Genomic DNA, 174,470 nt, shown 5'->3' with positions numbered 1-174,470 from the left:
ATGTGCCCGCGCCACCACCTTGTAGCCCCCAGGGCCCCGCTGGCACAGCCTCACGATCTTTAACTTGAATGCTTTGTCGTACTTAGTCATGAAAAAACCCCTGGAGATTGGACGGTGTCCAACTTCCGGGGGTCAGTTCATTTGGGGCCCTTTCCTTTATCGCGTCATGCGAACGAAACCTAACGCGCCGTACTCTTGTGTTGGAAGGAGGGAACACTATGCGGAAACGTCGCGACCAAGGATTCAGCCTCCTGGAAACACTGGCGGCGATGTTCCTTCTCGCGCTGTGTTTCGGTGCCTTGATGCACGCAGCGGGAGCATCCATGGCTCTCAACGCGCGGGCCGCCGACTACACGCAGGCGTCGTTGTGGGCGAGTGGGTTACTCGACAGGCAGTACGTCACCGAGTTCCCTTCGACGGGCGTCCATGAGGGGCGGTTCGACGATACCTACCGATGGAAGATGACGGTGTCCGAACCGCCATCGGAAACGTTCATTCGGACGACGGCACCGATGCGTCTTTACCGCATCGAGCTGACCGTCGAATGGAACGAGAAGGGAAAAGATGCGTCGGCGCGCTTCGTGACCCAGCGCGCGGTATCCGAAGTTCCACCTCGTGATGTACCTTCTTCCGGGGGGGACTCATGAAACGGCCGGCGGGCTTCAGCCTGATGGAAACGCTCGCGGCGCTGGCACTACTGGCGCTTCTTCTTCTCGGCGTGATCGCATCCTTGGACACGATTGCACGATCGACGCACGCGAGCCTTGCCGCGACGCAGAGACTCGACGAAATGCGGGCCGCACAGAACTATCTGCGCAGGGCGTTATCGGGTGCGCTGGCCTACCCGTGGGCACTCGGCCACGATAAGCAGCCCGTGGTATTTCGTGGCGATGGGCAGGCAGTGACTTTCGTTTCGCCCGGGCCCGGCTATCTCGCGGCCGATGGACTCCAGTTGCAGAAACTCGCGATCGTCGGCAAGCCGGGTGATCAGCGCCTGGAGGTATCCTTCGCGCCGCTCGCGACGCGGGCGGGTGCCGGCGTCGTACCGACATCGCCCGAGACGTTGCTCGAGCACGTTACGTCGGGGCGTATCGTCTACAGCGGGCTGGACGATCAGGGCCACCCAGTGACCTGGAAGCCATCGTGGCCTTATGAACAGCGCATGCCGACGATGGTCGGTGTGGAACTCCAGTTGCGTGTCGGTCTTCACTGGCCAACGTTCGTGGTGCCCCTGCGGATGGATTCGGCGGCGGTGAACGATCGTGAAGCCTATACGCGACTTGCTGCTGTCCAGGCGAAACCATGATGGCGCGAATGCGTGTAGGTGCGGAACGGGGCATCGCGCTTCTCGTGGTGCTGTGGGGATGCACACTGGCGGCGATCACGCTTGGCGCTTTGGCGAGCAGCGCGAAGGTCGAAGGCATACAGGCGAGAGGTCAGTATCTGCAGACCAGGGGTTTCTACGCGGCGGAGGCCGGCATCGAGCAAGCGGTGTTTCGGCTTCGTGCCGAGCAGGCCTCGCAGCGGTGGGCTGTCGACGGCCGGACCTACCGTTTGCGCGAGGGCGAGGCGATCGTATCGGTCACTGTGACGGACGAGGACGGCAAGCTCAACCTCAACAAGGCGGCGCCCGAGCAACTGGGTGCGTTGCTTCAAGCGGTCGGCGTCGACCCCGAGCAGGTGCCGCGGTTGCGCGACGCCATGGTTCGATGGGGAAACGGCGGCGAGCGCTTTTCCGATAGCCTGCTGGCAAAGGGCGGTTTCACCAGTCTGGAAGAACTGCGTCGGGTTCCCGGCTTGCCCGGCGACGTGGTCGATCGCCTGGAACCGGCGCTGACGCTCTGGTCGACCTCGGGCCCGAACCTTGCTCATGCTCCCCCTGTCGTCGTCGTCGCGATGACGGGAGCCGGAAGGGAGGCCTCCGAAGCATACGTAGCCGACGTTCGCGCCATGGATCCCGAGCACGGAGGCCTTCCTACGGTGCCCGGCAACGTCGGGTCGGCGCAGTCCTTTGTGCCGAGCAGCGGCACGGTCACCATCGTCTCCACGGCGACCCTGGGCGACACGCAGGCGGTGCGGATCCAGGCGACGGTCGCCCTTCAGAACGCGCCCGGCGATCCGCGCGCCTATCGCGTGCTCCGGTGGGTCCAGGTGGCGGCGGAAGAGATGCCGGGCGACGGCCATTCGGCGTCGGCGTCCGTTCCCGCGTCCTGACGGGCCGGCGTCTTGGAATCGTCACGTCCACGGAGATATGCACATCGCCAAACGGTCACGAGGGCGCGATAGCGTCTTCCGGCGCACGCTTGGGTTTGGACGAAGACGGGTCTCGACGGCGCACTGGATCCATCACCGACTTCCATTACCGAGGTGTTCTCATGACGACTCAACACGTGGCGTCCCGTCGCCGCTGGCTCGCGTCCGCGGCGCGCTGCACCCTTCCGCTTCTGGCGGCCGGCGTGGCGCTCCCTGCATCGGCGACCCACAATAACCACGCTTATGTGGCGAACCAGATCGATAACACGGTGTCCGTGATCGACATGGCCACCAACGGTGTGACCTCGACGATTCCGGTAGGTACCACCCCGGTGGCTGCCGCGGTCAGCCCCGACGGCAATCGCGTCTATGTGGTCAACAGTCAGGCCAATACGGTTTCCGTGATCGACGCCGCCACTAACATCGTGGCCGCCAATGTCCCGGTGGGCGCAACTCCCGCCGCGGTGGCAGTCAGTGCCGACGGTGCCAAGGTGTATGTCGCCAATTCTGCCGCCAACACGGTTTCCGTGATTGATGCGACCACCCATTCGGTGGTCGGCGAGATCGCGGTCGGCAGCTCGCCCCTGAGCATCGCCGCCGGTCCCGGCGGCGCTCGCGTGTACACGGGAAACATCGGCGACGGCACGGTGTCGATCATCGATACGCGTTCCGGCAAGGTGACAGCCACCGTGCCGGTGAGTGGCGTTCCCTTCGGCCTGGGCGTTGGCCCCCTCGGCGCGCGTCTGTACGTGCCCGATGTCGGTTCCAACAACGTATCCATTGTCGATACGCTCCAGAACAAGGTCATTGGCAAGCTTACCGCGGGTAACGGCACCTATGATGTGGCGACCAGCATTGTCGGTACGCCGGCGTACGTGACCAATTTCGCGGACAATACCGTTTCTGTGATCGAGACCTTCAGCAAGAAGACCCTCGCTACGGTGGCGGTGGGCAATTCGCCCGAATCTGTCGCCGTCAGCCGCGATTCCGGTCGGGTGTATGTCACCAACACGGGCACCAATAACGTTTCCGTGATCGACCCGCGTACCAACGCGGTCATCGCGACGGTGAACGTTGGTAGCGCGCCGACCGCCGTAGCGACCCAGCCGTACTGACGGCTCGCGCGGAGAAGCCCGGGAAATCCGCGGCCATCCCTTCCGGGATGGCCGTTTCTTTTGGGTGAGTTGCCGGTTTGCGTATGCCATGCAACAGTGCGTCACGGCAACGCAACACGCACCCCCCAATCTCGCAGGCTTCAATAACCATGATGGTTTTTGCATGACTCGTTTTCTTACGATCGGCGCCACGGCGCTGGCGGTGGCTCTGGCAGGATGTTCCACGCTGCCTCAGCCGCGCGACGATGGTGCGTTGCAACGCGAAGCCATGGCCGGCACCGAACTCCCTGCGCCGAAGCCGCGCATCATGCCCTCGACCAATCCGCCCGTGCCGGCAAATACACCACCGCAGGTCACCACGGGCACGGGTGAGTTCATCAAGCCGGTGGGCCTGGCCAAGCCGAAGCCGGTGGCCGAGGGCGCGGGCACGGTCACCTTCAATTTCGAGAACCAGCCGGTCGAGTCGGTGGTGAAAGCCATCCTGGGCGACCTGCTGCACGAGAACTATTCGATCGTGCCGGGCGTGCAGGGCAACGTGTCCTTCTCGACCTCACAGCCGGTCACCGCCGAGCAGGCCCTGCCGATCCTGGAGACGCTACTCTCGTGGACGGGCAATGCGTTGGTCCACAGCAACGGTCGCTACGTGGTGATGCCGGCCAAGGACGCCGTTGCCGGCAACCTCGTGCCAAGCATCGGCGCGACGGCGCCGGCCGGTGGCCTGCAGGCACGACTGTTCCCGCTGCACTTCATCTCCGCGACGGAGATGCAGAAACTGATCAAGCCCTTTGCGCGGCCGGACGCCACGCTGCTGGCCGATCCCACGCGCAACGTGCTGGTCATGGCCGGCACGCCGACCGAACTCGATAACTACCAGCGCACCGTGGCCACGTTCGACGTGGACTGGTTGCGCGGCATGTCGGTCGGCGTGTTCGCCTTGCAGCGTGCACAGGTGAAAGACCTCACGCCCAAGCTGGAAGGCATTTTCGGCGAGAAGGGCAATACGCCGATGGCCGGCATGCTGCGCTTCATCCCCATCGAACGGACGAACTCGCTGGTGGTGTTGAGTCCGCAGCCTGCCTATCTGGAAGAAGTGCGCACGTGGATCGACCGTATCGATCGCGGCGGTGGTAACGAGCCGCAGTTGTACGTCGTGGATGTACGCAACGTGCAGGCTTCGGACATGGCCGATTACCTGTCGGACATCTATGGCGGTGGGTCGTCCGGCCGCGCGGGGGATAAGGGCGGCAAGGTCGGCCCCGGGCTAAGCTCCGGCACCCTCGGCGGTGGCGACAGCGATCTGGGCAACCGCGGTGGCTCCGGCATCGGCAGCACCACGGGTGCCTTCGGCAACACGAACTCGTCATCGTCCGGCACCTCGACGACCGGCGGCATGAGTTCGGGCAACGGTCTGGGTGGCGGCAGCATGGGCATCGGCGGCGCCAGCACGACGGGCCTGGGTGCCGGCTCGGGTTCCTCCGACGAAAACTCGGCCGACGCGGGCAACCGTCATTCGTCCACCACTACCGACGACGGCGTGCGGATCACCTCGGTGGATGCGAACAACCAGTTGATGGTGCGTTGCCGCCCTGCGCAGTGGGCGGAGATCGAGCAGGCCATCAAGCGCCTCGATGCGGTGCCGATGCAGGTGCAGATCGAAACGCGCATCCTCGAAGTGACCCTGACCGGCCAGCTCGAGTTCGGCGTGCAGTGGTATCTCGAGGGACTGGTGGGCACCACCAACGGCCAGCCGACCCAGCCCGGCAACAAGCAACAATGGGCGCTCGGCGGCGGCGGGGCGACCTACAGCCCGAACGACAGCTTCTTCTACTCCTTCGTCAACAACAACATCTCCGTCGCGCTGCATGCGATGGAACAGAAGGGAAACACCAAGGTTCTCTCGGCGCCGTCGCTGGTGGTGCTGAACAACCAGAAAGCGCACATCGAAGTGGGTGACCAGATTCCGATCACGCAGACCTTCGTGAACACCGGTGCCAACACGGACAACACGATCGGCCAGGTGGAGTACAAGGACACCGGCGTGATCCTCAACGTGCGCCCGCGCGTGAATCCGGGTGGCCTGGTCTACCTCAACGTGAGCCAGGTGGTGAGCAGCCCCGGTATCAAGGACACGACCACCGGCAACTTCCCGATCCAGCAGCGCGAGGTCGCCACCCAGGTCGCGGTGCAGAGCGGGCAGACGGTGCTGCTGGGCGGCTTGATCAAGCAGAACGAGGCCCTGACCGATACCGGTATCCCGGGACTCAACCAGATCCCCATTTTCGGCCGCCTGTTCGGTACCACCAGCCGCTCGCGGACCCGGACCGAGCTGATCGTCCTGATCACCCCCCGGGTGATCACCAACGGCGACGAGGCCAAGCAGGTCACCGACGAGTACCAGCGCAAGTTCGAGTCCCTGCGCCCGCTCGGCCAGCCGGCCACACCTTGACCGCGGGGTGACCGAAGGTGCATACACCTACATCACGGAACACGTTTCAGATTAGTGGCGTGTTCCTGACGGGGGGAGACTCGATTCATGCAGGACCTTGCCGGCTGGTCGACAGTGCTGGAGTTAATGCCCACGGCCATGTTCGTGCGCGATGCCGCGCACCGCTGGGTCTTCGTCAACCGCATGGGCTGCGACTACTTCGGGGTGAAGGCCGACGAGGTGCTCGGCCGGACCGACGCCGAGATCTTTCCGCCCGACCAGGCCGCCCGTTTCGAGGCCGGTGACGACGCCGTGCTGCGCGGCCAACAGGTGGTCGAGGCCGAGGAAACCGTCACCGACCCCCAGGGCCACGTCCGCACCCTGCTTACCCGCAAGACCTGCATCACCATGGACGGAGCGCCGCATGTGCTGGCCTCGGTCACCGATATCACCGAACTGCGCGAGTCCGAGGCCCATGTGCGCTGGCTTGCCTGCCACGATGCCCTGACCGGACTGGCCAATCGCACGGCGCTGTTCAGCCGCCTGGACGCCACCATCGGGCGCGCCGCCAGCGGCGGCGCCCACGCGGCGCTGTTCCATCTGGACCTGGACGGCTTCAAGAAGGTCAACGACACCTTCGGTCACCTCAGCGGCGACGAATTGCTGGTGCAGTTCGGTGCGCGGTTGCGCAGCGCCGTCGGCCCGGACGACACCGTGGCGCGGATCGGCGGCGACGAGTTCGCCGTGCTGGTGGACGACCACGGCGACCTCGATGTCTATGCCCTGGCCGAGCGCATTCTCAGGCTGGCCGGCGAGCCCTTCGACGTGCTGGCGACGACCACCTTCGTCGGCACGTCCATCGGCATGGTGGCGATCGGCGCGGATGCGGTCGCCGCGGGAGAGCTGGCCCGCAAGGCCGATAGCGCGCTGTACGAAGCGAAGAAGAAACGCAACCGACTGATGGTCTACACCAAGGCGATGGACGCCGCGCTGGCCCATCGTCGCGACATCGAGCGGGCATTGCTCGAGGCCCTGGTGACCGGCGAAGGGCTGAGTTGCCATTACCAGCCGATGATCCGCACCGCCGACGGCAAGGTCGTCGGGCTCGAAGCGCTCGCACGCTGGCGGCATCCCACGCTCGGTGTCGTCTCGCCGGTGCAGTTCATCGCCGTGGCGGAAGAGACCGGCCTGATCGGCCGGCTCGGCGAATGGGTGCTGCGCACGGCCTGTGCCCGCGTGGCCAGGCTCGACGACCTGTTCATCGCGGTCAACGTGAGCGCCGTGCAGCTGCGCGACGATGGCTTCGCCGACATGGTCATGCGGACGCTGTGCGAGACGCGCCTTGCGCCGAAGCGCCTGGAGCTGGAGATCACCGAGACGGCCATCGTCAATGCGGACGGCGCGGCGGTGCAATTGCTCAAACGCCTGCGCAAGGCCGGCGTGCGCATATCCCTGGACGACTTCGGCACCGGTTATTCGAGCCTCACCCTGCTCAAGGATCTGGCCGTCGACAAGGTGAAGATCGACCGTTCCTTCGTCCAGAACGCCACCCTGGCCGGCGATTCGGCGGCCATCGTGCGCGCCGTGTCCAACCTCGGCGCAGCGCTCGGCCTGTGCGTGGTGGCCGAAGGCGTGGAGACCGAGCAGCAGCGGGCCTTCCTGAGCGACGCAGGCTGCGACGAGCTGCAGGGCTTCCTGTTTTCGCCGGCGGTGGCGGAAGACCGGATCGACCGGGTCAGCGGGTATTACCCGGCGCTGGGCGTGGCGGCTTACTCGGCCGGATAAACGTCCGCGGGCATCGGCCAGGTACGACGCAGGTCGGGCATGCCGGGCATCGTCGTGGGCTGCGGCAGCGGTAGCGGCATGCGCGCATCCGCCATTCCCCCGGTGGCGTCGCCGACGATGGCGATGATGCAGGCGCCACTATCCTGCGAACTTCCGAACGACAGCCGGCCCCATGGCATCTGCATGACCATGTAGCGGTTAGGCAGCATCGACGGCGCGGCCGGCAGGTTGGTTTCCGAGGTGGCGGTGTGGAAGGCTTCGGCCAGTTCGCCGCGCGGGAAGCAGGGGCGTTGTTCGAGCTGGATCGAGGTGAAGCGCACCATCGGCACGTCGCCACCTTCGTTGAAGCCGCGTGCCTCGAAGGCGCTCACGCGGTAGCCGTCGCGGGTGACGAAGGGCATGCTGCGCACGATCTGCGGCGGCGCGTCGGCCGTCGCGTGCAGGCCGCCCGGTAGCTTGCTGGAGAGGGAGTCCACCGCGTTCGGCAAGGTGCCCATGGTCGAATTGATGATCTCGACCAGGGTCTTGTCGCTGCGTGGCACGCTCACGGGGTCCGCCGCCACGATGGGAGCCAGCAGGGCGGCGAGCAGGGAGGCCAGGAGGCGAGTGGGACGCATGAGGGCCAGGTAGGGGTGAGCGAGGGCGCTAGTTTGCACGACTACCCGCACCCTTGCATGCGCCGTGATTGCCCGGATATTGGAAACAACGTCCTTCCCCCGATCCCGATGACAGACCTCCGTTTCGACAATGCCTTCGTCCGCGAGTTGCCGGCCGACCTCGAGACCGCCAACCGTCCCCGCCAGGTCGTCGGCGCCGCCTTTTCGTGGGTGGAGCCCACACCGGTGGCCGCCCCACGACTGGTCGCAGCCTCCGCGGAGGTTGCGGCCATGCTCGGCGTGTCGACCGAAGCGCCGGCGTTTGCCGAGGTGTTTTCGGGCAACGCGCGCTGGCCGGGCATGACCGGTTACGCGATGGCCTACGGCGGCCACCAGTTCGGCAACTGGGCAGGTCAGCTTGGCGACGGCCGTGCGCTCGGCCTGGGCGAGGTGCTCACCGCCCGCGACGGGCGGCAGGAGTTGCAGCTGAAGGGTGCCGGGCGCACGCCGTATTCGCGTGGGGCAGACGGGCGTGCCGTACTGCGTTCGTCGATCCGTGAGTTCCTGTGCAGCGAGGCCATGCACCACCTCGGTGTGCCGACCACCCGGGCGCTGTCCCTGGTGGTCACCGGTGACGAGGTCCTTCGCGACGTGATGTACGACGGCAATCCCGCGCTGGAGCCGGGGGCGATCGTCTGCCGCGTGGCGCCATCGTTCCTGCGTTTCGGCTCGTTCGAGCTGCCGGCGGCGCGTAACGACCTCGCGCTGCTGCGCCGACTGGCCGACTTCACGATCGCTACGCACTACCCGATCTTCGCCGGGCTGGAAGGCGAAGCGCGCTACGCCGCCTTCTTCGCCGAGGTCTGCGAGCGCACGGCCCGACTGATCGCCCACTGGATGCGCGTCGGTTTCGTGCACGGCGTGATGAACACGGACAACATGTCCATTCTCGGACTGACCATCGACTACGGCCCCTACGGCTGGGTGGACGACTTCGACCCGGACTGGACGCCGAACACCACCGACCGTGCGCATAAACGCTATCGCTTCGGCCATCAGCCGCGGGTGGCCTATTGGAACCTGCAACGCCTGGCCCAGGCGTTGTCGCCGCTGTTCACCGGCGTCGACGCCCTGCAAGCGGGGCTGGACCGGTATGTCGACGTCTTCGAGGCGACCGATGCGGCATTCTCGGCGGCCAAGCTCGGCCTGGCCAACGCGCGCGAAGGCGACGAGGCGCTGGTCGCCGATCTCCGCGGCCTGCTCACGCTCGGTGGCATGGACATGACGATCTTCTTCCGCGACCTCGCCTTGCTCGACCTCGACGCACCGCATCCGGGTGTCGTGGGGGCGGCGTTCTACGAGGAAGAAAAGCGGGTGGCGACCCAGGACGCGCTCAGCGCCTGGTTGCAGCGGTATGTGGAGCGCGTGCGTGCCGACGCGTCGCCGGCCGCGGAGCGCCTGGCCCTGATGCACGCGAGCAATCCCCGCTACGTGCTGCGCAATTACCTTGCGCAGCAGGTGATCGATGCGGCCGGGCAGGGCGACTACGCGCCACTGCACGCGCTGATGGATACCCTGCGCAATCCGTACGACGAGCAGCCCGGACGGGATCGCTTTGCCGGCCGCCGGCCCGAGTGGGCGCGCGACCGGGTCGGCTGTTCCATGCTTTCCTGCAGCAGCTGACCCGCCGCGCGGTAGAATCGCCGGTCCGGTTTCCCTCTCAGGCCTTTTGCGTTGTCCGCTGGTTCCGCCTCCGATGCCGCCCTCGAAGCGCTGTTCGTCCCGTTTTCCACGGGCGATCTCGCCTGGCCGGCCTCCGGCGATGTGCTGATCCTGCGTGCCCGCGATGGCTTCGCGCTGCGTGAGCGGCGTCGCCCGGGCTGGGTGTTGCAGCAATCGTTCAAGCCGGCGGCCGATGCGCTGGCGCGTTCCGGGTTCGCCGTGAGCGCGGATATCCCCGAAGCGCGCTTTCGCGTGGTGATGGTCTTGCCGACGCGCCAGCGCGAAGAGACGCGGGCCTTGTTCGCGCAGGCGATGGCCCATGTCGCCAGCGACGGTATCGTGGTTGCCGCGGTGCCGAACGCCGAAGGTGCGAAGACGGCCGAGGCCGATCTCGCCTTGCTCGCCGGCAGGGTGTCCAACCTGTCCAAGCACAAATGCCGTGTGTTCTGGACGCACCCGGGCGTCGCGCCGGACGCCTCGCTGTTCGCCGCGTGGCGCGCACTGGACGATGCCTTGCCGATCGACGGGGGGCGTTTCGTCAGTCGTCGTGGGTTGTTCGCCTGGGATCGCATCGATATCGCCTCCGCCTTGCTTGCCTCGGTGTTGCCGGTGGACCTCGCCGGGCGTGTGGCCGACCTCGGCGCGGGCTTCGGCTATCTTGCCTGCCGGGTGATCGCGGGCAATCCCCAGGTCACCGCCGTGGACCTCTACGAGGCGGAAGGGCGTGCGATCGAACCGGCGCGCCAGAACGTCGCTGCCGCGGTCGCCGCCGCCGGCCGATCCCTTGCCACGCAGGTGCACTGGCACGACGTCACGCAGGGCATCGACGGTGGCTACGACGCCATCGTGTCCAATCCGCCGTTCCACCAGGGGCGCGCCGACCAGCCGGAGCTGGGCCGCGCGTTCATCGCCGTGGCTGCGCGCGCGTTGTCGCCACGGGGGCGTTTCTGGATGGTCGCCAACCGGCATCTTGCCTACGAAGCCACGCTCGATGCGTGCTTCACCCACGTTCGTACCGTCGCCGAGCGCGACGGCTTCAAAGTGATCGAAGCGAAGGAGCCTCGCCGATGAAACTCGTACGCCTGCTGGCGAACCTCGGCTATGGCAGCCGCAAACAGGTCGCCTCCATGTTCCGCGAGGGTCTGGTCACCGACGCCTCCGGCGACGTGCTCTATGCCGACGACAAGGTCGAACACGCCGACGTCCGCTTCGAAGGCGAGCCGCTGGACCCACCGCAAGGCATGCTGATCATGTTGAACAAGCCGGCCGGTTACACCTGCTCGCGCAAGGATGTCGGTCGGCTGGTCTATGAGTTGCTGCCGCCGCGCTACGCGATCCGCAATCCGGTGCTGTCCACGGTCGGCCGCCTGGACCGCGAGACCTCGGGCCTGCTGTTGTTCACTGACGATGGCCCGCTGCTACACCGGATCATTTCGCCGAAGGCCTCGGTGGCGAAGCTCTACGAGGCCACGCTCGCCGAAGACCTGCGTGGCGACGAGGCAGCGACGTTCGCCGCCGGCACCTTGATGCTCGACGGCGAGACCGACCCGCTCGAACCGGCCGAACTCGAGGTGCTCGGCCCCCGCCATGTACGGCTCTCGCTGACGGAAGGCCGCTACCACCAGGTCCGCCGCATGTTCGCCGCGATCGGCAACCACGTCGTCACCCTCGAGCGTGTGGCCCTCGGTGGCCTGACCCTCGAAGGTCTTCCATCCGGTCAATGGCGTCAGCTCACCGCCGAAGACACCGCGCGAATCTTCGCCGCGCCGCAGGAGGAAGGGCATCGCCGATGAATCGGCTGCTACCGGGTCGGGCGGCCATGGTGGACCTTGGGTAAGCGGCGGGTGCAGTATCCAGAGGTCCACCCGATCCTCAAGGAGTACCCGATGACCAAGATCGCTATCGCCGTTGCCATCGCCAGCCTGTTCGCCGGCACGGTGGCCAACGCTGCCGACAAGAGCGTCACCGTCCCCCTGACCGCCGTGACCGCCGATGGCCCGGGCGCCTCGGTCGGCACGGTGACCGTGACCGAGTCCGCTGGCGGCCTGGTGTTCACGCCGAACCTCAAGGGCCTGCCGCCCGGCGAGCACGGCTTCCACCTGCATGAGAAGCCGAGCTGCGATCCAGGTGAGAAGGACGGCAAGAAGGGCGCGGCGCTCGCCGCCGGCGGGCACTTCGACCCCCAGCACACCGGCAAGCATGAAGGCCCGGACGCCGCCGGCCATGAAGGCGATCTGCCGCGCATCACGGTCGGCGCCGATGGCACCGATACCACGGCGGTCACCGCGCCCCACCTCAAGAGCCTGGCCACGCTGAAAGGCCACGCGTTGATGATCCACGCCGGTGGCGACAACTACTCCGACCAGCCCGAAGCGCTGGGCGGCGGCGGCGCGCGTATCGCCTGCGGCGTCGTCAAGTAAGGATCGAAAGACAGGAGCCGATGAACCGGCTCCTGTCTGACCGGGGCACCCTCAGAACAGGTCGATGCTGCCCAGGGCCACCGCCGCACCCAACTCGCCGCGCTTGGTCAGCGCCTCATAGCCATGCACGCTGTTCCGCCCGTTCTCCTTGGCGAAGTACAGGGCCTTGTCCGCGCGGTCGAGCACGATCTCGGGGTAATCGTTCTCGGTGATGCGGGCATAACCGATGCTCACCGTCACATGCCCGACCTGCGGGAACGCGTGCTCGGCGACGAAGTGGCGGAAGCGATCCAGCGTCATGTGTGCTACGCGCTCGTCCTGCGCGGCTATCAGCATGACGAATTCCTCGCCGCCGAAACGGAACAGCACGTCGCTTTGGCGGAAGCTGTGACGCATCTGCTGGGCGAGCATCAGGATGACTTCGTCGCCATAGACATGGCCGTAGGTGTCGTTGATGCGCTTGAAATGGTCGATGTCGAGGATGGCGAGCCAGATCTGCGAGACATCGTCCTCGCGCGGCAGGCGGCGCTCGTCCTCGCCCTTGGCGGCGGCACGCGCGCGCTGGCGCTGCAGCTTGAGCAGGCGTTGCAGGCGCTGTTCGAAGCTGCGCCGGTTGTACAGGCCGGTGAGCTTGTCGCGCTCGCTCTCGTTGAGCAGGGCGATGTAGTTGCCGTAGATGCGAGCGTAGCCCTCGACCATGTTGCGGACGCTGTCGAGCGGATCGTCCGACTCCAGCATCAGGGCGCCGATGGCCGCATGATCGCGCTGGATCGGAATGACCAGGCGAGACGTGCCGTCTTCGGTGATGTCGCTGATGGCTTCGAGCGTCTCCATCGCGCAGACGATGGTGTCGATCGGGTCGCCGTCACGCGAGGGATCCAGCGCTTCGACCATGAAGGCGCCTTCGGCGTTGCGCGAGCAGACCACGATGGATTCGACGGGCAGCTGCAGGCTTTCGCCGCGTTTGCACAGGGTGACGCTGCTCACCGAGATCAGTTCCGCGAGGGACAGCACCAGGCTGTGGTCGAGCGCGTCGATATCGCGGTGATGAGTGAACTCGGCCACGGAGGCGAGCAGGCGCGACTCGGGCGGGCCGCCGGCGAGCGAATGCCAGGGCGACCTCATGACCGCGCCATGCCTGCGGCGTGGTGTCCGTTAAACGAGCAATTGGCTGCCACCGAACACATCCTCCCCCGAGTCGGACGCGCGTGATGCGCGCCCCGTGTTGTCATTGCGATGGGTCGCCACCGCGCAACCTCGTACTTGGTAGCGGCATCGCAACCGCGAACTTTAGGGCAAATTCGGCAACAATGTAAGAAAGTGTGACCGTGATCCACTTTTACCGTCTTCACGAATGTGATCGCGTGCGCTAGGCGTCGGTTTTATGACGGCCAATGCGACAGCAGTCCCGGATCGACGCCTACCCGGCGGCAGGACTTCGAGGCGACACCCTCGGTAAGCGCGACGCGGAACAAGGGGGACAGGGTGCGCAGGGTGCCGCTTGCCAGTCGCGCCTTGCGCAGGTCGCCGTCCGTCCGCTCGAGCAACGTTGCCGCCCAGTCGGGCAACAGGGCCGCGCCCGCGTGCAGGAACAGGTCGCGCGACAGACCGGCCATCGGCACGGGAAGGTCCAGGCGGCCGAGCACGTCGAGGACCACCCGGGACCGCTCGCCGAAGACCAGCGAGGGCAGCACGCCGGCGATATACGCGTCCATGTCCGCCACCGAGCCCGGAACGTCTCGCGCGCCCAGGGCTTCGGCGATCCGCCGTGTCTCGTGCAGGTACGCATCGGCGACAGCGATCGGGACCGCCATGGGCCCATACGCGCGATACCCCGCCAGGAAACTCGACATCTCGCTGACATGCACCCAGGTGAGCAGATCCGGATCGTCGGCGGAGTAGGGCAGGCCGGCTTCGTCCACGCCGCGCACCTTGGCGTGGATCATGCGAACGCGCTCGATCATGCCCTGCGCATCGCGCGTCGGCGCGTACGTGGTGGCACCGACGAAGGCGGTGGTCCGACGCAGGCGGCCGACCAGGTCTTCGCGGAAATTCGAGTGATCCCAGACACCGGCCAGCGCGCGCGGATGCAGCAGTTGCAGGTACAGCGCGCACAGGCCGCCGGCGAGCATGCCGCAGAAGTCCGAGTGGATGCGCCAGGTCACGCTGGATGGGCCGAACAGGCCGGGGTCGCCGGACGGATGTTCGTAGTCGATACCGCCGGCGGGCGCGCGCGGAAACGCGCTGAGCACCCAGCGCCGGATCGGCGCGGAGGCGGGGCGGAGCCATCGCGCCAGAGCCGTCATCGGCTCAGTCTCCGGACCACCAGCCGCGCCACTTAAAGAACCACACGGGCAGGAGCATGCTGAGGACGATCACGCCCAGCGCGATCGGATAGGCATGAGGCATGCCCAGTTCGGGCATATCCTTGAAATTCATGCCCCAGATGCCGGCCAGGATGATCGGCGGGATGGTCGCCACCGAGGCGACGGTCAGCACCTTCATCACGTGGTTCTGGTCGGTGCTGATGAAGCCGAGCGTGGCGTCGAGCAGGAACTGCAGCTTGTTGGTCAGCTGGTCGTCGAATTCGTCCAGGGTGCGCAAGTCGTGGTCGACCACACGCAGGCGAACTTCCACGCTCTCGGACATCCACTCCGGTTTCTTCGCGCGCACGAAAGACACGATGCGCTGCACTCCCAGCATGGAGGAACGGTTACGCGCCTGCAGACCCTCGAGCCGGCCGATCTCCAGCATGATGTCGCGCAACACCGGTGTGCCCAGGCGCTCGGGCGTGAACACGCGATCGGAGAGCTTCTTCAGTTCGGCCGAGACGTCTTCCATGCGCTGGGCGGCGAGATTCACGATGGCTTCGATCAGGGTGGCCAGTGCGTCGGCGCTGGATTCCCAGTGATGCTCGCGGCAGCTTTCGCTGGCCAGCTTGAATGCCGGCGATTCGGCGAAGCGCAGCGTCATCAAGACGTGGTTGGTCACGACGATGCCGACCGGGCCCGGATAGTGGCCGCTGTCGGTGTCGGAAAAATAGGGGATGGACAGGTACATGGCGTCGTCGTCCGTACGGATACGGCTGGACAGGGCCAGGTTCACGATGTCACTGCGCTCGGGCACGCGCAGGCCGGTGATTTCGGCAGCGCAGCGGCGCTCGTCGTCGTTGGGGTCGAACAGGTCGATCCAGATCGGCGCCTTTGGCGGGCCCATCTCGGCAGACCACGTGACGGGGCCGGTGTGATTCCCGTGTTCGTGAATGATCAGCACGTGCGATGGTGTCCTTGGCTACGCGGGGAACGCCGCCGGCGAAGCCGACGGCGCAGGGCAGTTTACCCTTCCAGTGTCGCGTCCATCGTGATCGTGGCCTTGAGCACCTTCGATACCGGGCAGCCTTGTTCGGCCTGCTTGGCGATCGCCTCGAAGCCGGCCTGGTCGGTGCCGGGCACCTTCGCCTTCACGGTGAGGTGGGCCTTGGTGATGGCGAAGCCGTCGCCGTCCTTGTCCAGGGTGATCGTGGACTTGGTTTCGATCTTGTCGGCGGTGAGGCCGGCCGCATTCAGCAGCCCGGACAGGGCCATGCTGAAGCAGCCCGCATGGGCCGCGCCGAGGAGTTCCTCCGGGTTAGTGCCCGGACCGTCCTCGAAGCGGGACTTGAACCCGTACGGGGCTTCCTTGAGAACGCCCGTCTGGCTCGAAATGACACCCTGGCCGTCCTTGATCCCGCCTTGCCATACCGCTGATCCCCACTTTTGCATGATGCTCTCCTGACTGGTGATGGAATGCCGGTTGGAACACGCGCATGCTGACCTACGAACGTTACCGGCCCGGGCATCCACATAATGCGAAGGGTCCGCCAGCCTTGATTGGAGAGAACGATGAGCGAAACGTCGAAACCGCTGGAAATCAGTCACGACACCGCGAACCAGGTATTCGTGGCCAAGGTGGACGGGTACGACTGCGAGCTGGAGTACCGGCTGCAGGGGAAAATCATGAGCATTACGCATACCGGGGTGCCGTCGCCGGTGGGCGGGCGGGGGATCGCGGCGCTGCTGACCAAGTTCGCCGTGGAAACGGCGCAGAAGCAGCACTGGAAGATCGATCCGGCCTGCGCGTATGCCGAAGCCTGGTTCAAGCGGAACCCGGAGTATTCGCACCTGCTGGCGTGAGATGCTCGCCCGAACCTGAACGGACGTGCTAGTTTTCCCGCTCCCCATTCAGATTCAGGGTCACCCTATGCGAACGAAGTGGATCGCCGCCGCCGTGGCGCTTGCCTGTGCGGGTGCCGCCCAGGCCGACACCGCCGCGAAGACCGCGGACGATCCGCGCATCGCTGCCATCCTCGACGCCCTGGGCAAGGTCCGCACCGTCGAGTCCGTGGCCCTCTCGCCGGACGGCAAGCACCTGGCCTGGGCGGTGAAGACCAATGGCAAACCGGTGGTCGAAGTGGCCGATGCCGACGGACGCAACGCGCACCGGGTTACCGCGTCGAAGGGCTGCAGCGAGATCTCCGTCGCCTGGGCACCCGATTCCCGGCACCTGGCCTTCCTCTCCGACTGCGCCGGCAAGGCGCCGGGCGTGGAAGAGGGCAAGCAGAACGACATCAACGTCGTCGACACCGCCGGCAAGGCCGCGCCGCAACGCCTGACCCACCTCACCGGCTATATCGACGGCCTGGAATGGCGTCCCGACGGCAAGGCGCTCGCTTTCCTCTACGTGCCCAATGCCACCCGTCGGGCCAGCGCCACGGCTGCGGCGAAAGTGCAGACCGGCGAAGTGGGTGTCGAAGGCATCGAGATCCAGCAGGTGGCCATGGTCGAGGCGACCGGCGGGGCGGTGACGACGCTGAGCCCGGCTGGCCTGCACGTCTACGAATTCACCTTCGCCCCGGACAGCCGTCGCATCGCCTACGTGGCCGCCGAGCCGCCGGGCGACAACAACTGGTGGCTGGCCAAGCTCTACGTCCAGCCCGCCGCGGCGACCGCCAAGGGCAAGCCGGTGACCGTGGTCGATACCTCCACGCTCACCGGTCCGCTGAAGGACCTGCAGATGGCCGTGCCGCGGTTCTCGCCGGACGGTTCGCGCATCGCCTTCATCGGCGGCCTGATGAGCGACCAGGGTTCCACCGGAGGCGATATCTGGACCGTGTCCAGCAACGGGGGCGCCGCGCCGGTCGACGTGACGCCGGGCATTACCACGACGCCGGCCTGGCTCGCCTGGACCGGCACCGACGAACTCCTCGTTTCCGAAGCCGCCGCCGGCGCCAGCCGAGTGTCGCGTTACGCGCTTTCGGCCAATGGTGAAGCCTCCGCTTCGACACTCTTCGAATTGCCGATGACGATCGGTGACGGCCGTCTGTCGATGTCCGTCTCGCTCGACGGCGACGCGAGCAAGGCCGTGTTCACCGCCAGCTCCTTCGACAAGCCCTACGAAGTGCATCTCGCCAGCCTCGACGGCAAGGCCGCGCCGGTCGCCATCACCTCGTTCAATGCCGGTTTGAAGCCGTCGTGGGGCAAGGCCGAGTCCATCACCTGGACCAACGAAGGTCACGACGTGCAGGGCTGGCTGCTGTATCCGGCCAACTACAACCCGAAGAAACACTACGGGATGATCGTCTCGATCCACGGCGGCCCGGCGGCGGCGGTGACGCCGCGCTGGCCCGGTGCGGGTTATGGCGGCGCGCCGTTGTCGGCGCTGGGCTACTTCGTCTTCATGCCCAACCCACGCGGCAGCTACGGCCAGGGCGAAGCCTTCGTCCAGGCCAACCGCAAGGATTTCGGCTACGGCGATCTGCGCGACGTGCTCGCCGGCGTCGATACCATCGAGAAAACGCACCCCGTCGACGATAAGCGCCTGGGCCTGACCGGCTGGAGCTATGGCGGCTTCATGACCATGTTCGCGGTGACGCAGACCCATCGTTTCAGCGCCGCGGTGGCCGGCGCGGGTATCTCCAACTGGCAGAGTTATTACGGCCAGAACCTCATCGACCAGTGGATGAAGCCCTACTTTGGAGCCTCGGTGTACGACGATCCGGGCGTGTACGCGAAGAGTTCGGCGATCAATTTCATCAAGGAGGTTCGCACGCCGACCCTGATCGTCGTCGGCGAGCGCGATGCTGAGACGCCGGCGCCCCAGTCGTTCGAGTTCTGGCACGCGTTGCGCGCCCAGAACGTGCCGACCTCGCTGGTGGTCTACCCGGGCGAGGGTCATGGCTTTGCGCGCGACGCCAGCCGGCGCGACGTGCTGGCCCGGGCCCTGGCCTGGTTCGACCGCTACCTGCCGGCCAACGGAAAATAGGCATTCCCGAGCGGCGGTTGACCGAACGACCATCATGGATTGCGTTTTTCCACCGACCCATCATCATTCGGACTGGTGTCGACTCTAAAGTCGGGGACGATGGTGGCCGATACTCCCAAGGGAAGCGTATTGTGCAGGGCCGGAGCGTGGCGTGCTGACAAATCGTAGCGACGCCGGGCTTGACCTGGCGATGGCGAAGTGCGCTCGCTGGTCCCTTGTCGGGCCCGGCGGGGGCGACCGCTGCTCGGGTTTCAGCACGGTCGGCGGAGGCCTGGGCTGGCTCGTGGCGCTGATCGTCGTCAGCGCCCTGGCCGGGCTGGTCATCGGCTGGCTCTACACCCAGCGCCGCCGCCTCAATGCGCGCCTGAAAGATCCCAAGGAACAGGCGCGCCGGGCGCTGGCCTTTCATGCCTACCACGACACCCTGACCGGCCTGCCGAACCGCGCCTACCTGATGCAGGAGCTGGAGCAGGCCCTGGCCTCGGGTGAAACGCCGTCCCTGGCCGTGCTGTTCATCGACCTCGACGGCTTCAAGTCGATCAACGACACGCTCGGACACGAGGCCGGCGACGCCTTCCTGCGCGCGGTAGCCACCTCCCTGCGCAGCAGCGTGCGCGAACGCGACGTGGTCTCGCGCTTCGGTGGCGACGAGTTCGTCGTGGTGGTCCAGTCCTATGGTGGCCTCGAGAATCTCGTCCGTGTCTGCCGCAAGGTGCTGGATCTCGTCTCGCAGCCGGTGAACGTCGCCGGCCAGTTCGTCGCGGTGAGCCCAAGCATCGGCATCGCCGTGGCACCGCGCGACGGCGAGGTGGCCGAAACCCTCATCCGCAACGCCGACGCCGCCATGTACGCAGTGAAGGAAACCGGCAAGGCCGACTTCCGTTTCTACGAAGATGGCATGCTGGAACAGGCCCGCGAGCGGCTCGCCCTCACGGTGGAGCTGCGCGAAGCCTTGCAGCGCGGCGAACTGGACGTGGAATACCAGCCCAAGCGCAACCTCCGCGACGGGACGCTGGCAGGTGTCGAAGCGCTGGCACGCTGGCACCATCCGACGCGCGGCGATGTACCGCCCTCCATCTTCGTGGCGATCGCCGAACGCTCGGGCCTTATCCATGCGCTGGGCGAGTACGTGCTGCGTTCCGTGCTCACCCAGGTGAAGCTGTGGGATGACGGCGGCTCGCATATCGCATATGTCGCCATCAATCTGTCGATGCACGAACTCAGCCGCCCGGCCTTCGTCGAAACGCTGGCGCGTACGGTGCGCTCCTACGGCGTGGATCCCATGCGGATCCGTTTCGAGCTGACCGAATCCACCGCCATGCGTGAGCCGGAGGAAACCCTGCGCCAGCTGGTCAAGCTGCGCTCGCATGGCTTCGACCTGTTGATCGACGACTTCGGCGCCGGTTACTGGAACCTCGGCCACCTGCGCGAACTGCCGATCGGCACGATCAAGATCGACCAGTCCTTCGTGCGTGGCAGCGACTCCAACCTGGCCGACCGCGAGATTACCGAAGCGATCGTCGGCCTGGCCAAGAAACTCAACATGCGGACCATCGCCGAAGGCGTCGAGACCGAGGCCCAGGCCGACTGGTTGCGCGAGCTCGGCTGCGACGTGGGGCAGGGCTTCTTCTTCGCCCGTCCGATGACGCCGGCCGCCTTCAGCCGCTACCTCGATTCGACGTTGGTCTATGCGGGCTGACGTGAGGCGGCGCGCAGGTGTCCTCGTATTGGCCGCCTGGATGCTGCTGGCTTCCGTAGGAGCCGCCGCAGCGGCTCCCACCCAAGGGGGCACGGTCGGCCTCGACCCCTGGGCGGTCTACGAAACCGCTTGGTTCGACACCGTCGGCGTCGCCGATGGCTTGCCGCACTCGACCACCACGGCGATCGTCCAGGACACCCGCGGCGTCATCTGGATCGGCACCTTCGGCGGACTCGCGCGTTACGACGGCTACCGGATGCAGGTGTTCGGCCAGGAACCGGACTCCTACGCCGGCGCCGTGCTTCCCGATGCCTATGTGCGCGCCCTGATGCCGCTGGCCGACGGCGGTCTGCTGATCGGCACGAATGCCGGCGGCCTGGTCCGCTTCGATCCGGTGACGACGCGCTTCCACGTCTACCCGATCGGTGCGGGCGGCACGTCGAACGGCAAGATCTTTGCGATCGCGCGGGCCCGCGAACGCGACGCGTTCTGGGTGGCCACCGAAGGCGGCATCGACCGCGTCGACGTCGGCACCGGCAAGATCACCCGCGAGTCCGGTCAGCCGGGCGACGCGAAGGATATGCTCGCACGCACCTTTGTCGTAACCGAAGACAAGGCGGGCAATGTCTGGGCGGGCGCGGACAACGGCCTGTTCGTGCGTCATCCGGGCGGGCGCTTCCAGCGCGTGGTCTCGAGCGACCCGGCGATCGACGAGATTCTCCGCGACCAGGTCTGGGCGCTGTTCCAGGACAGCCAGTCGCGCCTGTGGGTCGGCACCGGCCAGTCTGGCGCGGTGTACATCGATACCCAGGGACATGCGCAGCTGGTTCCGGGGTTCTCCGGCAAGAACGGCATGGCGCGCCGACGCACCGTGCGCGCCTTCCACGAGACGCCTCAGCACGTGCTCTGGTCCGCCACCGACGGTGCGGGCGTCGTGACCTACGACTTCAATACGCAGCAGTTGCGCATCCTGAGCCACGATGCGGCCATGCCATCGTCGCTGCCGGGCGACATCACGCGCGACATCTTCCAGGACAGTACCGGCAACATCTGGGTAGCCACCGAGCTCGGCGCCGCGCATTACGATCCGAATGGCCGCAAGGTGTTCTCGGTGCTGCCGTCACCGTTGCAGTCGCACACGCTGTCCAACGCCAATGTGCACTCGGTCTTCGTCGATCCGCGCGGGCGCATATGGCTCGGCCTGGGCATGGGGCGTATCGACGTGCTCGACCTCGGCAAGGGCACGATGCACCACCTGCAACTCGGCGGCGAGCAGGCGGAGCGCGACGTGCAGGCCTTCGTCGTCGCACCGGACGGCTCCATCTGGGCAGGCGCGCAGGGTATCTCGCGCATCGACCCCGACACCTTCGCCCTGCGCAGCTCGATGATTCCCAGCCTCGACGGTCGGCTCATCCTGTCGATGCAGCGCGACGGCAACCAGATCCTGATCGGTGGGTACGACGGCCTGTTCCAGTACGACACGGTCACCGGCAAGCTCATCCAGATGCGCCACGATGCGCACGATCCGGCCAGCATCGTCGGCGACCAGGTGCGCCACATCGTGCGCATGCCGGATGCGTGGTGGTTCGCCACCATCAGCGGCATCAGCATCGGTTACGACGGTCAGCCAGGCTTCGTGAACCTGCGCCACGATCCCGCCGACCCGGCCAGCCTGCCGCAGGATTACACCGGCTCGATGGTGTTCGATTCGCATCGCCGGCTGTGGCTGGGCACGTTCGGCGGTATCGCCTACCTCGACACCTTCCATCCGCACGGGCCGTTCCGTTTCGGGCTGATCGCCGCGCGCGAAGGGCTGGTCAACACCAAGATCAACGCGCTGCTGATCGACCACGACGATCGCGTCTGGGCGTCGATGGCCAACGGCGTGGCGATGGTCGACACGGCCAGCCATCGCGTATCCGACCTGGGCATCCGCGACGGCCTGCGTATCCCGAGCTACATCCATCGCGCGGCGGCGGAAGCGCCGGGCGGCGAGCTCATGTTCGGCGGCCTCGGCGGTCTCACCGTCATCCGTCCCTACTGGGTGGCGCCGCAGATCGTGCCGCCGCGCATGGCCGTCACGCACGTGAGCGTCAATGACAAGTCGCTGCCGCTGGCCGATGTGCCGGAGGACGGCGGCCGGATCGTCATCGGCGCCGACGGCCGCAATCTTCGCGTGGATTTCGCCTTGCTCGACTACCGGGCGCCGATGGAAACCCATTACGCGTATCGCATGGACGATGCCGACACGGGCTGGAACGAGGTGGCGCACGGCATTCCGCCCAGTGCGATCTATACCAACCTTGCCAGCGGCACCTACACCTTGCGCCTGCGCGCGACGATGCGCGGGCTCGACGCGCGCACGGTGGAAACCTCGATTCGCATCGACGTCACGCCGCGCTGGTACGAAAGCCCCTGGACCCTGCTGGCCGCGGTGGCGCTCGCGGTGGCGGCGTTCTTCGGCCTGGTCTCGCTGCGCACGCTCTACCTGCGCCGTCGGGCCGAGCTGTTGCAGGCCCAGGTCGACGCGCGCACGCGGGACCTCAAGGCAGCGAACGAGCGCCTCGACCACCTCGCCGGTACCGACGAACTCACCGGCTCGCTCAACCGCCGCCGCTTCCTCGAACAGGCCGAGCGCGTGCGCCAGGGCGCCGCGAACGATGGCATTCCATTCAGCCTCGTGCTGCTGGATATCGACGACTTCAAGACGGTCAACGACACGTTCGGCCACCTGGCCGGCGACACGGTGATCCGCGAAACGATGCGGGTGATCTCGTCGATGTGCCGTGCGGACGACCTCGCCGGGCGTTTCGGCGGCGAGGAGTTCATCCTCTGCCTGCCGGGTGCGCTGGCCGAACACGCACTGGATATCACCGAGCGCGTGCGTCATGCCCTGGCGGCCCTGGTGATCGTGCACGGCGACTACCGGATTCGCATCACGGTGAGCGCCGGCGTCGCCATGTGGCGCTCGCCGGAGTCGCTAAATTCCCTGCTGGGCCGCGCCGACGAGGCGCTCTACGAAGCGAAGAACGACGGCCGCAACCGCAGTCGTATCGCCGGGTTGTAACGCCCCCCGCGTGGGATCTGCTCTCAGTAGGACCCGCCCTCCGTAGGAGCCCCCGTCTGTGGAAGAGGCCCTCTGTAGGAGCCGCCCCCTGTAGGAGCCGCCCCCTATAGGAGCAGCCCTCTATAGGAGCAGCCCTCTATAGGAGCCGCCCTCTATAGGAGCCGCCCTCTATAGGAGTCGCCCTCCATAGGAGCAGCCCTATGTAGAAGCCGCCCTCTGTGGGAGCCGCTTCAGCGGCGATGCTCTTGGCAGTCCCAGCCCCCCCGCCTCAGTCGCGAAAGTTGTCGAACTGCAGCGGCAACTCGACATCCGCCTTGCGCAACAACGCCATCGCCATCTGCAAATCGTCGCGCTTCTTTCCGCTGACGCGAACCTTGTCGCCGTTGATCTGGGCTTCCACCTTCAGCTTGGCTTCCTTCATCGTCGCGATGAGCTTCTTCGCGATCGGCTGCTCGATACCCTGCTTGATGGTGATCTTCTGCCGGGCCTGGGCGAGGTTGGTCTCCACCTTGCCCAGATCCATGGCACGAACGTCGATATGGCGCGCCGCAAGGCATTCGCGAAGGATGGGCATCAGCTGTTCGAGCTGGAACTCGTTGTCCGCTTTCAGCGTGACGGTGCTGTCGTCCAGTTCCATGCCGGCCGAGGTGCCTTTGAGGTCGAAGCGGCTCGTCACCTTGCGGTTGGCCTGGTCGATGGCGTTGGTCAGTTCGTGCTTGTCGACTTCCGAAACGATGTCGAAGGAGGGCATGAGAGGGGTCCTTGGGCGCGGGGCGAGGTCAACAAGTTTACGCGAGGGCGCTACCATGTGTGTTTGTACGGCGGAAAACCCAGCATGGAATACGACGTCCTCGTCATCGGGGCGGGCGCGGCAGGCCTGATGACAGCCCTTGTCGCCGGTGGCCGCGGCAAGCGCGTGCTGGTGGTCGACCACGCCAACCGGGCGGGGAAGAAGATCCTGATGTCCGGTGGCGGCCGCTGCAATTTCACCAATACGGCGACCACGCCGGCCCATTTCCTTTCGGCCAACCCACATTTCTGCAAGTCCGCCCTGGCGCGCTACACGCCGTGGGACTTCATCGCGATGGTCGACAGGCACGGCATCGCCTGGCACGAGAAAGCGCCCGGCCAGCTGTTCTGTGACGATTCCTCCAAGCAGATCGTGCGCATGTTGCTCGACGAATGCGCCGCGGCCGGCGTGCGTGTGGAAATCCATTGCGCGGTTTCCCGCCTGCGTGCCACGGAAACCGGCTTCGGCTGCGACACGCCCCTCGGTCACGTGCGCGCGGCGTCGGTGGTGGTCGCCACCGGCGGCCTGTCCATTCCCAGCCTGGGCGCGACCGGGTTCGGCTATGAGCTGGCGAAACAGTTCGGTCACGCCGTGCTGCCGCTCCGTGCCGGCCTCGTGCCGCTGACGCTGAGCGGCAAGCATCAGGAGCGCTTCGAGGGGTTGGCAGGCGTGGCGCTGCCGGTGGAAGCCGCGGCCAACGATGCGAGTTTCCGCGACGCGCTGCTGTTCACCCATCGTGGTCTCAGCGGTCCGGCGATCCTGCAGATTTCCTCGTACTGGGAACCGGGAACCGATCTGCGCGTGGACCTGTTACCGGGTGTCGATGCCGCGGAGGCCCTGCTGGCCGCCCGTGCGGAGCGTCCGCTCGCCGAACTCAAGACGGTCCTCGCCACCTTGCTGCCACGTCGCCTGGCGGAGCGCCTGTGCGAGATCTGGTTGGCGAACCGGCCGATGCGCCAGTACCGTGACGCCGAGTTGAAGGACGTCGGCGCACAATTGGCTTCCTGGCCCGTGGTGGCCAGTGGCACCGAAGGGTACCGCACGGCCGAGGTCACTCTCGGTGGCGTGGATACCGACGAAGTCTCTTCCTCCACCATGATGTCCAAACGCCAGCCTGGCCTGTACTTCGTCGGCGAAGTGCTCGATGTGACAGGGCATCTGGGTGGGTACAACTTCCAATGGGCCTGGGCCTCCGGCCATGCCGCCGGCCTGGCCGTCTGACTCGGAGCAACGTATGCGTATCGGTTTTATCGGACTGGGCAACATGGGTACCGGCATGGCCGGCAACCTCATCAAGGGCGGCCACGAGCTGACCGTATGGAACCGCTCGGCGGACGCGGCGAAGCCGTTGGCGGAGCAGGGCGCTAAGGTCGCGGCGAAGCCGGCGGACGCCGCCACCGCTGCCGATGTGCTGCATAGCATGCTGGCCAACGACGCCGCCGTGCGTGAGGTCATTCTCGAGAGCGGCGTGCTGGACGCGCTGCCCAAGGGCGCCGTGCACGTGAACCACGCGACGATCTCGGTCGCGCTGGCGCAGGAGCTGGTCGACGCGCACGAGAAGCGTGGCCTCGGCTACGTCGCCGCACCCGTCTTCGGTCGGCCCGACGTGGCGGCCGCGGGAAATCTCAATGTGGTCGCCTCGGGCAAACCGGAGGCTATCGCCAGGGTGCAGCCGCTGCTCGAGCTGATCGGCCAGAAGGTCTGGCCCATGGGCGACGATCCGATCCGCGCGACCATCGTCAAGATCGGCGGCAACTTCCTGATCGGCGCGGCCATCGAGAGCATGGCCGAGGCGACCACGCTCACCCGCGCCCACGGCGTCTCGGCGGCGGATTTCCTGGACGTCATGTCCAACTCCCTCTTCGCCTCGCCGATCTACAAGGTCTACGGCGGCATGATCGCCGCGCAGACCTACACCCCGGCGGCGTTCAAGCTGAGCCTGGGCTTCAAGGACATCGGCCTGGCGCGCGCCGCGGCGGACGCCAAACGGGTGCCGATGCCTTTCGCCAGCGTGCTCCACGATGCCTTGCTGGAATCCCTGGCGGCGGGCGACGGCGAACTGGATTTCTCCGGCCTGGCCCGCGTGGCTGGCGCACGGGCGCGTCTGAAGGATTGAAGACGGCCCGGATTTCGGCAAGCCTTCACAATCAATAGCCCCGCGGGTCCGCGACAATGGGACCCGCACGCTGTTGTGCAGCTGAGGACGGACATCATGACGGTAAGCTGGAAGACGGTATACGAGGGCATGCACGAAGGCCGCGCGATCACCGTGAAGGAGTCGAACGACGGCACCTTCAAGCTGGCTACGAAGCAGATCTTCCATGACGAGGGCATCGCCTACCAGGAAGGCAGCCGCTACGTGCATGTCTCGCCGGCCAGTGTCGGCGAAGAAGTGGAAGTGGAAGCGAACTCGCGCGACTCGCTCGAAGAAGCCCTGAAGGAACTGCATTTTTCGTCGGACACGGTCACCGCCGTCGCCGGCAAGCTGGCCTGACGGACGAATCCGCGTTTCTGCCATGATGGGGGTTCGTTCCCCCATCCCGGTGAGTACCGTCCATGGCAGAAACGATGTCCCCGACGATGGAACGTACCGTTCCTCGCGTCCTGATGTGCCCACCGACGTTTTTCGAGGTCAGCTACGTCATCAATCCATGGATGACGGATCACGTCCACGACACCACGGCCGAGCGTTCGCGCCGGCAGTGGGATGCCCTTCGCGAAACGGTCTCCCGCCATGCCGACGTCGCGCTGGAGGAAGCCGCGCCGGGCCAGCCGGACATGACCTTCGCCGCCAACGCGGGCCTCGTCTTCGGCAATACGTTCGTCCCCAGTCGCTTCCGCTACGCCGAGCGCCAGGGCGAAGAAGCGCCGAACCGCGCCTGGTTCAGCCGTCATGGTTTCGATATCGCGGACCTGCCCGACGACGTCTTCTTCGAAGGCGCCGGAGACGGGCTGTTCGATCGAGGTATCTCGCGACGACTGTGGCTGGGCTACGGGCATCGCTCCGACGCATCCGCCGCCCCGGCGCTGGCTCGGTTGCTGGATGTGGAAGTCGTGCCGCTGAAGCTCGCGGACCCACGTTTCTACCACCTGGATACGTGTTTCTGCCCACTGGCCGATGGTTACACGCTGTATTTCCCGGCTGCCTTCGACGCGCCATCGCTCGCGCTGATCGAGCGGCATGTTCCCCCGGGCCACCGTATCGCCGTGCACGAACACGATGCGCTGGACTTCGCCTGCAATGCGGTGAACCTCGGCAAGGTGGTGATCCTGAACCGCGCGAGCCCCGATCTGCGTTCGCGTCTGGAGGGTGCCGGCTTCATGGTGATCGAGGTGGCCCTGGACGAGTTCATGAAATCCGGCGGAGCGGCGAAGTGCCTGACCTTGCGTCTCGACGAGGTGGCTGGGGCCTAGAGCGCTGCCGATCAAGAACGGCCGGGCCGCCGAGGGATCGCAGTCGGTGGAACCCCATGTGGGAGCCGCTTCAGCGGCGAAAGGCCGGTCGCTTCGCGCCCCATGCGGTCACCGTGGGAGCCGCTTCAGCGGCGAAAGGCCGGTCGCTTCGCGCCCGATGCGGTCACTGTGGGAGCCGCTTCAGCGGCGATGCTTCGGCGTAGGCCGCAAGGGCCGACCCCAGCGTCATGTCGCAGAGCGACGCTTTGCCAGCCAGGCGTCCAGCGCGTTGGCGAATGCCTGCCTGTCGCGTGGGTGCATGGCGGCGGGGCCGCCGGTATCGACGCCGGAGCCACGGAGTTCTTCCATGAAATTGCGCATGGACAGGCGTTGCGCGATCGTATCCTTCGTGAACATCTCGCCGCGCGGATGCAGCGCGAGGGCACCTTTCTCGATCGCGAACGCCGCCAGAGGGATGTCCTGGGTGACGACCAGGTCGCCCGGCTCGACGCGGCGGACGATCTCGTCGTCGGCCACGTCGAAACCGCCCGGCACCTGGATCGAACGGACAAAACGCGAGGCCGGGGTGCGGATCCATGCATTCGCGACCAGCGTCACGTCGACCTGCTCGCGCTCGGCGGCGCGGAACAGGATGTCCTTGATGACATTCGGGCAGGCGTCCGCGTCGACCCAGATCTGCATGGTCAGGCGTCCGTCCAGTCCACCTGTCCGTCCACGATCGTGTTGGTGCAGCCACCGACCCACACGGCTTCGCCGTCGATGCGGATGATGATGCGGGCATCGTGGCCGACTTCGCGGCCCTGGCTGACGATATAGCCCTTGCTCAGCGTACCGCCGGTGTCGCTGGCGGCGACATAGGCGGCAATGAGGCCATTGGCGGCACCGGAGGCGGGGTCTTCCACGATACCGACACCGGCCGGGAAGGCGCGCACGGCCAAGCCTTCGGCGGAGCGCGCGAAGACGCACAGGCCGAGGGTATCGGTGGCCAACGCGAGGGCGCGGATGGCTGCATGATCCGGGCGCCAGGCGCGCAGGGCGGCTTCGTCGGCGAATTCGGCTACCCACCAGCGACGACCGCCTTCCACGCAGGCCGGGGCAAGCGCACCCAGCTTCACGCCGTAGAGCACGGCCGACAACGTTTCGCCGGCGCACGAGGCGTCGCCGACGATCCGCGCTTTCGGCGATTGCACGAAGAGTTCGCGCGCCTTGCCGTCCTTCTCCACACGGATCGGCAACACGCCGGCGCCGCACTCCTGCCAGACGATGCCGGCGGCATCGGGGGTGACCAGACCGGCATCGAGCGCGGCGTGCGCGCTGCCGATGGTCGGGTGGCCGGCGAAGGGGATTTCCTTGGTCGGCGTGAAGATGCGAGCCCGGTAATCGGCGCCTTCGGCGCGAGCGGGCATCAGGAAGGTGGTTTCGACCAGGTTGGTCCAGTGGGCGAAACGCTGCATGCGCTCGTCGGACCAGCCCTCGGCGTCGATGACGACGCCCAGCGGATTGCCGCCGCCATGACGGGCGGCGAAGACGTCGAGCTGCTTGTAACGGATGGGGGACATCGGTCGTGCCGGGAGCGGGGAGGTTGGACATGATAGCCGTCCATTACCTGTACGGCATGGGCCGGGGGTTCGACATCGGCGCCGGTTACCGCCAAGATGCGCGCTGGCTCGGTCCTCAAGGACGCTGTTCGTCGCATGATCACGCTGCTCATCATCCTCGTGACCTCCGTGGTCTCGTTCCTCGCCTTCAACAACCGTCGCCTGATGGACGACCTGATCCTCTGGCCGCCCGCGCTCTCGCGCAGCCGTGAGTACTACCGGCTCGTCAGCTACGGCCTGATCCACGCGGACTGGTCGCACCTCATCTTCAACATGTTCACGCTGTATTTTTTCGGCCGTGGCATGGAAGGCCTCTTCACCGAGGCGATGGGACCATTGGGCTTCGTCACCTTCTACATCGGCGGCCTGCTTTTCTCGATCCTGCCGTCGTACATGAAGAATCGCGACAACGCCGCCTACCGCAGCCTGGGCGCTTCCGGCGCGGTGTCGGCGATCCTCTTCGCCTTCGTCCTCGTCAGCCCCTGGTCGAGCATCTACGTATTCATCGTCAAGCTGCCGGCGATCATCTACGCGGTGCTTTTCGTCGCCTATTCGATCTACATGGACAAGCGCGGCGGCGACAACGTGAACCACAGCGCCCACCTTTGGGGTGCGGCATACGGCGTGATTTTCACTATCGCGCTCGAGCCCTCGCTGCTTCCCCGGTTCATCGCGTTACTGTCACAACCGCGCTTTTCCTGATCCGAAACCTGAATTTTTCCGAATCATTTATGTGACTTCGGACGACAGCTGATACATCATGCGTTTGTCCGGATCGAACGTCACCCTTTTCGAAGTCGTCCGGCATGCACGCGGGTCTTCCCCGGTGGGGCAGTTCGCGTCGGCTACTAACGTAGGAGGAGTGAACGCATGGCTACCACCCGAAAGTCCGCCGCGAAGAAATCAGCGGCTCGTAAACCGGCCTCCAAGAAGAGCGCCGTGAAGAAGACCGTCGCGAAGAAAGCGGGCGTTCGTGCCGCTGCAAAGAAAACCGCACGCAAAGCCGCCGCCCGTCCGGCAGCGGCGAAGAAGGCCGTCAAGAAATCGGCCACCAGGAAGGCCGCGGTGAAGAAGTCGGCGGTCAAGAAGGCAACCGCCAAGAAGACCGCCGTTCGCAAAGCCGCCGGCAAGAAGACCGCCGTGAAGAAGGCAGCGGGCAGGAAAACCGCCGTGAGGAAGTCGGCTGCGAAGAAGGCGGTGAAGAAGGCGGTGAAGAAGACCGCCGCGCGCAAAGCCGCGGTAAGGAAATCCCCGGCGCGCAAGGTCGCCGCCAAGAAGGCCGCTCCACGCAAGGCCGCGGCGAAGAAAGCGGGCACCAAGGCTTCCGCACGCAAGGCGCCGGCACGCAAGACCACTGCCGGCAAGGCCGTCGCGAAGAACACGTCGCGCAAGGCACCCGCCCGGAAGGTCGCCGCGACGAAGGCTCCGGCGCGCAAGAGCGTCGCCCCGGCGAAGAAGGTCGCGGCGAAGCCGGTATCCACGCCGTCTCCGACCAGGCGCAGCGCAAGCGCGCACACGATCGAACAGAAACCGGTGTCGCGTATTCCCGCGACGAAGACACCGCGCAAGCCGCCGCTGACGGTCCCGCCGGCAGCGACTTCGGCGGCTACATCGGCACCGTCGCCGGTTGCCAAGGCGAAGCCCGCGGCCAAGCCGCGTCCGAAGCCCGTCGCCAAGCCGGCGACGACGGCCGACGAGCCGGTCCAGCACATCAGCCAGGAAGAGGCCGTCGCGCATATCCAGGCCCTGCTCGAAGCCAAGCGCGAGCGCGATCGGCAGCCGCCGTCGTGGCCGACCGGTGAAAACGGCAATGGCGTTCCGGCATCGACGCCGGGCAGCGAGCCGAATCCGCCGTCGCCGTCGCAAGCCTCGCCGGAAGCCAACTACGCCAACGAGGCGCACCAGCGCGGCGATCAGCAGAAGAGCAAGGGCTGAGAGGCGCAGACTGAATGAAGGGAAAGGGTCGCGTCGGCGGCCCTTTTCTTTTTTAGCGGGCGTTCAATGGTGCGGGCGCAGTGTCGAAGTCGTCCATCGCCGTCCTTCTCATCAGAGAATTCCTAATGCGTCGTGCGTATTCCTTGCTTCTGGCTGTCGCGGCAACGCTGCCGCTTGCCGGTTGTTACTACGACCCCGGTTACGTTCGTCGCAGTGCCGGCGGTGGCGATGCGTATTACGGCACGGAGACGACGGTCGTACAGCCGGGCGGTGGTTACTACGACCCCGGCTACGGTTACGGTTTCGGGCCCGGCTACTACGGTGGCTATTCCGATATCGCCGTGGGTTCCGTCTGGTATGGCGGAGGCGGTTACGACCGCCGCTATTACCGCGATCGCGACGGATACGATCATCATCGTCCGCAGCCTGGCGATTGGCACGGACGTCCGGGCGATGGCGACCACCGGCCGCCGGGAGGGTGGCAGGCGGGCGAGCACGGCGATCATCCGCGGCCGCCAGGTGGCTGGCAGGGCGGCGATCATGCCCCGCCGGGCGGCTGGCACGGCGGTGGCGGGCGTCCTGCCCCGCCGGCGGGCGGCTGGCATGGCGGCGGGCGTCCGTCGCAAGGGGCGCCGTCGTCGCACTGGCCGGCTCGCGGAAACGACAGCCGTGGTGCGGACCGTGATCACGGGCACTGACGCGGGGACGACCGACGTCGCGGTGACGGCCGACGCCATGTGAACGACCAGGGTAGGTGCGTTGGCACCTAGGCTGGACTGCCGTGGGTGATGGCGCTCGTTGCGATGGTTCGTGCTCCTCCGTTGACACTCGTTTCCGTGGCGTGGGTCGCCCTGCTTGGCTGCTCCGCGGTGCAAACGTGCGCGTGGTTACCTGCATGGCCTTGGTCGATGGGCGCCGCCGTGGTCGCGTTCGTCGGCATCGTCCTGGCGCCGTGGCGTCCCGCGCGGTTCCTGGCCGTGTTCGCGCTGTTTGCCGCGTGGACCGCCGTACAGGGCGCACGCGGCATGGCGGCGCGTCTGCCGGTGGAGGCGGAGGGCCAGGACGTGACGATCACCGGCCGCGTGATCGATCTTCCGCGCGCACGAGGCGGCGACGCGTCGTTCCTGTTCGAGCCTGCGAAAGTGGGAGGCCTTGCCTCCTGGCCACGCGGAACGCTCAGGCTCACCTGGTATCGCACCCGGGTCGCACCGGCGCCGTGCGAGCGCTGGCGCCTCACCGTTCGTCTTCGCCGCCCCCGGGGCAGTGTCAATCCAGGCGGTGGCGACGCGGAGCGCACGGCGCTGCAGCGTGGCATCGTCGCGACTGGCTACGTGCGCGCAGCGCCCGACAACGAGCGCATCGGGCAGGGTGTCTGTGTGGATGGCTGGCGCGACAGTATTGCGCGGGCGCTGGACGCCCAGCTGGGCACGGAAGACGCCCGTATCCTCAAGGCCCTCGCCGTCGGCGACACGCGCGGACTCGAAGCATCGGACTGGGATATCGCCCGCGCCACGGGCGTGTCGCATCTGATCGCCATCTCCGGGTTCCATGTCGGCGTCGCCGCTGGCGGCGGGGTCCTCGCGGTACGGCTGCTTTACGCGTGGCTGCCGTTGCTCGGTCTGCGGCTGCCAAGGCAGATGGCGCAGGCGGCGGCGGGCCTGCTGGTGGCCGGTGGCTACGGCTTGCTTGCCGGTCTCGGGCTACCGACGGTGCGCACGCTGCTGATGATCGGTGTCGTCGTATGGGCGGGATTGGCGAAGCGACGTGCCGGGGGAGGGTCCTTGCTTGCCTTTGCGATGCTGGCCGTCCTCGTCGTCGATCCGCTTTGCGTGTTGTCGGCGGGATTCTGGCTGTCGTTTGCCGGCGTGGCATTCCTGGTCTGTTGCGTGGCGCCGCGTTCGCGGGGTTTCCTCGGCTGGCTCGGCGAGTTGCTCAGGGCCCAGGCGGCGATGAGCATCGCGTTGCTGCCGCTGTCGCTGGGCCTGTTCGGTAGCGCGTCGCCCATGGGCTTCGTGGCGAACCTGGTCGCGGCGCCGCTGGTGAGCTTCCTGGTGGTTCCGCTGACCTTGCTGGGCTGCGTGTTGTTGCCCCTGCCGTCGCTTGCGGCGCCGTTGCTGATCGGCGCCGCCTGGTTGCTCGGCTGGCTGTGGCGCATGCTCGCCGCGCTGGCCGGCATGCCGGGGGCGCAATGGAGTGTGGCCCAGGGCGGCATCCTGCCGGTCGTCCTTGCCACGGCGGGAGCGCTGTGGTTGTTCATGCCGCGGGGCGTGCCATTACGGGGATACGGTGCCTTGTTGTTCCTGCCCCTGCTGTTCCCGCCCCGGGAATCGCCCAAGGCGGGTGCCTTCCGCGCCTGGGTGCTCGATATAGGGCAGGGCCTTGCGGTCGTCGTCCACACGCGGCATCACACGCTCGTTTACGACACCGGGCCCGCGTATGGCGCCGGCCGTGACGCGGGCGCCGGTGTCGTGCTGCCTTCGATCGGCGCACTGGGCCTGGGGCCGGTGGATGCACTCGTCGTCAGCCATGGCGATAGCGACCACGCGGGCGGTGCCGCGGCTGTCGTGGCGCGCTATCCACGGGCGCGACGACTGTCCGGCGAGCCGGGGCGGCTGGGCTTTCCGGCCGAAGCATGCACGTCGAAGGTCGCCTGGATGTGGGACGAGGTCAGCTTCCGGTTCCTCGACGTGCCACCCGACGCGCCGGGCAAGACCACCAGCAACGACCGCTCCTGCGTGTTGTCGATCGAGGGCAAGGGCGGTCGTTTCCTGCTCACTGGCGATATCAGCAGCAAGGCCGAGCGGCGGATGGATCGTGACGCGCTGCGGTCCGATCTTCCGACGATCACCACCGCGGCCCATCACGGCAGCAAGCATTCCTCCGACGTGCTCTGGCTTCGTGCCGTGCAACCCGACCTGGCCATCGTCTCGTCGGGTTGGCGCAACCGTTTCGGCCATCCGCACGCATCGGTGCTCATGCGGCATCGCGATGCGGGTGCGGAGGTTCTCAACACCGCCGTCAGTGGCGCGATCCTGCTCGAACTGCCGCGCGACACCGCCCCGTTCGTGGCGCGGGAGTGGCGTCGGCCGGCCCGTCGTTACTGGCGCGAATGAGGTGCCCCGGCAGGCTCGCAGTGTTGCACCGCGGTTTGACATTCCCGATTTAGAACGATTTAAATGGAGATTCCGCTAGACGAGGGGATAAGCGTGACGGTATCGAAGCACGGTTGGGGCAGGGCGGCGTTCGCCCTGGTGACGGCGTCTCTTGGAGTACCGGTGGGAGCCCTCGCGGCGACCCAGCGCTTCGACAGCTCCTTCGAGTCGGGCCAGCCCGCACCGCTGGCGGCGAAGGGTGCGCTCGACGTTCGGGTGGTCGGTGGCCCGCCTGCCGAGGCGGTGCTGACGGCCAAGGCCGATGTCGGCTTCACCGGCATGCACTCCCTGCGCTATGCGGGCACGGGCAATGGCAACCCGGCGACGACGAAGCTGTTCGACACCGATGTCCGCGTCGGCGACGACACCATGCTTTCCTGGCTGGTTTTCCCACGTTCGAACAAGAACGACCTCGTCAATCCGGCGAACTACGTCGCCGTGGACCTGGTGTTCGACGACGGCTCGCGCCTCTCGACCAAGGCCGCGCTCGACCAGCACCGCGTGCCGGCGACGGCGAAGGGGCAGGGCGAAGGACGCGTGCTCTATCCCGACCAGTGGAACTACGTGAGCGTGGATCTCGGCAGCGCGGCCAAGGGCCGTCGCGTCCGCTCGATCGAGCTGACCGCCGATGCGCCCTCGGGCGAAGCCTTCGAGGGCTACCTCGACGACGTACGCATCGGCGACGTCAAGGCCATCAGCAGCACGCACCCGACCGACTACGTCGATACGCGTCGCGGCTCCAATGCCAACGAAAACTACTCGCGCGGCAACAACTTTCCCGCGGTGGCCATGCCGCACGGCTTCAACTTCTGGACGCCGACGACGAACGCCGGCTCCAACTGGATCTACCAGTACCAGGCACGCAACGGCGACGACAACCGCCCACGCATCGAGGCCTTCGCGCTCTCGCACGAACCCAGCCCGTGGATGGGCGAGCGACAGACCTTCCAGGTCATGCCGGCCCAGGCGGCCTCCGGTGCACCGGCACTGAAGCGCGAAACGCGTGCGCTCTCGTTCGGCCATGACGCCGAAGTGGCGCATCCGGACTACTACCGCGTGCGCTTCGACAACGGCATCACGACCGAGATCACGCCGACCGACCGCGCGGCGATCTTCCGCTTCACCTTCAGCGACAAGCGTTCGCAGCTGGTCTTCGACAACCTCAACGAGAAGGCGTCGGTCACGCTCGATCCCGGCCAGCGCAGCATCCAGGGCTGGTCGGACGTGAAAAGCGGGCTGTCCACCGGTGCCACGCGCCTGTTCTTCTATGCGGTGTTCGACAAGCCGGTGGCCGAGAGCGGTCGCCTGACGGGCGAGAAGCGCGATGCCGCCTCGGCGTGGTTTGGCTTCGACACGTCGAAGAAGGCCGATCGCGTCGTCACCATGCGTATCGCGACGTCGCTGATCGGCGTCGAGCAGGCCAAGGCCAACCTGGCGCAGGAGATCGCACCGGACGACACCTTCGACAGCGTGCACGAGCGCGCCCGCAAGGCATGGGACGAGCGCCTGGACGCGGTGAAGGTCGAAGGCGCCTCGCCCGACGAGAAGACCGTGCTGTACTCGAACCTGTACCGCCTGTTCCTCTACCCGAACCATGCCTACGAGAACACGGGCAGCAAGGACGCGCCGGTGTGGCGCTACGCCAGCCCGTTCTCGGCGCCTGCCGGCGCGAACACCGATACCGCGACGGGCGCGCGCATCGTCGACGGCCAGCCCTTCGTCAATAACGGCTTCTGGGACACCTACCGCACGGCGTGGCCGGCCTACGTGCTGCTCACGCCGACCGAAGCAGGCAAGATGATCGACGGCTTCGTACAGCAGTACCGCGACGCGGGCTGGATCGCCCGTTGGTCGTCGCCCGGTTATGCCGACCTGATGGTGGGCACCAGCTCGGATGTCGCGTTTGCCGATGCCTGGCTGAAGGGCGTGCGCAACTTCGACGTCTCCGCCTTCTACCAGTCGGCGATCCGCAATGCGTCCAGTGTCAGCGACGTCAAGGGCACGGGTCGCAAGGGCATCCAGCGTTCGCTGTTCAACGGCTATACCGACGACGGCATCAAGGAAGGCCTGTCCTGGTCGATGGATGGCTACATCAACGACTTCGCCATCGGCAACCTTGCGGCGGCGCTGGCGAAGGATGCACCGGCGGGCGATACCTATCGCTCGTCCTATGCCGACGATGCGACCTGGTATCGCTCGCGGGCGCTCGGTTATACGAACCTGTTCGATCCCGCCGTCGGCTTCTTCGTGGCGCGCGACGCCGCAGGCAAATGGCGCTGGAATGCGAAGGAGTTCAGCCCGATCCGCTGGGGTGGCGACTACACCGAGACCGACGCCTGGAACATGGCCTTCCACGCCCCGCAGGACGGCGCCGGTCTGGCCGCCCTGTACGGTGGCCGCGACGCGTTGGGCGCGAAACTCGACCAGTTCTTCAGCACGCCGGGCAAGTTCGACGTTGGCGACTACGGCGACGTGATCCACGAAATGCTCGAGGCGCGAGACGTGCGCATGGGCCAGTACGGTCATTCGAACCAGCCCTCGCACCACATCATCTGGATGTACGACGAGGCCGGCCAGCCGTGGAAGACGCAGGACAAGCTGCGCGACGCGGTCTCCCGCCTCTACGTGGGCAGCGAGATCGGCCAGGGTTACCCGGGCGACGAAGACAACGGCGAGATGTCGGCGTGGTGGCTGTTCGGCGCCGCCGGCTTCTATCCGCTGCGCATGGGCACGCCGGAATACGTGATCGGCGCGCCGCACTTCCCGCACATGAGCATTCGCCTGGAGGGCGGGGCGACGATCGACGTAAAGGCGCCCGGTGTCAGCGATACGAATCGGTACGTACAGTCGCTGAAGGTCAACGGCCAGCCCTGGAACAAGGTCACCTTGCCGCACGCGTTGCTGGCGAAGGGCGCGACGCTCGAGTTCGCCATGGGCCCGACACCGTCGACCTGGGGCACCGGTGCCGACGCGCTACCGGCATCGATCAGCGCGGAAGGCAGCAAGCCCGCACCCTTGGTCGACCTGACAGGCGAGGGCGGCAAGGCCTTCGGTTCCCTCAAGGGCGAGGCGCTGGCGAAACTGTTCGACAACACGTCGGACACCTCGGCCCACCTGGCCGCGAAGGACCCGGTAGTGGGCTGGCACTTCGATCGTCCGGTGACGGTGGAGATGCTCACCCTCACCTCGGGAGCCAAGGCCGGCGATGCCTCCGGCTGGGTGCTCGAGGGGTCGACGGACGGTAAGCACTATCAGACGGTGGATAAGCGCGAGGGTGAAAGCTGGCCGTGGCGTCGGCAGACACGGGCGTTCGCTGTGGGCACACCCGGTGCCTATGCGTGGTACCGCCTGCGTCTCGTTGCCGGTGATACGAATGGCCTGGACCTGAGCGAGGTCGAGTTCCTCGGCCATCGGTGAAGCTCTGTGTGGGAACTTTGTGTGGGAGCTCTGTGCGAGAGTTCTGCCGTGAGAGCTCTGTGTGGGAGCCGCTTCAGCGGCGATGGGTGCTTGCCTCACCCCTATCGCCGCTGAAGCGGCTCCCACAGGGATATGGCTCCCACAGGGATACGGCTCCCACAGGGATACGGCTCCCACAGTGGAGCGGCTCCTGCAGCCGGGTGCACCTCTGCAAGTGTTAAGAGCGCCTCAGTCCCTGCGGCGGGCCCTGCTATGATGCCCGCCTGACTTTTGTTCATCCGGGGTTGACGTGCTCGAGATCCTTCTGGCTGGCGGCTGGGCGTTGCTGCCGATCCTCATCTGTTCGTTCGTTGCGCTGGCGATCGTCCTGGAGCGCTTCTGGGCCCTGCGTCGCGCGGCTGTCTTCCCCCCGGGCCTGGGCGCTGAAGTGCGCGAGTGGGCGCGTTCTGCCTCGCTCGACAACGCCCACCTGCAGGCACTCGAAAAGGGTTCTCCGCTGGGTGAGCTGTTCGCCGGTGCGCTCGCCGTGCGTGACCGCCCGCGCGAGATCATCAAGGAGCGCATCGAGGACACCGGTCGCCATGTGGTCCACCGCATGGAGCGCTACCTCAATACGCTCGGCACGGTCGCCCTCATCGGCCCGCTGCTCGGCCTGCTCGGTACGGTGATCGGTCTCATCCGCATGTTCCTCAGCGTGATGGCCGGCGGCATCGGCGATCCGACCAAGATGGCCGGCGGTATCGGCGAGGCGCTCATCTGCACGGCCTTCGGCCTGGTCGTCTCGATCCCGGCGTATGTGCTGCACCGCTATTTCCGCTCCAAGGTCGGCGGCTACGTCGTCCAGATGGAGAAGGAAGCCACCGCGCTGCTGGACGACCTGTCCGCGCCGCGCCCGGCACCGCGCCGTCGCACCGCTGCGCCGGAAGCCGCCACCTCGCAGGCTGGCTGATCCATGCGTATCGGTTCCCGTCGCGAGGACGATTTCGAGATCAACGTCATTTCGTTGATCGACGTGTTGTTGACCCTGCTGATGTTCTTCGTGCTCAGCACCACGTTCGTGCAGCACTCGCGCCTCAAGGTCAACCTGCCCAAGGCCGACAGCCAGGCGCGCGAGTCCACGGACAACGCGCTCACGATCGTCGTCGACCGTGACGGTCGTTATTCGGTCGGCAGCGACGAGGTGCTGGGTGAGGGTATCGAGCCGCTCAAGGCGGCCATCGAACGTGTCGCCGGCAACGACCGCGATCGCCTGGTGGTGATCCGCGCCGACGCCATGACGCCTCACCAGAACGTGGTTCGCGCGATGGATGCGCTCGGCCAGGTGGGATTCACCCGTCTGTCGATCGCGACCACGCCGAGCGAGGCGGGTCCGGCGCAGTGAGCAAGGAAAAAGTTTCGGTGTGGGATGCCAAGACCTGGCAGACATACAAGCGTCTGCTCGGCTACACGCGGCGTTTCCGGACGGCGGGCCTCATTGCCATCCTCGGCATGATCGTCGACCCGGTCTGCCTGTCGCTGTTTACCAGCCTGCTGAAGCCGTTGATCGACAATCTCTTCGTCGACAAGGATCCCTACACGATTTTCTGGATGCCAATCTGGATCATCGCGATCTTCGCGGTGCGCGGCGTGGCCTCGTACGCCACCGATTACGGCATCGCCTATGTCGGCCGCAACGTGGTGCAGGCCATCCGTATCGACGTCTTCGCCTCCTACCTTCGCCTGCCGGCCGCCTTTTTCGCCAAGGAGCCGTCGGGGCAGCAGATATCGCGCATCACCTACACCAGTGAGCAGGTGGCCTCCGCCTCGGCGGATTCGCTCAAGATGGCCATCACCGAGGGCCTCACCGTCGTCGGCATGCTTTGCGTGATGCTGTACTGGAGTGCCTACCTGGCGATGGCGCTGCTCGTGCTGGTGCCTTGCGTGGTGGTCATCGTGACCGTGATCAGCCGACGCTACCGGAAGATCAGCAAGCGGATCCAGGGCAACATGGGCAGCGTGACCAGCGCCGTGGAAGAAGCCGTCGCCGCCAATCGCGAGGTACGTATCTACGGTGGCCAGACGCGCGAGGGCGACCGCTTCAGCGAGATCGCCGAACGTCAGCGCCGTCTCAACCTGAAGATCTCGGCGACCAGCGCGGCCTCGGGAGCGACCATCCAGACGGTTGGCGCGGTGGCGCTCGCGACCCTGGTGTTCCTCGGGACGCGGCCGGGCATCATCGAGACGATCACCCCTGGCATCTTCACCGCCGTGCTCACGGCGATGGGCGGCATGTTGCCATCGCTGAAGCGACTGGCCGGCATCCAGGCGAACCTGCAGAAGGGCGTCACCGCGGCCGAAGACCTGTTCGAGATCATCGACACGCCGGCGGAAGTCGATACGGGCACCGAAGATCTTGTCCGCACCCGGGGCGACATCCGCTTCGAGAACATCCACCTGGTATACGAGCGCAACCACCACGTCGCCCTGCGTGGCGTGGACCTGGTCTGCAAGCCCGGTACGGTGACGGCCCTCGTCGGCCGCTCCGGCAGCGGCAAGTCCAGCCTCGTGAGCCTGCTGCCGCGTTTCTACCAGCCGACCGAAGGTCGCATCCTGGTCGACGGCCGCGATTACTCCCAGTACACGCTGCCTTCGCTGCGCCGGCAGATCGCCTGGGTGGGTCAGAACGTGGTCCTGTTCGACGACACCGTGGCGGCCAACATCGCTTATGGCGAAATGGCCGGTGCGTCCGAAGCCGACATCGTGGCGGCGGCCAAGGCGGCCAACGCGATGGAGTTCATCGAGCGCTTGCCCGACGGTTTGCAGACGCAGATCGGGCAGGGCGGTAACTCGCTTTCCGGTGGCCAGCGCCAGCGCATCGCGATCGCGCGCGCCATCCTCAAGAACGCGCCGATCCTCGTGCTTGACGAAGCGACCAGTTCGCTCGATACCGAATCGGAGCGGCTGATCCAGGATGCGTTGACGCGCCTCATGCGCGACCGCACCACGTTGGTGATCGCGCACCGTCTGTCGACGATCGAACACGCCGACCAGATCGCCGTCATGGATCAGGGCCGGGTGGTTGAGCTCGGCACGCACCGTGAACTCATTGAAAGCGGTGGCCAGTACGCGGCCCTGCACCGCATGCAGTTCCACGACCAAGCGGCGAGCTGAGCGGTGGGCCTCGGCGCCTCACTGCAACGGCGCTGGTATGGCGGCGGTACGCCGCCGCTCTGGACGCGGCCATTGGAGGCGCTGTATCGCTCTGTCGTGCGGCGTCGCGCCGAGGGCTTCCGCAAGCATCCGTCCTCGGTGGTGAGGCTGTCCGTGCCGGTCGTGGTGGTCGGTAACATCACCATCGGCGGCACCGGCAAGACGCCGTTGATCGTGGCCCTGGCGGCAGCGATGTCGGCACGTGGGTTCGTGCCGGGCGTGGTGAGTCGCGGTTACGGCGGCAGCGAACGCGGGCCGTATCTGCTCGGCGGTCAGGACGATCCGGCGATCGTCGGCGACGAGCCCAGCCTGATCCGCCAGAGCGGCGTGCCGGTGGCGATCGGGCGTGGCCGTCCGGAGGCGGCACAGCTGTTGGTCGATGCGGGTTGCGATCTGATTCTTGCCGATGACGGGTTACAGCATCATCGGCTCGGCCGCGATGTCGAGATTTGCGTGATCGATGGCGAGCGTCGCCTCGGAAACGGACATCTGCTTCCTGCAGGCCCCCTGCGCGAACCGGCGAGTCGCCTGGACGAGGTCGACTTCGTTGTCGTCAACGGCGGTACGCCGGGTGCGGGCGAGATCGGCATGACCCTGGAAGGGGGTGTGGCGATCAATATGGCGGATCCGTCGCTCGCGGCGCCTTTGACGGAGTTTGCCGGCCGTCCCGCCCATGCCGTCGCCGGCATCGGCAACCCCGCGCGTTTCTTCGGCAGTCTCGCGGCGCAGGGCATCGCGGTCGATGGCCATCCCTTTGCAGACCATCACGCGTTCACGCGCGACGACTTCACCTTCGCCGATGGCTGCCCTGTCCTGATGACGGACAAGGACGCGGTGAAGTGTCGTGACTTTGCGCGTTCGAACTGGTGGCGCGTGCCGGTGCGCGCCGTGCTCCCCGACGCTTTCTACGACGCCATCGCGGCAAGAGTGCGCGCGTAGGCGCCAATGCAATGGCGATAAGGTCTCACCGTGTCGGTCGGCCGAATAGACGATGTCTTGGCCATTTGCGGTCGGCGGGGCCATCCGAGGCATTCCCCCGACGGCCGGGAACAGGCCCCTGGTCGCAGGGGTGGGCGAACCCATGAAAAAGGCCGACCCGATGGGCCGGCCTTCGAAGCCACGGAACGACTTGCCGCGTTACTGCACGCGCTGGACGTTCCCCTTCTCGTCGACGACCACGATGTCACCCTCGCGGATGGACGAGGCATCGGCCACCTGGACATTGGTGTAACCGCCGGCGCCCATCTTCAGGCGCAGGGTGTAGCTCTCGCTGCCACCGCCCTTGCCGATGGCGTTGCCGGCGAAGCCGCCGCCGACCGCGCCGGCGACCGTGGCGACCTTGCGGCCGTTGCCGCGACCGACCTGGTTGCCCAGGACGCCGCCAGCGATGGCGCCGATCACCGCGCCTGCCGTGCCGTGGTCACGGCCCTGGGTGACATTGCGCTCGATGCTCTGGACCACGCCGCACTGGTCGCAGCGGACATAGATGCCGTCGGCCCGGGTGATCGTGGCGGCCGAGGCCGGTGCGACTGCCGCGGTGGCGAGCAGGGCGGCCATGGGAATGCCGAGGACGGTCTTGAAATTCATGGATATCTCCTTTCGGGCGGCAGGCAGGGGTAGCCGCATGGGCACAGTCTAAGCATCGCGGCTGAATGGAGATAGAGCGATTCCGGCTTCACGCGTTGCATGGATACTAGGCGGATGAGTATCGCCATCCTCTGGTTCCGTCGCGATCTGCGTCTTGCAGACAATCCCGCTCTCAGCACAGCTGTGGCCGCCCACGAAAAGGTGCTCCCGCTGTATGTCCACGCCCCTGAAGAGGACGGCGAATGGGCGCCCGGCGCCGCGAGTCGCTGGTGGCTGCACCACTCGCTGGCCGCCCTGGACGCTTCCTTGCGCGTGCACCACGGCAGCCTGCAAATCCGGCATGGATCCAGCCTGGACGCCTTGCGCGCTGCCATAAAGGCGAGCGGTGCGACCGCGGTCTACTTCAACCGGCTCTACGAGCCGAGGGCGATCGCCCGAGACAAGGCGGTACGACGCGCCCTGGAAGCCGACGGCATCGAGGTGGCATCGTTCAACGCCGCCCTTTGGTGCGAGCCCTGGGACATCGCCACCCAGCAGGACGAGCCGTATCGGGTGTTCACCCCGTTCTGGCGAAATCTGCGCCCGCGCATCGACGAGGTCGGTCCACTGGACGCGCCTGCGAATCTCTCTCTGGTCGCCTTGCCGGAAACCTCGGCCCTCGATGCCCTCGGCCTGCTGCCCACGCTCGACTGGGCGCGTGGCTTCGCCGAATGGACGCCAGGCGAGCGCGGCGCACAGGAGATGCTCGGCCTGTTTGCCGACGATGCCGTGGGGCATTACGTGGAAAGCCGCGACATACCTGCACGACACGGCACCTCGCGCCTGTCGCCGCACCTGCACTTCGGCGAGATATCGCCTCAGCAGGTCGCCGCAGGCTTACGCGAGCAGGTGACAAAGCGGACGAATGGCGCCGACATCGAGCCTTATCTCAGGCAGCTCGGCTGGCGCGAGTTCGGCCACCACCTTCTCTACCACTTCCCGAAAACGCCGAAGGAGAACTTCAACCCGAAGTTCGACGCCTTCCGCTGGGAGAAACGCGACGCCCATGCGCTGAAGCGCTGGAAGCAAGGCAGGACAGGCATTCCGATCGTCGACGCCGGCATGCGCGAGCTGTGGGCTACGGGCTGGATGCACAACCGCGTGCGCATGCTGGTCGCCAGCCTGCTGACCAAGAACCTTCTCCAGCATTGGCTGCTCGGCGAAACCTACTTCTGGGACACCCTGGTCGATGCCGACCTCGCCAACAACGCGATGGGCTGGCAATGGGTCGCCGGCAGCGGCGCGGATGCCGCGCCGTACTTCCGCATCTTCAATCCGGTGACGCAGTCGGAGAAGTTCGACCCGGACGGCGCGTACATCCGCCGCTGGGTTCCCGAACTGGCGCAGGCGAAAGGGCGCCTCGTCCACGCGCCATGGGAAGACGAGGCCTTCCTGAAAGCGTCGGGCTATCCGCCGCCGCTGGTCGACCTCAAGCGTAGCCGTGAGGACGCGCTCACGGCGTACCAGGCGGCCCGGAGCGGTCCTTGAGCAGCAGGGCGAGCACCGGCGGCGTGACCATGGCGGTGAGCAGGGACATCGCCACGATGACCGCGTAGATCGTCTCGTCGAAGACGCCGGCCGCGAGTCCGAGCGACGCGATGACGACGCCCACTTCGCCGCGCGGCACCATGCCGAAGCCGACGATCAGCGCGCCGCGGCGGCCCAGCGACATCGAACCGAGGTAGCCACCGGCCAGCTTGGAGACGATGGCGATGAGCGTGACCACGGCGAGCATGCCCAGCGCGCTGGCGCTGGCCAGCGCCGAGAGGTTCACCTTGGCGCCGGTGACGACGAAGAAGAACGGCGTGAGAAAGGCCAGCAAGGGCGCGGTCTGTTCTTCCAGCTGATGCCGCTGGCTGGTTTCCGAGGCGATCATGCCGGCGAGGAAGGCACCGATGATGGCCGCCAGGTGGAACTTCATCGAGAGGAAGGCGAGGCCCAGGCACAAGGCCAGTACGATCGCCAGCGGCGACATGGGGTTGCTGGGCTTGTCCAGCCACCCCGAGCCGCGACGCATGACGCGGGTGCCGCCCCAGCCGATCACGGCCACGAAGCCGATGGCGCCCACCAGGGTGCCGACGAGGCCGCCGACGTCCACCGCGCCACCGCCTTGCAACGAGGACACGATACCGAGCAGGAGCATGGCCAGGATGTCGTCGATCACGGCGGCACCGAGGATGATCCGCGCCTCGCGTCGCTGCAGCACGCCGAGCTCCTGCAGCACGCGCGCGGTGATGCCCGCCGAGGTGGCGACGAAGGCGGCGGCGACGAACATCGAGCGGATCCAGTCGAAACCGGAGCCATGCGCCCAGACGGCGCCGAGTACGAAGGGAATCACCACGCCGAGGACGCCGACCATGAACGCGCTGGCGCCGACCTTCTTCAGGTCGTCGAGTCGCGTTTCCAGTCCGACTGAGAAAAGGAGCAGGATGACGCCGATTTCGGCGAGCACATCCAGTGGTGTACCGGTAGCGATATCGGGCAGGGTGACCCAACCCAGGGCCGAGGGACCGACGACGCAGCCGGCGGCGATTTCGCCCACCACGGCCGGCAAACGCAGGCGTTGCGCGATCTCGCCGCCGATCTGCGCGGCGACGAAGATGATGAAGAGGGTTAGCAGGATGCCTGCGGAATCATGCATGGGATCGTTCCTGATCGAAGCCGACAAAGAGGGTGCGGTAGTCCCGAGGGTAACCGTTTATGCCGTCACGTCGGCCACTTTGCCAGCCCGTGTCTCGCGCAGGCGGCTGAAGATCCAGCTGGCGGCGAGGGTGACCATGCCCAGCACGATCACCGACCAGCGGAACGCCCAGACATAACCCTGCGCATTGTGCGAGCCCAGGAAGCCACCCATGAGCAGGGACGCGAGGGCGATGCCGAAGCTCATCGACAGGTACTGGGCGGTCGAGGCCATGGATGACGCCATGGATGCATGGCGTACGTCGAGGTCCACGTAGGCCAGGGTGTTCATCGAGGTGTACTGCAGCGACATGAAAGCGCCGTACACGTAGACGAAGCTCGCAATGATCCACATCGGCGTTTCCGTGGTGAGCAGGGCGAACGAGCACAGCACGATGGAGACGGCGATCGTATTGCCGAGCAACAGGCGGCGATAGCCGAAGTGCGTCAGCAGCCGGTGGATGAACGGCTTGACCGTGATCGAGCCGATCGCCTGCGGGACCATCATCAGGCCCGCGCGCAGGGGCGACCAGCCGCAACCGATCTGCAGGAACAAGACCAGCAGAAGGTACATGCCGGATACGCCAAGCCGGGTGAACAGGTTGCCGGCGAGCGACACCCACACGCTGCGCACCTTCAGCAGCGAGAGATCGCTCACCGGGTGCTCGGTGCGGCGGCTGTGCCGGACATAGAGCAAACCCAGGCCCAGCGCGGCGACCGCGTAGCCGGTGACGCTCAGCCAGTGCCCGGAAGAGCCCACCGTTTCCGCGGCCATCAGGAACAGGGCCGAGGCGCCGGCGAAAAGGAGGAAGCCCGTCGTGTCGAAGCGATTGGCCCGCTCCAGGCGGTACTCGGGCATCTCGCGGCGATTGAGCACGAGACCGACGATGCCGACCGGCACGTTGATCAGGAAGATCAGCCGCCAGTTGGTGAATTCCACCAGCGCGCCGCCCAGGAGCGGTCCGAACACCGAGCCGAGCAGGCCGAAGGTGGCCACCGTGGTCATGGCGCTGACGAATTCACGGCGGTCGATGCTGCGCACCAGCACGTAGCGGCCGACGGGCATCAGCGCGGCGCCGCCGAGTCCCTGGACGATGCGCGACGCGACCAGTTCGGGCAGCGTCTGTGCGAGACCGCAGAGCAGGGAGCCCAGGGCGAACACGGTGATGGCGCCGCCGAAAACGCGCCGTGTGCCGAACCGGTCGCAGAGCCAGGGGCTCATCGGAATGAAGATGGCCAGGGTCAACACGTAGCTGGTCAGCGCCGTGCGCATGCTCAACGGGCCCACGTCCAACGCGTCCGCGATGGCCGGCACGGCGGTGTTCACGATCGTCGAATCCAGCGCCTGCATGAAAAAAGCGGCCGAAACCAGCCAGATGAGGCCGCGGTATCGGGCCCTGCTCGAGGGCTCCGCGGGCGCGAGCGCCGGGCGGTCGGTGGAGAGGGCGTGGACGTCGGTCGGCGGGATGATTTCGATGACGTCGTGGGGTGGCATGGCTGTAACATTATAGACGAACAGACGCCTGACGGACCCCGCACATGCCCCCAGCCTCCGCCCCGGTCGATGCCGTCGAGCGCGCCGCCGACCTCCGTCGCCGCCTCGAAGATGCCAATTATCGCTATCACGTGCTCGACGATCCCACCCTCGCCGACGCCGAATACGATCGCCTGATGCGTGAGTTGGAGGCCCTGGAAGCCCGGTATCCGGTGCTGGCCGTCGCCGATTCGCCCACCCGCCGCGTTGGTGCGCGCGCGCAGGGCGGCTTTGCCGAAGTCACGCACGCGGTGCCCATGTTGTCGCTGGGCAACGCCTTCGAGCAGGAAGGCGAGACCGATCGCGAAACGTTTCGCGAAGTGGCCGACTTCGAGCGCCGTATCGAGCAGACGCTGGACCGCAAGGACCCCGTGTTCTCGGTCGAGCCCAAGCTCGACGGCCTGGCCATCAGCCTTCGCTACGAAGACGGCGTGTTCGTGCAGGGCGCGACGCGCGGCGATGGCGCGGTCGGCGAAGATGTCACCGCCAACCTGCGCACCGTCAAGGCGATTCCGCTGCGCCTGCGCGGCGAAGGTTGGCCGCGCATGCTCGAAGTGCGTGGCGAAGTCATCATGCCGCGCGCCGCATTCGAGGCCTTCAACGAGCGCGCCCGTGCGGCGGGCGAGAAGCCGCTGGCCAACCCGCGCAATGGCGCAGCCGGTTCGCTGCGTCAGCTCGATCCCGCGATCACCGCGAAGCGGCCACTCGCTTTCTTCGCCTACGCGGTGGGTCGTGTCGAAGGCGGCGAACTGCCGGCGACGCATTCGGCGACGCTGGCGAAGCTGCGCGACTGGGGCTTTCCCGTATCGCCCGAGGTGTCCACGGCGAAGGGGTTCGACGGCCTGCTCGCCTACTTCCGCAAGATCGGTGCGAAGCGCGACAGCCTGCCGTACGACATCGACGGCGTGGTCTACAAGCTCGACGATTACGACGGCCAGCGCGAAATGGGATTCGTCTCGCGCGCGCCGCGCTGGGCCATCGCGCACAAATATCCCGCACAGGAGCAGACGACCACGGTGGAGGCGATCGAGATCCAGATCGGCCGTACCGGCGCGGCCACGCCGGTCGCGCGGCTCACGCCCGTGCAAGTGGGCGGCGTGACGGTCACCAATGCCACGCTGCACAACGCCGATCAGGTCGCGCGCCTGGATGTGCGCGTTGGCGATACCGTGATCGTGCGCCGCGCCGGCGACGTGATTCCGGAGGTCGCCCGCGTGGTGGAAGAGCATCGCCCGGCGAACACCGTGCCCTGGAAAATGCCGGCGGCCTGCCCAGTATGCGGTTCCGAACTGCTGCGCGAAGAAGGCGCCGCGGCGTATCGTTGCTCCGGTGGGCTCATCTGTGCCGCACAGCGCAAGGAGGCATTGATCCACTTCGCCTCGCGTCGCGCCATGGACATCGACGGCCTGGGCGATCGCTTCGTCGACGCGCTGGTCGAATTCGACATGGTGCATACGCCGGCCGATCTCTACGCGCTCACCGTCGAGCGCTTCGTGCAAATGAAGACGCTGGCGGACGAGCGCGACGGCTCCACGCCGGAAACGGTGAAGCAGGGCAAGGTCGCCACGAAGTGGGCCGAGAACCTGGTCGAGGCGATCCAGGCCAGCAAGAGATCCACGCTGCCCCGCTTCCTCTTCGGCCTGGGCATCATGCATATCGGCGAGAGCACGGCGAAGACGCTGGCCTCGTGGCTTGGCTCGCTGGAACACGTACGGCACACGCCGGCACCGGTGTTGCGCGTGCTGCCGGACATCGGCGACGAGGTGGCCAGGTCCATCGCGGCGTTTTTCGAGCAGGAGGGCAACCAGAAGGTGGTCGATGCCTTGCTCGACGCCGGTATCACCTTTGCCGACGAGGGTGCGCCTTCGCCGAAGCTGCGCGAACGCCTGGGTCTGGACGTGCTGCTCGATGCGGCGAAGGTGGCGAAGCTCGGGCCGAAGAGCACGAGCATCCTCGCCAGGAACTACGCCAGCCTCGACGCGCTCGTGAAGGCCGGCGAGCACCAGTGGATCGTCGCCGGTGTGCCACAGGCGGCCGCCTCGAACCTCACCGCCACGCTGGCCGACCCCGAACGCGTCGCCGAACTGCGTCGTGCCGACGAGGCCATGCGGTCCCTGGCAGCGGCCCTGCCGGCAAGGGCTGCGAGTGCGTTGCCGCTCGAAGGCATGACCTACGTGATCACCGGTACGATGGAAACGCTCAAGCGCGACGATGCCACCGAACGGCTCGAGTCGCTCGGTGCGAAAGTGGCCGGTTCGGTGTCGAAGAAGACCACGGGTGTGTTCGCCGGCGAGGCCGCCGGTTCGAAGCTCGACAAGGCCAACGAACTCGGCGTGCCGGTGTATACGGAAGCCGACCTGCTGGCATTGCTGACCGATCACGGTGTGGCGCCATGAAGGATATGAAGCACCTGCGCCTTCGTGCGAGCACCTATGCGGCGATTCGCTCGTTCTTCGACGAGCGGGGTGTGCTCGAAGTCGAGACGCCCATCCTCTCCGCCGCAGGCAACACCGACCCGAACATCCAGAGCTTCCATGCCAGCTTCAGCGGTCATGTCGACGCGGGGGCGCGTGAACGCTGGTTGCGCACGTCACCGGAATTTCCGCTGAAACGGTTGCTCGCGGCCGGTGTGGGTGACTGCTACGAGCTGGGGCGCGTGTTCCGCAACGGCGAGGCCGGCGGTCGGCACAATCCCGAATTCACCATGCTCGAGTGGTATCGCGTCGGTTGGGACCATAACCGCCTCGCGCGCGAGGTGATCGACCTGCTCGAGCGCCTCCTCCTCGAAGCCGGGCGTGCGTTCGAGATCGTCGAGACCACGTACCGCGGGTTGTTCCACGACACGCTGGGCGTGGACGCGCTGCTGGATCCGATCGAAGCGCTGAAGAAGCCGCTGGCGGACGCCAACATCAACGGCGAGGGCCTGGAGCGGGACGACTGGCTCGACCTGTTGCTGACGCATCGCATCCAGCCGGAATTCCCGCGCGATCGGGTGACGATTGTCGCGGAGTTTCCGGCGAGCCAGTGTGCGCTGGCGCGGATTCGTCAGAGCCATCCGCCCGTCGCCGAGCGGTTCGAGGCATACGTAGGACCCTACGAGGTGGCGAATGGCTACCACGAGTTGAACGATCCCACCGAGCAGCGGGCACGATTCGAGCGTGACAACGCCAAGCGTCGCGCCCGTGGTGACGCCGAGGTGCCGATGGACGAGCGGTTGTTGGCGGTGCTGGGGGACATGCCTGCGTGTGCCGGGGTGGCCCTGGGCATCGAGCGGTTGCTGATGGTGCTGGCGGACACGGACGCGATTGCGGAGGTGCTGGCGTTTCCGTTCGCCGAGGCATGATGGAACGCCGCATGCTCGAAGCCATCCACCACGTCGCGATCATCTGCGCCGACTATCCGCGGTCGAAGGCTTTCTACACCGAAACCCTCGGCCTGAAGGTCATCCACGAAACCTACCGCGAAGCCCGCGATTCCTGGAAACTCGATCTCGAGGTGAGCCCCGGCGTGCAGTTGGAGCTGTTTTCCTTCCCGTCGCCGCCGCAGCGGCCGTCACGGCCGGAGGCGCAGGGGTTGCGCCACCTGGCGTTTGTGGTGAGCGATGTCGAGGCCGTCGTCGCGACGCTGGCGCAGCGCGGCGTCGTGTGCGAACCGATCCGTGTGGATGAGTTCACCGCGAAGCGATTCACGTTCTTCGCCGATCCGGACGACTTGCCGATCGAGTTGTACGAGCGGTGAAGCGGCGGTGACTTGTTCCGTGTGGGAACCATGAAGCCATCGTTCCGTGTGGGAGCCATGAAGCCATCGTTCCGTGTGGGAGCCGCTTCAGCGGCGATGCCCTTCAACCATGAAGCCATCGCCGCTGAAGCGGCTCCCACAGAAAGCGGCTTCCGTGGAAATGGATTTCCACGGAAGCAGGCTCTTTCTAGAACTCCAGCTCCTGGGCCGCACAAAGGTAATCGACCATCGGCGCCAGCCGTTTGAAGGCGTCGACGACGAATGGCAGCAACTCCGCAGAACACGCCAGGTCTTCGTCGAAATTCTGCCCGGCGGCGAAATTCTTTCGCTTCAGGTCCTCGATCAACTCGTGGTTCGGGTCGAACCCGCGCGGTGGACGCGTCAAGCTCTCGCCCCAGAATTCGAAGCGCTCGCGAAACGCCTTCGTGTGCGTGGCGCGCTTCCAGGAATCCGGGTTGTCGGCCAGGAAGTCCCGCAGCTTCTTCAGCACCGGCGGTTCCGGATGCCACATGCCGCCGCCGGCGAAGCACTCGCCGGGCTGGATGTGCAGGTAGAAACCCGGCGCCTGGATCTCGTGGCGTCGCTCGTGGAAGAAGCGCGAGCCCTGCCAGCCCTTGTACGGCTGCTTGTCGCTGGCGAAACGTGTGTCGCGATGGATGCGGTACAGCGAGCCGCCCACCTTGCGTGTGTCGGCGCGGAAATGCGGGCTGATCTTCTTCAGCGGGGCGTCGAGGTCGCCGATCAAGGCCAGGAAGGGCTCGCGCACATGGCGCTCGTAGTCGTCCTTGTGCTCGTGGAACCACTCGCGGTTGTTGTGGCGCATGAGCGATTTGAAGAAGCGAAACGTCGCGGGCGTGAAATACGTCTTGGCCATGGGTCGGGTCAGTTCAGGGCGAGTTCGAGGCCCCACGCTTCCAGCTCGTCGAGCAGGGCGAGGGGCGAGCCGGGCAGGGCGCGCAGGGCGGTGAGTTCGGCGTTGTAATCGTCGAGGGTGAGCGTGGTCAACGTGCTGTGCCGGGTAAGCCGGTCCACACGGAAGGCTTGCCAGCGTGCCTGCTCTTCGGGGTTCAGCGTCTCCGGCCAGTTGCGTGCGCGATAGCGGAACAGCAGTTCCGGATAACGTGGGTCGCGGAAGTTGAACGGACGCGTTGCCAGCTGGTCCGGCGGCGTCGCGCGCACCTCGCCGAGAAGGCGGCGGTCCGCATCCGGCAGGAAGCCACCGTAGAGGGCGAGTTCGGGATCGTCAGCCGCAGGCGGCGAGCCGGCCTGGCCGTAGATGCGGCGTAGCTTTTCGGCGAGGCCGTCGGCCTTGCGCAGCATCTCGAGATGGCGTTCCACCGCGGCCATGTCCAGCCCGAGGCGGCCGTGGTCGGCGCCCTTGAGTACGGACAGCGGCGCCAGGGCCGGCGCCGTGTTCGCGCGCACGGTGCGCAGGGCGATGCGCTCCACGCCTTCGGGCAGGTCGGCACGGGAGGTGAAGACGCGGTCGGCCACGTCGTCATCGTCCAGTGCCAGCAGGTCGGAGGGATCGGCGCTCAGGTCGTAGACGATCACTTCGCCGGCGCGCGACGGGTGCGCCGCCAGCGGCGCAATCACGGTCAGGCAATGGCGACTCGCCGGGTAACGTGAAGACACGTGCACCACCGGGGTCATGGCCGCCACGTCGAGCAGTTCGAACACGCGCTGCTTGCGGCGCAGGGCGAAGTACCAGTCCCACAGCTTCGGCTGGTGCCGGCGGATCAGGCGGGCCAGGGCGATCAGGGCCTCGACGTCGGACAGCGCGTCGTGCGCGCGGTCCTGCTTCAGGGCGTTGGCCGTCGCCAGGTGCTCCAGCTTGAAGCTGGGGCTGCCGTCTTCCCGTGTCGGCCAGACGATGCCCTCGGGACGAAGCGCTTCACACAGGCGCACCAGGTCGATCAGGTCCCAGCGCGAATTGCCGTTCTCCCACTCCCGCCCATAGGGATCGTAGAAGTTCCGATACAGGAGGTGGCGGGTGAATTCGTCGTCGAAGCGCAGGGAGTTGTAGCCGACCGTGCAGGTGCCCGGGGTAGCCAGCTGCTCGTGGATCGCCGCCGCGAACTCCGCTTCCGGCAGGCCTTCACGCTCGGTCAGCTGGGGAGCGATGCCGGTGATCAGGCAGGCGGCCGGCTGCGGCGGCATGTCCCGCGGCGGCTTGCAGTAGATCATCAGGGGCTCGCCGACCACGTTCAGGTTCGCGTCGGTGCGGATGCCGGCAAACTGGCTGGGGCGGTCCCGACGGGGGTCGGCGCCAAAGGTTTCGTAGTCGTGCCAGAAGAAGGTCGGTTCGGCCATCCGGGAATGATCGCATAGGCTAGACTGCGCGGTACTTCCAAGGAGAACCCATGACGCCCGCACACGAAGACAACCTCATCTGGATCGACCTGGAGATGACGGGTCTGGACACGGACAACGACTCCATCCTGGAGATCGCCACGATCGTGACGGATAAGGATCTGAACGTGCTGGCCGAAGGCCCGGTCTTCGCCATCTCGCACAGCGACGCCCGCCTGCAGAAGATGGATACCTGGAACCGTAACCAGCACCAGCGCTCGGGCCTGTGGGGCCGTGCGGTCGAATCCGACGCCACGCCCGAGCAGGCCGAGGAAGCCACCATCGCCTTCCTCAAGCAGTGGGTGCCGGCCGGCAAGTCGCCCATGTGCGGCAACTCCATCTGCCAGGATCGCCGCTTCCTGCATCGCGAGATGCAAAAGCTGGAACGTTACTTCCACTACCGCAACCTCGACGTGTCCACGCTGAAGGAACTCTCGCGCCGCTGGTCGCCCGAGATCTCGCGTGGCTTTGCGAAGGACTCCGCGCACACGGCGCTGTCGGACATCCGCGACTCGATCGACGAGCTGCGCTATTACCGCCGCTTCATGGGCCCGATGGCGGGCACCCAACAGGGTTGAGCGCATGAACGACCCCTTCGCCACTGTATTGGACTGCAATGGCCGCGCCCTGGTCCTCGACCGGCCGCGCGTGGTCGGCATCGTCAACGTCACGCCGGATTCGTTCTCCGATGGCGGCCGCTACGACAACCTCGACGCCGCCTACGCCCACGCGCTGAGGCTGGTCGAAGAGGGCGCCGATATGCTCGACATCGGTGGCGAGTCCACCCGTCCCGGTGCCGACGACGTACCCGCCGAGGACGAGATTCGCCGCGTGCTGCCGCTGATCGAGCGCCTCGCCGCGGCGACCACGGTGCCGTTGTCCATCGACACCTCCAAGCCGGAAGTGATGCGCGCTGCCGTGGGCGCCGGCGCCGGCATGATCAACGATGTCTACGCGCTGCGCCGCGAGGGCGCCCTGGACACCGCCGCCGAGCTGCGCGTGCCCGTGTGCCTGGTGCACATGCAGGGCGAGCCGCGTGGCATGCAGGAGGCGCCGGATTACGACGACGTGGTCGGCGATGTCCATCGCTTCCTCACCGATCGCCTGTTTTCCTGCGAGTTGGCCGGCATCGACCGCAAGCGCGTGCTTGTCGACCCGGGCTTCGGATTCGGCAAGAACCTCGAGCACAACCTCGCCCTGTTGCGCGCCACGGCCCGTTTTGCCGAGTTGGGGGCCGGCGCCTACGTGGGTGTGTCCCGCAAGTCGATGATCGGTGCCATGACGGGCCGCAACGATCCCGCGTCCCGCGTGCACGGCTCGGTGGCCGCGGCCCTGATCGCCGCCCAGCGGGGTGCCATCCTGGTCCGTGTGCACGATGTGGCGGCCACGGTGGACGCCCTGGCGGTCTGGGCCGCCGTGAAAGCCGGCGACACCGCCCCGCGCCACGACAAACCCTCGATGCCCCGCTGGCCCGACGACGACTAAAAGCGGCTGCAACCCTCCTTCTGTAGGAGCCGATTCATCGGCGATCGGGTGCTGGCCGTGACCTGGCCCGCTGCCGCGGGATCGCCGATGAATCGGCTCCTACACACGAGCCCGCTGCCGCGGGATCGCCGATGAATCGGCTCCTACACAGGAGTCAGCATCCTCGGTCCGTCCCAGGCCCGCATCCTCGGTCCGTCCCACGAAAGTGCTACAGGCCTTTGGAATATCTGATTAAAGGTGCTGTCGGAGTATGCTTCTCCGTCCACGGCAGGATGACTGGCATGAGCGAGCGTAAATACTTCGGCACCGACGGCATTCGTGGCCACGTGGGCACCTATCCGATCAGCGCGGACTTCATTCTTCGCCTCGGCCGGGCCCTGGGCGCCGTGCTGGCGCGCCGCCGCGCCGCCGACCAGCGTGGCGTCGGGGCCGGTCCGGACCGACGCGACCATGGCCGCAAGGTCACCGTGGTGATCGGCAAGGACACCCGCGTTTCCGGCTATATGTTCGAGTCGGCCCTGGAGGCGGGCCTGGTCGCGTCGGGCGCGGACGTCCGCCTGCTCGGTCCGATGCCCACCCCGGCGGTCGCCTTCCTGACGCGCTCGCTGCGAGCCGACGCGGGCATCGTGATCAGTGCCTCGCACAATCCGCACCAGGACAACGGCATCAAGTTCTTCTCCGCCCAGGGCGAGAAGCTCGACGATGCCCTGGAGGCCGAGATCGAGGCCGAACTGGACGCCGACTTCGTCACCGTGGCCTCCGAGGCACTGGGCAAGGCCAGCCGCATCGACGACGCCGTGACGCGTTACGCCGAATTCTGCAAATCCACCGTGGCCGACGAGTTCACCCTCAATGGGCTGCGCGTGGTGCTCGACTGCGCCCACGGCGCCACCTACCAGGTCGCGCCGAAAGTGTTCCGTGAGCTGGGCGCGGAGGTCTCGACCATCGGCGCCGAGCCGAACGGCCTCAACATCAACCACGGCGTCGGTTCCACGGACCCGGCTGCCCTGGCCAAAGCCGTCGTCGAGCGCGGCGCGGATCTCGGCATCGCCTTCGATGGCGATGGCGACCGCGTGCGTATCGTCGATCGCGACGGCAGCGTGACCGACGGCGACGACATGCTCTACGTCATCGCCCGACACTGGAAGCGCCGTGGCAGCCTGCCGGGCCCGGTCGTCGGCACGCTCATGAGCAACTACGGCCTGCAGCGCGCTCTCAAGCAGATGGATATCCCCTTCATCCGTGCCAACGTGGGCGATCGCTATGTGCTCCAGCAGCTGAAGGAGTACGGCGGCGTGCTCGGCGGCGAGACCTCCGGCCACGTGCTCTGCCTGGACCGCTTCACCACCGGCGATGGCATCGTCGCGGCGCTGGCCCTGCTCGAAGCCTTGGCCGACGACAACGAAACCTTCGCCCAGGCCCGTGCCGACCTCGTCAAGCTGCCGCAGACCATGCTCAACGTGCGCGTCGAGGGTGCGAAGGCGGCCTTGGGTAGCGAATCGGTGAAGCGCGTGCTGGAAGAGGTGGAAGCGGTGCTCGAAGGGCGTGGCCGCGTGGTCCTGCGCGCCTCGGGCACCGAGCCGCTGGTCCGCGTGACGATCGAGGCGGCCGACGCCGCCGAGGTGGACCGGCTGGCGGCGAGACTGGCGGACGCCGTAAAATCGGCGGCTCAGGCGACCGCCTGACGCCTCCACCGGACTTCGCATGAAAAAGGTTCCCACCCTCGATATCCGCCGCTATGACACCGACCGCGAGGCCTTCGTGGCCGAGCTGGGCGCGGCTTATCGTGAATTCGGCTTCTGCTGTATCAGCGGCCACGGTATCCCTGCCGAGGCCGTCGACGGCGCCTACGACGCATTCAAGCGCTTCTTCGCCCTGCCGGACGAGACCAAGCGCAAGTACCACATCCCCGGTGGTGGTGGCGCGCGTGGCTATACGCCCTTCAAGGTCGAGACAGCAAAAGACAGCAAGTTCGCGGATCTGAAAGAGTTCTGGCACATCGGTCGCGAGATCCCACGCGACTCCAAGTTCGCCGAGGTGATGCCGCCCAACGTCTGGCCGAGCGAAGTGCCGGATTTCGAAGCGAAGGGCTATGGCATCTACGAGGCGCTGGACCAGCTCGGTGCCCGCGTGCTGCGCGCCCTTGCCCTGCATATCGACCTGCCGGAGAACTTCTTCGACGACAAGATCGATTCGGGCAACTCCATCCTGCGTCCGATCCATTACCCGCCGATCGTCCAGGATGACGTCCCCAACGTGCGCGCTGGCGCTCACGAGGACATCAACTTCATCACCCTGCTGGTCGGTGCCAGCGCCGAGGGTCTGGAAGTGCTCACGCGCGAAGGCGACTGGCTGCCCATCACGACCGAAGGCGACGCCATCGTGGTCAATATCGGCGATATGTTGCAGCGCCTGACCAACCACGTTTACCCGTCCACGACGCACCGGGTGACCAACCCGCAGAATGCGAACGCTCGCAAGCCACGGTATTCCGTGCCGTTTTTCCTGCACCCGAATCCGGACGTCGTTCTCGACGTGCTGCCATCCTGCATCTCGCCAGACAACCCGAAGCGCTACCCGGAGCCGATCACGGCCCACGAGTACCTGCTCGAGCGCCTGCGCGAAATCAAGCTCATCTGACGAAGCCTTAGCGGGTTTTTTACCGGGAGGGTTCACCATGGACCCTCCCGGTCCTGTTTCCGGAGTACCCCGTGAAGACATCCAGCCCGCTACTGCGAGCGAAGCGTTCGTCATCCCAGAATTCCTCGGCGCGAAAGAAAGGCGCCGCAAGGTCGGCAGCCGAGCGCGCTCGCCGCCAGCGCACGGTTTCGTCGCGCGGTGGTCGCCGCTAAGGCGCGACCAGATCCGAGGCATCGGCAGGCTCGCCCCGGTGTAACAGCGGATGCGCGAACACCGCGCCGATGATCACCGCTACGCCCAGGTAGAACGTCCACCCCAGCTCCCGCTGCTCGCCGAGCAAGGGAATCGCCAGGACGATCGCGTAAACCGGCTCCAGGTTCGTCACCATCTGTGTGGCGAATGCCGTGAGGTGCCGCAGCGCGGCCAAGGCCATGGCGAACGGCAGCAAGGTGCATCCGTAAGCGAGTACGACGATCAAGGCGCTGTCGTGCAGGCTCGGCAGCACGAAGGCCGGCGACGCCATGAACGGCGCGAGCAGGGTCAGGAAGAGGGTCCCGGTACCCAATTCGACGCAGGTCACCGTGAGCGCGTCCGCGCGATCGATCAGCCGCTTGTTGAACGCGCTGAAAAACGCGACGAACAGCGCGGACAGGACACCGATCGCCAGGCCGAGCCGCATGTCGCCCGGCACGCCACCGGCCACCAGTGCGACGCCTGGGACCACCGCCGCGCCGATCAACAACTCGCGCGCATCGAAACGGCGACCGGCAACCAGGGGTTCGACGATAGCGAGGAACACGGGGCACAAGGCAATGCAGGTCGCCGCGACGGATGCATTGGCGAGCTTGATCGCGCCGTAGAACGTGAGCCAGTGCAGCGCGACGATCACACCGATGCCTGCATAGGAGAGCAGCAGTCCTGGCGACAGGGCGCGAAGCCCGCGCCACACACGCGGCACACAGAGCAGGGTGGCCGACACCAGCAACATGCGCCACCACACCAGCGGCAACGCCGCCAGCGTGATCACCTTGCCGAGGATGGCGGTAAAGCCCCAGAGCAGGACGCAGAAGTGGATCTGAAGATGGGCTTTGCGGGAAGGCAGCATGCCCGCAAGCTTGCGGCAAAACGCAGTGCTTGTGTAGGAGCCGATTCATCGGCGAGCTCTGCGTCGGGTTCGGGAGACGGCCATATTCGGACGACCCCCGCACGGTAGCGATCGTATCTGCCGTTTCCGGTCGCGCCTACAACCGATGGCGTATTCCTAACGCATGCCCCTCGGGGCTAGAACGGAGGCAGTGAAGCGCCACCCCCGAAGCTCATGGAGTGAGTGATGGTAAACCCGATGGATCATCCTTTGCGTAACAGGTTAGTGCTCATCACTGGCGGAGGGCGCGGCATCGGTCGCGTGTACGCGGAGCATCTCGCGTCCAAGGGCGCCAGAATGGTGCTGGCAGCACGATCCGCCGACGAACTCGATGACGTTGCCAGCGCCATCGAGGCAGACGGTGGATCGGCCTCGAGCTACCCCGTCGATGTCACCGACGCTGTCGCCGTGCGGCATCTGATCGATCGTGTCGAGGACGAGAAGGGTCCGATCGACGTATTGATAAATAATGCAGGGACCCGCGGTCCCATCGCCAATGCCTGGGAGTGCCAATGGGAGGAGTGGTGGCAGGCGATTCAGGTGAACCTTGGGGGCGCCGCCGCTTTTAGTCACGCAGTGATTCCGAGGATGGCGGCGCGCCGCAGGGGGACGGTGGTCAACATCGTCAGCGAAGCGGGGGTGTATCGCTGGCCTACCCTCTCTGCCTACTCGGTGTCAAAAGCGGCGCTCATCAAGTTCAGCGAAAACGTGGCCTTGGAGTGCCGGGATGTCTCTGTGAGCGTGTTCGCGTACCACCCGGGACTCCTGCCTATCGGGCTGGCAACCGAAGCGATGAATGTGCCCGCTTCGGCAACGCTTGCCGAGGCGAGAGTCGCAGCGTGGTTCCGCGCTCAGCTCAACACGGACGCTGCGGCTTCCCCGGAAGCGTCTGCCAGACAACTGGTCTCGTTGCTGTCTGGCGCCTATGACGGCCTGACCGGTCGCTACATCAGCGTGCACGACGATCTGGATCTTCTGGTCGAGCGCGTCGGAAATCCGGTTGCGGCCAAAGACTATCGAATGTTGCGTGCGGGCGCCTGACCGGCTTTGACGTCCACCATCGCATTTAACCCAACTCATGGAGCGAGTGATGCCAATACTCATGGATTCCACGTTGCCCGGATCGTTGGCCTTCATTACGGGTGGCGGCCGTGGCGTGGGTCGGCTGTTTGCACTTCGCCTGGCATCCGAAGGTGTCACGGTGGTACTGATCGCTCGGTCGAGAACGGAGCTCAAAAGCGCGGCCCGCGAGATCAGCGAGTGTGGTGGAAGGGTCTTCACCTTCGTCGTCGACGTGACGAACCGGCGCGCCGTACGACGTGTCGTCGAACGAGTGGAGCGCACGATCGGGCCGATCGATGTGTTGATCAACAACGCGGGTATCGTCGGTCCCGTCGGCAACACGTGGGAATGCAGGTGGAAGCACTGGTGGTCCACGATTCAGATCAACGTGGGAGGCACGGCCGTCGTCAGCGAGGCCGTTATCCCGAAGATGGTCGGGCGCGGACACGGTCGCATCGTCAACATGGTCAGCCACGCGGGCGCGTATCGCTGGCCGACAGTCTCCGCGTATTCGGTGTCGAAAGCCGCGCTGATCAGGTTCAGTGAAAATCTCGCCCTCGAATGCAGCCGCTTCGGGTTGCAGGTGTTTGCGTACCATCCCGGGTTGCTGCCTCTGGGAATGACGAACGCGGCCGCGGCGTTACACGGCTCTTCCGTCGCCGCTGAGGCAAAGATCGGGGCGTGGTGCCGCGCCCAGATGGCATCGGACAAGGCGGCGTCCCCGGAGAGGGCAGCCACGCAGCTGGTGAAGCTGTTGTCTGGGTCGTATGACGAACTGACGGGTCGGTACATCACCGAGAGCGATGACCTGGATGCTTTGGTTATCCGGGCGCGCGACGTGGATGCATACAACGACTACCTCATGTTGAGGCCGCAGGTGTGATGTTGTAGGAGCCGATGCATCGGCTCCTACCGAGAAGGTGGCGTTCTATTTCTTGCGGGCGTCCGCCTGGGCCTGGGTCTTGCCCGGGGGCGGGGCCTTCGGCGGGGCGCTCTTGAGGTCGTCGAGCAGCGGCTTGCACTGGGTGGCGTCGGCCTTGCCGCTTTCGGGAACGGCGAGGGCGGCGACGGCAGCGACCGGGGCGGCAAAGACGGCGAGCGCGACGGCACCGCCACCGCGAAGGATCAGAGGTCCCGAATGCACGCCCACCGACGGGTTCTTCATTGTGCCGTGCACGTAAAGCGGCGAGCGCAGTGAGAAGATTCGGAAGCCCTTCGTGTGCGGCACGATATCGAGGTTGAGCTTCTCGCTCTTGAAGTCGATGTCGCCGGTGACGTTGATCAACGCTTTCTCGGTATCGAAGGCGAACAGCTTCGAATCCATGTCGCCGTTGGTGCTGACAAGGTCGGCCGCCATGCAGTTGATCTTCACCGTCTCGTCGCCGAACAGTTTGTTGACCGCGTAGCTGCCGACGTTGAGGCCGGCAAGCTCGAGCAGCGAACTGCTGACGGCGCCGTCGTTGATCAGCAACTTGATCTCACCGTTGGAGCTGCCGAGCAGGGCGGCGGGAGAGTTGCCCACGGCGGTCAGCGAGGCATCGCCGTTGAGCTCGCCCAGGGTCGTATCGCCCGGAGCCAGCTTCGGGAACAGCTCTTTCAGCTTCAGATGACGTGCGCCCATGTTGAACGTGCCCTTCATCGGCGTCTTCGAGCCATCGACGTGGATGTTGCTGCCGACCGTACCGCCGGCGACGCCGAACTTCAGCGGGTCCAGGGCAAGCATCGCGTCCTTCATGGTCAGGTGCGTGTAGAGGTTGTCCACCGGCAGGCGATCGCCATGCACGATATGGACGCCGGTAAACTCGACATCCGCATCCATCGCGTTCCAGCGATCGGTCTTGAAGGGCTCGACGGGGATGACCTTGTCGTCGGGCTGCTTTACCGAATCGCCGCGCTCGCTCTTTTCCGCGTTCGAGCCGCCGCCGATCAGCGGGGCAAGGTCCGAGAAGAGCAGCTGGTTCGACTTCAGCTTGCCGGTGAGGCTGGGCCGCTGGCCGCCGGTATCAAAGGTGAGGCTGCCTCCGAGGTCGCTGCCGCCGACCTTGCCGGTGAAGTTGTCATACGTGAAGACACTCGCGCCCTTCTTGAGGTTGGCCTTCAGATGGCCCTCCGTCGCGAACGGCGGCGTATCCGGCAGGGTCACGCCGGTGAGGTCGTAGAGGTGCGACATGCTCGTGCCGGAGAACCACAGGCGGATGTCGAGCGCACCGACGTTCAGGGGGTCGGTCAGGGTGCCGACGAAGGCGATATGCGTGTCGCCGAAGCGTGCGTCGGCCTGAACCGGGAAGGGACGATTGGCGTCGCGCAGGGCGAGCACGCCGCCGGTCCTGGCCTTGGCCTCGACCGTGGACTTCTTGTACGTGCCCTTGGCGTCCCAGGCGAACAGATAGACCTGCTTCTTCTTGGTCTCGTCCTGGCGGTCCGCTTCCCCCGCGCCGTTCTTCGACATCGTCCTGGCGGTGGCGCCGTTGGTCTTCGCCGCCTGCGCGCGCGAATCCTTTTCCTGCTGCGCCATGATCTCGTCGAACGGAATGCCCTTGCCCAGCGGCGTCACATCGATGCCCATCGCGATCTGGTTGGTCGCGTCGTTGAAGTCGATGTGGCCCTTGTCGAAGGCGATCGCATCCAGCTCGAGCTGCCATTCGGACGGCCCGGTACTCTCGGGCATCTTGAACGTCCACGTGTTGTCGCCGTTCTTCACACGTTCCAGGTCGATATTCGGCTGACCCAGGCGGATTTCCGGCACGACGATGCGGTGCGAGATAAGCGGAAACGGCGAAAGCCGGAACTGCAGGGACTGCAGCGTCGCGAACTGCTTCGTCTTCGCCCAATCCGGATTGGCGACCGTGATATCGAGCGCGGTGAAGTGCGGCCACGGGATAAGGCTGACCAGCCCGTCTTCGCCGGGCTCGCGCGACCAGTGGGCCGAAAGGTCACCGTTGATGGCGAAGGGCCGGCCGATCGCCTCGGAAACCTTCTCGTTGATCGTCGGTTTCAGCCTGTTCCAGTCGAACAGGGCGATAAACAGAATGATCACGACAATCAGCAGGACAAAGATGCCCACCACCCACGCCACTATCTTCCTTCCACGCCGCATCGTGTCGCCTCCACTCCCATAACGGTGACAGAGGTAACCGTTGGCCCGACAAGGTTATGTGTTTATGGAGGGCAGCGGTTAAGCGAGGTGTAGCCGGCGTGATCCGCCGGCCATGCGCTCAGTTGGCCTGCCAATACCCGGTGGCTTTCACCCAATCCTTGTCTATGCCGCGCTTCTCGACCAGCAGCGAACGCAGCGTGCGAGCACGCGTGGACTCCACGGCAACCCACCAGAACGTATCACCGGGCGGTATCGGCAGTGCGGCGAGGGCCTCGTCCATCGATGGCGACTCACCGCGAACGAACCATCGCACATCACGGCGAAGCGACTGCTTCTCCGCGAGTGAGGCGATCTCGGCAAACACGGTCACGGGGACGGTCGAGGGCATTTCCTCCAGCCAGCGACCGATCGCGGGCAGGGCGGTTTCGTCGCCGACCAGGACGTAGTGGTCGTAGTCGTCGGGGATGACCATGGATCCACGCGGGCCGCCGACGCCGACCGTGTCGCCGACCTTCACCGATTCCGCCCAGGTCGATGCCGGGCCTTCGCCGTGCAGCACGAAGTCGAGATCGAGTTCGTTCGTGGCGGCGTCGTAACGGCGCGGGGTGTAATCGCGCGCCGGCGATGGGGTGACGCCTTCGGGGTAGACCGGGCCGTCCGGGCCCATGGTCGGATGGTTGATCGCGCCATCTTCGACGGGGAGGAAGACCTTGACGTGGTCGTCCGGCGAAGCGGAGACGAAACCCTTGAGGTCGTCGCCGGTAAGCGTGACGCGAACCATGTGCGGCGTGAGCCGCGTCACCTGCTTCACCTCGAGCAGGCGCATCTTCAGTTCATGGCGCACGCGCTGGATGGCGTGCCGTTCGGTCGCACTCATGCGTTGCGCTCCGCGATGGCTTTCGCGGCGGCGGCGATGATGCCGGCGACACGCTTGGTTTCGGCATCGTCCCAGCTCTTGTGGTGGTTCATGAGCTGGTGCTTGACCGTGTGCATGGCTTCGCGGATGGCGTCTGGCACACCCATGCGGCGCATGTGCCGGGACATCACCTGCAAGCGTTCGGTGAGGGCTTCGAGCGTGTCACGGTTGTCCTGGAGGAATTTGCTGCCCGCTTCGGTGATCGCGTAGAGCTTCTTGCCGCCGGTCTCGGCTTCCACGCGGGCGTAGCCCAGCTCTTCGAGCATGGTCAGGGTCGGGTAGATGGCGCCTGGGCTGGGGCTGTACTGGCCGTCGAACATCTCTTCGATGGTGCGGATGAGTTCGTAGCCGTGGCGCGGCTGTTCCTCGATCAGGGCCAGGAGCAGGAGGCGCAGGTCGCCGGTGCCGAACATGCGGCCGCCGCCGAAACGCCCGCCGCCGCGCCCGCCGCGCATACCGTCACGGTCGTCGAAGCCGAACGGGCCGCTGCCGAAGCGGCCGCCGCGGCCCATGGCCATGGCAGCCATCTGTTCGTGGAAACGGTGCCTGGCGTGATGGAAAAAGTGCATGCGTGTTCTCCGATGTATCGTACGTAGTGATCGTACGATATATCTTAAGAAACACTCTTGGCAATAGCCTCCGACTCGGCCGCTCTGTGGGGGGAGCCGCTTTGGCGGCGATTTCAGGGGTGTGTCGCGAGCGTTTTGTCGCCGCTGAAGCGGCTCCCACAAGGGGGGGGCGGGGTCTTAGCCGAAGGTGAAGGTGAACATATGGAAATTGGCCTTCGGGATCGTGATGGTGAGGACGTGATCCTTGTAACCGTCGCCGTCGAACAGGGTGTACAGCTTGCTCGCCTGCACCGTGACGGGTGGCTGGGGCTTGCCGTCCACGGCCACTTCCACGGCGATCGGATCGTTGGCGCTGGCAACCATGTGGACCTTCTTCGCCTTGAAATGCAGGCGGATCTCGCCGCCGGCGCCGACCAGGCTGGCGTTGTCGCGACCGATCTCCCAGCGCCCGACCAGGGCGAACTTGTTCAGCTCCAGGCGCGAGGGGGCGGTGAAGGCGCGCGTGCCGGTGTCCTTGCCCTCGGGGCTGGCGTTGTTCTCGCTGCGGTCGGCGCCGAAGTACATCTCCGGCGAGCCGAGTTGGGCGAAGTCCGGCGCATCCTTGTCGGTTTCCGCCGCGGCATCTGCCAGGCGGGGCAGGCCGAGCAGGGTGCGAATGGCGTTTTCCATGTCCATGTAGTTGCCTTCGCCGTAGTGGTGGGCGACGACGTTGCCGCGCTGGTCCACCAGGTATTCGGCCGGCCAGTATTTGTTGTCCCAGGCGTCCCAGGTTTCCAGGTCGTTGTCCTGGGCCACCGGGTACTTGATGCCGAAGCGGGCGATGGCATCGCGCACGTTGCCTTCCTGCTTCTCGAAGGGGAATTCCGGCGAATGCACGCCGATCACCACCAGGCCCTTGTCCTTGTACTGGTCGTACCAGTGGGTGACATGGGGCAGGGTGCGCAGGCAGTTGATGCAGGAGTACGTCCAGAAATCGATCAGGACCACCTTGCCGCGCAACCCTTTCATGGTCAGCGGCGGCGAGTTGTGCCACTTGGCGATCCCGGCGAACTCGGGCGCGGTCTGGGCGGCCGTCGCCGTGCCGGCCGCGGCCAGGGAGGCCAGGGCAACGCACAGGGCGAGGAAGACGAGGCGGATCTTGCGCATGGAAACTCCGTGTTTTTCGGGTTGCCGGGAGTAGACCGGCCATCATCCCGGCACCTTACACCGGCAGGTGCGCTAAAATGCCCGCTTTGCCAGCCTCGCGAGCCAGCCGCAGCGCCATGACCTCGATCAAGCAGGACGACCTCATCCAGAGCGTCGCAGACGCCCTCCAGTACATCTCGTACTACCACCCGGTCGACTACATCCGGAATCTCTCCGCCGCTTACGAGCGTGAAGAGTCGCCGGCTGCCAAGGACGCCATCGCCCAGATCCTGATCAACTCGCGTATGTGCGCCGAGGGCCATCGGCCGATCTGCCAGGACACCGGCATCGTCACCGTGTTCCTCAAGGTGGGCATGAACGTGCGTTGGGACGACGCCACCATGGGCGTCGAGGACATGGTCAACGAAGGCGTGCGTCGCGCCTATAACCATCCGGACAACAAGTTGCGCGCCTCCGTGCTCGCCGATCCGGCGGGCAAGCGCATGAACACGCGCGACAACACGCCGGCCGTGGTCAATGTCTCCATCGTGCCCGGCGACACCGTCGACATCATCGTCGCCGCCAAGGGCGGCGGTTCGGAAGCCAAGTCCAAGTTCGCCATGCTCAACCCGTCCGACTCCATCGTCGACTGGGTGCTTAAGACGGTGCCGACCATGGGCGCCGGCTGGTGCCCGCCGGGCATGCTCGGCATCGGTATCGGCGGCACCGCCGAGAAGGCGATGCTGCTGGCGAAGGAGGCGCTGATGGAGCCGATCGACATCGTCGACCTGATCGCCCGCGGCCCGTCCAATCGTGCCGAGGAACTGCGTCTGGAGTTGTACGAGAAGGTCAACGCCCTCGGTATCGGCGCGCAGGGCCTGGGTGGCCTCACCACCGTGCTCGACATCAAGGTGAAGGACTACCCGACCCACGCGGCCAACCTGCCGGTCGCGCTGATCCCGAACTGTGCCGCCACCCGCCACGCGCACTTCGTGCTCGACGGCTCGGGCCCGGTCGCGCTGGATCCGCCGTCGCTGGAAGACTGGCCGAAGCTCACCTACGACTCGTCCAAGGGTCGTCGCGTGAACCTCGATACGATCACCCGCGAAGAAGTGCAGAGCTGGAAGCCGGGCGAGACCATCCTGCTCAACGGCAAGCTGCTCACCGGTCGCGACGCCGCGCACAAGCGCATGATCGACATGCTCAACCGTGGCGAACAGCTCCCGGTCGACTTCACCAACCGCTTCATCTACTACGTGGGCCCGGTGGATCCGGTGCGTGACGAAGTCGTCGGTCCTGCCGGCCCGACCACGGCCACGCGCATGGACAAGTTCACCCGGCAGATGCTCGAGACGACCGGCCTGCTGGGCATGGTCGGCAAGAGCGAGCGTGGTCCGACCGCTATCGAGGCGATTCGCGACAACAAGGCGGTCTACCTGATGGCCATCGGTGGCGCCGCCTACCTGGTGTCGAAGGCGATCAAGGCGTCGCGTGTCCTGGCCTTCGAAGACCTCGGCATGGAAGCGATCTACGAGTTCGAAGTGAAGGACATGCCGGTGACCGTGGCTGTCGACAGCGCCGGTTCGTCGGTACACCTGACCGGCCCGAAGGAATGGCAGTCACGGATCGGCAAGATCCCCGTGGTGGTCGTTTAAAAGCATCGCCGGTGGTGCCAACTGTCTGTGGGAGCTGTGCGTGCCAGCTGGCCGTTCCAGCTGGCCGTTAGAGCTGTCTGTGGTAGCTGGCCGTGGGAGCTGTCTGTGGGAGCCGCTTCAGCGGCGATGGCCGCGAAGCGGCCGTAAGGGTGCGGCGAGCACCCATTCGCCGATGAATCGGCTCCCACATTGAGCATCGCCGATGAATCGGCTCCTACAGAGAGCATCGCCGATGAATCGGCTCCTACACAGAGAGCATCGCCGATGAATCGGCTCCTACAGAAAGCGCATTGGCGATGCATTGGCTCCTGCAGAGTCGGCTTCTGCCGGGCACGAGTTGGCTAGCCGGCCAGTTTCCAGGTGTGGCGGGCGATCTGTTCATCCTCTTCGGTGGGGATGACGCGGGAATCGAAGTCGCCGATCCACTGCAGGCCGGCGAGGATGGCGTCGCGGGTGACTGCGTCGTTCTCGCCGATGCCGCCGGTGAAGACCAGCAGGTCGATGCCACCGAGCGAGGTGATCATCCCTGCGATGTGCTTGCGTGCCACGTGCACGAAGACATCCAGCGCAAGGCGCGAAGCCGTGTTGTCCATGGTATGCAGCTCGCGCATGTCGCTCGTGCCGCCCGACAGTCCCTTCAATCCCGACTCGCGATCGACCAGGGTTTCCAGACGCTTGGCGTCGAAGTCGCGTTCGCGCATCAGGTAAAGCAACACGCCGGGGTCGAGATCGCCCGGGCGGGTGCCCATCACGATGCCGCCGGTCGGCGTGAGCCCCATCGTCGTATCGATCGACTTGCCATCGCGCACCGCACACAGGCTCGCGCCGTTACCCAGGTGCGCGATCACCAGCCGGGACGGTAGCGCCGCGCCGAGCTGCCGCACGATCGACTCGTACGACAATCCGTGGAACCCGTAACGCTCGATGCCGCCCGCCCGCAGGTCCGCCGGTAAGGGCAGGGTGCGGGCCACCTCGGGCATGGTCGCGTGGAAGGCGGTGTCGAAGCACGCGACTTGCGGCACGCCGGGGAAGGCAAGACGGCAACGCTTCACCATCTGCACGGCCGCCGGAACATGGAGGGGCGCGAAGGCGCGCGCCTCGTCGAGGTGGACCATCAGCTGCTCGTCGATGCGCGCATGCGCGCGCACGTTCGGGCCACCATGCACGAGGCGGTGGCCGATCGCATCGGGTGGCGGCAGCCCCCGGTCGCGCAGGCTGCCGACGATGGTCGCGATCGGGTCGCTGCCGGCGCCCGCCGATTCGGTCTGCTCGGTCAGTAGGGCTTCGCAGGTGTCGCCATCCACCCGATACAGCCCATACTTCAGCGAGGAGGAGCCGGTGTTGAGGGCGAGCACATGGCCCGCGACGCCGCTCACCCGGCGGTCTCCTCGGCCTGCCACTGCCAGTCACGCACGTCGGGAAGATCCTGGCCGTGCTCGCTGACGTAGAGCTTGTGGCGCTGGATGTCGGACCAGTAACGCTGCGTGGCTTTCTCGCGTTCGCCGGCGAAGCGCGGCACACGATTGATGACGTCGAGCGCGAGCTGGAAGCGATCCATGTTGTTCAGGACCATCATGTCGAGCGCCGTGGTCGTCGTGCCTTCTTCCTTGTAGCCGCGCACATGGATGTTGTCGTGGTTGTGCCGGCGGTAAGTGAGCTTGTGGATGATGCCGGGGTAGCCGTGGAAGGCGAAGATCACCGGTTTGTCCTTGGTGAACAGGTCGTCGAATACGTCGTCGTCCATGCCGTGCGGATGCTCGTCCGGCGTTTCCAGCGACATCAGGTCGACGACGTTGACCATGCGGATACGGATGTCCGGCACGTATTCGCGCAACAGCATGATCGCCGCGAGCACTTCCACCGTCGGCGCATCGCCCGCGGAAGCCATCACCACGTCGGGATCGTCCTGGCCGCGGCTGGCCCACGACCAGATGCCGGCGCCGGCGGTGCAATGCCGCACCGCGCTTTCCATGTCCAGCCACTGCCAGTCCGGCTGCTTGCCGGCGATGATCACGTTGACGTAATGCCGGCTGCGCAGGCAATGGTCGGCCACGGAGAGCAGGCAGTTCGCGTCCGGTGGCAGGTACACGCGGACGATCTCGGACTTCTTGTTCGCCACGTGGTCGATGAAACCCGGGTCCTGGTGCGAGAAGCCGTTGTGGTCCTGGTGCCACACGTGTGAGCTGAGCAGATAGTTGAGCGAGGCGATCGGTGGCCGCCACGACATCGTGCGGGTCACCTTCAGCCACTTCGCATGCTGGTTGAACATCGAGTCGATGATGTGGATGAAGGCTTCGTAGCAGGAGAAGAAACCGTGCCTGCCGGTGAGCAGGTAGCCTTCCAGCCAGCCCTGGCACTGGTGCTCGCTGAGCACTTCCATCACTCGGCCGTCCGGTGAGAGGTTCTCGTCCACCGCTTCGTACTCGGCCAGCCAGGTCTTGCCGCTGGCTTCGTAGACGGCTTCGAGTCGGTTCGACGCGGTCTCGTCGGGGCCGAACAGGCGGAATGTCTGCATGTTCTGCTGCATCACGCCACGCAGGAACTTGCCGAGCACGCGCGTGGCTTCGGCCTTGTGATCGCCGGGTTTCTTGACGTCCTCGGCGAAGGGGCGGAAGTGCGGCATGTGCAACGGTTTCAGCAGCAGGCCGCCGTTGGCGTGCGGGTTCATGCCCATCCGTCGCTGGCCACGCGGCGCGAGCGAGGCGAACTCCTCGCGGAAGCGGCCATGCTCGTCGAAGAGTTCGTGCGCGTCGTAGCTCTTCATCCAGTCTTCGAGGATCCGCAGGTGGCCCTCCTTGTCGAACTTGTCGATGGGCACCTGGTGCGCGCGCCACGTGCCTTCCACCGGCTTGCCATCGACCACCTTCGGGCCGGTCCAGCCCTTGGGGCTGCGCAGCACGATCATGGGCCAGCGCGGGCGCCTGGCGTCCGCGGCCTTGCCTTCGCGGGCTTCGGTCTGGATGCGCTTGATCTCGTCCAGGCAGGTGTCGAGCGCCGCGGCAAACGCCTGATGCATCGGTTCGAACTCGTGGCCTTCGACGAAGTGCGGCTCGTAGCCGTAGCCGCGCATGAGGTCGCGCAGTTCCTCCGGCTCGATGCGGGCGAGCACCGTGGGGTTGGCGATCTTGAAGCCGTTGAGGTGGAGGATCGGCAGCACCGCGCCATCGCGCACGGGATTGAGGAACTTGTTCGAGTGCCAACTCGTCGCCAGCGCACCGGTTTCGGCCTCGCCGTCGCCGACCACGCAGCTGACGATCAGGTCGGGATTGTCGAAGGCCGCGCCGAAGGCATGGGACAGCGAGTAGCCGAGCTCGCCACCTTCATGGATCGAGCCCGGCGTTTCCGGCGCGACATGGCTGGGAATGCCATACGGCCAGGAGAACTGGCGGAACAGCTCGCGCATGCCGGCCACGCTGCGGTCGATATGCGGATAGATCTCGGTGTAGGAACCTTCGAGGTAGGTGTGCGCCACCAGGCCGGGGCCACCGTGGCCGGGGCCGATCACGTAGATCATGTTGAGATCGCGCTCGACGATCGCGCGATTCAGGTGGGTGTAGATGAAGTTGAGGCCGGTGGTGGTGCCCCAGTGGCCCAGAAGGCGGTGCTTGATGTGCTCCTTGGTCAGGGGCTCTTCGAGCATGGGATTGTCACGGAGGTAGATCTGGCCAACGGTGAGGTAGTTGGCGGCACGCCAATAGGCGTGCATGCGGCGTAGGAGGTCGGGCGCAAGCGTCTCGGACATGGGTAGGACTTCCAGGCGGCGGGTTCGCCCTCCAGCCTAGGCGGTACGGGATTGCGTGGGCGTGAAAGAACGGGCCTTATTTGCGTCGCTCGACCGCTCTCGAGGGTCGCACCCATTCGTGCCGATCGGGACCTTTGCCCTGCATGAAGGCATCGAGGGCTTCGATGTCGTAGGCATTCTCCCAGTGCTCGAGGATGCGTCCGTCACGAAAGCGCCATAAACCGCAGAATGGCATGGCGATCTCGCTATCGTCGCGCCTCGCGCGAATGCTCCCTAGCACGGCACCGAAATAATCGTTGGCGACGATGCTCTCGACCTGCATCGTCAGTGTGTCGGCGCTGTCGCGAAGCAACGCATGCATCTGCTTGAGGACGGCCGCCTTGCCGCGAAGGGGCGCAAGCGTGGGCCCGGCGCTGCCGCTGCGCTGGGCCAGGTGCAGCACGATATCGTCGTCGGCATACCGGTCGATCTGGCGGAGGTCGTCGTAGACGTCGGCGAGCATGGCGATGTTGGGATGCAAGCTGGACATGGCGGCACCTGGGCGATATCAGCGGGCGGCGACCGGGGGCGCGTCGCGAACGGGGCGCCAGCCGGGCAAGCCGACACGGTCGACGGCCTCGGCAATGGCGCGTACTTCCGGTGGATCGAGGGCCACGGCCGAGGCGGCGGCATTCTCGTTGAGATGCCGCACCGAGGTGGTGCCGGGAATCAACAGGACGGCCGGCGAGCGGTTGAGTAGCCAGGCAAGGGCGAGCTGCGAGGGCGTGATGCCCCATCGTTCGGCGATCGGAGCCAGCGGACTCTCGGCGCCGACCAGCCCGCCGTGACCGAGCGGGAACCAGGGGATGAAGGCGATATGGTTGCGTGTCGCGTACTCCAGAACCTCATCGTCCGCGCGATCGGCGACGTTATACAGATTCTCGACCGCGACGATCCGTGCCGTTCTCTGCGCTTCGAGCAGTTGTGCGATGCTCACGCCGGGCTGGTTGGAAAGACCGATATGGCGAATCTTGCCCTGCTCCTGCAGCCGCACCAGTTCGCCGAGGCTCTCCGCGAGCGGCACGTTCGGATCGATGCTGTGCAGTTGGTAAAGGGCGATGCTGTCCACTTTCAGTCGGCGCAGGCTCAATTCGACCTGCTGGCGCAGGTAGCGGGGGTCGCCAAGGGGCTGGATATAGGGCGCGCCAGGCGCGTCGTGGATCCAGTCCAGCTCGCCCGATCGCAACATGCCGCCCTTGGTGCAGATCACCAGGTCGTCGGGGTAGGGATACAAGGCCTTGCGAATGATCTCCTCGTTATCCCCCGGGCCGTAGGCGTCGGCCGTGTCGATGAAGTTGATGCCCAGTTCGTACACCGCGTGGCGCAGCACCTGGATCGCGTTGCGTTCGTCGGCGGGTGGTCCCCACATGCCGTAACCGGTGAGGTGCATGGCGCCATATCCCATCCGGTTGACCTTCAGCTCGCCGCCGAGGAGAAAGGGCTGGGCGCAGGCGCGCAGTTCGTGGTTGCTCATGTCGTCGCTTCCTTGCCGATAAGGTGATGGCTGCGTGGCTTACGGCTCGCGGATGGGCCAAACCAGGTGCCGAGGGTGATCTCGGCAGTGATGCCGGGGCCGAATCCCGCCATGAGGCCGCGAGCGCCCTGGGCAACGCCGCCCGCCTCGAACAGCCGGCCAAGCGCGTCCAGCACGACGGCGGACGCGATGTTGCCGTACTCGGTCAGTGTGGCCCTGCTGTGGCGAAACATCCCCGATTCGACACCGAGGAAATGCGACAGATCGTCCAGGATGCGCGGGCCGCCGGCATGGACGATATAGAAGTCCAGAGCGCCGGCGTCCCATCCATACTCCGCCGCTACCGAGCGGAGCTCCGGGGCGAGCTGTTCCATCGTGCCCGGTACGCGACGGTCCAGTTGGAAGTGAAAGCCCGTCGCCTTGACGGCGTAGGAAATCCAGTCTTCCGTGTCACGCACCAGCCGAGATCCATTGCCGAGCACGCGCAGCCCCGAGCCGCCGTTCCCGCGAACGACGGCTGCGGCGATGGCGTCGCCGAACAGGCCATTCGAAAGCAGGTTGCCGACGTCCAGGTCGGTCGGTTGATAGCAAAGGGAACAGAATTCGCATGCCACGACGAGAACATGTGCGCCGGGGTAGGCGAGGCAGAAATCGTGGGCACGATTGATCGCCGCGCCGCCGGCGGCGCAGCCCATCTGCGCGATGGGCAACTGGCGCGTATCGCTGCGGAATTCCAGCTCGTTGATCATCCAGGGGATCAGCGAGGGCATGGTGAAGCCGGTGCAGGAGACGAACACGATCGCATCGATACGATCGGCGGCCAGTTCGGCGTGGACCAGCGCGCGTGCGACGACGTCGGGCAGGCGGGCCTTGGCCTCGCGCACGTACACCGCGTTGCGTTGTTCGAAGCCGGGATGTTTCAGCGTGGTCTCGATGGGCTGGACCAAGTGGCGCTTGGCCACCTGCGTGTTCTTGATCAGGCGCAGTACCAAGGGCAACTGATCGTGGCTTGCGTGCAGGTCGCGTGCCAGACGCAGCGTGTCATCGAGGGTGATGACGTGCTCGGGGACGGCGACCGCGGGGCGGCAGAGGGTGACCATGGCCGAACTTCCTTGTCGATGCGTCGGCCCGGCCACTTCCCTGGCCGGGCCGGATGCCGCTATGTCACAGGACGACGAGCGTGGCCAGACCGCTGGCGTTGGTTACGCCATTGGGCGAGGCACACTGGCCGTTCAGCGTAGCGGCAAGATTTGCCAGAATGAACTCCGACGTTGCCCGGTGGCCATTGAAGCGTCCGGAGGTGATGCTTCCGGTCGCGGTAATCACCAGGTTGCCATCGACCGGTACGGCGGTCGCGGTGAAGTTGAAGGTGCTGGTTGCCGGCGCGCGCCCGTCGGCCCAGTCGATCGTCCACGTGGTCGGCTCGGTCGAGAAAAGGTTCACGCATGAGAACGGAGCGGTGAATTCCGCGTGGGACGATGCGGTTGTGCTGAGGGGTAGTCCTAACTGAACTTGCACGCAACTCCAGTCCGTGTCCGTCGTCACAACGTGCTGCTCAACCGCGTTGGTGACGCCTGGTGACCAGCTGGCCCTATGGCTGCCCACGGCGCAGACGGCGGCGTTGGCATGGGCTGCCGAAGGTACGGCTACTGCCAGTGCAATCCCCAACAGGGCCATCAGCAGGAGCAGGAAGCGTGATCCGTGACGCGGCGGGAGGCTACGTGATGTCGACATGGCTATCTCCTTGTCCAAGTGATCGAGGCCGAAGACTCGATGTTTCCCCGTGTCCCTGAGATGGAAAAGGCTAGGCCGCCTGGCGTTATTCATTCGTGAGAATGCGCGCCTGCAACGCGTCCGAAGTCCGGCACGTTTTCGGGAGGATCTGCAAGGAAAGAATCACTTGCCACGTGCTTGCCGAAACGACGTCGCGATCGTGCGCGGCGACGCCGCTGTCAGTGGTCCGAGCCGAGCTCGCGCGTATTCTTCTCGAGCACTTTCAGGCCGTCTTCGTTCTTGTGTTGCGAGGCGCGGTCGCGCGCGGCCTGTTCCAGCAGGCGCTGGCGTTCCTGGAGTTCGTGCGTCGGCGGCGGGGGCAGGCCCGACGACCCAGGCACGGAGACGATGCCCGAGGCGCCACTGAGCGGCGGTGGCGGCGCAGGCGGCAGATCCTTGATCGGGCCTGGGACCACTGCGGATTTTGCAGCGGTCGGTGTGTCGGCTGGCGCCGTGTCGACCGCCGCATCGCGGCGCGACATGACCTTCCAGGCAAACAGTGCCAGCAGGACGAGGATGCCGACGCCGAGCAGCGCCGGTAGCAGGCGCGATCCCTGCGACGACGCGCCGCGGCGTCGGGCCGCCCTCGCGCTGTGCTTCACGACGGGTGACGCCGTGGCCTTGCCGGGCACCGAGGCATCGAGATGGTCGGGCAGCTTCAGCAGCACGCGCAGTACGTCGCCGTCCATCAACTGCAGCCGTGGCTGGCGGCGCTGCACGTTGATCGCCTCGGCGCTGAAACGGCCGCGTGTGACGAGGATGCCCTTGGTGGCCGCCTCGTTGAGCATCACGCTGAGCAGCTCGTTGACTTCCTGCACCTCGACTTCGAGGGCGTCCCAGTGTTTGCACTGCAGGATGATGGACTCGTTGCCCCGGCTCAGGCGCAGGTCGACGCCGTCGGCGAGCGTCTTCAGGGAGCGGGCAGGGGTGTGGTGTTCCACACGGTAACCCTGGGCGCGGTAATGCTCGGCAAGGAGGTGCTCGAAGTCTTGCCAGGACAGGCGCGCGAGCGCGTCTGTTCCACCAGCGGAAGTCGGTCGAGCGGAAAACATCGTGGGCGAGGTCCTGCCAGGGATCAGACCGGCATCATAACCGCTCGCGCGGTCGGGTCGAAAAGGATATCGGCGTCACGTAACGGTGCTTTAGCGGGCCCGATGAGCCCCTTCACCCGCCCGACCGGTTGCCGCTGCGCCTGGCAGCCGGTAGATTGGGAAGGTTGTCTTGGGGGAAAACAGGGGTTTGAGCACGTGATGAAGTTCGTTGTAACCAAGTGCGCGGTGGTCGTCACCGCGGCAATGATGCTGTCCGCCTGCGGCGGCAAGGCCATGATCGAAAGCGACATGAGCCGCACGGTGGCCGCCAGCCCGGCCTCGCCCTGGCTCACGGTCGAGAACAAGGGCGACAGCGTGATCGGTGTCGGTGGTCTGCCCGGCTCGGCCAAGGTGCAGGTGACGCCGGATATCGCTTCCGCTGTCGAGGCAGTGCTGCGCAGCTCGCTGCAGCCGAAATACTTCACCGACCTGATCATCGGCTGCCGTGGCCTGCAGCAGAACACCGCGGTACGCACGCCGGACGGCGAGCCCTCGGTGGTGACCATGGATCTCACCGTGAACTGTCGCATCGTCGCCCGCGGGATCGTCGCCTCGAAGGCGTACCACGTCAGTCAGACCGCCCCCGTGCTGTCCGATCCGCCGCGGTTGGACACGATCGTGCCGGCGCTGATCACCGGTGCCTCCACCCAGCTGGCCGACCAGCTCTGGGCGGACGTGGTCGCGACGGGCGTCCGCCGCTGATCCTCCAGGCGGCGCTCAGGCTTCGGCCGGCGCCGCCGTTCGCAGCGCGTCGCGGCAGGCGATCAGCTGCGCCTGGGTGAATGCCTGGCCCGGGCTCGCCAGCAGGGCGGAGTCCGGGTCGGCCAGGCCCTGTTCGATCAGCACATCGAGCATCGCGACGCGGCTTGCGGCAAGCAGGGCGCGCCCCAGCGGCGTGCGCGCACCGGCGTCGGCGGGATCCGCGCGCTCGGCCAGTGCCTGGACCACACGCGAGGGAAACGCCCAGTGACGCGCCGCGTGCAGTGACAGCCGCTCGATCTGTTGGGCCAGTGCGACGACCAGGGGGCGGCTGAAGGCCGTCGCGCGGGTGTCGTTCTGTTCTTCCAGTTCGAGCAGGATGGTCTGCGCCCCGGTCTGGCTGATCAGGCCGGCCAGAAAGGCTTCGAACGGGTCGCATACGTCGCGGCCCAGGTAGATGCACGCGCGGGCACAGCGCTCGGCGTGCTCCCACAGGCGCTCGCCGGCGTGCTGGCTGGCGCCGCCCATGTTGGTACGCAGGATGGGACGCATCACCAGTTGCATCACCACGCGACGCAGGCCGTCCTGGCCGAGCAGGGTGATCGCCTGCGGCAGACCGGTCACCGGGCGCGCGGTCTTGAAGAAGGCGCTGTTCGCCACGCGCACGATCTCGCCCACCAGCACGGTGTCGCGGGCGATCAGTTCGGCGAGCGCGTGGCTGTCCGTGTCGTCGTTGCGCAAAGAGCGCATGAGTTGGGGCACGACCGAAGGCAGCCGGGGCAAGGAGCCGACGTCGAAGCGCTCGCCGCCGAAGGCATCGCGCACGCGGCGCAGCACGCTTTGCTCGGCCGGCGAGAAGGCGGCGTCGTCCGATGGCGCGAGACCAAGTATCAGGCGATAGAAGCGGTCCTCGATTTCTTCCGCGGCCAGCGCGCTCACCGGTGCTTCCACCACGGCCGCGTCGATCGCCACCGGCGTGGTGGCCACGACAGGGCGCACGGGCACGACGGCGCGGGCGGGAGGCGCGCTGCCGCCGAACAACTTCCTGAAGAACCGGCCGATCACGCGGGTGTCTCGATAGGGGGAGGCCGCGCCAGTATAAGCCCCGGCCTGGCCGGAAACACTTGGCGGCCCATGCGCCGGCGAGGTTAGGATTGACCCATGGACCCTATGCCCCTCAGCAGGATCGCCTTGCCCCCCGGTGGTTGGCCCAGCGTGCTCGACTTCCTCTGCGAGCGCTTCCCCGCGATCGGCCGCGACGCCTGGGAGGACCGCATGGAGCGCGGGCTCGTCGAGACGGACGGCCACGCGGTGCACCGCCTCACCCCCTACCGGCCGGGCGACGTGGTCGTCTACCGGCGCGAGGTGGCTAACGAGCCACGGATTCCTTTCGAGGAAACCATCGTCTATCAGGACGACGATCTGGTCGTGGCCGACAAGCCGCACTTCCTGCCGGTGATGCCGGCCGGGCGCCATGTGGAGGAGACCTTGTCGGTGCGCCTGGTGCGTCGCCTGGGCAATCCGGACCTCGTCGCCCTGCACCGGCTCGATCGCAGCACGGCCGGCCTCGTGGTGTTCTCGGCACGGCCGTCCAGCCGCGACGCGTATACGCGCCTGTTCCGCGAGCGCGCCATCGCCAAGACCTATGAAGCGTTGGCGGCGCCGCTCCCCGGGCATGCCTTCCCGCTGACCCGCTGCAGCCGCATCGAACGCGGCGAGCCCTTTTTCCGTTCGCGTGAGGTGCATGGCCCGGCGAATGCCACGACACACGTGGATGTGATCGAGCGCGGCCAGGACGTCTGGCGTTATCGCCTCGAGCCGGTCACCGGGCGCAAGCATCAGCTGCGCGTGCACATGGACGGACTCGGTGCGCCGATCCTGGGCGATCCACTCTATCCCGTGCTGCGCGAGGAGGCCGCCGATTTCAGCGAGCCGCTCCAGCTGCTCGCGCGCGAGCTCTCCTTCATCGATCCCTTCAGCGGCGACGAACGGCGCTTCCTAAGTTTACGTTCACTCGACCTTTGATCCTTGCGGGCGCAGACTATGCGCTCCCCCGCAAACCCTCCCCGGATGACTCCCGCCCCTGGCTTCCGCACCGTAGCCCTGATCATCGCGAGCGCGATGTTCATGGAGCAGCTGGACGGCACCATCCTGGCGACGGCCTTGCCTTCCATGGCGGAGTCGTTCGACGTATCGCCGCTGCACATGAGCGTGGCGCTCACCTCGTACATGCTCAGCCTGGCCGTGTTCATTCCCGCCAGCGGCGCCATCGCCGATCGCTACGGTTCGCGCAACGTCTTCCGCTCGGCCATCCTGCTTTTCACCATCGGCTCGATCCTCTGCGGCCTCTCCGGCAACCTGCCGTTGCTGGTGCTCTCGCGCCTGCTGCAAGGCATGGGCGGGGCGATGATGGTGCCGGTCGGACGCCTGGTGCTGTTGCGTTCCGTGCCGAAGTCCGAGCTGGTCAGTGCGATGTCGTGGCTGCTGGTGCCCGCGCTGATCGGCCCGGTGATCGGGCCGCCGCTGGGTGGCTTCATCGTCACCTGGGCGTCGTGGCGGTGGATCTTCTACATCAACGTGCCGATCGGTATCGCCGGCATGTGGCTGGCGACGAAGTACGTGCCCGACGTGCGTATCGCGGAGCGGCAACGCTTCGATCGCGTCGGCTTCGTGCTTTCCGGGATATCGCTGTCGTGTCTGGTGTTCGGGCTGGAGATGGCCAGTCGCGGTGGTACGGCAGGGTCCGGCTCGGCCGGCCTGATCCTTGGCGGCCTGACCGTCGGCGCGGTGTACGTGTGGCATTCGAAACGCGTGGCCAATCCCATCCTCGATCTCTCGTTGATGCGCTTCACCACGTTTCGTCTTTCGGTGATCGCCGGTTCGCTCACGCGCATCACGGCCGGTTCGGTGCCCTTCCTGCTGCCGTTGATGATGCAGATCGGTTTCGGCTTCTCCGCCGCGCACAGTGGCGTGGTGACCTTCGTATCCGCGCTCGGCGCCATGCTGATGAAGGCCACCGCCGCACCCGTGCTGCGCAAGTGGGGGTTCCGCGCCACCCTGGTCTGGAACGGCGTGCTGTCGATGGTCTGCGTCGCCTTGTGCGCGGCCTTCCGGCCCGACTGGCCGCTGTGGACGATCTACACCGTCCTCCTGCTCAGCGGCTTCTTCCAGTCGCTGCAGTTCAGCGCGTACAACACGGTGGCCTACGCGGACGTGCCTAGCGAGCGCTTCTCCAGTGCGACGAGCTTCTATACGACGTTCCAGCAGCTGATGCTGTCGCTCGGCATCTGCGTGGCCGCCGCGGCACTGCACGTGTCGGTCACGTGGAACGGGCACGAGCATGCGCAGCTACCGGATTTCAGCGTGGCGTTTATCGTGGTGACGCTGGTGTCGCTGATCGCGGCGCCGGTATGTCTGTTGTTGCCGCGCAATGCCGGGGCGGAGATGAGCGGGCATCGCGAGCGGTAGGGCAGGTGCATGCGGTAGGGCAGGTGCATGCGGTAGGACGGGTACATGTAGTGGGAGATGGGGTTCTCCTGGGAGGTGGGCTTCTTGTGGGAGGTGGGTTTCTCCTGGGAGATGGGCTTCTTGTGGGAGCCGCTTCAGCGGCGATGCTCTTCCCCGGCAAAAGCTTCGCCGCTGAAGCGGCTCCCACAAAAAAGCAGCTTCCACAAAAAGTGGCTCCCACAAAAAGTGACTCCCGCAAAAAAACAGCTTCCACAAAAAGTGGCCCCCACAAAAAAACAGCCCCCACAAAAAGTGGCCCCCACGGAAAGTAGCCCTACATGGAGCAGGTCAGGGCAGGGCGATGGGGTGGCTCACCCACGAACCGACCAGGCCCGGGATCGTCGCCAGGCGCTTGGCCTGCGCGACGAACTGGCGCCGCGGAATCTCCACCGCGCCCATCGACAGCAGGTGATCGTTGGTCACCTGTGCATCGAGGAAGGGAAAGCCCCAGCGGTGCAGCAACTGGCACATGCCGGCCAACGCGACCTTCGAGCCACCGGTGCGTGCCGAGAACATCGATTCGCCGCAGAACAGCCGGCCCACCGCCACGCCATAGATCCCGCCGACCAGCGAGCCGCGGTCCCACACCTCGACGCTGTGCGCATGGCCCTGCCGATGCAACTCTTCGTAGGCGGCAATCATGTCCTCGCCGATCCAGGTGCCGGCAGCACCGCTGCGCGGCGCCGCGCAGGCACGCATGACGCGGGTGAACGACGTATCCGCGGTGAGCCGCCAGTTCGACTTCGACAGCTGCTTGCGCAGGCTCCGGCTGATGTGGACATGGTCGGTGTGGAACACGCAGCGTGGATCGGGCGACCACCACAGGATCGGTTCGTCTTCGTTGAACCACGGGAACACGCCTTGCCCATAGGCGGCCAGAAGACGCTCCGCCGACAGATCGCCGCCCCAGGCGAGCAGGCCGTTGGGCTCGACGAGCGCGTCCTCCGGGTCCGGAAAGAGGCCGGGGCGCAGGGGATTGAGTTGCGGCAGGCGGATCATCGGTCCGCGTACGGCGAATGCGCGAGCAGTTCGTCGCGATAGGCGTCGCGATGCTGCGCCTCCTGCTCGAGCGCAGCCGCCACGGCCCGGCGAAACCCTTCATGGGCGATGTAATGCCGCGAGTGCGTCAGCGTCGGCAGGAAGCCGCGGGCCAGCTTGTGTTCGCCCTGCGCGCCGGGTTCGAAACGCGCGATGCCTTCGCGGATCGCATAGTCGATACCGCGGTAATAGCAGAGTTCGAAATGCAATCCGGAGACTTCCACGCTCGCGCCCCAGTAGCGGCCGTACAACGCATCGCCACCACGCAGGAACAGCGCCATGGCGACGATGTCGCGATCGTCGCGCGCCATCGCCACCTGCACCTTCGGGCCCATCGTGCGGCCGAGATACTGGAAGAAACGTGCGGTGAGCGCGGCGTGGTTGCCCTTCATGTCGAAGGTGAGTTCGTAGAGCGCGTGGATCTGCCGCCACTCGGTGTCGGAGAGTTCGTCGCCGCCGCGCATTTCCATGTGCAGGCCGGAGGCCATCGCATGCGCGCGCTCCTGGCGGATGTTCTTCCGCTTCTTCGCCTTCAACGCTGAGAGGAAGGCGTCGAAGTCGGCGTAGTCGCGGTTATGCCAATGGAACTGGTAGTCGGCGCGCACCAGCCAGCGATCGTCGAAGGCGTCGAGATCGGCATCGGCGAGGAAGTTGGCGTGGATCGAGGAAAGGCCCAGACGGTCCGCTTCGTCCACCAGGGCCGCGGTGAGCCGGTTGCGCAGGATCTCGGCCTCCATGCCATCGCGAACCAGCAGGCGCGGGCCCGGCACGGGCGAGTAGGGCGAGGCGACCAGCAACTTGGGGTAGTACTCGCCGCCGGCGCGTTCCCAGGCCGAGGCCCAGCTCCAGTCGAAGACGAACTCGCCATGCGAGTTGCCCTTGAGGTAGGTGGGCGCGGCGGCGACCAGGCGTTCGTGGCTGTCGAAGATGGCCAGGTGGTACGGCCGCCACCCGTAGTCTTCGCGCAGGCAACCCTTGGCTTCCATGCCGCTGAGGAAGGCGTGCGAGACGAACGGGTTGCCGTCGGGCACAAGCGCGTCCCAGTCGGCGGCAGGAATGCCGCCAAGGCTGTCGAGGAAACGAATGCCGGTCATGCGGCGGTTTCCCCGTGCGCGAGGCGCGGGGCCGGTTCCGGTCAGGTCAACATGTGCTGCTGGTCGAGCCAGCGCTCGGCGTCCAGCGCCGCCATGCAGCCGAAGCCCGCCGAGGTGACCGCCTGGCGGTAGACGTGGTCGGCCACGTCGCCGGCGGCGAACACACCCGGTACCGAGGTGGCGGTAGCCATGCCGTGCAGGCCGGACTGGATCTGGATGTAACCGTCCTTCATCTCGAGCTGGCCTTCGAAGATGCCGGTGGCCGGGGTGTGGCCGATCGCCACGAAGAAGCCCTGGACCTCGAGGTCGCGCTTCACGCCGGAATGGACGTCCTTGACGCGCACGCCGTTGACGCCGGAGTCGTCGCCGAGGATCTCGTCCACCTGGTGGTTCCAGAGCAGCTCGATCTTGCCCGCGGCGACCTTCTCGAACACCTTGTCCTGCATGATCTTTTCGGCGCGGAACTTGTCGCGGCGGTGGACCAGGTAGACCTTGCGGGCGATGTTGGCCAGGTACAGCGCCTCTTCCACGGCGGTATTGCCGCCGCCAACCACGACCACGTCCTGCTCGCGGAAGAAGAAGCCGTCGCAGGTGGCGCAGGCGGAGACGCCGCGGCCCTTGAACTTCTCTTCCGAGGCGATGCCCAGGTACTTGGCGGTGGCGCCGGTGGTGACGATCAGCGCGTCGGCGGTGTACTCGCCGCTGTCGCCCTTCAGGCGGAACGGACGCTGGGCCAGGTCGACGCTGTGGATGTGGTCGAAAACCATCTCGGTTTCGAAGCGCTCGGCGTGCTCGGCCATGCGCCGCATCAATTCAGGACCCTGAACACCCTTTTCGTCGCCCGGCCAGTTATCCACCTCGGTGGTGGTCATGAGCTGGCCACCCTGCGCCAGGCCGGTGATCATCGTCGGCTTGAGGTTGGCGCGCGCCGCGTAGACGGCGGCCGTGTAGCCGGCGGGGCCGGAGCCGAGGATCAGCAGGCGGCTGTGCTTGGGGGTGCTCATGTATAATCCTTGAGGTTTACTGCGGCGTGTTTCGGTCGTACCGCTAGCCTCTTGCGGCAGGATGCTGAAGCCGTGTCGAGGGTTTGCGAGGTGTGTCGACCCGGAAGAATGGGGAAGACCGGGGTGCGATTCAAGACATTGATGCAATGACGGCTGTCGCCTTGTCCCCACGGGGCGGCTTTATTCTCATTCAGGATCCTCCTCAAGATGCGCATTGGTATCCCCTCCGAAACCAAGACCCTCGAAGGCCGCGTGGCCCTCATCCCGGCCGCCGCGGCCGATCTGGTCCGTCGTGGCCACGAAGTCTTCATCCAGTCCGGCGCCGGCACCAAGAGCGGCTACGCGGACGCCGACTACTCGCAGCTGGGTGTGACCGTCGTTCCCGACGCCGCCGCGCTGTATGAGAAGGGCGAACTGATCGTCAAGGTCAAGGAGCCGATCGAGGGCGATCTCAAGCTGCTCAAGAAGCACCACCTGCTGTTCTGCTACCTGCATCTGGCTGCCGAGCCGGCGCTGACCAAGAGCCTGCTGGACATCGGCCTGACCGGTATCGCCTTCGAGTCCGTCGACGAAAACGGCGTGCTGCCGCTGCTGCTGCCGATGTCGGTCATCGCCGGCCGCATCGCCACGCAGATCGGCACCACCCTCCTGCACCAGCCCAACGGCGGCAAGGGCAAGCTGCTCGGCGGCATGGCCTCCACCCCGCGTGGCAAGGTCGTCGTCCTCGGCGCCGGCGCCGCCGGCGGTAACGCCGCCGCCCTGGCCGCGTCGGCCGGTGCCAACGTGGTCGTCTTCGACAAGCGCCAGGATCGCCTCGCCGAAATGATGGCGATGGGCCCGAACGTCACCGCGCTGTACGCGTATGAGTCGTCGGTGGCCGAGGAAGTCCGCAACGCCGACATCGTCGTCGGTGCCGTGCTGATCCCGTCGGCCAAGGCCCCGCGCGTAGTCACCGAAGCCATGGTCAAGACGATGGAGAAGGGCTCGGTGCTCGTCGACATCTCGATCGACCAGGGCGGCTGCTTCGAGACCTCGCGTCCGACCACCTGGAAGGAGCCGACCTACGACGTCCACGGCGTGACGCATTTCTGCGTGACCAACATGCCGGGCGCCGTCCCGCAGACCTCGTCCACCGCCATCTCGGCGGCGATCCTGCCGTACGTGCAGCGCCTGGCCGCCGGCAACGAGTGGCGCGACCACGCGGCACTGGCTGGCGGTATCAACATCGAGGGTGGCAAGGTCGTGCACCCGGCCCTTCAGGGCATGGCATGATGCCGAAAACCGGATCCGAGGTCCTCTGCTAAGTGGCGCGCAGCGCGAAAGTCGTAAAGAAACAGGCAAGGAGCCAGGTCAAGGCCCAGCGTGAGGGCTTGAGCGACGAGCTCAAGCGCCGCCTGCGCGAGGCCGGGGCGTTGCTGCTGTTGCCGCTCGCCCTGTACCTGCTCGTCTGCCTGCTCAGCTACAACGACCAGGACCCGAGCTGGGGCCACATGGGCATTGCCGAGCGGGCCACCAATTTCGGTGGCTCGGTCGGGGCGAACATCGCCAACCTGCTCAGGTACATCTTCGGCCTGGTTTCCTACTGCTTTCCGCTGCTCCTGCTGGCCCTGGGCATACAGGTACTCCGCGCGCGCGGCGAGAGACTCGTCGCGCCGTGGGAGCCCTCCCTGCGCCTGATCGGTTTCGTGTTCTTCTTCATCACCGGCCCCGCGCTGGTGTACCTGAACGTCGATTCGCCCGTCCTGCCCGAAGGCCCGGGCGGTATCGTCGGCAAGTGGGTGGGTCACGGCCTGCACAGCGCCTTTGGCGACAAGGGCGCACCGCTGCTGCTGCTCGCCGTCTTCCTTATCGCCGTCACCCTCGCCACCGGCCTGTCCTGGTTCAAGCTCATGGACGTGACCGGGCAGGGCGTCGTGCGTATCGGCGGCTGGTTCGGCGGCAAGATGCGTCGCGCGCCGGAAGTGATGGCCGCACGCAACGCCCGCGCCGAGCGCGAGGTGGTCAAGAAGGCCGAGGCGATCAAGCAAGCCCGGCGCGAGCCCGTGCGCATCGAGACCCCGGTGCCTATGGTGGTCAAGAGCGATCGCGCCTCCCGCGAAAACCAGATTCCCCTGTTTACCGGCGCATCGATGGATGGCGAAGTTCCGCCGCTGTCGCTGCTCGACGAAGCACCGCCGCAAGGCCCGGGCTACTCCGAGGAAACCCTCGAGGTGCTCTCGCGCCAGGTGGAGCTGAAGCTCAAGGATTTCCGCATCGAGGCCCGTGTCATGGGCGTCTATCCGGGTCCGGTGATTACCCGTTTCGAATTGGAACCCGCCGCCGGCGTGCGCGGCAGCCAGGTATCCAGCCTCGACAAGGACATCGCGCGCGGCCTCTCCGTGGTCAGCGTGCGCGTGGTGGACGTGATTCCCGGCAAGAACGTCATCGGCCTGGAAATCCCCAACACCAAGAAGCAGATCGTCTACCTCTCCGAGATCCTGCGTTCGGAGAAGTACGACCAGATGAAGTCGCCGCTGGCGCTGGCGCTGGGCAAGGACATCGGCGGCAAGGCCGTCGTTACCGACCTGGCCAAGATGCCCCATCTGCTCGTCGCCGGTACCACCGGCTCGGGTAAGTCGGTGGCCGTGAACGCCATGGTACTGAGCCTGCTGTACAAGGCCAGCCCGAAAGACGTGCGCATGATCATGATCGACCCGAAGATGCTGGAGCTCTCGGTCTACGAGGGCATTCCGCATCTGCTGGCGCCGGTCGTCACGGATATGAAGGAAGCCGCCAACGCCCTGCGCTGGTGCGTGGCCGAGATGGAACGCCGCTACAAGCTCATGGCCGCGGTGGGCGTGCGCAACCTCGGTGGCTTCAACAAGAAGGTGAAGGACGCCGAAAACAGCGGCCAGCCGCTGCTCGATCCGCTGTTCCGCGCCAACCCGGACATGCCGGGCATGGTCGCCGAACCGCTCGAGCCGCTGCCGCACATCGTCATCATCATCGACGAATTCGCCGACATGATGATGATCGTCGGCAAGAAGGTCGAAGAACTCATCGCCCGCCTGGCGCAGAAGGCGCGCGCCGCTGGCGTGCACCTCATCCTCGCTACGCAGCGTCCATCGGTGGATGTCATCACCGGCCTGATCAAGGCGAACATCCCCACGCGCATCGCGTTCCAGGTGTCGTCCAAGATCGACTCGAGGACTATCCTCGACCAGTCCGGTGCGGAAGCCTTGCTCGGCCACGGCGACATGCTTTACCTGCCGCCCGGCACGGCCACGCCCGAGCGCGTACATGGCGCCTTCGTCGACGATCACGAAGTGCATAACGTGGTCGAGTGGCTGCGCGCGCAGGGTGCGCCGAACTACATTTCCGGCGTGCTGGAAGAAGTGCAGTCGACCTCCGACGGCAAGATCATCAACGACTCCGGCCTGCCGCAGGACGCCGAAGGCGATGGCGACAGCGACAACGCGCTCTACGACCGCGCCGTGCGCGTGGTCACCGAGACGCGTCGCGCTTCCATCTCCGGCGTGCAGCGCCACCTGCGCATCGGCTACAACCGCGCCGCCCGCCTCGTCGAACAGATGGAGCAGGACGGCATCGTCAGCGCGCCGCAGCACAATGGCAACCGCGAAGTGCTCGCGCCGCCGCCTCCGAAGGACTGATTCGCCATGAACGCCATGAAGCCGGGCGCGCTACGCCAGCGCCCCTGGGGCTTGCTCGTTACCGGTGACCTTGCGCCGACGGCCGAGGTACGGGACGAGGTCGAGAGCATTTTCGAACTCAATCCCTCCATTCCCGGTCTGGAGTTGCGCGCCGAGGACGGCCGCGCCTGCTTCGTCACCCGCGACTACCCGACCGGCCACACCGCCGGCGTCGACGACGCGCTGGAAGTGATCTTCGCTGAACAGGAAGAGATCGCCGAAATCGTGGTGCTCGGCCAGGAGGCCCGCCCGGTGCATAACGCCACGCGTGCCGCGCCGTTCTGGCATCGTGACGGCAAGGCTATCGCCGATATCAGCGAGAAGATGGAGGCGGGCGAGATCAGCCCGTCCGAAGCCATCGACATGCTTAAGTCGCTGTTCGAAACCGATCGCTGACAATCGCGCCGACCCCAACGGATACCTCCCGATGAAACGCTTCCTGCTTGCCGCGACGCTGTCCCTTCTCAGCCTGCCGACCTTCGCCGCCGCCGGTCCGGCGCGCGAGCGGCTGGATGCCTTTTCCAAGGGTCTGCACTCGATCACCGGGCGTTTCAGCCAGACCATGTCCAACGCCAACGGCGATCCAGGCAAGACCAGCACCGGCACGATGGCGCTCGAAGCGCCGCGTCAGTTCCGTTGGGAAACGCTCACCCCGTACAAGCAGACCATCGTCGCCGACGGCAGCCGCGTGTGGCTGTACGACCCGGATCTCGAACAGGTCACCGTGCGCAAGCAGAGCAGCGAGGAAGCCCAGAGCCCGCTGACCGTGCTGACCGACCTGACCCAGATGGACAAGGACTTCAAGGTCACCGAGAAGGGCGAGCACGATGGCCTGGTCTGGCTGCGCCTGCAGTCCACCGGCAAGGACCCGCAGTTCGATTTCGCGGACCTCGGTTTCGACGTGGGTGGGCTGGCGCAGATGGTGTTCAAGGATCAGCTTGGTAACACCACGAAGATCCAGTTCGCCGGCTGGCAGAAGAATGCCCCGGTCGCGCCCGGCACGTTCGACTTCGTGCCGCCGCAGGGTACCGACGTGATCGGTGACGCCCCCGTCCTGCAGACCCAGCCCGTCAAATAAGCGGTAAGCCGATAAGCGGTAAGCCGATTCGTCGGCGACGTGTGGGAGCCGCTTCAGCGGCGATTGGGTGCTTGCAGGAACATCACCTGCGGCCGCAGGAATCGCCGATTCATCGGCTCCCACATGAATCGCATGGCGCCGCGCAGGGTCGGGCAACCCTGCTACAGGTTCGCATTTTCATGCCAGACTCGTCGCACACAGGATGTTCGGGAGTGGGGAAGGCATGATTGTCATCTGGGCCATCATCGGCGCGATTGTCGGGGCGCTGGTCGAGCACGGCTGGGTAGGGGGCGTTTTTGGAGGCGCCGTCGGGTTGCTCTGGGGCCGGATGTCGGGGCTGAAGAGCGATCTCGATGCCGTGCGGAAGCGCCTGGCCGAGTTGGCGCCCGGGGCGGGTGTCGTGGCATCGAAGCCCTTGCAGGATACCCGTGCCGAGTGGCCCGATGCGGCGCCTGTCGCCGGCGCAGCCGGCTCCCACATTGAGTCCGCGGCTGCTCCGATCGCTGGTGCAGCCGGCGCTTTTCCAGTGCCGCCGCCGATGCCGCCGATGCCTTCGGGCTCGGCGGTGTCGCGGCCGCCTGTGGCGCCGATCGCGCCGACTGGACCGTCGTGGATCGAGCGGCTGGCCGATGCGGCCAAGCGCTGGTTCACCGAAGGCAATGTGCCGGTGAAGGTGGGCATGCTGGTGTTGTTCGCCGGCGTCGCCGCGTTCCTGAAGTACGCGTCCGACCAGGGGCTGTTGCGCGTGCCGATTTCCGTGCGCCTGAGTCTTGTCGCGCTGTTCGCGATCGGGGGTGTCGGCTTTGGCTGGTTGCAGCGGGAAAAGCGTCGGGCATTCGCGTTGTCGTTGCAGGGTGGCGCGCTCGGCGTGCTGGTGATGACGGTGTTCGCCGCCTACCGGCTTTACGGCCTGCTGCCGGCGACGGCGACATTCGCCCTGCTTGTCGTTTTCGTCGCGGGCCTCGGCGTGCTGGCCGTGTTGCAGGATGCGCTGGCGCTTGCCGTGCTGGGCCTGATCGCCGGCTTTGCGGCACCGATCATCGCGTCGACAGGGCAGGGGAATCACGTCGCGTTGTTTTCGTACTATGCCGTCCTCAACCTCGGCATCCTCGGCATCGCCTGGAAGAAGGCGTGGCGCGTGCTCAACGTGCTCGGCTTCATCGCGACCTTCGGGGTGGGAACGTTGTGGGGCGTACTGAGTTATCGGCCGACATGGTTTGCCAGTACCGAGCCGTTCCTGATCCTGCACTTCCTGTTGTATCTCGCCGTGCCCTGGCTGCACGTGCTGCGCTCGCCGAAGCGCGAGCGGGCGATCCTCGACGGTTGCCTGATGTTCGGCAATCCCATTGCGAGCCTGTTGCTGCAAGGTGCCTTGCTCGACTGGGAGCCGATGCCGCTGGCGATCTCCGCACTCGTCGCCGCGGCGATCTACGTCGCCATCGCGTTCGCGATTCGCAAGCGCGACGACATGGGCCTGCTCCGTGAAACCTGGGCCGTACTGGCGGTGGCTTTCGCGACGATCGCCGTGCCGCTTGCACTCAGTGCCAGTGTCACCGCGAGCGTGTTCGCGCTCGAAGGTGCCGGCTTGATCTGGCTGGGCTTTCGCCAGGCACGACGCCTGCCGCGCTGGTCTGGCGTGTTCCTGCAACTGGCCGCTGGCGCGGCGTGGATTGTCGCGACGCTGTTCAGCCACCACTACAACGATACGCCTGTCCTCAACGCCGCCTTCATCGGCAGCCTGCTGCTGGTGATCGGTGCGAGCGTGGGCGTGTGGCAGTTCGACCGGCATGGCACGTCGCGCGGCGTGTCGGGTCTGGCGCGCGTGGGCCTTCTGGTCTGGGCGGTGATCTGGTGGCTGGCCACCTTCGCCAATGAGATCGATACCTTCGTGTTCGACCGCCCGCTGGCGTTCGGCGACTGGCTGGCCGTGCTTGCGGTCACCGCGTGGTTGCTCGCCGAGGCATGCAAGCGCGTACGCAAGCTCGATCTCGGCGTTGTGCTCGCCTTCGCCGCGCCGCTGTTCCTGTTGGCGGGCATGGCGGTGGCACTCTCGGCCGCCGAAGAGGATATCCAGCCGCTCGCCGGTTGGCCGCTCGCGGGTATCGCGGTGATGCTGGCGACCGGCTGGTTCACCCTGCGTGCGCTGGCGGGACATCGCGTGGCGGCGATCCTTGCCGCGACGATCGGCTGGGTGCGCTGGCTCGCCATCGGCACGGCCGCTATCGTGCTGGCCTTCGACGTCGTGACCACCCTGGGGCAGGGCTGGCATGTGCTCGCCGCGGCCATGCCGACGCTGCTGCTCACCGCGTTGGTGTTGTGGCGGCCCCGTGTCGTCGCCGCGCCGCTCACCGTGCATGCCGAAGCGATTCGCCGTGCCGTGGGTGCCTGCGCCGCGCTGGCCTTGTTCTTTGCCGGACTCACCGCGCTGGGCACGGCCGGTGCATCGCATCCGCTGGTCTTCATTCCCGTACTCAATCCGGTCGACCTGCTGCTTGTCGCCGTGCTCCTGCTCACGGCACGCGGCATTTCGGATGCGACGATGCCTGCCGGCGTGCGTCGCCTCCGGCCTGCCGTGCTCGCCGTGATGTTCTTCATCATCGCGACCAGCATGACGCTGCGCTCCGTGCACCACCTTGGCGGCGTGCCCTGGGATAACGCCATGCCAGGCTCGAGTCTCGCCGAGCTGTCGCTCACCGTGGTCTGGAGCATCATCGGGGTCGTCGCCTGGGTGATGGGATCGAAGCGTGGACAGCGCCTGTTGTGGATGGCCGGCGCCGGAACCATGGCGCTCGTGCTTGCCAAGCTGCTGCTGGTGGATCGTGGGCATCTGGGCAACCTGTTCGGGATCGCCTCGTTCATCGCCTATGGCCTGCTTTGCACCGTCATCGGTTACCTCGCCCCCGCGCCACCGCGGCAACCCACCGAATCCGATCCGGAGTCTTCGCATGCGTCCTGACGTTCGCCGTGGTTTGTTGGCCCTCGCCCTCGTCGCGTCCTGCGCCCATGCCGCCGTGCCCGCCGAGCGGTTCGCCACCGAGTATCCGATCGCAGCGGCGCCGGGTGCGCCGGCTTATGTCGTGTCGCTGCCGCAGGACGCGTATACCTGGAGCCGGCCCGACACGGCTCTGGGCGATATCGTGGTCGTCGACGCCACCGGCCAACAGGTGCCTTCGGGCGTCTACCAGCCGCCGCAATCCGTCTCGCGCCCGGTGACCTTGACGCTGCCGTTGCTGGCCGTGCCGGCGGCGCAGTCGGGCTCGCCCGGCCCGCGCATCGAGCGCAGCACGAACGGCGACATCGTCATCCAGCCCGGCAACGACAACGCCCCCGGCCCCGTGCATGAGTGGTTGATCGACGCGCGTACGTCGATCAACCTCACGCAGATCACCTTGCCGCCCGCACAGGTCAGCGAAGGTGCGGACGTGCGGCTCGACAACGTGTCGATCGACGTCAGCGACGATCTGCAAACCTGGACGAGCCTGATCCGGCAGGCCACGATCTTGTCGAGGGGACACGGCGGCGACACGCCGGATGTCACCACGGTGAAACTCGAGGGCGGCAGCGGCCGTTACTTCCGCGTGCGTATCGTCAGCGGCAGCGTGCACTGGGCCACGGAAGGCGAAGCCACCGCGATCCTTGCCGGGCGCCTGGAAGAAAAACTCAGCGCCGACGAAGCCCCGCGCCAGTGGCTGGACGTGCAGCCAAGCAACACGCGATCCAGCGGGCAGGGCGTCGACTACGACTACACGCTTGCCGCCGCGCTGCCGATCGACGCCTTGCGTCTCACGCGTGGCCACGATGCCGTCGCGCGCGTCGATGCGATGGCTCTCGATGGCGAGCATCTGGGCGAATCGCTCGGCACGCTCGTCGTCACCGCCGGGCAGGGCGATGGCAGTACGACGCTTGAGATCCCGGCGGGTCGCCGCGATGCCCTGCGCCTGCACTCGGCCACGCCGTTGCGCGACCCGCCGCGTCTCGCGCTGGGATGGGTGCCGGACCGCTTCGTCTTCGTTCCGGAGGGCCAGGCGCCTTACCGGCTGCTCGTCGGCAGCCGCATCGCCCGTCGCCCGGCCTGGCCGATCGGCGACGCGCTCGCGGGCCTGCGCAAGCAGCAGCCGGAGGGCTGGCGGCCTGTCGAGGCGACGGTCGGCCCAGGCGAGCGCATGGCCGGCGAGGACGCCCTGGCGGCGCCGGAGGCGCCGTTCGACTGGACCCGCGTCATGCTCTGGGTCGTGCTCGGCGCGGGCGTGCTGGTCGTCGTCGGGATGGCCGCCAGCCTGCTGCGCAAGCCGCCCAGCGGGCCGCGTGAAGAGCCTTGAGCCCGCCTTTACGGTGAACGCGCGATACTAGGCGTTCACCCTCGGCACCGAGTCCCATGTCTTTCCAGTCCCCCGGCCTTTTCGCCGAACCCGAAGCCCTCAAGCCCCTGGCGGAGCGCATGCGTCCGCGCAGCCTCGACGAGATCGTCGGGCAGCAGCGCGTGGCCGGCGAAGGCAAGCCGCTTCGCCGTGCGCTGGAAGCGGGCAAGGTGCATTCGATGATCCTGTGGGGGCCGCCGGGCTGTGGCAAGACCACGCTGGCCCTGCTGGTGGCGCGTTATGCGGACGCGGACTTCCGCGCGATTTCCGCGGTGATGAGTGGCCTGCCGGACGTGCGCAAGGCGCTGGCCGAAGCCGAAGGCAACTTCGCGCAGGGGCGCCGCACCGTGCTCTTCGTCGACGAGGTGCATCGTTTCAACAAGGCGCAGCAGGATGCCTTCCTGCCGCATATCGAACGCGGCGTCATCATCTTCGTCGGCGCGACCACGGAGAACCCGTCGTTCGAGCTCAACTCGGCCTTGCTGTCACGCTGCCGCGTGCACGTGCTGGATCCGGTCGGCCCGGACGATATCGTCGCCGCGCTGCGTCGTGCGCTTGCCGATAGCGAACGCGGCCTGGGCGACCTCGACCTCACCGTGGAAGAGGCCTCGCTGCGGCTCATCGCCAGCGCGGCGGACGGCGACGTTCGCCGCGCGCTCACGCTGCTGGAAATCGCCGCCGAGCTGGCCGAGGGGGGGCATATCGACGACGCGACGCTCGAGCAGGTGCTCGCCGATCGCACGCGTCGGTTCGACAAGAGTGGCGAGCAGTTCTACGACCAGATCTCGGCGCTGCATAAATCCGTGCGCTCGTCGGATCCCGATGCCGCCGTCTACTGGCTCACGCGCATGCTCGACGGCGGTTGCGATCCGCTGTATCTCGCGCGGCGCATGACGCGCATGGCGGTGGAAGACGTCGGCCTGGCCGAGCCGCGCGCCTGGCGGATGGCGCTGGATGCGTGGGATACGTACGAGCGCCTGGGCAGCCCCGAGGGCGAACTCGGGCTCGCGCAGCTGGCGATCTGGCTGGCGATCTCGCCCAAGAGCAATGCCGCGTACATGGCCTTCAACAAGGCGAAGGCGACAGTGAAGCAGATGGGCACGCTGGAGGTGCCGATGCACCTGCGCAATGCGCCGACCAAGCTGATGAAAGGCCTCGGCTACGGTAGCGGCTACCAATACGACCACGATGCGGAAGGCGGCGTGGCACTCGATCAGCAATGCCTGCCCGACGAACTCGTGGGCATGACGTTCTACGAGCCGGTGGACCGTGGCCTAGAACTCAAGCTGCGCGAGAAGCTCACCGCGCTGCGCGCCGCCCGCGAAGAAGCTCGCCGCGGCAAGTAGCGGCGTCGCCGTGTCCGTCAGATCGAGCTGCGCTGTCGCGGATGGCTGCTCGCCGGCGCGGCGATCGGCTGGTGGCTTGGCAGGGGCGTGAAGCGGGGCTTCGCAGCGAAGTAGCCTCTTCGGGCGGAGAGACGTACCCTCCAGACACCAGACTTGGGGGGCGACACGCTTTGACACTTTTCGAAAGCCTCCTGCTTCATCGCGCCGGCCTTGATGGACGCCGCTGCTGACCCTCGCCCCTGGCGGTGTGCTGCTGACGGCGTTGCTGGTCGCATGGGCCGGCTGGGCGCTCGCTGGCCTGCCGTTCGCCGCGGCACTCGTTCGGCCGTGGCCGCCCAGCGCGCCGAGCTGGAACGCTGCCGCCTGGCGTTTCAACTGAGCGACGACGACTACAACTTCCTGCTCGAGCAACTGGACTGGCGCGAACCGACCGTGCTCCCGGCCGAGGCTACTCGCATCCGCAGCGGCTAGCCGGAAGACACGCCGCCGAAGTGAGGCGCCGTTCTCAACCAGGCATTCTTCGTCTCGAAAATCAGCATTTGGCCGATACGGCCGGTGGGGTGCGCCGAACTACGGTTCTCGCACCTACCACCGACCGGAGCGTGTCATGCCTGCCGATTATTCGCGTACCAAGCAGCCCATTTATGCAGTCACCGCCGATTACTCGAAGAACACCGGCGCCGTCGAGTACATCGCCCACCTCATCCTGACCAACAACCGGGTCGTCGCGATCGGCAAGGCCATCCAGGGCAGCGGCTCCGGCGCCATCAATCATCCGGACCAGAAATTCTGGCGGGAATCGGCCAAGACGCTCACGGTCGTCCTGGGCAAAGCCACGCCAGCGGCGACGGTCCGGGACATCGTTCGCGTCGAGATCGACTGCACGCTGCTGCCGTGCGAAGGCACGGGTGGCTGTACCACGTCCGTTTCCGCGTTGATGAAGGCCGTGGGCTATGACGGTCTATCCGTCCGCGTGTTCTCTCATCGCAACGAATCGGCCCCGCGCCCCGGCTACCTGCCTTCGCGCTACTACGACTTCACCGTCGGTGCCCGCAACGAGGTGCTGCAGGCCGCCCGTGTCGACACCGGCGGCTGGAGCTGGGCGGCGTAACCCATTCCATCGAGGAGCACAAAAATGGCAAAGACTCTCATCACCTGGCCCCATGGTTCCACCGACGGCGAGCGCGAAGCGAAGCGGTTGCAGGCGCTTTATCCCGCCGCATCCAACTGGGTGGACGGCTCGTCGCTCGCCGGTGTGACATCGAAAGATTTTTCGTTGTTGATCGTCGTCGGTCACCGCGAGGAGATAGAAGCGGTCGACACACTCAAGGCCCTGGCCGCATGCGTGACCCAGCTCGGCATCAAGTGGGTCGTCATGGCCAACTGCAACAGCGCCCAGACCCGGACCGGCGGCACGCTCAGCGACTTCAACGAACTGTGGGCGCCCGGGCAGCGCCTGGCCAACGACACCGGCGCCCGCGTGGCGGCGACCAAGCGCGTGCTCCTCTTCGATGAAGTGGGCAAGGGCACCGCGTTCAAGGCCGATGCGACGCACGGCATCGTTCCGACCAATCCGTCGGGGAGCGACCTCTGGAAGGAATTCACCAAGCAAGACGACGTGGACGAGATCACCGAAGGTGTGAGCCGTCTCTGAGGGGGGACGCACGCGCGCGTAACGGTCGCCGGGAGAGCCCGGCGACCGTCCATCCGGCAGGGGAGCTGGCAGAGGGACTTTAAGGGGGTCCAGGATGTCTTCGCATGACCACACCACCGCCCCTTGTGGCGGTGTTTTCCGTTATGACCGCGTGCCGGCGATGCGGCGGTGTACGTTGTGATGCCGGTGACCGTGTTGCTTGCCGACGAGCAGGCACTGCTGCGCGAAGGCGTGGCATCGCTGCTGGCCGCGCTGCCACGCTTCGAGGTGATCGGCAGCACCGCCGACGGACGCGACTGCGTGCGCAGCGCGCTGCGCTGCCAGCCGGGCCTGATCGTGTTCGACTGCGCCATGCGCGGTCTGAGTGGCCTGGAGGTCATCCGACGCATCGCGCCGCGATGTCCACGCACGCGGCTGCTGTGTCTGTCTTCCTATGACGACTCGCGCTGGGTGCGCGCCGCCTTCGACGCCGGCGCGCACGGCTACGTGCTCAAGCGCGATGGCTTCGACGTGCTGCACGAGGCGATCGACAGTGTCATGCGCTCGCGCTTCTTCATCAGCCCCGATATCGCCCATTTATTGGTCGACGGCATGCGCCGGAGCAGCAGCCCCTCGTTCGCACCGCGGGAACCGCTGAGCCCACGGGAGCGGGAAATCACCCAGCTGTTCGCCGAAGGGCTCAGCGCGCGTGACATCGCGGAGCGGCTTCATGTGAGCGTGAAGACCGTCGGCACACACCGCGAACACATCATGGCTAAGCTCGGTATCCATGGCATTGCGCAGCTCACGCGCTACGCCCTGCGCGAAGGCCTCACTGCCCTCGAACCGTGACACGCGAACCGTGATGTCCTGCGATCAGGATTCGTACGCGCGTAAATCAGGCATCTCCCGATGCCGCAGCTTCCGGCGTGAACGGATAGTGATCCCACCAGGGCACACAACGCGCATCGGGAGATCAACTCATGGCCGACTTCACCAGCTTCTTTCCCACGTTGCTCAAGCACGAGGGCGGGTTCGTCAACGACCCCGCCGACCCGGGTGGCGCAACCAACAAGGGGGTCACCTTTGGCACGTTCCAGCAGTGCGCGCAGCGCCTGTTGAACATCCCGCCGACACTCGACAACCTGCGTGCGCTGACCGATGCACAGGCCGGCATCATCTACAAGGCGTTGTACTGGGACAAGGTACACGGCGACGAGATCGCCTTGCAGCCGCTGGCGAACATCGTGTTCGACTTCCAGGTGAACGCGGGCGCCAACGCGTCGAAGCTGCTGCAACGGGTGTTGAACACGCTCGGTGCCAAACCGCCTCTGAGCGTGGATGGCGCGATCGGCGCAGGCACGATGGCCACCCTGGCAAAAGCCGATTCGGTCGCCGTCTACACCGCCTATAAGCAGGGCCGCAAGGATTACTACAACGACCTGGTCACCCAGCGCCCGTCGCTGGGCAAGTTCCTCAAGGGCTGGCTGGCCCGCGTGGATTCCTTCCCCGACCTTGCACCCGCATCGACGGGGGGCCGCTGAGCCATGGCCGCGCAGACCTCACTGAACACCTTGATCGAAGCCATCGCCGGCGCCGTCGTCGATGCGCAGGATCGTATCGAGCAACACCAGATGTCGCACCTGAGCGACTTCTTCGACGAGGACAACCGGCCGAAGAGCGTCGTCATCCGCATGCCATCCCTTCACCCGGACGCCGGCGAAGACGACGAAGACCTCTACCGCGCGCCGATCCTGCCCCTGGTCTCGACCAACGTGCTGCGCATCAAGGACGTCGAGATCACCTTCGATGCCGACATCGGCCTGGTGATCGAAGGTGACGCGCCGGACGACGACGCGACCGCGCAGCCCGGATGGAAAGGCAAGCCGGCATCGACGCGTCCGCACCTGCGCGTGGACCCCGCGGCCGGCGGCAAGGAAGGCAAGAGCGGGGCGGTGCACGTCGTGCTGCGTGTCGAGGGCAGCGAGCCCACCGATGGCGCCGCGCGGCTGATGAACCACCTTTCGCAGACCCAGGGGGTCTTCAAGACGTTCAAGCCGGGCGACTGATCCGTCGATCGCGCTGAACCGCGGTGCGCATCCCGCGCGGCGCGTCAAACACCACAAGGAGTCACATCATGGCTGACGAACTCGTCAACATTTCAAGCCAGTTCAAGGGTCTGCCCATGGGCGACCTGATCGGCTCGCCGCTGACCGCCGCCTGCGAGGCCCAGGTCAAGCTGGCCCAGGCCACCGCGGATTTCATCAAGGTCATCGGCTTCCTGCCGCCGGCCGCGAATGACGCCACCGGCGTAGGCGCCACACGCACCGCGAGCTTCAAGTTCAAGCGTCCCGTGGACGACCCGAACGGCGCTGGCATCGCCGAGGAAGAGGTCGAGCTGGAAGTGCCGCTGCTGGCCATCGTCAAGGTTCCCAACCTGAGTATCACCACGGTGGACATCACCTTCAACATGGAAGTGAAGTCGTCCTTCAGCCAGACCGAGAAGGATTCGAAGAGCGGCTCGTTCGATGCCTCGATGTCGATCGGCTGGGGCATCTTCAAGGCCACGGCGAGGGTCTCCGGTGCGGTGGCTTCGTCGAAGGAAAGCACCCGCGCATCCGACAACTCGGCCAAGTACAACGTTTCGGTTCACGCCGAAGACGGCGGAGCGCCGGAAGGCCTGATGCGTGTGCTGGACATCCTGCAGACCGCTTGCGCGCCGCGCAAGATCGGCGCGCCGGTGCCGGTGACGAATACGCCGGCGGGTGGTGCGTCGGGTAGCGGTGGCGCGGCCAGCGGTGGCGCTGCGTCTGGCGGTACCGGCAATCCCTGAGCGTTGTGATCCATAACGGATCGCGACGCCCGCGAGGTCGTCGCGATCTCTTCCCGGAGAGACAGGATGTTCGACCTGACCGACGTGAAGTTCGTCAAGCGCGTGGTTGTCGGTAGCGACAATCCCAACCAGATGAATAGCGAGGCGAAGATCGAGGAGGCACGCGCCTTGCTCAACCGCTGCCTCAGCGACTCGCCGCGCGGTTCCATCATCGGTGTGGAAAAGAGCTTCACCATCTTGCAGATCGGCGAGCACCAGGTGGTGCTGCAGTGGATCTGCTACCACGTGGGATTCCCACGCAAACCGTCCTGGCTGGTCGGGGAGTAAGACGATGGCCGTCTGCACGTTCGACCAGTTGTTGTACACGTTGCGTGTCTCGGTCGAGGCCGCCAACGAAGCGCTACGCCGACGTCGCGCCGCGCTTGTCGATGCGGGCGATACCGACGCCCAGGCCCTGCACGTGGAGATTCCACGCGATGCCGGACCCGACGCGCCGCTCGAACCCGTGGTGATCCCGCTGCGCGCGTTTCGCGATCCGCGCGTGCCACAGGTGACCGAGTTGTCGGTGGCCTTCGATTGCCGGCTGCGTTACGAACGTGGGCCGCTTGGCGTGGACGAGCTGGTGATCGATATGCGGCCGGCGCGGCGCGTGTGGTTCCGTCGGGCGCGGGTGCATCACATGAGCATCAGCTTTCTTGCCCGTGACGCCTGGCAGCCGCGCATCGTCCTGGACGATCGGCTGGTGAGCGGTCCGGTCGTGGCGGGGACGGGCTGATGGAGAAGTTGTCGGGGATGAAGGTGTCGCCGGAGTGGGCGAGGGCACTGGTGGCCTGCGTGGATGAGGTGCCCGTGCGGGCGCGCGATCCGCGTCGGGCGTGGGTCTGGGGAGTGGTGGTGGTTTTGTTGGCGATTGCCGGGGGTGCCGGCGTGGCGGTGTGGTTTGGCCGGTAGGGCGGGCTGTGCCTTCTTTTTGGATTGAGGAGAAACGTATGGTTGTGAACATTGGAAGAGCATCGCCGCTGAAGCGGCTCCCACATCGGGCAATGGTGCTTGTCGCGGTTCTGCTACTGCCGGGGCTGGCGTTGGCGGCGCAGCCGCGAGGCGTGTGGACGGGACTGGTGCAGCAGGCCAACACGGACGTGGCGGCGGACGCGACATTCCAGGGCGACGCGGTGAACGTGCATTTCGGCGAGCACTTCTCGTGCGCCGTGCCGGCGAAGTTCCTGAAGGATACCGGGGCCGCATCGGTCTATCGCTTCGGCGTTTCGACCAACGGCGGGAAATTCTGCCAGGACCTGCAGGGCCGCGATGTGACGTTCACGCCGGGTGCGGATGGACGCCTGGCTATCGATTTCCCATCGTCGAAGACCACCTGGCACGGTGAACTCAAGTCGTCGCCGGCGGCGACGCCCCAACCCTGAGCGAGGTCACCCTCATGGACACCATGCTGCTCTTCACCCGCTTCTGGCTGCTGTTGGCGGCGGTGGGTGGCGCCATCCTTCCGGTGGCGCTGGGTAACGAGGCTTCGCGCAAACGTGCCGTCGCGCAGGTGGTGTGCGGGGCGATGATGGCCGTCTTCCTCGCCCCCATGCTGGAACGGCGTTTCCTCCCGGATTCGCCGGCCGAGATCCAGGCCGGCGTCTCCTTCCTGGTCGGCTGTTTCGGGCTGCGGCTGACGATGATCGTCCAGCGGCTCATCGACTCGCGCGGCGAGACGCTGGCCAATCGAGTCATCGACCGTATCGCCGGAGGCGGCAACCCATGAACGATGGTCTTTTTTATCTCTACGCCGACCTCTCATGCAGCCTGGTGATGATGGTATGCGGTTGTTGGCTGCTGACCGACCGCCGCCTCGGCCGCCTGCTGCGGCTTTGCCACGCGTGCATCGCCGCCGGGGCGCTGGTGAACGTACTGGGCATCGTGGCCGACCGGGTGGGATTTCACGAGATCAGCTATGGGCATGTCTGGCCGGGGGAGGTCATGACCAACCTGGGGATGGCCCTGCTGATGACGAAGTGGATCTGGCGGTCGATGCAGCGGCATCGCGAGGCGTCTGCGTTTCCCATCCCGAAGACCTGAGCGCAAGACGCATCCGGTGTTCTCGCGGTGGGTCAACGCTTACCATACGGGCACATCGGAGACCTCCCAAAGGAATACGTCATGGCACTCAACACGCGCGCGGCGCTCGGCCTGGCCGCGGCGATGCTCGGTTCGGCGGCCGTCTGCCAGGCCGCGGTCGCTGAATTGCCGAAGAGCATCCAGGCGCAGCTCCCTCATGGCTTCGAGGTCATGCAATACGCAGCGGGACCGGACCTCGGAAACAAGCGGCAGAGCTTTCTCGTCGTCGTGCACCACGCCGTCGATACTCGCGAGAACGCATCGCCGCGTCCGCTCCTCATCTTCGAAAGCCAGGACGATGGCGCGTTCAAGCTGACCGCTCGCAACGATGTCGCGGTGCTGCGTGCAGACGAGGGTGGGCAATGCGACCCGTTCGACGAGGATGACGATGGACTGGCCGTCAAAGGGATGTACTTCACTGTGCAGAACGCGGTCTCGTGTGGGTCCCACTGGTCGGACTTCGTCACCTTTCGCTACGACGTGACGGCCGGCAAGTGGTTCTTTCAGAGCGAGATCGTGACGACGTCCTTTCCGTTGGAGGGCAAGCCGGACAAGACCTCGGTCACCCGAGCCAACAAGGCGAAGCCGGTCGCGTTCGCGGACTGGAAGCCCGAGCGTTGATGCGGGCCACCCCGGCAGACCCGCCAGGTTGGGCCTGCCAGACCCGTCCGCGCCCAAATTTGCGATAATCCCCGGCTCGTACACCCTCGGAAGCCCCTCTCATGCTGGATCCCGCCCTCCTGCGCGGCAAGCTCGCCGAAACGGCTGAGCGCCTGCGCGCCGCCCGGAACTTCGACCTCGACGTGGTGACGATCGAGCGCCTCGAATCCGAGCGCAAGGCGCTCTCCACCGAGACCCAGGAGCTGCAGAACCTGCGCAACACCCGGTCCAAGGCCATCGGCCAGGCCAAGGGCAAGGGCGAAAGCGTGGACGCGCTCATGGCCGAGGTCGCCGGCATAGGCGACAAGCTCAAGGCCAACGAGCAGGCGCTCGCCGAGGTCCAGGCCAAGCTGGCGGACATCGCCCTGGGCATTCCGAACCTGCCCGACGCGTCCGTGCCCATCGGCAAGGACGAGAACGACAACGTGGAGATCCTGCGTTGGGGTCACCCGCGTCCGTTCGACTTCCCGGTCAAGGACCACGTGGACCTGGGCGCCCGTCACGGCTGGCTCGACGGCGAGGCCGGCGCCAAGCTCTCCGGCGCACGCTTCACCGTGCTACGCGGCCAGCTCGCGCATCTGCATCGCGCGCTCGCCCAGTTCATGCTGGACCTGCACACCACGCGCCACGGCTACCTCGAGCACAACGTGCCGCTGATCGTGAATGCCGCCGCGATGGAAGGCACCAGCCAGCTGCCCAAGTTCGAAGACGATCTGTTCGGCACCATGGTCGACGAGGTGAAGCGCTACCTCATCCCCACCTCCGAAGTGACGCTGACCAACCTCGTGCGCGAGAGCATCGTCGACGCCGACGAGCTGCCCATGCGCATGACCGCGCATTCCATGTGCTTCCGCGCCGAAGCCGGCAGCTACGGACGCGACACCCGCGGCATGATCCGCCAGCACCAGTTCGAGAAGGTCGAGATGGTGCAGATCGCCACCGCCGAGACCAGCTTCGCCCAGCTCGAGGAAATGGTCGGTCATGCCGAAGCCGTGCTTCAGGCGTTGAAGCTGCCGTACCGCAAGGTGCAGCTGTGCACGGGGGATATGGGCTTCGCCGCGGCCAAGACCTATGACCTCGAGGTTTGGCTGCCCAGCCAGAATACGTATCGGGAGATCAGCAGCTGCTCGAACTGCACGGATTTCCAGGCTCGGCGTATGGCTGCCCGTTGGAGGAATCCCGCGAGCAGCAAGCCGGAGTTGGTGCATACGTTGAATGGGTCGGGGTTGGCTGTGGGTCGGACGCTGGTGGCTGTGATGGAGAACTTCCAGCAGGCGGATGGGTCGATCGAGGTGCCGGAAGTGTTGCGGCCGTATATGGCTGGGATTGAGGCTATTGCCTGATCCCTTGGTACCCGGTCGTCGGGTACAATTGGCGCGCTCGAGGTTTCCTGGGTGCGCCAATGGTTAGAGCCGGGTGGGGTGCAATGCCTTCTCGGTGCGTTTGAAAATACGGAGAGATGGCCGAGTGGTTTAAGGCAGCAGTCTTGAAAACTGCCGTAGGTGTGAGCCTACCGTGGGTTCGAATCCCACTCTCTCCGCCAGTGAACTCGCCTAAGTTGTTGAATTTAAATAACTTATGCGCGAGAAAGAGCGGCTGGTATGCCATTGCGTATGCCAGCCGCTGTTGTTTCTAGTTGTTGGGTATGGGGCGTCATTGCGAGGCAAGCGACGTTCGTGGCGACCACGGCGGCTACGAGCGTGGCTAGAACACGAACACCTTCCGGATGTAGGTGGGCAGATCGGATGCTTCATTCCGAACAATAGCGTCAACGGCGCGATCTATGAGGGTGGCTGTGGAAGTGCGACACGCGGCCCAGCGCCGCGCGCGTTTTGACGCGCATGATGCAGCGGTCGGCCTGGCCCCGGCGCGCCAGAGCACTGCCCAGAAGCGGCCCGGTCGCCGCAAGGGCGGAGAGCCGGGGCTGCGCTTCGCTTGCTCGGCCCTCTTGTCCACCGCTATGGCCATATGCGCCGTGTCAGCGCAGGCAGGCGCAAATAAAACGGTGACCTATTACTACACCGACCCCCAAGGGACTCCGCTTGTCGTGACCGACGCGGCGGGCAATGCCATCCAGCAGAGCGATTTTTCCCCGTACGGCAAGCAAGTGCTAGGTACGGCTGCGAGTGGACCTGGGTTTACGGGTCACGCCAACGACCCTGAAAGCGGCTTGGTGTATATGCAGGCCCGTTATTACGACCCGGACATTGGACGTTTTCTGAGCGTAGACGTTGTCAACGCAAATCCAGGAGACGTGTTTTCGACCAACATGTATCTCTATGTTCGTGCGTCGCCGTCAATGTTGACCGACCCGGATGGCAAGCAAGCGCGCGGTGGCAAGGACATGGAGATATGCGACGGTCCTGTGCCCTGCGATCAGATGACGTCAAGTTCGAGCGGCATGATTAGCGGACAGTACGACAAGATTGCTGATCGGGTCTTCGAGCACAAAACCGCCGATGAGCTCGGAAAAGCTGCTGCGTCAGAAATGCCAGAGCAGCTTCGCGCCGCCCTTGCCTACATAATCGGCTCGCCGCAGGGGAGAGCGCTCGTCCTGGCATCGCTGCGGACCGGCGAGAAGATCAGCCTCGTTCAGATGCCCGCTTCAGCGTTGCAGATGCGGTACGAACCGAGCGTGGGGGCTGTTTTTTACACGCTCAATATAGCAGCCTACAAAGCGCGCTATGTAAACAGTCCCTTCAATTCGGAGGTTCGGGATCAGACCCTCGATGTGATTTTGATGCACGAGTTTGCTCATACGTCCTTAGGGCGGGAAGTGTTCGGCATCGAAGCAAAGCCGCATTCGACCAAAGACGAACTTGAGACCGTGCGGAAGGTCGAGAATCCGTACCGGGCGTTTTACGGCGTACCGAAACGCGAAACATATTCCGGTATGCCGGTGGAACACTAACGGAGCTTGAGATGAGCCACGCGCTATTCGCCTTGATGCTCTTGAGCGGCCAGACCGCGACAACGACAGATTGTGGGGCCGTCACGCACAGGGCACAGATAGCCGAGTCCATGCTCAGCGTGAAGAAGGCGGCCTTGGTCGAACCAACGATAGGTGAGTTGCCTACAAAAGAAGGAACGCGCGAGTGCGTTCGCGTCGAGTTCTCTCTGACTCCGTGGGGAACAATATACCGCCTCCGCTTCGCTGAGACGTCTCACAATTACCCGTTCGAGGTGGCCGTGAGGCGTGCCATCGATAAATACGAGTTCCAGGGCTCGTTGTTGGGATTGTTTGATACAAAAACCCTTGTCTTTGAAGGCGTGGACAACAAACGGCCCGAATCCTGGGGTCCGGCATGCGCCAAGTACGACTGCGGCGACCGGCCAGGAAACAAGCCCCGGTAGCGTTCCTATTCGTTGGGAAACAAGTGCGCGATTCATCATAAGTCGTGGTCGAACATTCTCCGCTCTTTGGCGAGCGAGAGAGTCCCGTGAGAGTTTGACGCCGGAGGCAGCGCCTTCAAAAATGACGTCGCACGCTTCTCGGGTAGAGAACATCAATCGAGTCGACAGACGTCGACACAGGGGCAATGGAATGATTTCGAAGATGCAGGGCGCGGAAGAAAGTCGCGTGGGCTCAGTCGCGCAGTGCACCCCGTCCCGCTTGAGCATAATAGCGGTTGTTGCGTTGGTGGCCTGTATGCAGGCGCGCGCGCAAACTGTGTCGCAGCCAGAGGATGAGTACAAGAAGCTAGTCAAGGTTGGCGAGGACATTCAGCCTCTTGGCGAAAATCCGTTCGGCGAACGAATCAACCTATACGACGGGGGCCTCTCTTTCCACCAGGTGGACGTCACGGTTACCGGAAACGGGCCGGCCATCACCGTGGGGCGCGAGCTTGAGCTGCACAACGTCGATGACCGTCCGGATCTTCAGAACCGCGCTTTTGGCGACTGGGACATTGACGTCCCTGTCATTACAACCACGACCGCCAACCAGAACAACGTCCAGGGATGGGTGGTGGGGTCAGAGGACCACCCGAACTGGATTTGCACTTATTTCAGGGAGCCGCCAAGCGTGGCTGCCCCCGGCGGTGATTCTGAGCGCGCGGACTGGGAGCCGAAAACGTGGTGGACGGGGTACCAGCTGCACATTCCCGGCGAAGGAAGCCAAGAGCTGTTGACCCGCAGCGAGTACTTTACGGCATCCCCTGGCATCAACAATCTGGCGTATCCGATTGTCACGAAGCAAAACTGGGCATTGGGTTGCCTTGATGGGCCCGCCGACAAAACCACGACCCAAGGCTTCCTTGCTGTTTCGCCGGATGGCACAAAATACTGGTTCAACCACATCTCGTACCGTTACATGCCAAATATCTACCGGCCGCTGGATTCCGGCCCAGGCCTGCGTTCGGCGTCAACGGACGGCGTTTTCTCACCGATGGCTCTCGACCAGGACATGCTGGCGCGCCGCGAAGGGCGCATGCTGGTGACGCGGATAGAGGACCGTTATGGAAATTCGGTCGAGTATCACTACTCCGGCGATCAGGTGACCGACATCACCGCGAGCGATGGCCGTCACGTCACAATCGCCTATGAGGACGGCTCGCAACGGGTCTCGAGCGTGACCGTACAGGGCGGGGCTTCAGGAACACGCACCTGGTCTTATTCCTACGCCCAGGGGGGGTTCCTCCACGCGTTGACGGCAGTTACGCAACCGGATGGTTCACAGTGGGGGTTCGACCTGGCTTGGGATGTCGCGTCGATCCCCCGAGTAGGGGTGTCTTCGGGTCGGACCGACAACGCACCCGCCGCTCGTTGGCATAGCGTCGCGTTGTCCCTCCGATGGTCTGAGTTCCATATCGCTCTGCAGCGGGATGGGACTTACAGAGCGCTCTGCAGGGCGCGAACGATTACGGTCGCGAAAGATCGGTGTATCACGGAAGAACAATGGATCAGACATACACGGTGCAGTGCGGCAGGCAAGACAGCGCTGAGTCACCCGCCCAGTGATTGAGGCCGACGGTGAGGGCAAGCCGCAACAGGGCAGGGCGACCAGCGCGGCGCCGACAGCGATACCCACGCCCGTCATAGGTATGGCTGGTCAGTCGCGCAGGGTGAGCAAAATGCCGCGTCTGCTAAACACCTCCTGTAACGCATGGGGTGGGTGCATGCAGATGACATGCGTCACCCCCTCGGCATCGGCTGTGTCTGCAATGGCCTCCATGGTGGGAGGCGACACGATGACGGCTGTGACTTTGATCCCCGCCCGCTTGCCCGTCCAGACCAGCGCATCAAGGTCGTCTTGCAGGTCCGGTACCGTTGTCGCATTTGTCGGATTCGGGAGCAGCAAGCCTGCGATGAACACCGAAGCGCGGTCGCTGGCCGCGTGCCCGAACGCCCGCAATACCGCAGTGCCGGCCAAGGGTGTGCAGTCATACAGCACCATGTAGAGCGGGCGGCAAGACCCGCCGGTAGCAAAGCCGGAACGAATGAAAGTTGCATCGATGCTCATCACACGCTCCAAGTGAGCGCTGCCGACAAGTGGCGCGCTACCCAGGCCGCCTTGCAGCGTATGGGTAAGCATCATCAGCCAAGGCGGCGGTTGGGTCAGGAAACAGGCCATCTCCTGTGCGCGGATGGTACCCAGTCCGCAGGTGACCGTGCCGTATAGGTGCATTGCCACCGCCGCGCACGAGGCGCCGCGTTCATGTTTGGGCATGTCATACACGAAGACCGGCGCGGCACGTGGACCCCTTTGGTCTCCACGTACGTTCAAGTCCGGCTTTAGGTGGGTCACCGGTCACTGGGAATTGGAGTAGGCTGGAACGTCAACGCGCGCAGGGACACATTTTACTGAATGGAAATCGAGGCAAGCGAGAAGATCGGTTTTGCCCTGATGCAGCGCGTGCGAAGCGGTGCCGACAGCGCAGTCCTCGCCGAAGAGGTCGTCGGTGTGTGGCGCCAGATCCAGGGCGTGCTGACGCCGATTCTCGGGCGTCGCGGCATGACCGTCTTGTTCAAGCGCGCACTTTCCGTCACGGGGAAAGCCGTCCCCTGGCTCGCCGCTGTCGACGAGCAGTCCATGACCGAGATGGACTTAGATGCCCTCCGGGCTGCCTGTGCAGCCCAGCCAACCAACGTCGTTGTCGACGGCGCACGCGCGTTCTTCAAATCGTTTTACGACCTCCTCAGCAGCTTGATCGGTGCCTCTCTGACCGCACAGCTCCTATCTCCGGTCAGTGTGACCTCCCCTCACGATGCCAGCGAGACCCCAGGCCATGAGCAGTAACGTCAATATCCGCCGTTTGCCGACCGGAGTCGAAGGCCTGGACGATGTCCTCGGCGGTGGCATTCCTGAGTATTCGTTCAACCTCATCGCGGGTGCACCAGGCTGCGGGAAGACCACACTCGCCCACCAGATGATGTTTTCCATGACGACCATGGAGCGCCCGACGCTGTACTTCACCGTGCTCGGCGAGCCGCCGCTGAAGATGCTCCGCTACATGCAGCAGTTTCCATTTTTTGACAAGGCGGTCGTCAGCCAGTCGGTGCGTTTTATCAACCTGACCGACGAAACCCTCGTGGGTGATCTGGACGCCGTGCTGGACCGCATCATCCAGGAAGTCAAAACCCATAATCCCGGCCTGATTTTTGTGGACTCCTTCCGGTCGGTGGCGATGGCCAGCACAGCGCTTGGCAACGCCCAGCACCATCTGCAACGATTCGTGCAAAAGCTCGGGATGGTGATGACGAGCTGGCAGGCGACCACCTTCCTCATCGGCGAGTATTTCGATGAGGCGGATGCCAATCCGGTCTTCACCATCGCCGACGGTTTGATTTGGGTGCGGCAAAGCCTCATGCGCAATTCGATGGTCCGCAAACTCGAAGTGATGAAAATGCGCGGCCAGCCGTCCCTGCCGGGGCTGCACACCTTCCGTATCACCTCCGATGGCGTGAAGGTCTTCGCACCCGTCGCAGCCCTGCCAAGGACGAAGAACAACGCGTTGCCCGCCCTTACCGAGCGGGTGGGAATGGGGGTGACGGAACTCGACGAGATGATGGGCGGTGGCTTGCCCCGCGGTTACTCTTTGCTGGTCGCCGGCCCCTCGGGGTCTGGCAAAAGCATCATGGCTGCGGCCTTCCTTGCCGAAGGCGCACGGGTCGGCGAGGCCGGGGTCATGGTGTCTTTCGAGCAGCATCCGCACCGCACCCACGCCGTGGTCCTCCGGGACCTCGTCGAGCGTGGAACCATCGGAGTCGTGGGTGTGCCAGTCTCGGGCCTATCCATCAACGAGGTGCTCCTGCTGGTCTTGAGCGAGGTCCGTCGGCTCAATGCCACCCGCGTTGTCATCGATTCCTTGTCCGGTTTTGAGCTCGCCATTGCACCGAGCTTCAAGGCAGACTTCCGGGAGTCGTTGTCGCAGATGGTGTTCGCTCTGGCCGATGAGGGCGTGACCGTCATGATGACATCCGAACTCGAAGACCGGTACAACGACTTGCGCTTCAGTCCGTACGGCACGGCCTTCATGACCGACGCCATCGTCGTGCAGCGCTATGTCGAAATCGACAGCCGCCTGATGCGTTTCCTGGCCGTGGCCAAGCTGAGGGCGAGCAATCATTCGGATGAGTTGCGTCGGTACACGATTGATGACAGTGGCATCCACATAGGCCCGCCGGTCAGTGGATACCAGGGGTTGCTTGGCGGTCGACCGTTACGCTCGTTGAATGAGAGCGCAGAGCCGCTTGTGGGCGAGCCGCTGTGAGCGCAGGGCAGGGAGGTCCGCAAGGTCCGGTCCCTGCCGCAGGCGAAGCCGAAGCGCGCCTCATCGCCCTCAACCAACAACTGGCCGCGCGTCTCGGGGAAGCCGAGGACCGCGTTCGCACCAGCACCCGCCTGCTGGACGACATGTCTCGCTCCATTGGGCCCGACGTCCTGACTCGGTTGCCCAACCGTGTGTTGTTGCTTGATCGCCTGGTCCAGGCCACGGCCACCGCAAGCTTCCACCACACTCGGCTTGCCCTCTTGCTGGTCCAGATCGGCAATTTCCGCATGGTGGTCGAGCAGTTCGGCAGGGAGTCGGCAAACGCCCTCCTGCGCCTCATCGCCGGACGAATTCGGGATACTTTGGGGACAATTGAAACCGTCAGCCGTCACGAGGCCTATGGTTTCCTCGTCTTGTTGCCCGAGGTCTTCTTTGACGACGCCGACTCGGTTGGCCAGCGCATTCTCTCCGCACTAGACGCGTTATTAGGCATCGACGGCAGCATGCCGCATTTGAAAGTCGGCATCGGGGTAGCCTTTTTTCCCGACCATGGCCAGTCTCCGCTGGACCTCGTTGGAAGTGCCGAAGCTGCCGCACGGCACGCGCTGCACAGCGGGAGCCGTGCCATCGTCATCTTTGACCGGTCCATGCGGCAGCCGCCCTCGTTCCCCCTTTCCGTTGATGTCGGGTTATCGAAGATTCAACCCCCTGATGAGGCGCTCCTCGTCACCGAGGGCTCGCCGCTTCAGGCGTACATGTGCGAAGCGAACGAGCAACTGCTGATGGCGTCTCTCACTTCGCTCGAAAGGAAGGAACTCGCCGAGCAGGCCCTGCAGCGGCAGACGGATTTTCTGGCCGTGCTGGCGCACGAGTTGCGGACGCCATTGACGCCCATCAGCCTGGCGTCAGCCATGATGAGCGATGTTGGATCCGACCAGATTCCACGGCTGCAGGACGTCATCAATCGGCAGATTGTGCACATCTCCCGCTTGCTCACGGACCTGCTGGAAGTCGCGCGCATCAACACGGGTAAAGTAAGACTCCAGCGCGAATCGGTCTCCATCGCGAACGTCATCGAGCAGGCTATCGACACCTGCATGCCGACCATCAAGGTCCGCAGCCAGTTGCTCACCAGTTCGTTGCCCAAGGGCATGGTGCGCGTCTTGGGCGACCCAGTCCGGTTGGCCCAGATATTTACCAATCTTCTCGACAACGCGTCGAAATACACGCCTGAGCACGGCGCCATTGGCGTGCAGGTGGAAGCGGACGAGAAATGGGTCAGGGTTACTGTGACCGACAGCGGCATCGGCATCTCCCCCGATTCGCTGTCGGACATCTTCGAGCCCTTCGTCCAGGACCGAACCGCTGTGGCCCACAACGGAACGGGCCTCGGCATCGGTCTGACTGTGGTCCGGGATATGTGCAAGGCGCACGGCGGACGGGTGGAGGCTTATAGCGAGGGAGCCAATACGGGGGCGAGTTTCGTGGTGACTCTCGCCCGGATGTCGGATTCCGGTCGCCAGCACTGAGCGACGCCACCCCGGTTTACCCCCAGATGTCGATGGTGCTGATTCAGGGAAGCTCAGACAAGCCCGACTCCCGTCGCGGGTCGTGAGCCGGGCTGGTGCGGAGGCCGTAAACCGTACGGCTTCATGGCGGAGCGGGAGGCCTTGCTCGTTCGCGGTCGGCAGCGTAGTACGACGCATCCCGTTGTCGAGTGCACGGCCGAGGACGATCATCATGGAAGGCGACGTGGCTCAACCGACGCGCTCACCCGGTCGATGGCATCGGCAAGTTCAAGAAGGCTGAAGGGCTTTCGAATAGGCACAGCACCGCGCGGGACGTCACCCGTATCTGCATCACTGTCCGAGGTCATGACCAGGACGGCGAGCGCGGGATTGCAGGCGCGCGCTTCAGCCAGATACACGCCCTCCGGGTTCTCTCCCGCGGCAGGCACCGAAGCCACGAGGAAGTGGACCTGGTCGCGACTGGCGGCCCACGCGGCAGCGCCCGCGTGTGTGCCGGCAATGCCGACAATGTAGCCGCGATGGCGGAGGCAGTCTGCGACCCCCTCAGCCAGGACGTGGTGCGACTCGATGACCACTGCGTAGCGCGTATCCGACTCAGCCATTGTTCGTCTTCGTGTGGGGAGTCCGCACAGAATGACCGTTGGCGCGGACGAGGATGTGACGAACCCAGCCTTTCAAGAAGGCGTGCGCGGCCGAGCTTGCGCGTATCCCAGAGGCCCGACAGCCACCGCCAGCGACCTTTTCCAAGCCATGTATCGCCAGTTTATCGCTGGTGCCTCCCTGCCATCCTTCGGCACCGTCGCTGTCTGCCAGTACGACGGGTGCGCCCAGTCACATGAAGGCAGTCGCCAGTTGGAGCGCATCGGCCAGTGCGACGAGCTACCAGCTCACCGCCAAGGCATCGCCGCCGCCCGAGAGCGGCGACGGTCTCATCTACAACGGACCGCTGACATCGTTCAGCTACTTCGCCCAGGGCGTCAATTCGACCATCTCGTTCACGGTCAAGGCGTGCAACGCCAACGGATGCTCAGCCAACAGCAACAGTGCCTCGACGCAGGTGCCCAATGGGAACTGAATCGATGAGGACGATGACTTGCATTCGCCGTTGGCTCGCGGTCGGCTTGTTGTTGGCAGTCAGTCCGGCATGTCTCGCGCAGGTCGCCGAGACCGTTACCTACTACTACACCAACCAGCAGGGGACTCCGCTCGCGACGGCGGACGCGTCGGGCAACATCCTGACGACGTCCGACTACCGGCCTTATGGCGATCAGGTGCTGGGGGCGCCAGCCGGGGGGCCGGGGTACACGGGCCATGTAAATGATCCTGATTCGGGCCTGGTGTACACGCAGGCGCGGTACTACGACCCGGCGGTGGGGAGGTTCTTGGGAACTGACCAGGTCGTTCCGTCTCCAGGAAATCCGCTCACTTTTGGCCGATACGCCTATGCCGCCGACAACCCCGTTGCGAACGTCGACGCGGACGGTCGGTGCGTCGACGGTCTGACCTGCGATTCGATGGCGAAATCTATTGCCACCCATCCGGACGCATTCAAGGCTTTAGGGCCATATGCAGCGGGGGCGGCTGGCATCATGCCGCTTCCCACTGTGATCTTGGGCGGGGACGCTGCGATAGCTGCTGTTGGCGGCACTGCTGCCAAGGCGGCAGTTGCAAAAGTTGCGGCCGGGGCAGCGGAGACGACTGGAGAGGGCGCTGCCGCTGCAAGCGAAACTGCCACGGGCGAAGCTTCCTCTCTCGTTGAGGCGAATGGCCAGGGATTCTTCAGTGGATCTCGTTATTCGAGCAAGGTCGTAGAACAGATGGGCAAAGGGGCAGGTGAGTATCATTCGTTTCCGGAGTCCGTCACTGCCTTTGAAGAAAATGGCAGCGTATCCAGTATCACGGGCGGAGACGGTTTGCCCTATCAGAAACTTGAGATTCCCGGCGAGTATGGTTCGAGTTCCGGATCTGGAGGAAAAGGTGTGTTCGAGTTCATCAAGGACGAAAGCGGTAAGATCAACCATCGACTATTCGTTCCAGACAAAGCGGGGCCGACAGAATGACATTGCCATCCGCCTACGACGATCTGCTTCTTAATAAAGGATTTTCGTTGTCCGAGCGCTTCGGTATTGCGGACATCGCGCTTCGCCGCGAGGATGCCTTGGTCGGGGCAGACCTCCTGCTTCATGCAGGGTGCGTGATTCTCGGCGGCGACGTGTATTTCAAGGACGGTGAGCATTTGAGCCTCGCCTATGCGAACTGGTTCACGGATAGGAAAGAAGGCGAAGATTTAGCGGATTTTGTGCTGCGGTCTCACGCGCATACCGTGGCATATATCGCTAACTTTCCTGAGAACGCCCATCATGAAGCACTGTTTTCACTCGTAACTCCATCGACGTGAGGAATGGCTTTGTGAAGAGTCGTTTCCCGGGGTTTGCGGCGTAGCTGTAATGACCCATCTCTGTCTGCACAGGTCAGGCTGCTAAGGCATTGTTCACTGCCGCGGCCAACCAGTCCGGCCCTTCGTTGCGTGGTTGTTGGGAAACCATCTACAACCATTACGTCAACCGCATGGGCGTCGACGCGCCTTGCATTCGCAAATGGCGCACAACACCGAGTTCAGAAGCCGCACGCAACACGTACAGGCGATCCCAAGGATCGCCCCTCTGCCTGGCATCGAGCCGTGCGGAGGGGCGATTCTCGTTTGCGTTATCAAAACGACACCGTGGCGCGGACCCAGTAGTAGCGGCCGAGCAGGTCATACGTGGCAACGTCGGTGTTGGCGTTGTTGACGTTGTTGGAGAAGAACAAAGGCGGCTGTTTGTCGGCGAGATTGTCCACGCCCAGTTCGATACGCGTATGCCAGGGCTCGACCCGATAAGCCACCTGCACGTTGTGATAGACGTATGCACCGATCTTGCGCTCGACACCCGGGACGTCGGAGTCGGCCGAAAGGCCCTGGTCGAGATCGGCACTGCCGACCTGGGTGCGGCCGACGTAACGCAGCCGCCACGACGCACTCCAGTTGCCCAGCGACCAGTTCAGCGTGCCAAGCGCACGCCACCGCGGGAAGTTGCCGTAGGAATAGGTGTAGATACCGGCGTTGTGGATTACGACGGAGCTGGTGTCGGTCGTATCCGGATTGATGTCGTAGCGCTTCATGTACGTGCCGTTGAGCGAGGCATTGAATTTGCCGTAGCGAGACTCGGGGAAGCGATAGGCGAGGCCGACGTCGGTGCCCGCTGCCCAGAGCTTGCCGAGGTTCACCGTGGGTTCGGCGACGTAATTGATCGTGCCGTTGCCGTTACGACGGATCAGCGGACAGAAGGCGCTGTCCGGATTGGCGTAGCACTGGTTGAGCACGGTCTGCGCCGAGACACTGGAGATCGTGTCCTGCAGGTTGATCTTCCAGCTGTCGATGCTCAACGACAGGCCTTCGAGCCAGTGCGGATCGTAGACCAGGCCAATGTCGTAGGAACGGCCGGTTTCGGGTTTGAGCTGGTAGCCAGCGACCACGGAGCCTGATGCCTTGCCAGAGACCTGGCCATCCGCCTGCCGGTAAGAGCCGTCCACCGGCACGTTGGCGCAGGCAGCCGCGTGGCCGCCGGTGTAGCCGTTGCAGGGATCGTTAGCGGTGGCCGAGTCGCCCGCTACACCGGCATAGAGTTCGGTGGTGTTGGGTGCACGGAAGACCTGGGACACCGTCCCGCGAAGCAGGAGGTCGTCCATCGGACGCCACTCGAGCGCGATCTTGCTGTTGGTCTTGCTACCCACGGTGCTGTAGTCGGACCAGCGCGAGCCCACGGTCAGGTTGAGGGATCGGATGCCGGGCAGGTCGGAAAGCAGGGGCACCAGCGCTTCGGCATAGGCTTCCTTCACGTTGAAGCTGCCGGCCAGAGTAGTGCCACAGTACTCGATAACACCACACAGGCCGTTCTCGTCGGCGGTCCACAGCGGATCGGCCTGGGTCGACGTGCTCTCCTTCCGATAGGAGAAGCCGCTGGCCAGGCTGACCGTGCCCGCCGGCAGGTCGAACAGGTCGCCGTTGGCGTTGGCTTCAAACTGTTTGACGGTATAGACGGTACTGACGGACGGATTGACGATCATCGATTGCAGCGTGGCGAGGCTGGACGCCGAGTTGAGATTGAAGATGTCCAGCGGTGTACAGCCGGCGATTGCGTTGCCCGCGGTGCCACAGCGCACCGTGCCGTTCGTGTCGCGGAACGACGGTCCCACGGCCTGATTGAACTTGTCGTAGTCGAGGAAGCCGTTGTTACGCGAGATCTGCCGCACCCGACCGTAGTTGATGTCGGCGTCCCACTGCCAGGTGCTGTTGCCGAACGAGCCGCGCAGGCCGGGATTGAGCTGCAGGTTGTACGTATTGTACTGGTAGCTGCGGTTACCGAGCACGGTGGCGCGCGTGTTGAGATCGTTGTACGAGGTGCCGGTGGTCCGGTCGGTACCGAAGTTCACGCCGAACGGGTTGTAGTAGCTGTTGGCAGAAACGAGGAAGTTGTCGCCGTTGGCGAAGATGGGGATCGGCGCGATTACCGACGACGATTTTGTCTTGCTGAAGTAACCGTTGAGATAGGCCTGCACGTCCGGCGTGATCTGGTACTTGCCCAGCACGAAGGCGTTCGTGCGCTTCTGCGGCGTCTGTAGCAGGTTGTACGGTTGATAGTTGTACGAGTCGCCGCTGGCATAACAATGGAAGTCGCCCCGGCCGGTCTGTCCCGCGACACCCGGGTTGAGGGTGACCCGAGAGCAGCCGGACGAAGCGGCCAGGGCCTGGGACGCGGCGGAACCGTCGTTGAAGTTGACCGAACCACCTGGCGTGGCGGACGAGCCCTGCTTCACGGATGTGCTGTCGACCAGGTAGAGCGCGTCCTTCGAATAGTTGCGCGCGGCCGCCGAGACCGCGTCGATATCGCTGTACGACAGGCCGGCAATGACGCTGTAGTTGCTGCCGGTGTGGCCAGCGGTGAGCGCGAAGTTGCGTCGGTCGCCGTCGCTGCGCTTGCTGGTGCCGAAGTCGCTGGAGACCTGCACACCGTCGTAGCGGTCGCGCAGGATGAAATTGACCACACCACCGATGGCATCCGATCCGTAGACAGCGGAGGCGCCGTCGCTGAGCACTTCGATGCGCTCGATCATGCCGGCTGGAATGGCATTGATGTCGTTATAGGCCAGACGTACGCCGTTGACGAGGATCAGCGTTCGTTTCTCGCCCAGGCCGCGCAGTGAGACCGTCGACGCACCGGTGCCGCCGCCGTTGTTGGTATTGGGATTGGTCGCATTGCCCGCAATGGAGGGCAACTCCTGGACAAGATCGCCCAGGGTCGGTTTGCCTGTGGCTTCGATGGCGGCGCGATCGAGGGTGATGACAGGATTGGCGGTTTCGGCATCGACGCGGCGGATGCGTGAGCCGGTGACCGTGACGCCCTCCAGTGTTTTCGCTTCGGAGGCGGTCGCTGTGGAGCCGTCCTGTGCATGGACGAGGCCCGTGCCGCCCATCAGGGCGAGGCAGAGGGCAGCATGCAGCTTCTTGCTATGACATAAATACATGGCTTTCCTCGGTGGCGGTGGCGGTGGCGAAAGGGTGCAGAAGTCCGACGGCCGGTCGAGCGACCGGTCGTGGAGGTGTGGAGCGAATCCCTGCGCGCGAACGCATCGCACCGGGCCCGGTGCGGGTTCCTTAGCTAGCGGCGCTAAACCGCTTGCCCGGTATCAGCCAGCGCCGCCGGCAACCTCTTCGGTCTGCCAGTACACGGCGTAGCGTTCCCCTTGAATCGTGTTGAGTGGCGCCACCTCGACCACGCCGTGGCGCGTCATCGCGTGGAACGTCAATGGCTTCTTCGCCGGAACCAGCCAGCCGAACGGATTACCCTCGTCGGATGCCACCTGCGGGGCGGGCTGTGGTTTCGGCTCCGGCGATGGGCCGGCGTCGTACTTACCGTACTGCTGGTCGCGCGTGAGCCCCTTCGCGCCGAGTCGTGCGGCAAGCACGATCGGCCCCAGCATGATGGCCTGCAGGCTGTCGTCACCGGGCAGCGGCACGCGACGCAGGGCCATGGGCAGCGTCAGCGATACGCGGTCACCGGAGCGCCAGGTGCGCTTGATGGTGAGGTAACTGCCGGGCGAGGCGAACATGTCCTGCAGCTGGCCATTGATCTCCACCCTTGCGCCGGGCTCGATCCATGACGGAACGCGCAGGTTGAAGGCGATCTCTCGTGGTTGCGTCAACGTGAGCGTGAAGCGTGTCGCGGCCTCGCGTGGGAAGTCTGTCTCCTGGCGAAGCGTGAGGCCGAGTTCAGGCCAGTCCAGCTCGGAGGCGATGAACAGGTTGACGTGCAGCGCCTCACCGTCACGGAAGTAGATCGCGTCGTTGAAGCGCGCGAACTCATCGGCGCCACTGCCGGTACAACACCAGAACGAATCCGTGGGTGAGTTATAGAACTTCGCACCGCCCGGTTGCAGAGAGTAGTAGTAGAGCTTCATCCCCTGCGCGTCCTGGGTGCCCAGCCGCGCGTTGTAGAGGTTGCGCTCGTAGTAGTCGAAGGCGCGCGGATCGCCGTTCCAGGCGTAGATGTGGCGGGTGAGCTTAAGAAGGTTGTAGGCCACGCAACATTCGGCGGCGTAGAGGCCCAGCTGATGCTTCAGGTCGCCAGGACCGGTGTTCCAGAACTCGTCGTTGCTGGAGCCGCCGGTCGCATAGGTGCGGTTCTGCGTCACCGTCTCCCAGAAGAACTCCGCGATACGGCGATAGCGTGGCTCGCCAGTGAGCTCGTAGCGTCGCGCCGCACCGATCACCTTGGGAATCTGAGTATTGCTGTGCAGGCCTTTCAGCTCGTCGCGATGGGCGGCGAGCGGTTCGAACAGCGACGCCTGATCGAAGCGGTGGGCGGCATCCAGATAGCGCGTATTGCCAGTGATGGCAAAAAGCTCGGCCATCGACTCGTTCATGCCGCCGTATTCAGTCTTGAGGATGTGCGCTACTTCCGCATCGGAGAAACCATTGAGCCAGCGCACCGTCCAGTTGCCGATGCCTGTCGCCACCGCCAAGGCCTGCTTGTTGCCGGCCAGCCGATACATGTCGAGCATGCCGGCCTGAATCTTGTGGACCGTATAGAACGGAGCCCAGACCTTTTCGCCCGCACTGAGCCGGTCAAAGAACGTTTCGGGGAACGCGCTGAGGTAACCGTTCGGTTGCTGGCAACTGGCCAGGATGGCGACGAGTTCATCCCCTCGCGCCTTCATCGCGGTGTCGCCGTGGGCTGCCCAGGCGAGCGCTGCAGCGGAGAGGTAGTGGCCGCCGCTGAAATGACCGCGCAGTTCGCAGTCCGGTTTCTCCCAGCCGCCGAGCGGCTGCGCGGTGGAGCGCTGACCGGCCTGCACGCGAAAGCTGTGGGCCAGGCGGTCGACGGGTAGGCTGCGCAGATAGTCGAGGTTGATCGTCGCGGCGCGGCTGAAGTCGCTCTCGAGCAGGCGGACCTGGTCCAATGCGAAAGGCTGCATCCGGCACACCGGCTTTTCGCGGGCGGAACCGGCGACCGTGCTGAGTGGATCGGCGGTGTCGAAGGCGCGCAGGCGCGGTGCGGTCAGCGCTGCAGCGAAGGCCATCGCACCTGTTTTCAGAAATCGCCTGCGCTTGTCGGAACCCTGCATGCCGCTCCCCGTTGACTTGCGCATCCCCCGATGCACGCTTTCATCGTGCCGTCACACGGGTATGCCGTCTTGTGTCATTTGCGGACCGTCGGTGCGGAATACCGCATACCTCATCTCAATCCAGTGACAGTGTTACGGCGATACGCTGGCCGGGCTGCCCGTGAAGGCGCACAGCGTCGCCGCGCCGATCGTCGTCGCGGGCCGGCTGGCTATCGACCTGCACGACGTTCGCCTTGCGGCCAGGCGGTACGCGCAGGGTGAGCCAGGTCTCGCGTGGCGTGGCCTCGTGCGGTAGCGTGACGCTGGCCGATATCCGGTTGTGCGCCTGCTCCACGCGCAGATCGCAACGTCCCCAGCGGGTTGGCGCGCCAGTCATCGAGACGGGACCCTGGGCGAGCCACGCATGCGGCAAAGCGCGGCCGAGCAGCAGGCTGTCCCCCGCGCTGTCCTCGAAGACGAAAGCCCAGCGCAGCAAGAGTGGAATAGTCATTTGCGCGGGCATGCAGAACAGCGGCATTCCGCCCGAGATATCGGTGACCTCGCCGGCCGTCCAGCTGCCCGGCGTATGTGCGTGGTAACGGTGCGCATAGAGGAACAGCAGGTACTCGTCGACGCGGCCCAGCCGAAGCAGCTGTTGCGCATAGCCGTAGGAGATGAAGCCCAGGATGTCACGGCTTTTCGGGTCGACCGGGCCGATGTTGGCGACGACACCGAGGCTGGTAGCGCCGTGGCCGCGCATCGCGTCGATCACGAGATTCGCGAGGTCGTCGGGCAGGATGTCGGCTTGCAGCAGTTCCGCATACGCACGGTGTGGCCATTGCTGTTCGCTGGGATGTTCGGCAGCGAGCGCCTCGCGGAAGGTGCGCTTGACCCCGGGAAGGGGCGGGATATAGGCCGGCTGGAGGTCGTGGCGCACATTGGCGCGAACGCTGGCGACGACTCGTTTGCGCAACGTGTCCGCGCGGGACACCCAGAGGGATGCGTTGGGGCCGCCATCGGGAGCGATGCGAGGCCATGCGGTGGCAAGGTCGGCGAGACCGCGCGCAGCCAGCGCGCTGTTCGCGAAATACGGTTTCCACCACAGCGAGGGATCCGGAAACAGGCAGGCGTCCGATTCGTTCCAGCCGTGGATGAGGCCGTGGCCGGGATCGTTTGAAGGAAGCTGCAGGGAGGCATCGTGCAATTCGATGAGGATCGCGGCGGTCGCTTCGATCTTGCGCTGGTGCTTGCGACACAGCGCCACGTCACCGGTGTACGCGACATAGCGTGCTATCAGGGACAATGTGAGCCCGAACTGCGCCGTTTCCGCGCCGCGCATGTTGATCATGCCGTCGTCGTAGACGAAGTCGTTGAAATAGCCGTCGAACACCGCGGCCGCCTGAGTGAACCGGCCCCATTCGAGGTTGGCGTACAGCGAGCTGGTGAAGGTGTCCTGGAAGCCGTCGTATTCGTTGCCGGCGTAATCGCGATCGACCGCGCCATAGCGCGGATAGGTGCCGTCCGGACGCGCCACCAGTTCGCGCGCGAACGCATAGCGCGCCATGTCGGCCCAGCCCGGTGCGGCGATGTCCGCACGGACGACGTCGGCGAGCTCGGCGTGCCAGACGTCGTGAAAACGCAGCAGAGCTGCATAGAACGCCTCGGCGGCGGGCGGTTCGCGCCGGGGAGGATAGGCGGGGTAGCTATGGCCGTAGACGACCTTGGTGAAGCGGCCCCGCTCGATCAGCGCGGTTCGGTGCCAGGTCTGCACGACGAAACGGTCGGTGGCGTCGACGTCGGCGAAGACAATGACGTCGTACCAGCGGTGGTCATCGATAGGTACCACCTTATGCACGGCCGGCAGCCAGCCGCCAAGCAGGCCTTCGCGCCGGCGGGCGACCTTCTTCGGATCGTGCAGATCGGCAAATACCTGATCGGCGTGGTAGCCCCGCGTGCTGCCTGATGTATAGACCGGCATGGTGTCCGCGCATCGCCGCGTGCCGACGAAGGTTGTCCAGGGCAGACGACCGTAGTAATTCTCCGGATCGAGCACGGACGCAGGCGGCGGCGTCGCCAGTCGCACCTGGGTCTCGTCGGGCTCGCCATGGGCGAGCAGGCGGTCCGCCAGCAGGTCCGGGCCGGCGACGGCGATGTCCGTCAGTGCGAGACCGAGATACGGCTGCGTCGCCTCGTCCCACGTCGTTTCGGTACGCTTGCCCAGGACGACGGCTTGCGTGCCGTCGGTCAGCACGAGTGCGCCATCCGTTGTGCGCAGATCTTCCTCGACTCGCCAGGCGCGGCCATCGTGTTGGAAGCGGGCCAGCGTGGTGTAGCTCTTGAGTGAAGGCGCGTCGAGCGGCACGCGAGGTGCTTGCGGCGGCGGGCTGGTGGCGGGTGACGATACGGGGCCGTTGCGCCACAGAGCTTCGGCCGACAACGGAACGACACCGATCGCAGCGCTTGCCGCTGCCAGCGTACGCAGGAAATCGCGGCGGGCCATCGGCACGCCCTCTCGGTCACTCATCGTCGTCGTCCAGCGAGAGCGCTGAGGCGGGCAGGCCCGTCGACGCGCCCCAGTAGTAGATCAGGGTGGAGAACACCAGGACTGTCACCGAGTCCCAGGGATGCGCCAGGCTGCCGTTACCACCGAACGTGCCCAGCGCCGAGACGAGCATGATCAGTACATAGAAGCCGACCAGCCAGAGCGACGAGCGCACCTGCCGGGCCAGTACGTCGCGCGGTGCGCCGGTGGCGCGCTTGACGACGACATAGCCGACGAACATGACGATCTGCAGGCCGAGCAGCCAGGACACCGTGCTCCAGCCCGACCAATAGACGATCAGCGCGGCGACTGCGAATGAGACGGGGCCGATCACGGCGAAGCCGCGCACGCGGAAGGGACGTTCGAGTCCCGGTGCACTTCGTCGTAGCGCAGCCACCGTCACCGGTGCTACCGCATAGCTCAGCACCAGCGCGGCGGAGACGACCTGGATCAGTGCCTCCCAGGAGGGAAACGGCAGCGTCCAGAAGATCGACAAGGCGAGCGTCAGCCATAGTGCAGGGCGCGGAATGCCGGACTGGCGGTCGATCCGCGTCAGCGTCGGGAAGAAGCCGCCGCTGCGCGCCCAGCCGTAGACGATGCGCGGCGTCGCGTTCATGTAGATGTTGCCCGTACCGCTGGGCGATATCACCGCGTCGCACACCACCAGTGTGGCCAGCCAGCCGAAGCCGAGGGCGAGCGCGATGTCGTGATAGGGCAGGGCGAAGGCCTTGTCCATGCCGTTCCAGCCACCTGCCAGCATGTCGGTGGGGATGCCGCCGAGGAAGGCGAGTTGCAGCAGCACGTAAATCACTGTCGAGAGCAGGACGGAAAGGATCAACGCGATGGGAATCGTGCGCTGCGGATCGCGTACTTCGCTGGCCACCGAGACGATGGGCGTGAGGCCGAGGTAGGCGAAGATAATGCCGCCGGCGGATACCGCGGCCTCGATGCCGGACAGGCCGTTGGGTGCGAGCCCATGGATGCTCAGGTTGCCCGGATGAAAGTGCGTCAGCAGCACCACGACCACCAGAACGGGCACTACAAACTTGAAAACGCTGATGACGTTATTGGCCTTGGCGAAGGTCTTCACACTGAAGTAATTCAGTGCGAAGAACACGAGGAGCAGGGCCAACTGAACGAACCAGCCGAACACACTCGCATGTGTGCTGCCCGGCACATTCAGCGCGGGAAGCCATGCCGCGGCGTACTGCCGGCAGGCGACGGTTTCGATAGCGATAAGGCTCGAAAACGCAATCAGCGTGATGAAGCCCATGAGAGAGCCGAGCAGCGCGCCATGCGAGTACTCCGGGTAACGCACCGCGCCGCCCGCGCGTGGCAGGGCGGCGCCCAGCTCGCAATAGACCAGCCCGAGCAGCAGAACCGCTGCGCCTCCGATCAACCACGAGAGGATGCCTGCGGGGCCGGCAAGCGCGGCGACATGCCCGGCCGCGAATAGCCAACCCGAGCCGAAGATCGCGCCCAGTCCGATGAAGGTCAGGTCGACCAGGGTGAGCCGTTTCTGAAAATGGCCTTGCGACGCATCGGTCATAGTCAATGAACTCCCTGGCTATGTGGAGACTTGCCGCCACCTGCTATGAAGGCGTCGATCCGTTCGTTAAGGAGCGGAAGGGGCACCGAACCGGTGGCGAGCACGGTGTCGTGAAATGCGCGAATGTCGAAATGCTCGCCCAGTGCTCTCTCGGCACGGGCGCGACCTTCGCGGATGGCCATCTCGCCCAGGTAATAAGACAACGCCTGTGCCGGCCACGCGATATAGCGGTCCACTTCCGTGTCGATTTCATGCTCGGCCAGCGCTGTGTTGTCGCGCAGGTATTGCCGTGCCTGTTCACGCGTCCAGTGCAGGTGATGGATGCCCGTGTCGACCACGAGCCGCGCCGCGCGCCATGCCTGGTAGCTGAGGTAACCGAAGCGCTCGTAGGGCGTGTGGTAGATACCCATCTCCTGACCGAGATATTCGCAGTAGAGCGCCCAACCCTCGCCGTACGCGGAGATGTAGTTGAACCGGCGGTAGTCGGGAAGGCCTGTCGTCTCGGCTGCCAGTGGCATCTGCAAGGCGTGCCCGGGCGATGATTCGTGCAGCGTCAGCGCAGGCAGGGAATAGAGCGGCCGCGCCGGCAGGTTATAGGTATTGACCAGGTAAATGCCGGGGCCGCCGCGTCCACCCGTGTAGATTGGCGCAAGGTCGGCCGGCACGGGCTCGATCGCGAAGCGGCGGCGCGGCAACAGGCCGATGTAATCGCCGACCACGGCGTCGACCTCCTTGGCGATCCAGGCGGCGTCCTTGAGCAACTCATCGGGAGTCTTTGCATAGAACCGCGGGTCCGTGCGCAGGAAGTGCAGGAACTCGGGAAAGCTGCCCTTGAAATCCACTTCGCGCATGATCGCGAGCATCTGTCCGTGAATGTCCGCCATCTCCTTCAGACCGAGCGCATGGATGTCGTCAGGGCTCATGTCCAGCGTGGTGTACTCGAGAATCTGCGCGCGGTAGAAGGCCTTTCCGTCCGGCAGGTCTTCGGCAGCGAGGCTATCGCGGGCTTTCGGGTAGTACTCGTCGTGCATGAAGGCTAGAAGCTTTGCGTACGCAGGCCGCACCTGTTGCGCGATCGCCTTGCGCGCCTCGTCACGCAGGCGTGCCTGTTCCGCCGCGGGAATGGTCGAGGGCATTTTCTTGAACGGCGTGTAGAAGAGGTTTGCCTCGTCCGCCGCATCGGCCACCGAGCGGATTCCGTCGTACTGGCTGGCGACAACGAGCTTGGGTTGGGTGAAGCCACGTGTCAGACCGAGACGCATGTCGGCGATCTGCTCATCGAAATAGCGAGGCACGTCGCGCAACCGGCCGAGGTAGTGGCGATAAGCCGCGGCATCGGTGAACGTCGCCCGCGCGCTGAAGCCGAGGTTGCTCCAGAACGCCGAGTCGGCGTTGAAGGGCATCTGCCAGGTCATGAAACGCTGGTCGGCGAGCAACACTTCGATCTGCTGACGGAACACGGCGTAGTTGGTTGGGTCCTCGCCCGTCAGTCGCTTCGGATCGATTGCCTGCAGTTGGCCGAGCACCTCACGCCAGTAACGCTGACGTTCCGCCTGCGTCGTCGCATCCGCCTTCGGCAGCGTGTCGGATGGCTTCGCCGGGCCATCCTCGTCGTCCGCTCCGGCGAACTGCGCCTGCCGCCACGACCATTCCCGGTCGGCGATGTCGTGGAAGCGGTGGGTCGCCTCGTCAGCGAGCACGGGAGCGGCGAACGTGGCGATGCCCAACAGGCAGGCAAGACGGGCGAGGTACTGGGGCACGTGACGCTCCGTTCAGTGATGAGTGGGTGTCGAGGCCTTGATGTTGGCGATCCACGCATCCGTGCGTGCGTCGAGCAGATCCAGCGGCATCGCGCCGCCCGAAAGCATCTCGTCGTGGAAGGCCCGGATATCGAAGGCAGCGCCGAGCGCCTTCTCCGCGCGCTGCCGTAGTTCCAGGAACTTCAACTGGCCGAGCTTGTAGCCCAGCGCCTGACCCGGCCATGCGATGTAGCGGTCGGTCTCCGCCTGCATGCTGGGCTCGTCTTCCGCGGGGTGTGCGTGGAAGAAGTCGATCATCTGCTTACGCGTCCAGTGCAGTGAGTGCACACCGGTGTCCAGCACGAGGCGATCGGCGCGCAGCAGATCGCCACTGAGCCGGCCGTAGTCGTTGTATGGATCCTTGTAGAAACCGACTTCCTTCGCGAGACGCTCCGCATAGAGTGCCCAGCCTTCGATGTAGGCGTTATAGCCGGCCTGCTGGCGGAAGGGCGGCAACGGCAGGTTCTGCGCGATGGAGATTTGCAAGTGATGGCCCGGCACGCCTTCGTGGTAGGCGGTGTCTTCGATCGTATAGAGCGTGCGCTGGGCGAAGTCGCCGGTATTGACGAAGACGACGCCGGGGCGTTTGCCGTCCGGCGTACCCTGGTGGTACTCGGCGCCCGGTGCATCCTTCTCGCGATAGGTCTCCACCGCCTGCACGTACAGTGCGGTGGTCGGCAGGCGGCCAAACAGCTTCGGCAGCTCGGGCCGCATACCGGCGATGTACTGGCGGTAGCCGTTGAGAATCTGCTCGCGTGAAGTGGCGTAACGCGTGCGATCCTTTTCCAGCGCCTCGCGGAAGAGGGGCAGGCTTGCGTAACCTAACTGTTGGGCGATGGCGGTCATCTCGCCTTCGATACGCTTCACCTCGTCAAGGCCGATCTGGTGGATACGCTTCGGATCGAGGTCGGTGGTGGTCTGCGTATGGATGGCGAAACGGTAGCGCGCCTCGCCGTCGGGCAGTGACCAGATGCCCTCCTGAAGGCGACCGCGCGGGGCATAGTCATTCGCGACGAAGTCGGCCAGCTTGCGGTAAGCGGGGCGTACCTGCTGGTCGACCGTGGTGAGGATAGCCTGCTTCAGGCGTTGCCTGTCTTTCACCGGAACGCTTTCCGGAATGTGCGCGACAGGCTGGCCGAAGACGTTCGCTTCGCCGGCCGGATCCGCGATGTGTCGCGCCTGCACGGCGACTTTCTCGAGCAGGTAGCGCGGCTGCATGAGGCCATCGGCCATGCCCTGGCGCGACGCCGCGATGAGCTGGCCGACGATACCGGGGATGGCTTTCAGCCGCGCGAGGTAATCCTCGTAATGACGCGTGCTGTCAAACGGAATGGTGGGCACGAAGCCCGGCAGCTGCAGTTGCACGCCGCCGAGCTGATCCAGCGGCATCTCGTGGTTCTTGAGGCGGATCGCCTCGAGGTGGTCCTTCAACTCACGTACGGCCATCGCCTGGCTGAGGCGACGTTGTTCGTCGAGACGGGAGACGTCAACGGCCTGGAATCGATGCAGGAAGGACGCTGTCGCGTCGCGATCGACGATGACATGAGCCAGCGAGTAGTCGGTCCAGCGGTCGTTGTAACGGTCGTCGCCGATCGTCGTGGCCAGCTCGGGGCTTTCCTTCAACTGGTACTCCCAGCGTTCGGCAACGAGAGCGTCGAGGTCCGCTTGAGGGCCGGTCGCGGCGAGCGCGGTGGAACACCGTGCGGCCAACAGACAAGCGACGACGACGCTGCGGACGGCGGTCGAACGGGTCATGCGAGTCCCTTGGCGAAAGGCTGGTCGATCGACGGCGATGGCTCGGTGAACCAGGCACCGCCTTCCTCGGTGACGTAAAAATGGTCCTCGAGGCGAATGCCGAAACGTCCCGGGATGACGATCATGGGTTCGTCGCTACAGCAGTTGCCCGGAGCCAGAGGGGCGTTGTTGCCGCGCACAAGGTATGGCGCCTCATGGATGGCCATACCGCAGCCGTGGCCGGTGCGATGCGGTAGTCCGGGCAGGCGATAGTCCGGCCCGAGGCCGCCGGCTTCGATCACGCGCCGCGCCGCGGTGTCGATATCGGCACACGGGACGCCGGGCCGCACGGCATCGAATGCCGCCTGTTGCGCCGCGCGCTCCAGGTCCCAGATTCGCGCGTGCTCGGTGTTCGGCGTGCCGAACACGTAGGTGCGGGTGATGTCCGACTGGTAGCCGGCGACGCTGCAGCCGGTATCGATCAGTACTACCTGGTTGGGCTGAAGATATTGCTCACCCGGTACGCCGTGGGGGTAGGAGGTGGCCTCACCGAACTGGACGATGCAGAAGGTGGATCCGTTGTCGGCGCCGAGCGCACGGTGCGCACCGTCGATGAAGCGCTTGACCTCGCCGGCGGCGACGCCTTCATGAAGCATGCCGGCGGCGAGCGCTTGCACCTTCAGTGTCATCGCCGTCGCCTGCTTCATCAGCGCGAGCTCCGCTGCCGATTTACGCGCTCGGCAACCGTCGATCACCGGTGCGGCATCGATGATGGCACGGTTACCGATCGTTTCGCGAAGCCCCGTATAGACGCCGAAGGGCGCGGCCGGATCGAGGGCCAGTGTGGCCGCGCCGCGCACACCCATGCAGCCTGCGACCAGCGCGTAGGGATCGTCATGCTCTTCCCAGAACGCCATGGCGATCGGGTGCGCCATCTCTGCGCGTAGCGAACCTTCCTCGAAGGCCGGACAGATCATCGCCGGCTCGCCGCGCCGGGGTAGCAACATGGCTACCAACCGTTCGGTGGCACCCCAGGGGATACCGGTGAAGTAGCGCAGCGATGTGCCTGCCGTAACGAGCAACGCGTCCGCCTCGATCGTATCGAGCAGACGCTGCGCGCGCTCGATACGGTCGAGGTATTCGTCGTTCGCGATCCGTGGCGCAAGCTCGGTCCAGGGCGTACAGGCGGCCCAGGCGAGCTCCGGTGAGAGATGGCCGATCTGCGCGCTCACGCGTCGGCTCCGACGTCGGCATGGGTCCAGCGACCGTCAATACGCCGCTGCGCGCCCGCGGCGTTGTGATCGCGCAGTTCCGCGGGGAGCAATGCATCGGGGACGTTGTCGTAACTATGCAGCACGGTGAAGCGGTGGATGGCCGCCGGCATGCCGACCGCGGTGAAACCGGCGTTACTGGTCGAAGGAAACGGGCCGCCGTGGTTCATCGCGGGGCTGACCGCCACACCGGTGGGCATGCGGTTGGCGATGAGCCTGCCCACCCGCTCGCGCAAATGTCGCGCGATGGACCCCCACAGTGCGTCGTCGCTACCGTCCGCGGCGCGGTAAAGCGTGCCGGTGAGATTCCCTTCGAGCGCTTTTGCCACAGCGGCGAACGCAGCGTCTCCATCGACACGAACCAGCAGGCTGACCGGGCCGAAGGCTTCGGCTTGCAATGCGCCCTTGTCGTCGACGAAGTCGATGCCGTCGACGCTCAGTAGCGTCGGCTGGAAGCGATAGCCCGTGCCCGTGCCGATGTCGCCGCCCGCGAGTACCTGCGCGCCGGCCGTGGTCAGACCCTGCACGGCTCGCGCAAGGTTGTCCTGCACGCCACGCGAGAACAGCGAGCGTGGCGATGCTTCGGCGAACAGGCGGGTGGCGCGGGTGACGAATGCATCGCCGGCGGCGTCTTGGGGGACGACGACGATGCCGGGATTGGTGCAGAACTGGCCGCTGCCCATTGTGCAGGAGGCGAAGAAGGTGGCAGCGAGCGCCTCGGCGTCCTCGGCCAGTGCGCCTGGCAACAGGAAAACCGGATTGACGCTCGACATCTCGGCATAGATGGGCACGCCGGCGGTATCCGCAGCGGCTTTCAGTGCCAGTCCGCCGGCACGACTTCCGGTGAAACCGATCGCGCCCAGCCGGGGATCGGCAGCAAGGCGCACGCCAAGCTCGTTATCGAAGTGGTACAGCATCTGTACCGCCGCGGCGGGCAGGTCGGCGGCGAGGAGTGCCTCGTGGGCGAGCTCTGCCAGGCGTCGCGAGGTGGCAGGGTGCGAAGGGTGCGCCTTGGCGATGACAGGATTGCGCGCTGCGATGGCCGAGGCGAAGTCGCTGCCCGCGATCGCATTGAAGGCGAATGGGAAGTTGTTCGGGCCGAACACCAGCACCGGCTTGCCCAAAGGCGCGCGGTGAGCGCGCAAGCCACTGGCCGTGTCGATCACCGGATCGCTCCAGCTGTGTTCGCGTACCGCGCGCGCCGTCTGACGAAGCTGCCCACTCGCGCGTGGCAGTTCCACCGACCGCAGACGCGGTTCGGCGGGCAGCGCTGTTTCCGCCGCGGCGAGCGCGACGAGTGTTTCGGCATCGCCCTCGATTGCGGATGCGTAACGCTCGAGGAAATCCGCGATACGTTCGGGTGACGTCGCAGCCAGTTCGGCGGCAACTGTAGACGCGGCGACGAGCGCCGCCTCCACGTCCGTGGCACCACTGACGGGAAATGCCGGGCCGATCGCTTCGGCACGCGTGGGGTCTTCCGCCCGGAACGAGCCGGTTGGCGCGTCCGCGGCACGCCACCGACCGCCGATCAGGACCTGTGGCTGGTCAGTCATGACTCAGGCTCCCGGCTTGGTGGCGATCGCGTGGTCGATCACTTTCATTGCCGCGTCGCGCTCGGCACCAGCAACCGGCAAGCGCGGCGCGCGCACGGTTTCGCTGCCCATACCCACACGCGATTGCACCAGCTTGATAAGCTGGACGAAGGTCGGCACCGTATCGAGGCGGAGCAGCGGGAGGAACCACGCATACAGCGATTCAGCGGCTTTCGGGCCACCGTCGCGGGCCAGCTCGAAGAGTTTCACCGATTCCGCGGGGTAGGCATTGACCAGACCGGCGATCCAACCGGTGGCTCCCATGCTCACGCCTTCGACCAGGGCATCGTCCATGCCGACGAGCAGTTCGAGGCGGTCGCCGAGCAGCGCGCGGATCGCGGCAAAGCGACGTACATCGGCGGAGGATTCCTTCACGGCCTGCAGATTCGGAAACTGTCCTGCCAGCTCGGCGATTTGCGCTGGGGCGAAGTCGGTCTTATAGGCCACCGGGTTGTTGTAGAGCATGCAGGGCAGGTCGGTAGCGGCGATTACAGCCTTCACGTGCGCGCTCATCTCGCGCCAGTCGGTCGAGTACACGTAGGGCGGCAGCACCATCAGGGCCGAACAGCCGATGGCCTTGGCCTCCCGCGCGAGGTGGACGGCTTCGGCGGTGGAGAGCGAGGCGATGCCCGGGATCACCGGGCCGCGGCCGTCGAGCGCCTTGACCAGCGTGCGCAGGATGGCCGTCTTTTCGTCGAAGCTCAGTGTGGCCGCTTCGCCCAGCGAACCGAGCGGCACGATGCCTTTGCAGCCGGCATCGAGCATCTGCACCGCATGCTTGGCGAGGAAGTCGTGATCGACCTGACCGTCGGCGGTGAACGGCGTAGTGATGGCGGGAAGGACGCCGTGCCAGAAGGTTGCGTTGCTCATGTTTGGATGCCTCTCGGTGCAGGAAGGGAAGGACGAAGATCCGGTTCGCCCAGCGTGGACAAACGGGCGGGAAAGAGGGGAGGCCGCGCATCGGTGCGCGGACCATGGCCGAGTTCGGTCAAAGCGGCGCCGCAGATACGACCCTGGCAGGCACCCATGCCGCAACGTGTGGCGAGCTTTGCGCTGCGAGCGTCCGCATACGTCCGGATTGCGCCGAGCGGCACGTCTTCGCAGCGGCAGACCAACGTGTCGTTGCCGGCAAGGGCATGTACTCGCTGTGATAGACCGAAGTGACGGTGCAAATGGGTGGCGAAGGCTCGCGCGTGGTCACGGCGACGCAGGAGCGCGGCAGGCACGGGCACCCCGGCCGCGGCGAGGCCGGCGATCTTGCCTTCCAGGCGAGCGCAGTCCCGGCCACCGATACCGCAGCTTTCACCCGCGGCGAACGTGTCGATACGGCTCGTCCGTTGCAGGGAGTCCACGTCCACCTGTGCGTGCACGTGATCCGTGCGCGTCGCGCAGCCCAGATGCCGGACCAGCGTCAGGTCGGGCACGAGGCCGAAGCCAACCGCGAGCACGTCGCAGTCGAGGCGCTCATGACCCCGTGGACCCTCGATCTCCACGGCGGCAAGAGCGTCGTCGCCGAGCGCGGCGGTAACGACGCCGCCGGGGTAATAGCCGATACCGGCGAGCGACAGCCGCAGCGATGCGGCCTGCGTGAGTTTGGCCGGCCAGCGCCAGAGCCCTCGCGCGAAGCGATGGATCGTTGCGGCTGATGCCTGTTCGTGGATGCCGAGCACAATGGCCCCATGCCGGCGCGCGGTGTGTGCGGCCGCCAGCAGGAGAGGGCCGCTGCCTGCGATCAGTACTCGGCGTCCGCGCAGAGCCCAGCCCTGTTTGGCCAGCGCCTGCAGACCGCCGGCACCGACCACACCCGGTAGGGTCCAGCCCGGAAACGGCAACAGCAGTTCGCGTGCGCCGGTTGCGATCACAAGCGAACGGTAGGGGAGCACGTAGCCGCGACGAGGATCCTGCAAGAGCAGATGGTCCGATTCCGCAGCGATCAGCTGCGTCTCGGGCAACCACGTCACGCCGCGCTCGGACAAGGCGTCGTGAATGCTCCGCTCGGCGATCGCGGGGTAGCCGTGCGTGACGTCGTGGCGCCAGACCTGGCCGCCCGCTCTCGGCTGGCTGTCGATGAGTACGACACGGCGGCCCGCACCGGCGGCAGCGGTGGCGGCGGCCAATCCTGCCGGTCCGGCACCGACCACGGCGATGTCGAAGGCTTCAACCATCCGTGTCCACCCGCATGCCCTCGCGCACGGTGACCTGGCAGGCGCGCTGCTGGGCGATGTCGTCGATGCGGACACGGCACTCGAAGCACACGCCCATGCCGCACAGCGGTGCACGGCGTTGTCCACTCAACGAGCGCCGGAAGGGATGTTCGAGGCTGAGCAGCGCCGCGGCGACGCTTATCCGCCCAGGTACGTCGACGGGCACGCCATCCACGATCAGGCTGACGTCGCTGCCGCTCACGAGAGCACCCGTGCGGGATCATAAGGTGCCGCGTCGATCGCCGTAGGGCGCGCGAGCAGCTGATCGATAAGTAGGTGAGCGCTGCCTAGCGACGTGGTCACACCGAGACCTTCGTGACCGGCGGCAACCCAGGTATCGGCCATGCCGGGCACCCGTCCGAGGTAAGGCAGTCCATCCACGCTCACCGGGCGGAAGCCGGTCCAGATGCGCAGGGCGTCGAGATCGCGCAGACCCGGCAGGAAGCGAAAGCTGCGCTGTAGCATGCGCCGGACCATATCCATCGACACATCGGTATCGACCGCATCGTATTCACGCGAGGATCCGATCAGGATCTGCCCCGTCGGTCGTGGCTGTACGTTGAAGGCGACGCTGGCGGCATCGGCGCCGTGGGCGCTATCGGCATAGCCGAGTTCGAGGAGTTGATGCCGCACCATGGGCGGGTATCGCTCGGTAATTACCAGATGCCCCTTGCGCGCACGGATCGGCAGCGAGGGCAGCAGGCGGGGTAAGGCGCAGCCGGTGGCAACGAGCACGGGACCACGCAACACGCTACCGTCTTGCAGCGCCACACAGCCCGGTTGCATGCGCAGTGCGTGCTGCGCGTGGAATGTGGCCCCACGTTCCAGGGCGAGATCCACGAGATGGCGCGCGACAGCCGGCGGGTAAACCACCGCTTCGCGAGGGACCCGCAGGCCACCGCGCAATCCGGGAGCGAGCATCGGTTCCAGTTCGTACAGGCGCACCGCTTCGACGAGTTCCGCCTCGACGCCGGCTTCGGTGAGCCGCGCGAGTTTGGCGGGTATGCGCGAGAACTCGTCGTCGTTGCTGGCGACCCACAGTGTGCCGCAGCGGCTGAATTCGGCTGAAGGCAGGTCGGTGAAGGCTTCCCAAAGGGCCAGCGAATAGCGCGACAAGGCGAACTCAGCCGGATCGTCGTCCATCGCTACGAGGTGTCCCATGGCCGCCGCGGTGGCGCCACCCCCGACGATGCCCGGTTCGACGATGGCGACGTCCAACCCCTCGGCGGTTGCTCGCTCGGCACATGCGGCACCGACGATGCCGGCACCGATCACGATCAGGTCGAACGTGCTCACGCGGTGCCTATGCCCCAGGCCAGCGGGTCGGCCTGGTCGATCACGATCGTGCCGTGCATCGTGACGTGCGCGCTGCCGGTGATGCGTGGCAGCACACCGCGCTCGCCATGCCGGTAGGTCGCTTCGAAGATGCTGCCGAGGATGCCGGCTTGCCGCCATACCTGACCTGGATCCAGCTTGCCGTCCGCAGCGAGACAGGCCACCTTCGCGCTGGTGCCGGTACCGCAGGGCGAGCGGTCGTAAGCCATTCCGGGACAGAGCACGAAGTTGCGGCCGTCGCCACCGGTTTCATGGTCGGGGCCATTCAGTTCGATATGGTCGATCTCCTGGCCGTCGGCGCCGGTGATCCCGTGTCGTTCGAGACCGGCGCGGATCGCTTCCGTATACACCGTGAGCGCGCGCTGGTTTGCGAGGGTGAGAGGATGCGGCGTGTCGTTGGTGATGAAGAACCAGTTGCCGCCCCAGGCGACATCGCCGGTCACGAGGCCGTGGCCGGGCACGTCCACCGAGATGCTTCGGCGGTGCCGATAACTTTCCACGTTCTCGACCGCCACGCGGCCGTCTTCGAGCAGTTCGACACCGACCATGCCGACCGGCGTCTCCAGGCGGTGGCGGCCCGGGCCGATACGCCCCATGTGCTGCAACGTACGTACGAGGCCGATGGTTCCGTGCCCGCACATGCCGAGGTAGCCGACGTTGTTGAAGAAGATCACGCCGGCGCAGGCGGAGGGATCGCTCGGCTCCAGCAGCACGGCACCGACCATGGTGTCGGAACCGCGGGGCTCGCAGGTGACGGCCTGGCGCCAGTGATCGTACGTTTCGCGCATGCGCTGGCGACGTTCGGAGAGCGAGCCGGGCCCGAGGTCGGGGAAGCCGGAAAGCACGACCCGGGTGGGTTCGCCACCGGTGTGCGAGTCAATGAATTCAATAAGGTGCATGGGTTCATGCTCACCGGGACACCCCGTCGGCGTATAGAAGGCTTTGCCGAGGACGGATGCGGAATTCGGCACAACCACATAATGCCGCCATGGTGGACGCGTCGACGGACGGGCTTGCATTTACCCGCTCTATGCCGCTTATGATGCATTGCGGCATGCCAGGTATCTCGCTGCGCCACGCCGCCACCGCCTCCGGAGAAACACGCGGCCATGAAGATTTCCGCCGATGAGCTCGAGCCGTTGTTTGACGCGTTGCCCGATGTCGTGTTCTTCGTGAAGGACACCGAGGGCCGCTACACACATGCCAACCTGACACTAGTTCGTCGGTTGGGCCTGAAGCACCGCAGCGATGTGATCGGCAAGGACGTGACCGAACTGTTTCCCACGATAATGGGCGGCTCTTACGCTGCGCAGGATCGGCGCGTGCTCACCGGGGAGCTGATCGAGAATCAGCTGGAGGTGCACATCTTCAACAATCGCACGCCTGGGTGGTGCCTGACCTGCAAGCGGCCGCTGTTGTCCTCGCGCGGCGAGATTCGCGGTGTGATCGGGATTTCGCGGGACCTGGGTTTTCCCGATGGTAAGCATCCGACTTACGAGCGCCTTCGCCGCGTGCTCGCGCACATGCAGGAGCACTACGGCGAGGGCGTTCGCATTCCCACGCTTGCCCAAATGGCGGGGCTGTCGGTGGCCCAGCTCGAACGGCACTTCCGCCGCGTGTTCCAGCTGACACCGCAACAGGTACTCACCAAGCTGCGCATCGAGGCAGCCATGCGCCTGCTGAGCGGTGACGACAGTGTCGCCGCGATCGGCATGGCGTGCGGCTTCGTCGACCAGAGTGCGTTCGCGCGCCAGTTCAAGGCCACCGTTGGCATGACGCCGAGCGATTACCGCGGCATGGCGCAGCGCGCGCAGCCTGTCGTCGCGCAACGAGCTGCGGTTTCTTGACCACGCGAGATCTTTGCCCGGTAAGCGCAACTCTTACCACGGCGTGAGCGAAATATCGCGGATCCCCCGTCTCCAGGAAGCAGGAAAACCTGGCCCGCTTCAAGGCAAGCAAGCCGGCGGAATTCACACGGCAGGTCGAGGCCCTTCAGACACACTTCTTGCCAGGTGCCTTAACCGGCTAAAGCCACGCTTTCCCCCACAGTTCCCTGACTCAGCTCCTCTTGCGCAAAGCGCACGAAAGCAAGCGCGGAATCGCTCACCGCGCGAGCCGACATCGTCAGGGCGTGAACCGGAATAGGGGCCGGTTCCGCCGATTCGTGGACCCTGACCAGACGACCGCTCCGGATATCGTCCTCGCATAGGCAGGCAGGTAGGCGGGCAAACCCGAGCCCGGCGCGGACCGAGGCGAGGAGCAGATCCGTGTCGCTGGTCACCAGCCTCGCTTCGCTTTGCCTGCCTGGCCGAAAGACAAGACTCACGGGCGCACCCGGGCCAGCATACGCAAGAACGTCGCCATCCGCGATGCGTTCGGCGTGGGCTGGCGTTCCAAGGCGCGCAAGGAGCTCGGGCGCCGCGACTGTCATCACGGGCATGCGGGCCAGCGATCGCGCGACCACGTCCGTGCTGTCGGGCAGGCTGTCGTTCACTGCCAGGACGACGTCCGCTTGTTGCCGGAGGAGCGGCTCGACGTCGCCGGTGCCTGTTGTCAGCCATACGCGGACACGGGGATGAACCGCGGAAAACCTCGGCAGGATAGTCGACATCAATGGCATCAGCAGGCTGTGCACGTGGACTCGTACGAACCTGCTTTCCCCATCGGCGCGCGTGGCCGCGTACTCCGCCGCGGCCGCGGATTCGCACATGGCCGAGGCGTGTCGGTAGACCGCCTCGCCCGTGGAGGTTACCGAGAAGCGGCGCGCGTTCCGGTGCAGGAGCTGCACGCCCAGTCGCCGCTCCAGCGCAATGACCCGGCGGCTCAGCAGGGATCGCGTCGTTCTGAGCTGGTCGGCGGCCACCGAAAAGCTCCCTGCCTCGATCACCTGCACCAGAAGGAACAGGTCCGCCATGTTGTTCGTCTGCTTCATGCTCGTGATGACATGCGATGGATGCGCGCAACAGTAGGACGATAGTCTGCCTGTCACCTTTGATGGAGGGGGGGTGACCTTTGCCCGGGGGGCAAAATCGGCCGATTTGTCTATACTCCGCCCAAAGGGGACGTCGCACGACGCTTGGCAGCACACTGGGGCTCTGCTTGTACACGTCAGATTCGCCACACATCATGGTTGTCGACGACCGACCCGAGGAGATCGGCGCGCTCGTTGTGGCGCTCCGCGCGGAAGGCTGGCGGGTAAGCATCGTCACCAACGCCGGTCAAGGCGTCCGGCGAGCGCAGGTGATGGTCCCGGACCTCATCTTGCTCGATGTTCGGATGCCGGAAATAAACGGCTTTGTCGTCAGCCGTCTGCTGCAGGAAGTTCCGCAGTTGAAACACACGCCGATGGTGTTTCTGACGGCGGCGAACAGCCTCGAGGAACGCCTCGAAGGGCTTAGTCATGGCGGTGTCGATTACATTCTCAAGGACTGCAGTCCCGCTGAACTGGTGGCGCGGGTGCGTATCCATCTGAGGCTCGCGCCCCGGTCTGCCGTCCCATCCGTCGATCCGGTATCCGTCGGATCGCCGTCCCAGGACGAGGTGATCCTGCAAGCCGCCATGCGGCTTCTCCGTCGGCGTCTTTCCGAGCCCCTCACCCTCGACGAGGTGGCCCGGGACGTGGGCACCTATGACAAGCGTCTATCGGCGATCTTTCGGGAACACCTTGGCACCACGGTTTTTGCGTGGCTGCGTGAGGAGCGGATCCAGCGAAGCCGCCGCTTGCTTGCCGAGACCTCGTTGAGCATGCAGGAGATCGCCCTCGAGATCGGCTTTCGGAGCGCTTGCAACTTTACGACCGCCTTCCGGGAGCGGCTGGGCGTCCCTCCCACTCAGTATCGGAAGGCGACTCAAGGAGTTACCGGCACGTGCTGAGCTGGGTACGACGGGCGGCGTGCGCGCTGTGCATGCTCGCCTATGGCATGCAGGCCGTTGCGGCCGCGCCGTCCCCGCATGTCCAGCTGCCGCTGGTGATCTACGATCAGAACACGGGTCTGTCGAGCCTGTCCGTGGTTCGCCTTCTGGAAGACCGACGTCATTTTGTCTGGGCGGGAACGGAGCAGGGCCTCTATCGCTTCGACGGCATTGGGTTCAATCCGATGCTCGCAAAGGACGGCTTCCAGACCTCGGAAGTGGTGAGCCTGGCCGAGGACGACAACGGGCATGTCTGGGCGGGATCGAGAGCGGGCCTTCAGTCGCAGAACGATGATGGGCAGTTTTCCTGGGTGCGGCCGGACGGCCGGACCATGCTCGCCGACCGCGGCCAGACCCTGGCACCGGACGGGCAGGGCGGCATGCTGGTGGTCAGCGGGCATCATCTGTTTCGCCTGAAGCAGCAGGCGCCCGGCCAGTGGACGGCGGCCCCATGGCCGGAAGGGGAGGCGAGTGGCACCGGAGCGACCCAGGTCGCCGCTGTCTTCCAGCATCGCGGCGAGGTCTGGTTCGGGTGCGACGAGGCGGTGTGTCGCCTGAGCAAGGGCGCCCTGACCCGATTTGGTACTGCCCAGGGCGTTCCCGCCGATAGATGGGTCGGGTTTCTGGTCGCCCGCGACGGCACGGTATGGGCGCGCGGGTTGCGCACGGTCCTCACGCTCGCCGCTGACGGTGACGTGTTCGTCCCGCACAACATGCCGGGGACGCATGGCGAGGTGGCGGCCACCAGCATCGATCTTGCCCAAGATCGGGAGGGGCGAATCCTCACGCGCTCGGACACGGGCATCGCGCGCTGGGACGGCACCCGTTGGGAGCTGCTGGACACGCTCAACGGGCTGCCCGGCGTGGGGGTTTCCGCCCTGATCGCCGATCACGATGGGGCCGTGTGGGCGGGAACGTATGGCCGGGGCGTGCTTTATTGGAGCAACGCCAGCGCCGTCGAAAACTGGACCGCCAACCAGGGGCTCAACGACAGCCTCATCTGGTCCATTACCCGGGCAGGTACCGACTCGATCTGGGTGGCTGGCGAAAGCGGCGGGGAAATCATCGTGCCGTCCGAAGGGCGCGCGCACCGATGGCCCATCAGCCTGCCTCCGCCCTTCCAGGCGCACGCCGTGGTCACGGATACCGCCGGATCCATCTGGTACTTCCTGTTCGATGGGCGGGTGGTCCGTTACGAACCCGAAACCCACCGCACGACCCAGGTCGCCGAACTGCCTTATCTCATCCGCGGCGCACACAGGGACCGGGCCGGCCGGCTCTGGATCTATACGATGGGTGGGCTCTATGAGCTCGACCCTGCCTCCGGATCCGTCGCGCACGTGGCTCCGGACCTGATTCCCTCAACGATGTGTTCCGACCTGGCGCAGGACAACGCCGGGCGTTTATGGCTCGCCTGCAACTCTGGCTTGTATCGCCACAACGACAGCGGATGGGCGCGCGTTCGCGTCCTTCCGAACGAATCGCTCGGAGGCTACGAAAACGTTGCGGCAACCCCCGACGGGCGCCTCTGGCTCAGCGCATTGCAGCCGGGACTCCTCTCCGGGCGTGCCGGCGATCTGGACACCCTCACCATGGAGCCTGTCGACGACCCGCTTCTGGCGGCGACGCGATTCTATTTTCTGCGCGCCGATGGCCAGGGCCGTGTCTGGGCCGGCGGCGGTAAAGGCGTGGACGTCCTTGCGGGTGGGGTGTGGACACGCCTATCCAGCCGGGATGGCCTGTTGTGGGATGAAACCAACCACGGCGCGTTCTTCGCCGATACAGACGGCTCGGTGTGGATCGGGACGCCCGTCGGGCTGACCCACATACTCAAGCCCGCTGACCTGCTTGCGCCCCGAACGATGACCCCGCGGCTTTTTCCGGCTCGCTATGGGGCCCGTGCCGTGGCGTCGGAAGCACTGCCTTACGAAAGCGGCGCCCCCTTGAACGTCGCCTTTGGCGTTTCGGGCAACAGTGCAGGGCATCCGGTGCACTTTCGCTACCGCCTCAAGCCGCTGGACCGCGACTGGGTCGACACCAGCCAGCGAGAGGTCCGCTACGCGTCGCTTCCCTGGGGCCATTACCGTTTTGAAGTTCAGGTGGTGGACGAAAACCGGCGTGCGAACTCGAGCATCGCCTCGTTCGAGGTCACCATCCAGGCGCCATGGTGGATGACACCGGGCGCCTTCATCGCCCTCGCCCTGGCGATCGTGGGCCTGGTGGTGGGCGCATGGCGCTGGCGGACCCACTTGCTCATCGCGCATGCCCGGCGGCTGGAAGGCATCGTGGTCGAGCGCACCGCGGAACTGCGTACGCTCCTTCAGGCTCGGCGCCGTTTGCTCGCTCACATCGGGCACGATCTGCGCGCGCCGCTCTCGGCCATCGTGAATGTGGCCCGCCAGTGGCGCGGGGCCGGAGCGGAGGTCGACCATCCGCAGAAGATCGAGCGCCACGCACGCCTGCTGATGGAACTGATCGACGAAGTCCTGGCGTTTTCGCGGGGCGAGTTGACGGACGTCCAACTGGAACCGGCCCCTGGCTACCTCCACCGCTTCCTCCATGAGGTGGCGGACGAGGACGTGCTCCTTGTCCAGTCCAACCATAACCGGCTGCAGGTGCGCATCGATTCGGAGCTTCCGGCCGTTGTCGAACTCGACTTTCGGCGCTTACGCCAGGTGCTTTCGAACCTGCTGGGCAATGCTGCGAAGTACACCCGAGACGGGCAGATCGTCTTTACCGTCGGCGGCCGAATCAACGAAGCCGGCACATCGTGTCGCCTGAGCTTTGCCGTCGAGGACACGGGCATCGGTTTGGGAGAGTCGGGCGCCGAGACCCTTGTGGAGCCCTTCGTTCGCGGCACGAACATCGACGATGCCCCTGGGAGCGGACTAGGCCTCGCCATCGTTGCGCAACTCCTGGCTCGCATGGGATCCCGGCTTGAAGCAGGGAGTGGTCCGGAGGGAAGGGGAAGTCGTTTTTCATTCGAGATCGAGGTGCCCCTGGCCCAGGAGCACGACATGGAGCCCGACCTTGCCACGGGTCGATACACGGTAGAAGTGGAGGGGCACGGCAGGAGGGTGGTGGTAGCCGAGCCCGATGCGGCGCGTAGCGCCGTGCTGTGCGATTTGCTCGACGGTTACGGGTTTCAGTCGGTCGCCGTGGGATCGGCCGGCGAGCCCGACGACCTTGGAGCCGAGCCGCCGATCCTTGTTATCGCCGAACATCGGTGGCCGGACGAGGATGAGGGGGCGGTCATCGCACGCCTGCGTCGCCTCGCACCGGATGCGTCGCTGCTGGTGTTCACGGCTGTACCGCCTGCCACTGTCCCCCAGTGGCGCGCTCCCGGCGTGGAGGTGCTTCTGAAGCCCTCCGACGCGGCCGAAGTGATGGCGCATGTTGCCCGGCTCACCGAGCGCCCGGAGGGCTACCTCCATCCGGTGCCACAGGAAAGCGAGACGTTGGCGTCCCCTTACGCAAAAGGCGTTGATCCCGCCTGACCCTTGGCCGCTCTCGCGTCCTGACGGAAGCTGCCCGTCGTCCTTTTGATCGAGCGGAACTTGTCATGCCCGGCATGACAGAAGTTCCCGTTCGGCGGCCTTATCACGTCGCGCCGCTCTTCCTAGAATCGCCCCGCCGCTGTGACGCAGTTCGCATTATTGCGACCGATCGATGCGGCCACTTGCACGCGAGCGTGACGCTGACCTGACGACGCACCGAGCGGCGGCGAGGTGCGTGTTGCGAATCGTCTCGCGTGCGCGCAATCGACTGCATCAAATCGGGGCCTCGCAACAATGAATCGTATCTATCGCCTGTGCTGGAACGCCGCTACCTCCCAGTGGGTCGCGGCCAGCGAACTTGCCCGCAGCCGCCGTCCGGGCGTCGGGGTCAACGCGTCGGCAAGCGCGCCACGCGTGGCGACCATGGCGTTGGCGGTGGCCCTGGCGATCGGTAGTGCGGGCGTTGCTCATGCGGGTCAGACCGGGGGGCAGATCGTTTCGGGCAGCGGCGCGATCAACCAGCATGGCGCGACGACGACGATCAACCAGGCCAGCCAGCACCTGTCGCTGAACTGGCAGACATTCGACATCGGCACGAACGAGACAGTCGACTTCGTGCAGCCGGGCCGTGACGCCATCGCGGTCAATCGCATCCTCGGCAACAGCGCCTCGGAGATCTACGGGCACCTGAACGCCAATGGCCAGGTCTGGCTGATCAACCCCAATGGCGTGCTGTTCGGTCAGGGCTCGCAGGTGAATGTCGGCGGCCTCGTCGCCTCGACGCTCGACACCGCGGACAGCTCGCTGGACGCAACCTCACGCACGTTCAGTGGCGACGGCAAGGGCAGTGTCGTCAACAAGGGCGTGATTCGTGCTGCGAGTGGCGGCTACGTCGCCTTGCTGGGCAATACGGTTTCCAACCAGGGCACCATCAGTGCGCAGTTGGGCACGGTGGCGATGGGCGGCGGCAGTGCCGTGACGCTTACCTTCGAGGGCAGCCAGCTGCTCCATCTGCAGGTCGACCGCAGCACGCTCGATAACCTGGTCGAAAACCGCCAATTGGTCCAGGCCGACGGCGGGCGGGTTCTCATGACCGCGGGCGCGGCCGATTCGCTGCTGGCCAGCACCGTGAACAACACCGGCGTTGTCCGGGCGCAGACGGTGCAGAACCACAACGGCGAAATCGTCTTGCTGGGCGGCATGACGGCCGGCCATGTGAACGTCGAAGGCACGCTCGATGCGAGTGCGCCCCATGGTGGAAACGGCGGCACCATCGAGACCTCGGGCGCGTTCGCCCATATCGGCAGCGCGGCGATCGACGCCAGCGCAGCCCATGGCAAGGCGGGCACCTGGCTGGTCGATCCGTACGACCTGACCATCGACACGGCGGCCGCCACTACGATCTCGAACTCGCTCAATAGCGGCACCAACGTCACCGAATCGACCTCGGCGGGCGGCGCTTCCGGCGCGGGCGTGCAAAATCCCGGCGGCGTCGGCGATATCAACGTCAACGCGGCCATCAGCTGGACCAACCCGAACAGCACGCTGACGCTGACCGCGTACCGCGCGATCAACGTCAACGCGCCCATTTCCGGCGCCGGCCGCGTGGTGCTCACCGCCCAAGGTGCCACTGGCAGCAACGGCAACATCACGCTCGCCGCAGGCGGCACGGTGGCCGGCGGGGCAGGCGTGACCCTCACCGCCGCCAATGCCTTCATCAACAATGCGGGCGGGAATGCGCTCAGTTCCGCCTCGGGCAAGTGGCTGGTCTATTCCGCGAGCCGCGCGGCCGATGTCACCGGCGGCCTTACCCCGCAGTTCATCCAGTACAACGCGGCAGCGGGGGCGACACCGCTGGGTGCAGGTAGCGGCTTCCTCTACAAGCAGACGGCGAACGCGACGATCTCGGGCCTCAGCGGCACCGTTGAAAAGACCTACGACGGTACGGCCACGGCAAGTCTGACGGGAGCCAACGTCAACGCCACCCTGGCGAACGGCGACCGTATCGCCACCGCGACCGGCACGTATGGCAGCAAGGACGCCGCCAGCGGCATCCAGGTGACGGCGTCGGGCAACGTGGCCGGCTACACCTTCACCGACGCGAGCGGGCTCGTCCCCGTCTACGGATACACGATCAGCGGTGGTGGCGCCTCCGCGAACATCGGTGTCATCGACCCTCGCCAGCTCAGTGTCTCGGTCATCAACAACCCGACCAAGACCTACAACGGGACGACCACCGCCACCCTGAGCAGCGCCAACTACCTGACCACAGGGCTCGTCGCGGGCGAGAGCATCACCTTCAGCCAGCCAAACAGTGTCGCTTACGACTCCGCCGACGCCGGCGCGCGCACGGTGAACATCGGTTTCCTGCCGTCCAACTTCACCGCGGCGAACGGCACCAGGCTTTCCAACTATGTTCTGCCGACCACGGCGACGGGCGCAGGCACGATCGACAAGGCCAAGGTGCAGCTGTCCGGCCTGCTTGGCAGCGACAAGGTCTACGACGGCACCACCACGGATAACCTGGACAAGAGTCGCGTCTCGATCTTCGGCGTTATCGCGGGGGACGCGGCCAACGCCACGCTCGACAGCAGCAACGGCGTGGGCCAGTTCGCCGACGCGAATGTGGGTAACAACAAGTCGGTCACCGCCACGGGGTTCCAGCTTGTCGGCAGCAAGGCCGCCAACTACGACCTGGTCCTTCCCTCCGACATCACCGGCTCCATCACGCCGAAGGCGCTGACCATCAGCGGTGTGTCGGCCGTGAGCAAGGTCTACGACGCGACGCTGAATGCCTCGCTCGCCTACACGAACCTCGCGCTCAATGGCCTGGTGAACAGCACCGACACCGCCAATATCTCGCTGCTCACAGCGGGCGCGACCGGTGCCTTTGCCTCGAAGAACGTGGGCAATGGTATTGGCGTCAACGCGTCCGGATTCACGCTGGCCGGCACCGGCACGGGCAACTACACCCTGTCTCAGCCTACGGGCTTGTCCGCGAACATCACGCCCGCGCCCTTGTCGATATCCATCACGGGTAACCCCACCCGCACGTATAACGGGACCAGGACGGCCAACATCGGTTCGGGCGACGTGACCATCAACGGCTTCCAAGGCGGTGAGACGGGCACTGTCGTGCAGAGCGCCGGCGCCACCTACGCGAGCAAAGACGCGGGCACGCAGCTGGTCACGGCCTTGCTCGAGCCGTCGGATTTCAGCCTGGGCAACGGTGCGGAGCTTTCCAACTACACCTTCCCGACCTCCATTACCGGCAACGGCACGATTGCCAAGGCCGTGCTGACCTGGTCGCTGGTGGGCAATCCCACCAAGGTCTATGACGGCACTACCGATGCGACGCTGACGAACGACAACTTCCAGATCTTCGGCTTCCTCAGTGGGGAGGGTGCCACGGTCACTCAGACCCACGGCACCTACGACACCGCGAATGTCGGCCAGCGGAATGTGACGGCCAACCTGAGTGTTGCCGACTTCGCCGCGACCAACGGCACCGTTCTGTCGAACTACGTGCTGCCGACGGTGATGACCGGCATCGGGACCATCACGCCGGCGCCGCTGGCTGGATACATCACGGCGGGCATCAACGGTCCGACGCGCGTCTATGACGGCACGACCATCGCGACGCTCACGCCGGCGAACTTCATCCTCTCCGGCTTTGCGGCGGGCGAGGGCGCTTCGGTCAACCAGACCGTCGGCATCTTCGCCTCGAAGAATGTCGGCAAGCAGGCCGTCTCCGCATCGCTTACCAGTGCGAACTTCGACGCCAACGCGGGCACCAACCTTGGCAACTACACCTTGCCGACGGTGGCCTACGGCACGGGCGAAATTCAGCAAGCGCTGCTGACGGCGTCGATCGTGGGCAACCCCTCGAAGGTGTACGACGGCACGCAATATGTGACGCTCACGCCCCAGAACTACGCGCTTCTCGGGTTTGTGGCCGGCGAAGGCGCGGATATCGTGCCGTCATCGTCGATTTCTTTCGACACCAAGAACGTCGGCAGCAACAAGACCATTACGGCAAACATGGCGGTGTCCTCCTACCTGCCAAACAGCCAGACGCTGCTGTCGAACTACATCTTGCCGACGGTCGCGACCGGTCCGGGCACGATCACCGCCGCGCCGCTCTACATCGTTGGGGTGTCCGCCCAGAGTCGCGATTACAACGCGACGACCCTGGCTGCGCTCAATAGCGGTGGTGCCTCCCTGGTGGGGCTGGTTGGCGCCGATTCGAACGACGCGGCGAAAGTGGCCCTCACGGCGGGCACGACGGGTACCTTTGCGGATGCCAATGCCGGCGTCGGCAAAGCCGTCACAGCCAATGGCTTCTCCATCTCGGGCAGCGAAGCCGGCAACTACACGCTCATGCCGCTGACTGGCCTGACCGCGACCATCAGCCCGTTCACGCTGAGCATCAACGGTGTGTCGGCCATCGATAAGGTGTACGACGGCAACACCGGCATTGCCCTAAGCACGGGTACGGCGTCGTTGGCTGGGATTTTCAGTGCCGATAACGGGAACGTGACGCTCGATACCTCGGGCGCGACCGGCAGCGTGCGCTCGGCCAATGCAGCCAACAACCTCGATGTAACGACGTCGGGCTTCGGATTGGCAGGCAGCGCCGCGGGCAACTACCGCGTCAACCAGGTCAGCGGCCTTACCGCCAATATCTCCAGGCGTGCGGTCACCGCGTCCATTACGGGCGATCCGACCAAACCGTACGACGGCTCGGACTCGGTGACGCTGACCGCAGGTGATTACACGCTTTCGGGCTTCGTGAGCGGCCAGGGGGCCACCATCCCGCAGTCGTCCACCGCGAAGTACAACAATGTCGACGCTGGCAGCAACCGCGGTCTGACCTCGACACTCTCGGTGTCGGACTTTGTCGCCCTCTCGGGGACCAACCTCGCCAACTATGACCTGCCGACCGGTGCGACCGGCGCACTCGGCACGATCACGCCCTTCATCATCAACCTGATGAGCCAGCGCGTCTATGACGCGACCACCGGTGCCGATGCCACCCTGTTCACCAGTGGCGGCACGATTGCCGGCGTGAACGGTGAGCGTCTGACGCTGACCGGCAGCGGCGTCCTGTCGACCAAGAACGTAGGCAGTCAGCGAAGCTTCGCCAACTTCGGCACGTTGGCGCTGGGCGACAACAGCGGCACCGCTACGAACTACACGCTGGCCGGCGGCATCGATTGGGTGACCATTACCCCGGCCACCTTGACGGTGGCCGGCACGGTCGCTGCCGACAAGACCTATGACCGCTCCAACGTGGCGCAGCTCTCGGGTTCGACGCTCGTGGGTCGGTTGGGCTCGGACGATGTGACGCTGGGCAACGCCACGACCGGGACATTCGCCAACAAGAATGCCGGTGTCGGCAAGTCCGTTGGCACGTCGATGACCGTGAGCGGCGGCGACAGCGGCAACTATATTCTCGTCCAGCCCACGGGGCTCACGGCGACCATCACGCCGCTGACCATCACTCCCACGGCCTCGGCCGACAGCCGGCAATACGATGGCACCACCAACGCCACGGCGACGGTCTCGTCCTCGGGCGTCCTCGCGGGCGACACGGTCAACTTCGGCGAGTCCACGACGCCGCAGTTCGACGGCAAGGACGTGGCCAACGGACGCACCGTCACGGTGAGCAACATCACCAAGGGCGGCGCCGACGCAGCCAACTACGTGCTCTCGACCACGACCGCGACTGCGTTGGCAAACATCACGCCGCGCGTCGTCAACCTGAGCGGCACGCGGGTCTACGACAGGTCGACCTCGATCTTCAGCCCCGGTCTGACCCTGGGCAACCTGGTGTCGGGTGAGAGCCTCTCCCTCTCGGGCACGGGCAACACGGCGAGCAAGAATGTCGGGAGCTACACCGGCGGCAACTTCGCACTGGGCTCGCTCACCCTCGCCGATGGCGCGGGCGGCCTCGCCAGCAACTACACGCTGAGCGGCGGCACCGATACCTACACGATCACGCCGGCGATCCTCAACGTGATCAACACCACGGCTGACAGCAAGGTCTATGACGCGAACACCATCGCCGCCTTGCACAATGCCACGCTCACTGGCGTGCTCGGTTCCGACACCGTCGACCTGACGAACGCCGATGTAGGCACGTTCAGCGACAAGAATGTCGGTACGAACAAGTCGGTCGCCACGGCCATGGGCATCGCCGGAACCGACGCGGGCAACTACACCCTCGTGCAGCCGGCCAACGTGTTCGCGGACATCACCTCGAAGCTCATCCATGTGGACGCCAATGGGGTCGACAAGGTCTACGACGGCACGGCGGCATCGGGGGCGACGCTGTCGAGCCAGGATCTGGTGGGCACCGACCAGGTGACTTTCAGCGCCACGAGCAATGTGTTCAATACCAAGGATGTGGGAACCGGCAAGGCCGTGAGCGTGGATGGGATCACGGCCGGCGGTGTCGATGCGGGGAACTACACGCTGGCGAACACCAGCGCCACCACCACCGCGAACATCACGCCCTTCATCATCAACCTGACCGGGACGCGCGTATACAACGGCACGACGACGGCCAGTGCGAGCCTCTTTGGGACGAACGGCGTCGTCGCCGGCGTCAATGGCGAAACGCTGATCCTCACCGGTGCGGGCAAGAGCGCATCCAAGAATGTGGCCACCTACCACCGGGCCGCGGACGGTACGGGCGATTTCGACCTCGACACGCTGGCGCTCACCGGCACGGGTGGATCGAGTGCCGGCAACTACGCGCTGCTGGGGGGCACCGACGCCTTTACGATCACCCCGCTCGCGGTGACGGTCGATGCCACCGGTGGCAACAAGGTGTATGACGCCACCACGGCGGCAACGGCCACGCTGGCATCCGGCGGCCTGATTTCCGGCGACACGGTGAACTTTGCGTCCGGCGCTGCCACCTTTGGCGACAAGAATGTCGGCAACGGTAAGGTCATTTCGGTCACCGGCATCACGGCCAGCGGCGCAGACGCGGGCAACTACACGTTCAATACCTCGGCCGCGACCACTGGCAACATCACGCCGCTGGCCATCAGCGGGAGCATCGTGGCCGACGACCGCGTCTACGACCGCACGACTGGGGCAGCGACGCACGGCAGCCTGTCGGGCGTGCTCGGCGGCGATGTCGTCGATTACACCTCGACCACGGGCAGCTTCCTCGACAAGAATGTCGGCACTGGCAAGACGGTCAATGTCTCCGGTGTCGTCGGCGGGGCCGATGCCGGCAACTATGTCGTCACCAGCAATACAACCACGACCGCGAACATCACCCCGGCGACCATCGTGGTCGGCACGAGCGCGGCCGACAAGATGTACGACGGCAATGCCACGGCGACGACGGTCCTGTCGCAGACCGGTCTTATCGGCGGCGACGATGTGAGCTTCAGCGGCGCTTCGTCCTTGTTCTCCGATGCGAACGCGGCCAATGGCAAGACCGTCACGGTCAGCGGCATTACGGCAGCGGGCGCCGATGCCGGAAACTATGTCTACAACACGGTAGCGACCACGCTCGCGAACATCACGCCTTACATCATCAACCTGCACGGCGAGCGCCAGTACGACGGCTCGACGGTCGCTTCGGCCGGTGATTTTGGTAACCATGGGGTGGTCGCGGGTATCCATGGCGACACGCTCGACCTGAGTGGCGATGGCTCGGTCGGGGACAAGAACGTCGGTACCGACAAGGCCCTGACCTCGACCGGCACGCTGGCTCTCACCGCCAACGGAGCTGCGCTCGGCAGCAACTACACCCTGGTCGGCGGCACGCACGACCTGACCATTACGCCAAAGCAGATCGTGGTCGATGCCACCGGGTCCAACAAAGTCTATGACGGCGGTTCCCTGGCTGTAGCGGGCCTTGGTGCGACCGGCATCATCGGCGGCGACCAGATTGCCTTCGCGGGTGGCTCGGCAAACTACAGCGACAAGAATGTCGCCAATGGGAAGACCATCACGGTCAATGGCATCACCGCTTCTGGTGCGGACGCCGGCAACTACGCGTTCAACACGACAGCCTTGACGACGGGCAACATCACGCCGCTGGCCATCGGTGGCAGCATCGTCGCCAGCGACAAGACCTACGACGGCACCACCACGGCGCAGACCCAGGGCAGCCTCACTGGCGTGCTTGCCGGAGACCATCTGGGTGTAACCACCCAGGGCAGCTTCGCCGACAAGAATGCAGGGTCGGGCAAGACGGTGAACGTAGCCGGCCAGCTGACCGGCGCGGACGCTGGCAACTACACCCTGACCACCAACACGACCACGACGGCGACAATCGAAAAGGTGGTGCTCGACCTTTCCGGCACGCGCATCTACGACGGCAGCACCGTGGCAGGTGCGGACATGTTCAGCCATGCCGGGGTCATTGCAGGCATCGCGGGCGAAAGTCTGCTCCTGTCCGGTCAAGGCGTGCTCGCCAGTAAGAACGTGGCCACGGATCGCGCACTTGCGGGCCTTGGTTCGCTGGCGCTCAACGACAATGGCAGCTCGCTCGCCGGCAACTACACGCTCGTCGGTGGACACGACGTGGCGACCATCACGCCACTTGGTATCCATGCGGGCATCACGGCTAACGACAAGGCCTACGACGGAAACACCAGCGCCACCACCCAAGGTGTTCTGAGCGGCGTGCTGGCAGGCGACAGCGTGTCCTTGTCCACGGTCGGTGCTTTCTCCGACAGAAACGTGGGCAACGGGAAAACGGTGAACGTGACCGGCATGCTGGGCGGTGACGATGCGGGCAACTATATCCTCAGTTGGAACCCGACCACGACGGCCAACATCACCCAGAACGCCTCGCAAGGCGGCTCGTCGAGTGCACTGACCCAGATTCAGGCCCTGCTCGGACCCGATTCGCTAGCCACGCCGTACGGCGTCGCCTCGAATATCACGGTCGGCGATTACACCGGTAACCACAAGAAGACCCGCCAGCCTGTGGAAAAGAACGCGCAGCGCTCGGACTTCAATTCCGGCCTTTCGCTGCAGGTCGTCAGCGGCGGCGTGCGGCTGCCTGCGGATGTGATGCAGTGAATAACCCTCTTCGAATTGGAAACGGCTTACCGATGACCATGGTTCAATTTCCCAAGCGCACCGCGAATGTCCTGGGTGCATGCATCCTGCTGGCCATGGCTTCGGGCGCAGCCGCTCAGGTGCGCGCGCCACAGGCGGGCGATTTGCTTCGCCAGGTCCCGGCAACCCCTGCGCCTCAGCGCTCCGACGACACGGCTCTGACCGTCACGCCGGAAGTGCCGACGGCGCAGGGCGACAGCGCGCCCTTCCATGTCACGCGCATCGAGATCACGGGCGCCACGTTGTTGCCGGTCGACGATCTGCACGCCCTGGTCGCCTCGGGCGAGAACAGTGACATCACCCTGAGCCAGCTCAACGCCCTTGCCGCTCGCATTACGGCGGCTTATCGGGCAAAGGGTTACCCGTTGACGGTCGCTTATGTGCCGGCGCAAACACTGAGCGGTGGCACGGTCCGCATTGCCGTGCAGGAAGCACGACTGGGTAAAGTCACGCTCGAGAACCACAGTGCGACGCACGACGGTCCGCTGCAGGCTACGCTGGCACCGCTCAAGGAGGGCATGCCGGTCTCCGCGCATGGCTTCGATCGCAGCCTGCTGCTGCTGGGTGACATTCCGGGCGTGTCGGAGACATCGGTACTCGGCCCAGGGGCCGAGCCGGGCACATCGGACCTTGCCGTTCGGACTGACGATCGGCCCCGTTACACCGGCACGGTCGCGCTCGACGACTATGGCAATCGCTACACCGGTCGCTCGCGCATGACGGGCACCTTCAATGTCAATGGCTTGTTCCATCAGGGCGACGTGCTGGACGCTACGGCGCTTACCGCCGGCTCGAACATGAACTACGGGCGCCTGGGCTACCGTTACCTGGTGAATGGCGAAGGCACGGTGGTCGGAGCGTCGGTCTCGTCGCTCGACTACAAGCTCAAGGGTGACCTGCGCGTTCTCGACGCCCACGGTACGGCGCAGGTGGCGAGTGTGTTCGTCAGTCATCCGTTCATCCGTTCTACCGACGGGAATCTGTACGGCCAGCTCGGTTACGACCGCCGTCACCTGAACGATTCGATCGATGTCGTCGGCATTCGCACGCTGCGCCACACCTATGGTTGGACGGCGACGCTTGCCGGCGACCAGCGCGATGCGCGCGGCGTGACCAACTTCAGCCTGGCCGCCACCTATGGCTTGCTCGGGTTCAACGATGCGTTCGCCGAGTTCGTCGATGCGATCAGCGCGCAGACAAAAGGCCATTATCTGAAATACACGCTTTCCGCGGCGCGCCTTCAGCAGATCTCGGACAATAACGCGCTGTACCTCGGGTTCCAGGGGCAGTGGTCGAACAAGAACGTCGACACGGCGGAACAGTTTTATCTCGGCGGTGCGAACAATGTTCGTGGGTATGACACGGGCGTACTGGCCGGAAGCCAGGGACAGATGGTCAACTTCGAATTTCGCCGTAGCCTGCACGTGGGCTTGCCCGGCAGCTTCATCGCGCTTGCGTTTGCCGACGCGGGGCGGGTGAGTCTCTACAAGGATCGCTTCGCGCCGGGCACCAACAGTGCCCACATGCAGGACGTGGGCTTGGGCCTGCGTTGGCAAGGTGACGACCAGTGGGTCGTCAGCGCGGACGTTGCCCATCCGGTGGGTGCCCGACCGGCGATCCTTGGCGATACGCACGATGTCCGCGCCTGGGTGCAGGTGCAGAAGGGGTTTTAAGGTCTGGCGGGCTGCGGTTGCGCAGGGCAAGTCGGTCGAAACGCCATCCCCCTCCCGCGGCGCGCGAGAGGGGACTTTGCCGATGCTGCCGTCGAGAATGGCGTTTTCGAGCTACAGCTTATTGATAGCGCGCAACGACAAAGGTCGCAGGCGAGTTGCCATAGCCCGCGACGACGATTTTGCCGTCGCCTTGTGTGGCAAGCCCTTGAACAGCGGCATTCGCGCCGCCGACGGCGGTGACAACGGGTCCAAAGCTGTAGTCCTGATTGCCGGACTGATCGTAGCGATTCAAGGTCAGCTGGCGGTAGCTTCCCGCTTTGGAGTAGCCGCCGACAACGATTCCTCCGTTGGCGTCGATGGCCACATCGTTGCCAATCGCGTCGCCGGTGCCGATGGCGGTAATGACCTTTCCGGTGCCGGATCCAAAGCTGCTGTCCAGCGCGCCGGTGCTTGTGTAACGAACGGCAGCAAATCGGTAGTAGCCGGAGCTCACGCTGTTCGCGTAGCCGGCGGCGACGATCTTGCCGTCACCTTGAATCGCCAGCGAAGTGGCGATGGCGGAGTTGCCGTTGAAGGTCCCACCCACATTGGTCAGAACTTTGCCGCCGGCACCGAACGTGGTGTCCAGCGCGCCATTCGTGGTGTAGCGCGTCAACGCGAATACGGTGCCGACGCTCGACGCGTAGCCGGCTAGCACGGGTTTACCATCTGCTTGGATGACCAGGCTGTTGGCGAAGGCGGAGCCGGTGCCAACCGCTGAGGTGACGGTGCCGGAACCGCTGCCGAAGCTGTAATCCAGTGTCCCGCTGCCGGTAAGGCGCGCCAGTGCAAAGCTGGAGCCGGCATAGCCGGCCACCCAGATGGAGCTGCCCTGTACGGCCACGGCGTAGGCTTCCGAAGCCCCCGCGTAGAAATTGACGGTCGCCTTGCCCGAGCTGCCAAAGGTGGTGTCCAGCGAACCATCCGTGTTGTAGCGGTAAATGGTGAAGTTTCGGGTGGACGTGAAGTTCGGGCACGAGGTGCCTGCAACGACGATCTTGCCATCGGTCTGCAGTGCAAGCGCGCGTGCCTGTCCCGAGCAGCTGCCCGACGGCGTGGTGGTGACCTTGCCGGTGCCGTTGAAGCTCGTGTCAAGCGCGCCACCGGTCGTATAACGCGCCAAAGCAAAGTCGCCCAGGCCGTCCTGGCCAGCGGCGACAATCCGTCCGTCTGGCTGGATAACCACCCGGGCTGCGGCACCGTAGCTGCCGAACGCGGTGGACGTGGTGCCTGCCGAACCGAACGTGGCGTCCAGCGACGCGGCCTGTGCGGGCGTTGCAAGTGCGCCCATTGCACTGACGGCTATGCCAAACGATATCTTCGTCGTGTTGCTGATCACGGCGTGTTCTCCCTGTTGAATGCGGTTGAATCGATCTGTCGACCAGGAAGGCGGAAGCGGATCTTGAGAGAAGCTCTTCTCTATCGTCCGCGGGACGCGACGATGGGTGGCACTGCGGCAGCTTTCAGAGCGGGCCCAAGCACTGCCAGTTGGCCTAGGACGGCAATGCCGATCGCTGTCCCCAAGAGCTGAGCGACCGACAGCGTGGGCTGCGCGAAATCCGCGGTGAGATAGGTTCCAACGACGGCGGACAGAATCGTGCCAATTATCAGTCCACCCCCTACGATGAGCAGATTTTCAATCTGGAAGTAGCGAAGGATGTCGGCCCGCGTAGCTCCCAAGGCTCGCCGGACGCCGATGGTCTTACGGCGCTGTTGCACCCAGAAACTCGCCAGACCAGCAATGCCGACGGCCGTCACGCAGAGCAACGCGAGCCCGGCGCTTCCCAGCTCGGTCACCATGGTCTCGTCGTGCCTGAAGTACTCATCGCGCAAGGTCTCATAAGTTCGGACGTCACTGGGCTTGATGAGTCGACTTGGTGAGCGTTCTCGCAGCTTGGCGACGGCACTGGTGAGTACGGCATGTCTCGCCTGTGGCTGCGTGCGGAGCACGTATGTGATTCGGCTGCTGTCGGGCAGCACCGGAAACAGCATGCTAAGTTCGTTCTGGCCTCCGGCCTCCAGGCGTGGGCGGAGCAAGTGGTCTACCGTCCCCATGACCGTGACCATGTGATCCCCTTGGTACATGGTCTTCCCGATGGGATTGGTACCATGGAACACCCGTTGGGCAAGCGAGGTGGTAATGATCGCCTGAGAGGCCTGGTTCACCGAGTAGCTGTCGGAAGGGAAGTCCTGTCCAGCGGTAAGTTTCAGGCCCAGCGTCTGCAGGGCACCAGGGGTGGTGTCGTAGCGGCTCGCGAGCAGGCACTCGCTACCTTGGAGAGAGCCTGCTGCGATGGCGCGTTGCAGCGCCTCCAAGGTGGGGCAGACGGCGTAGGTTTCATCGGAGGTGCCGAGGGGCACGCTGTTCAGCGCCGCGACAGACGTCACGCCGGGGATCTCGCGCAGCGCCGCAAGGTCCTCAGCATGCCGCGTTTGATGGTTCTCGCTCTTGTCGATGGATGTGCTGCTGAGCACGACCAGCTCGTCTTCGGCCAGGCCGCTGGGGATACCCATTTGATCGAGGCGGTGACCGATAATAGAGGCGGCGTTGCTGACGACGATGCATGTCAGCGCTACCTGAAGGACGATCATGGTCACTGTGAGGCGGTGATGGCGGAGCGTCGCCAGGATGTCTTTGACCGGAATCATCATTCTTCAGTTCACCTTCAAGTGCAGAGCCGGCGCGGTCTGGCTCGCGCGCCACGCCGGCACGAGGCCTGCGAGTGCGCTGATGGCCACCGCCAAGACGCACGACAGCAGAAGCATCGAGACATCCATGTGCACCAGCGCCGCGTAGTCGTCCGGCCTCCTGCGTACGTTCCAAAGGCCGAGCTGCGCGATGGCTATGCCAAGAAGACCGCCAAGGAGTCCAATCATCGCCGCTTCGACGGAGAACTGGAGGAAGATCTCCGCCTTCCTGGCTCCCAGTGCCCTGCGGATACTGACTTCGTTTTGCTTGCGAAGAAACTTGGCCAGGAGCAGGGCGACGATGTTGACCATACATACGGTCAGGAACGCAATCGAAAGGCCGAGTTGCAAATTCACGTCGGTAGGAATCAAGCGCTGATGGTCCAGCCACTCCATGAGGCCGTACAGCTTTGCGCCATGGGTGCGTTCGAAGCGATGAAGCTGCCGTTGCTGATCGTAATAGTCATCGAGAAAGCGACGGTACGCACCAACATCGGCCGCATTGGGAAGCTCGACCCAGAATTGCAGCCAGGTAGACCGATCGCTCGAGAGTTTATCCGACGGCTGCTGCCGGTCCCATGTTGCGAAATGGGCGTTCGTATCCAGTTGGAGCTGCACGGCGGTCGATAGCGGGACGAAGAACGCATCCGGGTGCCCGAACAGCTTCGCGGAGGTGTCGGCGTAGAAAAGAGGGTAGGGCGCGAATGGACGGGATACGCCGACAACGGTCAGCATCGTTTCGCCGAAGCGCACCTGCTTGCCGACAGGACGCGCGTCGCCAAAGAGGCGGTAGGCGAGGTCCTGAGACAGGACGATGACCCGGGCGCGTGCGTCGTCGTCATCCTTTGACCAGCCATGACCATCGACGAACGAGATGCCGAACATGGCGAACGCGTCGGCGGTCGTATATCGACCGTCTTCGTTGTAGGGCGTAGGGTTGCCATCGGCGCGCAGGATGCCGGAACCACCTGCCATGGCCGCCTGGCGCGGCGCGCGGGCTGCGTGAAGAAGCGACTGGGCATCGCGCCATGTCAGGTTGTCGGAGATGTAGGGCCCCTCCGTCGGACTCTTGTACGCCTCGGGGGTCGGATCGAGTGTCACGTAAAAAAGTCGACCGCTCCGCCCCGGCGCCGGATCTCCACCAAGCACATGGACCACCGTGATCATGGTCATGCTGGCGCCGATCCCTAGCCCTATAGCGACGACCATCAAGATGGATAGGACCGTGCTCTGGCGCAGGCTTATCCAGCCCACGCGTAGGTAATAGGCCAGCATCGCAGCGATGTTCTCCATGGATTGAAGCTCCTCTCCTTATCCCCTGAAAGGAGCAGGCAATTTGCGTGCCATGAACATGCCTTATGCCAGGGTCGTGTCTGGGTACTTGTCGGTAAATATGCGGTGTCCGCGGACGTCCGGCGGCTCCCGTCCGCGGACACTGGATCAATGAAAAAAAGTGGTCAGGGAAGGAACCATATCACTGGGTTCCATTCGGAGCCAGGCAGTACTGTTCTGCTTCCGATCCGCCGCTTCGATAAGATGCATGAGCCGGAATTCGCTTCGAGAAACCAGGGCGCGCGCCCTCGATTCGTCCTCCTCATCGAGGATTTCCGCCATGCCTTTGGGTAACCGACCCTGGTTCAACTTGGCTGTGAGCAACTCCAGTGCATGATAGGCCGGCAAGTGCGTGGAAGCGCTGTCGATGAAAATGGAGGCCGTGTCACTCAGCAAGGGCAAGAATGCGGAAATCACTCGCTGGACCATCGGCGCAGCATGGTCGAAGTCGGAGAAGACGATGTCGACAGTCCTTCCCTGAAGATCCTTGCGAACGGTTTCCATGTTCATATCTCCTTGCGTGAAGCGAACATGGTCTTCGACGCCGGCATCGGCAAACAGTTTGGCAAGGAACTCCGGATAGGATCCGTCCTCCGCGATCGCTGCCAGACCGTGCAGCGGCGAAGGCATCTCCTGGAGGAACTCCCGTACCTTCGGCCGGGCGTAGTGCGCCCCATTATCGTACGTGTAAAGCGTGCCGTGTCCGTTCTCCCGCATGGCCGCGGCGATCCACGCCGACGTTACGCCCATGCCCGTCCCCAGTTCGACAACGACCGAAGGGCGCTCGCGTCGAACGATCGAGTAAAGGAGCATGCAGATCTCCTCACTCCCATGGACTCGCCCCAGATCCTCTCGCAGCGCAAGAAGGTAATCGATTCGGTCTCTGATACTCCAGCGAGCGTCCGTTTCGCTCCGGTGATGAATCGCCGTGGTAGTCATCAGGCTGCCATCGTCGCGTCTTGGGTAAGCGACTTCAGCGTTGCCAGGCTAGTCAACCACGCACTTACGTGGTCATGGAAGGACGTATCCGTGGCGGCTGAGAGCATATAGGGCGAGAAAGCGTGGAAGCGGAGGGTTCCGTCACCTTCGACATAAGACAGGAATTCACCCACGTCGCTTTGAAACTGAATGCGGCACGCTTTGGCGATGCGGTTGACTTGGTCGGAGGAGAAATCGGCTCGATCACGGGGGAACGTCGTATGGACCGATTCACCGTAGAAATGACCGAAAAGGGGCAAGCCCTTGGGCGCTTCGACGAAGAAGCGATGCCTCATGCGCTCAGCGGGGAGTATGTGGTGCTCTTCCTTCCAGTCGAAGAGGGACCAGACGGACTTCTGCATCGGGTCGGCCAGTCCCGCAAGATCAGGCTCCTCGTAACCGACGGCGTAAGAGAACGCAGGAGTCGCGATCGTGGGATCGTACTGGGCGACTCGAAACCATTGCGTGTTCAGCGGCAAGAGACAATGCGAAACACCGCGAACGCCGACATCATGGGCACGCCAGGCCGCCTTCCGAAGGAGGTCGTCGAGGCGAATGTGCAGCCAGCGCTCATCACGGCCCCAACCCCGAAGGGTGTCTTCTGTTCGCGTTCCTGTCGTCGAGAATATCCGGTTTATGACGACTGCGTCCCGAAAGCGGCGGCCGATCTCGTCTGGGAAGTTAGCAGAAAGCCAAGCCGGCCATTCCTCACGATCGAGGAACGGTAAGAGGTCGTCGATGTGCACGAAGTCGACCGTCGTGTTCGCCGCCTGACGGGCGGCAGTCATCAAGGGGTCTTCCTGGCCGCTGTAGAGCATGACAATACGATGGTTCATGGAGTCCCTTCCTCGGCGGCGCGCTTGGTGTAGGTTGCTTTGATTTCTTGCTGAAACGACCCGATGATCTCGCGTAACGCATCGGGGAGGGGTGAGGGTAGAACGAGTTGGTCGCAGACGTGGTGGGGGATCAGATAGCCAGCAACGAACTTTGCCAGGCGTTTTTGGAGGTAAGCCAACCTGGACGACTCACTTGGGTCGACCGACGCCATGTGACGGACGTACATGCGATGGCAGATGAAGTAGATGAAAGCTGCATGGATGAACGACGAGTTCGGTATGCCATTCCCGGACCAGGGCGACACTGGCCGGTCCTTCTGGTTGTGCATGACGAAGGGACCGTTTGCCAGTTCCCATGCGGCGAGGAAGTTGTGTGTGCTCTCGTGCATGATGCTCTCCATGCACGCGTCGGCAGTCATGTCGGGCAGGTGCGTATTTAGCATTCGGAAGGACCCCGGTTGCCGAGGGACGTGCTCGGAGCCGAAGACGCGGTCGAACTCTTCAGGGCCGTCGAGGCTCTCGATAGATTTGCGGACGATGATGCGACGGACGAAATTTCTGATCAGGAAGCCGTAGGCGGGCTCCACCGCATCGATCTGCTCCAGCGCCGTCTGCAGCTTTTCGACCACAACCTCTTTTTCTTCCGGTGTGAAGTCCAGACACCGTTGGCTGAGGATGCCGCTTCTGGCTTCATAGTTCCTGGCGACGGGGCTGTCGAAATCGACGGTGACGACCTCGCCGATGGACGGTGCCCGCTGCACCTCCCAGTGTCCGAAGTCTCCGCGCACGGCGACCTTGTCGCCGAGAGGCGAGTAGACGCGATCCGTCTTCATCTGCCGCAGATAGGCGCCTACGTTTCCCGCCTCGAGATCGGCTAATGCCTTTTCCCGAGAAACGATGTCGTAGAGACGGATCTGGAACAAGACTTGGTCGTCATCGGAAGAGCGGGCATGCGCAGCGGCGAAGCGCGGATCGACATGGATCATCGAATAGCACTCACAGAACTCGGAGCTGACCAGGACCCGTGCGCGGTGAACGGGCGATAGACCGTTATAGACATCGGCGGCGGCGGTGAGAATGGCATTCCCCCGGCTTTGGGAGAGCAGGCGCTGCATGCGATTGCGCATCGCCTTGAGGCGTCCCCAAAGGATGGATTCCATGATCTCGAACGCATCGTCGGAGACCCGGGTCACGCTGCCCAGCACAGAAAGGTCTGGCTCGGCGTCGGGTAAGAGTTGCAGGTGATCAACGGCGGTGGACATGGTCGGCTACTCTCCTTGTGCGACTCAGACGATGAACTTCGAAGCGGCGACTTCCATGCCGTCAGCGCGCACGCCGACATGGTGGTGCTCGGTCAGGGTATCGTCATCGTCGTGGCGAACCGCAAGTTCGACGGATGACCCGTTGTCGGATGCGGCAAGAACATCGGCAAGGATGTCCAGACCAGGCTCAGCGGGCTTCGGTACGTCCTCGGAGGAACGAGTAGCCGAGGCGTGCGTGGCCGCGCCGCTTGCTATAAGGAAAGTGAGCAGGGAGAGGGAGCGGCGGACTTTCTTTGTTGTATGACTCACGAAGCATCTCCTATGTCGATCGTGACAGTTGGGTCGCGGGCACGGCCCGCGACCCATTGCATCAAACGTTGAAGGTCGATCCCTGAATGAAGGACGACGGGTTCACGACGTCGTGATGGTGGTGCTCCACGAGCGTGTCGTCATCGGAGCGGATTGCCAGGAAGTCGCTCTCGATGCCCTGTGTTGCCTGGGCGAACTGGACATCCGTTGCCTGCTCCAGAGCGGAGGCAGCATGCGAGGCCGTCACCGGCGCTTCATGGGCCATGGCCGTACCGGCGGAGCCTGCGACCACCAGCGTGAGAAGCGAAAGAGCCTTACCAACCTTGTTATTTCCGTTCATCGCTTGAACCTTCCTATGTCTCTTACTGCGATTAAAGGGCGCGAACCATTCACGCCCGTCACGAAACATAAACGTGGCAATGATCGATGTGTTCGTCGAACCAGCTGTTGCAAAGATTTCTGCCGCTATTGCGTATCGTTGCCACACGTCCGGCCGAATAGGTGTAGGAAGTAACTTACAAAGAGAGTATTCGCAAGAAATTGCGAAGCGGTTTCCGGGGCGTGCAGACCGAAGCGCCAAATGGTGGTCGCATCGCGCCTAAAGAAGTACTTGCCGCGTTTTCGCGAGGAACCCGTGAACGTCGAGTTCCGTCTTCTCGTCCACCATGTCGACGGGCCGCATTCCGTTCGGGCAAGGCAGTCTGGGTGTCGTGCCAAACAAGCGGCAAATGAGGGGGCGTTCGCCATAGACCTGGCAGCCGCTCTTGCCGAGGTATGGGCAATCGAGTTCGGACAAGGCGATCGCGTGTTCGGCATCGGTCTTCACCGGGAGGCGCGTCACTTCTTCGGACGACGCTGTCACCGGTCCGCAGCAGTCATGGCAACCGGCGACGCAGGTAAATGACGGGATGCGCCGCCGCAATGCTTCGATCGTCCGGTCGTTCGGCGTCATGATTTACGGGTTGGCCTGTTGTTCGCGAAGATGACCGGGCATCCGGCTGGTTGACGGCAAGCATACCCCTTCGCCACGCCGCGTCTGGGGTCACGCCCCGCGCATGCGCTCCAACGCGTGTTCAATCACCCAACTCGCAGCCTTGGTTTCGCCCTCCGGACCGAACGCCAGCGCGCGCTGTGCAAGCGGGCCGCCCGATGGCGTGGCTCCCGTGCGATGCGGCGTGTCCCAGACGCCCCACGTGAGGATCGCCGAGACGCTCTGCGTACCAAGGACAAGGTCGAGGTAGCGCTTGTAGACCGTGGCCACCATCGCGTCGCGTTGCGCGGTGTCGCCTTCCAGATGACTGTCATCCACATCCAGTTCGGTCACGTAGACCGACAGGCCGAGGTTGCGTACGTCGCGCAGGAAATCGGCGAGGCCTGGGCCGAAACTGTTGGCGTCGCCGGCGCGCAGGTGGGACTGAATTCCCAGGGCCTGCACCGGTACGCCGCGTCGCCGCAAGTCACCGAGCATGGCAAGCACGGCGGCACGCTTGCGTTGACCGTAAGGCGTATCGCCCTCCAGCCCGTAGTCGTTGTAACAGAGAATCGCCTTCGGGTCGGCTTGGTGGGCAGCATGAAAAGCGATGTCCAGATAACGCGGTCCGAGCATGCGGTACCAGAACCCGGTCCGCAGCCCGCCAGGTTGGCCGTCTTCCACCTGGATGGCCTCGTTGACCACGTCCCAGGATTGGATGCGGCCGCGATAATGGCCTGCCACCGTGGCAATGTGGTTAGTCAGCACACCTTCGGCGTTCGTCGGAACGACGGTTTGGCTGACCCAGTCGGGCAGGGCGCGATGCCAGCAGAACGTGTGGCCGCGCATGTGCTGGCCATGCGCCTGTGCAAACGCGGCGATGCGGTCGGAGGGTGCGAAATCATAGATGCCCGGTCTGGGTTGGACCGAAGCCCACTTCAGCGCGTTCTCGGGAACAAGAACGTTGGCTTCCCGAGCGACGAAGTCCCGGTAGAGAGGATTGTCGTCGAGCTCGGCCGGATTCACCGCAAAACCGAAGGCGACGCCCCTGATGGCCGAAAGTTGACGCAGCGGCTTGAATGTCTCCGCTGCTCGCGCTACGCGAAGGAATGGGGCGCATGCCAATGCACGGAGCGATCCGGTGACGAACCGTCGGCGGCTTAGCTGAAGCATGAATCACCAGTATCGTTGCGGGTTCGTAGCTGCTCGATCATCGCATGCTTTGACGTTTCGACCGCGTTGCACGATACCCGTGAGTGGTGCACAGCTTGCCCAATCGTGGTCGTGTGGGCACTATGACCGATGAAAAGTGACTTGGCGGGAAATCGTTTCGCTACGGTGCGTGTGCACCGACAGGGAGATCCCGTGCCATTAGAATCGTTCGTGCCAACCGACATACCGGCCGATCAACTGCAGGGCTTGTTCGACGACGTTCCGGATATCGTTTTTTTCGTCAAGGACGTGGACGGGCGGTATAGTCATGCAAACCACACGCTGGTGCGTCGGCTTCGCCTCAAGAAGCGAAGTGACGTGATCGGCAAGCGGGTCACCGAGCTGTTTCCCCTCGGCATGGCCGACTCGTATGCGGCCCAGGACCAGCGCGTACTCGGTGGCGACCGGATCGATCGTTATCTCGAAGTGCATGTGGTCGACAACCTCACGGCAGGTTGGTGTCTCACATCGAAGCGGCCGCTCATCGTCGGCGGCAGGATATGCGGTCTCATCGGCATCTCGCGAGACCTCAGATCGCCCGACGGCATGGACCAGGCGTACGGCAAGCTTCAGCGCGTCATGGCGCATATGCATGAACACTTTGCCGAAGACATCCGCGTCGGTGAGTTGGCCAAACTCGCCGGTTTTTCCGTGGCTCAGCTTGAGCGTCACTTTCGCCGCGTGTTCCAGATCACCCCGCACCAGGCATTGACCAAGATCCGGATCGAGGCCGTGATGCGTCAGCTCCGGGGAACCATGCCCATCGGGATGATCGGGCTTGCCTCCGGTTTTCCCGACCAAAGCTCGTTCGCCCGTCGATTCAAAGCCGTTGTCGGGGTGTCGCCAGGCACCTACCGGGCGTTGTGCGCCAAAGGCGAGTCCCCCTCGGACTGTCTGCTGGATGGACCCAGATACTGACGGTCGCGGCACATGTGCATTTCTCCGCATGAGCGAAGGACATTTTGGGCAGGCAATCGTCCGGCAACCCGGGTAGCGTTGGGGTCGAGAACGGGTGTGCTTGCCGCAACGTGTGTTTGCATGAGGTGTTACCTCGCGAAGAGGCTCCGATGCTTGAGAAGCTGTGTACCGATCCCGAAGGCGCCGAGGAACGCCCGGAGGCCGTTTCCGCTCCCGTCGACTGGGCTGGCTTTCAGCGGTTCTTGGTCGGCGGCGCAGATGGCGTCGGAGATCCACGTGAAACGGAAAACGAAACGATGACGGACCCCACCGCTGAACCGGTAACGGGCGCGTCCGCACACGAGGCTGGCGCACGATGGCAGGTGCAGGGCAATCGACGACAGAACCTCGTCACCGTACTGAAAGAGCTGGGCGCCCGGGTAACAGAGGCGCTGATCGCGGAATCCACCTTGCTCGGCGTTCCTCAAGCGGCGCTGCGCGATGCCCTTGCCGGTCGGGGCATGGGTGACGCCGAGGCGCGGGAAATCGAGTGGTCCATGAACCGCCCGGTCGGTTGGATGGACTGGGACCATGGGACGAGCCTGGATTAAGCCTGCTGCCCGTCCCATCCGTCGCCTGCCATCAGGCGCATGCGCGGTCGCTCGGCGCTGGCGAAATCATCACAAATGTCTGCCTAGGATAGTCATGTGCGGGCCCTTGGCCGCACATGGCCTCCGAGGGTGCCCGTCGCGCCGGCGGATTCGTTCCACCGGCAACGGCTCCCTCCATGACTCTTTCGCGTATCGCAACCGGCGTCCCCGGCCTCGACACCATCCTGCGCGGGGGGCTTCCCGCTAACCGGCTCTATCTCCTTGAAGGCCAGCCGGGCTCCGGCAAGACGACCCTCTCGCTGCAATACCTGCTCGAAGGCGCCAGTCAGGGCGAGAGCTGCCTGTACATCACGCTGTCGGAAACGGCCGACGAGCTCAACGGTGTGGCCGAATCGCACGGGTGGTCGCTCGACCGGCTTCACCTGTTCGAACTGGCCTCCGCGGAAGCCGTCCTCGGCGACGGCCGGCAGCAGTCGATTCTGCACCCCTGGGAGATGGAACTCGATGGCACAGTCCGGCTCATCCAGGCTGAGGTGGACCGGGTCAAGCCGACCCGCGTGGTGTTCGATTCCCTTTCCGAACTTCGCCTGCTCGCTCAAGACCCGTTGCGCTACCGTCGCCAGGTCCTCGCGCTCAAGCAGTTCTTCGCGCCTCGCAATATCACTGTGTTCCTGGTCGACGTGCTGGCGGGGGAGGGCATGGAGCGGGACGCGCATCTGCGCAGTCTTTGCCACGGGGTCATCTCCCTCGAGCGCCTGACGCTCGACTTCGGCGCTGCGCGCCGCCGCATGCAGGTCCAGAAGCTGCGCGGTAGCGATTTCATTGCCGGCTACCATGACTTTGCCATCTGTACCGGCGGCCTCGAGATCTACCCACGTCTCGTCGCGTCGGAACACCATACGCCTTTTGTCGGCAGTCCCGTGCCCAGCGGCGTCGCTGAGCTTGACCGTCTCCTCGGTGGCGGCCCGCTCCGGGGCACCAGCGCCCTGCTGACAGGCCCCGCGGGCAGTGGCAAGACCAACGTCGCGCTCCAATACGTCTGGACAGCATGCGAGCGCGGAGAGCATTGCTGCATCTTCCAGTTCGACGAACGCACCGGCACGTTGCTCACGCGCGCGGCAGCCCTGGGTCTCGATTTGAGGCCCCACATCGAAAGCGGGATGCTAAATCTCCGCCAGATGGACCCGGCGGAGATTTCCCCTGGCGAATTTGCATGGACCGTCCGCAAAGCCGTCGAAGAGGAGCAGTGCAGGGTGCTCGTCATCGATAGCCTCAACGGATACATGTCGTCGATGCCGCAGGAAAAGCAGCTCATGCTGCAGATGCACGAGTTGCTGTCGTTCCTCAACCAGAACGGGGTGATGACCCTGCTGGTGAATCCGCAGCATGGTCTTGTCGGCACCATGTCGACCGGGAACCTCAATGTCAGCTACATGGCCGACACGGTCATTCTCTTCCGGTTCTTCGAAGCGAACGGACGCATCCGGAAGGCGATCTCGGTTTTGAAGAACCGGAGCGGGCCGCACGAAGACACCATTAGGGAACTCCGCGTCGACGAGCAGGGCATCCGCCTGAGTGCCCCCCTGGAAGAATTCCGGGGCGTGTTGACCGGAACCCCGAAGTTCGTGGGTAACGAATCCCCCCTCCTGGATGGTGCCCGTGTCGGAGAATAGACGGGTCTTGCTGCTCGCGCCCTATGGTCGGGACGCGGCGACGCTGGCGGAAGTGCTGGGCACCCGGGGCCACCCGTCGGAAGCCGTTTGCTCCATCCTGTCGCTTGCCCACAAGCTCGATGACAGCGTCGGTGCCGTCGTGCTCACTGAAGAGTCCATCATCGGCGACGTGTCGCAACTGCTCGATGCGCTGCGAAAACAGGAGCCCTGGTCGGACATTCCCTTCATCCTGCTTCGGGCGGCGCGTTCGTCGACTCCCGGACTGCGGCCATCGCTGCCTGACGAGGTGCTCAACGCCATCGAACTCGAGCGCCCCTTGAGTTCTTCATCGGTGGCCAGCGCCGTCTCGACGGCCCTGCGCGCACGGGAAAAGCAGTTCGTCCTTCGCGAGCAGATGGTCCGCCTGGAACGGAGCGAAGCGGCACTTCGGGAGAGTGAGTCCGAATTGCGGCTGATTGCGGACTCGCTGCCGGTCCTCATCGCGTTCATCGACCGCAGCCTCGTTTACCGGTTTGCCAACCGCGCCTATGAAGACTGGTTTGGCGTGCCGATCGCCGACGTACTCGGCCGGCGGGTCGATGAAGTACTCGGGTCTGAGATGTGGCAGGAGCGCAGACCGTCCATTGCGAGGGTGCTGGACGGCGAGGCCGTCCGGTTTGAAGCCGCCTGGCCGACACGCGACGGCCTGAGGCGGGACGCGGAAATCCGTTACCTGCCGCGTTTGGGCGACAGCGGGCAGGTCGACGGCTTTCATGTGTTCGCCACGGACATCACGGACCGGAAAGTTGCGCTGGAAGCGACACGGCTCCAGGCAGCGGCGCTCGAGGTGCGGGTCAGGGAGCGCACAGCGGAACTGCAGGCGGAGATGCGGGCGAGGGAGGACAGTGAGGCGGCACTTCGCCAGGCTCAGAAAATGGAAGCGGTCGGGCAGTTGACCGGTGGCATCGCTCACGACTTCAACAACATGCTCACGGGTATCGTGGGAGCGCTGGATCTGATGCGCATGCGCATCGAGGGCGGAAAAACCGAATCGCTCGGTCGCCTGATCGAGACGGCGGCGGCTTCGGCGCAACGCGCGGCAGGCCTCACGCAGCGGCTGCTCGCGTTTTCCCGCCGCCAGACGCTGGACCCGAAGCCCGTCGACGTCGGTGCGATGGTGTCTTCCATGGAAGATTTGTTCGTTCGGACCCTTGGTGAAGATATCCGGCTACGGGTCGAACTCGGTGACGGTTTGCCCAATGCCCTGGTTGACGTCAACCAACTCGAAAGCGCCTTGCTCAACCTCGTCATCAACGCACGGGACGCCATGCCCGATGGCGGCGACCTGACCGTGCGAACAACCAGCAAACGACACGGCAACGAAGAGCCGCCTTCGGCCGAGTCGGTCGTTCTCTCTGTCACGGACACGGGTATCGGGATGGAGGAGATGCTTCTCGCCCGCGTGTTCGAACCGTTTTTCACAACCAAGCCAACGGGCCAGGGTACGGGCCTTGGCATGTCGATGGTCTACGGATTCGTCAAGCAATCCAATGGCAACATCGACATCAGTTCCATGCCGGGGCGCGGCACGACCGTGCGTCTCGAGCTGCCCGTTGCAGGCAATCGATCCCTTGCCGAGGCGGAAGAAAAAGCAAGGCAGGTGATGGAAGGAAACGGGCAAACCATCCTCGTGGTCGAGGATGACCCCCAGGTGCGCGGCCTGGTGTCGGAACTGCTCTGCACGCTCGGCTACAACGTGCATGTGGCCGAAGACGCGGACGATGCCCTCGCGCTGCTTCCTTCCATAGTGGGTCTTGACCTGCTGGTGACCGACGTCGGCCTGCCAGGGCTCAACGGCCGGCAACTGGCCGACATCGTGCGCCAGTCGCTGCCTGAACTACCCGTGCTCTTCATGACCGGCTACGCCGCGAACGTGCCCACACGCGCGGGATTTCTCGGCCCTGGCATGTCGATGATACCCAAGCCTTTCGAATTGAATGACTTCAGCATGTCGGTGGCACGCATCTTCGCGCTGCCCGGCTAGCTAGACGGCTGGGCAGGCGGTTGTACGGCACCGATCTGGATGAAGACCTCGAGCGTGTTGAGTTCGTCCCAATGCTCGACGAAGCGACCGTTTTCAACCCGCCAGATGTCGATCGAACGCATCAGGAAAGGTTTGCCTGTGCCGGGGTAGCCAAGAAGGTTTCCCGTGTGCGTCCCCTCGTAACGGTAGCGGCCGACCACCCGCGAGCCATCTGCCGAGGCGAAGACGTCTTCTGCGGTCACCCTGAGATCGGGAACACCCGCGATGATGGCCCCAAGGACCTTCTTCGACCCCTCCAGGCCCGGTTCGGCGAAGGCGTTGTGGTTCACATAGTCGGGTGCCTTGATTTCGTCGAGGCGGGAAACGTCGTGACTGGACATGATTTCGGCGAAAAGGTGGCCGAGCTTGGCTGAACTGTCTGACATGGGGATCTCCTCATCGCATCAGTCGGGACCGAACGGTTCCGATGGCTGATCGATGGAGAAACTCTGAACGTTGTTCAGAACCATGTCAATCGTTCATTTTCCAACCATCGGCTTCGATTGTGGGATAGACTTCACGGTCCAGACCGGTTCGTTGCGCCACCACGGGAGCATGTGATGGGAATAAAAGAGCGTCGCGACCGGGAGCGTGCCGCGGTTCGCGAACGAATCATCGACGCGGCAGAACAGATCGCGGCAAGCAAGGACTGGGACGCCGTAACCATCCGTGCGGTGGCCGCTGCCATCGAGTACAGCCCGGCGCTGATCTACGAATACTTCAAAAACAAGGATGACATCCTGCTTGCCCTGATGAGCAAGGGGTTCGGGCGTCTCCATGAGGCGCTGATGAAGGTCGCTGACGCGGCGCAGCCACCGGAGGCCGTCGTCGAAGGCCTCGGACTCACCTACTGGGAATTCGCCCTCGGCAGTCCGACGCTATATCAACTGATGCACGGTCTGCGCGGTGTTTCGTTCGGCACAAATCAGACACCTCCAGAAGCTCGTGCTTGCTTCGAGGATTTGCGCGCGCCCATAGAACGCTTGATGGCCGCAGCGGGCACGAACGGACATCGGGACAGCGAAGAGCAAGCGGACTTGTATTGGGCGTTCTTGCACGGACTCGTGTCGCTGTCCATGAATCAACGCATCAAGGGCGGTCCAAAGCGCGCTTCAACGTTGGTTCGTCGACTGATAGACGACTTCATTCAAAGTTGCATCGCTCCACGTGGCACCGCGAAACGTCGAATGTTGCACGACTCGCCTCCAGCATCCGCCCCATAACCGCCGACTCGGGCCAACTCAGCTCGCGGCAGCGTCCATCGCCGTTGTCCGGGGCGGGGCTTGCTCCCGTAGCACGTCGTGGTGCGGGGCTTCGAGAGCCTTCAGAGTCTCCTTCACTTGCCGACCCACCTCGACATCGATTTCGTTGCCGATCACTCTGCGCAGCGTCCGAAGATCCTGGATGGCGCCGATGGCGTCGGAACTTTCGGACAAGGTTCGAATCGCCAGGCGATGATGGCGAGTGAAGGCCAGTGGTTGTCCCTTGTTCCGGATGCGCCGGATCAGCTCCAGCTGCATGCGCAGGCGGCGCACCCGGCGGCGCCACCGATGGAGGTTCTTGACCGTGGGCCTCGCCTCCATATCGGTCTGGGCACGTCGGACGCGGCGTTCGGACTGTAATAGCCCGCGCTCGATCGCGTCCGGGGAGACGTCCGGCCATTTCAGTGCGGTCAACCGCTCGGTCAGCGCCCTCAACTCGCTGCGGCGGCGGTGGAATCGTGGGTCCTTGGCGAGAGCTTGCGCCAGGTGCCGCTCCTGCCGGGCACGTAAGGGGGCAGCAGATCGTCCCAGGGTGGAGTAGGGACTTCCCCGGCCGCCAGTTCGGCCGTGTTGACCACCACGTGCGCATCCCGAAGGGCGGACAGGCCTCGGGCCAACCGCCGCAACCGGCTGTCGATGGCGTCGATGGTATCGCCGAGGACGGGCGCGACCAGTCTAAGGAGGCTGCGAAGCCGCCGAATGGCTTTGCGCGCTTCGTGAATCCCCTTGTGCCGATTGGCCGCGTCGGCCAGCGCACGATCGGCCTTGGCGCACTCACGCTGCGCCTCCTCAGCCAGGATTTGGTGCAAAGGCTTCGGCGAAGTCGGGGCCGACGTGGGCGGATTGGAAGTCATGGCGCCTAGATACCACAGGCTGCCGAGAGAACGATGACAGCGACCCTCGCCCCACGCGCGAGACTGCCCAGGAGCCCGACGAGCAGGGGAGCGCCGGCGGGCATCGCCCTTGTCATGACGATGGCATGAAGGGCGTTTGCTGCGGCGAACGAATCGCGGGACCGCCTTCGCTTTCGTCAGCGTTTCCTTCACGGCCTTTCGCTTGGGCGTTGATGCGCCGGGGGCCATCTTTGCAGCCCGCACTTCATCGCCACCGGGAGAAACCACCGTGACAATCAAGACCATTGAAGATCTTTTCATTCACGAACTCTCCGACATCTACAGCGCGGAGAAGCAACTCACCAAGGCGCTCCCGAAGCTCGCTCGGGCATCGACCTCGCCCGAGCTGAAAGAAGCGTTCGAATCCCATCTGGAAGAAACCCAGGGTCAAGTCGAACGCATTGACCAGATCGTCGAGTTGCTCGGCATCCGCCTCAAGCGCATCAAGTGTGCCGCGATGGAAGGCCTGGTCGAAGAAGGTAAGGAGGTCATCGACGGCGTGGAAGAAGGCCCGCTGCGCGATGCTGCCCTGATCGGCGGCGGGAACAAGGTCGAACACTATGAGATCGCTTCCTACGGCACCCTGGCGGCCCTGGCCAAGCAGCTTGGCTACAAGGACGCTGTGCCATTGCTCCTTGAAACCCTCGCCGAGGAAAAGGCGGCGGACGAAAAGTTGACGATGTTGTCGGAGCGCCTTTCCACGCAGACCCGGGCCGAGAATGATGCGTAATCCACACGTGTCGTGCGGTGCCATGACCAAACCAGACGATAAAGACACACCCCGCAATCCGCGTGAGTTCGACGCCGGCACCGGCGACCGTGTCGAGAAGAAACCGAAGGAACCGGAGTCCGCCCAGCAAACCCACGACGACGAAGATCACGGTTGAGAAGGGGAGGTGTCATGGCTGGCAAGCGGAGTATGGACGGCTAAACGAAGGCTGAATCAAGCCTCTTGAAAATTTCGCCGGGCTGCATAAATTACTCCCCGCTGGCCGCTTCGGGGCCAGCCTCCTCGCCGCCCGTCGACGGGGGCGATGCTGAGAACTCATTCCCATGTTGCTGGAGGATATGGCTATGACTCTTCTGAATGTGGCACCTCTTTACCGCTCGAGTGTCGGCTTCGACCGGATGTTCGAACTCCTCGAAGCGGCTTCCTCACGCGGACAGGCCGCCGACAATTATCCGCCGTTCGATTCCGTCAGGCTTGCGGACGACCAGTACCGCATCACCATGGCGGTTGCTGGCTTCCGGGAGGAGGATCTCGAAATTTCGACGCAGGCGAACTGGCTGACCGTCAGTGGCGAGCGGTCGGCCGAGCCGGAGGGCGAATATCTCCACCGAGGCATCGCTACCCGCCCGTTCCAGCGCCGCTTCGAGCTTGCCGAGCACGTCCAGGTCGTCGGGGCGAGGCTCGCCGACGGCTTGCTCTCCATCGACCTCAAGCGTGAAATTCCCGAGGCGATGAAGCCGCGTCGCATCGACATCGAGTCCGCCGCCGGTGCGAAAGACAGCGTTCGCCAACTGTTGGACCAGGCCGCGGCCTGAAACAAAGCAAGGCCTCGCACGGACGCGGGGCCTTGTTGCAGCATGGTCTACCGGAACGTCTTAAGTGCGATTCGTCGCTTCATCGATGGCATGTGCGAGCTGCTGCAGGTCGAAGGGCTTGATAAGACGGATGGCCGTGGTGGGAGCGCCATCGGTCGGTTCATTCGGGTCCGACAGCATGATGACCATCGCGAGGTTCGGATTCTTCTCTCGGGCATCTTCCAGGTAGGCTCCGGCTCGGTCTTCACCGGGAGCCGGTACGGCGGCAATCAGGAAGTCGACCTTGTCCTGGGAGGCAACCAGCCGCGCTGCCCCTGCATGGGTCGACGCTACCACCACTTCGAAACCTCTCCCATGCAGAGCCTCTGCCAGGGTGCCGGCAAGCGGTGACCGGGGTTCGATAATGACGGCGAGCGGCTTTGCATGTGACATGGGCGATTCCGACTGATCCAAGCGCGTGTATACCAAGCTTGACGAGAAAGTGGCATGACGCCGCGGCCTCAGCCGGATCAAGCGATCGAATCGGAACTCGACGGCTGAGTTCAGAGCACCGACACAACCACGCACCAGGCCACCGCGATCAGCGGCGGCCACCGGCCCGCCGTGAGCCCAACGAAGGCAACGGCCGCGATACCGACGTCCTTGCCCTCATGGACGGCGCCGACCCACACCGGGTCGTACAGCGCAGCGGCCAGCAATCCCACCACGACCGCATTGACACCGGCGAGCATGCGAACCGCCTGGGTTCGCGCGGCCCATGCGCGCCAGAACGGCAAAGCGCCGGAGACCATGAGCAAGCCAGGCAGAAAGATGGCAAGCAAGCTGACCGTCGCACCCAGGGCACCGCCTGCGCTGCCGTGCAGTTCCTTGCCGAGGTAGGCCGAGAGGGTGAACATCGGACCCGGAACCGCCTGAGCGGCGCCGTAGCCAGTCAGGAAGCGGTCGGGTGTGATCCAACCGGGATCCACGACGGCCTGCTTGAGCAGGGGAAGCACGACATGACCGCCACCGAAGACCAGCGCGCCCGTGCGATAGAAGGCGGCGGCGATCTGGGCCAGTGGAGGCAGCAGCGGCGCCACGATGAGGGCGACCGCCAGCAGTGCCGCATAAGCGACGAGCAGGCAGGTGCCGGTCCGCGGGCCGTAGTGGAGCGAGAACGTCTCGCCTTGGCGGACTTCAACCTGACGACAGGCCCAGGGGCCAAGGGCGGCCCCGCCGATCACCACCAGTAGCGGCGTCCACGGGCTCGAGCTGCCTAGTTCGATGAGCCCGAGGGCCGCCACAGCCATCAGTGCCCTGGGGCGATCCGGGCAGAGCGTGCGTGACATGCCGAGGACGCCCTGGGCGACGACCGCCACGGCGACCAGCTTGAGGCCATGAATCGCCGCTTGTCCCGATGCGCCGGCGAACCGGTCGCTCACTTCGGCGAAGGCGAACATCAGCAGCGCCGAGGGCAAGGTGAAGGCGATGAAAGCAGCCAGTGCACCGGCCCAGCCCGCGCGGAGCAGGCCGATCGAAAATCCCAGTTGGCTGCTGGCCGGACCCGGCAGAAACTGGCACAGGGCCAGCAACTGGCCGAAGTGTCGTTCATCCACCCAGTGGCGCCGCTCGACGAACTCGCGGCGAAAATATCCCAGGTGTGCGATAGGGCCGCCGAAGGAGGTCAATCCAAGTCGAAGGAAAACGCGGGCGACCTCGAGCGCGTCACCGGCCCGTGCGTGCTTCTGCGGCGTGTTGGGCACGGCGTCGATCACCGTTGTTGATAGGGCCAGTCCATGGCGCGATCGTAAACCGAACGAGGTACCTGCATGCTGCGCCGGTTTTCCATTCGACCATAGTGCAACGAGCGAGCCTCCCGGGGTGCGCGATAATTGCCGCTCCCCCGCCTAGACCCTCCCTCATGTCTGCTGAACGCATCCTCCATCCTGTCCTGCGCGACAGGGTCGTCACCGCCGAGGCGGCTGCCGCTCATATTCAGGCGGGAGAAACGGTGGCGATGAGCGGATTTACCGGCTCGGGCTACCCGAAGGCGGTCCCGCCGGCGCTGGCACGACGGATCGAGGCGGCGCATCTCAACGGAGATCCCTTCCAGATCCGCCTGATGACGGGCGCGTCCACGGCTCCCGAGCTCGATGGCGCGTTGGCCAAGGCCGGTGGCATCGCCTTGCGCATGCCGTTCCAGACCGATCCGGACGCACGCCAGCGGATCAACGCCGGCACTCTGGACTACATCGACATCCACCTGAGTCATGTCGCCCAGCACGTGTGGTTCGGCTTTTACGGCGAGATCGACACGGCGGTGGTCGAGGTCTCGGGCGTTCGCGAAGACGGAACCCTGATTCCGTCGACGTCCGTGGGCAACAACAAGACCTGGCTGGACCTGGCGAAGAAGGTGATCATCGAGGTCAACGACTGGCAGCCCGAAGGTCTCGACGGCATGCACGATGTCTATTACGGCACCGCGCTGCCACCGAACCGCAAGCCGATCCCGCTGTTGCACACGGACGATCGGATCGGTCAGACATCGCTTCGGTGCGATCTGGACAAAGTCGTGGCGGTGGTGCGCACCAACGGCCCCGATCGCAACAGCCCGTTTGCGGCCGCCGACGAGAACAGCGAGCGCATTGCCGAGCACCTGATCGAGTTCCTCACGCATGAGGTGGCCAAGGGACGGTTGCCCGCCAACCTGCTACCGCTGCAGTCGGGCGTGGGCAACATTCCCAACGCTGTCCTTGCGCGCCTCGCCAGCAGCGGCTTTCGCGATCTCACCGCTTATACCGAGGTCATCCAGGACGGCATGCTCGACCTGCTGCGTAGTGGGGTACTGAAGGTGGCCTCATGCACGGGATTCGCGCTGAGCCCGGAGGCAAACGAGGAGTTCAAGCGCAATATCGCGTTCTACCGGGAGCGCATCGTCATGCGCACACAGGAAATATCGAATCATCCGGAGCTCGTGCGTCGACTCGGATGCATCGGCATGAACGGCATGATCGAAGCGGATCTCTACGGGAACGTCAATTCCACCCACGTGATGGGCAGCCGTATCATGAACGGCATCGGCGGTTCGGGGGACTTCGCCCGCAACGCGTTCCTGTCGATCTTCCTGAGCCCGAGCACGGCCAAGAACGCCAGCATTTCCTCCATCGTGCCGATGGTCAGCCACGTCGATCACACGGAGCATGACGTGTCTATCGTCGTGACCGAACAGGGTCTTGCCGATCTCCGCGGGCTGCCACCGCGGCATCGGGCACGCCAGATGATCGACCATTGCGTGCACCCGGATTATCGCCCGCAGCTGGAGGACTACTTCGACCGCGCCTTGCGCGACAGCTATGGGAAGCACACGCCCCATCTGCTGCCCGAGGCGCTGTCCTGGCATCAGCGCTGGCTGGATACGGGCAGCATGCGCTACCCGTCGTAGGCAGCGTCGGGAACGATGGTGACCGAAGCACCCGGGCTAAGGGTGATCGCCTTCGTCCACGTACCCCATGACAGGCGGGTCCGTTCCCCGCCGACACTTCGCACCGTCACCGAGGCAAGCTTCCCGTCGCGCCAGGCCAGATCGACCCGGAAACCGCCACGTGCGCCGATGCCGGTCACGCTTCCCGAGGCCGCCCAGGCTTTCGGCAACGCCGGCAGAAGGTCGATCGACCCAGGTCGCGACGACAGCAACATCTCCAGCATGGCGGTGGGCGTGCCAAAGTTGGCGTCGATCTGGAAGGCGTCGCTGTCGGCATCGAGTTTGTACATGTCGAAGTAGTTCTGTGCCGTCCCGTTGCTATGCGGCGCCGAGGGCGACAGGTTGGCGAGGATGAGCCGATACGCCTTCTCGCCCTCGCCGAGGCGCGCCCAACACATCGCGCGCCATGCACAGGCCCAGCCATAGCCGCCGTCGCCTCGTGCCTCGAGTAGCCGGGTCACAGCATCGATCACAGGCGGTGGGCTGTCGTCGGTCCGAAGACGATCGCCGGGAAAGAAGCCGATCAGCGGGGACAGATGCCGATGCGTCGTCTCCCCGAGGTTGTCCGGCGTCATCCACTCTTCCAGCCAGCCGGTCTTGTCGCTCACCTGGGGCAAATAGAGCTTTGCCTGTAGCTTCGCTATCGACGCGGCGTAGCCGGCATCCCGGTTCAATAGCGAGCTTGCCTGACGATAGTTCTCGAACAGATCCCAGACGAGCTCCTGCGAGTACGTGTTGCCCTTGGCATCCGTCGGACCGTGCTCCGGCGACCAATCGGCGTCGTCGATCAGATATTCGCGAGCGGCGCCCGTGCTCGGGTCCTTAACGCTTACGGTAAGCAGGCGCGCCTCCCAGAACTCGCAGGCACCCTTCATCAACGGGTAGATCCGCGCGAGGTAGGCGCGATCCGGGGTGTATTGATAGTGCTGCCACAGGTTGTTGCACAGCCACGCGTTCCCGGCCGGGTGCCAGCGCCAACCTCCGCCTCCGTAGACATTGGTGGAGATACCCACCGTCCAGCCGGCGACCTTTCCCGAGCTGTTGCGGTATCCATTGCGTGGGTCGTTGAAATGCTGGTGGGTGACGGCTGTCCAGGCATCCACCTGGCTCAGGCAATACTGGGTGAACGGATCGAAGCACGACGGCAGGCCGGCGCGATCGGGCAGCCAGTAGTTCATCTGGATATTGATGTCGTTGTGATAATCCGCCATCCAGGGAGACGCGTTGCCGTTGATCCAGAGACCCTGAAGGCCGGTCGGCAGACTGTCGCGGGAACCGGCGATAGTCAGGTAGCGCCCGAACTGCAGATAGGATGCTTCCAGTTCGGGATCGGCCGACGAGCCGGTTGCTGCCCGGGCCTGCAGGCGCGTCCATGTGTCCATCTTGCGCTGCGCTGGCGTCGATGAACCAAGCTCGACGCGCATCGTATCGAACAACGAACGGTAGTCGGCGATGTGCGTACGCAGCAGTACGGCGGGCGTCTGCATGGCGGCCGCTCGCGTTTTCTGCATCGAGAGCTTCAACGGATCGAGGGAAGCATCCATGTAGTTCTTTGCCAGGTCCGGCGTGTAGTTCGTGCCACCGCAGACGATGACCGTAAGTGTGCGGCAGTTCGCAAAATGAAGTCCGTTTGCGTCTGCGCGCACGTCACCCGATCCCGCCACCGTTACGATGTTCGTCGCATATCTGAGGCCGTTTTCCAGGACGCCTTCAAAATGGCTGGTTGCGCTCTGGTTCGTTCCAGGGAGAACGCCCGTGCGAGAGGTTTCCCCATGCATGCCCTGCAAAGCCAGCGAGCCGCTGTACCGGCCAGCCCCATCCTGGGAAAGATGGATGGCGATCATGTCGTCGGGGTGGCTGGCGAAGATGTCACAGGCGTACGCGGCACCATCCTTTCGATAGGAAACGCGCAGGTAGCCCTGGTCGAGATCCAGCTCGCGACGGTAGTCGGTGATATGCGCAGCGTCGTGCCCATCGACCGACAGATACAACTTGGCCAGCATCACCAGGCTGCCGAAGTGCTTGGTGGAATAGTCGAACTGACCGTCGTCGCCCAGTACGACATCGCGCTTGCCGAGCCACATCGTGGCATCGGTGAGATAGAGAAACGTCGATGCGGGATCGCCGCCGACCATCGCGCCGAGGCGTCCGTTGCCGATCGGTAAGCCTTCGCGCAGCACGTTCGATTCGGCTGCCGGCGTCGGGTACCAGAGCACATGAGCCGCCGCCGTCGGGAGCTGACCGAGGGGCCGCCGTACCGGCTTGCTCTGGGCGAAGCCGGGAAGGGAAAGCCAGGGCAGCACGGCCGCCATGGCGCCGCTCACCTGCAAGAAACGGCGCCGGTCCATCGGGTCCGAACGCGTGTCATCCCGCTCCGGCAGCGGGTCCCCGTCGCGCATCATCGAATCATCCCCAGGCCCCGATAAATCGATTTGTAAGACAAATAAATCTAGAGCGGCAAAGGGATCTTGTCATGCTGCGCCGCAGCTTGTTGCCCGGGTGAAGCTAGGCAATTATGAATAAGTACGACAAATAAGCGGTAGCTGCTGATCGCTCTGTCTGGGGTAAGGGGTGACGGGGAATTCGAGGCTTCATGGCGTCGTTGTGGATAACGGTGCCAATGAGCGTCGGGCGGCAAAGCCGTAAGTGCTCATTGGACGGTATTCCACAACGTGGGGGAGGGTAACCATGCAGCTAACGAAATTGGCGGTCGCCGTGCGGCGTTCGCTTGTGGCAACGGGTGTCGCCTGGATAGTCGGTTACGGCGCACCGGGTTTTGCGCAGACGGCGCCAGCGCCAGCAACGACGGATACGACGCCGGCCGGAGCACAGTCTTCGCCGACGCCAGCCAAGGCGGCCAGGACGGCGACCGACAAGAGCGACGACAAGAAGGTCACCGAGTTGGGCGCCGTGGCCGTCACCGGCCAGCTGGCGGCCCTCCAGCGAGCGCAGGCGATCAAGCAGGATTCGGTCAACGTCGTCGACTCCATTTCGGCCGAGGAGGCGGGCAAGTTCCCCGACCCCAATGTGGCTGACGCACTTCAGCGTGTTCCCGGCGTGTCGGTGAACCGCAGTGGCGGTGAGTCCAGCCAGATCGCCGTGCGCGGCTTCGGTCCCGAATTCGTCGCGGTCACCATCAATGGCAGGCCGATGGCCACGGCCTCCGGCTCGCGCGCTTTCAACTTCGATGTGCTGCCGTCGGAAATCATCAGCGTTGCGCAGGTCAACAAGACCTCGTCGGCGGACATCTCCGAAGTCGATATCGGCGGCGTGGTGGACATCCAGACGGCCCGGCCGCTGGATTTCAGTGGGTACCACGGCGCATGGAGCGCCGCGGGCATCAACAGTAACCTCACCGGCGACTGGAAGGGCAAGACCACACCCAAGGCATCCGGCCTGTTTGGCTGGACGAACAAGGATCACACCTTCGGTTGGACGGCTTCCGCCTCGTACTACAAGCGGAAGGACACCCAGCTCAACACGCAGGCCAATTCCTGGTACGCCGGCCAGGACATCTCGAAGCTGTCGAACCTGAGCAACCCCAACTACACCAACGTGGCGATTCCGGAGACCCTGGCCAGCAACGTGCTGGACGAGTCGCGTACCCGCAAGGGGTTCAGCGGCGCCATCGACTGGAAGCCGATCGACCGCCTCACCGTCGCTTTCGACACCTTGTACTC

146 protein-coding genes, 1 tRNA gene, 1 pseudogene and 1 riboswitch (1 of these 149 running past the window's edge) are annotated in these 174,470 nt (G+C 65.1%); of the genes and pseudogenes, 87 read left to right on the top strand and 61 right to left on the bottom strand.

The genetic code is table 11. The features are described 5' to 3' along the window. The first annotated feature begins 218 nt into the window (after nt 1-218). The 6 genes from VM621_RS15245 (at nt 219) to VM621_RS15220 (ending at nt 7,578) form a co-directional block, all read left to right on the top strand. Nucleotides 219-647 carry a prepilin-type N-terminal cleavage/methylation domain-containing protein gene (locus VM621_RS15245; protein WP_325469808.1) on the top strand — a complete coding sequence of 143 codons (429 nt, stop codon included), beginning with the start codon at nt 219-221 and terminating at the stop codon, nt 645-647. After that, nucleotides 644-1,306 (top strand): prepilin-type N-terminal cleavage/methylation domain-containing protein, encoded by a 663-nt coding sequence (locus VM621_RS15240; protein WP_325469807.1) that lies wholly within the window; start codon nt 644-646, stop codon nt 1,304-1,306. The genes VM621_RS15245 and VM621_RS15240 overlap by 4 nt, the downstream gene beginning before the upstream one ends. Nucleotides 1,307-1,314: 8 nt before the next feature. Beyond that, on the top strand, nt 1,315-2,214 hold the full coding sequence (locus tag VM621_RS15235; protein ID WP_325469806.1) for a hypothetical protein: 900 nt from the start codon (nt 1,315-1,317) through the stop codon (nt 2,212-2,214). Nucleotides 2,215-2,375: 161 nt separating this feature from the next. Then, the gene (locus tag VM621_RS15230) at nt 2,376-3,368 is read left to right on the top strand and encodes a beta-propeller fold lactonase family protein (protein ID WP_325469805.1); all 993 of its coding nucleotides are present in this window, start codon (nt 2,376-2,378) and stop codon (nt 3,366-3,368) included. 163 nt (nt 3,369-3,531) lie between these two features. Next, nucleotides 3,532-5,814 carry a type II secretion system secretin GspD gene (gene gspD / locus VM621_RS15225; RefSeq protein WP_325469804.1) on the top strand — a complete coding sequence of 761 codons (2,283 nt, stop codon included), beginning with the start codon at nt 3,532-3,534 and terminating at the stop codon, nt 5,812-5,814. An 87-nt stretch (nt 5,815-5,901) separates the two neighbouring features. Next, nucleotides 5,902-7,578, top strand: a complete 1,677-nt coding sequence (locus VM621_RS15220; protein WP_325469803.1) for a putative bifunctional diguanylate cyclase/phosphodiesterase — start codon at nt 5,902-5,904, stop codon at nt 7,576-7,578. Here the strand turns inward: VM621_RS15220 and VM621_RS15215 are convergent. After that, the gene (locus tag VM621_RS15215) at nt 7,563-8,234 is read right to left on the bottom strand and encodes a hypothetical protein (protein WP_325469802.1); all 672 of its coding nucleotides are present in this window, start codon (nt 8,232-8,234) and stop codon (nt 7,563-7,565) included. The genes VM621_RS15220 and VM621_RS15215 overlap by 16 nt on opposite strands. Nucleotides 8,235-8,303: 69 nt before the next feature. On the opposite strand from VM621_RS15215, the gene VM621_RS15210 reads away from it, so the two are divergent. The 4 genes from VM621_RS15210 (at nt 8,304) to sodC (ending at nt 12,316) form a co-directional block, all read left to right on the top strand. After that, on the top strand, nt 8,304-9,857 hold the full coding sequence (locus VM621_RS15210; RefSeq protein WP_325469801.1) for a protein adenylyltransferase SelO: 1,554 nt from the start codon (nt 8,304-8,306) through the stop codon (nt 9,855-9,857). Nucleotides 9,858-9,908: 51 nt separating this feature from the next. Next, complete coding sequence (locus VM621_RS15205) at nt 9,909-10,967, top strand: class I SAM-dependent methyltransferase (protein WP_325469800.1); 1,059 nt, start codon at nt 9,909-9,911, stop codon at nt 10,965-10,967. Beyond that, a complete protein-coding gene (locus tag VM621_RS15200) occupies nt 10,964-11,689 on the top strand; it encodes a 16S rRNA pseudouridine(516) synthase (protein ID WP_325469799.1) in 726 nt (241 codons plus the stop codon). Before VM621_RS15205 ends, VM621_RS15200 begins: the two co-directional genes overlap by 4 nt. Before the next feature lie 93 nt (nt 11,690-11,782). Further along, complete coding sequence (sodC, locus tag VM621_RS15195; RefSeq protein ID WP_325469798.1) at nt 11,783-12,316, top strand: superoxide dismutase [Cu-Zn] SodC; 534 nt, start codon at nt 11,783-11,785, stop codon at nt 12,314-12,316. Between the two features lie 51 nt (nt 12,317-12,367). Here sodC and VM621_RS15190 read toward each other — a convergent pair whose 3' ends face one another. The 4 genes from VM621_RS15190 to VM621_RS15175 all read right to left on the bottom strand — a co-directional run bounded on the left by VM621_RS15190 (nt 12,368) and on the right by VM621_RS15175 (nt 16,077). After that, nucleotides 12,368-13,441, bottom strand: a complete 1,074-nt coding sequence (locus VM621_RS15190; protein WP_325469797.1) for a GGDEF domain-containing protein — start codon at nt 13,439-13,441, stop codon at nt 12,368-12,370. 257 nt (nt 13,442-13,698) lie between these two features. Further along, a complete protein-coding gene (locus VM621_RS15185; RefSeq protein WP_325469796.1) occupies nt 13,699-14,622 on the bottom strand; it encodes an oxygenase MpaB family protein in 924 nt (307 codons plus the stop codon). Nucleotides 14,623-14,626: 4 nt separating this feature from the next. Next, nucleotides 14,627-15,589, bottom strand: coding sequence for a CorA family divalent cation transporter (locus tag VM621_RS15180; RefSeq protein ID WP_325469795.1), 963 nt, complete (start codon nt 15,587-15,589; stop codon nt 14,627-14,629). Between the two features lie 62 nt (nt 15,590-15,651). Then, nucleotides 15,652-16,077, bottom strand: a complete 426-nt coding sequence (locus tag VM621_RS15175) for an OsmC family protein (RefSeq protein ID WP_325469794.1) — start codon at nt 16,075-16,077, stop codon at nt 15,652-15,654. A 120-nt stretch (nt 16,078-16,197) separates the two neighbouring features. Between VM621_RS15175 and VM621_RS15170 the strand changes: the two genes are divergently transcribed. From VM621_RS15170 to VM621_RS15155, 4 genes are all read left to right on the top strand, one after another. After that, nucleotides 16,198-16,488, top strand: a complete 291-nt coding sequence (locus VM621_RS15170) for a GNAT family N-acetyltransferase (protein WP_325469793.1) — start codon at nt 16,198-16,200, stop codon at nt 16,486-16,488. A gap of 67 nt (nt 16,489-16,555) precedes the next feature. Further along, on the top strand, nt 16,556-18,616 hold the full coding sequence (locus tag VM621_RS15165; RefSeq protein WP_325469792.1) for a S9 family peptidase: 2,061 nt from the start codon (nt 16,556-16,558) through the stop codon (nt 18,614-18,616). 151 nt (nt 18,617-18,767) lie between these two features. Continuing rightward, on the top strand, nt 18,768-20,315 hold the full coding sequence (locus tag VM621_RS15160) for a putative bifunctional diguanylate cyclase/phosphodiesterase (protein ID WP_325469791.1): 1,548 nt from the start codon (nt 18,768-18,770) through the stop codon (nt 20,313-20,315). Between the two features lie 28 nt (nt 20,316-20,343). Beyond that, nucleotides 20,344-23,382: a diguanylate cyclase gene (locus VM621_RS15155; protein WP_325469790.1), complete on the top strand. Its 3,039-nt coding sequence runs from the start codon at nt 20,344-20,346 to the stop codon at nt 23,380-23,382. 268 nt (nt 23,383-23,650) lie between these two features. Here VM621_RS15155 and VM621_RS15150 read toward each other — a convergent pair whose 3' ends face one another. After that, nucleotides 23,651-24,133 (bottom strand): YajQ family cyclic di-GMP-binding protein, encoded by a 483-nt coding sequence (locus VM621_RS15150; protein ID WP_325469789.1) that lies wholly within the window; start codon nt 24,131-24,133, stop codon nt 23,651-23,653. Between the two features lie 84 nt (nt 24,134-24,217). Here VM621_RS15150 and VM621_RS15145 point away from each other — a divergent pair, with 84 nt between their 5' ends. The 4 genes from VM621_RS15145 (at nt 24,218) to VM621_RS15130 (ending at nt 27,586) form a co-directional block, all read left to right on the top strand. Next, on the top strand, nt 24,218-25,393 hold the full coding sequence (locus VM621_RS15145; RefSeq protein ID WP_325469788.1) for an NAD(P)/FAD-dependent oxidoreductase: 1,176 nt from the start codon (nt 24,218-24,220) through the stop codon (nt 25,391-25,393). Next, nucleotides 25,371-26,288: an NAD(P)-dependent oxidoreductase gene (locus VM621_RS15140; protein WP_414674549.1), complete on the top strand. Its 918-nt coding sequence runs from the start codon at nt 25,371-25,373 to the stop codon at nt 26,286-26,288. The genes VM621_RS15145 and VM621_RS15140 overlap by 23 nt, the downstream gene beginning before the upstream one ends. Nucleotides 26,289-26,384: 96 nt before the next feature. After that, nucleotides 26,385-26,666 carry a hypothetical protein gene (locus VM621_RS15135; protein ID WP_325469786.1) on the top strand — a complete coding sequence of 94 codons (282 nt, stop codon included), beginning with the start codon at nt 26,385-26,387 and terminating at the stop codon, nt 26,664-26,666. A gap of 86 nt (nt 26,667-26,752) precedes the next feature. Continuing rightward, nucleotides 26,753-27,586 carry a nitrate reductase gene (locus VM621_RS15130; protein WP_325469785.1) on the top strand — a complete coding sequence of 278 codons (834 nt, stop codon included), beginning with the start codon at nt 26,753-26,755 and terminating at the stop codon, nt 27,584-27,586. A gap of 225 nt (nt 27,587-27,811) precedes the next feature. Here VM621_RS15130 and VM621_RS15125 read toward each other — a convergent pair whose 3' ends face one another. Next, the gene (locus tag VM621_RS15125) at nt 27,812-28,267 is read right to left on the bottom strand and encodes a YaiI/YqxD family protein (protein ID WP_325469784.1); all 456 of its coding nucleotides are present in this window, start codon (nt 28,265-28,267) and stop codon (nt 27,812-27,814) included. A gap of 2 nt (nt 28,268-28,269) precedes the next feature. Then, entirely contained in the window at nt 28,270-29,145 is an 876-nt protein-coding gene (locus VM621_RS15120; protein ID WP_325469783.1) for a PhzF family phenazine biosynthesis protein, read from the bottom strand. Between the two features lie 135 nt (nt 29,146-29,280). Here VM621_RS15120 and VM621_RS15115 point away from each other — a divergent pair, with 135 nt between their 5' ends. The 9 genes from VM621_RS15115 (at nt 29,281) to lpxK (ending at nt 41,816) form a co-directional block, all read left to right on the top strand. Then, on the top strand, nt 29,281-29,886 hold the full coding sequence (locus tag VM621_RS15115) for a rhomboid family intramembrane serine protease (RefSeq protein ID WP_325469782.1): 606 nt from the start codon (nt 29,281-29,283) through the stop codon (nt 29,884-29,886). A gap of 237 nt (nt 29,887-30,123) precedes the next feature. Continuing rightward, a complete protein-coding gene (locus VM621_RS15110; protein WP_325469781.1) occupies nt 30,124-31,119 on the top strand; it encodes a hypothetical protein in 996 nt (331 codons plus the stop codon). Nucleotides 31,120-31,244: 125 nt separating this feature from the next. Continuing rightward, a complete protein-coding gene (locus VM621_RS15105) occupies nt 31,245-31,817 on the top strand; it encodes a hypothetical protein (protein WP_325469780.1) in 573 nt (190 codons plus the stop codon). Between the two features lie 90 nt (nt 31,818-31,907). After that, entirely contained in the window at nt 31,908-34,232 is a 2,325-nt protein-coding gene (locus VM621_RS15100; RefSeq protein ID WP_325469817.1) for a DNA internalization-related competence protein ComEC/Rec2, read from the top strand. A 63-nt stretch (nt 34,233-34,295) separates the two neighbouring features. Further along, a complete protein-coding gene (locus VM621_RS15095; RefSeq protein WP_414674548.1) occupies nt 34,296-37,688 on the top strand; it encodes a GH92 family glycosyl hydrolase in 3,393 nt (1,130 codons plus the stop codon). 289 nt (nt 37,689-37,977) lie between these two features. Then, the gene (locus VM621_RS15090) at nt 37,978-38,637 is read left to right on the top strand and encodes a MotA/TolQ/ExbB proton channel family protein (RefSeq protein WP_325469778.1); all 660 of its coding nucleotides are present in this window, start codon (nt 37,978-37,980) and stop codon (nt 38,635-38,637) included. A gap of 3 nt (nt 38,638-38,640) precedes the next feature. Then, nucleotides 38,641-39,069, top strand: coding sequence for a biopolymer transporter ExbD (locus VM621_RS15085; RefSeq protein WP_325469777.1), 429 nt, complete (start codon nt 38,641-38,643; stop codon nt 39,067-39,069). After that, nucleotides 39,066-40,838, top strand: a complete 1,773-nt coding sequence (msbA, locus tag VM621_RS15080) for a lipid A export permease/ATP-binding protein MsbA (RefSeq protein ID WP_325469776.1) — start codon at nt 39,066-39,068, stop codon at nt 40,836-40,838. The genes VM621_RS15085 and msbA overlap by 4 nt, the downstream gene beginning before the upstream one ends. Before the next feature lie 3 nt (nt 40,839-40,841). Further along, the gene (lpxK, locus tag VM621_RS15075; RefSeq protein ID WP_325469775.1) at nt 40,842-41,816 is read left to right on the top strand and encodes a tetraacyldisaccharide 4'-kinase; all 975 of its coding nucleotides are present in this window, start codon (nt 40,842-40,844) and stop codon (nt 41,814-41,816) included. A gap of 198 nt (nt 41,817-42,014) precedes the next feature. Here the strand turns inward: lpxK and VM621_RS15070 are convergent, their stop codons facing one another. Next, nucleotides 42,015-42,464, bottom strand: a complete 450-nt coding sequence (locus tag VM621_RS15070; RefSeq protein ID WP_325469774.1) for a glycine zipper 2TM domain-containing protein — start codon at nt 42,462-42,464, stop codon at nt 42,015-42,017. A 114-nt stretch (nt 42,465-42,578) separates the two neighbouring features. On the opposite strand from VM621_RS15070, the gene VM621_RS15065 reads away from it, so the two are divergent. Continuing rightward, on the top strand, nt 42,579-43,991 hold the full coding sequence (locus VM621_RS15065; protein WP_325469773.1) for a deoxyribodipyrimidine photo-lyase: 1,413 nt from the start codon (nt 42,579-42,581) through the stop codon (nt 43,989-43,991). Here VM621_RS15065 and VM621_RS15060 read toward each other — a convergent pair. Both VM621_RS15060 and VM621_RS15055 read right to left on the bottom strand, forming a co-directional pair. Next, nucleotides 43,957-45,144 (bottom strand): cation:proton antiporter, encoded by a 1,188-nt coding sequence (locus VM621_RS15060; protein ID WP_325469772.1) that lies wholly within the window; start codon nt 45,142-45,144, stop codon nt 43,957-43,959. The two genes, VM621_RS15065 and VM621_RS15060, sit on opposite strands and share 35 nt — an antisense overlap. 57 nt (nt 45,145-45,201) lie before the next feature. After that, entirely contained in the window at nt 45,202-46,677 is a 1,476-nt protein-coding gene (locus tag VM621_RS15055; protein ID WP_325469771.1) for an MFS transporter, read from the bottom strand. A gap of 44 nt (nt 46,678-46,721) precedes the next feature. On the opposite strand from VM621_RS15055, the gene ligA reads away from it, so the two are divergent. From ligA to VM621_RS15040, 3 genes are read left to right on the top strand one after another with little or no spacing between them, the layout of a single operon-like run. Continuing rightward, complete coding sequence (gene ligA, locus VM621_RS15050; RefSeq protein ID WP_325469770.1) at nt 46,722-49,112, top strand: NAD-dependent DNA ligase LigA; 2,391 nt, start codon at nt 46,722-46,724, stop codon at nt 49,110-49,112. Then, nucleotides 49,109-50,059, top strand: a complete 951-nt coding sequence (gene epmA / locus VM621_RS15045; protein ID WP_325469769.1) for an EF-P lysine aminoacylase EpmA — start codon at nt 49,109-49,111, stop codon at nt 50,057-50,059. The genes ligA and epmA overlap by 4 nt, the downstream gene beginning before the upstream one ends. Before the next feature lie 11 nt (nt 50,060-50,070). Next, a complete protein-coding gene (locus VM621_RS15040; RefSeq protein WP_325469768.1) occupies nt 50,071-50,454 on the top strand; it encodes a VOC family protein in 384 nt (127 codons plus the stop codon). A gap of 187 nt (nt 50,455-50,641) precedes the next feature. Here VM621_RS15040 and VM621_RS15035 read toward each other — a convergent pair whose 3' ends face one another. Beyond that, nucleotides 50,642-51,328 (bottom strand): DUF2461 domain-containing protein, encoded by a 687-nt coding sequence (locus tag VM621_RS15035; protein ID WP_325469767.1) that lies wholly within the window; start codon nt 51,326-51,328, stop codon nt 50,642-50,644. Between the two features lie 8 nt (nt 51,329-51,336). Continuing rightward, nucleotides 51,337-52,767 carry an exodeoxyribonuclease I gene (sbcB, locus tag VM621_RS15030; protein WP_325469766.1) on the bottom strand — a complete coding sequence of 477 codons (1,431 nt, stop codon included), beginning with the start codon at nt 52,765-52,767 and terminating at the stop codon, nt 51,337-51,339. Nucleotides 52,768-52,817: 50 nt separating this feature from the next. Here sbcB and orn point away from each other — a divergent pair, with 50 nt between their 5' ends. The 4 genes from orn (at nt 52,818) to VM621_RS15010 (ending at nt 56,931) form a co-directional block, all read left to right on the top strand. Next, a complete protein-coding gene (gene orn, locus VM621_RS15025; protein WP_325469765.1) occupies nt 52,818-53,384 on the top strand; it encodes an oligoribonuclease in 567 nt (188 codons plus the stop codon). Nucleotides 53,385-53,388: 4 nt separating this feature from the next. Then, nucleotides 53,389-54,291: a dihydropteroate synthase gene (gene folP / locus VM621_RS15020; RefSeq protein WP_325469764.1), complete on the top strand. Its 903-nt coding sequence runs from the start codon at nt 53,389-53,391 to the stop codon at nt 54,289-54,291. 281 nt (nt 54,292-54,572) lie between these two features. Then, a complete protein-coding gene (gene glmM / locus VM621_RS15015; protein ID WP_325469763.1) occupies nt 54,573-55,976 on the top strand; it encodes a phosphoglucosamine mutase in 1,404 nt (467 codons plus the stop codon). A 19-nt stretch (nt 55,977-55,995) separates the two neighbouring features. Beyond that, complete coding sequence (locus VM621_RS15010) at nt 55,996-56,931, top strand: isopenicillin N synthase family dioxygenase (RefSeq protein ID WP_325469762.1); 936 nt, start codon at nt 55,996-55,998, stop codon at nt 56,929-56,931. Between the two features lie 208 nt (nt 56,932-57,139). On the opposite strand, the gene VM621_RS15005 is transcribed toward VM621_RS15010, so the two are convergent. Beyond that, nucleotides 57,140-58,036, bottom strand: coding sequence for a DMT family transporter (locus VM621_RS15005; RefSeq protein ID WP_325469761.1), 897 nt, complete (start codon nt 58,034-58,036; stop codon nt 57,140-57,142). Nucleotides 58,037-58,261: 225 nt separating this feature from the next. Between VM621_RS15005 and VM621_RS15000 the strand changes: the two genes are divergently transcribed. Next, nucleotides 58,262-59,116 carry an SDR family oxidoreductase gene (locus VM621_RS15000; protein WP_325469760.1) on the top strand — a complete coding sequence of 285 codons (855 nt, stop codon included), beginning with the start codon at nt 58,262-58,264 and terminating at the stop codon, nt 59,114-59,116. Between the two features lie 49 nt (nt 59,117-59,165). Then, the gene (locus VM621_RS14995; RefSeq protein WP_325469759.1) at nt 59,166-60,020 is read left to right on the top strand and encodes an SDR family oxidoreductase; all 855 of its coding nucleotides are present in this window, start codon (nt 59,166-59,168) and stop codon (nt 60,018-60,020) included. Nucleotides 60,021-60,065: 45 nt separating this feature from the next. Here VM621_RS14995 and VM621_RS14990 read toward each other — a convergent pair whose 3' ends face one another. The 4 genes from VM621_RS14990 to VM621_RS14975 form a co-directional block, all read right to left on the bottom strand. Beyond that, entirely contained in the window at nt 60,066-62,234 is a 2,169-nt protein-coding gene (locus VM621_RS14990; RefSeq protein WP_325469758.1) for an AsmA family protein, read from the bottom strand. A gap of 118 nt (nt 62,235-62,352) precedes the next feature. Beyond that, entirely contained in the window at nt 62,353-63,111 is a 759-nt protein-coding gene (locus VM621_RS14985) for a siderophore-interacting protein (RefSeq protein ID WP_325469757.1), read from the bottom strand. Continuing rightward, a complete protein-coding gene (locus VM621_RS14980; protein WP_325469756.1) occupies nt 63,108-63,719 on the bottom strand; it encodes a PadR family transcriptional regulator in 612 nt (203 codons plus the stop codon). The genes VM621_RS14985 and VM621_RS14980 overlap by 4 nt, the downstream gene beginning before the upstream one ends. 177 nt (nt 63,720-63,896) lie before the next feature. After that, nucleotides 63,897-64,865, bottom strand: a complete 969-nt coding sequence (locus tag VM621_RS14975; RefSeq protein WP_325469755.1) for a thioredoxin family protein — start codon at nt 64,863-64,865, stop codon at nt 63,897-63,899. A gap of 116 nt (nt 64,866-64,981) precedes the next feature. Here VM621_RS14975 and VM621_RS14970 point away from each other — a divergent pair, with 116 nt between their 5' ends. Beyond that, nucleotides 64,982-66,499 (top strand): fumarate hydratase, encoded by a 1,518-nt coding sequence (locus tag VM621_RS14970; protein WP_325469816.1) that lies wholly within the window; start codon nt 64,982-64,984, stop codon nt 66,497-66,499. Between the two features lie 341 nt (nt 66,500-66,840). Here the strand turns inward: VM621_RS14970 and VM621_RS14965 are convergent, their stop codons facing one another. The 7 genes from VM621_RS14965 to VM621_RS14935 form a co-directional block, all read right to left on the bottom strand. Next, the gene (locus tag VM621_RS14965) at nt 66,841-67,875 is read right to left on the bottom strand and encodes an acetate/propionate family kinase (protein ID WP_325469754.1); all 1,035 of its coding nucleotides are present in this window, start codon (nt 67,873-67,875) and stop codon (nt 66,841-66,843) included. Continuing rightward, nucleotides 67,872-70,241 carry a phosphoketolase family protein gene (locus tag VM621_RS14960; protein WP_325469753.1) on the bottom strand — a complete coding sequence of 790 codons (2,370 nt, stop codon included), beginning with the start codon at nt 70,239-70,241 and terminating at the stop codon, nt 67,872-67,874. The genes VM621_RS14965 and VM621_RS14960 overlap by 4 nt, the downstream gene beginning before the upstream one ends. 76 nt (nt 70,242-70,317) lie before the next feature. Continuing rightward, nucleotides 70,318-70,770, bottom strand: coding sequence for a nuclear transport factor 2 family protein (locus VM621_RS14955; protein ID WP_325469752.1), 453 nt, complete (start codon nt 70,768-70,770; stop codon nt 70,318-70,320). Between the two features lie 18 nt (nt 70,771-70,788). Then, nucleotides 70,789-71,754, bottom strand: coding sequence for an aldo/keto reductase (locus VM621_RS14950; RefSeq protein WP_325469751.1), 966 nt, complete (start codon nt 71,752-71,754; stop codon nt 70,789-70,791). After that, complete coding sequence (locus tag VM621_RS14945; protein WP_325469750.1) at nt 71,751-72,854, bottom strand: type III polyketide synthase; 1,104 nt, start codon at nt 72,852-72,854, stop codon at nt 71,751-71,753. Before VM621_RS14945 ends, VM621_RS14950 begins: the two co-directional genes overlap by 4 nt. A 64-nt stretch (nt 72,855-72,918) precedes the next feature. Then, on the bottom strand, nt 72,919-73,488 hold the full coding sequence (locus VM621_RS14940) for a hypothetical protein (RefSeq protein WP_325469749.1): 570 nt from the start codon (nt 73,486-73,488) through the stop codon (nt 72,919-72,921). 218 nt (nt 73,489-73,706) lie between these two features. Then, nucleotides 73,707-74,579 carry a restriction endonuclease gene (locus VM621_RS14935; RefSeq protein WP_325469748.1) on the bottom strand — a complete coding sequence of 291 codons (873 nt, stop codon included), beginning with the start codon at nt 74,577-74,579 and terminating at the stop codon, nt 73,707-73,709. A gap of 195 nt (nt 74,580-74,774) precedes the next feature. On the opposite strand from VM621_RS14935, the gene VM621_RS14930 reads away from it, so the two are divergent. Then, entirely contained in the window at nt 74,775-75,320 is a 546-nt protein-coding gene (locus VM621_RS14930) for a hypothetical protein (protein ID WP_325469747.1), read from the top strand. A 15-nt stretch (nt 75,321-75,335) separates the two neighbouring features. Here the strand turns inward: VM621_RS14930 and VM621_RS14925 are convergent, their stop codons facing one another. Further along, a complete protein-coding gene (locus VM621_RS14925; protein WP_325469746.1) occupies nt 75,336-76,382 on the bottom strand; it encodes an HDOD domain-containing protein in 1,047 nt (348 codons plus the stop codon). Between the two features lie 96 nt (nt 76,383-76,478). Between VM621_RS14925 and VM621_RS14920 the strand changes: the two genes are divergently transcribed. Further along, nucleotides 76,479-77,342, top strand: coding sequence for a pseudouridine synthase (locus tag VM621_RS14920; protein ID WP_414674547.1), 864 nt, complete (start codon nt 76,479-76,481; stop codon nt 77,340-77,342). A gap of 3 nt (nt 77,343-77,345) precedes the next feature. Beyond that, the gene (locus VM621_RS14915) at nt 77,346-78,785 is read left to right on the top strand and encodes a DHA2 family efflux MFS transporter permease subunit (protein ID WP_414674546.1); all 1,440 of its coding nucleotides are present in this window, start codon (nt 77,346-77,348) and stop codon (nt 78,783-78,785) included. A 327-nt stretch (nt 78,786-79,112) separates the two neighbouring features. On the opposite strand, the gene aat is transcribed toward VM621_RS14915, so the two are convergent. From aat to trxB, 3 genes are read right to left on the bottom strand one after another with little or no spacing between them, the layout of a single operon-like run. Then, complete coding sequence (aat, locus tag VM621_RS14910; RefSeq protein WP_325469744.1) at nt 79,113-79,823, bottom strand: leucyl/phenylalanyl-tRNA--protein transferase; 711 nt, start codon at nt 79,821-79,823, stop codon at nt 79,113-79,115. Continuing rightward, nucleotides 79,820-80,956, bottom strand: a complete 1,137-nt coding sequence (locus VM621_RS14905) for a GNAT family N-acetyltransferase (RefSeq protein ID WP_325469743.1) — start codon at nt 80,954-80,956, stop codon at nt 79,820-79,822. The genes aat and VM621_RS14905 overlap by 4 nt, the downstream gene beginning before the upstream one ends. A 41-nt stretch (nt 80,957-80,997) precedes the next feature. Beyond that, entirely contained in the window at nt 80,998-81,960 is a 963-nt protein-coding gene (trxB, locus tag VM621_RS14900) for a thioredoxin-disulfide reductase (RefSeq protein ID WP_325469742.1), read from the bottom strand. 207 nt (nt 81,961-82,167) lie between these two features. Here trxB and VM621_RS14895 point away from each other — a divergent pair, with 207 nt between their 5' ends. From VM621_RS14895 to VM621_RS14775, 25 genes and pseudogenes are all read left to right on the top strand, one after another. Next, entirely contained in the window at nt 82,168-83,232 is a 1,065-nt protein-coding gene (locus VM621_RS14895; protein WP_325469741.1) for an alanine dehydrogenase, read from the top strand. A gap of 32 nt (nt 83,233-83,264) precedes the next feature. Then, nucleotides 83,265-85,610, top strand: coding sequence for a DNA translocase FtsK (locus VM621_RS14890; protein WP_414674545.1), 2,346 nt, complete (start codon nt 83,265-83,267; stop codon nt 85,608-85,610). A 6-nt stretch (nt 85,611-85,616) separates the two neighbouring features. Then, entirely contained in the window at nt 85,617-86,045 is a 429-nt protein-coding gene (locus VM621_RS14885) for a hypothetical protein (protein WP_325469739.1), read from the top strand. A 31-nt stretch (nt 86,046-86,076) separates the two neighbouring features. Further along, nucleotides 86,077-86,727 (top strand): outer membrane lipoprotein chaperone LolA, encoded by a 651-nt coding sequence (gene lolA / locus VM621_RS14880; protein WP_325469738.1) that lies wholly within the window; start codon nt 86,077-86,079, stop codon nt 86,725-86,727. A 223-nt stretch (nt 86,728-86,950) separates the two neighbouring features. Further along, on the top strand, nt 86,951-89,683 hold the full coding sequence (locus tag VM621_RS14875) for a DUF2339 domain-containing protein (protein WP_325469737.1): 2,733 nt from the start codon (nt 86,951-86,953) through the stop codon (nt 89,681-89,683). After that, nucleotides 89,673-91,046: a DUF3999 family protein gene (locus VM621_RS14870; RefSeq protein ID WP_325469736.1), complete on the top strand. Its 1,374-nt coding sequence runs from the start codon at nt 89,673-89,675 to the stop codon at nt 91,044-91,046. Before VM621_RS14875 ends, VM621_RS14870 begins: the two co-directional genes overlap by 11 nt. Before the next feature lie 56 nt (nt 91,047-91,102). Beyond that, nucleotides 91,103-92,431 (top strand): replication-associated recombination protein A, encoded by a 1,329-nt coding sequence (locus tag VM621_RS14865; protein ID WP_325469735.1) that lies wholly within the window; start codon nt 91,103-91,105, stop codon nt 92,429-92,431. A 327-nt stretch (nt 92,432-92,758) separates the two neighbouring features. Further along, nucleotides 92,759-92,902 (top strand): hypothetical protein, encoded by a 144-nt coding sequence (locus VM621_RS14860; protein WP_325469734.1) that lies wholly within the window; start codon nt 92,759-92,761, stop codon nt 92,900-92,902. Between the two features lie 136 nt (nt 92,903-93,038). Then, nucleotides 93,039-93,542 (top strand): hypothetical protein, encoded by a 504-nt coding sequence (locus VM621_RS14855; protein ID WP_325469733.1) that lies wholly within the window; start codon nt 93,039-93,041, stop codon nt 93,540-93,542. Between the two features lie 24 nt (nt 93,543-93,566). Continuing rightward, the gene (locus VM621_RS14850) at nt 93,567-94,085 is read left to right on the top strand and encodes a hypothetical protein (protein WP_325469732.1); all 519 of its coding nucleotides are present in this window, start codon (nt 93,567-93,569) and stop codon (nt 94,083-94,085) included. A gap of 168 nt (nt 94,086-94,253) precedes the next feature. Next, nucleotides 94,254-94,916, top strand: coding sequence for a response regulator transcription factor (locus VM621_RS14845; protein WP_325469731.1), 663 nt, complete (start codon nt 94,254-94,256; stop codon nt 94,914-94,916). A 131-nt stretch (nt 94,917-95,047) separates the two neighbouring features. After that, a complete protein-coding gene (locus tag VM621_RS14840; protein ID WP_325469730.1) occupies nt 95,048-95,608 on the top strand; it encodes a glycoside hydrolase family 108 protein in 561 nt (186 codons plus the stop codon). Between the two features lie 3 nt (nt 95,609-95,611). After that, on the top strand, nt 95,612-96,133 hold the full coding sequence (locus VM621_RS14835) for a DUF2589 domain-containing protein (protein ID WP_325469729.1): 522 nt from the start codon (nt 95,612-95,614) through the stop codon (nt 96,131-96,133). Nucleotides 96,134-96,201: 68 nt separating this feature from the next. Then, a pseudogene (locus tag VM621_RS14830) lies at nt 96,202-96,813 on the top strand (DUF2589 domain-containing protein); the annotation flags it as partial. A 150-nt stretch (nt 96,814-96,963) separates the two neighbouring features. Continuing rightward, on the top strand, nt 96,964-97,224 hold the full coding sequence (locus VM621_RS14825) for a hypothetical protein (protein WP_325469728.1): 261 nt from the start codon (nt 96,964-96,966) through the stop codon (nt 97,222-97,224). Nucleotides 97,225-97,228: 4 nt separating this feature from the next. Further along, complete coding sequence (locus VM621_RS14820; protein ID WP_325469727.1) at nt 97,229-97,672, top strand: hypothetical protein; 444 nt, start codon at nt 97,229-97,231, stop codon at nt 97,670-97,672. Between the two features lie 214 nt (nt 97,673-97,886). After that, a complete protein-coding gene (locus VM621_RS14815) occupies nt 97,887-98,318 on the top strand; it encodes a hypothetical protein (RefSeq protein WP_325469726.1) in 432 nt (143 codons plus the stop codon). 14 nt (nt 98,319-98,332) lie between these two features. Continuing rightward, nucleotides 98,333-98,662: a hypothetical protein gene (locus tag VM621_RS14810; protein ID WP_325469725.1), complete on the top strand. Its 330-nt coding sequence runs from the start codon at nt 98,333-98,335 to the stop codon at nt 98,660-98,662. Next, a complete protein-coding gene (locus VM621_RS14805) occupies nt 98,659-98,976 on the top strand; it encodes a hypothetical protein (RefSeq protein ID WP_325469724.1) in 318 nt (105 codons plus the stop codon). Before VM621_RS14810 ends, VM621_RS14805 begins: the two co-directional genes overlap by 4 nt. An 81-nt stretch (nt 98,977-99,057) precedes the next feature. Continuing rightward, entirely contained in the window at nt 99,058-99,636 is a 579-nt protein-coding gene (locus VM621_RS14800; RefSeq protein ID WP_325469723.1) for a hypothetical protein, read from the top strand. Between the two features lie 101 nt (nt 99,637-99,737). Then, nucleotides 99,738-101,018, top strand: coding sequence for a serine--tRNA ligase (serS, locus tag VM621_RS14795; protein WP_325469722.1), 1,281 nt, complete (start codon nt 99,738-99,740; stop codon nt 101,016-101,018). Nucleotides 101,019-101,128: 110 nt separating this feature from the next. Beyond that, a tRNA-Ser gene (locus tag VM621_RS14790) sits at nt 101,129-101,218 on the top strand. 252 nt (nt 101,219-101,470) lie between these two features. Further along, complete coding sequence (locus tag VM621_RS14785; RefSeq protein ID WP_325469721.1) at nt 101,471-102,586, top strand: RHS repeat-associated core domain-containing protein; 1,116 nt, start codon at nt 101,471-101,473, stop codon at nt 102,584-102,586. An 11-nt stretch (nt 102,587-102,597) separates the two neighbouring features. Continuing rightward, nucleotides 102,598-103,029: a hypothetical protein gene (locus tag VM621_RS14780; RefSeq protein ID WP_325469720.1), complete on the top strand. Its 432-nt coding sequence runs from the start codon at nt 102,598-102,600 to the stop codon at nt 103,027-103,029. Nucleotides 103,030-103,219: 190 nt separating this feature from the next. Further along, complete coding sequence (locus tag VM621_RS14775) at nt 103,220-104,638, top strand: hypothetical protein (protein ID WP_325469719.1); 1,419 nt, start codon at nt 103,220-103,222, stop codon at nt 104,636-104,638. Between the two features lie 87 nt (nt 104,639-104,725). Here VM621_RS14775 and VM621_RS14770 read toward each other — a convergent pair whose 3' ends face one another. Beyond that, nucleotides 104,726-105,136 carry a hypothetical protein gene (locus tag VM621_RS14770; protein WP_325469718.1) on the bottom strand — a complete coding sequence of 137 codons (411 nt, stop codon included), beginning with the start codon at nt 105,134-105,136 and terminating at the stop codon, nt 104,726-104,728. Between the two features lie 58 nt (nt 105,137-105,194). Beyond that, a riboswitch (Fluoride riboswitch) is annotated at nt 105,195-105,260 on the bottom strand. A gap of 221 nt (nt 105,261-105,481) precedes the next feature. Between VM621_RS14770 and VM621_RS14765 the strand changes: the two genes are divergently transcribed. The 3 genes from VM621_RS14765 to VM621_RS14755 are packed head-to-tail and all read left to right on the top strand — an operon-like array spanning nt 105,482 to nt 108,916. Further along, nucleotides 105,482-105,913 carry a hypothetical protein gene (locus tag VM621_RS14765; RefSeq protein WP_325469717.1) on the top strand — a complete coding sequence of 144 codons (432 nt, stop codon included), beginning with the start codon at nt 105,482-105,484 and terminating at the stop codon, nt 105,911-105,913. Then, on the top strand, nt 105,903-107,387 hold the full coding sequence (locus tag VM621_RS14760; protein ID WP_325469716.1) for an ATPase domain-containing protein: 1,485 nt from the start codon (nt 105,903-105,905) through the stop codon (nt 107,385-107,387). Before VM621_RS14765 ends, VM621_RS14760 begins: the two co-directional genes overlap by 11 nt. Then, nucleotides 107,384-108,916, top strand: coding sequence for a sensor histidine kinase (locus VM621_RS14755; protein WP_325469715.1), 1,533 nt, complete (start codon nt 107,384-107,386; stop codon nt 108,914-108,916). Before VM621_RS14760 ends, VM621_RS14755 begins: the two co-directional genes overlap by 4 nt. A gap of 209 nt (nt 108,917-109,125) precedes the next feature. Here the strand turns inward: VM621_RS14755 and VM621_RS14750 are convergent, their stop codons facing one another. Further along, the gene (locus VM621_RS14750; protein WP_325469714.1) at nt 109,126-109,518 is read right to left on the bottom strand and encodes a hypothetical protein; all 393 of its coding nucleotides are present in this window, start codon (nt 109,516-109,518) and stop codon (nt 109,126-109,128) included. Nucleotides 109,519-109,751: 233 nt separating this feature from the next. On the opposite strand from VM621_RS14750, the gene VM621_RS14745 reads away from it, so the two are divergent. The 3 genes from VM621_RS14745 to VM621_RS14735 are packed head-to-tail and all read left to right on the top strand — an operon-like array spanning nt 109,752 to nt 111,314. Continuing rightward, nucleotides 109,752-109,991 (top strand): hypothetical protein, encoded by a 240-nt coding sequence (locus VM621_RS14745; protein WP_325469713.1) that lies wholly within the window; start codon nt 109,752-109,754, stop codon nt 109,989-109,991. A 13-nt stretch (nt 109,992-110,004) separates the two neighbouring features. Then, the gene (locus VM621_RS14740; RefSeq protein WP_325469712.1) at nt 110,005-110,976 is read left to right on the top strand and encodes an RHS repeat-associated core domain-containing protein; all 972 of its coding nucleotides are present in this window, start codon (nt 110,005-110,007) and stop codon (nt 110,974-110,976) included. Next, the gene (locus tag VM621_RS14735; RefSeq protein WP_325469711.1) at nt 110,973-111,314 is read left to right on the top strand and encodes an Imm40 family immunity protein; all 342 of its coding nucleotides are present in this window, start codon (nt 110,973-110,975) and stop codon (nt 111,312-111,314) included. Before VM621_RS14740 ends, VM621_RS14735 begins: the two co-directional genes overlap by 4 nt. Before the next feature lie 311 nt (nt 111,315-111,625). On the opposite strand, the gene VM621_RS14730 is transcribed toward VM621_RS14735, so the two are convergent. The 13 genes from VM621_RS14730 to VM621_RS14670 form a co-directional block, all read right to left on the bottom strand. Next, the gene (locus VM621_RS14730) at nt 111,626-114,478 is read right to left on the bottom strand and encodes a TonB-dependent receptor domain-containing protein (RefSeq protein WP_414674544.1); all 2,853 of its coding nucleotides are present in this window, start codon (nt 114,476-114,478) and stop codon (nt 111,626-111,628) included. 162 nt (nt 114,479-114,640) lie between these two features. Beyond that, nucleotides 114,641-116,578 (bottom strand): glycoside hydrolase family 127 protein, encoded by a 1,938-nt coding sequence (locus VM621_RS14725; RefSeq protein WP_325469710.1) that lies wholly within the window; start codon nt 116,576-116,578, stop codon nt 114,641-114,643. A 115-nt stretch (nt 116,579-116,693) separates the two neighbouring features. Continuing rightward, nucleotides 116,694-119,057, bottom strand: a complete 2,364-nt coding sequence (locus tag VM621_RS14720) for a Tat pathway signal protein (protein WP_414674550.1) — start codon at nt 119,055-119,057, stop codon at nt 116,694-116,696. 16 nt (nt 119,058-119,073) lie between these two features. Continuing rightward, entirely contained in the window at nt 119,074-120,648 is a 1,575-nt protein-coding gene (locus tag VM621_RS14715) for an APC family permease (RefSeq protein ID WP_325469708.1), read from the bottom strand. A gap of 2 nt (nt 120,649-120,650) precedes the next feature. Then, nucleotides 120,651-122,408 carry a DUF885 domain-containing protein gene (locus VM621_RS14710; RefSeq protein WP_414674543.1) on the bottom strand — a complete coding sequence of 586 codons (1,758 nt, stop codon included), beginning with the start codon at nt 122,406-122,408 and terminating at the stop codon, nt 120,651-120,653. Nucleotides 122,409-122,420: 12 nt separating this feature from the next. Then, entirely contained in the window at nt 122,421-124,202 is a 1,782-nt protein-coding gene (locus VM621_RS14705) for a DUF885 domain-containing protein (RefSeq protein WP_325469707.1), read from the bottom strand. Continuing rightward, nucleotides 124,199-125,413 carry a Xaa-Pro peptidase family protein gene (locus tag VM621_RS14700; RefSeq protein WP_325469706.1) on the bottom strand — a complete coding sequence of 405 codons (1,215 nt, stop codon included), beginning with the start codon at nt 125,411-125,413 and terminating at the stop codon, nt 124,199-124,201. Before VM621_RS14700 ends, VM621_RS14705 begins: the two co-directional genes overlap by 4 nt. Continuing rightward, nucleotides 125,410-127,005, bottom strand: coding sequence for an aldehyde dehydrogenase family protein (locus VM621_RS14695; protein WP_325469705.1), 1,596 nt, complete (start codon nt 127,003-127,005; stop codon nt 125,410-125,412). Before VM621_RS14695 ends, VM621_RS14700 begins: the two co-directional genes overlap by 4 nt. Before the next feature lie 3 nt (nt 127,006-127,008). Then, nucleotides 127,009-127,914: a dihydrodipicolinate synthase family protein gene (locus tag VM621_RS14690; RefSeq protein ID WP_325469704.1), complete on the bottom strand. Its 906-nt coding sequence runs from the start codon at nt 127,912-127,914 to the stop codon at nt 127,009-127,011. Further along, on the bottom strand, nt 127,911-129,209 hold the full coding sequence (locus VM621_RS14685) for an FAD/NAD(P)-binding oxidoreductase (RefSeq protein WP_325469703.1): 1,299 nt from the start codon (nt 129,207-129,209) through the stop codon (nt 127,911-127,913). The genes VM621_RS14690 and VM621_RS14685 overlap by 4 nt, the downstream gene beginning before the upstream one ends. Next, the gene (locus VM621_RS14680) at nt 129,202-129,450 is read right to left on the bottom strand and encodes a (2Fe-2S)-binding protein (RefSeq protein WP_325469702.1); all 249 of its coding nucleotides are present in this window, start codon (nt 129,448-129,450) and stop codon (nt 129,202-129,204) included. The genes VM621_RS14685 and VM621_RS14680 overlap by 8 nt, the downstream gene beginning before the upstream one ends. Continuing rightward, a complete protein-coding gene (locus VM621_RS14675) occupies nt 129,447-130,544 on the bottom strand; it encodes an FAD-dependent oxidoreductase (protein ID WP_325469701.1) in 1,098 nt (365 codons plus the stop codon). The genes VM621_RS14680 and VM621_RS14675 overlap by 4 nt, the downstream gene beginning before the upstream one ends. After that, nucleotides 130,541-131,482 carry a 4-hydroxyproline epimerase gene (locus VM621_RS14670; RefSeq protein ID WP_325469700.1) on the bottom strand — a complete coding sequence of 314 codons (942 nt, stop codon included), beginning with the start codon at nt 131,480-131,482 and terminating at the stop codon, nt 130,541-130,543. The genes VM621_RS14675 and VM621_RS14670 overlap by 4 nt, the downstream gene beginning before the upstream one ends. A gap of 210 nt (nt 131,483-131,692) precedes the next feature. On the opposite strand from VM621_RS14670, the gene VM621_RS14665 reads away from it, so the two are divergent. Then, on the top strand, nt 131,693-132,430 hold the full coding sequence (locus VM621_RS14665; RefSeq protein ID WP_325469699.1) for an AraC family transcriptional regulator: 738 nt from the start codon (nt 131,693-131,695) through the stop codon (nt 132,428-132,430). 170 nt (nt 132,431-132,600) lie between these two features. Here the strand turns inward: VM621_RS14665 and VM621_RS14660 are convergent, their stop codons facing one another. Next, entirely contained in the window at nt 132,601-133,515 is a 915-nt protein-coding gene (locus VM621_RS14660) for a LysR family transcriptional regulator (RefSeq protein ID WP_325469698.1), read from the bottom strand. A gap of 194 nt (nt 133,516-133,709) precedes the next feature. Between VM621_RS14660 and VM621_RS14655 the strand changes: the two genes are divergently transcribed. The 4 genes from VM621_RS14655 to VM621_RS14640 all read left to right on the top strand — a co-directional run bounded on the left by VM621_RS14655 (nt 133,710) and on the right by VM621_RS14640 (nt 148,761). Next, on the top strand, nt 133,710-134,456 hold the full coding sequence (locus VM621_RS14655) for a helix-turn-helix domain-containing protein (protein ID WP_325469697.1): 747 nt from the start codon (nt 133,710-133,712) through the stop codon (nt 134,454-134,456). A 32-nt stretch (nt 134,457-134,488) separates the two neighbouring features. After that, complete coding sequence (locus VM621_RS14650; protein WP_325469696.1) at nt 134,489-137,992, top strand: ATP-binding protein; 3,504 nt, start codon at nt 134,489-134,491, stop codon at nt 137,990-137,992. A gap of 294 nt (nt 137,993-138,286) precedes the next feature. Next, nucleotides 138,287-147,049, top strand: a complete 8,763-nt coding sequence (locus VM621_RS14645; protein WP_325469695.1) for a YDG domain-containing protein — start codon at nt 138,287-138,289, stop codon at nt 147,047-147,049. 32 nt (nt 147,050-147,081) lie between these two features. Continuing rightward, a complete protein-coding gene (locus VM621_RS14640; RefSeq protein ID WP_325469694.1) occupies nt 147,082-148,761 on the top strand; it encodes a ShlB/FhaC/HecB family hemolysin secretion/activation protein in 1,680 nt (559 codons plus the stop codon). A gap of 118 nt (nt 148,762-148,879) precedes the next feature. Here VM621_RS14640 and VM621_RS14635 read toward each other — a convergent pair whose 3' ends face one another. The 10 genes from VM621_RS14635 to VM621_RS14590 all read right to left on the bottom strand — a co-directional run bounded on the left by VM621_RS14635 (nt 148,880) and on the right by VM621_RS14590 (nt 158,348). Then, nucleotides 148,880-150,139, bottom strand: a complete 1,260-nt coding sequence (locus VM621_RS14635) for a delta-60 repeat domain-containing protein (RefSeq protein WP_325469693.1) — start codon at nt 150,137-150,139, stop codon at nt 148,880-148,882. Nucleotides 150,140-150,219: 80 nt separating this feature from the next. Beyond that, nucleotides 150,220-151,452, bottom strand: coding sequence for an ABC transporter permease (locus tag VM621_RS14630; RefSeq protein ID WP_325469692.1), 1,233 nt, complete (start codon nt 151,450-151,452; stop codon nt 150,220-150,222). A 3-nt stretch (nt 151,453-151,455) separates the two neighbouring features. Further along, entirely contained in the window at nt 151,456-152,781 is a 1,326-nt protein-coding gene (locus tag VM621_RS14625; RefSeq protein ID WP_325469691.1) for an ABC transporter permease, read from the bottom strand. Nucleotides 152,782-152,928: 147 nt separating this feature from the next. Continuing rightward, nucleotides 152,929-153,633, bottom strand: coding sequence for a class I SAM-dependent methyltransferase (locus VM621_RS14620; RefSeq protein ID WP_325469690.1), 705 nt, complete (start codon nt 153,631-153,633; stop codon nt 152,929-152,931). A gap of 125 nt (nt 153,634-153,758) precedes the next feature. Next, a complete protein-coding gene (locus tag VM621_RS14615) occupies nt 153,759-154,634 on the bottom strand; it encodes a hypothetical protein (protein WP_325469689.1) in 876 nt (291 codons plus the stop codon). Further along, the gene (locus tag VM621_RS14610; protein ID WP_325469688.1) at nt 154,631-155,896 is read right to left on the bottom strand and encodes a hypothetical protein; all 1,266 of its coding nucleotides are present in this window, start codon (nt 155,894-155,896) and stop codon (nt 154,631-154,633) included. The genes VM621_RS14615 and VM621_RS14610 overlap by 4 nt, the downstream gene beginning before the upstream one ends. 24 nt (nt 155,897-155,920) lie before the next feature. Then, entirely contained in the window at nt 155,921-156,205 is a 285-nt protein-coding gene (locus tag VM621_RS14605) for a hypothetical protein (protein ID WP_325469687.1), read from the bottom strand. A gap of 61 nt (nt 156,206-156,266) precedes the next feature. After that, nucleotides 156,267-156,545, bottom strand: a complete 279-nt coding sequence (locus VM621_RS14600; protein ID WP_325469686.1) for a hypothetical protein — start codon at nt 156,543-156,545, stop codon at nt 156,267-156,269. 258 nt (nt 156,546-156,803) lie between these two features. Further along, a complete protein-coding gene (locus VM621_RS14595; RefSeq protein WP_325469685.1) occupies nt 156,804-157,157 on the bottom strand; it encodes a YkgJ family cysteine cluster protein in 354 nt (117 codons plus the stop codon). Nucleotides 157,158-157,247: 90 nt separating this feature from the next. Further along, the gene (locus VM621_RS14590; protein WP_325469684.1) at nt 157,248-158,348 is read right to left on the bottom strand and encodes an endo-1,4-beta-xylanase; all 1,101 of its coding nucleotides are present in this window, start codon (nt 158,346-158,348) and stop codon (nt 157,248-157,250) included. 210 nt (nt 158,349-158,558) lie between these two features. On the opposite strand from VM621_RS14590, the gene VM621_RS14585 reads away from it, so the two are divergent. From VM621_RS14585 to VM621_RS14570, 4 genes are all read left to right on the top strand, one after another. Next, entirely contained in the window at nt 158,559-159,305 is a 747-nt protein-coding gene (locus VM621_RS14585; protein ID WP_325469812.1) for an AraC family transcriptional regulator, read from the top strand. 149 nt (nt 159,306-159,454) lie between these two features. Then, a complete protein-coding gene (locus tag VM621_RS14580) occupies nt 159,455-159,895 on the top strand; it encodes a hypothetical protein (protein ID WP_325469683.1) in 441 nt (146 codons plus the stop codon). A gap of 176 nt (nt 159,896-160,071) precedes the next feature. Beyond that, nucleotides 160,072-161,568 (top strand): ATPase domain-containing protein, encoded by a 1,497-nt coding sequence (locus tag VM621_RS14575; protein WP_325469682.1) that lies wholly within the window; start codon nt 160,072-160,074, stop codon nt 161,566-161,568. Further along, on the top strand, nt 161,546-163,591 hold the full coding sequence (locus tag VM621_RS14570; RefSeq protein WP_325469681.1) for a hybrid sensor histidine kinase/response regulator: 2,046 nt from the start codon (nt 161,546-161,548) through the stop codon (nt 163,589-163,591). Before VM621_RS14575 ends, VM621_RS14570 begins: the two co-directional genes overlap by 23 nt. Here VM621_RS14570 and VM621_RS14565 read toward each other — a convergent pair. Continuing rightward, a complete protein-coding gene (locus VM621_RS14565) occupies nt 163,588-164,016 on the bottom strand; it encodes an ester cyclase (protein ID WP_325469680.1) in 429 nt (142 codons plus the stop codon). The two genes, VM621_RS14570 and VM621_RS14565, sit on opposite strands and share 4 nt — an antisense overlap. 174 nt (nt 164,017-164,190) lie before the next feature. On the opposite strand from VM621_RS14565, the gene VM621_RS14560 reads away from it, so the two are divergent. Then, entirely contained in the window at nt 164,191-164,853 is a 663-nt protein-coding gene (locus VM621_RS14560) for a TetR/AcrR family transcriptional regulator (protein ID WP_325469679.1), read from the top strand. Between the two features lie 18 nt (nt 164,854-164,871). On the opposite strand, the gene VM621_RS14555 is transcribed toward VM621_RS14560, so the two are convergent. Then, nucleotides 164,872-165,378, bottom strand: coding sequence for a CHAD domain-containing protein (locus tag VM621_RS14555; protein ID WP_325469811.1), 507 nt, complete (start codon nt 165,376-165,378; stop codon nt 164,872-164,874). Then, nucleotides 165,324-165,746, bottom strand: coding sequence for a CHAD domain-containing protein (locus VM621_RS14550; RefSeq protein WP_325469678.1), 423 nt, complete (start codon nt 165,744-165,746; stop codon nt 165,324-165,326). Before VM621_RS14550 ends, VM621_RS14555 begins: the two co-directional genes overlap by 55 nt. A gap of 268 nt (nt 165,747-166,014) precedes the next feature. Here VM621_RS14550 and VM621_RS14545 point away from each other — a divergent pair, with 268 nt between their 5' ends. The 3 genes from VM621_RS14545 (at nt 166,015) to VM621_RS14535 (ending at nt 167,330) form a co-directional block, all read left to right on the top strand. Continuing rightward, on the top strand, nt 166,015-166,515 hold the full coding sequence (locus VM621_RS14545; RefSeq protein WP_325469677.1) for a ferritin-like domain-containing protein: 501 nt from the start codon (nt 166,015-166,017) through the stop codon (nt 166,513-166,515). A 22-nt stretch (nt 166,516-166,537) separates the two neighbouring features. After that, a complete protein-coding gene (locus tag VM621_RS14540) occupies nt 166,538-166,672 on the top strand; it encodes a hypothetical protein (RefSeq protein ID WP_325469676.1) in 135 nt (44 codons plus the stop codon). A gap of 166 nt (nt 166,673-166,838) precedes the next feature. Next, a complete protein-coding gene (locus VM621_RS14535; protein ID WP_345786046.1) occupies nt 166,839-167,330 on the top strand; it encodes an Hsp20 family protein in 492 nt (163 codons plus the stop codon). Between the two features lie 60 nt (nt 167,331-167,390). On the opposite strand, the gene VM621_RS14530 is transcribed toward VM621_RS14535, so the two are convergent. Then, nucleotides 167,391-167,762: a hypothetical protein gene (locus tag VM621_RS14530; protein ID WP_325469675.1), complete on the bottom strand. Its 372-nt coding sequence runs from the start codon at nt 167,760-167,762 to the stop codon at nt 167,391-167,393. A gap of 110 nt (nt 167,763-167,872) precedes the next feature. After that, the gene (gene chrA / locus VM621_RS14525; protein ID WP_325469674.1) at nt 167,873-169,072 is read right to left on the bottom strand and encodes a chromate efflux transporter; all 1,200 of its coding nucleotides are present in this window, start codon (nt 169,070-169,072) and stop codon (nt 167,873-167,875) included. 158 nt (nt 169,073-169,230) lie between these two features. On the opposite strand from chrA, the gene VM621_RS14520 reads away from it, so the two are divergent. Continuing rightward, complete coding sequence (locus VM621_RS14520) at nt 169,231-170,751, top strand: acetyl-CoA hydrolase/transferase family protein (RefSeq protein WP_325469673.1); 1,521 nt, start codon at nt 169,231-169,233, stop codon at nt 170,749-170,751. Here the strand turns inward: VM621_RS14520 and VM621_RS14515 are convergent. Then, nucleotides 170,739-173,192 (bottom strand): glycosyl hydrolase family 95 catalytic domain-containing protein, encoded by a 2,454-nt coding sequence (locus VM621_RS14515; protein WP_325469672.1) that lies wholly within the window; start codon nt 173,190-173,192, stop codon nt 170,739-170,741. The two genes, VM621_RS14520 and VM621_RS14515, sit on opposite strands and share 13 nt — an antisense overlap. 286 nt (nt 173,193-173,478) lie before the next feature. Here VM621_RS14515 and VM621_RS14510 point away from each other — a divergent pair, with 286 nt between their 5' ends. Next, nucleotides 173,479-174,470, top strand: the beginning of a protein-coding gene (locus VM621_RS14510; RefSeq protein ID WP_325469671.1) for a TonB-dependent receptor. Its footprint extends 1,912 nt past the window's final position; 992 of the gene's 2,904 nt are visible here — the first part of the coding sequence; its start codon is at nt 173,479-173,481; its stop codon lies beyond the right edge, outside the window.

It is taken from the genome of Luteibacter sp. (genome assembly GCF_035539195.1).
Taxonomy (GTDB): Bacteria; Pseudomonadota; Gammaproteobacteria; order Xanthomonadales; family Rhodanobacteraceae; genus Luteibacter.
Note: the sequence above shows the minus strand (reverse complement) of the source record. Positions and strands in the feature narration are given on the sequence as shown.

Bases quoted from the DNA above. Each gene is read 5' to 3' on its own strand.
- VM621_RS15245 (WP_325469808.1), top strand. From the start codon at position 219: ATGCGGAAACGTCGCGACCAAGGATTCAGCCTCCTGGAAACACTGGCG.
- VM621_RS15240 (WP_325469807.1), top strand. From the start codon at position 644: ATGAAACGGCCGGCGGGCTTCAGCCTGATGGAAACGCTCGCGGCGCTG.
- VM621_RS15235 (WP_325469806.1), top strand. From the start codon at position 1,315: ATGCGTGTAGGTGCGGAACGGGGCATCGCGCTTCTCGTGGTGCTGTGG.
- VM621_RS15230 (WP_325469805.1), top strand. From the start codon at position 2,376: ATGACGACTCAACACGTGGCGTCCCGTCGCCGCTGGCTCGCGTCCGCG.
- gspD (WP_325469804.1), top strand. From the start codon at position 3,532: ATGACTCGTTTTCTTACGATCGGCGCCACGGCGCTGGCGGTGGCTCTG.
- VM621_RS15220 (WP_325469803.1), top strand. From the start codon at position 5,902: ATGCAGGACCTTGCCGGCTGGTCGACAGTGCTGGAGTTAATGCCCACG.
- VM621_RS15210 (WP_325469801.1), top strand. From the start codon at position 8,304: ATGACAGACCTCCGTTTCGACAATGCCTTCGTCCGCGAGTTGCCGGCC.
- VM621_RS15200 (WP_325469799.1), top strand. From the start codon at position 10,964: ATGAAACTCGTACGCCTGCTGGCGAACCTCGGCTATGGCAGCCGCAAA.
- sodC (WP_325469798.1), top strand. From the start codon at position 11,783: ATGACCAAGATCGCTATCGCCGTTGCCATCGCCAGCCTGTTCGCCGGC.
- VM621_RS15190 (WP_325469797.1), bottom strand. From the start codon at position 13,441: ATGAGGTCGCCCTGGCATTCGCTCGCCGGCGGCCCGCCCGAGTCGCGC.
- VM621_RS15185 (WP_325469796.1), bottom strand. From the start codon at position 14,622: ATGACGGCTCTGGCGCGATGGCTCCGCCCCGCCTCCGCGCCGATCCGG.
- VM621_RS15175 (WP_325469794.1), bottom strand. From the start codon at position 16,077: ATGCAAAAGTGGGGATCAGCGGTATGGCAAGGCGGGATCAAGGACGGC.
- VM621_RS15170 (WP_325469793.1), top strand. From the start codon at position 16,198: ATGAGCGAAACGTCGAAACCGCTGGAAATCAGTCACGACACCGCGAAC.
- VM621_RS15165 (WP_325469792.1), top strand. From the start codon at position 16,556: ATGCGAACGAAGTGGATCGCCGCCGCCGTGGCGCTTGCCTGTGCGGGT.
- VM621_RS15150 (WP_325469789.1), bottom strand. From the start codon at position 24,133: ATGCCCTCCTTCGACATCGTTTCGGAAGTCGACAAGCACGAACTGACC.
- VM621_RS15145 (WP_325469788.1), top strand. From the start codon at position 24,218: ATGGAATACGACGTCCTCGTCATCGGGGCGGGCGCGGCAGGCCTGATG.
- VM621_RS15140 (WP_414674549.1), top strand. From the start codon at position 25,371: ATGCCGCCGGCCTGGCCGTCTGACTCGGAGCAACGTATGCGTATCGGT.
- VM621_RS15135 (WP_325469786.1), top strand. From the start codon at position 26,385: ATGACGGTAAGCTGGAAGACGGTATACGAGGGCATGCACGAAGGCCGC.
- VM621_RS15130 (WP_325469785.1), top strand. From the start codon at position 26,753: ATGGAACGTACCGTTCCTCGCGTCCTGATGTGCCCACCGACGTTTTTC.
- VM621_RS15125 (WP_325469784.1), bottom strand. From the start codon at position 28,267: ATGCAGATCTGGGTCGACGCGGACGCCTGCCCGAATGTCATCAAGGAC.
- VM621_RS15120 (WP_325469783.1), bottom strand. From the start codon at position 29,145: ATGTCCCCCATCCGTTACAAGCAGCTCGACGTCTTCGCCGCCCGTCAT.
- VM621_RS15115 (WP_325469782.1), top strand. From the start codon at position 29,281: ATGATCACGCTGCTCATCATCCTCGTGACCTCCGTGGTCTCGTTCCTC.
- VM621_RS15105 (WP_325469780.1), top strand. From the start codon at position 31,245: ATGCGTCGTGCGTATTCCTTGCTTCTGGCTGTCGCGGCAACGCTGCCG.
- VM621_RS15100 (WP_325469817.1), top strand. From the start codon at position 31,908: ATGGCGCTCGTTGCGATGGTTCGTGCTCCTCCGTTGACACTCGTTTCC.
- VM621_RS15095 (WP_414674548.1), top strand. From the start codon at position 34,296: ATGGAGATTCCGCTAGACGAGGGGATAAGCGTGACGGTATCGAAGCAC.
- VM621_RS15085 (WP_325469777.1), top strand. From the start codon at position 38,641: ATGCGTATCGGTTCCCGTCGCGAGGACGATTTCGAGATCAACGTCATT.
- VM621_RS15070 (WP_325469774.1), bottom strand. From the start codon at position 42,464: ATGAATTTCAAGACCGTCCTCGGCATTCCCATGGCCGCCCTGCTCGCC.
- VM621_RS15065 (WP_325469773.1), top strand. From the start codon at position 42,579: ATGAGTATCGCCATCCTCTGGTTCCGTCGCGATCTGCGTCTTGCAGAC.
- VM621_RS15060 (WP_325469772.1), bottom strand. From the start codon at position 45,144: ATGCATGATTCCGCAGGCATCCTGCTAACCCTCTTCATCATCTTCGTC.
- VM621_RS15055 (WP_325469771.1), bottom strand. From the start codon at position 46,677: ATGCCACCCCACGACGTCATCGAAATCATCCCGCCGACCGACGTCCAC.
- ligA (WP_325469770.1), top strand. From the start codon at position 46,722: ATGCCCCCAGCCTCCGCCCCGGTCGATGCCGTCGAGCGCGCCGCCGAC.
- epmA (WP_325469769.1), top strand. From the start codon at position 49,109: ATGAAGGATATGAAGCACCTGCGCCTTCGTGCGAGCACCTATGCGGCG.
- VM621_RS15040 (WP_325469768.1), top strand. From the start codon at position 50,071: ATGCTCGAAGCCATCCACCACGTCGCGATCATCTGCGCCGACTATCCG.
- VM621_RS15035 (WP_325469767.1), bottom strand. From the start codon at position 51,328: ATGGCCAAGACGTATTTCACGCCCGCGACGTTTCGCTTCTTCAAATCG.
- sbcB (WP_325469766.1), bottom strand. From the start codon at position 52,767: ATGGCCGAACCGACCTTCTTCTGGCACGACTACGAAACCTTTGGCGCC.
- orn (WP_325469765.1), top strand. From the start codon at position 52,818: ATGACGCCCGCACACGAAGACAACCTCATCTGGATCGACCTGGAGATG.
- folP (WP_325469764.1), top strand. From the start codon at position 53,389: ATGAACGACCCCTTCGCCACTGTATTGGACTGCAATGGCCGCGCCCTG.
- glmM (WP_325469763.1), top strand. From the start codon at position 54,573: ATGAGCGAGCGTAAATACTTCGGCACCGACGGCATTCGTGGCCACGTG.
- VM621_RS15010 (WP_325469762.1), top strand. From the start codon at position 55,996: ATGAAAAAGGTTCCCACCCTCGATATCCGCCGCTATGACACCGACCGC.
- VM621_RS15005 (WP_325469761.1), bottom strand. From the start codon at position 58,036: ATGCTGCCTTCCCGCAAAGCCCATCTTCAGATCCACTTCTGCGTCCTG.
- VM621_RS15000 (WP_325469760.1), top strand. From the start codon at position 58,262: ATGGTAAACCCGATGGATCATCCTTTGCGTAACAGGTTAGTGCTCATC.
- VM621_RS14995 (WP_325469759.1), top strand. From the start codon at position 59,166: ATGCCAATACTCATGGATTCCACGTTGCCCGGATCGTTGGCCTTCATT.
- VM621_RS14990 (WP_325469758.1), bottom strand. From the start codon at position 62,234: ATGCGGCGTGGAAGGAAGATAGTGGCGTGGGTGGTGGGCATCTTTGTC.
- VM621_RS14985 (WP_325469757.1), bottom strand. From the start codon at position 63,111: ATGAGTGCGACCGAACGGCACGCCATCCAGCGCGTGCGCCATGAACTG.
- VM621_RS14980 (WP_325469756.1), bottom strand. From the start codon at position 63,719: ATGCACTTTTTCCATCACGCCAGGCACCGTTTCCACGAACAGATGGCT.
- VM621_RS14975 (WP_325469755.1), bottom strand. From the start codon at position 64,865: ATGCGCAAGATCCGCCTCGTCTTCCTCGCCCTGTGCGTTGCCCTGGCC.
- VM621_RS14970 (WP_325469816.1), top strand. From the start codon at position 64,982: ATGACCTCGATCAAGCAGGACGACCTCATCCAGAGCGTCGCAGACGCC.
- VM621_RS14960 (WP_325469753.1), bottom strand. From the start codon at position 70,241: ATGTCCGAGACGCTTGCGCCCGACCTCCTACGCCGCATGCACGCCTAT.
- VM621_RS14955 (WP_325469752.1), bottom strand. From the start codon at position 70,770: ATGTCCAGCTTGCATCCCAACATCGCCATGCTCGCCGACGTCTACGAC.
- VM621_RS14950 (WP_325469751.1), bottom strand. From the start codon at position 71,754: ATGAGCAACCACGAACTGCGCGCCTGCGCCCAGCCCTTTCTCCTCGGC.
- VM621_RS14945 (WP_325469750.1), bottom strand. From the start codon at position 72,854: ATGGTCACCCTCTGCCGCCCCGCGGTCGCCGTCCCCGAGCACGTCATC.
- VM621_RS14940 (WP_325469749.1), bottom strand. From the start codon at position 73,488: ATGTCGACATCACGTAGCCTCCCGCCGCGTCACGGATCACGCTTCCTG.
- VM621_RS14935 (WP_325469748.1), bottom strand. From the start codon at position 74,579: ATGTTTTCCGCTCGACCGACTTCCGCTGGTGGAACAGACGCGCTCGCG.
- VM621_RS14920 (WP_414674547.1), top strand. From the start codon at position 76,479: ATGGACCCTATGCCCCTCAGCAGGATCGCCTTGCCCCCCGGTGGTTGG.
- aat (WP_325469744.1), bottom strand. From the start codon at position 79,823: ATGATCCGCCTGCCGCAACTCAATCCCCTGCGCCCCGGCCTCTTTCCG.
- VM621_RS14905 (WP_325469743.1), bottom strand. From the start codon at position 80,956: ATGACCGGCATTCGTTTCCTCGACAGCCTTGGCGGCATTCCTGCCGCC.
- trxB (WP_325469742.1), bottom strand. From the start codon at position 81,960: ATGAGCACCCCCAAGCACAGCCGCCTGCTGATCCTCGGCTCCGGCCCC.
- VM621_RS14895 (WP_325469741.1), top strand. From the start codon at position 82,168: ATGCGCATTGGTATCCCCTCCGAAACCAAGACCCTCGAAGGCCGCGTG.
- VM621_RS14885 (WP_325469739.1), top strand. From the start codon at position 85,617: ATGAACGCCATGAAGCCGGGCGCGCTACGCCAGCGCCCCTGGGGCTTG.
- lolA (WP_325469738.1), top strand. From the start codon at position 86,077: ATGAAACGCTTCCTGCTTGCCGCGACGCTGTCCCTTCTCAGCCTGCCG.
- VM621_RS14875 (WP_325469737.1), top strand. From the start codon at position 86,951: ATGATTGTCATCTGGGCCATCATCGGCGCGATTGTCGGGGCGCTGGTC.
- VM621_RS14870 (WP_325469736.1), top strand. From the start codon at position 89,673: ATGCGTCCTGACGTTCGCCGTGGTTTGTTGGCCCTCGCCCTCGTCGCG.
- VM621_RS14865 (WP_325469735.1), top strand. From the start codon at position 91,103: ATGTCTTTCCAGTCCCCCGGCCTTTTCGCCGAACCCGAAGCCCTCAAG.
- VM621_RS14855 (WP_325469733.1), top strand. From the start codon at position 93,039: ATGCCTGCCGATTATTCGCGTACCAAGCAGCCCATTTATGCAGTCACC.
- VM621_RS14850 (WP_325469732.1), top strand. From the start codon at position 93,567: ATGGCAAAGACTCTCATCACCTGGCCCCATGGTTCCACCGACGGCGAG.
- VM621_RS14840 (WP_325469730.1), top strand. From the start codon at position 95,048: ATGGCCGACTTCACCAGCTTCTTTCCCACGTTGCTCAAGCACGAGGGC.
- VM621_RS14835 (WP_325469729.1), top strand. From the start codon at position 95,612: ATGGCCGCGCAGACCTCACTGAACACCTTGATCGAAGCCATCGCCGGC.
- VM621_RS14825 (WP_325469728.1), top strand. From the start codon at position 96,964: ATGTTCGACCTGACCGACGTGAAGTTCGTCAAGCGCGTGGTTGTCGGT.
- VM621_RS14820 (WP_325469727.1), top strand. From the start codon at position 97,229: ATGGCCGTCTGCACGTTCGACCAGTTGTTGTACACGTTGCGTGTCTCG.
- VM621_RS14815 (WP_325469726.1), top strand. From the start codon at position 97,887: ATGGTTGTGAACATTGGAAGAGCATCGCCGCTGAAGCGGCTCCCACAT.
- VM621_RS14810 (WP_325469725.1), top strand. From the start codon at position 98,333: ATGGACACCATGCTGCTCTTCACCCGCTTCTGGCTGCTGTTGGCGGCG.
- VM621_RS14805 (WP_325469724.1), top strand. From the start codon at position 98,659: ATGAACGATGGTCTTTTTTATCTCTACGCCGACCTCTCATGCAGCCTG.
- VM621_RS14800 (WP_325469723.1), top strand. From the start codon at position 99,058: ATGGCACTCAACACGCGCGCGGCGCTCGGCCTGGCCGCGGCGATGCTC.
- serS (WP_325469722.1), top strand. From the start codon at position 99,738: ATGCTGGATCCCGCCCTCCTGCGCGGCAAGCTCGCCGAAACGGCTGAG.
- VM621_RS14780 (WP_325469720.1), top strand. From the start codon at position 102,598: ATGAGCCACGCGCTATTCGCCTTGATGCTCTTGAGCGGCCAGACCGCG.
- VM621_RS14775 (WP_325469719.1), top strand. From the start codon at position 103,220: ATGATTTCGAAGATGCAGGGCGCGGAAGAAAGTCGCGTGGGCTCAGTC.
- VM621_RS14770 (WP_325469718.1), bottom strand. From the start codon at position 105,136: ATGAGCATCGATGCAACTTTCATTCGTTCCGGCTTTGCTACCGGCGGG.
- VM621_RS14765 (WP_325469717.1), top strand. From the start codon at position 105,482: ATGGAAATCGAGGCAAGCGAGAAGATCGGTTTTGCCCTGATGCAGCGC.
- VM621_RS14760 (WP_325469716.1), top strand. From the start codon at position 105,903: ATGAGCAGTAACGTCAATATCCGCCGTTTGCCGACCGGAGTCGAAGGC.
- VM621_RS14750 (WP_325469714.1), bottom strand. From the start codon at position 109,518: ATGGCTGAGTCGGATACGCGCTACGCAGTGGTCATCGAGTCGCACCAC.
- VM621_RS14745 (WP_325469713.1), top strand. From the start codon at position 109,752: ATGAAGGCAGTCGCCAGTTGGAGCGCATCGGCCAGTGCGACGAGCTAC.
- VM621_RS14740 (WP_325469712.1), top strand. From the start codon at position 110,005: ATGACTTGCATTCGCCGTTGGCTCGCGGTCGGCTTGTTGTTGGCAGTC.
- VM621_RS14735 (WP_325469711.1), top strand. From the start codon at position 110,973: ATGACATTGCCATCCGCCTACGACGATCTGCTTCTTAATAAAGGATTT.
- VM621_RS14730 (WP_414674544.1), bottom strand. From the start codon at position 114,478: ATGTATTTATGTCATAGCAAGAAGCTGCATGCTGCCCTCTGCCTCGCC.
- VM621_RS14725 (WP_325469710.1), bottom strand. From the start codon at position 116,578: ATGCAGGGTTCCGACAAGCGCAGGCGATTTCTGAAAACAGGTGCGATG.
- VM621_RS14720 (WP_414674550.1), bottom strand. From the start codon at position 119,057: ATGGCCCGCCGCGATTTCCTGCGTACGCTGGCAGCGGCAAGCGCTGCG.
- VM621_RS14715 (WP_325469708.1), bottom strand. From the start codon at position 120,648: ATGACCGATGCGTCGCAAGGCCATTTTCAGAAACGGCTCACCCTGGTC.
- VM621_RS14705 (WP_325469707.1), bottom strand. From the start codon at position 124,202: ATGACCCGTTCGACCGCCGTCCGCAGCGTCGTCGTCGCTTGTCTGTTG.
- VM621_RS14695 (WP_325469705.1), bottom strand. From the start codon at position 127,005: ATGACTGACCAGCCACAGGTCCTGATCGGCGGTCGGTGGCGTGCCGCG.
- VM621_RS14690 (WP_325469704.1), bottom strand. From the start codon at position 127,914: ATGAGCAACGCAACCTTCTGGCACGGCGTCCTTCCCGCCATCACTACG.
- VM621_RS14685 (WP_325469703.1), bottom strand. From the start codon at position 129,209: ATGGTTGAAGCCTTCGACATCGCCGTGGTCGGTGCCGGACCGGCAGGA.
- VM621_RS14670 (WP_325469700.1), bottom strand. From the start codon at position 131,482: ATGCACCTTATTGAATTCATTGACTCGCACACCGGTGGCGAACCCACC.
- VM621_RS14665 (WP_325469699.1), top strand. From the start codon at position 131,693: ATGAAGATTTCCGCCGATGAGCTCGAGCCGTTGTTTGACGCGTTGCCC.
- VM621_RS14660 (WP_325469698.1), bottom strand. From the start codon at position 133,515: ATGAAGCAGACGAACAACATGGCGGACCTGTTCCTTCTGGTGCAGGTG.
- VM621_RS14655 (WP_325469697.1), top strand. From the start codon at position 133,710: ATGGTTGTCGACGACCGACCCGAGGAGATCGGCGCGCTCGTTGTGGCG.
- VM621_RS14650 (WP_325469696.1), top strand. From the start codon at position 134,489: ATGCTCGCCTATGGCATGCAGGCCGTTGCGGCCGCGCCGTCCCCGCAT.
- VM621_RS14645 (WP_325469695.1), top strand. From the start codon at position 138,287: ATGAATCGTATCTATCGCCTGTGCTGGAACGCCGCTACCTCCCAGTGG.
- VM621_RS14640 (WP_325469694.1), top strand. From the start codon at position 147,082: ATGACCATGGTTCAATTTCCCAAGCGCACCGCGAATGTCCTGGGTGCA.
- VM621_RS14630 (WP_325469692.1), bottom strand. From the start codon at position 151,452: ATGATGATTCCGGTCAAAGACATCCTGGCGACGCTCCGCCATCACCGC.
- VM621_RS14625 (WP_325469691.1), bottom strand. From the start codon at position 152,781: ATGGAGAACATCGCTGCGATGCTGGCCTATTACCTACGCGTGGGCTGG.
- VM621_RS14620 (WP_325469690.1), bottom strand. From the start codon at position 153,633: ATGCTCCTTTACTCGATCGTTCGACGCGAGCGCCCTTCGGTCGTTGTC.
- VM621_RS14615 (WP_325469689.1), bottom strand. From the start codon at position 154,634: ATGAACCATCGTATTGTCATGCTCTACAGCGGCCAGGAAGACCCCTTG.
- VM621_RS14610 (WP_325469688.1), bottom strand. From the start codon at position 155,896: ATGTCCACCGCCGTTGATCACCTGCAACTCTTACCCGACGCCGAGCCA.
- VM621_RS14600 (WP_325469686.1), bottom strand. From the start codon at position 156,545: ATGAACGGAAATAACAAGGTTGGTAAGGCTCTTTCGCTTCTCACGCTG.
- VM621_RS14595 (WP_325469685.1), bottom strand. From the start codon at position 157,157: ATGACGCCGAACGACCGGACGATCGAAGCATTGCGGCGGCGCATCCCG.
- VM621_RS14590 (WP_325469684.1), bottom strand. From the start codon at position 158,348: ATGCTTCAGCTAAGCCGCCGACGGTTCGTCACCGGATCGCTCCGTGCA.
- VM621_RS14580 (WP_325469683.1), top strand. From the start codon at position 159,455: ATGCTTGAGAAGCTGTGTACCGATCCCGAAGGCGCCGAGGAACGCCCG.
- VM621_RS14575 (WP_325469682.1), top strand. From the start codon at position 160,072: ATGACTCTTTCGCGTATCGCAACCGGCGTCCCCGGCCTCGACACCATC.
- VM621_RS14570 (WP_325469681.1), top strand. From the start codon at position 161,546: ATGGTGCCCGTGTCGGAGAATAGACGGGTCTTGCTGCTCGCGCCCTAT.
- VM621_RS14565 (WP_325469680.1), bottom strand. From the start codon at position 164,016: ATGTCAGACAGTTCAGCCAAGCTCGGCCACCTTTTCGCCGAAATCATG.
- VM621_RS14560 (WP_325469679.1), top strand. From the start codon at position 164,191: ATGGGAATAAAAGAGCGTCGCGACCGGGAGCGTGCCGCGGTTCGCGAA.
- VM621_RS14550 (WP_325469678.1), bottom strand. From the start codon at position 165,746: ATGACTTCCAATCCGCCCACGTCGGCCCCGACTTCGCCGAAGCCTTTG.
- VM621_RS14540 (WP_325469676.1), top strand. From the start codon at position 166,538: ATGACCAAACCAGACGATAAAGACACACCCCGCAATCCGCGTGAGTTC.
- VM621_RS14535 (WP_345786046.1), top strand. From the start codon at position 166,839: ATGTTGCTGGAGGATATGGCTATGACTCTTCTGAATGTGGCACCTCTT.
- VM621_RS14530 (WP_325469675.1), bottom strand. From the start codon at position 167,762: ATGTCACATGCAAAGCCGCTCGCCGTCATTATCGAACCCCGGTCACCG.
- VM621_RS14520 (WP_325469673.1), top strand. From the start codon at position 169,231: ATGTCTGCTGAACGCATCCTCCATCCTGTCCTGCGCGACAGGGTCGTC.
- VM621_RS14515 (WP_325469672.1), bottom strand. From the start codon at position 173,192: ATGATGCGCGACGGGGACCCGCTGCCGGAGCGGGATGACACGCGTTCG.